We start from the raw sequence: 230,686 nt of genomic DNA, 5'->3' as shown, positions 1-230,686 counted from the left end.
CAAGCTGCGATACTTTAACGCCTTTTATATCATTGATATTAGTTGCTAAAGATGCATTATGCAAAACTAAAGTCACAATATTGTTGTCTTTTTCAATTGTATAATAAGGTTTTTTATTGCATGCAAACTTTACAAGAGTTAAGTTGTCAAGGACATCTTCAACATCAATTGATTTTATAGTCGTTTTATCCTTTACAGGATAGAATATAAAAGACAGGGTTCTTGGATTGTTCAATACTTTGGCCTTCACATTATCCTTTAGCAAAAAGGTCAATCTAATAACATCATCAATAGGTTCAGCATTGAATGACATTACCTCTTCTGTATTTATAACAGGAACCTCTGTTTTTATATTTCCAATCCCCTCTATTTCAACCACAAACAATCTCCCGTTATTTGTCACAATATTATAGTGGAGGGGGTTATTGCTGTCATGAATAACAGTAACTTTTGTCCCACTTTTGTTTTCTACAAAGTTTATCCCCTTAATAGAAAACCCAAACACCACCTGGCTTAACGATATTAAGCAAAGTAACAGAAAAACACGTTTAAACATTTACCCCTCCTATTTATCCAAATATTTTTTTATGTCTTTGTAAGGTTTAATTAAACTTGGGTCATTAACGTACTGCCTGAAAATAACATACCCAAAAACTTTTCCAGCCTCAGCAGGAGACGAAATTTCATCCGGAGATTTTTTGCCCATTCCAATTTCTAATACCTCTCCATCGTATAACTTATCCCCCGGTTTTATCCAGTAAACTTTATTATCACTACCTAAAACAAGAGCCTCGTACCCTCTTTTCTTTGACTTTATAATTCCCTGTAAAACAATCTCATCAATTGACATCCCTGCTATTCCAGGAATCTTTTTCTTTTTCCCGGTTTTTAGCATTTCAAGGTCAAAAGGGGAAATAAAAGGATCCCTTTTTGATTTAGGTTGATAAGTAAACGGCATAACAACCTCAGGAACCTGAGATTTATTCTCTTTTTTATCCTTGACCTGCGCAACCCCAGAGAAGACAAAAGAAAGCACTATTAATATTACTGTTACCTTTTTCATCTTCTTCTCCTTCTATTTGTTGAATTGTCGGCCTCCATATTGTCTGCATTCTCGTTGTAAATATATGTGGAAGCTGTACAATCAACAAAAACTGAATATTTAGAAGTAATCTTTTTTGGTTTTTCCATTTTAAACTCTGTTATATTGATAATTTTTTCAAAGTTTGCAAGTTTTGCAAAGAAAAAGCCAACATCATGATACCTTGCTTTCATTTTGATCTTGTAAGGAAGCTCAAAGGTTATGCCCATGGGCTTTTTCTGTCCTGCCTTAATTTCAACTATTTCTACTCCACTTTCCTGAGCCATTTTATTTAATTTACTGTAAAGCTGGCCTGCTTCCTCTTTGCTAGGAAGAATTTGTTTCAATATTTTTAATTGATTTTGCAAATCCTTCTTTTTTGCTCTAAATTGTTCAATATGTTTTGTTAGCTTTTTTGCTTCTTTTATTTCTTTATCAAGTTTTTCTATTTGCTTATTGTAAGAAGCTGTGGACGAATACCAGCCTTTTATAAAAACCAAATACCCTATAAGGTAAAAAATAGCAAGCAAACCTATTAGCAACCCGGCCTGTGCCTTAGGAGATAGATTTTCCATAACTCACTCCTTATCCATCTTATCTTTTAATGTTATTTTAAATTCAAAATAAACAATACCCGGGATTTTTGATTTTTCAACTTTTTTCAAAATAGGATATTGCAATGATTTAACAATAGGGGATTCTGACAAAAATTGGTAGTAATTGTTCGCTGATTCTGAGTTTTTTGCCTGCCCTTTCAAATCAAGAAGATTTCCCTTTTTAGAAATGCTTTCAAACCACACACTATCCGGACATCTATTAAACAACTCTTCAAGAATCTTAACTGGGATTGACTGCCTGGATTTAAGATTATTAATTAAATCAGTCTTCTTTTTCAATAAATCCAGTTCCTTTTGGAGAGCATCTTGCTCTTTTATTAAACTTTCATACTTTTTCTTTTCTGCCCTTTTCTGAGCAAGCAGCCTTTTGGCTTTACTTACCCCGTTATACGCCATAAACATCCAGATACCAAGAATAACAAGACCAATAATAAAAACAACCGCTGCGCCCATTTGGATTAACTGATCGCTCTTATCTCCACCACCGCCTGTTTCTTTCGGGGCAAACACCTTTGTATCAAAATCTTTTGCTAAATTTTCCTTCCCTGAAAGAAGATTTATTTGTATCATTTACATCTCCTTTCTCAGTGATAATCCCACTGCTATTGAAACCATTGTAGATACATCATTTATAAACTCAGGGTCAAATACACTTTCATCAACCTTTATGTTTTCAAAGGGGTTAAATATTTCAACCCTAACTCCTGATTTATCCTCTAACATCTTATCAAGGCCGTGGGTTTTTGCAGCTCCACCGGATAACACAATTTTATCAATTGTTGAAAACTGGGAAGTTGCTTTAAAAAACTCAAAGGTTTTCAAAAATTCTCCTATCAACTCCTCTGATGTTTGATTAATAATAGGTATTACGCTGTCAAATGCAATGCCCTCAACATTATTGCCTTTTTTTAGATTCTCTGCACTATCAAAATCAATTCCAAGCTCTTTCTGAATATTTTGAGTGTAGAGAGAACCTCCAACAGAAAGGTCTCTCCAGAATAATGATTTGTTACCTAAAAGAATATTTATATTGGTGGAGGATGCCCCTATATTAACAAGAGCGGTAATTAAATCCTGATCTATTAAATGGTTAAACTCATAGGCGTTTTGGAGAGCAAATGCGGCAACATCAACTACAAGTGGCTCAAGTCCCGCCTGAACAACAACTGAGGTATAATCGCTTATGACATCCTTCTTTGCCGCAACCAACACCACATCCATCTGGTCATCTTCACTGGAATCTACAACCTCATAGTCAATATTCACCTCGTCAATTTCAAAAGGAATATATTGCTCTGCCTCAAATTTAATCTGGTCGTTTAATTCCTCCATGCTCATTTTTGGCAAGGTAATTTTTTTTATAATTACCCCATTACCAGAAACGGCAATAGCTACTTTCTCATTTTTAACATTTAATCTCTCAAAAAGCGCTCTTACCGCCTCAGATACGGCAAATGAATCCATTATCCCGCCATCAACTATACTTTGAGGCGGAACTGGTTCAACTCCAACATTCACAAGTTGAAAATTTTTCCCCTTACCTAAATCTTTTAATTCCACAAGTTTTACAAAAGAAGAACCAATGTCAAGCCCGATTAATTGTTTTTTTCTCTTAAATAACACAGCCCACCTTCCTAATATTTTTTTTATATCAATTTAGAATTTACAATAAAAGAAAAACGCCTTTTTGTCAAGGAAAATTTACACTTATTCATAAGCCCTCACAATAACAACGGTTATATTGTCATCCCCTCCAGCCTGATTTGCTCCCTCAATTAACTTTTTTCCCAACTGCTCAATATCTCCATTGAATTTCTCAAAAATACCCTGCATCTCTTCATAACTTAACATAGAATTAACTCCATCGCTACAAAAAAGGAAAATATCATCACTTGCTACTTTTACCTCATCTATATCCACAAATAATTTTTCGCCACTACCTAAGGCCTGCGTAACCACATTTTTAAAAGGGTGTTCCCTTGCCTGTTCTTCACTTATAATTCCTTTTTTTAATTGTTCATTGACCCAGGAGTGGTCTTCTGTGATTAAGTTTAACTTCCCATTTCTAAAATAATAGGCTCTACTGTCCCCTATATGGGCAATAGTAACTTTTTCTCCTTTAAACAATCCGGCAACAACAGTAGTCCCCATTCCCTTTAATTTATTATTTTCTTCAACCTTTTGAAGGATTTTATCATTAGCTAAATTTATTCCTGCAATTAAAAGATTAGCCTCAAAAGAAAATTCATTGTTGTAATCAAAAGGCCAGGTAACCTCTCCGTCTTTATCCATAGTTCTTATAAATTCACTTATCACTTCTACCGCAATCCCTGAAGCTATCTCACCGGCGGCATGCCCACCCATTCCATCAGCAACCACTGCTAATCCGTGGGATTCATCGTATAAAAAAGCATCCTCATTGTGAGATCTTTTCTGCCCTACATCAGTTATCCCAAAAAAACTGTAATTCATCCTAACCTCTCTTAAAAAGATTCCCGAACAGCTTTTCTAAAAAATTCTTTTCTTTTATTATACCAAAACTTCTCAAAACTTCTATTGCTCTTTTATTTTTCGGGTCAAGCTTTAAAGCACGTTTATAATGATGAATAGCTTTTGATTTAACTCCCTTTTGCAAATAAAAATCTGCGAGAGCAATTCTAAATTTAACATTTAAAGGGTCAAGGCTTATCGCATTTTCCAGATTTTCAACAACCTTTTTACTTCTCCTTGGCAAATGCATTTGGGCCAAAGCAAGGTGGTAATATGCATCTGCAGTCGCCATCCCCCTGCCAATAGCCCCCTGGAAAAAAGTTTCTGCATTTTCATATTCACCTTTTTTGTATAATACCAGGCCTTTCTTAAACAATTCGTCACTGTTCACTGAAGAGTATACAGTTTTTTTCTCTCCCTTCAAAAAGGAGTCCTGTAATTGCCTGTCATATTCTCTTCTTTTTTCAGGATCTTTTAATACATTGAAGGCACGTGTTACTTCTTTAAATTGTTTCTCTGCTTCTCTCTTTTCTTCCTCAGTATTAAATCTATCAGGATGTAAATCTCTTACCTTTTTTTTAAAGGCAGCAGTTATTTCATCTATGGAAGCATTACGTGAAACTCCTAAAATTTCATAGTAATTCATTGTTCACCTCAACCTTAATATAAATTATAAACAATAAATTACACAATGCAATAAAATAATTTCACTTTTTTCTTGATTTTAAAAGCCTTGATGCCGCCTGTCTGACAAATTCTGATATACCTCTATCCCTGACAAGTGATTTTAAATCCTTTTCACCTATTCTATTAAGCAAGGTAAGGGCTATGTCCGGGGGTGTTTTAGGATTTTTCACAAGTGCAAGAATAATTTTGTACTTTTTTAAAAACTGCCTATTTGAACCTATATACCTTAAAACATCTTTATGGACATTTCTCATTCCGGCAATAGCTGCAACTTCCTGCTCAGTAATCTTTGGGCTCTGAATTACAGCCATTGCCACAACCTTATTTGAATCCCTTATTAATAATGTCCTCTCCTCTTTGGTTCCCTTTAAAGCTCTATCAATTTTTTGAGCAACTGTCATTCTTAAAAGTTTTTGATAAAGGGTAAGGTTTTCTTCTTCTACATCTTCTTCTCTAACCTCAAGTTCAGATTTTTCATCAAGTTTTACCCCCTCTTTTTCAGCCTGTTCAATTAACTTTTCTTTTAAGGCAACTATGCCTTCATCTTCCTTTTCTTCAACCTTCTCTTTTTCTTCTTTTTTGACTTCAGGTTTTTTCTCGCCTAAAATTCCAAATTCTTCATATTCTTTTAATTTTTCTTTTAGAAATCCATCTAAATATTTGTTTTTAAATAAAATAGGAACTATATTTTTATGCTTTTGCAAAAGAGACACATTATTTACAAGATATGTTAATACCTCAGAATAACTACAATTTGCAGCAAGGGAAAACAGAGAGGGTGGACAATGAGGATTATTTAAAATCTTGATTAGCAACTCAGGATTAGGCTCAACCTTTAAGTAAAATTGAAAATAAAAAACAAGATCATTAATATCTTCGGTTGTTTCAAGAAAGGGAATAATTAAGTCTAACGACATCCTATTTATAGTAGAAACAACATTTTCCTTTAGAGTTTTGTCGCCCTGTTCATAAACATAGGGCAATATCTCTACATAATCCTCAGGTGTTAAGGGGAAACTCATTGTTGAAATGGCGTTTAAAATTTCCTGGGGCAATTCTCTATTTTTAATTCTACTTTTTAAATCCATCTGTTATTCCACCAAAATGTTTCTGACAACCTTTTCATCACCTAACTCAACTATTCTACCATTGAAATACAGTTTTAAACAACTTGCGTTGCCAACAGTTAAAGTTGAATTTTTAGGAACATCAATAGAGTAAACTTCGTTTTCTTTTAAAATAAAATCCCTTACAACTTTCCCTTTAAAAGATATATTAACCCAGCACATACAAGAAGCAACAAATTTTATGTTTACTTTGTTTTTAATAGCTTCAGTTTTAACATTTTTTGTTTCTCTAATATCAGTTTTGGATGATTTTTCCTCAACAGGTTTATTAGCTATTGGCTCTTTTATATTTGCCTCACTTTTTGGATTTTCGTTTTTTTTCTTTTCAACAGGTGTTTCAACTTTTAACTCTTTACTATGTGATTCATTACTTGAATTAACACTCTCTTTAAAACCCTTTTTGAGGGTTTCTGAAACAGAATTATTTTCAGTTTTGGTTACAATTTTAGTTTGTTGAATATTTTTAAGTTTTGGTTTTTTACCCCTAAAAAAAACAAAAAATACAATTAAAGCAAAAATAACCAATAAAATGAATACAATAAGTTTATTACTCTTTTTTTCTTCTTTTGTATTTACCTTAACCTTGTTTTTAGAAATGGCATTTACAACTTTTTGAATAATTTCATCAGTTTCGTTATCAGTTAATCCAATTACTGAGCAGTACTGTTTCAGAAAACTTCTTATATAAAATTCAGCCCCTATTTTTTCAAATTCGCCTGCTTCTATTAAATTGATTACTGTTTTTGTCAGGGTTGTTTTAGCTATTATATCTTCCTTTAACAGCCCTTTTTTTTCTCTGAAATTTTTAAGAAAGTTTGCTATTTGTTTCATTCTTAAATTTTAGCAAAAAAAACAAAAAAAGGGCGAGAAATCTCGCCCTTTAAATTAAATCAAATTTTAAATCTTAGAAGGTAAACTCAAGTTTCCATCCATCGAGAGTACCTGTATCATACTGGGCATTATCAGAAACTTTTAACTTCCATGTACCATTAATCTGAATTCCATCTGATGCAGTAACTGTATAGGTTTGATGGATATCATCATCAGAACCACCTTCCCTGTCGCTTAAAGTTGCTGTAGCACCGTTTGGAGCAACTAAAGTTACAATCAAATCGCCTATATAAGTATGAGTAATATCAACTGTAACCTTAATCTCGGTAACAACTGCGCTGTCTGGAACATTGATTGATGATGTTATACCAGTTGCGTTGTTATCCGGAATTGAGATTGGAGTATCTGAGCTTACATATGTGTGAGTTGTTGGAGTTGTTCCACCATCATCGCCACCACTATCTGAAGAATAAGTTGCTTTTATTGTTAAGCTCCAACCATCAATTGTACCAGTATCATATGTTGCATTATCAACAACCTTCAATTTCCAGGTGCCTACTGCACTCTTACCGTTAAATTCTGTTGGGGTATAATCCTCATGTATATCATCCGCAGAACCACCGGAATTCTGCCTCAAGGTAACAGTTGTACCGTCAGGCCCTATCAGGTAGAGAGTAAGGTCTCCAACATAGGTGTGGGTAATATCAACATGTACCGTAAGTGACTGAATATCAGTACCATCAGTTATTTCAAGGGTACTAATTACACCATTTGAATCGTTATCAGGTATTGATTTAGGAACATCTGTTGAAGAGAAAGTCCTTGTATCAACTGTGCCGCTATTGTCAGCAGGGTTAACTGTAACAGTAACAGATGCTGTTGCTGTGCCTCCATCTCCTGTCGCTGTTAAGGTATAAGTTGTTGTGCTTGTCGGAGAAACAGTTGTTGAACCATCTACTGTTGAACCGTCGTAAACAGTGTTCCCATTACCATCTTTAATTGTTACGCTTGTTGCGTTGGTTGTCTGCCAGCTTAATGTTGAACTTTCGCCTTCAGTTATAGTTGTTGGATCAGCTGTAAAACTATCAACAGTTGGCGCAGGTGCTGGTGCTGAATTAACAGTAACAGTTACAGATGCTGTTGCTGTGCCTCCATCCCCAGTTGCGGTTAAGGTATAAGTTGTTGTGCTTGTCGGAGAAACAGTTGTTGAGCCATCTACTGATGAACCGCTGTAAACTGTGCTTCCATTTCCATCTTTGATTGTTACGCTTGTTGCGTTGGTTGTCTGCCAGCTCAATGTTGAGCTTTCACCCTCTGTTATTGTTGTCGGATCTGCTGTGAAACTGTCAACTGTTGGAGCAGGTGTCGGAGTAGAACCTGAAGTTGAAACAACAACATCATCAACATACCAACCTGTTTTGTTAACAGATGAGTCACAGGCCATCCTGAACCTGATAATAACTGTATTTCCTACATAAGATGAAAGGTCAACAACAACCTGAGTCATTGTGCCAAGGCTTCCACCTGTCCATGCACTTCTACCAGCAATTGGAGACTGATAACTTGTTGAAATTGTACCGTTGTATCCACCCTGAGTTATGTGGCTTCCTAAATCTGTAAAAGTTGAACCACCATCTGTTGAAATTTCAATTACAGCACCATCATAGGTATTTTCAAGTTCGTATGTGTGATAGAAGGTCAATGTTGCTGTTGAAGCATTCCTTAAATCAATTTCATAAGTATCAATAGTATCGTCTTTTATTGAACCCTCATCTGCACTGAACAATGCGTGGGAACCTGAGTGTACATAGCTTGTGGAAACTATTGCCCACGGAGTTGAACCATCAGGATGTTTTGTCCAGTTACCATCGCCATTTTCCATATCATCACTGAAGTCTGTTGGCATCTGAGGTTCTGCTGTTGTTGTAAAAGAGTATACATCGCTCTGGCTTTCATTTCCTGAAGAGTCTGCAGATTTAACCTTAAAATAGTATGTTGTTTCCGCATTTAATCCTGTTATGTTAACACTATGTGAAGTTGTGTAACCAGATGAAGTTGCCTGCTGGTTTAAATTTGAAGATGAGGTTCCATAAACCACAACACTTGAAGCAGATTCATCTGTAGTCCATGTAATTGTAGCACTATCGTAGGAAGGATTTGCCTGAACATTTGAGATTACAGGTGGAGTGGTATCAGGTGCAGATGTCCCAAATCCACCGTGCATAGCTATCGCAAAAGGCTGCGGTCCGTATGGAACATTGTAACCTTTAACTGTAACTGTATATGTTCCAGATACTGGATTTTCAATATCTACTGTTTCAACATTGTTTGTTCTGTCAGCGCCGCTTAAATGATTTGGATAGTAAACTGTTCCATTGGGAGCAGTTACAGTCAAATCAAGGTCATTAACAAGCTGCTTGCTTGAAGAGGTTGATGCAGGATAGTCTGTCCATACCAAAGTTATACGGAGAGGAACAGAAGTATCAGCAACATCTACAGTGTATGTCTTTGTATCACCAGTATTCAACCCTGAGGTTTCATCAAAGTATTTTAATTGTACCGGTGCCTGAGGCATTAAAGCATTGGCAAGGTCAACTCTTCCCCAACCTTCAACATTGTTAGGTCTTTTTGTCGGAATTTCCTGCCCGGCACCTGTACCGTACTGGCCAGGATAAATATCATAAGCCCCATTCATCAGAGTTGCCTTAATTAATGCTGAGGAGGGAGTAATACCTTCATGCTGTTCAAAAAATTCTCTTGCTAAAACAGCAGACCCAGCAGTCAACGGGTTAGACATAGAAGTTCCACCTTCATATATATACCAGTCATCATATGCACCCCATCCTGTGTCTGCATTTGGATCCTGAGAACGAACTGAGATAATCATTGTTCCTGGAGCAACTATGTCAGGCTTAATTCTTCCATCATCACAAGGTCCCCTTGATGAGAAAGCAGCCATACCATTTCTATTATCGTTTAAATTATCACTATTAATAGGATCTGCAGGATAACTGTCAGGCCAACCCTGTCCCCATGTATAGGTGGTAGCATTAATATCACTCTCAGTAGCACCTACAGTTATACAGTTTTTAGCAGTTGCAGGTGAACCTATTGAATCAAGGTCAATAACACCATCCCTATCTGAATCAACACCTTCATTTCCTGCTGATACTGTAATAACCATATCCTTGTGATTCCATGTAAACTGGTCAACCTGCTGAGAGGAAGAATCATACTGGCCAGAAACTGCTGCACCCCAGGAGTTTGAGTGCACCCTTGCGCCATCATCATAAGCCTGCTGGAATAAATCATTCAAATCAGCAGGGAGTCCACCTAAACCACCTCTTGAATCAAGCACAGACTGTTCAACAAGCCTTGCATTATAGGCCATTCCCTTAAACTGTCCATTGCTCTTAGCACCATTTCCAAGTACAGAACCTGCTGTATGTGTTCCATGTCCCTGGTCATCTGACCAATCATTTGTTCTGCCAAGTGCATATGCAGCAACAATTTTATCGTTATGGCCGTCCCCATCTAAATCCTGGAAAAAGTCTCTATGAATTGAATCATAGTCACCAACATCAAGACCTGTATCACAAACTGCGGCAATCTGAGTTGAACCAGTATAACCGGCATCCCAAACAGGGGCAACATTCATAATATCAGAAGCCTGATGATTTTTAGCTCTCTCTAAGGCTTTTTTATCCACATAAAATTCAATGTGAGGAGATTCTACAGAATAAGGTTTTGGAGCAACATATTTTTCAACCCACTTAACCCCAGGCAAAGATGCTATGTGAGGTAATATTCTTGATGAAACTTTAGCGATTACTGCGTGCTGCCAGCTTGAAGAATCTGCCTTTTCTAAAACTGCACCTGCATCCATCAAAGCAAATTCAGCTTCTTTTTTAGAGATTACAGGATAAAAGGTAATCCTCACTTCCACTAAAGAATCAGACTTTGCAAGAGGAATCAACGCAGGCTGAACCCTAAATGCAGGCTGAAAAATTCCCTTATAATCCAATGATGCCAAATTCAGAGAATCCATCTGCCCTTTGTTTGCCCAAACAATAAAAGCATTATCTGGGATATAATCAAAAATCTTTATTCCTCTTTCCTCCAATGCCTGTTTGATTTCAGTTGTTATTGGAGTTTTAAATTGAACAATATAGAGCCTCGGCTCATTTGCCGGGTATTCGGCGATATAAAAGTCATTGTGACTTCTCGCCTTTAACTTCATAACTCCAGCTTCATTTGAAGCTGATGTGTTAACATCACCAATTCGCAAATGCAACACACCGGCAAAAGAGGTTAATACAAAAAATAGACCCGTCAGAAAAACAAATGTACGTTTCATGCGCCCTCCCAAAAAATTGAAAAGAAGTTATTAACTTTTCTAAATATATTGTTTTTTCTTTTTGATTTTCTTAACAAAAACAACTTATAACCTCTCCTTAGCTTGCTTATTTATTCTAATACAAGTTGCCATATAACTAATGTTTTCAAAAAACCCACATTGAGTTGTATGCATTTTACACCTTTTAATTGAGGCAAGTCAACAATTTTTTTAAAAAAATGCAAAATTTTTTTACGGCGTAATTGTATGATTATAAAGGGATAGTATTATTTTTAATAAAAAAACTTAAAAAAACAAAGTAGGGAAGCATTCCTGATGCAGTTCAGCCTTTTGGCCTTTCCTTTCAAAAGCAAGGGAAGCAACCATTGCGGCGTTATCTGTGGAAAATTTAGGAGAAGGAACAAAAAACTTTTCCCCAAATTCATCCTTAAATCTCTTTCTTAAATAAGAATTTGCAGAAACTCCCCCTGTTAATAGAATAGATTTTGCAGGAAATTCTCTTTCAAAGCGTTTTATTTTTTTTATAAGTATATCAGCAACTGTTTTCTGGAAACTTGCAGCAAGATTTTCAATATTTAAATCCTCTTTTTCCTTTTCAATTGTTCTTAAAAGAAAAGTTTTAATTCCAGAAAAACTCATATCGTCGCTTCCATCACTCATTTTAGGAATTGGAAGTTTATATGTAGGTTCTCCCCTTTGAGCCAATTTGTCTATAATCGGACCTCCCGGATAGCCTAAATTAAGCATCTTTGCAAATTTATCAAATGCCTCTCCTACCGCATCATCTCTGGTTTTTGCGAGAAGTTTAATCTCCTTTTTCTCATTTAAATAAAAAAGATGAGTATGTCCACCTGAAACAACAAATGCCATAGCAGGTAATTCAATCTTTTCGCCGTATTCAATAAATGCACTTTGAATATGGCACTCTATGTGATTTAAAGCCACAAAAGGAATATTTGAAGCAAAAGACAACCCCTTTGCAAAGGAAACTCCCACAAGCAAAGCCCCTAAAAGCCCTGGCCCCACAGTAACTCCTATTAAATCAATATCATTAACACTTACTTTAGCTTCTCTTAATGCTGTCTGAAAGACAATGGGTAAGTTTTTAATATGTTCCCTTGATGCAAGTTCAGGCACCACCCCACCGTAAGGGGCATGAACTTTTATTTGAGACGATACAATACTTGACAATACCTCTCTGCCATTCCTTACAACCGCAACAGAGGTATCATCGCATGAGGTCTCTATTCCTAAAACTATCATTAAACCTTATACTTTCCTGCAAGAATATTCTTTTTCTTAGAGAAATTATCAAAATCAATGATTATATGCCCAAGCCAAACACCTGCAAACCCAACCTGGGTAATTAAAGTATTCCAGCCGTCTTTCGATATAACATTTAAACCACCGTCAAGAAAAGTATGGGAATGACCACCTATAATTACATCAATTCCAGATACCTGCTCTGCAAGTTCAACATCTCCTATGTCGGTTTTGTACGCAGATATTCCCAAATGGGAAAGGCAAATCACTAAATCACAGTTTTTTTCTTTTCTCAAAAAATTAACCATCTTTTTTGAAACACTTACAGGGTCAATGTAACTTACGCCCTTGTGGTTATCCTCTGTAACAAGGCCTTTAAAAGCTACAGTTAAGCCAAATACTCCTATCTTTTTGCCCTTTCTAACATAAATTTCATAAGGCTTTACCCTTTTTCTTAATATCGGATGTGTAATATTAAGGTTTGAAGAAACTATTGAAAAGTTTGCATACCTCATTGCTTCGGCCAACTTGTCAGTTCCATTGTCAAAATCGTGGTTTCCCAAAGTAGCCGCATTGTAACCTAATTTACTCATTAACTTATAATCAAGTTTTCCTTCGTAATAATTAAAGTAGGGGGTTCCCTGAAAAACATCTCCTGCATCAAAAAGCAAAATATTTCCATACTTTTTTCTAAATTTTTTAAGCATTGTCTGCCTTTTTGCATACCCACCCATCCCCGGAAATCTCTTGTCAGTTAAAGGAAAAGGCTCAATATGGGAATGAACATCATTTGTGTGAAAGATATGGATTACCGATTTTTTATTAAACAGATAATCCGGCCCTGCAAATGCTGTTGCTGTACCTAAAAAGAAGGCTGTCTTTATAAAATCCCTTCTGTTAATCATTGTAACAATATCCTTCCCTCTATTTTTTCATTAATTTTTTTATGCTTTTTAATGTATTCAATAATGGCATCCCTAAGCAAAACCTTTGTATCTTTCACCAATTCACCCTTTTTCATTGCAGGCATACTTCCACCACCTTTATAAAGATAATCAATTGTTGCAACCTTGTATGTTTTATAATCTTCAACCTGTTTTCCATTTACATAGGCATCAATAAGGCCGTCTGTCACATTTATTGTAAGATTTGACACTGGCTCTCCCCTGTTTTCAACAATCTCCCTGATTAACTCTAAAAAATCCTTGCCTGAAAACTTCAGAATTACAATTCTGTTTTGAAATGGCATTAAATTGAATGCGTCTTTTACCTTAATCTTACCTTTATAAATAGGTGCTCTTAAACCTCCACTGTTTGTAATTGCACAATCAACATCTTTGTCAAAGTGCCTTGCTGTATCAAAAATCACATCTGCAACAAAGTTTCCTAAAGTAGACTCAGGACTACCTTTAACCAGGTCAACCTCGGCATAGCCAATTACTGTGTTCATCTCTTTTGACAACTGGTCTTTGTAAGGTTTGATAATATCTACAATCTCTTTGTCTTCCGGGATATCTTTTGAAACATCGGTATGGTACCATTGGACTTTAGTACCTTGCTTCTGTTTATAAACAGTTTCAGGTTTTGATATACAAGAAACAGACAATATCAGAAAAACAAGCAATAAACTTAAAAGTTTTTTCATAGCTCAATCCCTTCCGGATATTTTAACGGGTCTTTGAAACCCGCCTCTTTAAATCCTTTAAGTCTCAATTTGCAGGAATCACACTTCCCACATGGGTTGCCAGATTCATCAGGGTTGTAACAACTGTTTGTAAGTGAATAATCAACCCCCAAACTTATTCCCAACTTTATTATTTCAGATTTTTTTAAATCAATCAAAGGGGTATGTATTTTAAAAGATTTTCCCATATCTGAATACTTTGTTCCAAGTGTAATTGCCTTCTCCATTGCTTTAATAAACTCTGGCCTGCAATCAGGGTAACCACTGTAATCAAGTGCATTTACCCCAATAAAAATATGCTCTATATCATTTACCTCGCAAAACCCTGCTGCTATTGACAAAAAAATGGTATTTCTTGCAGGCACGTAAGTGATTGGAACCCCTTCCCCAATTTTTTCCAGGGGGACATCCGGCACATCAATGCTCATATCAGTTAAAGCTGAGCCTCCTATAATATTTAATGATAAAGGGAATATAAAATGTGTGGCATTGTACCTTTTAGCAAGAGCCTTTGCTTTTTCAAGCTCAACTTTATGCCTTTGCCCATAGTCAAAGCTTAAAGCATAAGGCTTAAAGCCATTGTCAACTGCAATAGCAAGGCAGGTTGCAGAATCTAAACCACCGCTTAAAAGTACCAGACATTTATTCATAATATCTCCTTTTCTCACACTTTTTTATTTTAAAACACAAAACAAACCTTTAAAATAGTTTTTATGAAGAAAGATAAGTTTATATATTTAACCCTTTTGATTTTAGCATTTTCACTTCCCCTATCAATAACTGCCTCACAAATACTCTCCGCCACTCTCGTGTTTTATGTTTTTTTTCAGATTTTAGCAAAAAAAGAATTAAATCAACCGTCTTTCCCTCATCCTATCCTTCTCGCTCTGTTTATGCTTTTCCCTTTAATTTCTTTTTTAAATGCGGAAAATATTATTAAAGCGGTTGTATGGTATAAAAGACATTTATACATTGTTGTATTACCCTCTCTAATTCCTTTGTTTGCTTTACATAGAGAAAAAAAGGGAAACTTTTTTAAAGCATTTTTTTTAGGGGCTACCCTATCCTCAATTTTTGCCATACTTCAGCCATTCTGGGGATTAAAGCTTGAAAAACCTTTTAACCCCCACACCTATTATATTTTTGCAAAAGGGTTTCTATCCCATCCACTTACATATTCAGAAACAACATCTTTTGCAATTGTTTTAGGATTTTACTTTTTTTTAGAAAACAAAATATCAAAAAAAGAAAAGTATCTAACTCTTTTCTTTTTAATCCTGAATTTCTTAGGCCTTGTTTTTTCAAGGGAAAAGATGCCTTTGATAGCAACAATAGTAATTTCAATAAGTTATTCTTTAATTTATGCCTATAAAACTGAAAACATGAAAAAGGCTTTAATAATAATTGTGGTCTTTGTTCTAATTCTTGCTTTAATCCCAAATAAAAAGAAAATATTCTGGCGCTTTCAAAAAGAAAAAGTAGCTTTTAGCTTATCATTAAGGAAACAAATATGGGGGAAAAGTATTTCTTACTTCAAATCACATCCCTTCATAGGTATAGGGTTTGGAAACTTTTATACAAAAACAAAAAAGTGGGATGGAAGTGGATTTAACAAACTGTACCACGCCCACAGCAACATTTTTGAGCTTTTAGGAACAACTGGAATATTAGGCTTTTTAATTTTTTATCTTTTTCATATATCAATTTTGAGAGATTTAATAATTTCTCTAAAAAACAAAGATGATTTTTTCTTTAAACTTACAATACTTTTGATTTTTCTCCTCTACCACATTGAGGGATTAACTGAATGTACATTTAAGGATACTGAATTAAACCTTCAAATCTTTTATTTCCTGGCTATGTTTTACTCTTTCTTTTACCCTGATATAAAACATAAAAACAAAACCGGCGAAAACCATTAACCACCTTAGATGAATCATTGAAAAAGAAGTCATATGGTATAACTCAACAAAAAGAAATGACAGAATAAATGGGGTATATTCGTTTTCAAGTCTTGTAATCTTTATTAACCTAACTGCACAGAAAGTTAGATATCCTAAAAACAAAGTTATGCTTAAAAATCCCAATAATCCACACTCTACAAAAAATTCAAGAAATAAATTGTGGGGATACTTAAGGTAATGGTATCTTGCAAACCCTCCCAATCCTATTCCTGTAAACCAGTATTTTGAAATCAACTTTAATGCTATTTTATAAAGTACCATTCTTATGGAAACTGATAATCCCTTATGCCTGCCAAATAGCATAAAAAACCTTCTGAATGAGTCAGGAGAAACGGTGAACACAACAAGAATGCTTATCACAACCGTTGCAGCAAGAACAATAAAATAGATTTTTTTGTCCTTCAAAATATACCAGCTGTAAATTAAAAGCACAAAAAATGAAAAAAGTATTGCGCCCCTTGAGTTTGCTTTAAACAGCATTAGTAAAGAAACAAGGGTAAGGGAGAGAAAGAAAAGTTTTTTAAAAAATCCCTTTTCGTTTAGAAAGAGGTATATATTAAAAATGAAAGATATTCCCGCCATTTTTGCAACAGGAAGATAATGCTGTCCAGCCTCTTTCAATGCCCTGTAATCCTCATAGTAAAGGAAGATAGCAAGGCAGAAAACAGCCCCGAAAAAAGCAAAAAAGTGTATCAGTTTTTTCAAATCTTTGTCATCAAACAACCTTGGAATATAGAAAAAAGGCAAAACAACAATAAAGAACCTTAAAAACTTCTCAAGCCCGTAAGTATAAGATTTGGAAGAGGTATTTAAAAAAGCGACAATAACAGAGATAGCAAGAAACAAAACAACCCCGTCAAAGAGATAGATTGAGGGGAATTTTCTTTTGTTAAAAGCAATGTGAAGCATTAACCCTAAAACCAAAAATGCAAAAAACAGCAGAGTCATATCTATTGATTTTGGTAAAACATTTAAGTATGTACCTTTTATTGCCGCAGCATAGGTGACAAATACAAGAAAAATCTCTATATTAACAAGGGCATAAATAGCAGAAACAATAAGCCCAATAAGTGCAAAATCAGCAATAATGCCTTTTTTTCCTAAAAGGAATAGCGTAAAAAAACAAAGAGAAAGTAATAACGCCGCTATTTCATCAAAACCCTTTAATTTCAAGCCCTGTAATTTCAACCTCTCCTCCGCTTAAATAAAAATTAACCCCCGGTGCGATACATTTACCCCCCGCAACATTTATATAAGGGGTGAAAACCCTGAAATAGGGAGATTTTGCCAGCGCAAAATAATAGTCTCCCTGTTTTACCCACCTTAAACCTAAATCGTCAAAACCATTCTCCCTTTTCCTGTGCAAAAAAGGAAATATCTTTGAATTATCTGAAACCAAATCTGCCTTAAATTTTAAAACTATCCATTTTTTACCTTTAACATTAATATAACAGGAATCTTTTTTCCACACCTTATTTTTTGCAAAGGCAAAGGCAAAGCCTTTGTTTTCAGAAAAAACCTTAATCCTTCCTTTTTCAAAAGAATACCCCCCTTTCCCCTTTGCATATTTTTTATGTTTGTAAAAGAAAACAGGGATTTTCTCACCATTCCATTTAAAGACAGTTTCTTTCTTTTCTTTTAAAAGATAAATATTCTCATAATTTATTTTAAAAAGAGAACAATGGTAATAGGTTTTCAAAGCCTTAACAAGAAAGGGGTATTTAAAAATATTAACAACCTGCGTATCTGAAGCAAAAGGGTCAGGCCTGTATGGCATTAAAATATGGGTAAACTTATGTTTTTTCAAGTATTCCATTGCACTATAAACATCTTTAATTTTGTAAAAATCTGCTAAATCAGGGTCCATTAACTCTTTGCCCTTTATACCTTCGTTATAGAAAAAGAAGGAAGGCAGATGGTCAATAAGCACCTTCTCATTGCCTTTGAAATTTTTATCTATATAATTTTTCATTTCTCCATACCAGAAAACCTTTTTGTAAAATGGGTTTGCAAAAAGCAGGGTGAGACAGAGGTTTACAAAAACAAGGTAATAAAACAAAATTCTAAAATGCTTTTTTTCAAGTAAAGGTGCAAAACCTAAAACCAAAACGGGAAAAATTGTAAAAACATACCTGTAAGTCATTATAAAAATTCCACCCTTTAAAGGGGAAAAATGGAAAAAGAGATAAATTCCAGCAAATAAGACAGAGAGTTTTACCATTCTATCCCGTTTAAAGTACTTTAAAAGAGATGTTAAATAAAAAGCAAAAGACACAAAAAACGACAGGGCAAAGTGCTTAAACTGAAAGAAAAAGTTGAAATAACCGTTTAATAATCTGTTTTTAAACCCAATCAAATGCCTTTCTGCAAACTGGTAATCTATAAAGTGTTTACCTATTTCTCCGTAATACCCTAAAAGGTACCCCCTTGTATCAAGGGAATGAAACTTGAAAATATTTATCAAATACTGAAATCCTCCTAAAAAAAACATTGAGGAAAAAGCAAAAAAATGTTTTTTAAAATCAAGCTTTTTATCCTTCCACACCTCAGCAAAGAATAAAGCGGGAAGCACAAGAAGCCCGATTGAGTGGGAAAAGACGGCAAAGCCACCTGAAAACATAACCGGCAATGAATTTAAAGGATACTTAGCTATGTAGTAAAGGGAAAAGGCAAAGAAAAGCATTCTCATACTTCCTGTAAAGTTTGCCCGTGAAAGCTCAAAAAATCCGGGAGTAAAAGCGACAAAAATCAAAACAAAAATAGCTGGTAAAATGCCATATTTTTTTTTAAAAAAACCAAACAGAAAAGAATTTAAGAAAAGGTAAAAATAACCGCCAACATAATACATAAAAGAATTTAATTTAAAAAGATATAAAAAGGAATAGATTAAAGGCAATACCGGGGGGTGATAAAAGTATGAAAAAATAGGCCGCAAAACATTTTTTTTCAACAAAGGGATAATGTGACAAAGACGAGTATTTGAATACAGTTTTGCCAATCAAAGCATAGCTTAACGGGTCGTAATCTGGATAAAACCTTGCCGTAAAAACAAAGATAATTGAAGAGACAAAAACAGGTATTAAAAACCATAAATCAGGTTTAAACCTTCCCTTTTCCCCATTTTTTGAGTAATAAATAAATGAAAAAATAAAAAATAAGATTGAGGAAGTCAACAGAAAAATCCTGTAAAAAGTGTGTGAGTTACCGGGAAACAAAAGGTAAAGGTAATATAGCAAACAGGCAATTGACGGAAGTGTAACTGAAAAAGAAAAAATAACTGGAAAATCAATACCTTTTTTTAATGAAAGGAATAAAAAACTAAAAAAAACTGCTAAAAATACAACTATGCCGCTAAGCATACAACTTTCTGTAATACCCTATGGCAAGAATGTACAGGAAGTCAATTAAAAGCCCAAGGAAAATACCTGCAACAATTGTAATTGGAAGCCTGGGAAATACAGGTTTTTCAGGAACAATCGGTTCACCTATTACAGCCATCTCCTTGGTCTTGCCTGCAATTTCAATCTTAATATTCATAAATTCCATTACAAGGTTTGCATAGGCTTTCGACATTGCAATAAAGTTGTTATATTTTTCAAGATAAGCAAATTTTTGTTTGTCATACACAGTTTGTAACTCTTCAATTTTTTTCTTTAAAGAGTCTAAATTTTTAATCTTTTCATTTTTCAAAGTTTGGTAATAGGCTATATCTTTTTTGATTTTCAATTTTTGATTGTCATAGGTTGCAGTTTTTAATTTGGTTTTCAATTCAAGAATCTTTTGATTTATTTCAAAAATTGAAAGTGACTCTTTTATTTGAGCATTCAGGTTATTTGTTGAAACAATTGCTTTATCAGTTAAAGTGGAAAACTCAGTATTTGTATATGGAAGAAAATAGCCGTTAGAGTAAACTGCAAGTGTGTTTCTTGCCAATTCTATCTCTTCAGCATTTAAAAAAACCTTGTTTTTTTCAAGGAAGTCTTCAAGCTCTCTCCTCGCATCCTCATACTGCTTTCTTGCAATTTCAACCTGATTTTCCGCAAACCTGTAACCTGACTTTATCTCTTTTGCTATTATATCCTTGTTTAACTCAATTACCTTTTCTGCAACCGCCTTTGCAATTTCGTAACTCATTTTTTTATCAGGGAAGGTTACGGTTAAAACTATAATTGCAGTATCCTCAACAGAAACAACATCAAAGCACTCTTTAAACCTGTCAAAATCCATATCAAACTTTTTGTTTATATTGAGTTTTTTATAAGCGTAATGGTAAACAGAATCGTTGTCTATAAAGTTTAAATAAGTGTCAATATCCAACTTTTTTCCCTCTAAATTCCTTCTTATCATCTTTGATTCAAGCACCATAAATGTCACATTTGTTTCGTAATAGGAAGGTATTACAAAATTTGCAATTACCCCAACAATTAGGGCACCTATTAAAATCCACAAAACAACTTTTTTCTTTTCAAGCAAAATTTCAATAAACTCTTTTATCTCCATTATTTCACCTCGCTTATAACCTCTGAAATTAGTTTACCTTCCAATTTTATCAAAACTTTTAAAATATCCCCTTTTTTTACCTTTCCAACCCCAGAGGGGGTGCCTGTAAAAACAATATCCCCTTCTTTTAATCCAATAATTTTATCAAGGTAATCAAAAAGAAAATCAATTTTGAATATAGTTTGGGTGTAATTCCCTTTCTGTTTCAATTCCCCGTTTAAATAGGTTTCTATAGAAAGGAAATCAAGTTTTTCTTTTTCTATTTTTACAAAATTTTTATTTAGCACAGTTGAATTTTTAAAGCACTTTGCCTCAAACCATGGCCAGCCTTTTTTCTTTATCTCATTCTGAACATCCCTTGCAGTGTAATCGATCCCGCAGGAAACGTGATAGTAGCCATCTTTTGAAAATTTAAAAACCATCTCACCCTCAAAATGAACCTCATTTGAGTGAAATGGAAGAATAATATTATTATCTTCACTTAATGTTGACAAAGGCTTACAAAAAATTAGCGGTTTTTCAGGTACTTCGTTATTTAATTCCTTTGCATGCTCAACATAGTTTCTTCCTACAAAGTACATATTTTTCAAATCCATACTTACCTCTATAATTTATTTTCTTATCTATCTTACAAAAAAAGGTTGATATCAAAAAGAAAAAACAGCAAAACTGTTCTTAAACCTTTCTGATTGAGTAAATATCCAGCAAGTTTGTACCTGTATATCCTGTTTTTAAAAGACAATTGTACTTTTCAAAAAAAGCCTTTGAATTATTCTCTAAAAGGTAAGCATCAATGGAAAAAAGAGTTTCATTTTCAAAAATAGTTTTTAAAGTCCTGCTGTCAACAAATACCCCTGCTGAATCACTGTTTCCGTCAATGCCATCAGTTGTAGCAAACAAAAAATCAACAGGTAAAAACTCTTTGTCTTCTATCATTCTTTTTATAAACCTTAAACCTAATTCAAGAGTTCTTCCCCCCTTGCCCCTGCCCCTCACCTTAACCGTTGCCTCACCGCCTGCAACAATAACCGTTTTTTCATTGTTTCCAAACTCTTTTAAAAGACTAAATAGCCTTTTTGACTCGGTTTCAACATCTTTCTGGATAAAATCATAATATTTTTCAGGCTTTAAACCGTTAGCCTCCAATTGAGAAGAAAAAATATCCACAACTGTTGAATTATCAGCAACAATACTATGAGGGATATTAAAATCATTTACCTTAAAATTTGTGTTTAAAAACTCTTCCCTCAAATTCCCTAAAACAGAAAACAAACCAATTTTTTCTGCTTTCTCAACAAAGGTTTTAAAATCCCTTTTAACCTTTAAAAATGGTGCGGAAGAAACCCTGTCAATCCTTTTTCCCAAAACATCGCACAAAATAAAGCATTCTGCATTTGATTTTAAAAAATTTAATAGCCCTCCTCCTTTAATTTGAGAGAGGTGAATTCTAAAAAAGTTTATATCTTCAATAGGTAATCCTGACTTTACAAGAAAATTGCTTGCATCTGAAACTTGCTTCAATGATAAAAAATCAAGTGGTTTTTCGATTAAAGCAGAGCCTCCCCCTGAAAGAAGGATTGCGGTATTCCCCTTTGAATTTTCAAGAAAATTTATCAGTTTATTTGCCGCTTTAAAACTTTCCTCGCTAATTTCTGGATGAGTGGAAACGAACAACTCACAATTTGAAGGGATGTCCCCATCATAGGGGGAAACCACAAAACCTTTCTTAAAAGAAAAAAGCTGAGAAAAACCCTTTACCATAGGAATAGCAGCCTTACCTATGGCGACAACATATTTATATGGTAAGGTTTGTTTTTTGCGAGCAAAATAATTAGTTAATAGCTTTTCAGGATTTATCTTTTCAATGAGTTTTAAATAAATATCTTTAAGCATTTACCTCTCTGCAATACTCAATAGATGCCTTGCCTTTTTTTACCGCTTTTTCAAGGAATTTTTCGCCAGCTAAAAGAAACTCCTCAAAATTAGAATAATGGTGACAGTCTAATGAAACAACACCCTGAGATACCGAAAAGGTGTGCTCCTCTCCCTCAACCCTGAATACCGCTGTTTTAAATCTCTCTTTAATTCTCCTTGCAAGGGTAATAGCTCCTATTTCATGGGTTTCAGGAAGGATTATTACAAATTTATTTTCCTCAATTCTTCCCAATATATCACTCTTCCTGATAGTCTTTTTATAGATTCTCCTTGCCTCTCTGAATATCTGCTCAATCTCTTTTTCAGAAAAAGAATCCTTAATAAGGCTAAAATAATCCACCTGAAAAACAATTAAAGATAAAGGCCTCTTATACTTTTCTGCAATATTAAAGAATTTCTCCAAAAAATAGAAACTATCTTCTCTATCAAGCACATAGCCTTTTTTTATCTTTTCCTCAATAAGGTTTCTGTATTCAATCTCAAAGGGATAGATTTTTTCAAGCTTAAAAACAGTATTACCTATTCTTAAAACATCCCCTATCTTTAAATCAGCCTTTGTAACCTTTTTATTTCCTATGAAAACATTGCCTTTAAGAAGTTTTATCTTTAACTTTACAAGGGAATCATTTTTAAACACAGGCTTTGCTTCTATACAGAAAGAGGGTATTTTTTTATCTGACAGACGAAAATCACAACCTAAACTGCTTCCTATCAAAAATGTTTCTTTGGGGATTTTAAAAAAATCGTTTTCCTCTTTGCCTGATATGACAAAAAGGTAGCATAATTTTGGTAAATCGCATTTATCTTCCGAAACATTTACAGGGATTCTTCTATCCCTTCCATACATAGATACCCCCCTTTCATTCTAAAGGGGAATATCTTTAAAATCAAGTTTTTAGAAAATATTGGCTAAATATTTATAATATTTTTTATTTTGTCTGCAATATTTTTAATACTTTTAGAAACTTCACTTTCAGGGTTATACTCAATAATTGTCTTTGAATTGTTCATGGCGCCAAGAACATCTTCGATTTTATAAGGAATTTTCCCTAAAAAATCTATACCCATTCTATTGCTAAGACTTTCAACCTCATTTGATTTTTCTGGATTTAAATCCCATTTATTAACAATAACCCCACCTTTAATCTTAAAGTGGTTTAACAAGTCAACAACCCTTTCAAGGTCGTGAATGCCGGATACAGTTGGCTCTGTTACAATTGCAACATAATCTGCCCCTGAAATTGAAGAAATCACAGGACACCCAACTCCGGGAGAACCGTCAGTTAAAGTCAATTCAGCATTTTTTTCAATAGCAATTTTTTTCGCTTCATTCCTCACCTTGCTTACCAATTTCCCTGAATTCTCCATTCCAGGCTTCAATCTTGCGTGAACAAAAGGCCCTAACCTTGTATCTGAAATAAAAACACTTCCGGAGACAATTTCATTAAACTCTATTGTTTTTTCAGGGCAGAAGTAAACACATGCACCGCAACCTTCACACTTTATCTCATCAACAACAAAGTCAGGAGAAATAGCATTGTATTCGCAAACCTCTATACACTTTCCACACTCAGTGCAGTTTGTTTTATCTATAAAAGCCTTTTTGCCTCCTGAAAACTCATACTCTTCTTTAACTGAAGGATTTAAAACAAGAAACATGTCTGCCGCATCAACATCACAGTCGGCAAGAACAGAGTTTTTAAAAATACTACCTAAGGCAAGAACAAAAGTGGTCTTCCCTGTCCCACCCTTTCCACTAATAACAACCAATTCTTTCATATCTCCACCCTCTTTACTATTTCATCGTAAATCTTTAAAAACCTGTCTCTATAGGAAGGAATCTCCCTTACCACAAGCTTTCCGTGGGAATACACTTCAGCAATCTCTCTATCAAGCGGTATTTCAGAAAGCAAAGGGATATTATTCTCTCTCAAATAATCCTTGATAATATTTACTCCTTCCATCGCCCTGTTTTCAACCACTCCAAACCTTATCCCCATTGACTTAACAGTTTCAACAGCAAGCTTTAAATCATTCAACCCAAATGGGGAAGGTTCAGTAACAAGAACAACAAAATCACAATCCTCTATTGTCTCAACAACAGGGCAGGAAGTCCCGGGAGGAGAATCAAAGATAACAATCCCCCTATCCTTTACCTGTTCTTTAACATATCTTATAACCGGTGTGGCAAGTTCTGTTCCCACCTTCATTTCACCCATGTAAAAATCCATTCTTCCTACAAAACCATAAGAAAACTCTCCGATTACCTTATTCTTTTCCCCTATTGCTCCATTAGGGCAAATCCTCATACAAAATCCACAACCGTGGCATAACTCTTCAAAAACATAGGTTTTATCTTTAACTGTGATTAAAGCGTGAAACTCACAGTGAGTTGAACAAAGCCTGCAACCAGTACACTTTGAATTATCTATAACAGGGACTTTTATTGTAATGTCTCTCTTCTCCTTTATTTCAGGCTTTAAAAATAGGTAAGCATTTGGCTCTTCAACATCACAGTCAACAAGGGCAACCTGAAAATTCTCGCTTAAAGCATAAGAAAGATTGGTGGCAACAAAAGACTTCCCGGTTCCTCCTTTTCCCGAAGCAATGGCTATTTTCATTTACATCTCCTTTTATTTTTCCACTTCCATTCTAATATACATCAAAAAATAGTATAAAAAAATTGCCCCTTAAAAAAGGGGCAACAACTTATTCGCTATCCTCTCCAATCTCCTTCAATCTCTCCCTTGTGTATTTTAATTCTTCTTCAAGAAATCTGAGCCTGTTTTCCAGCGCAGTTTTTTCATCAACAGGGGCATTTCCATACCATCTATAGCCCCAGCCTCTGCCGAAACCTCTTCCGAAACCTCTGCCCCAGCCTCTGCCATAACCAAAACCTCTGCCAAAGCCACCAAACCTGCCAGGGGCATTATTGCCTGCACAATAACCTAACCCCCTGCCTGTCATAGGGCCCTGTCCAAGAGGACCTGTACCATCACCAAAAGGCATATTCACCTCCCTGTATTTTTATTTTTATTCATTATTGTTAAAATTTCCTCTACCCATACCTCTGCCAAAACCTCTACCCATACCTCTTCCCATTCCTCTACCGCCGCCTCTTCCAAAGCCTGTTCCTCTTCCCATACCACGTCTCGGGGCATCAGTATCAGCACCTGGTCTATCGTTTCCTGAACAATAACCTAACCCTCTCCCTGTTTTTGGACCCTGTCCAAGGGGACCTGTTCTATCTCCATAAGGCATAAACACCTCCTTATAATGCTCTTTCAATTGCTTCTTTTACCGTCAACCCTTCACCTACGCTCACCATTTTTATTCCCGCTCTCTCTAAAACACTTGCAGCCTTGGGGCCAAAACTCCCGCTAACAACAACATCAACCCCTTTATCTGCAATAAATTGAGCAGTTTGAATTCCAGCTCCCTGCATTAAAGATAAATTTTTTGAATTATCAACATGCTCAAATGAATCTGTTTCAGTATTGTAAATTATAAAACCGTGCGCCCTTCCAAATCTCGGGTCAACTTTTGAATCAAGGTTGCTTCCAAGAGAGCTAACTGCTATTTTCATATTCACCTCCTCATCTCATTGATAATATAATGAACATAAGTTCAAAATGCAAGGGTTTTTATATTTATATGGGGAAAAATTGATTGAAATCAAAAAAACGAATAGAAAAAAATTAATTTATTACAAAAATATTCTAATATTATTTGGATATGAAAATCCATATTATTCAATTAAACATATTGTAAAAAGGAGAATGAAACATGTATTACGAAATTGGTAAAAACTTTTATGTATTAAGAAGTAAGGAAGAAGACTTCCACAGAAATATCTATCTAAAAAAGATAGTTGCAGAAGACGGTTCAAGCATTAACATTCTTTTTGACCCGGGAACAAAACTTGACATGCCGGAACTTTTGCCATTTTTAAGCGAAACAATAGGCGGGATAAAGAACGTTCACATTATCTTCTTAAGCCACCAGGACCCTGACTTAACAGCAAACACCAGTGTTATTATGCAATCTGCCCCAAGAAGTTTTTTAATAACATCTCTTGACACATGGAGACTTGTTAAAATGTACGGATTGCCCTCACATAGAGTTAAAACCACAGAAAGCTTCAACTCATCAATTTTAAAATTTAAAAAATCTGGATTACAGGTTAAATTTGTTCCTGCAAGGTACTGTCATTTCAGAGGGGCAATGATGCTTTACGATTATGAATCAAAGGTTCTTTTTACAGGTGATTTTATGGGTGGAATTAACACAAGAAAAGGTGAAGGAATTTACGCAACTAATGATTCCTGGGAAGGGATAAAACTATTCCACCAGTTATATATGCCTGCATCAAAGGCTGTCAAAACAACTGTTGAGAGAATCAGCATGTTAAATCCATTCCCGGAAGTCATTGCTCCTCAGCACGGCGATGTTATTAAAGGAGATTTAGTCGCTGACTTTTTGACAAAAATGAATGATTTGGAAGTGGGAATAGATTTAATTGAAGAAGACAACCCTGATGCAGAACTTGTTGTTGTTGCAATTAACAACTTTTTTGAGCTAATGGAAGTGAATTTTGGAAATGTCTTTACAGAAATGATTCAATTCTTTCAAAAGGGGAATGATTTTACAACACCGTTTGAAATTGTTAACAACAGGGTAAAGAAGTTAAGGGTAAGCCAGGACCTTGCATTGCTTCAAATAGTGAATTTTATCAACTCAATAAAAGACAATGATTTAAAAACATCGCTTTTAGGCATTCTAATGGATAACCTTGAACAATTAGACATAAAATTCTCTTTACCTGAGCTTGACACAGAGAAATTAAAAAAGAGCCATGACAGCATTGAGTTTGACGATATGGTAATGTAAATAAACAGAGTACATAAAAAAATTAAGGGGCTTAAAGCCCCTTTTTTTATTTCTATAAAATTTTGCACAAAAAAAATGGTGGGCCGGGACGGAATCGAACCGCCGACACGGGGATTTTCAGTCCCCTGCTCTACCGACTGAGCTACCAGCCCACCAGCAAAAGATATAATACCAAAACGGTAAAAAAAGTCAACAAATTTTTAATCAAAAATTATCCTGAAATTTCCGCCTTTAACACACAATAATTAGAACAAAATGAAAGTGCGAATTAACCTTAAACACGCAGCACTTTTACCAACCAAATAATATCAGAGCCCAATTTAAGTAATTTTAGGCGGTTTATAATCTCTCTTTAAGTTTAGCTTATGCGCATACTTTGAATTCCAGAGGTTTTTAAACATCTCTCTCAACACATTTAGAACTGGTTTGATTTTTAAAACAACCTCAACATTCCTTGATTTGTAAAAGTAATCGTAACCAAAATTGCTTGTGCTAACCCAACCAACTTTATTGTCTACAATTACAACCTTTGAATGAATAACCCTTGCATAGGGAATAAAGCCCTCTTTTTTGCTCACTGGTATTTGAACAAACCTGACCTCAATATTTTTAACTCTGGCCAATTCCTTTAATGAATCAACCCCTGGCTTTCTTAAATTCCAGTTAGAAACAAGCAATTTTACATTGACCCCTCTATTTGCAGCCTTAATCAAAGCCTTTGATATTGCATCAAACTTTTCAGTTTTACCGTGAACAAAAGTGGAATAGTTTAGCAATTGAATTGTTATAGATTTTTTTGCAGAGTTAATCATATTTAACAATTCATTGAGCGAAAAATCCATTCCATCAGGCAATAACCTGTCAGGAGAACCTGTTAAATAAATATCGTCTCTAAATGTAACCTTTTGTTTTCTTAGCTTCTCATAGGCTTTCCTGTCTCCGTTGTTGTAATCCCAGTCTGCATTAAAAATCAAAGAAAGGGCTTTTACAATGTGAGGCTCATCAGTTAATATCCCTGTTTCGTGGATATGCTTCAATGCTCTCCAATCAAAGTTTTGACTGCCAACAAAACAGAGTTTATTGTCAACAATAAAGTATTTTGAGTGGTTTATTCCCCCTGTTAAATGCTTCCAGTTAAAAATAGTAACCTTTATATTTGGAATTTTAGAAAAATATTCCACCAATTCTTTTGAATTTTTTAGCATTTTAACATCTACCAAAAATCTAACCTTTACTCCTCTGTTAGCAGCGTTTACTATCTCCTTAACCACAAGGCTTAAAGGCCACCTATCCTTCCCTGTAAGGTAAAATTCAGAAAAATCAATGCTTTTATTTGCAGTTTTAATAGCGTTTATCCAGACTTCATAGGCTTTGGCTGTTTTACCATATGACAAATCTGTTTCAACCGGGATAGAGGTTGCAATAATTACCTTAAAATTATCCCCTTTATATTCAAACGAAAAGGCATAAAAAGAGACTAATACAACTAAAAATAAGGCAAAAAACCTTTTCATAAATACTCCTCCATTTTCTTTCCTGTTAATTTGTGAAATGCCTCAAAGTACTTTTTTCTTGTATTTTCAATTACCTCTTTCGGCAACTCAGGAGCAGGTGGCTTTTTATTCCACTTAATTGACTCAAGGTAATCCCTTCCATACTGTTTGTCAAAGGATGGGGGATTCTCTCCCTCTCTATACCCTTCAACAGGCCAGAATCTTGAAGAATCAGGGGTTAATGCTTCATCAATCAGGATAATCTCCCCCCCAATTTCCCCGAATTCAAACTTTGTATCAGCAATAATTATTCCCCTTTCATAGGCGTATTCATAAGCAAATTTATATAGAGCAAGAGATATATCTCTAACTTTGTTGGCCTTTTCCTCTCCTATTATCTCTTTCATTTTTTCAAAAGAGATATTTTCATCGTGTCCGCTTTCTGCTTTTGTTGAAGGTGTGAAAATAGGTTCATCAAGTTTAGATGCAAGATTCAAACCTTCAGGCAGTTTTATTCCGCAAACAGTGCCCTGGTTTTTATACTCTTTGTAGCCTGAGCCTACGAGGTATCCCCTCACAATGCATTCAACAGGAAGAGGCTTTGCTTTTTTAACTATCATAGACCTGTTTTTTAAATAACCATATTTCTTTAACTCTTCTGGAAAATTATTAAAATTCCATTCAATCATATGATTTTTTACAATATGTGAAGTTTTATCAAACCAGAATGCTGAAATAAGGTTTAAAACCCTTCCCTTATCAGGGATTTCTGAACCTAATACAACATCAAAGGCTGAAATCCTGTCTGTTGCAACAAATAAAAGATTATCCCCAATTGAGTAAATATCCCTTACTTTTCCCTGTTTAACAAGATTTAACTCCTCTATAATCATAGTTTCTCCTGAAAAAAGTTTTCTCAAGTTTTTATAACATAGAAAAATTAAAGGTCAATTAAAAGGCGCTACTACTACCTTATTTTTACCTGTTGTTTTCCCCTCATACATTGCCCTATCAACTCTTTCAATATTTTGCCTAATGTTCATATTTGGGTCAAATTCACTTAACCCGAATGTTGCTGTAATTGAAAATTCATTCGTGCCGCAATTTATTTTCAATTCTTCTATTTTTTTTCTCAACCTTTCAGCAACCATAAACCCTTCTTGTTGAGTAGAAAATGTAAGAATCAACAAAAATTCTTCTCCTCCCCATCTTCCTATTAAATCCCCCGTCTTAACCGATTTTTTTAATAAATCTGAAACAAGGATTAAAACTTTATCGCCACAGTTATGTCCATATGTATCATTTATCTTCTTAAAATCATCAATATCAACCATAACAAGGCAAAATGGAATTTTTCTTCTCAATAATATCTGTAAGTGATGCTTTAACTCAAATCTTATTGCTCTTCTATTCAAAAGACCTGTAAGAGGATCTTCTAAAGCAAGCTTTTCCTGTTCATTTGCATAAAGCTCAAATGTATTAATTGAAATCAAGGAAAACAATATAGCAGTAATTCCTGTCAAGACAAATGCTGTTACATTATTAACAAAACAGGTTTTGCGGGAGATTTCAACAACATACAATGGATTTATAATTTCTATTAAAACAAAGAACACCGACAATATACCAAGCAATGACAAAAATATTGTTCTAACCTTTCCTTTAAAAAGAGAAGCAAATATCATTGCCTCAACCACAACATAAAAACCTGTTCCGCAGCTTATTCCACCATCAAACTTGTGGTAAACAGGCAAAGCTAAAATGGCAATAACAGCAACAGCATAACTAATGCCAAAATTTTTTCTTACTCTGGTGAAATAATACCCCAAAAATAATATGAAAGTTAAAACAAAACTTGAAAATATAATAACCGGATTTTCTTCAATATAAAAATTAATAAATGAAGTTATAAATAAATAAAAAGACATTATTAGCATTACTGCATTTAAGATTTTGTGTTTTAAAGGAAATGAATCATCTCCCATTAACAAATTTAGAATCCTGAAAAAGATAATTCCCCCTTTCTAAATTTTATATATTATCCTTTAAAAAAATTTTTTTGTCAAAATAATTTTTACTTTAAAGTAATTTTTAGCGTTTTTTATACAATTTTACATTTTTTTAGTAAAGTATCTTTATAGCCTTTAAAAACAGGTTTATTATTTTTTTTGAATAGGGGTACCACCACAACTCCTTCTTTAATCCAAACTTGCGAACTGTTATGCTTTGCATCTTTGCAAAAGCCCTCACCCCTTCAACCCCGTGCACCCTGCCAATCCCGCTTTTTTTAACTCCCCCAAACGGCAGGTCAGTTATAAGGTAATTTGTCAGGCAATCGTTTATACACATTGTGCCTGTGTCAAGCTTTTTTGCAATTCTTTCAGCCTTGTTTCTGTCCTTTGTCCAAATTGAACCGTTTAAACCGTATTCAAGGCTATTTGCTATTTTTATCAATTCCTCTTCACTATTAAATTTCATTACCCCTAAAATAGGGCCAAATGTTTCCTCATAAAAAACCTTCATATCAGGAGTAATATCTTTTAATACTGTCGGCTCAAAGTGATAGTCATCAAGCCTTTTTCCACCGCAAACAAGTTCTGCCCTTTTTTTTAATGCGTCTTCTATGTGGTATTCAATCTTTTCAAATTGAATTGAGTTAATTACAGCCCCTAAATCCTCTTTCGGGATTTTCTCAACTTCATTTTTTAGCATTTCAATAAATTTATCATAGATGCTCTCCTCAACGAGGACATTTTCAACACCAATACAGGTTTGTCCACCGTTGCTTATTCCACCCCAGACAATTCCTGCGGCAGCCCTTCCAAGGTCTGCATCCTCAAAAACAATTGCATTATCCTTGCCTCCCAATTCAAGAACATAAGGGATTAGCCTTTCAGAACACTTTTTTGCAATCTCAATCCCAACAGCAGTGCTTCCTGTAAAACAGACCATATCAACATTACTTTCAACCAACTCCCTCCCAGTGCTTCCATCCCCCGTTACCACCCTGAAGACATTGTCAGGCAATCCCGCTTCCTTGCAAACCTCTTCAAGCAAAAGTGAAACCTTTGTGGTAATCTCTGAAGGCTTTAAAACAACTGTATTTCCTGCAAGCAATGCGTGAAACAGGGGAGTTGCAGTTAGAATAAGCGGATAATTCCACGGGGATATTATTCCCACAACCCCCCATGGCTTAAATTGAACAAAGCATTTATAGTTTTTAAAATACCCACTGCTTCTTTTTTCAGGCTTTAAATATTTGTACCCCTTTTTAGTTAAATAGTGTATGTGGTTTACCGTAGTAAAAATCTCAACTATTGCATCCTGCTTAACCTTTCCCGCATCTTCCATAACAACTTTTACAAATTCATCCTTCCTCTCTTTAATCTTTTTTAAAATATTCTTTAAAATTTTTACCCTTTCAGAAAGGGAAAGATTGCCCCAGACCGATAAACCTTCCCTTGCAGCATCAACCTCTTTCCTCACCTTATCTCTATCAAATATTTCAACCTCGTAAAGAAACTCCCCGTTTGACGGGTTAATTTTTTTGTAAACCTTCATTTAACACCTCGTATCCTGTATGTTTTACATTATTAACCTTTGGGGGGATTTTAGACATTGCCCTTTCAGCCATTGCGGTAATTGTCAACGAGGGGTTAACCCCTAAATTTGCGGGGATTACGCTTCCATCACAGATATACACATCTTCCTCTCCAAACAACCTGTGGTTAACATCAATAACCCCGTCATTTTCAGTTTCCCCTATGGGACAACCGCCTAAAATATGGGCTGTTAATGGGGAATCAAAGAATACTTCATAAATATTGCTTAAAGCAATACCCCCTGTTAATTCAGCCATTTTTCTTGCAAATTCGTTAGCCTCAGGGATGTAGACAGGTGCAGGGGGGGAATCTGGATAAATATCTGTGTAAAGTTTAACCTCTCCCCTGAAAGTCTCTTTTGCCTTAAACCTTATTTTATTTTCAACATCCTGCATTACGAGAAGGATTAAACCCTGCTTTCCAAAGCCCACAGGATTTAAAACCTTCAAAGTCCTTACTGGATGCTTCAAAACCTGTTTTAAAAATTCAAAAACCCTTGAATTGTCGCCTTTTTTATCAATAAGCAAGGTTGTCATAAAAGCCATCCCGTTTGCCCCTTTTGAATAGCGCACAACCTCAATATGTGTATTGGGATTTATATAAACACCGGAAGTTATGGCAACCCCTTCGCTAATCTCCCCCTCTTTTTCAGGCACCCTAACCCCTACTAAAGACTCGCTATTTGTCCTCACCTTTTCACCTAACATGTCGGAGATATTTAACCTTCCGTTAAGTTTTAATTTAAACATCAACTCTAAAGTGCCAATTACCCCTGCTGATAAAACTATCTTTCTTGCCCTGAAAACCTCGTTAACATCGGCGGGAAGCGTTGATACCTTTGTAACAACCTCAAAGTAATCGCCGTGTTTTTTTATATCAACAACCTTTCTTTTAGATACAACCCTTGCCCCCTTTTTAACCGCAAGGTAAAGGTAATTTTTTGTAAGCATATTCTTCGCATTCTTTCTGCATCCAATCATACAGCCGCCGCATAAATTACACCCTGTCCTATCAGGCCCTTCCCCGTTAAAGTAAGGGTCTTTCTCCGTTTTGTCCTTCTCCCCAAAGTAAACACCAACATCAACATTGTAAAAGGTGTTATCCACCCTAAATTCCCTTGCAGTTTTCAAAAGAATACTATCAGCATTTGTCTTTGTCGGATTTTTAACCCTTCCCAACATTTTAGATGCAACCTTATAAAAAGGCATTAATTCCTCTTTCCAGTTTATGTGCTGTGGAATATCGGAAGAGGTAAAAAACTTATCTTTCGGGATTAGAAGGGTATTTGCATAAACAAGGGAACCGCCTCCAACCCCCGTGCCCCCTAAAATTGACACATGCTTGAAAAAATGCACCCTCTGATAGCCAAAGCAAAAAAATTCAGGCTTCCAGAAAAAGGTGAAAGGGTTGTTGTTTGTTTTTGGGAAATCATTATCGCTATACCTTTTCCCCTCTTCAAGCACTAAAACCGAATATCCCTTTTCCGTTAGCCTTAAAGCGGAAACACTGCCCCCAAAACCTGAACCAATTACAGCAAAATCGTAAATCATACCGACCTCTTTTATGTTTTTTTTAATTATATCAAAATTAAATTTATTAGTTTATTTTTGTATTTAGAGGAGTTAACGGTAATGTCAAGTTAATTGTGTCAGGCATGGGAAGCCTCCCGGGAAAGAGAAGAAAAAAAGCGATTAAAAGAAGAAGAATACCTTAAACTCCTTGATTGATACTTCTCATTCTTGTCTGTGAAGAAAATGTAAAGAAACTTCTCTGCACTTTGTTCATTTTGAAAAAATCCTCGTATTCGTATGTAATCTTTTAACTCTTTAAAACACCTTTCCATCCAGTTTGTTGTTCTGAAGTAACTTCTTATCTCATCAGGGGCAAGGAGAAAGAATGTATAGTTATCAACTTTTGCCTTAATGTTTTTTAAAAACCTGTATATCTTTTTCCATTTTTCAATAAATGCAAGAAGTTTGGTTTTCCCTTCTTCCCTGCTTTCGCATTTCATTATCTCGTCTAATTCTTCTTTTATTTTCTCAAAATGATGTTTTCTTACTCTGTTTTTTATGTTTCTTTTCAGGTGAAACCAACAAAGTTGGTGCATAGTCTCAGGAAATTCTTCTTTTATCGCTTCAGATAAACCTGTTAAATCATCACTTATAATCAGTTTTACTCCTTTTAAGCCTCTTTCTTTTAAATCCCTGAATATTTCCTGCCAGAGGGATGCTTTTTCGTTTCCTCCAGGAAGAAAGTATCCTAAAATTTCTCTTTTACCGTCTTCAGACAGGCCCAATACTGCATATACTGCCTCTTTTGCCACACTGTCTCTTTTTAATGAAATGTATGTTGCGTCTATGTATAGCACGGGGTATGTTTTTGTTAATCTGCTGTTTTTCCATTTTTCAATTACTTCTTCAGATATTTCACTTATCCTGCTTACATATTGAGCGGATATGTTAGCCCCTATGAGATTTTTAATTACCCCTGCTGTCTTTCTTGTGGATACTCCTGCTATAAACATTGCCTCCACAATATCTTCAAGAAAAAACATTACCCTTTTTCTCTGGGGAAGCCATTTAACCTTAAACTGACTGTCTCTTGTTCTTGGAATTTGCAATTCAATCTCTCCTAAAAAGCTTTTAGGCGTTCGCTTATAATAACCGTTTGCCCTTGTTTGGCCTCTTGCTTCTTTTAAGTATCTTTCCCTCTCTTCCAACAACATTTCCTGCAACATTTTCTTGAAAAATTCTTTAAATTGAGTGAAAATTAAATCACTCATTGGTGGTACCTCCTTTCGGGAATTTTTCTTCTGAGGTTATTTTAACCTCTCCTTCCCGAAAGGAGTTTTTTTTCTCCCTGACACAATTAATGTTACACTGCCGAGTTAACAATCAGTTCTGAAATTTATCAAAAAATAATAAAAAAAAATTTTTATTATTCTTTAAACTTAAACTTTCCTGTTGATTTTATAAAGTTTTTGTCTATTTTATTGATTGAGTGGTTTTTATTATGTTTTAGTTGTTTTATAATAAGAATATAAGTTTTAGGAGTTAGAAATGGAAAAAAACGGAAATTTTCTCTTTATATTACATTCACATATACCCTATGTTCTAAAACACGGAGAATGGCCTCACGGGGAATACTGGCTATTTGAAGCCACAGCAGAAACCTATATCCCCCTTCTTCAAATGCTGGAGAGGTTTAAAGATAAAGGGATTAAGCCTAAAATAACCCTTGGCCTCACCCCCGTTTTGATTGAACAGTTAAAGAGTGATTATTTTAAAGAAAAGTTTAACAAATACCTTGAATTTAAAATAGAGCTTCTTCAAAAAGATAAAAAAGAATTTGAGAGAAAGAATCAAAACGAATATACAATGCTTGCGTTGTTCTGGGAAAAGTTTTATACAGATATTCAACATTTGTTTAACATCACATATAAAAAAGACATAATTAACAGGTTTAAATACTTTTTAGACAAAGGCTATATTGAAATATTGACATCGGCTGCAACACACGGATACCTGCCCCTTTTAGGATACGACAACAATGTGAGGGCTCAAATTAAAGCAGGTATAGACACCTATGTTAAATACTTTGGGAAAAAACCAAAGGGGATATGGATGCCTGAATGCGCATACAGGCCTAAGGGTTTATGGAAAAATCCAATTACCAAAGAGGTTTTTATAAGAAAAGGGGTTGATGAAATACTTGTTGAAGAGGGTATTGAGTACACCTTTATTGATAGCCCAAACCTTGAAAATGCGTCGTTGTTTAATCAGTATGGAGAAAAGAGCCTTAACCCACTTGGATTTGAATACAAAAAAACACCTTATATCCCCTATAAACTTGCATCTGGATTAACATTATTTGTTAGAGACCATATAACCGGGTATCAGGTGTGGAGTAAACATTACGGCTACCCTGGAGACCCTTTTTACCTTGAATTCCACAAACAGAAAGATACAAGCGGCATAAAATACTGGAGAATAACAGGGGCAAACCTTGACCTTGCATTTAAGGAAATTTACTCCCCCGATAAGGCAAAAGAGAGGGTTAATGAAAATGCAATGCACTTTGCAGAGTTAATAACCCAGATACTTAAAAAATTCAAAAGCGAAACAGGGTTAAACGGAGTTTTAGTTGCCCCATTTGACGCAGAATTGTTCGGGCACTGGTGGTTTGAAGGGCCAAAGTGGCTTGAAAAGGTTATTGAAAATCTTAAAAAGATTGACGGGGTAGAGCCCGCAACTGGAATAGACATCCTAAAAAATTCTCCTAAAACAGAAACAATCACTCTTAAAGAAGGCTCGTGGGGAGAAAACAACGACCATTCAGTCTGGTTTAATGAAAATACAAAATGGACATGGGAAAAACTCTACAATACTGAAAAAAACTTTTTAGCCTTTTTAAAGAAACACAAGAGAAAGGCATTGCTTGAAAAAACGCTAAACAAAATTTTGAAAGAAGCGGCTAAATCTTTAATTATCGCAGAAGCATCAGACTGGCAATTTCTGATTCATACCCAATCTGGGGTAGACTATGTTGAAGAAAGGTTTAACAAACACATAGGAGAGGTTGAAAAACTTATTTCTATTGCAAAAAATTACCTTCATCAAAATACACTTTCAGATGAAGAAAAGGCTTTTATTGAAAAGGTTTCAAGGGAAAACATTGTTTTTAACAACATATGCCTTGAATGGTATCTGGAAGACTAAATGAGTGAGTACAGAAAAGACCCTGTTTTAAATCAATGGGTAATTATTGCCCCTGAAAAAACCATCTCGTATCCTGCAATAAAAGAGCAGGCTATCCCTGAAAATTTACCTGAATTTGATGAAAACTGCCCATTTTGCAAATTCAACGGAGAAGATACAAAGATTCTTTTAAAATATGATTTTAGAAACAATGGGAAATGGGATTTGCTTGTAATACCTGCCCCAAACCCATTTTTAAGGGTTGAAACAGAGTTGCAAAAAGAGGGAGAAGGAATATTTGACTTAATGAGCGGCACAGGGGCAAATGAAATTATCATTGAATCCCCAAAACACAATGAATTTACTTATAAAATGGACTTAAACAGGGTTGAGCAAATATTCTGGGCATACCATGACAGAATTGTTGACTTAAAAAACGATAAAAGACTTGAATATCTTTTATTTTTCAAAGAATTTGGAATTACACCAGAAAACAAAATAATACACCCTCACTCTAAAATGATTGCAACCACTTTTATTCCAGCACACATTGAATTAGAGCTTTTAAGTGCGGAAGATTACTTTTCTTACAAAGATAGATGCGTTTTCTGTGACATTGTAAAACAGGAGAGAAAAGAAGGAATCAGGGTTATTTCACAAAATGAGGATTTTATCTCAATATGCCCTTATGCTTCAAGGTTTCCATTTGAAATATGGATTTTACCTCAAAAACACATATCCCACTTTGAAATGTCGTCAAAGATTATGTTTTACCACCTTGCTGAAATATACCTTGATACCTTTAAAAGATTAAACAAAGTGCTGGGGAATGTTCCATACCACACTGTTCTTCATACTTCACCAGTGCAGGAAGAAAGCCTTGAATTTTACCACTGGCACATAGAAATTTATCCTATACTAAACTGCTATTCAGCACCTCAATCAGGCGGAGGCATATTTGTTAATCCTGTAAAACCAGAGGATGCGGCAAAAGCATTAAGAGAAGCAACCTTTTAGCCTCTAAGGAGGGGAAAATGAAAGTTTTATACGGAGTTGCAGAGTACTATCCCCTTGTCAAAACAGGGGGACTTGGAGATGCAGCAGGTGCGTATACTAAAGCATTATCAAAAAGGCATAAAGTATATGCAGTACTGCCAGGATACTCAAAAATTGACAGAAAAAAATACGGTTTTAAACCTGTTAAAGGATTTGAACTATCTATTCCAATAGGGGATAGAGATGTTAAAGGCTATGTTGAAAAGGCTGAATTAGATAAAAACCTCACTATTTATTTAATCTGCAATGACGAATACTTTGATAGGGAAAACCTGTTTGGAGACGGAGTAACCCCATATAAAGACAATGCAGAGAGGTTTTTATTCTTCTCAAGGGGTATTCTTGAACTTGCTGCATACTTAAAAGAAATAGATGTTATCCACTTAAACGACTGGCACACTGCAATAGGCATGTTTTACCTTAAAGAGTTTTACAAAAAAATAGGCAAAATAGATAAAAAGGTAAAATCTGTATTTACAATACACAATTTAGGGTATCAGGGAATTTTCTGGCAGTATGACATGTACCTCTTGAATGTTGACTGGAAGTATTTTAACCCTGAAGGGCTTGAATTTTACAACCACATAAACTACTTAAAGTCTGGGATTATTTACTCTGACATAGTTACCACAGTATCGCCAACTTACGCAAAAGAGATTCAAACACCTGAATTTGGATTTGGGCTTGACGGGGTTTTAAGGAAAAGGGCAGACAACCTTTTTGGAATACTAAACGGGGTTGATTACTCTGTCTGGCATCCCTGGAGGGATAAGTTTATCCCTTACAAATACAATAAAAAACTATTTGACAGAAAATTAAAAAACAAAATTGCTCTTCAAAAAGAACTGGGGCTTGAAGTTAACCCGGAACAACCTATGCTTGTTATGGTTTCAAGGCTTATAGACCAGAAGGGGATAGATTTAATAACACCTGTTTTTGACATGCTTGTTGACCTTGGAGTTCAAATTGTAATATTAGGCACAGGGGAAAAACACTATGTGGATTTTTTCAACTGGAAAGAACATCAATTTAAGGGAAAAGTTGTGGGCTATATGGCTTATAACGAAGAGGTTGCGCATAAACTTTACGCTGCCGGAGACATATACCTTATGCCGTCAAAGTATGAGCCGTGCGGATTGTCTCAAATGTATGCAATGAAGTACGGCACTGTCCCTGTTGTAAGAAACACCGGGGGACTAAAAGATACTGTAATTGACATTGACGAGGGGATTGAAAAAGCCACAGGATTTAAATTTGAGTACTATTCCCCTTACGCATTTTATGAAGCAGTCAGGAAAGCGGTTACTTTGTATAAAACAAACAGGGAAGAATTCAAAAAGCTTGCTTTAAACGGAATGGATACAAAATTTACCTGGGAAAAAACAGTAAAAGAATATATAAAACTTTACAAAAAATAAAAAGGGGGCATTTAGCCCCCCTCTAAAAATTCAAATCAAATTAAACTTCCGGAATATCGGTGCCAAGCACATACCTTTCAAAGAAAGGCGTCCAGTCTGTTTTTGTTATTGCGTTTAATATCCCTATTAAATCCTTAGTATAAACATAATCGAAGTCCGAATTCTTTAAAATTGCCCTTAAAAAGATAACAAACATTCTGTCACCCTGCTTTTCTCCGTACTGTTTCTGAAGTTTAAGCCTGATTGCGTGAATCACAAGGGGACCCTTGTTATAAATAAGCTTCCACCTGTCCCAATAGTCTCTGTCGCTTTCCCCTGATAAATCCTGAGCAAAGAAAAGGACGCTTCCTTTATTCAACATTTTTGTCTGGGTATACCAATTTTTAACCATTTTATTAAATACCTTCTCGCCCTTTTTCTTCTTTTTATACATTGCCTTTATGCACAAAGCGGAAGAATACTGTGCAAGCGCTTCAGAAATCCACATCTCTTTAGCATTTGGAATCTTTGCAATATGCCCCCAGTAGGCGTGGGAAATCTCATGAACAAACCTCTGGTTAACCCCCTGTGAAAAAAGCTTTGACAAATAATCCCTTAAAGGAGAAAAGGCTTCCTGAGTGATAAAAATCAATCCAGGAGGTGCCTGACCAAATCCCCAGCTGTTAACCTCAACAACTTCCTGATTTTTGAAAGGGTATTTATAACCAAAAAGCCTTGAATAGTAATCACTTGCAACTAAAAAGTTATTTGCAAGCCTTAAAGCATGCTTTTTCTTTGCCATTGCGTAAGAAGAAACAGTGCATTTATAACCGTTGTAGTCTTTGGAATAAACATGATACTTCCCTGCGGCAACAACCGGGAATTGAACCTCATCATCGATGCTTGTTTTTAAATAATTGTAATCTCCGTCTTCCCCTTTATCCACAATGTTGCCGCTTGCAAAAATAGTGTAAGGTTTAGGCGCTTTTACCGTTATCTCAAATGAAGACTTTTCTTTATCCAGATCAGGCTGCGGGTACCATGCATAAGTACCTAATGAAAAGTAATTGTCCCCGCTTGGATGAATTGCAATATCCCCCTCACAAACAGTTTCAATAGTAACAAAATCCCCTAAATTATAAGGCTTCCCTAAATCTACAAACAACCTACCCTTTTTATGTAAAAAGCTTACATTCTTTCCATCAACCTTTACACTTTTAGCATGATAATACTTAAACTCATTGTCATACCTTGAAGAGATAAGGTTTGTAAAAAAACCTTTTAAATTATTCCTATTAATTCTCACCCTTTGTTTAGACTTAACAATTAAGTGGTCTCCTTTATCGTTAAAAACATCAAGTTTAGTGTCAACAACGGTAAAAAGAGGATTGTCTTTATCTAGCCAGGAATTTTTCAAAGTCTTTGAAGTCAACTCGGCTACATAGTAATTACCTTTTAAATCAACACTATTTGAATTGTAAGGCATAATTGCATACATTTCTTCAGTTAAAGCATCAAAAGGGTCTATAAAATACTCCAACTTCCTCTTTTTTGAATGAATGTAAACACTAACAATACCACTTTGAGGGAAAATTTTATCGTAAACCGCCCCTATTGAAGGAACCGAACCTAACACCCCGTTAAAAACCTTTTTTACTCCTTCAGGAAAAGGTGCTCCGTCTGGAATTACCCTGTTCTTCAAAGCATTGCCAATCTTTGCACTCCAGATAAATATCCATTCTGCATCATCTTTGAAAACCATCTTCCCATTTTCAATATTCGGTTTGTCACCAAAGGTATTTTTAAAATTCCTTACAGCAACGGGAAGAAAAAACTTATCCCCAAACTTATAATCGTAACTGGCATTGCTTACAGCAATACCAACAGGTTCATCATCTGCAAGCATAAGGTAAATCTTGCTATCAGGTTTAACACTTACAACTAAATCAGCAACCTTAAAAGATTTTGTTTTAATATTAAGTTGTTGAAGCTTTGGGAAAGTTGCCTTTTCATAAAAATCACTTAAATTCCCCGCACTAACCAAACCACAAAAAATAAAAACAAAAGTACAAATTTAACCCTTTTAAACATCAACACCCCCGCATAAAATTTCACCATTAAATATTACAAAAAAAATAACTAAAATTCAAAACCAATGACTAATTTTTTTAAAACAAAAAAACATAAAAAATGGATTTACCCCAATAAAAATACTATAGTTGAAAAATTTTACTTAAACCAGGCCATCAATGTCAAATTCATAGGGGAAAATGTAAAAATTTGAACTTTAGGAATATTTAGCGCTTGCAATACAGAAATTTTAATTCCTTGTAGGTAGTGTGGAAATTTTACAGGGCTAAAAACAGAGTTTCAGAAGGCTTTGTTTCAATTCCTTGTAGGTAGTGTGGAAAGTCTTTTGGGTGGACTGCCTGAATGGGCGGAAAATAAGTGTTTCAATTCCTTGTAGGTAGTGTGGAAAGGTTCCCGTTTACTTCAGGGAATATTATCCCATACAGGTTTCAATTCCTTGTAGGTAATGTGGAAATATCGATTTCCCCATATGATGATACAGATATAGAAAGTTTCAATTCCTTGTAGGTAATGTGGAAATGCCAATGGGGACGCAAAAATTTGTGGCGTTGTGTGGGTTTCAATTCCTTGTAGGTAATGTGGAAATCTTTTTGTAAACTTCCTCGTCCATATCTGGATTTGCGTTTCAATTCCTTGTAGGTAATGTGGAAATTTTTTCTTGTTTTGGGAATTATTTTCTTGTATCATAAGTTTCAATTCCTTGTAGGTAATGTGGAAATGCTGGTGTTGTGGGCTTGCTATCGCCTATAATTATTGTTTCAATTCCTTGTAGGTAATGTGGAAATACGCCTTGACGATTTGGAAATGTTCAGAGTGCAAAGTTTCAATTCCTTGTAGGTAATGTGGAAATTGCAAAAGGATTTGAAAGAAATTTCAAAGACTTCCGAGTTTCAATTCCTTGTAGGTAATGTGGAAATGGATTGTCCCTGTGTGTTATATTAAAAGCACGGTATAGTTTCAATTCCTTGTAGGTAATGTGGAAATGTTTCCCTGGGTTGGTGTTCCGGTCAGGCTGCAATAGTTTCAATTCCTTGTAGGTAATGTGGAAATGAAAAGCAATAGCCAATGAAAACACTATCCCCATTGAGTTTCAATTCCTTGTAGGTAATGTGGAAATCTGCATAAGCCCGGCATTTGCTTTGCCTTTGATTATGTTTCAATTCCTTGTAGGTAATGTGGAAATTCCTTTATCTGGTTTTTGGAACGGTGTTTCTCTAATGTTTCAATTCCTTGTAGGTAATGTGGAAATCGTATATTGCAATCCCAACAATCCACACTCTTATAGTTTCAATTCCTTGTAGGTAATGTGGAAATAAATAATCTCTTGCACAAACCTTATTATATGTTGCAGGTTTCAATTCCTTGTAAGTAATGTGGAAATTCTGAAATTGATTTGAAATTAAGATTTAATGATTTTAGTTTCAATTCCTTGTAGGTAATGTGGAAATGGAGCGGGGCGAAAGGAGAAGGTGGACGGAGGAGATGTTTCAATTCCTTGTAGGTAATGTGGAAATCCTGTGCAACCGCTATTTTGTCAGGTGCTTTTATGGTTTCAATTCCTTGTAGGTAATGTGGAAATAGGAGCGGGGCGAAAGGAGAAGGTGGACGGAGGAGATGTTTCAATTCCTTGTAGGTAATGTGGAAATGCTGGACGATGGAGCAAGCGACCCTGACAGGTGGGTGTTTCAATTCCTTGTAGGTAATGTGGAAATGACTTATGATCATACCGAATTGCATACGCATTCAAAGTTTCAATTCCTTGTAGGTAATGTGGAAATAAACTAATGCAGAATTTATTAAGACAGGCTCAACCCCGTTTCAATTCCTTGTAGGTAATGTGGAAATTGACCCGCAAGATGCGGAACAGAGAGAAAGAGCCTTGTTTCAATTCCTTGTAGGTAATGTGGAAATAAGGTTTAGAAATATTAGCAAAGGGGGAATTATGATGTTTCAATTCCTTGTAGGTAATGTGGAAATTCCACACTCTTATGTAATTTGTTCCTTCCGGTGCTGAGTTTCAATTCCTTGTAGGTAATGTGGAAATTGCGAAAATCTTTACACCTGAGGCAACGGGGATTGTGTTTCAATTCCTTGTAGGTAATGTGGAAATTGTTAAAGAGAATTTCCCGAAGTAATTGCCTTTTAATTCGTTTCAATTCCTTGTAGGTAATGTGGAAATAGTTATACACATAACCACCGTATATATAATTATATAGAGTTTCAATTCCTTGTAGGTAATGTGGAAATGTTAAATCGGCGATAAAAATCTCGTGGGTTGTGTTAGTTTCAATTCCTTGTAGGTAATGTGGAAATCCCCGCTGGGGAAACTGATGGGGCAAATATAACAAGTTTCAATTCCTTGTAGGTAATGTGGAAATGTGGCTCGTTTCATTGTTGCTTCGCTTTTTATTCCAGTTTCAATTCCTTGTAGGTAATGTGGAAATGCAAATAGGAAAAAAGAAACTCTACTTTAAGAGGAGTGTTTCAATTCCTTGTAGGTAATGTGGAAATTTTTACAAAGCCTTCTTATTCTTACAGCGAGGACAGTTTCAATTCCTTGTAGGTAATGTGGAAATTTAACCACAAAAACCTTGTAATCAACCTCTTTTTTGTTTCAATTCCTTGTAGGTAATGTGGAAATGGATAGTGCAGTGGGCAAGCCCTACACTCTTTTATCTGTTTCAATTCCTTGTAGGTAATGTGGAAATCGAGGGGCAATTTTTAAGTGATGGAACTAAATTTGATGGTTTCAATTCCTTGTAGGTAATGTGGAAATTAAAAAGAGTGGGGGTATAGAGTGGGTTCTACCAATGTTTCAATTCCTTGTAGGTAATGTGGAAATAGGTTGTTAGGTGGGGTGATGTGTGGTTTATAGAAGTGTTTCAATTCCTTGTAGGTAATGTGGAAATATCTTGGACGGAGGGGAAAATGAAAAAGTTGACCATGTTTCAATTCCTTGTAGGTAATGTGGAAATGTCCCTTACAGTTTGAGAAGTTGACGGAACTTGTGTGTTTCAATTCCTTGTAGGTAATGTGGAAATCGCACCAAAATTTTCAACAAAAACACAATTATCCATGTTTCAATTCCTTGTAGGTAATGTGGAAATCCGACATTAGACGGTGTTTTTAGAGTTGAGACAAAGTTTCAATTCCTTGTAGGTAATGTGGAAATTTCCTGCTGTTTAGTTTTTTTTCTATTTCTTTTTTGTTTCAATTCCTTGTAGGTAATGTGGAAATGAAGCAAATACCTGTTCTTAGAATCCTTAAAAACCTGTTTCAATTCCTTGTAGGTAATGTGGAAATTAAGGGGGGAATATGAATTCAACCAAAATGAAGTTGTTTCAATTCCTTGTAGGTAATGTGGAAATACTCAACTTTTGTTATACATAATATTTTCGTTCCCTTACCATTATACAAAATTGTCAAAGAACCATTCAAAAAAATTATTATTTTTCTGTCTATACCCCGTGTTTTTTGCACTATTACCGATAGACAGAATTTAAATAAAGGTTATGTCTTCCTTTTTATCGTTTCCTAACACCTCTCTTTTTGAATAGTACATCATTTTAAACCTGTAAATAATAACTGAATCCCCTTCCTCTTTTTTTATTATTTGTTTAATTTCGTGTACCAACCTTTCATAATTCGCATTGCTTATTTCCCCTTCAAAAACAGAATTTTGAACCCATTGCAGGTATTTCCTGCAAACTTTTAGCATTTTGTTGCACCTTTTCTGGTTTACATCATAGTACAGAATTATAAACATTACCACTCCATAATAAAGGGGATGTATTCCTCTTCCCCCATTAGATGTTTTTCAATTTTGTATAACTCAAGCCTGATTAACCTTCTGTAACTAACCTTTTTTTTCATTTTGCTGTAATATATTGTCTGCTTCTCCTTTTCTTCAAATTGAGTTAAAAATTTTTTTCTTCCATTTTCGTTTAGCACCACACCGTTTAAGGCACTTTCAAAGTCTTTTTTTGTTATGATTTTTTTGTTTAAACAGGCAAATATTGTTCTATCTCCGATTATTGGTTTAAATATTTCCGCCACATCTAAATTAAGACTAAACCTTCTGAAGTTGCTTGCGTGAAGAAAACCAATTCTTGGGTCAAGGTGGGTCTGGTATATTTCGCTTAAAACTTTTGTGTAAACTATTGAGTTTGAAAAACTAATTAAGGCATTTATGTTGTTTTTAGGCGGTCTTCTGGTTCTCTCCCCAAAAATAAAGTCTCTGTTTTCAATTATTTCATTGAAACAAGAGTAGTATGTGCTTTTAATTTGTCCCTCAAAGGCCATTGCAGAGTTAATATCATTTTGCTTTTCAACCTCTTCCATTAACCTTTCAATCTCTTTAATTTGATTGTTTAACTTTTTCCCTCTTCTGTTGTAGTATTTCAGGACTATTAGAGAGTTTAAGGCTGCTCCTAAAATAAATTTTTTAGCAAGATTAAGCCTTTTTTCTTTATCTAAATAGTGGCTTGCCTGATTTAGAATCATATAACCTGAGTTGTAGTGCTCCCTTGGATAAAATGAACCTGAATAAAAATCGTAGTAATTGAAATAGTGCAGGATAATGTTTTTCTGTGACAATAAATTTAAAACTTTTGCATTTAAATCAACCTCACCAAAGGCAAATATTTCTTTGATATTTTCTATTGGAATAAATTTTTTCTGCCCATCGCTTTTTTCAAAGAATAGTGTATTGTCTTTCCTCTTCAACCTTCCGTCTGAAAATATGTATATCGTCTCCTTCATACTAACTCCAGCAAAAATCAAAATGTGCACATTTAGAACAAAATTTTATTTTCTTTGCCTTAGGCGGCTTTTCTGATTTAATTATTTCATTTAATTTAACCAATTGTTCTTCAATAAATTTCCTATCATCATTATTTAACTCAACAATTACACTCTTTTTTTCTCTTGGAATTTTTATTACACCATTGGCCTTAACTTTTTTCTTTTCTAATAAATATAAATAGTATTTCAATTGCAGTATGCCTGAATTTAGTGTTTTAACTGATTTTTTTATCTCAGCAACAAATAAAATGCCATCCTCTTTTAAGATTAAATCAATCATTGCATTTAAGTCTGGAATAAAAATTTTTTTCTTCTCCTTTGAAAAAGTTGATTCATCAATCAATCTTCCTATTTCAAGAAATTCATTTGACTGATCTGCTGTTAATTGCCTGCTCATTAACCACGCCTGCCTCGGACATATATTAAAGGCATTAAAAATTGAAGGAGGAACTATTTTGTTCATTTTTCAATACAAAAAAATTACCATATTAACACATCTTCTTCTTTAGTTCTTTTAAATCCATATCCATCCTTATCATAATAATCTTCTAAATTTTCAAGTGGAATTTTTGGAAAAATTTCAATATTAATTGCATATTTTAAAAAATCCTTAGGGACAGAAATTATATACTTCTTAAATTTTACTTTTAATTTATGGTAATTTTCAAGTCGTTTAATAAAGTCTTTTTCTTCTATGATTTCTTTTTCAAATTTTTCATATATTCTTTTGGCAGTGTTGTTAATTTCAATAAACAAATCCTGATATATTGGAAGTTCTTCTATAACTTTAAAATCATTTGCTATGCAGTTATTTTCTCCATAAAATTTTAACTTTTCAATACCCTTTAAAACTCTGTCAGATTTTTCAAAACTTTCATTTTTTTGTATTCCTGAGAAATATTTATTTATTAAATTTATATAATTATCTTCTGTATATTCATTTCGCAAAATTTTACCACTCAAACTTAAAGTTGTGCTTCCATATATCATTTTTGAAAATTCCCTATTCATATTTAGATCATAAAGTCTATGTATTTCCACATCTCCAAGCTCTATTTTATTATTCCTATTACATCTTCCAGCTACTTGAATTATGGAATCTAAAGGGGCCATATCTCTATAAACTTTTTGAAAATCAAGATCAACTCCTGCTTCTATAACCTGTGTTGAAACAACAATTAATTTTTCATTTCGTTTTAGCATATTAGAAATTTTTTTTATTCTTACTTTTCTTTGTAAAGGGATTATGTTTGTGGAAAGGTAACAAATTATATAATTTTTTTTGTTTAAATTTTTAATTTTTTCAAAAAATTCAATTGATGATTTTATTGTGTTAAAAACAACAAGATATGAATTAATGGTATTATCCAAATTTTTTAAAAAGTAATCTGTAAATTCATCTATTGTTTTAGTTTCTTCTATTTTTGGAATTAATTTAGTTCTTTTTAATACTGGTGATTTAAAATATTCATCTTGATTTTCCACCATTTCTATATACTCATCTATAATTAAAGGTTTTGTAGCTGTCGAAAAAATTATTTTACAGCCTAAAAGCTCTGATAACTTTTTTAAGACTATTCCTATTGCCTTCCAATATCCAATATCAACAGCCTGAACTTCATCTAAAATAATTATTGAACCTGCAATATTATGAAATTTTTTTAAAAAAGAATTTTTAAACGCAATTACAGAATGCAAAAATTGAACAAATGTTGTTAATATAATCTCACTATCCCAGCTTTCAGTTAAAAGCAGCGATTCGCTTACTGGCTTTTCTTCTCTTTCGCCTTTATATTTTGTATCTGCTAAATGGTGATGTTGTAATAAATAAACATTCTGATTATTTAAATATTCTTTTCTCAAAGTTCTTGTTAATATTTCGTCGTAAAATTTATATGTCTGGTCTATAATAGAGACAAATGGCAGACTATAAATGATTCTTGGTTTTTGTTTTAATTTATCTCTATAATTTAACGCTACCTCTAAATTTAAAAATGTTTTTCCAAGACCAGTAGGGGCGGTTATTGTTGAGATATTTGGAATCTCTTTAAGGTTTTCTATTTTTCTCTTTATTTCATAATAAAGCTTATTTCTCAGTTTATCAATTCTTTTTTCTGGATTGTCCCAATTTTTTATCTTTCTGTATCTTTCTAAAATATCTTTTGGAATACTTTTTCTTTTAAATTCATCAACTTTTGCAGCAGATTTTTTATCACTATCTATAAGAAGAGAATAAAGATATAAAATAGTAAAATAAACTTCTATCCTTGTTTCTTGATTTTCACACTCAAAAAGTTTAAAGCTTAAATCTTGTAATGTTTTAAAAACATTTTCATATTCATTTAAAAATTCTTCAATACTAAAACCATACTCTTTTTCTATAATTTTTTGATTCTTTCTTATATCCTTTATCTGCTCTTTAAAAATTTGAAAATTTTCAACATTTTTTCCTTCATTTAAATCATCTTCAAAATTCCTTAAATCTCCGTGGTGATGTTTTATTACAAAGTAGGCTATTAATGGTATATAATCTTTATTTTTACAAAGCCAAGCACCAAAAAGAGCAGATATAAATCCGTGAAAATGTCTATTTTTTTTATCTCGAATTTTTTTTATAATATAGTTTTGAAAAAAAGTTGTATATTTCCCAAAATCGTGAGCTACGCACACATTTTCGATAATTTTTTGATTTATCTGAAGCTTTACAAAATCTTTTTGACTTTTGTATATCTTTTTCGCTCTCGCGGAAACATCTCTTAAATGATCTTTCAGTTTAACAAGTGGATCTCTATGTGAATAAAACACTATTCTATCCATATAATATTCTCTCCATTTATAGATATAGCTTCATTTAGGTTTTTGATTGGAATTTCTTTTGCATTTTTTTCATAAATAAATTTTTTGACGGCAGATATTTTTCTAAATCCGTTTTCAATTTCAAAATTAAATGGCATTTTTTCAACTATCAATGACAGGTTTTCTTTAAACTCAATATCTGGGAAAATCTTTTCTGGTATTACTGATTTTATTCCCTTGTTTTCAATTGGTTTTTCGATATGAAATTCTCCTATATAATCAACATCTGCAAGAAGCTCTGTAATTCCAAGATAAATTGGATAATAAGTTTTATTTTCTTCTAATTTGGTTTTTAACTTCTTATATATTTCATTTTTGCTTGTAAAATATATTCTGTATTTTATCAAATCATCTTCTGGGAGTACAAATTCAATTGAAACAGGATAAGTATTTATTTTTCCTTCAAGATATGATTGAACAGCATTATTAAACGATTTAAAATTATCCTCATCTGGTTTTGTCCTTACATAATTTATTGATTGAATATATTTCTTAATAGGATTTAGAATGGAAACTGAAACATTGCAATTTTCTGGAGACAACTTTTCATAGTAGCTATCCCTTTCAAAACCTAAAATAGAAGCAATAATTCCAACAATTACAGTTCTTGGTGGAAATCCATAACTTATTGATGAAGAGTTTGTATAATATGCCCTGAAATGTGCAAGCTCACCTGTTATATCAAATACAAGAGCTCTTTTTTGCTCCATTACAATTCCTCAATTTTGTTTTGGAACTCTTTTTTAAGAGTTTCTATTTCTTCTATGCTGACATCATCGCTTTTCTTAAAAACAATTTTTTTGATTTCAAAATTTTTAAACTTTTCTACAAGTTTTCCAATATTTAATTTAAAATCCACAATATCTCTTAACCCTTCTTTTTTGTCTATATCGATATATCTTCTTAAATCTCCTATATATGTTTCTTTGTCGTTAAACTCTACTCTTAAATAAAACAAAGGATGTTGCCCGATTTTTGTTCTTGTATTTGTTTCAGTTATTATTGATTTCCAGATAGCTTCATCTAATAATTTTATATCTTCATTAGTTAGATTTGTTCTTTTTGCACTATTTCCACTGACTCTTCCGTAAAAAGAAATAACCCCATAGTATATTTTCCAGTCTTTTCCAATTGCCCCACCTTCTTCCCCTTCACCTTTTATTCTCCCTGCAAAGTGAGAAGTAATGGATGGAGATTCTATAAGTTCTGTTTTGTTAAGCGTATATCCCCAGTTAAATTGAACAGGACCTGTAAAAGTTATTGATGAGCCTCTTTTTGCATCTTTTATGGGAAGAGTAACTCCAAATAATCTTACATCTATAAAATAATTTAAAAAATCATCTATATCAATTAAATCCCAATGATTTTTTTTATTTTTTTTATCATTTTCTTTATCATTTCCTTTTATTAAATTTACAAGTTCATCTCTTGATATTTTATTTTCTTTTGTTAGTTTTTTAAGTTTATCTTTATATTTTTCATCATTAAGTAACAATTCTGCAATAAAATAGGCAAACCTATCAGTAGCATCTACAGTTTTATCATCTACCTTTGAAACAAATATTGGTTTTTCTTTAATGTTTTGGAAAAAGTCTCTTATATATCTTTTTAACCTAACATCGCTTACTAAAACTTTTTCTTTAAGTAAATCCATTCTTGGTTTGTTTTCATTATCAGGATCACCATTTGGATTACACCCTTTACAATCATAAATAAATAAAATTTCACTGTTTAAAACTTCATTGTTCATTTTAGATATCCTCCTTTTTTTTCTTTAGCTTTTTCAATATTTAATTTTGTTTTAAATGAAAATCCAGAAAGGATATAGTAAACATTTTCATAGGGTTTCAGGCCCCAATCTTTTAAATGTTTATCAAAAAGTTCTTTGGCTTTTTCATAAATTATTTCTACATCGGGATAAAGAAGTTTTTCTTGCTGAAGTTTTTGATATACCTCATTAAACAAAATTTGAAGTTTCTCTAAAGACATTCCCTGAAAGTTTATTTTATTTAAAATTGGTTTACTTCCATATTTTGCTTGTTTTGTTCCTATATCCCCGATTAATGTCCCCAACAAAAAAAGAGATATTTGCCTTTCATTAAAGCCTGCTTCTTGAATATATTTTTCAAATTCCTCATTTATTTCTTCAATATGCATTTTTGTACCTCCATTTAAAAGATTTAATTTCCTTAGTAAAAAAATAAGCTGATGAGTTTTTAGAATATATTCATTCATTTCTTTTTCTGTGTTTTCTGAATTTTTTACATTATGATAGCTTTTATTTTTATAGTATTTTGCTTTTAAACCAATCCAAAATTCATGAACTAAAAAAGAAGAATTTATTTTTCTTCCTTCTAAAATAGAAGCAAATAGATTTGTTATTTTGGGAGTATCAATAATCTTATTATCAACCTTAGAAAATCTCAATGGAATAATCCAATATATTTCTGCCATTGAGTTTAACCTAAAAGAGTAAAGATTTGGAAACTTCGTAAATATGTTTTCTTTATATTCTATAAATTTTTCTCTAATTTCATCCAATCTATTTCTTGGAATGTCCTTTACAACGGTAAATATTTTAAACTGCTGGTTATTTTGCTGATAAAAAACATAATTAAGTAAAAAATAAGTTAAATATTTATGTTTTTTATATCTTTCTAATAAATCTTTTAATTTTTCTTTTTCAAAAAAATAAAATGGATTATAAACATTATTTGTTAGTTCTGACCATTCCCTGACTTTTTCCTGATTAAAAGGGATTTTTGCTATAAATTCTGGGATTATTAAAAATGAAACTGCTCCAACTCTTTGATTAAAATTATTTAAAATAAATTTTTCTCCTGAAAAAAGAGACAAATAACAATCTTTGCAAAGAACAAAATTCCCTTCCCATCTGTTCGACAAATTTTGTGAAAAACCAACTTTATCATTTATAAAAAATTTAATAGGAAGTCTCGCAAAATCGTCAAAATATTCATCTGCCTTTTTATTGCAAAAAGAACAGGTTATATGTCCTATTTTCTTTTTATCATCTATAATTTTTTTCTTTAAAAGCTCGTTATAAAAAGTTTTATCAACTAATTTCTCTTCATTAATTAAAATTGTCCAGAAAATAACATCTTCATTTTTCCCAAGTTTATTTTTAATAAATTTTTTAAAATCAGATGAATTTTGACCTTTAAAACCTTCAATTTTAGAAAAATCAAGCAAATAATCTTCATAAAAATTTTCTTTTATTTTTTTCAAAGTAATCAAAAAATTTTCTATTTCTTCTTTCATAGGTTTTTCATTTATTTTTTGATATAAATCATCAAGTTCATTTTCTATTGAAAGCCATATAGAATATTTTTTCCCAGACTCTCCAACAAATCTTTTTAAATCCTTAAATGTTGCAAAAAATTGATTTTGTCTTCCACTTAATTTGAGTTGAACAAATTTGTAAACCTCTTCTTTTCCAGGTCCATAGCTTTCAATTAAATCAATTTCAATTATGTCTTTATTCAAATTAAAATTAATTTTCCCAATTTTATAGATAATATTTTCCTTTCTCTTTGGAATATCCGTGGCAACTTCTGAAACTTGTTTATTTTTATTTAAATTTCCTATTTCTAAAATTCCCTTAATCATTTAAAAATCCTTTGTTTATTTATATTACTAATACTCTAAAACATCTTTGAAATTTAATCAATAATTTTTCATCGGAGATATTTATGACAATTTTAAATACATTTTTGTAATTATTTCCAATTTCTTCAATAAATTCTTCTAAAAAATCTTTTTTTTCTTGAATTAGACCAATTTTATGAATTGCTTCTATCATTTCTCACCTCCTCAATAAAGCCGAAGCCGAGGCTGTTTCTTGTGCCAAGGCCAGTGTCAAAGGCAAGGTTGATTAACGGGGTATCCCCTTCAAGAAAGAAATGGCCCTTCCAGCCAGTTATTGATGTGCCTTTAACATTTATTCTTCTTACTTTGCATTTTGAAAAATTTACAGGTTTGATTGAAATATTGTATGGGCATTCTTTTTCGTTTAATATTTCCCATTTTTTTCTTAAATTTAAATTAATGTATTTTGAAAACTCATTGTCTATCGGGGGATAGTAAATTGTTTTTTTGTTTCCTTCAGGGCTAATAAATGTTGAGTGCACCTCAACCGGGGATAGGGTTCTAACCCTTACCTTCAGCTTTTCTCCATCTATGTTTTTACTTTTTATTGTTTGAAGTTCACATAGCTGTAAAGTGTTATTGCCTAATTGAAATTCATCAGTAAATACTGAGTTTTTTACAATTTGCTCAAGTATCCAATCAATAGGGGATGCAAGGTAAAAGCTTATTTTTGGGGGAAAGATAAAGTTATTTCCTTTCAACTCTCCTTTTTCCATTATTTCCGAGTAAACAAAGAGTTTGAAAAAGCGATTTTTATGCTTGAATCCCTCCTGGTGAAGCCAGTTTGCACTTGCCTTATCAAGCAAATTGTAAATTAAACCCTGTAATTGAGAGAGATAACCCTTACCTAAAATTATCTTTTTTTCTGATTGAAAGCAAAGTTTTAATCTCATAGAACTTTCTCCAACTTTTAATATTTAAATTTTATTAAGGGGAAAAGAAGTAGTCAAATTTTCACAAAACAAAGAGGGATTGAATCTTTGTTATTATTTTTCAATAAGTTAGCGTGCATAAAAAATAGACATAAAAAAAGGGGGCGTTAGCCCCCTGAATAAGTTTATTTTCTGGATTTTTTTCTTATACCCAGCCTCTGAGTTTCATTGCTTCGGCAACTCTTGCTATTGAAACAATGTATGCACCCATTCTGTTGTCAACATTGTACTTTTCAGCAGTTTCAACAACAGCCCAGAATGCATTTTTCATAATCTTTTCAAGTCTTTCTCTTACCTCTTCCTCACTCCAGAAAAAGTTCATGTTGCCCTGTACCTGTTCAAAGTATGAAACAGTAACTCCACCTGCATTGCAGAGGAAGTCAGGGATTACGAATACCCCTTTGTCTCTCAAAATCTTGTCTGCTTCTGGAGTTGTTGGCCCGTTTGCTGCTTCTGCAAGAAGTTTTGCCTTAACTTTGTCTGCGTTTTTCTCTGTAATCTGGCCTTCTAAAGCGGCAGGAACAAGTATATCTACATCAAGTTCAAGAATTGCTTCAGGAGGTGTTAACTGCTCGCAATTAACAACATTGTTGAAGCCTTCAAGTGTTCCGTTTTCAAGAACATAGTCCATTGCTTTAGGAATGTCAAATCCCTCGGGATTGTAGAAAGCACCGCCAATGTCTGCTATTCCAACCACTTTGCAGCCTTCTTCAGCAAGGAATTTTGCAGCATATGAACCAACATTACCAAATCCCTGAATCGCAACTGTTGCACCCTTCAACTCCATTCCAATTTTCTTTGCAGCCTCTCTGATTGTGTAAAGCACTCCCCTTGAGGTTGCATCAACCCTGCCTAATGAACCACCAATTGCAACAGGTTTACCTGTGATTACGCCAGGAGCATAGTATCCTCTAATTTTAGCGTATTCATCAGCCATCCATGCCATAATCTGCGGGTTTGTATAAACATCAGGTGCCGGTACATCAATTTCAGGGCCTATGTATCTTCCTATTGCCTGAATATAATTTCTTGAAAGCTGTTCTAATTCTTTCATTGACATCTCTTTTGGGTCACAAATAACTCCGCCTTTACCACCGCCTAATGGAATGTTTACAACTGCACACTTCCAGGTCATCCATGCAGCTAAAGCCCTTACTGTGTCAATTGTTTCTCCAGGGTGAAACCTGATACCACCTTTGCATGGTCCCCTTGCATCGTTATATTGAACCCTGAAACCCTTGAAAACTTTTAATTTCCCGTCATCCATACGCACAGGGATTGAAACATGGAATTCCCTTCTTGGTTCCCTTAAAATTGCGTGAATATCCTCATCTAAATTCATTATACGCGCCGCCTCATCTAACTGAGCCTGAGCCATTTTAAAAGGGTTTAGTGTTTCAGACATTTTTATATCTCCTCCTCAAAAGAATAAGGCCATTTCCCATGGCGATTAAATTATAACTAAAAAAAATTTTAAAAAAAGGGGAAAAAATAAAAAAATACATCCTAACATTTAACTTTTTACAAAAAAGTTTTAAACAGGATTATTCCAGGTTTTAATTTTTTAAGAAAATCAGATAAAAATCATTACTCAAAATTCAGGTAAACCTCTTCAAGCTCAACATGGGGCATATCTTTCATCTTCAAAAAGACATCTATTACTCCCTGAAAATCTCCCACAATTTCACCTACAGCTTTGTAAACATATGCATGCTCAACTGCATATATTCCCTTCTCTTTTTTTGCCTCTTTGTCAACATCAACTTCTTTCTTAAACTCGTCTAAAACAACACCCTCAGGCAGATTGTGAACTAAGTCTTCAAATTTTTTAGCGTCACTTTTGTGGTAAAAGGTTACCTTAAAATCAAAAGAAGCAGATTTTATAGGCTTTTCGCTTTTAACTTTCATTCCCAATTTATCAAAGGTGTTTTCAAGCGCTTTTTTCAGTTTTTCTGCGAAATCCTTTTCTATGCACAAATGGACAAGGGTTTCAAAACCAAACCACACTTTAAGGCTTTCAACAAGGGTTTCTGTTTTAATTCCTGTTTTTTTACTGAAAAAGTAAACAGGCTTCTCTCCTGTGCCTTCCATAAACCCCATTAAAAAACCTTTAAACAAAATAAAAGGAGATTCTATAACCAATTCAACAAACTTTTTTTCAGCCACTTTAAACCCCCGATAAAAAATATTTTCTAAAAAAAGTATAAATTAGAAAGAAGATTTAGTCAAAAATATTTGCTTAAAAATAAAAGAGGCAGGCCTTTTGCCTGCCAGAAATTTAAAGTATTATTTCTTATTTTTGCTCTCCTTTTTCTCTTTTTTCCTTTTAGCAACTGATTTTTTAAAGTATTTGCTTTCTTTGAAAACTGTGTTAAACAGAGTATCAGTTATTGTAAATGGCATTGGGTATTGAGTTGATTCGCATAAAAAGTCTTTATCCTTCAAACCATAGCATTTTAAGACAATATCTTTGTCAGTGGTTATTGTTATAGTTTTTTCAGGCTTTTCCTTGATTTTACCCTTCATTTCTGGAAATGGCTTAATTGCATTCAATGTTGAAAGGCTTGTTATAACCTCTTTTACCTTATCGCTGTTTGCCTCTTTTCCATCACCGTAATACCACTTATTTTTTTTCTTCTCAAAGTAAAACTTCTCTTTTCCATAATTAAATGCAATTTTGTTAACTTCTTCAGGCTCAAAATTCAAAACCCTTGTGTCAATTATGTCTTCCTTTATCTTTTTCACATAATTTTTAAGATTGCCGTCTATCTGGTAAACATTGGGGTCTTTGCTAAAAAGCACATAGGTTTGAGAATAGGTTGGAGATTCTTTCCCCACCTTTAAATCAAGGATTTTTTTGCCTTTTTCAAGTAAGGTTAAGCTTATTGCCTTTTTGTCAAGGTCATAAATTTCATAGTTGCCGCTTGTTGATACAAGGGCAGTAAATTTAAGGCTTGAACATTTGTCTAAAATATTGTCAACAAAGCCTTTTTTTACAGGGATTCCATCATTTTTTAAATACCACTTATCCCCCTTTTTAACAATGTCAAAGGTATTTTTCTCTGATTTAATTACAATCTCGTCAACCTTTTCTTTTTGTATCTTTGGGCTTTCCGGCAATTTGTAAGATACCTTATCCCTGTTTCTCAAAAAGTAAAGCCCGCCAAAAACAACTATTAAAACAACTATTATTATCAATTCCCTCTTGCTCATAGCCCCTCCGTCACGCAAATATCTCTTTAATCTTTTCCATCTTTTTCCTTCTCAAAAACCAGACAATAAGCCCAAATATAGCAACAAGTATTGCAAGCCCTGCAATGTTAAACCACTTTATAAAAGCCCTCTGTGAAGGAGTTGTCTCTTTTAATGGATTGTAAAACTGCGCCTTGCTTCTCATTTTTGCAAATTCAATCCTTCCGGTTAAATAGTCAAGGCTGTTAAGCATTAACATTGAGTTTGGACCCATACCGTCTCTGTCAATAAAGTTGTTTTTAATAATTGCAGAAGTGCCGAAAACAATCATCTTTGCATTGTCTGTTGAGTCAAGCTTTGCATTTTCGCTTTCAATGTTTTTAACTATTGATTTTTGTTTTTCCTTTTTCTTAACCTTTTCCTTTCCTTCATCAGGTTTTTCAGGGATTGGCTTTCCTTTAAAGAAAGAGGTAAGCTTTCCTGTTAACTGAACAGCAAGGGGCTGTTGTTTAAAATCACTTGCTTTTGCTGGTGGCTGAATAAACATTGGGTTCAATGCTATAAAACCGCTTTGAATCCAGGAATCCTTTGAAGATTTAAAGAGAATTTCAGCCTTTGTATCCTTTGACAATTTCCCCTTTTCAGGCAAAACAGGGGAATTTAGAAGAACGATAAATCCCTTTAAATTTTCAAGGTATGGGAGTTTGTGGTTTATATTTTCGTTTTTAATAACAGGTGCATAGTAAATCTTCTGCTCTCCCCCGCCAAGTGCCTGAGGAAGCTTCTGCTTAAAGCAGTTTTTATCCATTACAATTGATTTTCTAACATCAATTCCATAGTGCAAAAGCAGTTTATCAAGCCCTGTGTCAATTGCTTTAAGCTGAGGGACTCCCATCATATTCCTTGCTTTTTGCTCTGCAAAGTTGTCAACAAGGAACAGTACAGGCTTACCACTCATAATAAACTGGTCTAATTTGTACAATTCATAGTCGCTTAACTTTTCCTTAATTCCTGGGACAATAAGTGCATTAACCTCGTTTAAATTGTCATCTTTAAGGTTCAGAGTTACAACCTTGTAATTTTCACCTAAAAGGTTGAAGAAGTTTGAAGCGACATCACCTTCATTCTGCCCAAAGCCATAGGGGGAAACTGCACCGTTTGAAACAACATAGCCAATTTTTTCGTTCAGGTTTAAAACTGAATCAATTGCCGCAGTTAAGGAATTCTTTAACTCATCCTTATTTGCAAGCTTGTACTGAGGGCCAATAATGGGGATATTTACAACCTTTATTACAGGAACACCCTCTATTTCGTTCTGGTATTGAACTGTCAGGCCTATGAATCCTTCACCCCCTTCAACCTTTCCTTCAGGGCTCATAAAAGGCTTCCACCTTAAGTCCAAAACCCTTCCATTTTTAATAAGTTTCTCATCAACCTTCACTTTTAGCGGGTCAACAGTCTCAAACTCAAGTTTTCCATAATTTTGCTTATTTAATTCACCAACAAGGGAGTCAACTGTACTCTCAAGGCCTGCTAAATCCCCCAACCCCATGTACTTTCCAATCCTTTCAAGGGATTTTGAGAGGTATAAGGTAACCTTAATATTGCCTTTTAGAGAGAGAAACCTGTTTATCTTATTGTTAATTTTTACAATCTTTGAGGTAATTCTGTATTCAATCCCGTTTGGAGAGGTAATTGCAGGGATTTTTTCAACAAGGTCTCCGCAAATAATTACAAGCCCCATATACGCCTTCTGGAATTTAACCTCATCGTGCTCAACAACCTGAATTTGAACAGGGGATATGCCATAGTTTTGAGCCAATTCCTCGTTCTGCTTTAGTTTTTCAGTAACCTCACCCTCTTTTGATGACAAATCGTAAAATTGATAGTTAAACTTATCCCCACCGTAAATTGAATACTCTTCAAGCAAATCTTTCAAATACTGCTCAATCCCGTTGTAGGGAGCAGGAAGGTTTTTTGAAAAGAAAACCTTAACAGTCATTGGCTCAACAAGTTGTTTTACGCTATCCTTTGAAACCTTTGAAAGTGAGTAAATCTTATTCTGAGTTAAATCAAACCTGAATGTTGATGAAGCGTTTTCAGCAATGTTTAAAACAATAAGCAAAACAAGGTAAAGGGCAATCCTTGCAGTTGACGAAGCAAGGATTTTTTTCTCCTTTTTAACATCCTTTTCCCTTAACACCTCAATTGTCGCCACAATAAATATAACCACAAGAGAAAGAAAATAAACAATATCCCTTGAATCAACAATTCCCTTTGCAAAGTTGTCAAAGTGATAACTTACGCTTAAAACCCTGAAAAATGTAACAAGTGATTCAGGCAATACGACTAAAAATGCTTTTAGCAAAACAAGAAAGTTGCTTATTAGAGTTGCAATAATAAAAGATACAACCTGATTCTTTGTAATTGATGATGCAAAAATACCAATTGCAATAAAGGATGTAACAAGTAAAATTGAACCTAAATAACCGCCAAAAACAGCGCCCCCGTCAAGGTCTCCTATCCTTGAAACAAAAATAACATAACTCAATGTTGGAAGAAGCATAACAATGGAAAAGAAAAACGCCCCTAAAAACTTGCCGAAAACAATTTCAAAATCGTTAAATGGAAGAGTTTTTAAGGTTTCAATTGTGCCTTGAGCCTTTTCCTCTGCAAAAAGCCTCATTGTAATTGCAGGAATAATAAATGCAAGCACATAGGGGAAAAGGTCAAACAATTTCCTTAAAGAAGCCTGATTGTATATAAAAAATGTGGAGAAGAAAAACCAGCCAACAACAACCAAAAACACGCCAATTACAATGTATGCAACGGGAGATACAAAGTAATTTTTAAACTCTCTTTTAGCAATTGTCCACACCTTCATAGCCCTACTCCCTCGTCAGTTTTTTGAAGATTTCTTCAAGTGTCTCAGAGGCCCTTGCCATCTCAAGCAATCCCCAGTCTTTTGACTTTATAAGCGAGTAAACCTCTCTTCTGAAATCCTCTTTCCCCTCAAGTGTCAGTTTCAATGAACCGTTTTCAGAGTTAACCTTAACATCTTCAACACCGTTAACCACTTTCAACTCATTAACTGCAGTATTACTATCAACATTTTCAAGTTCAAGGTTAACGATAAATTTGTCTCTTCCCCTTTTCAATTCCTCTGTTTTCCCGTCTGCAACAATCTTTCCCTTACTTATAATTACAAGCCTGTCGCAGGTTGCTTCAGCCTCGCTTAAAATGTGTGTTGAAAACAAAACAGTCTTTTCCTTCCCTATCTCTTTTATTATCTCTCTAATCTCAACAATCTGGTTAGGGTCAAGCCCGCTTGTTGGTTCGTCTAAAACAAGAATATCAGGGTCTCCAAGCATAGCGGCGGCAAGCCCAACCCTCTGCTTATAACCCTTTGACAATTCATTAACAGGCTTGTGCATAACATCCTTAATCTGGCAAACATCAGCAACCCTCTTTAACTCGGCAAGCCTCTTTTCTTCCTCAATCCCCTTTGAATCAGCAACAAAGTTTAAATAATCGTAAACAAGCATCTCGCCGTAAAGGGGAGTTGTCTCAGGAAGGTAACCAATTGTCTTTTTAATCTCCCTTAAATCCTTGTAAATATCGTAATCTTTAATCTTTACACTTCCCCCTGAAGGAAGAAGATAGCCTGTTAAAATCCTTAAAGTGGTTGTTTTACCCGCACCATTAGGGCCTAAAAGCCCGACAATTTCCCCCTTTTTCACCTCAAAAGAAATGTTATCAACTGCAAGGAAATCGCCGTAATACTTGGTTAATCCCTCAACCTTAATCATAGCCACCTCTTTTAAAGAGATTTATTTAAATCAAATTTTTGTCAAGAAACCATAGAATATTTTAATACAAAGAATAAAAATTTCACCCTCAAATTAGCACTCAAAAAGACCAAGTGCCAGGAATTTTGACGAAAAAAAGTTAAAAAAGGTTTTAGGTTTTGGGTACTGGGTTTTGGGAGTTAGGTTTGGAATAAAAATTTAGAATTTTTCTTTCAATTGAGGGTTGAGAAAAAAAGATTTTGTGATAAATTTTACAATGTTATGAATATGGTGCTTGATTTTTTAGGGAAAAACCAGGTGTTTACACTTTTTTTAATTATCTCTATCGGGTATTTAATCGGCAGAATAAAAATAAAAGGCTTTTCCCTTGAATCCTCTGCAATTTTGTTTGTGGCAATACTTGCAGGGCATTTAGGGTTAGATGCCCCTGTTTCCTTTAAAACGGTGGGGCTTTTGTTTTTTGTTTATTCAATAGGTTTACAGGCTGGCCCAAAGTTTTTTTCATTCTTTAAAAGAGACGGCTTTGCATTAAATATGCTTGCATTTGCAATAGTTTCAATCGGGGCAATTGTTACAGCAATAATTATATATTTTTTCAATGTAAAACCTGAAATTGCAATTGGGCTTTTTGCAGGTGCATTAACCTCAACCCCGGGGCTTGCCGCTGCACAGGAGGCAACAAATTCCCCCCTTACCTCAACAGGTTACGGAATTGCCTATCCATTTGGAGTTATTGGAGTAATTGTATTTGTTAAACTCCTTCCTTTTTTTATTAAAAAGGGGGAAGAAAACAAACAGGAGAATGAGAAAGAGAAGATTGGTTTTATCCATAATGAAGTTAAAAATCCTGCCATTTTTGGCAAAAGTTTAAGGGAACTAAAATTCAGGACTGTTACAGGGTGCGTTGTTTCAAGGGTAATGAGAGGGGATAAAATTTTTGTTCCCAAACCTGAAACAAAATTGCTTAAAGGGGACATTGTAAGAGTTGTTGGAACACCTGAAAACCTTGAAAATGCAACAAACCTTTTAGGGGGCAAAACAGACAGGGAAATACCTTCAAGAAGCCTAACAGTTAAAAAATTTGTAGTAACAAACAGGGAAATTATTGGAAAAACTGTCAGGGATATAGCATTAAACTCATACTTTAATGCAACAATTACAAGGATAAGGAGAAGCGGGATTGAATTTCCTGCAATGCTTGACAGAAAGTTTGAGTGGGGAGACAGGGTTACTGTTGTTGGAGAAGAATCTGTTATGAATGAGATTAAAAACATTTTTGGAGACGATTTAAAGGCGCTTGAAGAGGGAAATATTTACGCTGTAATTTTAGGAATGGTTATAGGGATTTTGATAGGGATGATACCTGTTTCATTTGGAAAAGTTATCTCTCTAAAAATGGGAATGACCGGGGGAATTCTATTTTCAGGGCTTGTTTTAAGCAATTTAGGAAAAACAGGGCCAATTATATGGCGTGCCCCCGGGGCAATAGTAAACTTTGTAAGGGAGTTGGGGCTTGTTTTTTTCCTTGCAGTTGTTGGGGTAAAGGCTGGAAGCACCTTTGCGCAGATTATCCACACAAGCGGATTTTCCCTTTTTCTTTACGGTGCATTGATTACCCTTTTGCCAATGGTTGTTGTTTTAATAATCAACCTGATTTTCCTGAAATACGGCTATTTAAGGCTTAGCGGGATTATTACAGGTGGGATGACATCAACCCCGGGGCTTGCTGCTGCCACCTCTCTTTCAGATTCAGACACCCCAATGATAACCTATGCCGCTGTTTACCCTGTTGCTATGATCTCAATGATGCTCTGGGCTAAAATCCTTGCTGCAATGTTTTAAAAAATTTCTTGCAAATTCACTATAATTGCTTAAATTTAAAAAGAAGAAAAATCATGAAAAAGATTGCTTTTTTTCTCTTAATCTTTACATCCTGCCTTGCATTTTCTATTGAAGAATTTGGTGTGTACTTTCCCTCGCACATTGGCAATTCAAACATTGAACAGACAATAGTAAAAATAAAAGAAATGGGATTTAATGCAATTATCCTTCCTGCAACAGACGAGTTTGTGGAGGATGGTAAAAGTGTGGCATTTTTCCCAAATTCAGTTTTACCCCTTGCAGAGGGGGTTGAAGAGAATTACTTTGAAAATGTTATAAAAATTGCCCATCAGAAAGGATTAAAGGTATATGCCTGGATAAATATGCCGAATGAATACTTTTTATCACTTCACCCGGATTGGATTTCAATTCTCTCAAACGGCAAACCGTCAGATTACTATAACAGCAATGATTATTTTCAGAGAATTATTCCCCCTGCAAGGGTTATAAAGGAAGATGAATACAAGAATTTACTCGCCAGTTTAATTGACCAGTTGGTTAGTTACAACATTGACGGTATTGATTTAAACGACAACTTTCAATGGGCTGAATACTATATTGAAAATCAGGATTTAACCTTATATTCAAGTTTTGATAACTTTTCAGTTGAAGCATTTGAAAGTGATACTGGAATCAATGTTGAGGGAAATTCCCCTGAAGAAAAGGCAGATTATATCTTCAACAATGAAGAGATTTATAATAGTTGGCTTGAATGGAGGGCAAATCAGGTTAACCGATTGCTTGAATTTATAAAAAATAGAATAGTAAAAAGTGGCAAAAGCATACCATTCAGGCCTCATTTACTTGCAGACAAGTGGGCATTAGAAGATTATGGAATAGATTACCAAGAAGCCTGCAAAATTGCAGATATACCTTACACAATGATTTTAGTTGATTCAAATGAACACAATTTAGAAAAGTATAATGAATTAATTTTTTTGATTAAACAGGTAAGCGCAAAAAAGATTGCCTGCTCAACCTATCTTTACGACATTGAATCAAACAGTAATGAAGAGTTGCTGAAGCGAATTTTACTCTTTGATTCCCTCAACATAAACTCTCTAAACCTGTTCAACTTAAATGAGATTGAGGAGAAAAATCTATTTAACACAGTTAAATACGCAATTAGCAGGGCTAACACACTTTCAAAAAATAAAACATTGTCATCAAGGATGGGAGTGCACATTGTCGGATTGGAGGGGGAAGATTCACAAACAATTGACAACACATTGAAAAAAGCAAGTTTAAGCGGGGCAAAATGGGTAAGGATTGGCGCAATATGGGATATGCTAAACCCTGAAAAAGATAAATTTAACTTTGAAAATGAAGATTTGCTAATCAACACTTTAAAAAAGTATAACTTAAATCCATTGATTGCTGTTGCGTGGTGTCCAAAATGGGTTAGCTCAAATCCAAATGCACCTGACTATTACTTTTATGCACCAACCGACGAAAAAATAGGGGATTACCAATCCCCATTCAGTGAGGGAAGCGGTTACGATTACCTTTACCTTTTTGCAAAAACCCTTGCGGAAAGGTACAAGGACAGCGTTTTTTACTATGAGTTGTGGAATGAAGAAGACACAGATTTTTTAAAAAGTGTTAATTCAAGCGACACATCAGCGGAATATGCAAAAATGCTATTCTATTTTTACCACGGGATAAAAGACGGAAACCCAGATGCAAAGGTTTTAATAGGGGGACTGGCACAGGATATAAATTCTATAAATTCACACCCGAATTACCTTGAAAAATTGTTAAGAAACACCAATTACCCTGCTTTCAACAACTTTGACATTCTAAACATACACACAAATTACAAAACCCCATCTCAAATTGTCAATCAAATTGAGATGAATAAAAATATTTTAAAAGATTACGGCAACAAACCTTTGTGGATTACTGAAACCTGCTATTCTTCTGAAAAAATCTGGCAAAATGGGGAGTTTAAACAGGGGGAAGAGGGATTAGTCAATTACTTAAAAAAAACTATCCCTCTGGAGTTGGGATTAACAGACGGAGTTGTATTCTGGACACCGTTTGCAGACTATCCAGAAAACATTGAAAATTGCCCGGAAAAGTACAGCGGAATTGTTTATAAAAACTTAAAAGAAAAAAACCTATTTTACCTTTTTAAAAATATTGCGAATTCAAAGCCTCATACCTTTGTTATCCCCCACATTGCAGAGAAAAACTGGCACACAACAGCAAAAATATTCAACGAATCAGGGAAAGAATGCTATTTAACATTAAAAAAGTATGAAAGTGGGAAATTAAAAATTGAAAAACCAATTTTAATAAACCCTCTTGAAGCAATAACATTAACAAACAATGAGTTTGGAAAAAACGGCTTTGTTCTGGTTAATTCATTCTCAAATTCAATTCACATCAATCTATCCTTCAGATACAAAGACACAAAGTCTGTTTCAAGTTTTAACCTGAATGAAAAAAGCAATAGCAAATGGATTATCCCTGTAAAACAACCTGACTGGTTTGACTGGTCAGGCATTGCTATTGCCAATCACTTAAACGAAAAAATAAACTTGAATATAACCGCTTACAAAAACGGAGAAAAAATAAGCGAATTCAACACAACACTTAACCCTTACTCAAAATTTGTATCAACGCTAAAAAACATATTTTTAAATGATACAATCCCTGATTTTTTAATTGTCTCCTCAAACAGAGAAATCTATTCCCCAATATTTATTTCAGGTAACAACAGCCAGACAAGGCATTTATTCCTTAAAGGCCAATTAATGGCAAGTGGCACATTTTATCTAAACCACATAGCAGAGGAAAACTGGGAAACTTCAGTTGAACTAATAAATCCATCAAACTATGAAACAAAAATAATCCTAACTGGCAAGAGAGAATCAAAAACAATTACAATTCCCCCATACTCAAAAATAGCACTAAAAAGCGGAAGCGAGTTAGACTTCTCAAGCCTGTACAAAATTGAAAGCAACAATGCCATTATGTTAACACTTTATTACAGATTCAAAGGGAGACAGTCAATCTGCGCTTTCCCGATAAAACCGGACAATCTTTCAAAACACTTTTTAATTAACAATAAATTTGAAAACTGGTTTGACTGGTCAGGATTGGCAATTGCAAACTTTAACAGTTTCCCGGTAAAAATATATTTAAGCGCTTATAAAGGGAAAGAAAAGGTTGGAGACAACTTATTTGAATTAAACCAATTCAGCAAAAATGTTAAGCTTGTATCAAACTTTATACAAGGGTTAACCCCTGAAAACTTTGACAAAATTGAGTTAAAAAGCAATTACCCGATTCCAGCGCCAATAATTATCTCAGGGAACAATGAACAGGACAGGCACACATTTTTTAACGGAGAAAAGTTAAAATCAAAAAGATTTCCTCAAATTGCAAACTATTTTTTAGGGGATGTTAATGAAAGTGACATAACACCCCTTTCGCAGATGGATTTAATTGTGCTTGATATGGAAACGGGAAATGCAAAACAGGATATTTTAAAAAGCATAAAAAAGATAAACCCTGAAATAAAAATCCTTGGCTATATGACAGCGGAAGAGATTGAAACAGACTCGCCTCTTTACGATGAGAATTCATTAAGGTATAAACTATGGCAAAACATTAAAGACAGTTGGTGGCTAAAAAACTGTAACGGGGAACACATTGTTTTCTGGGAAGATACCTGGATGCTAAACTGCTCATCCCTTTGCCCTGAAGTCAATGGGAAAAAGTGGAACACAACCTTTGCTGAATTTATAGTGAACAATGTTTTATCCTGCAAACTGTGGGATGGATTTTATGTTGACAATTGCTGGGACAACATTTCCTGGATTGATGAGTGCATTGACATTAACGGAGATTCAATAGGAGACAACACCGAACTAATTGACAATTCCTGGAAAGACGGAATGGATGAAATGCTTGCCAGGTTTAACTCATTAACATCAAACTCACTATTTATGGGGAATGGCGGCTATGCTTTTTACAAATACTTAAACGGTGCTTTAATTGAAGAGTTTACTGAGTGGGACAACTGGTATAACGAGGTAAACACTTACAGAAAACTATGCAACTTAATGAAAAAGCCTGTATTAAATACAATTAACGCCTGCGGGGGAGAAAATGACTTAAAAAAAATGAGGTTCGGGCTTGCAAGTGCTTTAATTTCAGATGGATATTACTCCTACGACGCAGGCTCACAAACCCACTCTGAACACTGGATTTACCCTGAATACCTTATTGACCTTGGAGTACCTTTAGATGATGGGGAGATTGTGATTGAAAACCCTGTTTTAACAAACGACTTTGAAAACAACAGCTGGGAAACAAATGAATTTGGCGAGATAACAGAAAACGGAATTGATGGAAAATCAATACTGGCAGACAGCACAAACTCAACCGATGAGTGGAACGAATTTTTATTCTCTCCGTCAAACTCTCTTACCCCTGAAAATGAGATAATTGTTAAGTTTGATTACAAAATACTTGAAAAACAAGAAAACACAGAGTTTTACTTTGTCATTCGCTCAAAAAGCCAGAGTGAAAACTATGACTTAAACATAGACAAATACTTCGGGAAAAACTCTCCAATCTTAAAAACATCCACATTTAAAACATCCTGTAAACTTAAAAATGCAAACGATTATCAAATTGTATTTGGAATAAAGAACAGGGGGAAAACACTTATTGACAACATAAAGGTTTATTCAGACACAAACACAATGTACTCAATAAGGTACTTTGAAAACGGAGTTGCAATATGCAACAACTCTCAAAAAACATTAAATTTACCTTTAAACGGGATGTACAAAACAATTGATTCACTAACAAACCAAAAAGGGAAAGCAAATTCAACAGTATCAATCCCCCCAAAAGAGGGAATAATCCTCCTAAAAGCACCTTGAAAATGATTTTAGAGAGGGAAAAGCATGCTATAAAAAAATTTTCATTAAAATGCTTGACAAATGAAAGCCAATGCTTTAAATTCTTTTTAACTTACTTTGCAGGAGGCAGATATGAGAAAAATCAATTATCCGCAGTTAAATGTTGTTGAAGTTGCCTCCTGGATGTGGCGTAGCTAACCTCACAATTTAATCCCCTTATTTAATTAAAACAATCTTGTTAAATACCCTTTTTTAGGTGTATTTTTATAACTTATTCTATTTACTTATTTTATTTCTATTTAATAAAAAAAATTGGAGGATTTTATGAATACAGCTACACACATTCAGGAGAAAAAAGAGAATTTAAGGGAAGGCTTTTTTGGTAAATTTGGCGGCGCTTATGTGCCAGAGGTTTTAAAGCCTATACTTGATGAGTTAGCAGAGGCTTATAAAACAATAGTGCCAACAAAGGAATTTCAGGAAGAGTTTAGGTATTATTTGAAGCACTATGCAGGAAGGCCATCCCCCTTATACTTTGCAGAAAGGTTAACAGAGTACTGCGGTGGAGCAAAAATTTACCTTAAAAGGGAAGATTTAAACCATACAGGTGCGCACAAGATAAACCACACAATCGGGGAAGCATTGCTTGCAAAGAAAATGGGAAAGAAAAAGTTGATTGCAGAGACAGGAGCAGGCCAACACGGTGTTGCAACAGCAACTGTTGCCGCAAGGTTTGGATTTGATTGTGACATTTACATGGGGGCAGTTGATGTAAAGAAACAGGCGCCAAATGTATTGAGAATGAAACTTTTAGGGGCAAATGTAATTGAGGTAAACGAAGGTGCTGCAACCTTAAAGGAGGCTGTTGATGCCGCATTAAACGCATTTGTTCAAAACCACGAGGATGTATTTTACGCATTAGGCTCAGCTGTTGGACCTCATCCATACCCGTCTATGGTTAGAGATTTTCAAAAGATTGTGGGGGAAGAGGCAGAAAAGCAGATTTTAGAGCATGAGGGAAGGCTTCCTGATTATCTGATTGCCTGCGTCGGTGGGGGAAGCAATGCGATAGGGCTTTTCAACCAATTCCTTGATTACAAAGAGGTTAACATAATCGGAGTTGAACCGCTTGGGAAGGGAGAAAAACTTGGAGAGCATGCTGCAACCTTGAATTTTGGGGAAGAGGGAATAATGCACGGCTTTAACTCAATTATGCTTAAAGACGAAAAGGGCAACCCTGCACCTGTATACTCAATTGCATCAGGGCTTGATTATCCATCAGTCGGCCCTCAGCACGCATTTTTGAAAGAAACCGGAAGGGCAAAGTATGTTGCAGTAACAGACAGAGAGGCAATTGATGCATTAAGGATTTTAAGCGAGGTTGAGGGGATTATCCCTGCCCTTGAATCCTCTCACGCTATTGCCTATACAATAAAGTTCGCAAAAACTTTGCCTAAGGACAAAATAATAATTGTCAATCTTTCTGGAAGGGGAGACAAAGACCTTGACACAATCTTTGAGATATTAAATTTACAGGTATAAACTTTTTATTTAAAGCCTTCGTCTAAAATAGTGTAAATACGGCAGACCTCCTTATTTCACATAAAGATGCCCCCTTTTGAGGGGGCTTGTTTTTTTCTAAATTTTTAAAAATATGATTTTAGATTATTTTTCTTTCTTTTCTTTAAGCCTTTTTTCCTTTTCTTCCTGTTCAAGAACCTTGAAGTCAACCTTGCCAATCTTTGTTAACGGCAATTCCTTCCTGAATTCAATTTCTTTAGGGCAACTCCACTTTATCAAATGCTTTTTAGCATACTCAATCAACTCTTTTTTCAACTCATCGCTTGCTTTAGAAAAGTCTTCAAGTTCCACAAATGCCTTAACTCTCGTCATCTGATAATCGTCTTCAACACCTATAACGCAGGCATTTTTTACCAATGGGTGATTTATAAGCACATTTTCAACCTCTGCTGGAAAAACATTGTATCCAGAAACCTTAATCATTCTCTTTAATCTCTGCTTAAAGTAAAAGAAGCCGTCTTCATCCATATAGCCTAAATCACCTGTGTGAAGCCAGGTTAAGCCGTCTGAATGCCTCTTTAAAACCCTTTCTGTTTCTTCCTTATTCTTTATATAACCAAGCATAACATCAGGCCCTGATAAAACAATCTCTCCTATCTCACCAGTTTCCTTTTCTTTATCCGTTCCCGGTTCAACAATCTTTGCAAGCATATCAGGGAATGGAACCCCCATTGAGCCTGGTTTATAGTGGTTTAAAGGCATAGCCATAACAGCGGTTACAGCCTCAGTTAAGCCGTATCCTTCAAGCAACTTTGCCTTTCCGCCGCTTTTTTCAACAAGCAAGTCAAAGTCTCTCTTTAACTTTTCAGGCAAAGTGTCTGCCCCACAGAATGCAGCCTTTAAAAAGTCAAGTTTTATCTTTCTAAAATCCTCACTATCAACAAAAGCCTTGTACAGAGTGGGAACACCAATTAAAAAGGTTGGTTTTTCCTTCTTTATCGTCTTAATTAAATCATTTAATTCAAACTTGGGGATTAAAATTGACCTTGCTCCCCCCATAAAAACAGCGTTTATACAAACACTTAAACCAAAACCGTGAAAAATTGGGAGAATTGCCAATATTGTATCCTCTTCGTTTAAACCCCCCCAGACTGAAACCTGCATCCCCTCTGCAATTAAATTGTAATTTGAAAGCATTACCCCTTTTGGAAAACCTGTTGTACCACCGCTGTACAGAATTGCCGCTAATTCATTTGTATTTACCTCAGCATCTTCAACATAGTCTTTAATATTTATTAAATCATTATACTTAACCGCCTTTTCACCTAACTTAACCTTTTTTGACATAAAGAGGTTGTATATTGATTTTTTAAGGAATGGCATTGAGTTTGATATTTTTGAGACAATTATTTTTTCAACCTTTGAATTTTTTGAAGCATTTTCAACCTTTTCGTAAAACATATCAAGGGTTAAAACATACTTTGAATCGCTTAAATTAAAATAATACTCAATCTCTTTTTCAGTTGAAAGGGGATGCACCATACTTGCAATTCCGCCTAACTTGTTTACAGCATAAAAAGCAACAATCCCTTCAGGGCATGTAGGCATTATAATGCTCATGGTATCCCCTTTTTTAAAGCCCAGAGACTTAAGCCCTGAAGCAAATTTTTCAATATTTTCAATAAGTTGATTGTATGTATAGGATGCACCTAAAAACTTGTATGCAATTGAGTTTCCGTGTTTTTTTGCATTCTCTTTAACAACCTGATAGAGGGATTTTTTAGGATAATCTAAAGATTCAGGTATATTTCCATAAAATTTCAACCAGGGCTTCTTAACTGTATTCATGTTTTTATTTTAAAATAATATTCCAAAAAATCAAAAAAAACTAATACTCAAAAATTGAACACCTTAAATCAATTTTTGAATAGTATTCAAAACAAACAAAAACATAATTTATTGACTTTAAAGCATTTGTTGTTCTGGCACAGGAGTTGCAATAAATAGAGTGTACTAAATTTTTAGGAGGACGAAATGAAAAAATTATTAATCTTAACAGTTGTTTTAGGGCTTATATTCGGTATTACCTCATTCGCAAAAAGCGATAAGAAATTAAAACCTCAAACAAAGTGTCCAATCTGCAAAATGGACATTAACAAAAACCTATATGTGGATTACAAGGGTAAAAGGATTTATTTCGGATGCGAAGGTTGCCCTGCTGAATTTATGAAAAACCCGGACAAGTATATTAAACAGATGGAAGAAGAAGGGATTGAACTTGAAAAGACACCGGCAAATGCACAGAAGAATGAAACTTATATGATGAATGGTTGCTGGATGCACACCAGTGCCAACAATCAGAATAGTAAGGTGAAAAACAATAAACAAATGTATATGATGGACCACTGCAGGAATTATATGAAAAATTGGGACAAAAAAACAATGATGGAAATGCACAAAAAAATGATGAAAATGCACAACTTTGATATGTCCAAATGCACCTGCACTGCTGAAATGATGAAAAATGGTGAGATGTGCAATTATTGTAAATCAATGATGGACAAATGGATGTCAACAAACCAGAATAACCAGAACGCTAATTCTAACAAAGTAAAGAGATAAAGGAGAAATTATGAGAAAACTTTTTATACTACTTGCGGCAATGATTTTAAGTGTGGGGTTGGCCTCTGCACACAATGATATGGACGGAAACACAGGAACTCACCAGAATCACGAAGGTATGGAGATGGAGAATAACCTGGTAATCCCACATATCCATATAGGTGGGAGATATCAGACTGTCATAACTGTTTTTAACCCTGGGATAAGCGAGGATGCAACTGGAACTTTATATTTTTACAACCAGGATGGAAGCAGGCTTGCCCTTGATGTAAATGGGCAGTTTGGAGACAACTTTGAAATAACAGTACCAGCAGGCGGAATGGTAGAAGTAACACTTGGAAACCCGGAAAACGAAAAAGTTATCGGCTGGGCAACCTATATTGTTGATGAAAATGACCAGACCACCGATATGGGTGACGGCATGGGCGATAATAGCGGTAATCATGGAATGATGAGCGACCATGTATTTTTAGGAGTAAAGTACAAGAGATTTGACAGCAACGGCGTTCTCGCCACTCAGGTAGGAACAAACGGAATGAGGTTTATGGCAGGAATGATGAGAGGCTTTGCCGCTCCCATTGTAAACGATGAAAACAATATTACAGGGCTTGCAATGGTAAACACCTCAGACACAGATATGAACGCAACTTTAATCTTAAAAGATGTTAACGGTGTAGAAGTTTTCAGAAAAGACATAACTCTGTTGGCAGGCCAGCAAACAGTTGATATACTTGCAAATTTCTTAAGCGAGTATCAAGGTATCAATAATTTCAAAGGAGTTATTGAAATCAGGGCAGAAGATGACGGCATTGTCCCCCTTGTTTTAATAAACAGCAATGGGATCCAGACAGCCATTCCTTTAGTTCCAATTCCCGATGCAATGGGTAATATGGACGGCAGCGGAATGGGAGGCGGAATGGGAGGAATGAATTAATTTTAACCTCTCCCAACTATTTATCATTATTATTAACTTAAGCCCGGGATACCCACCCCCGGGCTTTTTTTAGCAAAACTTTTAGTGAAGCAAAGATTGAAACTATTTAATAGCACTTCTAAAACCTATGAAAGGAGGTAACATGTTAACTATTATATTAACCGCTTTAATTACCATTTTTCTTGTAAGTGTGTTTTTTATTGTTTTCACCAGAAAGAATGCAATTACAACCGTAAAAAGCAAATACGGGTTTGAAGAAACCTGCAAAAGGCTGGAAAACACAATAAACAAAGCGGAAGGCTGGGGATTACCCATAGATACTTGGGATTTTTATCAATTTCAAAAAAATAAAAATCTTAACTTTGAATCTATTAAAAACTGTAAAATCTATTTTGTGTGTAATCCTAAAAATGCCAATATGCTTGTAAGCAATAATCCTGAACTATCCGGGCTTATCCCCTGCTCATGGACTATTTACGAAGACAAAAATGGCAATGTGTATGTGTCAAAAATCAATATCTCTTTAATGTCAAAGATTTTTTCCGGTATTCCCGGGAAAATAATGAAAAATGTAGCAATAAAAAGCAAAGAATTTTTAAAAGAGATAACGCAGTGAATTTAAGTAAAAATAAAAAAGCCCCTCTTTTGGGGGCTTTTAGCAAAAAATGATTAAAGATTCTTCTTCATTCTTTCAAACTCTTCCTCAGTAATCTCTCCTTTAGCATACCTTTCTTTAAGTATATCCATTGGTGTTTTATTTTTGTTAGAGTTTGAAACCCCCGCTAATGCACCAGAGTTTTTTAAAACAATATACAAAACAACAATTATAAAAATAAATCCTAACCACATCATAAATCCTCCATATCCCATATAATGATAATTCCACATAAAAACTCCTTTTATAATTTTATATTTCGTAACCTTAATGAATTGCCAATTACAGATACTGAACTAAAACTCATAGCAGCAGCTGCTATTATTGGGCTTAATAGTATGCCGAAAAAAGGATAAAGCACCCCCGCTGCAACCGGCACACCAACAGAGTTGTATATAAAAGCAAAGAAAAGGTTTTGTTTGATGTTTCTCATTGTAGCTTTACTTAATTGATAAGCCTTTACAATACCCTGCAAATTGCCCTTAACAAGGGTCACTTCGGCACTTTCAATTGCAATATCGGTTCCTGTTCCCATAGCAATTCCTACATCTGCAAGGGTTAAAGCAGGGGCATCGTTTATTCCGTCACCAGCCATTGCCACAATATCGCCTTCTTCTCTAAACTTTTTAACAAGATTCACCTTGTCTTCAGGCAACACTTCTGCAAAAACACTGTCTATACCTAACTTGTTTGCAACAGCCTCAGCGGTTTTCTTATTGTCTCCCGTAGCCATTACAACCTTAATACCTAATTTGTGCAGGGTTTTAATAGCGTCAAGAGATGTCTCTTTAATAGGGTCAATAATTCCTATAATTCCCGCTGGTCTTGAATCAACAATTACCATAATTACGGTATAGGCTTCTTGCTGAAGTTTTTCTGCCTCATTTTTTATCCCTGAAATATCAATGTTAAACTCTTCAGCAATTTTTCTGTTTCCAACATAGACCTCTCTACCGTCAACTTTGCCTGCAATTCCCTTTCCGGTTATAGACTGAAACTTCTCAGGAGATTTTAGAGACAATCCTAACTCAAGAGCCTTGTTAACAACTGCTGCTCCTAACGGATGTTCACTACTTTTTTCCAAAGTTGCAGCGTAGAATAAAACCTCATTTTCTGTAAACCCTTCTGCTGGCTTTACAATTGTAACCTTAGGTTCTCCCTCAGTTAATGTGCCTGTTTTGTCAACAATTAAGATATTAACCTTTTCAAACTTTTCAATAGCTTCCGCATTTCTAAAAAGTATGCCGTGAGTAGCACCCTTCCCTGTGGCCACCATTATTGACATTGGAGTTGCAAGCCCTAACGCACAGGGGCAGGCAATAATTAAAACAGCAATTGCATTTATAATTGCATAACTAAATTTAGGCTCAGGACCGAATTTAAACCAAACAATAAAGGTGATAACCGCAACAAGAATAACTATAGGCACAAAGTAACCAGAAACAGTATCTGCAAGTTTTTGAATAGGCGCTTTGCTCCTTTGGGCTTCGTTGACCATTTTTACAATTCTTGCAAGCATTGTATCCGAGCCTACCCTTTCAGCTCTAACAACAAGGCTTCCTTTTTTATTAACAGTTGCGCCTATGACCTTGTCTCCCTTCTTCTTTTTAACCGGAAGCGGCTTACCTGTAATCATTGATTCATCAACAAAACTTTCACCTTCAACCACTTCTCCGTCAACAGGGATTTTTTCTCCAGGCCTTACCCTGAGCAAATCCCCCACCTTTATTTTCTCAATAGAGATATCAATTTCGTCTCCGTTCTCTCTTATAAGCCTTGCAGATTTAGGAGCAAGCCCCAAAAGTTTCTTTATTGCCGCCCCAGTCTGAGTCCTTGCCTTCAATTCAAGCACCTGACCAAGCAAAATCAAGGTTACAATTACCCCTGCCGCTTCAAAATAAACCTGAGCCTCTCCAGTTTCGCTTAAAAACTCAGGGGGAAATATACCCGGGAGAAATGCAGCAACCACACTGTAAATATATGCTATGGCAACTCCCAAACCTATAAGGGTGAACATATTAAGATTAAACCCCTTTAAAGATAAAACTGCCTTCTCATAGAAAGGCCAGGCAGCCCATACTGCTATGGGGGTTGCAAAAACAAATTCAAGCATAACCTTTAACTTAGGCGAAAACAACTTTGACATAGGCGCTCCGGGGAGCATGTCGCCCATTGCCAGAATAAGCAAAGGGATAACAAGTACAACGCTTACTTTAAACCTTTTTAGCATATCCTCGTACTCAGGATTTCTTTCATCATCATCAAGGGTAATTTCCTTTTTCTCCAAAGCCATTCCACACTTAGGGCAATTCCCTGGCTTGTCGCTTTCAACCTCAGGGTGCATAGGACAGGTGTAAATTATGGATTTTCCCTCAAACACTCTGGAAATATTCTTTTCCGCTTCTTTTTGAACCTCATCTAATCCAGTATCGCAACATGCATGGTCGTCCTCTTTACCGTGTGTGTGATGAGAATGGTTGTCAATTTGATGCCCATTTTCAACATGGTGGTGTTTATGCTCATGTCCGCTGTGATGATGAATATCCTTTTTCTCTTTAACAAAATCTTCAGGAGATTTAATAAACTTTTCATAGCAATGATTACTGCAAAAATAATAAATTTTCCCGTTAAACTCTGTGCTAAATTGTGAATTTTCATTAACTTCCATTTTGCAAACAGGGTCAATAAAACCTTTTTTTTCATTATGGTAGGTATTCATACCTTTCTCCTTCAGGGAATCCCTCTTTTACATTTTTCGCTGAAAAATTACCTATATTTTACCACTTCTTTTCAACGAAATCTCTTTTATTAAACTGTATAAAACAGGCACTACAAAAATAGTTATTACAACTACAATCATCCCTCCAAATGTGGGAATTGACATGGGAATCATAATATCAGAGCCTCTTCCCTTTGAGGTTAACACAGGAATTAATGCTATAACCGTTGTTGCAACAGTCATTAAAGCAGGCCTAACCCTTTTCTTCCCCGCCTCAATTGTAGCCTTTCTTATCTCCTCAACTGTCTCAGGCTTTCTCACCTCAAAAATCTGGTCTAAGTAAGTGGCTATAATAACTCCGTCGTCTGATGCAATACCAAATAAGGCTAAGAAACCCACCCATATTGCAACACTTAAGTTTATGTGGTGCATTTGAAACAAATCCCTTAAATTAACCCCTAAAAAGTTAAAGTCCATAAACCATGGCTGGCCATAAAACCAGATAAGTATAAATCCCCCTGCCCATGCCACTAAAATTCCAGAGAAAACCAGTAAAGTTGTTGATACCCTTTTAAACTGAAAGTAGAGAATTAAAAATATGGTAAAAAGTGCAAGTGGTAAAACTATAGCCAGCTTTTTAGCAGCCCTTATCTGATTTTGATAGTTTCCTGCAAAACTGTAACTTACCCCAGCAGGGATTACCAATTCACCTGTTTTTATTTTTTCTTTAAGATACCTTTTAGCCTGCTCAACAACATCAACCTCTGCATAATCCCCCCTTTTATCAAAAATAACATAGCCTGTTAAAAATGTGTCTTCACTCTTAATAACCTGAGGGCCTTTAACATAGTTGATTTTTGAAAGCTGTTTAAGGGGGATCTGAGCACCTGTAGGTGAAGAGATTAAAACATTGCCTATTTTGTCAATATCATTTCTCAATTCCCTGAAATACTGCACTCTGACATTGTACCTTTCCCTACCCTCAATTGTAGTTGTTACTGTTTTCCCGCCTATTGCGGTTTCTATGGCATTTTGAACCTTTACCAGAGGGATTCCATACCTTGCAATAGCCTGCCTGTCAATGTTAATTTCAAGGTAAGGCTTTCCTATCATTCTGTCTGCAACAACGGTATTTGGGTCAATATAGGGCACCTCTTTCAAAAACTTCTCAATTTCAAGGCCTACTTTCTCAATTGTTTTCAAATCAGGCCCCTTGATTTTCAATCCCATGGGGGCTCTCATTCCGCTTTGCAACATAACAATTCTGGCGGCAATAGGCTGAAGTTTAGGTGCGGAAGTAAGCCCGGGAATTGTCCCTGCTTCCACAATCTCTTTCCATATGTTGTCCGGGGAAGTTATACCCTTCCAATATTCCCTTCCCGGGTTTAATTCAGGGTCTAATTCAGGCCTCCAGAGTTTGAAGGGAGAACCGTCTTTATCAGGAATAAGTTTTCCGTATTTATCCCTTTCAAATCTACCCTGAACCCTATATGGCTTGCCGTCCGGGGCTAACACAGGATTTCCGTTTTCGTCTCTGTAATAATCAACTTCATCTGGATTAAACTTAAATAAAAGCCTGTTGCCGTTTTTGTCAGTAATATATTCAGGTTTGTAATTTATTACAGTCTCAATCATTGAGATAGGTGCAGGGTCTAAAGGAGTCTCTGCCCTTCCTAATTTTCCAACCGCTGTTTCAATTTCAGGTATTTTTTTAAAATTGCTGTCCTGAATTTTTAAAACCTCTTTAACAACCCCTATTGATGCATGGGTTGATGTTGTCGGCATATAGAGGTAAGAGCCTTCGTCTAAAGGAGGCATAAATTCTTTACCTAACCCGGGAAATTTATGTGCAAAGTATGAAACAGGGGCAAGCCTTTTTACAGAAACCGGCAACCAGCCAAATATTTTCTCAAAACCTAACCATGACAAAGCACCGAAAAGGATTATAAATACCGGTATAAGCAAAAACAACTTCCTGTTGTTTAAAGCCCATCTTAAAATTGAGGGATAAAAAAACTGGAAAATCTGGAAAAACAATAATATTGAGCCAATAATCAAAACCACAAAGAGAAAGTTAAGGGTAAACCCTTTGTATGCCCCTAAAGGCAACCAGTGTTCAGCCAAAAAGGTTGCTACAATTATAGCCGCTATCCCGTTTATAACATATAGCCCGTATTTAGTGTATTTTGGTGCTATTTTATCCTTTGTCAGGTGGTAGATACCAAGGAAGACAAGGGCAATACCTGCAAATTTTGAAAATAAAAAGAAAGATATTATCCCCAATACAATCCAGGATGCGTTAATGACTTTCTGAAAAGATTTTCTTTTAACTTTTGCTTTTAAAATAAGGTGAGCAACTGGAGGAATAATTGTCAAAGCAATAATTATCGCTGAAATTAAGGCAAAAGTTTTTGTAAATGCAAGGGGTTTAAACAATTTCCCCTCAGGCCCTTCCATTGCAAACACAGGTAGAAAACCTATCACTGTGGTAGAAACGGCAGTTAAAACCGCTCCCCCAACCTCTTTGGTTGCAACAAACACTTTATTGAAAAAACTTAAATTATTGTCAGGGTCGCTTAAATGCTTGATAATATTCTCCACAATTACAATTCCCATATCCACAAGGGTGCCTATGGCTATTGCTATTCCAGACAGAGAAACAATGTTTGCGTCAACCTTAAATACCTTCATTGCTATAAAAGTCATAATAACTGCAAGGGGCAACAACCCTGAAATAAGCAATGAACTTCTAAAGTGCATTACCATCAAAAGGACTACAATTATTGTTACAAATATTTCTTCTGTTAGTGCCGATTTTAAGGTGCCCAGGGTTTCATAAATCAAACCGCTCCTATCGTAAAAGGGTACAACTGTAACCTTGCTAACTGTTCCGTCTTTCAGCTTTTTTGAAGGAAGACCAGGGGAAATCTCTTTTATCTTTTCCTTTATATTCTTGATTACCTTTAAAGGATTTTCCCCAAACCTTGCAACAACAACTCCACCTACAACCTCTGCCCCTTCTTTATCAAGAATTCCTCTTCTCATTGCCGGCCCTATTGTTACATTTGCAACATTTTTTATGTAAATAGGGGTGTTATTTCTGACTGTTATAACTGTATCCTCAATATCCTTTATTTTTTTAATAAAACCTATTCCCCTTATAACATACTCAACATTGTTTATCTCTATAGACTTTGCCCCTACATCAAGGTTTGACATTTTGGCGGCTTTAAAAACCTGCTCAAGAGTTATTCCGTAAGCCTTTAAAGCATCAGGGTCAACATCTATCTGGTATTCTTTAACATATCCCCCAACAGACGCAACTTCACTTACCCCGTCAGCAGATAAAAGAGCATACCTTACATACCAGTCCTGAATAGACCTTAACTCCTGCAAATCCCAGCCCCCTGTTGGGTTGCCTTTGTTATCTCTCCCTTCAAGTGTATACCAGAAAACCTGTCCCAAAGCTGTAGCGTCAGGCCCTAAAGAAGGCTTTACCCCTTCAGGCAAGGTATTTGGCGGTAAACTGTTGAGTTTTTCAAGTATCCTTGACCTTGACCAGTAGAAATCAGCTTTTTCTTTGAAAATTACATAAATGGTTGAGAAGCCAAACATTGAAAAACTTCTAATTGTTTTGACTTCTGGAATCCCAAGCAACGCAACTGTCAATGGATATGTAATCTGGTCTTCAATATCCTGGGGAGACCTTCCCGGCCATTTTGTAAAAACAATCTGCTGGTTTTCCCCTACATCGGGAATTGCATCAACAGGAACAGGGTCTCTTTGAATTCCTGCAATATCAAAGTCAAAAGGTGAAACCATTGCCCCTACAAAGAGAATAATTGCTATAAATATGCCTATTACCAGTTTGTTTTTTATAGAAAAGTATATTAACTTTTCCAGAAATCCCTTAGGTTCTATTTTTTCGTTTTTCATTTTGACTCTCCACCGGGGATAGGTTTAAGTTTTTCAACCTCTGAACCACATTTAAACATTTTGCTTCCAAAATAAGGATTCTCGGTTCCCTCTTTATCCTGTAACCAATATGCCCCCTTGTTGTCAAAAGCCATAGGACAGAAATATTTGTAAACGGTTTTGCTGTTTAGTTTAAACTCTTTTGAAGCCTTTTCTATTTCTTCACTTAAGTTTTTAAAAAAACTCCTTGCTTCTGACAGGGTTTTTGAATTACCTATACCTTCTAAATTGCTTTTAACGGCATTTTGAATCTTCATCCATCTCATATGAGGTTTTGCTTCAAGGGCTTCCATTCTTATACCTTTAATATTTTTAAGGGCATCTCTGGCAATTTTTTTAGCACTTTCAAGATTGTCTTTGCTTAAAGCCTTCTGGATTTTTAAGTAATCCTCAACCAAAAACTCTGCGGATTTTTTAAATTCATTACTAACCTTTAATTGAGTAGATTTTTTTGCTTTCTTTTCCATTTCCATGCCACCGTGGTTATGTGTAGATGGGGCTTCTCCACCTTGATACATCATTGAGCGCTTTGCCCTTATCTGTAACTCGCTGTCTATCAGGAAGTTGCCCTTAACAACAACCTTTTCTCCCTCTTTTAACCCCTTTAACACAACATATCCCTTATCTGTTTTCGGACCTAAAATCACTTCCCTTCCTTCAAAATCTCCCTTTTTCTTTTCAACATAAACAACTGCTCTTTTACCTGTAATCAAAGGTGCTGAAAGGGGGATTAAAAGAGGCTTTTCACTACTGCCACTATCTGCCAATCCTATAGCGCTTATCCTTGAATAAACTGTGCCTCTAACAAACATATCAGGCTTTAGCAACCCTTCTGAGTTGTCTATGTCTGCCCTGACCCTTACTGATCTTGTTTTTGGATTAACCACAGGGTCTATAAAGGTTATTTTCCCTTTAAATACCTTGCCGGGATAGGAATCTGTTGTAAAGTCAACAGTTTCACCCTTTTTCACCCAGATTAAATCAGATTCGTATACATCAAAAAACACCCACAATTTATCTAAGGTGGCAAGCTTATACAAAGGGGCTCCTTTTTTTACATAAATCCCTTCGGTTGCAGTTTTTTTCAAAATATACCCGCTCTTTTCAGCATAAACAGAGACATGCTGTTTAGGTTCATTTCTCTTCAAAACTGCATCTATCTGAGAATCTCTCAAGCCTAATAGTTTCAACTTCTTCTTTGCCGCTTTAAACCTTAACCTTGTATATTTGTTCAGTGATTTATCCGATTTTTTCAAAGATGCGAATGCCTCAATCAATTCCTTCTTAGCCTTGTAAATCTCAGGGCTGTATATATCTGCAATCTTGCTACCCTTTCTCAAAAACTCTCCAGTTACCTCAAAATAAAGTTTGTCTATCCTTCCCCCAAACCATGAGGTGAGTACAGACTCTTTCTCTTCGCTTGCAGAAATTGTCCCGAAAACACTTAAAGTATGGTATGCATCTCCTCTTTTTACTTTTACAGTTTCAACAGACATTAACTTTATAGCTGTTTCTGATAAGGTTAACTCCCAGTCTCCGCTGTTTTTGGTTTCTGAGGAATTGTAAACCGGGATAAGTTCCATCCCACATATTGGGCATAGACCTTTTTTGTCTGCTTTTATCTGAGGGTGCATTGAGCAAGTCCAGTATTTTATATCTTCTTTAACCTCTTTTTTGTGCGATTGTTTAACCTCAACATTCACTCCACCGCCAAAACTTTTACCCACTAAAAGCCCGACAACAAGAGCAACCACTCCCACAACAACAATTAACTTATTTTTATTTAAGGTTTTCATTAAATTCCTCCCTTATTATTTAAATTTGATAAATCTTTTATTCCTGAAATTCTTTCAATGTCAGCAATTGCTGAAAGAATATCTTTTTTGCTTTTTAAAACTTCTAATTCAAACTGCAAAAGCACCCTTTCAGCGTCAATCACATCAAGGTAATTTCCAGCCTCACTTTCATAAGCGCTTATTAAAACATTTAAAGCCTCCTTGGCTCTGGGGATTATTGAATTTTGATAGAGGTTAAGTTTTCTTATCCCATCTAAATAGTCAAAGAAAGCCTTTTTTATCCCTGTGGCTTTTTCGTTCTTTGTGTTTACATGTTCGCTTGCCTCTTTCAAATACCTGTCGTTTGAGGCATCAATTTGATAGTGGTATTTTTTTCTGTGTAGCGGTATTGTCATCCCTATCTTAAAAATCAATCCGTCTTTGCCGTTGTCTTTTATACTGCTTCCGTTTACCTTTGAAGTATTAATCCAGTCAAGCCCTATTGTAAAATCAGAGTATCTACTTTTACCTGCAAGGTCTCTGTTTAACCTTTCAGCCTTCATCTTAAAGTTTATACTTCTAAGCTCAGGGCTTGTGCTAAAAAGGGCTTTTATAATCTTCTCTTCTTCGTTTTTGCCTATTTTTAATATCTTAAACTCATCAAGGGATATTGCCTTTATCTCTTCTTCGGGGTTTCTATTCATAAGCTCATTAAGTTTTGCAATAACAGGAGATTTTAACTCTCTTACGCTTTCAAGGGAGTTTTTAAGATAGTCTATTTCAGACTCTATCCTTAATATTGAAGAGTAATTCCCCTTCCCTGCTTCATAAGAAGACATAATTACAGAATGTAAATCTTTAAGAAGTGAAATATGTTGTTCAAGAATCTTTTCCCTTTCGTTTAAATAGGAAAGTGTATAGTAGTTTTTCTTAAAACTTGTAATTAAATCAAGTTCGGTTTGTTTTATTTTCTCCAACACAGCCTTTGCCAGTTCCTTCTTGGTAAGCATTTTTAATTTCAACTTTCCCTTAAAGGGAATTTTCTGGGAAATACCAAACTTGCTTTTTTGCGCTCCAACCCTGGTTTCAATAGACTGAAGGTAAATTCCTGTTGTAAACACAGGGTCAGGCAGGTATTTCTCAGATTCTGCAGATTTTAAAATAGAGTTGTGCTCAAAATTCAACGCCTTTAACTTTTGATTATTGCTTTTAATAAGGTTAATGTAATTTTTTAGATAACCATTCTCATTTCCAAAAACGGAAACCCCTGCAATTAATATCCAGATTAAAATAAATTTTCTTTTGCCCATATTCTTCTCCCTAAAATATTCGTTCCTCTTATATATTGCAAAAAGGCTGCCATACCGATAATTTAAACAAAACAAATAACTTATCTTGGAAGCCAACTTAAAACTGCTCAAAAACTGAATAGCAACGGATTTAAAAGGTATTCAGTTTCTGAATAGTGTTGTAGAATATTAAACAGAAAAATTCAGAATTTATACGGGTTTTAAGGGATTTTTAATATGGCATTAAACTTGCTTATAAAACAAATAGGAAGGAAAAGGGTTGTAAGATGAAACAAAAAAGTATAGAAACGCAAATCTTATTCTGGTTTTTAATATTAACGCTGCTGCCTCTCCTTGTTTTAATATACCAGGGGCACCATTGCAGCACGCAGGCTATTTTAGAGACAAAAAACAGTCAACTAAAATCCATTTTAGAATGGAAAGAGGAGAATTTTAACAAACAAATAAACGATATAAAACATGATTTATCCCTTGTCTCAATTATGTCTTTAAACAAAAGTAATTCAACACCTATGTGCCACACAATGGGGTGTTCATGTAGCCCTTTGCTTCACCTTTACGAAACCAATAAATGTTATAAAGGTGTTGGGATATACTCTCTTGAAGGAAAACTTATAGAGATTTCAGGGAGTAACCTTCCCGAACAATTACCAGAAAAAACAATAAACAAAATTCTAAAAGAAAAATATCTGCTAATTCAAAATAAATTAAATACTCTAACAGTATTTTCAACCTTAAAAAATAAAAAAACCAATGAGACAACAGGTTTTATTGCTGCGAACATTGATTTAAAAAAGATTTTTGAAACACTTCTCAAAACAACCCCTAATTTTGGAAAAACAGGGAGAATTTTTATACTCTCAAAAGATGGGTTGCAATTGGAATACCGTGACGATAAAAGGCTTATAGAAAAAAATGGAAAGCCTCTTTTAAAGGCAATATTAAATGAAAAAGAAGGGGCTATTTTTGAAAAACCTTTATCTGGCAAAGAGAAATTTATAGGGTACAGGGTGTTAAAAAAGATTAACTCCTTTGTTGTCATTACAGTTGATAAAAGCGAAACATTAAGATGGATAAATATTCTATTTAAAAGGTCAATAATAACAGGTGTTATTGTGTTTGTTATTGTTATTTTCGTAGCAATTAAGATATCTAAGAGCTTATCTGAACCGTTAAAAGACCTTGAAAGGGTTTCAAAGGAAATCCTTGAAGGAAATGTAAAGGCAAGAATAGGCAGGTATGAAACAAAAGAAGCAAGTGCTGTAGCAGATGCATTCAATGCAATGATTGATAAACTTACAGAGCAAAGCAAAGAGTTAGCTCAAAAATCAAGCCTTGCTGCAATAGGGGAGTTAAGTTCAAGCATTGTCCATGAGATGAGAAACCCTTTGTCTTCTATTAAATTAAATATTAAAGCGGTTGCCGATAAATTAAAAGACGATAAAACTTACTCGGAACTTCTTAACATCACAAAAACTCAGGTTTTAAGGCTTGAAACCATGCTTTCAGAATTACTCAACTTCGGGAAACCAATCGAATTAAAAAAATCAAGGATTAAGCCTGTTGACCTTGTAGAGCAGGCTCTTGAGATTGTGTCGTCTGAAATTTCAAAATTAGAGCAAAAGACTTTTGTAATTTCTGAGATAGGGGAAAACGCATACATCTACGGAGACAGGGAGCACCTTTTAAGGGCATTAACCAATTTAATTAAAAACGCAGCTGAAGCAAACCCAAAAAAGGGAAAGGTTACAATTTACATAAAAGAGAAAAAAGACAAAGTAATTATTTCAGTGGAAGACACTGGCAAGGGATTGTCAAAGGCTGTTAAAGATATGATTTTCAAACCATTCTTTACAACAAAAGAGACGGGGACAGGGCTGGGACTTCCCATAGTAAAAAAAATAATTGAATACCACAATGGTGAAATCTTTGCTGAAAACAGAGAAGAAGGCGGAGCTAAATTCACCATAATCCTTGAAAAAGCATCTATGGAGGGAAAAGATGAATAATATTTTAATAATTGATGATGATAAAATGTTTTGCAGGTCTCTGCAATTGCAACTTGAAACCCACGGGATTATGTCAACCACAAAAAACACCGGGGAAGAAGGCTTTTTAGCCCTTTTAGAAGAAAATCCAGCTATAGTTTTTCTTGACTACCATTTGCCAGACATTACCGGACTCGACTTTTTAAGAAGGGCAAAGGAAAGAGAGATAAAAACACCAATTGTACTTGTAACAGGCAGAGAGGATATGGATATTGTTATTGAAGCAATGAAATTGAATGCTTTTGATTATCTAAGAAAACCGATAAACCTTGAAGATATACTTATCTTAATTGAAAAGGCAAAAATGAAAAGCGTTGAAAAAAAAGAGGTTGTTGAAAACATAAAGAAAACAGAGGTTGAAGACTATAGAATAATAGGCAAAAGTAGAGGCATTACAGAGACATTAAAACAAATAGGACTTGTATCAGTTAACAGGGTGCCTGTTTTAATTATAGGAGAAAGCGGGACGGGAAAAGAATTGGTTGCAAGAGCAATACACAGGGCAATGGACAAATCAAAACCTTTTATTGCAATTAACGCGTCGGCAATTCCCTCAACTTTAATTGAAGCTGAGCTATTTGGTGCTGAAAAAGGCTCTTACACTGGAGCAGAAAAAACAAGAATAGGTAAATTAGAGCAGGCTGAAGACGGGGTGGTTTTCTTAGATGAAATCTCTGAGATTCCCCTTGAATTTCAGGTTAAACTGTTAAGGGTTTTGCAGGAAAAAGAGTTTGAAAGGATAGGAAGCCATAAAAAAATACCTCTTAAAGCAAGGATTGTAGCCGCCTCAAACAAGGATTTGAAAAAACTGGTGGAAGAGGGGAAATTCAGGGAAGACCTCTATTACAGGTTATCGGTTGCGGAGATAAAAATTCCCCCTTTAAGAGAGAGAACGGAAGATATACCAATACTTGTAAACTACTTTTTAAACAAACACAAAAATTTAAGGCTTTACCCTGTAAAAGGGATAACCTCAAAAGCGTTAAAACTCCTTGAAAGCTACGACTTTCCAGGCAATGTAAGACAGCTTGAAAACATTATTATCAGAGCAATTATTAACTGCAAAACTGAGTATATTGACGAAAGTGATATAAGGAAGGAATTAAATGTATCTGCTACAATCCCTGAAAAGGTAATGCCATTGAGAGAGGTTGAGAAGAACTATATCAAATTTGTTTTAAACTATACTGATTGGAATATTACAAGGACTTCAAAGATTCTTGAAATTGCCCCAAACACTTTAAGAAAAAAAATTGCAGATTATGAACTTAAAAAACCTGAGAAAGGGGAAAATTTATGAAAATTGATATTTTATACTTTGACGGATGCCCTCATGCAAGAGATACTTTAAAGCTTATTAAAGAGATTGTTGAAGAATTAAAGGTTGATGCTGAAATTGAGTTTATAAAGATAAGGGATCTGGAAGATGCGAAAAGGCTTAATTTTTACGGCTCTCCGTCTGTGCATATCAACGGGGTTGATTTAGAAGAAGGAATGGCAAACAGGGACATACTGTATGGGTGCAGGGTATATCAAACTGAAGAAAGATTTTCCGGAATGCCTCCTAAAGATTTAATTATTAAAAAAATATTAGAGGCAAAATAGCAAAAAAAATCTAAATTGCGCCTTCAAGTTTTAAAAGGTACTCTTTCTTTTCAATCCCCCCGGCATAGCCTGTTAATTTACCGTTTTTACCTATCACTCTATGGCAGGGAACAATAATGGCTATTGGATTTAACCTGTTTGCATTTGCAACAGCCCTCACCGCTTTTTTATTGCCAACCATTTCAGCCTGTTTTGAGTATGAGATAGTTTGTCCATAAGGGATTTTCATTAACGCTTCCCAGCACTTTTTTTGAAAATCAGTCCCCACAATAAAATGAAGTGCTAAATCAAAATTTTTTCTTTTTTTCTCAAAGTATTCTTTTAATTGATTTTCAACATTATTTAGAAAAAAATTTCCAAAAGACTTTTCAAACTTAATTCCATATCTTTTTTCAATATTTTTTAAATTAAAAGTATCCTTAAACTGCAAAAACACAAGGGAATCTTTTACACAGCCTGCCAAAACCTTACCTAAAGGGGAATTTATTTCCCTGTAATATCCCCTTAACTTTTCCATAGGATTGGATTGATCTTCTCTGAAAAATTATTGCTAAAATTCATTGACGAATTGTACTGGTAATGGTATTGATACTTGAATTGCTTAATATACGGCTTCCCGTACTTCCACATAAAAAATCCACCTATTGCAATTACAACAAGAAATAAAATAAAGAATATGAGACAGCCTAAACAGCAGCCTTTACCACCACTTTTTTCATTATTAACTCCCTGAGGATTAACATATTCATTCGGAGGTTGTGGGGGGATTGTTTGAGGTGGAGGCGGCATTTCATTTAACAAATCAGGGAAAATGCTTCTTAATGGCAGCCATTGAGACATCCCAGCGTACCAGCATAAAGTATCAGGAGTAATCCTGCCTTCTTTTAAAAAAGTCTTTAAAGCCTCTTTTGTGTAAGGCCCGTATTTTTCACCTCTAATTACAATGTATATACTTTCCATAATTGCCTCTTAAAGATTATTTTAGCACACAAAACATTATAAAATGACTGCTATTAAGGTATAATATCTTCCGTAATAAAAATCAACGGAGGAAAAATGAAAAGACTGAAACAATTTTTGATGGTGTTAATCGCGTTTTTTGTTCTTTTTTCTTTAAAAGCCCAGACTTTAAGGGAACAGGTAAAATCTCTTTACAGCCCTGAAGTTTACGGGAAAATACAATCTACCAATTTTAAATTAGGGGATTTAACCGTTACTTCAGAAAGCATTTTCGGTGTTAAAGCACTTAACAAAAAATGCGGAATAATAATTAACAATGGGGAGTTTAAATTAAAAATCAAAAACAAATACTGCATACCTGTTGTTAAAAGAAACACAAAAAGATTTCACATATCAACCACAAATAGCATCGGTGAATTAACAATTACAAAAAAGTTTGACAACGCTTATATCCTGACAACAAACGATTTAGGCGCTACAACGCCTTTGCAATCAGACATAAAATTGCCAGAAAGCCTGAAAAAGTTTATAGTGGAGAACCCTTTTATAGACCCGGCTATTGATTTTACAGGGGCAAAACTGCAAAACAACGACATTACCGTTGCTGTTTTTGAGACAACTTTAGGTTATTTTTACTATGTTTTTGACCCTGACGACACTGAAAGCGAGCAATTGTTTTATTTAAGGAAGAGTAAGTATATTGACTATTACGAAATGTACGAGATTGCCTACCAGCCTTACGAAAGAGAAGTTTATGAATTAACAGCGCCAGATTTTTCGGTAACACATATTGATTTAAATGTTGTAAACACCCAAAAAGACCTTGTAACCATTGACGCAAAACTTACAATTACCGCAGAAACCACTTTAAATGGGCTTACATTTGATTTAGTTAATTCCTACTACACCTTAAACACCAACACAGGAAGGATATCAGGTTCCAAAGAATTAAAGGTTGACTCTCTTAAAATAAACGGAGAAGACTCTGATTATATCCATTATTCCCACAAATTATTGGTAAAACTTCCTCAAGGAGCAAAAAAAGGGGATAAAATAGTTCTCTACACCCGCCTGTCCGGAGACATTCTTCATAGATTATTCGGAGACAATTTCTGGCAACTTGACAATTATGCATGGTATCCCAAAGCAAAGTTAAAAGAAGAGCATGCGACAATACACATAAAAGCAACGGTACCAGACAACTTTACAGTATTTGCGTCAGGGGATACTGTTTCATTTAAAAAGAAAGACGGGTACAAAACAATTGAAACAAAGCTTGACTACCCTATTCAAAGGCCTTTAATTAGTGCAGGAAAATACTTTATCCATAAGAAAAAGGCTTTAGGGAGAAGCTGTATCGTTGCAACCCACGGTACAAAAAAGGATAAAAACTCAAAAAGGCTTTTAAATTACTTTTTTGCAGCAAGTGATATTATTGAGAGGGGAGTAAACAAGCCATATCCCTTTAAAGATCAGTACATTATTGAGACAAACTTTGACAGGTACTATACAGGGCCATCAATAATCTATGTAGGAAGTGAAATTTTTAATCCAAAATACGAAACAATAGACGATTTAAACCTTCTCTTTATAAACGATATTGCAAGGGCTTATTTCAGGTTCAGGCTTAATCTACCAAATGAAAACGAATTCTGGATAAGCGAGGGGTTTTCTCAATACATTGCAGCAATAACATACACTCAATTATTCAGGAAAAGGAAAGTTGCCCAGAAAAAATTTATAAGGATTTTAAGGAAATGGAAAAGAGGGGCTGAATTAGTTAAATCAGGGGACTCAATCTACCTTGCTTCCCATTTGTGCGGGAAAAAATCAAAAGATATTTACGATATGGTACACCTATACTATGACAAAGCACCCCTTGTTTTGCACGCTTTAAGGCTTGAAATGCAGAAAAAATACGGGGCTCAAAACGGAGACAGAATGTTCTTTGTGTGGATAAGTTCAATTTTAAAATCATTCAGCGGAAGGTATGTAAACACCTACGATTGCATAAGGCTTTTAAACATGATAACAAGAGACAACTGGCAGCCCTTCTTTGACAAATACATATTCGGAACTGAGACACCTGACATAAACATATAAACAAAAAAGGGGGATTAATCCCCCTTTTCTTTATCTTCTAAATCGCGCCAGTATATTAAACCTGTTATTGAAATCCCCAATACAAGCCCTGCCCTTATTCCGTAATCTATTCTAAATTTAGCAACCCCTAAAATTGAAGCAGTGTAAACATAGTAAAGCCCGCTCCATACAATAAAACCTATTAAAAACACAGCAAGGTATATTATTAGATACTTTTTCATTGAACCCTCCTTTTTTTATATTTTAGCATTAAACAACCAAATGTTGTCTTCCTTTATATTTTGTTTAAAATCTGGTATAATATTTAAGAATCATCAAAAAAATGGAGGATAAAATGCCTAAAGTTGGTGTAATTCTTTCAGGTTGCGGCGTTTACGATGGTGCGGAAATACACGAAGCAGTGTTAACCATGCTTGAACTTGATAAAAGAGGCTGTGAACTTGTAATTATGGCCCCTGATAAACCTCAAATGCATGTTATAAACCATTTAACCGGGGAAGAGGTTAAAGGGGAAACAAGAAATGTGCTTGTTGAATCTGCAAGGATAGCAAGGGGTGAGATTAAAAATATTGACGATGTAAACCCTGATGAATTAGACGCACTTGTTCTTCCAGGTGGATTTGGGGCTGCCAAAAACCTCTCAAACTTTGCGGTAAAAGGGGAAAAGGCAGAAGTTGACCCTTCTGTTGCAAGGATTTTGAGGGAAGTTCACAAAAAGGGCAAGCCTATTGCAGCAGTATGTATTGCCCCTGCTGTTGTGGCTGCTGCTTTAGGGGAGATAAACCCTGAATTAACTATTGGTAATGACGAGGCAACAGCAAAGGCAATTGAGGCAATGGGCGGAAAACATTTTGTATGCCCTGTTGACGGTTTTCATGTTGATGAAAAAAATAAAATAATATCAACCCCTGCATATATGTTAGGAAAGAGAATTTCCGAAGTACATGCAGGCATATCAAAGATGGTTGATGCATTAATGAAACTTATAGGCTGATGGAAATAAAGGGATTTGTAATAGACGCAAGTTCAATGATAATACTTGATAAAGCAGGGGCAATGGGAGTACTCTCCTCCCATGTCCCTCTAATCTCCACTGTGTCTATAAAAAAAGAGTTTGAGGAAAAGTCTGAGCCAAAAGAGTGGTTTAAAAATATAAAATGGAGAGACACAAAATCTGCTGGCGATAAAAGTATTCAAAGCTTAATAATTAGAAACCTGAATTTTGCGCTGCTTTCAGATGACTTTAAACTGCTTGAATATGCAGAAAACCACAACAAACCATACACTTCAGCAATAGCAATACCCGCTTTCCTTTACCTAAACGAAGTAATACATAAAGAAACAGCAATAATACTCTTTGAAAGGATACATGAGATAGGCTATTATTCTGATAAAGTAATTAGCCTTGCATGGAGTTTCTTTGACAGAAACCTTGCCCCTGAATGGTTTTAATTAAAAAAATGCCTGATTTTTTGATTTAAAAATTACCTCTAAAAACTCTTTTTAAGAAAAGTTAATTTAGGTTTGTTTTTTTCTGTTTTCGCTGTCAAGCCAGTGCCTGGCAAGTCCACAGGTACCTGTCTCTTTATAGCAGGATGGGAGACTCAACCCTGTTTCCTTCATTGTAATCACAACCTCGTCAAAGCTTATTCTGTGTCTTCCGTCTGAAAACAGAGAATAGGTTGCACACTGCAAAGCCCTTCCAGCGGCAAAGGCATTTCTTTCAATACAGGGAATTTGAACATAGCCTCCAACAGGGTCGCAGGTTAACCCTAAATGATGCTCCATCCCCATTTCTGCGGCATACTCAATTTGTGCAACAGTTCCCCCTAAAAGCTGTGTAGCCGCAGCAGAAGCCATTGCACAGGCAGTCCCTATCTCTCCCTGACAACCAACCTCTGCCCCTGAAATGGAAGCGTTTTCCTTTACAAGGTTGCCTATCAATCCTGCTGTTGCAATAGCTTTCAAAATCCTTTCTTTATCTATCCTGTGATATTTTTTTAAAAAGTATAAAACTGCAGGCAAAACACCTGAAGAACCACAGGTTGGTGCTGTCACCACTATATTTGCTGATGCATTCTCCTCTGCCACCGCCAGAGCGTAAGATGCAACAAGGCCAAAGGATTTTAAGAAAAGACCTGAATTTTTTGACTTCATAAAATATGAGGCAGCCTTTCTTTGAAGGTGAAGTTCACCAGGCAAAACACCTTCGTGTTTCAATCCCCTTTTAATTGAGTCAACCATTGTATCCCATACCTCTTCAAGGTAATCCCATATATCCTTTTCTTCGTAATTCTCCACATACTCCCATAACGGTGCACCTGTTTTTTCACACCATTCAAGTATGTCGTCCATCTTTGTTAAGGGGTAAATTGACGCAGGGGGATTGTCAAAATCCTTCTCGTCCTTTATTGCACCACCGCCAACAGAGTAAACAACCCAATCTCTGACAAAATTGTAATTTTTATCGTATCCCTCAAACTTCATTCCGTTGGGATGAAGGGGAAGAAACTCATCAGGCTTCCAGATAATCTCAACCTTTTTGTTTATTGAGGTAAAGTAATCAATCAATGCAATGTCTGTAAAATGCCCCTTTCCTGTTAATGCAAGGCTTCCGTATAAGGTAACCTTAAAAAAATCGCAATCTTTACACATTGAAACAAATTTTTCAGCAGCAAACAAAGGCCCCATTGTATGAGAAGATGAAGGCCCGTGCCCGATTTTATACAATTGCTTTATTGTGTCCAATTAATCCTCCCCAAAAAATACTCGGCAAATTATAACACATTATCCACATAAAACACTGCCGCCGTTTACATTGAAAATTTCTCCGCAAACAGCTGAGGCTAAATCTGAGGCAAGGAAAACAATTGGCCATGCTATTTCAACAGGCTCAGGAATTCTTCCAATTGGAATTGTTTTTCTGATTTTCTCCTTACCATCCCCTGCAAACGGTTTTTCGTTTAATTCTGTATCAACCCAGCCTGGTGCAACACAGTTTGTTATTATTCCCTTTGGTGCAAGCTCAGATGAAAGAGACTTTGTATAGGCAATTATTGCCCCCTTTGTTGCCGCATAGTGGGAATGTTCAGCCTCTCCCCTCTGTCCCGCTGTTGAGGATACATGGACAATCCTTCCCTTTGTTTCGTCTTTCAGCCATTTAGATACAAGGTAATCTGTTACAAGGTAAACAGAGCGTAAGTTGTTTTTTATCATATTATCCCATACCTTGTAATCAAAGCTTCCTGCATAGAGATAATCCCAGATTCCAGCATTGTTAACTAAAATATCAACCCTGCCAAATTTAGAGTATGCAAAACTAACAAGGGATTTTGCTGTTTCAACCTCTGAAATATCCCCCTTGAAAACTTCAATGTTTGAAAATTCATCCTTTAATTTTTGAGCAGCTTTATCATTTGAACGGTAGGACGCAACAACATTGGCACCAAATTTTGCAAATAATCTGCTTGTTTCCAATCCAATTCCCCTTGTTCCCCCTGTTACAATTGCTGTCTTACCATTAAAATCAAACATATTACCTCCCTGATAGAAGTTTTTTTTATTATTGCATAAAAAAATTACTGTTATAATTCAAAGGTAAAAATTTTTAGGGGGTTTAATATGCCTGTAAATTTGAGAGGAAGAAATTTTTTAACACTTCTTGACTTCACACCAGAAGAGATAAATTATCTTTTAGACCTTGCATCAGTTTTAAAAGACCAGAAAAAAGCAGGAATTTACGGAGAAAATTTAAAGCACAAAAACATTGCACTAATCTTTGAAAAACCTTCAACAAGAACAAGGTGTGCTTTTACAGTTGCATGCATTGATGAAGGCGCTCACCCTGAATACCTTGGAAAAGGGGATATTCAGTTGGGAAAAAAGGAAACAGTTAAAGATACCGCAAGGGTTTTAGGCAGAATGTTTGACGGAATTGAGTTTAGAGGATTTAAACATGAAACAGTTGAAGAGCTGGCAAAATGGGCTGGAGTGCCTGTGTGGAATGGTTTGACTGACAAATTCCATCCAACTCAAATTTTGGCTGACTTTTTAACTGTAAAAGAGAATTTCGGCTATTTAAAGGGGATAAAATTTGCATACATGGGAGATGGAAGAAACAATATGGCAAATTCACTTATGGTTGGTGCTGCAAAAATGGGAATGGATTTCAGGATTGTTGCACCAGAGAATATGTATCCAGAAAAGGAATTAATAGAAAAGTGCAAAGAGATTGCAAAGGAAACAGGAGCAAAGCTCACATTTACTCCAGATGTAAAAGAGGGAGTAAAAGATTGCCAGGTAATATACACAGATGTATGGGCTTCAATGGGAGAAGAGGACAAAATCCCTGAAAGGATTAAGATTTTAAAGCCATATCAGGTAAATATGAATGTGATTAAAGCAACTGGAAGAGAGGATGTAATATTCCTGCACTGTTTGCCAGCATTCCACAACACAGAAACTGAACTGGCAAAAAAATTCCCTGATATTTGTGAGGTAACAGAAGAGGTATTTGAAAGCAAACATTCAAAAGTCTTTGACCAGGCTGAAAATAGAATGCACACTATTAAGGCTGTAATGGTTGCCACATTGGCTTAAATTAACAACTTTTTCTATAATCCAGGGGGGTTTCCCCCTTTTTTTGTTTTCTTAAATAAAAATTAAAAAAAATTTGTTTTTTAAAAAAAATTAATTATAATTTAATCAAAGAGTTAGGGAATAAATATGAAAAAGGGTGATAATTTTTTTGTTATAATTTTCTCTTTTCTTTTCCCTCTCATGCTTATAGGGTGGGGAATTAGAGAAAGTTTAACAAAATCTCAAAAAAAGGTTGAAACTGAAGGATTGCTTTTTAACCTTATCTTTTTGTTTGCTCTAATTTTCTTAAAGTATTTAAGCTTAATCCCTATTCTTGGAATTGTTTTTTCATTTCTTTTTACAATATTTTTATGGTTTTATGTGTTAGCTTTTGTTGTGATTGTTATAATAAAAAGTAACGATATTGAGAAAGAACTTCCATTTATTTCTTTTTATGCAGAAAGGTTAATGGGCAAATAAAATGTATTGTCCAAATTGTGGCGCAAAATTGCCAGACAAAAAGTCAAAATATTGTCCAGCATGTGGAACTCCAATAATATCAGCGAATAAAACAAGCCCTATAATTGATGCCATAATATTGGGAAGTATAATTGTACTTTTTATTTTTGCAGTTATTAAAATAAGCCAGCTTATTACTGATTACAGATTATCAAAGATAAAAGAAACTCGAGCAAGCATAAAAGTAAATGAAAAAAATAACACTCCAAATGGACAAGCCCCGGAAGTAATGGCTCCCAGAGCACCGGGTAAATCCCCCATATCAGGGATAATGGAACCGAAAATGATACTTATACAAGATATTAATAATGCTTTAAAAGGGGTAACCCATGAACTTGAAATTAATTACAATAAAACATTAAATGGATACGAAGTTGATGTAACAATCTACAAAAATAAGGCATTAACTTTAAATCAGTACTTTGATATGTTCGCAAATGTGCTTTCATTATGCTATGGAAATAACAAAAATAATGTAAAATTCGTTATATGCAAGGTTAAAGATAAAGACAAAATAAAGCTGTCAGTGGCAGTCGGAGCTGAGGCGGCATCTAAAATCCCTATTTACACATGGGAGGTACTTGGAAGAAATGGAGTTGCTCTTGTTAGATGGATAGAAAAACATCAAACGCCTCCTTCAGTTGGTAAAATTTTAATGTGCAGATATTACAACAATATGTGATTTAAAAAGATTCTGAAGTAAAATAACCGGAACAGTCAAGATGCCCCATTACTGAGTCTATCTCCTCACCATCAATCAAAAAATAAACCTTTTTATATTTCGGGGATATATCAAGCACAGTTTTCACAACCGCCTCTAAAAATAACTTTTCTCCCTTTACTCCCCCTATAAACGCATTTTCAGAATTTTTATGTAAGTCAATGTAAACTCTATCGCCGTATATAAATACATCTTTAAACTCTATGTTTTCAGGCACTGAAGGCTTTAAATTTGAAACAGGGCCTAATTTTAAACTCCTTAAAACCTGCTTAATCATTGAGGTTTTTTCTTTTAAATCAAAAACCTGCCTTTTTTCAGTTTTCAACTCATTTGTGTATGGGTTTATAAAGTAAAGATTTATTATCCTGAATTTAAGCTTTTCGCTTTCATCAGGTTTAATTTCATCCTTTTGCTCTTGATTTTCGTTTTCAGTTTGAACACTTTTAGCCACAATTTCATTTTGAGTTTTTTTCCCATTGCAGGCAAATAACAAAAAAAGCACAGCAGTAATTATTATAAAAAAGGCTTTATTCTTCATCCTCATTATCCGATAATTTTTTCATTCTTAACTCGTAATAAATTCTATATCTATCCACACTATTTGCTATTACATTTACAACCCTGTTCTGATAATCCTCTGACTTTAACTTTGTTTCTTCAACAGGATTTGAAAGAAAGCCAACCTCAACAAGCACCCCTGGCATATCAAGCCCCTTCAAAACAACTAAAGGTGCCTGCTTCACTCCCCTGTCTCTTATCCCCATAAGGTTGTTTAAACCTTCCTGAATAAATTCCCCTAATTTTTCACTATCTTTAATGTACTCTCTTTGAGCCATATCCCAGAGTATAAATGAGACTGAAGATTGCTCATCCTTTCCCTTATTATCTTTGGATTTAGAATTTTTTATCTCCCTGTTTTCAAAAGCTATGGTATCTGAAACCTGTTTGTAACCATCAAGGCTCAATATGTATGTTTCCGCCCCTGAAGCCTTCCTGTAAGATGCATTAAGATGAATTGATATAAACAAATCCCCTTTATTTGAGTTTGCAATCCCTGTTCTATCCTTCAATGGAACATAAACATCTGTATACCTTGTTAAAACCACCTCATAGCCCCTTTTTTTCAGCTCTTTACCTAACTTGTATGCTATCTGTAAAGCAATATCCTTCTCCATTGTCCCATCTTTGCTTACAGCCCCGTTGTCCTCACCACCATGGCCGGGGTCAATAATTATCTTTTTAATCGTATGTTTGGTGGCATCAAGCTCAACTGCTGCTTTGTTTAAAGTGTCCACTTTGGGGTTATAAAAGTCTTTTGAGTAAAAATAAATCTTCAACTCATCAAAGTTTCTGTCAAAATAGCCTGAAATTTTATCCGTTTTTTCTTTAAGTTCAAAATTAATCTCAGTTTCCCTGCCAAAAAATTTAACATCCACAATCTTAAAAAATTTGCTTTCAAGTTCAATTAATTTTTCTTTTTCAATATTGAATCTTGCATTAACCGTAAGATAGGCATTTTTATCTGTCTTTATTAAATTGTATTTAATTTTCGCAGGACATTTAAAGGTGAGAATAGCATAAGGCTCTGTTTCCTTTAACTCAAAGTTAATTTTTACAGGTTTTTCTCTTCCTACAACAAAGGTTCCAGAGTTTTTATCATAGCCTACAACCTTGTTTATCAACTCTGGCAATCCTTTTACAAGGAAATCATATCTAAAATAAACCTGTCCGTCTTTAATCAGTATGTCAACAGGGATAATAATTGGCTCTGGTGGTTTAAAATCAGGCTTTTCTTTCTCCTTTTCATCAACATAGAGTTTTGTCGATTTAATTAAAAAATGCTTTAAATCAAGGGAAAACTCATTTTCGTCAATTACAATTTTGTATTCATCATTTGAAATTTTTTGATAGTCTAAACCAGCCTGCTTTAAAGGATTAAAAACCGATTCAATGGTAAAATAAGGAATATTATCCTGGATTATATAGTTTAAATAAAATATCTTTCCGTTTACTAAAAATGCGAAGTTTTCAGGCCACCTGCTTTCTTCATTATTTTCAGTTTCTGTTTTACTTTCAGTTTCTATAACCTGATTTTTTTTGTTTAACTCCTCTTGCTGAGTAACCGTTTGAGCAAAAACAGAGAATCCAAAAACCAGAATAATAACTGATAGAAGCATCTTAAACAAATGTTTTTTTCCCATCAAACCGCCTTCCAAAAACAAATAGTCTTATGGTTTTATTATATCAGCATTATTTAAAAACATCGTTTAATGTTTTAAGGGCGCAGAACTCTCCACACATACTGCACACATTCTCGTTTTGAGGCTCAATCTCTCCCCTCATCTTCCTTGCAGTTTCCTCGTCGATACACTCTTTAAACATACCTTCCCAGTTCAACTCTTTTCTGTACTTACTCATTCTGTAATCCCATTCTTTTGCTCCCGGGATTCCTTTTGCTATGTCTGCCGCATGGGCTGCAATCTTACTTGCAATTACACCAACTTTTACATCGTCCACAGTAGGAAGCCTTAAATGCTCTGCGGGTGTTACATAGCATAGAAAATCAGCACCGCTCATTGCAGCAACAGCCCCACCTATCGCAGCAGTTATGTGGTCGTAGCCTGGAGCCACATCAGTTACAATTGGCCCTAAAACATAGAAAGGTGCATTGTTGCAAAGGGATTTTTGAATTTTCATATTTGTTTCAACCTGGTCTAAAGGCACATGCCCTGGGCCTTCAATCATTACCTGAACCCCGTTTTCAACCGCATACTGGGCAAGTTCACCTAAAATTATTAATTCCTGAATCTGTGCCCTGTCAGTTGCGTCTTCAATTGCACCTGGCCTCATTCCATCTCCAAGGCTTATTGTCATCTCGTACTTTTTGCAAATCTCAAGAAGCCTGTCAAAGTATTGGTACAAGGGATTTTCTTTTTCATTTAAAACCATCCATTCAATTAAAAGAGAGCCTCCCCTTGAAACAACATCGGCAAGCCTTCCCTGCTTTCTCATTCTTTCTACAGACTCCATTGTAATTCCGCAGTGAACTGTAATAAAATCCACCCCGTCTTTTCCGTGCTGCTCTATTGCGTCAAATATATCGTCTGCTGTAAGCCTCATTATTGTACCCTTGTGCTTTCCTGCCTTTAAAAATGCTTCATAAACAGGGACAGTGCCCACAGGGACAGGAGAATTCTTTACAACCTGAAGCCTTGTGTCCCTTGCCTTATCCCCTGTGGATAAGTCCATTACAGCATCCGCTCCGTACTTAACAGCAATTTTTAACTTTTCAAGCTCTTCTTCAATATCTTCATGGTCTTGAGAGGTGCCTATGTTTGCATTAACCTTTATCCTTAATCCTTTTCCAATAGCGCAGGGCTTATCTAAAGTTTTAAGGTTGTTGTGGGGAACAACTATTGTTCCCTCTAAAATTCCGCTAACTATATGGTCAAGGTGAACATTTTCAAGCTCTGCCACCTTTTTTAAAACATCAGGAATATTACCTTTTCTCAATTGTTCAATTATGCTCATATCCTTCTCCTTTCTATCAACCAAACAAAGATATATTAGGAAATTTTAATTTTTCAAAAACAATTTGTTTTTTAAATCTATCTATAACATCGGGAGAAATCTCTTTCCCAATTGACTCCACCAGAGAATTTACCTCTATTTCCACTTCCTCTTTTAGCCACTTCAATTCGCTGTTTAGAATATCAAAAATTTTTTCTGTTGCAAACTCAAAAATAGACTCCATCTCCCCCTCAGCATCTTCCAGTGTTAACTCTTCCACCTTGTCTTTTAAATTCACCAATCTGTTAGTTACTTCCTGACAAACAGATTTTACAGACTTATGAGCTTTGTTCAAAGCATCAATTATTTCATCTATCCTGTTTACAATAAAATCTTTCTCACTTTCTCCCGATACAAGGTATGAGCCTGTGCCCTTTCGCTTATAATCCTGCCATACTTCTTCAATATGGTCTTTGACATGGGTTAAAAAATAAATCCTTTTTGTTTTTCTCTTACTCTTTTTCTTCTTTTCGTAAAACCTGTCAATCCCTTTGAAGATAATCTTTAAAGGAACACCCTCATTGTAGAAATATTCAACTACCTCAAACTCCTCTGGAGAGAGAAGGACAGCCCTGTCTCTTTTAAGCGCAAAATAACTTTCAACTTTAAAAAAGTATTCTTCAAAAGTGGTATTTTCTTTGTTGCACATTAGTCTTTGTTTTTCTCAAAAAGTATTCTCAACCCTTCAAGGGTAAGTTTATCGTCAATGACTCCAATCAGTTTACACTCTTTTGCTATAACCCTTGCAAGACCACCTGTAGCAACAACCTTTGCACCGGGCAACTCTTCAAGCATTCTCTTCAAAACCTCTTTAACAAGCCCAACATATCCGAAAAACAACCCTGATTGGATATTGGTAACCGTATTTCTTCCAATTGCCTGTTTTGGCTTTCTAATCTCAACCTCAGGCAATTTCGCAGCTTTTTCAAAAAGGGAAAAAGCTGAAATCTTCAAACCGGGAGCAATTGCCCCCCCTAAAAATTCGTTTTTCTCGTTTATTGCGTCAAAAGTAGTTGCAGTACCGAAATCCACAACTATTAAAGGCGGTTTATACTTATTAATTGCAGCAACACAGTCAACAATTCTGTCTGCTCCAACCTCTGCAGGATTTTCAACATTTAAAGCAAGCCCTGTTTTTATCCCAGGCTTAACAAATAGAGGCTTAATTTTAAAGTAGTTAAGGGACATAAAATATATAATTTCGTCAAGTGGAGGAACAACGCAGGAGACTATTATGTTTTTGACCTCTCTGTAATCAATTCCCTGAAGGGACAAAAGGTTTCTTACAAGGATTCCATACTCATCCATAGTCTGGTTAATGTTTGTGGTAAGCCTGAAATCCATAATTAGTTTTGAATCTTTAAAAACCCCTATTGTGGTGTTAGTGTTACCAATATCAAGTGCCAATAACATAGCTTACTCCAATCTAAATTCGTTATCTAACTGTTTATAAAATGATATCAAAATTTCAGCCCTTTCTTTACCTATTTTTTTTGCAGTTTCAGTGTGAAATCCCTTAACAATGTCAGGAACAAGGTTAGCCCACTTTAATCCCCTTTCCACAATCCCCTTTGTATCAATTCCACCAAAAGCACCTGCTATAGCAAGGGAATGGGCAAGGGATAATGCTCCAACCTTTGTTAATTTGTCAGCATCCCAGAGGATTTTCCCTTCAAGGCATCTATTTTTGTTGTCTTTAAACAACCCGACATGATTTCTTATAGCCTCTGCCACATGCTCTATTTCACTATCTGAAAAGTCGTTTATATCCTTTAAAATCTTTTTTGCCATTTCGGCGCTTTTGTAACCGTGGTGCTTGTTTTTCCCCTCTTTTATAAAAAAACTTTTGCCTATATCGTGAAGATAGCACGCTGCCACAATTACTTTTAAATCTCCACCTTCATGCCTTTGAAGGAATTTGCCATGCTTTACAACAGCCATTACATGCTCAAACCTGTAATCAAAGGGAATTCCTCCTCCTGAATGCTTCCACAAAGCGGCTGCTTCCCTTTCAGTTTTTTCCCTTAATAAATTTTCAAGGTATCTTTCCCAGTGAAATTCTTTATTCATTGTTCTCCCTGTGAATTATTGTTGTTGTTGCCTGATTTGTAGGCATTATTATAACCTCGTTAATCTGGACATGAGGCGGTCTTGTAACAGTGTAGAGAATTAAATCAGCAATATCCTCTGGATAAAGAGGGGTTAAGCCTTTATAAACATTTGCCGCTTTCTCTTTATCTCCTTTAAACCTCACAACTGAAAACTCTGTTTCAACAAGCCCAGGGGCAATCTCTATAACCCTTAAAGGAGTGTCAACAAGTTCAATCCTTAAAGCACGAGATAATGCCTTTACAGCATGCTTTGTTGCACAGTAAACATTACCGCCGGGATAAACTTCTCTTCCTGCTATTGAGCCAACATTGACAATACTTCCCTTACCCTTTTTAACCATTTGAGGCACAAATAGGTTTGTTATATAAATCAATCCTTTTACATTTACATCAAACATTTTATCTATGTCTTCAACAGGCTTTTCAATAAGTTTTTCCATACCGTAAGCAAGCCCGGCATTATTTACAAGAATATCTGGTGCCTTTAATTCATCAGGAAGCGAGTTAAAGAAAGCCTCACACTGAGAAAAGTCTGAAACATCAACCTTTCCAATAAAAACCTTTACTTTATATTTTTCCTCAAGTGTTGATTTTAATGCTTCAAGCCTCTCAACCCTTCTTGCAATTAGAACAAGGTTGCAACCTTCCCTTGCAAAGTACTCTGCCGTTGCCTTACCTATTCCCGCTGTTGCGCCGGTAATTACAGCAATTTTATCTTTTAATTTCATAATACCCCCTGAATCTTTATTTTAGAACTAACTGGAAATCTAAATCCAGTGCCAAATGCCCTTGATGTTACCTTTAAAATAGGTGCAGCCTGCTTTCTTTTAAACTCAGATTTATGCACCAGATTTAACACATATTTTACTGTATTCTCATCAATACCTGTTTTTTTTACAATCTCTTGTGCTGATAGACAGTTTTCAATGTAATTTTCAAGAATCAGGTCAAGGGTATTGTAAGGGGGCAAACTATCTTCATCCTTTTGCCCCGGCTTTAACTCTGCTGAAGGGGGCTTTGTAATTATACTTTCAGGGATTATATTACCTAATTTTTCATTTATCCATTTTGCAAGGGAATATACCCTTGTTTTGTACAAATCCCCTAAAACAGCCAATGCCCCGCACATATCCCCATATATGGTTGCATAGCCAACAGCAAGCTCTGACTTATTCCCCGTATTCAAAAGTATTGAATTATTGTTGTTTGAATAGGCCATTAATATCAAGCCCCTCAACCTTGCCTGTAAATTTTGCTCTGTTATGTCTTTTAGATTCCCTATTTTTTCAGGGAGAAAATTCTTTAATGTTTCAAAGTACGGTGTTATCTCTATCTTTTTTAAGTTAATCCCTAAATTCTCCGCAAGTTTCACAGAATCATCAATGCTTGATTTGCTTGAATATGGGGAAGGAAGCATAATTCCAGTAACATTCTCTTTCCCCAATGCATACTTGGTAATTACTGCAACAAGGGCTGAATCTATCCCCCCGCTTAAGCCAAAATGCACTCTCTCTGCCCCAATTTTGGAAATAAAATCCCTCACTCCTGTAACAAGTGCATCAAAAATCAATTGGTTTTCGTCGTTTTCAATAGGAGAAGTTACCCCTTTTTCTTTTTCTGTATCCCAGACAACAAAGTCTTTATCAAATCGCTTTGCCTTTTTTATTATTTTTCCATCTCTATCAAAGAAACAGGAATCTCCGTCAAATATAATCCCGTCCATTCCACCTGCCTGATTTACAAAGATTAAAGGCTTATTATATTTCTTTGCAATATTGGAAAACATCTTTTCCCTTAAAAAAACCTTGCGGTAGTAAAAAGGGGAAGCGGCAATGTTTAAGATTATGTCGCAGCCCTGTTTTACCGTTTCCTCAATAGGGTCTAATTGGTATAAACCGTATGCCGGGGAAAATTCAGTATTCCATCCATCCTCACAAATTGTTACCCCTATTCTTTTGCCTTTTATTTCAAAAACAAAGTTGTCTTTCCCTTCCTCAAAGTATCTCTTTTCATTAAACACATCGTATGTTGGAAGAAGCCTTTTTCTGTAAATACCCTTTAACATTCCTTTTTCAAAAAAACCAACAGCGTTGAAAAAAGGCTTTCCCTTCCCGGTATTCTTCTCAACAAATCCTGTAAGAATGGAAACCTTATTACTCAACTGTTTAACTTTTTCTATGTAATTTTCTGTTTGCAACAAAAAATCGTGCTGAAAAATAATGTCTTCCGGCATATAACCGCATAGAGACAACTCCGGGAAGAGTATTAAATCGCAATTTTCTTTTTCTGCCTTTTTTACAAACTCAATTATTTGAGAAAAGTTGTATTCAAAGTCTGCAATGCGAGGATTTAACTGTCCTATTGCTATTTTCATAAAAACTCCATCAGTTTTCTTGCCTGACAATTATAACAAAAAAGAGTGAGTCAACAAAAAATAGGGGATTTGAAAAATTGAAAACTATTTGAGCATCACAATTCTAACGGCACACCTATTTCAATTGATTTTTCCACAGGTATGTGAAAGTACTCTATGCCGTCAACAGCCATATTTGAAAGCCTGATGTAAAGCCTCTTTCTCCACCTTGCCATTCCCTTTTTATCGCTTACTATTATCTTTTGTCTTCCTAAAAATACGCTAATGTCATCTTCGTCAATATCTATACCCTGTTGCTTTACAAGAGAAACAACATTCGGAAAGTTTTTGTCTTCCATAAAACCAAACCTTGCAACAACATACTTAAAACCTGAACCTAAATCCTGTATTTCTATTTTTTTGCTATTTGGCACCCTTGGAATTTCTTCCGTAATAAAGTGAAGGAAAATTACCTGAGAGTGGACAACCTTGTTGTGTTCAAGGTTGTGCAACAGTGCCCTTGGCACAACATCGGCTGTACCTGCTAAAAAGAATGCGTTTCCTCTAACCCTTACCGCATCTTTAAAAGGCTTTGATTGTCTGAAATCATCTAACTTTATAACGCTGTTTTTATACCTTTCATAGAGTATTTCCCTTCCCCTCTTCCAGGTTACAAGAAGGGTAAAGAACACACCACCAACAAGCAACGGAAACCATGCCCCGTGTGTAATTTTCCCTAAGTTTGTCAGGAAAAACATTAAATCAACAATTCCAAAAATACCGCAGACAACAAACACCTTTGTTTTACTCCACTTAAATCTCTCAATTGCCACAACGGCAAAGAGAATTGTGGTAACAAGCATTGTTGAGGTTACAGCCACACCGTATGCACCTGCAAGCTTTGTTGAAGAGCCAAACCCAATAACAAGCCCTATTGTGGCAATCATTAAAATCCAGTTTACAATGGGAACATAGATTTGCCCTTCCTGAGCTGCTGAGGTGTGAATTATCTTTAACCTTGGAAGATAACCCATTTCAACCGCCTGCATTGTAAGGGAAAAAGAGCCTGTAATTACAGCCTGAGAAGCGATTATTGTTGCCATTGTTGCAAGAATTACAGAGGGTATTAAAAGATAGGAAGGCATCATTGAAAAAAACGGGTTTTTAATAAATTCAGGGTGATTCAATAGCAGTGCCCCCTGACCAAAGTAATTTAACACCAAAGCAGGAAAAACAATTGTTCCCCATGTTAGCCTTATTGGTGTTTTTCCAAAATGCCCCATATCCGCATACATTGCTTCAGCACCGGTTACAACGAGGAATACAGAGCCTAAAACCATAAAACCGTGAAGTTTGTTCCTAATAAAAAAGCTTATCCCGTAATAGGGGTTTAACGCCTTAAAAACATGCAAATTATCAACTATATGGTAAGCCCCTGAAATCGCAAGAACTATAAACCAGATAAAAACAATTGGCCCGAAAAGGCCGCCAACCTTTGCCGTGCCCTTACTTTGAAACATAAATAGAATAACAAGAATAGCAATAGTCATAGGCACAACATAGGGGATAAATTTATCTGTCACAACCTCAAGACCCTCTAAAGCACTCATTACAGAAATTGCCGGGGTAATCATTCCGTCTCCGTACAAAAGAGAAGCAGCAAAAATCCCAATTGTTATAAGAATAAGCCTCTTTCTACCTGTTCTTTTAGGGTCTCTTGGATTAACCAAAGAGGTTAAAGCCATTATACCGCCTTCACCATCGTTGTTGGCATTTAAAACAAAAGCAAGGTATTTAATACTTACAACAAGGGTTAATGCCCAGAATATAAGGGATAACACCCCTAAAATATTTAAAGAATCAACCTTAATTCCATATTCACCGTAAAAACACTCTTTTATTGCATAGAGAGGGCTTGTACCTATATCCCCGAAAACAATCCCCAATGCTGCTATTGAAAGCTTAAAAAGGTTGTCTTTTTTCTCCATTAAAGCCCCCTAAAAGGATTTTTTATCTATACAATCAATTATTTTCTCTATTCCCATAACTTTGAAGTATAATGTTGAATCTCCATCACATTCAGAAACCCACTGCCTTAAAAGTGGTATCTGTCTTTTTAAATCTTCTTCAGGTGAAAAACTTGCAAGAATAATGTGTACCTCTTTGAAATAGTTTTTCAATGTTTTTGCAAGCTGGTTTAAGTATCTGATTTTTTCTCTTACCTTTTTGCCCTTTTCAGCATGAGATTTACCTAAATCAATAAAGTAATTTACACATGATTTGCACTCATACCCCTCAATATAATCCTTACCCCAGAAAACGACATCAAGGTTTTTCCCTGTCACAGTATCTCTTCCACACTTTATCTCAAGAACCTCTCTGTTAAGCATAGGCTGGCAATGCATGGATAATAAATCAACATCACCCCTTTTTACAGGCCCAATTCTATAGAGTATCTCCTCAAAAAGCCTGCCCTTTCTCAGTGAAATCACATCGTCCTGCGGGATTTCAATTCCGCTTGAATTTTCACTGTGTTTTTCAAAAAATGCCAGTATTAAAAACTTTAAGGTTATTGAATCCTCTTTTGATAACTCAAGCATTCTCAAAAATTCGTCTAACTTCCCGGATGCCCTGAAACAGTCAAAGTCATTTATATGGTCAACACTCTCAAGCAAACTTGCAAGGGAAAGGATAAGAGTTTTCCTTAAACTTCCCTTTTTGCATGCAACAAAATCAGCAAGGTCTTTTGTAGGCTGGCCTAAAAACCTTTCCTTTTCAACATAACAACTAAACATGTTTTTTCTAACTGGTTTTAAATTTTTCTTATGCTTCATTTTATTTATCCTTCACGCAATCTATTACAAGTTTTAAAAACTCTGTTTCAACCCAGTCATCATGCTCAGGGTCATTGTCGTTCCCAAGCCTTACCGCAACAATGTCATAATCAGGGATTACAAAAATCTGCTGGGTATGAATACCCCATGCAAGGTAAATATCAGAGGGAAGGTTATAATTTTGATAATCAGAGAAAACAGGCATTAGCCAGAATGAATAACCGTACCAGTTAATGTTTTGATAGGCTGGAGATGTTGATTTTTCAACCCACTCTCTACTTACAATCTGATTGCCATCCCAGTTACCCTTATGAAGGTAAAGCAAACCAAACCTTGCATAATCCCTTAAGGTTAAACCTATCCCCCACGCTGTAATAACATTTCCTGCATTATCCCTCTGCCAGTAATGTCTCTCTATCCCAATTTTGTCAAAGAGGTTTTCAACGGCAAACTGTTCAACATCTTCCCCTGTTGCCTCTTTCAATATTCCGCTTAAAAGCATTGAATCCCCGCTTGAATAGTTGAAAAAGGAACCAGGTTGGTGAATACAGTTTTTGCTTAAAACATATTCAAGGTAATTGTCTGCGCTCTGGTACATTATAAAAGCGTCGTTTTGAGATGTATCTCCATAGTAATCGTGTTCGTTCCATTCAAGCCCGCTTGTCATTGTAAGCAGATTTTTTACAGTAATTTTATTCCTGCAATCTGAATCTGGAAGGTCATCCCATTGGGGGTAAAAATCCTTCACAAATACATTTTCATCTGTAAGATAGCCTTTGTCTATTGCAATCCCTGTTAAACAAGACGATATGCTCTTTGCAATAGAGTAGCTTTCGTGCAAAGTGTCTGGGGTAAAACCATTCAAGTATGTTTCAAAAACGATATAGTTGTGCCTCAATATTATTAAACCTTCTGTTTTTATGTTTGGGTTGGCTGCGTAATTGTAAACCTTAACGAGTTTTTTTGAATCCATCCCCACCTCTTCAGGGGTGCATTCCCTGAAAGATTGTGTTGGGAAGTAACTGCCTTCAAATTTACCGCTTCCTAAAAATGGGTAATTTTGTGGATTTAAATTTGCTGAAATTTTTGCACTTCCACCACCGCAGGAAATAAATAAAACCAGAAAAAGAGATAAAAGAAAAAATTTAATTTTTTTCATTTGACACCTCAAGGTACAACTTAAAAATTTCCTCAATGCTCATACCATCTATTCTAATATCTTCCCTTAAATTCATTTTCAAGTAAATAACTTTTAGCCTATCCCTTTCCATCATTCCCATTAATTTTTTAAACAAAACCTTTCTCCTGTTTTGAAAAGCAACTTTAAGAAAATTAAGATACTTTTTAAAATTAAAATCTAAAATATTTTCCTTTCTCTCAAAAAACAGAACAGCCGAATCCACCTTGGGGGGTGGGGAAAAAGCACCGGGCTTTAATTTTAATACCTCTTTTACATTATAATAGGGATAAACTGCACAGGAAAGAAGGGAGACTTCTTTTGAAATCTTGTCAGCAACCTCTTTCTGGTACATTAACACCATTTGCGGAATTTTTTTGTAAAATTTCAAAAGTAAAATTGTTACAGGCGAAGAAATATTGTATGGAAGGTTTGAAGCAACATAGAAACTTTCAAGCTTTGAAAAGATTTTTTCCCCATCAGTTAAAACATCGCCGTTTATAACCTCACATTTTTCTTTAAATTTATCTTTTAAAAAAGGGATTAATTCACTATCTTTTTCAATAACTATAACTTTTTCAAATTTTTCAATAAGATGTTTGGTTAAAATCCCCTCGCCTGCACCAATCTCAACGCAGGTTATCCCGCTATTCAAATATGAAACAATTTTCTCTGCAATCTGTGGGTTTGTGAGAAAGTGCTGGCCTAAGGATTTCTTCCTCAATTTAAAATCCTATTTAAACCACTCTTCAAGCTTCTCAACAAGCTTTTTTACCTGTTTTTCATTTGTAATGTTAAATTTAGAGTGGACATTGTATTTCCCGTTTCTCTTTTGGTACTTTACAAGCCTTATCTTCTTTTCTCCAAATTCACCGTCCCTACCCTTTTCCCTGTAAAGGTAAACAACGGTAACCCATGCACCACCCTTTGACAGTACAAACTTATCAAGTTCCTCAACAACCAATTCGCCATTGTCATACCATTCTATAGTTAATTCTTCAATCTCCATTCCTCAAACTCCTTTTTTGATTTAAAGAAAATTCTTTTTATGCTTCTTATATTATCATCTAATTCAACAATAACTGCACAAAACCACCAGTCTCCTCCGGCAGGCTCAAACCTTTGAGGCAATCCTGTAACCATTCTCTTTATTGCACCCTCTTTCTTTACCCCTATTATTGAGTCTGACGCACCGCACATTCCAACATCGGTAATAAAAAGGGTGCCATTGGGAAGCATTCTCTCATCTGCAGTTTGAACATGGGTATGGGTGCCAACAACAATATCGATTTTACCATCAAAGTAATTTGCAAAAGCTGCCTTTTCTGCCGTTGCCTCTGCATGAAAGTCAACAAAAATGTAATCAGCTTTTTTTTCTTCAAGCAACCTTTCTAAAGCCCTGAAAGGACAGTCAATTGGAGGCATAAAAGCCCTTCCAAGCAAATTTGTTATTAAAAGTGTTTTGTTACCAGGCAGTTTTTCAATCCTGTATGTATTGCCGGGAACTGAAGGGGGATAATTTAACGGCCTTAAAACATCTGGATAGTCTTCAATAAATTCTAAAGCAGCCTTTTTATCAAATATATGGTTTCCAGAGGTAAAACAGTTAATCCCTGCCTGCCTCATCTCCTGAATTGTTTCCTCTGTAATTCCATTGCCGTGGGCAAGGTTTTCGCAGTTTGCAATTGTGTAATCGATATTTTCTTTCTTAAAAAGAACAGGCAGAACTTCCTTTACCGAAGCCCTGCCTGTTTTTCCGACAATATCACCAATAAAGAGAATTTTCATTTTTTACCTTGCGTACTCAACAGCCCTTGTTTCCCTTATAATGGTTACCTTAATCTGTCCCGGATAATCTAACTCTTCTTCAATCCTTCTTGCTATCTCTTTTGAAAGCCAGTAGATTTTATCATCGTCAACAAGGTCGCTGTTAACAATAACCCTGATTTCTCTTCCTGCCTGAATAGCATAGGATTTATGTACCCCTTCAAAAGAGGAAGCAATTTCTTCAAGCTTTTCAAGCCTTCTTATATAACTTTCCAGAATTTCTCTTCTTGCGCCAGGCCTTGCTGCGCTTAAAGCATCCGCAGACTGAACTATAACCGCCTCAACTGTCTTTGGTTCAACATCTCCGTGGTGTGCCTCAACAGCATGGATAACCTCTTCAGATTCGCCGAAACGCCTCAACAAATCAACACCTATTTCAACGTGTGTTCCCTCAACCTCTTTGTCAATAGCCTTTCCTATATCGTGGAGAAGTGCAGCCCTCTTTGCAACCTTAACATTTGCCCCTAACTCATGAGCCATGAAAGCGGCAATGTATGCAACCTCTTTAGAGTGCTGCAAAATATTCTGGCCATAAGAAGTTCTGTACTTCAACCTTCCAATTAATTTTATAAGTTTAGGGTGAATATCTCCTATTCCTAATTCAAATACAGTGTTTTCACCCTCTTTTTTGATTTCTGCATCAAGCTCAAGTTTTACCTTTTCTACAACATCTTCAATTCTCGCAGGGTGAATTCTGCCGTCTGCAATAAGTTTTTCAAGTGCAAGCCTTGCAACTTCCCTTCTTATTGGGTCAAATGAGGATAAAATTACAGCCTCAGGGGTATCGTCAATAATTAAATCAACCCCTGTTGCCTTTTCAATTGCCCTGATATTTCTTCCCTCTCTACCAATAATTCTACCCTTCATCTCATCGTTAGGCAAATCCACAACAGAAACTGTGGATTCTGAAACATAGTCTGAGGCAGATTTTTGAATAGCAAGGCTGATAATTTCCCTTGCCTTGTTTTTGGCTGTAAACTCAGCTTCTTCTTCCATTTTTCTGAGCTTTTTAACAATATCCTTTTTAGCGTCTTCTTCAAGCAACCTCATTAACTCTCTCTTAGCCTCTTCCCTTGAATAACCTGAAATCTGCTCCAAAGTCTCCATCTCTTTGGAAATTAATTTCTGCAATTCTTCTCTGTCTTTAATAAGGCCTTCCTGCAACTGCTTTAATTCTCTTTCCTTCTGTTGCAATTCAAGGTCTTTCTTGTCAAGGTAATTAGACCTTTGCTCTAAAATGTCCTCTTTCTTGTCTAACTTTTTCTCTAACTCTTCAAGATGTCTTCTTTTGCCTTCTAATTCTTTTTCAATCTTGTCTCTAATCTGTTGTTTGATTTCTCTTACTTCAATCTCTGCCGCTTTTTTTATCTGCTCTGCTTCTTTTTTTGCGCTTTCAATGATATTTTTTACTTTATATTCGGCAGTTTCAAGAAGCTGTCTGTCTTTTCTGGATTTATAGGCAATAAAACCTATCAAACCCAGCAGAATCAGGAAAAGAGCTCCTGCAATAATCCACGGTACAATAGTCATTTCAACCTCCCCATCTTACGCCACGAAAAACCCCGTGAAACCGTGTGGCGGCAATATTTGACCCTGACCTCGTCAGGTGGGCGTCTCTATTCCAGTTCGGGCTTCCTGTAACAATCAGGCCTGCTCGCCCCTGGAATATCTGACTCCCTAAAATATGGTGTTGGCTCAAAATTTGCCCACCATCACGGGTTTCACAGGAAATCTTTTCTTTCCAAAGAACTGTCAATCAGGTTAATTAACTCTTTAATCTTTTTGGCGTACTTTAAGTCTTTTTCTTTTTTATTACAATCTCCTAACAATGTTAAATAGTTGTTAACAAGGACAATGGAAGTTAACAACAAAACATTGTAAAAGTCTATCACCCCGGTCTGGGATGAAACCTCCCTCATTTTTGCGTCAAGGTAATTTACAATCTTGTAAACATGCTCTTCTTTTTCTTTTGAGGATATAGTAAATTCTTTTCCAAATACTTCTATGTTGTATTTATTTAGTGTCATTTTTATCTCTCTTTAGTTTTCAATGAGCCTGTTTACCTTCTCAATTAAACCCTCAACTGTTTTTTCAGCGTTTTTCAAAATTTCAATCTTTTTTAACATCTCTCCGTTTTCAATCCTTAACCTTTCAACTTCACTTCTGAGAGATTCAACTTCCTGTTTTAATTTCCCGTTCTGATCTATAACTGCATTTAATTTGTATTCAAGCTCTTTTAAAAGATTTTCTATCATCTCAATTCTGCCCCAAAGTTTTCAACAATTGCCTTAATAATTTTTTCGTGCAATTGATTTACCTCGTCACTGCTTAAAGTCCTATCATCAGCCTGAAAAACAAAATTCAAAGCTAAACTTACCTTACCCTCAGGTATTCCCTTCCCTTCATACCTATCAAACAACCTGAAATCTACCAGGTATGGAATGTCAAGAGAATGTACTACCTTCTCAATATCGGAAAATTTTATAGTTTTGTCAATGATAAAAGCAGAATCCCTTTCAACTTTAGGGAATAAGCTGAAAGGCTTGTACTTAAATTCTTTTAAGCCTTTTCCAATAATCCTGTCAATGCTTAATTCAAAGCCAACTGCAGGCAAATCAACTTCATAGTGATTTAAAACATTTTCTGAAAAATCACCTATTGCCCCTATCTCTTCATTATCTAAAAGTATCCGTGCTCCATGACCTTTCTTAAAGCAAGGCCAATCAATATTTTCAAACTCAACCTTTTTACCATTAAGCCTTTCCACTATAGTTTCAACTATCCCTTTTAATCTGTAAAAATCAATAGTGTACTCTGTCCCATTCCAGTCTTTGCCATGCTCACCTGAAACTGCAATTGCGGAAACAAAGTATTCTTCTTTTGCAAGTTCTCCGTCTTTCACATAGGTTTTGCCTATCTCAAAAAGCCTTGCATTTCTATTGCCATAGTTTACATTTTTTGCAAATGGATAAAACAAGGACGCAAAAACAGTTGTTCTCATTACAGACATATTTTCAGAAAGTGGATTTGAGATTTGAACCATATCTTCAACAGCAGGGTTTAAAGTTAAATTGTCCTCTTTTGAACAAAAAGAGTAAGAAATTGCCTCAAAGAAACCTGCTTTAATCAACTCTTCAGAGGCAACTTCAATTGCTTTATCCCTGTCTGTTTTTGTTTTCCCGGGAGTTACAATTAAAGGCAATGTTGAATCAAACCTGTTGTAACCGTACATCCTTGCAATTTCTTCAATTAAATCAATCTCCCTCCACACATCCACTCTGTATGAGGGAACTGAATAATCAAAGTAATTTTCTCCCTCGTCAATAAGGTCAAATCCTAAGTTAGCAAGGGTTTTTTTGATAAAGTTTGGTTCAATCCTTCTCCCGAGAATTTTGTTTACCCTGTCAAGGTAAAGCCTTACCCTTTTTGGCTCAAACTTCTCCAGATAAACATCAATCGTCTCAGAGCAAAGTGTACCGCCGGCATACTCAACCATTAACTGAGCTGCCCTGTCGGCCGCCTTTTTCAACACCTCAATATCTGCGCCCCTCTCAAACCTGTATGAAGAGTCTGTATGAAGAGCAAGTCTTTTAGAGGTTTTTCTTATTGTTGCAGGGTCAAAATATGCTGACTCAATTACAACATCCTTTGTATCTTCCCTGATTTCAGAGTTTTCTCCACCCATAATGCCTGCCAGTGCAATGCCCCTTTTGGCATCGGCAATTAGCAAATCTGATGGATTTAATTCCCTTTCAACTCCATCAAGGGTAATGAATTTCTCCCCCTGTTTTGCGCTTCTTACAATTATCTTTTTACCTTCAATAAACCTGTAGTCAAAGGCATGAAGGGGATGCCCCATTTCCCACAGAACAAAGTTTGTTATATCCACAACATTGTTTATAGAGCGAATGCCTACCGATTCAAGCAATTCAACCATCCAGTCAGGAGAAGGCCCTATTTTTACATCTTTCACAACCCTTGCCACATATCTTTTGCACCTTGAATCTTCAATCTCAACAGAGACAAAATCTGAAGCTTTGCATGAAGAGTTTTCCTCAACAGAAATTTCCGGATATTCAATCTCCCCATGCCCCGATGCAGCAATCTCCCTTGCAAGGCCTAAATAATTCATAGCATCAGGCCTGTTTGTTGTAATATCTATGTCAAAAATCACATCATTTTCTTTTTCAATTATTGAATCAACAGTTAACCCCTGTTCAGTTAAAATCTCTGCAATCTTTTCATGCCCTAAATCTGTTTTAATATGCCTTTTTAGCCACTTTACACTGAATTCCATAGTTTTTCCCTACCTGAATTGCTTTAAAAATCTTATATCATTGTCAAAGAATAGCCTTATGTCAGATATGCCGTATTTAAGCATTGCAATTCTCTCAACACCTAAACCAAAGGCAAAACCTGTAACCTTCTCAGGGTCATAGCCAACATTTTCAAAAACCACAGGGTCAACCATCCCTGCCCCTAAAATTTCAAGCCAGCCACTTCCTTTGCAAACCCTGCACCCTTCTCCACCACACATAATGCATGATACATCAACCTCTGCTGAAGGCTCTGTGAAAGGGAAGAAAGAAGGCCTCAACCTTAGCCTCGCTTTTTCACCAAAAAGCTTTTTCAAGAATGTATCAAGGGTGCCTTTTAAATCCTGAAATGTAATATTCTCACCTACAACAAGCCCTTCAATCTGATGAAACATAGGGGAGTGGGTAATATCTGCGTCTTTTCTATAAACCCTGCCAGGCATAATTACCTTAAACGGGGGTTTTCTTGTCTTCATTACATGAATCTGAACATTTGAAGTGTGAGTCCTCAAAACAACATCCTCTGATATGTAAAATGTGTCCTGAGTGTCCCTTGCAGGGTGGGTTTTAGGGATTCCTAAAGCCTCAAAGTTGTACCAGTCGCTTTCAACCTCAGGCCCTGAAGCAATATCATAACCCATTGATACAAAAATCTCTTCAATCAATTCCCTTGTTATTGTTAAGGGGTGTTTCCCCCCTTCAAGGCCTTTGAAACCTGGAAGGGTTATGTCAAAGAATTTTTTCTTCTCTTCTAATTCCTGCTGTTTTTTCTTAATTGTTTCCCCAGCCTCTTTTAGAGACTGCTCAACAAACACCTTAAACTTGTTTATCTCCTGGCCTAATTTAGGCTTAAATTCTCTGTCAACTGTCCTTAAAAGGTCAAGCAGGGATTTTACAATCCCTGCCTTTCTTCCTAAATACTTAACCCTAAGCTCTTCAAAAGCTTTGAGGGATTCTATCTTGTTTAGCTCTTCTTCAAATTGTTTTTTATATTCTTCTATTTTTTCAAGAACCTGTTTCATTTTAGTTTAATGCTTCTTTTGCCTTTTCAACAAGTTTGCCAAAAGCATCAATGTCGTTTACCGCAATGTCAGCAAGAACCTTTCTGTCAAGTTCAATACCAGCAAGCTTAAGCCCGTGTATAAAGTTTGAATACTTCATATCATACATTCTTGCTGCTGCATTAATCCTTGCAATCCAGAGAGACCTGAAATCTCTCTTTTTTCTCTTTCTGTCTCTGTATGCAAAAACAAGCGCTCTTTCAACAGTCTCTTTAGCGGTTCTATAGAGATTACCCCTCGAGCTATAATAACCCTTCGCTAATTTTAAAATCTTTTTTCTTCTATTCTTTTTTCTCGGTCCTCTTTTTACTCTTGTCATTTTATCACCCCTGTATTTTTTTTAGTGTTAAACGTATGGCAACAATCTCTTGATTACCTTTGCATCTCCGGCAAAAGCAACATCGTGCTGTCTTAATCTTCTCTTTCTTTTTCTATCTTTTTTTGTAAGAATGTGGCTTTTGTTGCAGTGATTGATAATCACTTTACCTTTAGCGCTTATCTTAAATCTCTTCGCTGCCCCTCTGTGAGTTTTCAACTTTGGCATGATTCCTCCCGATTATTTTGATTTTGAATTATGTGGCATAAATACCTGAACCATGTTAATACCATCAAATGTCGGTTTCCCTTCAGGATAACCAAACTCCTCCAGTTCCTCTCTCAGCCTTTCAAGGATTTCAAAACCCTTGTCTTTGTGTGCCAACTCCCTACCTCTGAACCTGATTGTAACCTTTACCCTGTCGCCGTTTTTGAGAAACCGGATTATGTGATTCTTTTTAAAGTTGTAGTCGTGTTCGTCAATTTTAGGCCTGAATTTCATCTCTTTAACCACTATCTTTTTCTGCTTCTTCTTGGCCGCCTGCATTCTCTTCTGCTCTGTGTACAGATATTTCCCGTAATCCATAATTCGGCAAACAGGTGGATCAGCATCGGGAGCCACTTCCACAAGGTCTAATCCCCTTGCTTCGGCTGCTGCCAGCGCTTCCTCCGCTGACAGGATCCCCAGTTGAGTACCGTCACTGTCAATAACCCTTAAACGGTCTCCCCTGATCTCTTCGTTAACCCTTACGCCTTTACCCTTTTTCGGTTTTCCTTTGCTACTAATAAATACACCTCCTACATAAAAATCAGCTCTTAAATATAAACTAAAAAACAGCAATATGTCAAGTTAATTCTATAGCCCTTGCCTTTACAAGCCCTTCCATTTTAACCACAAGCTCATCAACTGAAATCTCTCCCACATCTCCCTTGCCTCTAATTCTCAAAGAAACTGTTCCGTTTTCCGCTTCGTTTTTACCAACAATTAGCATATAAGGTATTTTCTGCATCTGGGCTTCTCTTATTTTATAGCCCATCTTTTCATTTCTATCGTCAAGTTTAACCCTGAATCCAAGGTTTGTAAGTCTTTCAAAGATTTTCTCACCATATTCGTTGTTATCCCTTGTTATTGGAATAATAACAGCCTGAACAGGGGCAAGCCACATTGGGAAAGCACCAGCATAATGCTCAATAAGCATTCCAAAAAATCTCTCCCATGAACCGAAAATAGCCCTGTGAATCATAAATGGGGTATGCTCTTCCCCATCTGAGCCTTTATAGGTCATGCCAAACCTTCTTGGAAGGTTAAAATCAAACTGTATTGTTGTTGTCTGCCACTTTCTGTTTAAGCAGTCGAATAGCTTAACATCAATTTTTGGGCCGTAAAATACAGCTTCCCCTTCCATTCTCTCAAATGTTAGCCCCTTCTTTTCAAGTGCTTTAATAAGTGAATCTTCAGCCATTTCCCACTCTTCATCGCTTCCCGCATACTTGTCTTTTTTGCTCATATCCCTTACAGAAAGCTCAAATTTGTATTTGTCAAAACCGAAAATCTTATAAATGTACAATGCAAGGTCAATTAATTTTTCTATTTCTTCGTGAACCTGCTCAGGGGTGCAGATTATATGCGCATCGTCCTGAGTAAAGCCTCTAACCCTTAAAAGCCCGTGCAAAGTGCCTGATTTTTCGTATCTGTAAACAGTTCCGTTTTCCGCATACCTTATAGGCAATTCCCTGTAACTTCTTTTTTTGCTCTTGTAAATCATTACATGAAACGGGCAATTCATTGGCTTTACAATAAATTCTTCTTCGTCAATTTCAAAGTTGTACATATTCTCTTTGTAATAGTAATAATGGCCTGAAGTCTTCCACAAATCCGATTTTGCAATGTGGGGAGAGATTACCCACTGGTATCCCCTCTTAACAAGCTCTTTGTACATAAAATCTTCAATCTGCTTTCTAACAATTGCCCCGTTGGGATACCAGAAAACAAGGCCACCGCCAACAATATCTTCAAAGGCAAAAAGTTCTAATTCTTTTCCCAATTTTCTATGGTCTCTCTTCTTTGCCTCTTCAAGCATATTGAGATAATCTTTCAAATCACTCTTCTTGAAAAATGCTGTACCGTAAATCCTCTGAAGCATTGCATTTTTTTCATCCCCTCTCCAGTATGCACCTGCAACTGAAAGGAGTTTGAAAACCTTTAAGAAAGAGGTATTCGGCACATGAGGCCCTCTGCACAAATCAACAAAATCCCCCTGCCTGTAAATACTTATAGTTTCACCCTCAGGTAACTCTTCAATTAACTCAACCTTGTAGTTTTCCCCCATCTCTTTGAACATCTTAATCGCATCTTCCCTTGAAACCTCTTCCCTTCTAATATCAATCTTTTCTTTAACAATCTTTTTCATCTCTGCTTCAATCTTTTCAAGGTCTTCAGGGGAAAATCCATCCTTTTTATCAAAGTCGTAGTAAAAGCCGTTTTCAATTGTGGGGCCAATTGTTACCTGTGTTTCAGGGAAAAGTCTTTTAACAGCCTGAGCCATAAGGTGTGCTGTTGAATGCCTTAAAATGTCAAGTGCCACTTCTCCACTTTTCTCTGTTATCAATTCAAGTGTACCGTCTTCGTTCAAAGGAATATATGCATCAATCAACTTTCCGTTAAACTTAGCCGCTATAGTGCTTCTCTTTAGTCCCTCGGAAATAGAGCCAGCAACATCAAGAGGGGTTGAACCCTTCTCAACCTCTAAAACATTCCCGTCAGGCAGTGTAATCTTTATTTTTGCCATGTTTCAACTCCTGATAAAAAAAATGGTGGGCACAGGAGGGATCGAACCTCCGACCCCTTCCGCGTCAAGGAAGTGCTCTCCCACTGAGCTATGTGCCCATGTGGTTAAAAATTAGCAAAAATCCCCCCCAAAGTCAAGGGATATAAGGCTTTAATACAATTAAATCACATTAATTTTCATAACTAAAAACACTTTTGGCAAAAACTTAAAGAAGAAATAGGTTGAAGAAAAACGAGATTTAATTTAGAATAGTTGTGTAATCCCTGAAAAATTTAGTGGTGAAACTTTTTAGTTCCATAGGTGTCTTTAAATCCCTTTAAGGAGGTCTTATGGGAAAAAGTAATGGTATTAGTCTTGAAAAATTTAAAGAGTTTTTGTTAAAAACCCACAGAGAATTTATGGATTTTTTAGGCTTACCGGAGATTGACCTGTACTTTAGCGAAGAGATTAAAATTAATGGGAATTGCCAAATTGCAGGGGAGTTTGAGCCCCACGAGTTTTTTGCCTTCAAGGGAGAATGCATTGTTCTTTATACAAAGGCAAGAGAGGGAGGCTTTCTTGAAGACTATGAAATTCTCGGCACTTATCTGCACGAAGTGACCCACTATCACCTTTACATGCACGGAAGAAACCCTCAGCATTCAAAAGAGTTTAATAAAAGAATGAAAATAATTGAAAATAAATTTTTTGAGTTTATTGAACAAAAAAAGCCCCGTAAAGGGGCTTGAATTCATTGCATTTAAAATTATATCAATTGTCCCTTAAGACATAATCGTCGTATTCCATTTCGAAGCGGAGTTTGTGATTTGCCTCTTCCTGAGCAAGCCTTATAAAAAGATTTTTAATGTTTGAATCTTCAACCTGCTCTGCAAGGTTCATATAGAGCATGTAGGCTTCCTTTTCCTTCTGCATTGCTATTTTTAAAGCGTCTTCGTAATCAATTTCTTCTAAGTTGGTAATATCGTCTTCTTTTAGAGTTTCAAGAATCTTTAAATCAAGGATTTTACCTTCAACTGGCTTTAACTCGCCGCCTGCTTTTACATTTAAAAGCAACGCTTTATGCTCCATCTCTTCCTGAGCAAACTGTTCAAAGGTTTTTTTCATCCATGCTTTTTTTGTTTTTTTAGCAAGTTCCATATAAAAATCGTGGGCTTTTTCTTCTTCAATAATTGCAAATTCTAAAACTTCATCTACTGATTTAAAATTCATTTTTTCCTCCTTATTATGAATTCATTATTTATTTTCAAGAGAAAAAGTTTATTTGTCAATCAAAATGCTAAATTCGGTTGACATTTTTTCCAAAAATATCTATTATTTTAAAGCGGCGTGCACCTGTAGCTCAGCAGGATAGAGCACAGGATTCCTAATCCTGGTGTCGCAGGTTCGAGTCCTGCCAGGTGCACCATTTTTTTATCCACAAAAAAAGGCTTAAATATGGCAAAAAACCTTAAAGAACAAAGGTATTTAAGAATTTTAGAGCAATTAAAATCCCTTTTAACAAAAACAGAGGATAAAATTGCAAAGATGGCAACTGTTGCAGCTGTGTTAAAGGCAAAGCAGCCACATTTTTTCTGGTGTGGTTTTTATAGAGTTGTAGATGGAGAGTTAATTGTCGGGCCATATCAGGGCTCGGTTGCATGTCAGGTACTTGAGAAAGACAGGGGGGTTTGCTGGCATGCTGTGAATACAAAGAAAACCGTAATCGTCCCTGATGTGGAAAAATTTCCCGGGCATATTGCCTGCGATTCAAGGTCAAAATCAGAGATTGTAATTCCTCTTTTTAATGAAAGAAACGAGGTTTACGCTGTTTTGGATGTTGACTCAGATAAATTAAACTCTTTTGATCAAATTGACGCAAAATACCTTGAAGAGATTGTCAAACTTATCTAATTACATTGTGAATTCTCTTTGTCTTTGAAACCTCTTCTTTTGAAAACTCAAAGGATTGCTTTACAAGCGCTTCTATTTCATTTAAGGGTATTCTTGTATCGTTAAAATACATTGTTAAAAGAGTTTCTCCCTTTTCAACAAAATCTCCAACCTTTTTATTTAAAACAATCCCAGCACCGTAATCTATTTTATCTTCTTTCTTCAACCTTCCTGCTTTTAAATACACTCCTGCCATTCCAAGGTTGTAGGAGTTTATCTCTTTAACATAACCTCTTTGTTCAGACTTTATCTCAAGCTTGTTTTCGCAAGAAGGAAATAATGAATAATCGTTTATTACCTCAGGGTTGCCACCTGAAAACTCTATCCACTCTGTATACTTTTTCAATGCACTTCCGTCTTCAATAGCCTTATAGATTCTTTCTTCAGCGTTCTCCCCATCCCCGCTTAAAATAAGCATCTGTTTTACAATTTCAACACTTACCTCTAACAAATCATGAACCTTTTTCCCTTTTAAAACCTCAAATGTTTCAATTATTTCAAGGGCATTTCCTATATTGTAACCTAATGGTTCATTCATATCGTCAATTAAAGCAACAGCCTTTATTCCCCTTACAGGAGCCATTTTCAAGAGGCTTTTTGCTAAAATTTCAGCGCTTTCCTTTGTTTTCATAAATGCACCTTTGCCAAACTTAACATCTAAAACAAGGCCATCTGCCCCGCAGGCCAACTTCTTGCTCATAATTGAGGCTGTAATCAGGGGGATTGATTCAACTGTTCCAGTTACATCCCTCAAAGCATAAAGTTTTTTGTCAGCAGGGGTTATGTTTTTAGACTGGATAGAGTTTGCAATTCCTACCTTCTTTAAACTCTCTATAAATTCGTCCTCTGTCAACAATGTCTTAAACCCCGGGATTGAATCAAGTTTATCTGTTGTTCCCCCTGTGTGGCCTAAACCAGGCCCTGAAAACATTGGAACCTTTATTCCAAGTGATGCAGCAAGGGGGGCAATTATCATTGTAATTTTATCCCCAACTCCCCCTGTTGAGTGCTTGTCGCATTTAAACCCCTCAACCTCTGACAAATCAAGAATATCTCCAGACTTCATCATTGCTTCGGTTAAATAAAAGGTCTCCTCTTCGTTCATTCCGTTTAAAACAATTGCCATTAAAAGTGCTGATATCTGGTAATCTGGAATTGTGCCGTTTGTAACACCTTCTATAAAAAAGTAAATTTCTTCTTTTGTTAAAGCTTGTTTATCCCTTTTCTTTTTGATTATTGAAACAATGTCCATTTAGCCTCCTATTTCAAATACTCAAGGATATTTTCCCCTTTAAATTTGTTTTCTATTGAAAAGTTTTCGCATACAGTTTTTGCAATTGAGGAAAAACAATGCAAATCTTCAATCCTTCCATTTTCTTTCAATAATTTAGAAAACATTAAAAGGGGCACCCTTTCCCTTGTGTGGTCACTTCCCTTGAAAGAAGGGTCATTCCCGTGGTCTGCGGTTACCATCAATAAATCTTTCTCACCTAAATTATCCATAATATCTTCAAGATAATTGTCAAACTCTTCAAGTGCTTTTCCGTAACCTTCAACATTTCTTCTATGTCCATAAAGCATATCAAAGTCTATGAAATTAGCAAACACAAGCCCTTTTTCTCCCTTTAAATCATTCATCATCTTTTTTAAATCCCTGTAAGATTCATAGTTATTGTGGGAGTGGATTGAAGCGGTTAGCCCTCTATAAACAAATATATCCTCTATTTTGCCTATACCACCAACCTGATAGCCATTTTCCTTTAACAAATCCATTGCGGTTGGATAGGGTGGCTCCAAAGAGAAATCTTTTCTCCTCTCTGTTCTTACATATTTATCACCTTCTTTAATAAAAGGCCTTGCAATTACCCTGGCAACAGCATGCTCTCCAACACAGACCCTATTTCTGGTTATCTCGCAAATCCTGTATAGTTCATCAACAGGGATAACATCTTCGTGTGCTGCAATCTGGAAAACAGAGTCTGCTGATGTGTAAACAATAGGCTTGCCTGTTTTAACATGTTCATCGCCAAGTTCGTTTATTATTACAGTGCCGGATGCCGGTTTGTTTCCAAGGTATCCGTAACCTGTCTCCTGTGTAAATTTATCCATTACCTCTTTTGGAAATCCGTCTGGATAGGTTGGAAAAGATTTTTCTAAAATTACCCCCATCATTTCCCAGTGTCCCGTTGTGGTGTCTTTACCCTTTGAGCATTCAAACATTGTTGTTGAATAGGCACCTTTGATTTGATTTTTCTTTATTGTTTTAAAATCGCGAAGTAAACCAAGCCCCAACTTTTCCATATTGGGAACATTTAAGCCTCTTAAAGAGTCTATATGCCCTAAAGTGTCTGCACCTTTGTCTCCGAATTTTTCAGCATCCGGCATTTCTCCGATGCCAACGCTGTCCATTACAATAACAATAAATCTATCAAACATATTTCTCTCCTATTTTGCAAGTTTTGTTGAAGTGTTGCCCACAGAATCGTAAGCCCTGATTATTACTGAATCTGCTTTTTTATCAAAACTAATATTAAAGCTTTCAATGCTCTGGTCATTTATACCGTCAATTGAGTAAACTCTCTGCCATGTCTTCCCGCCATCCTTTGAAATTTCAACAATTTCAACAGGGTTTCTGTTGTCTTTAACGGTGAAGGAAAGGGTTTTCCCGTTGAATGAAATAGCTGAAATAGTCGGCGGGGTATTGTCTATGTAAAAGTAATTGCTGTAACCGTCTATTGTGTACCCATCAGGGTAATTTGATTCCCTGTCAGAAACTGTATAGTAAAACCTGTATTTGCCTTCTGGGTATGCAAGGGTGTTTAATGTTATGTAATTTTCCTTTTTATTCTTTTGCAATTCAACCTTTGTTCCTGAAGAAAAAACAAGGTAAAAGGAGTAGGTTAAAGTATCTAAATTAGGGTCTTTTGCAATTACATAGAATGAAATAAAATTCTTATCCCTTATAAAAAGCATCCCAGCAGGTGGGGTATGATTAGAGATGAAAGATGTGTAAGTTGGAGTAATAACTCCATTTGATTTTCCTTTTTTAGCAATCTTAACTCCTTGAGGGGAAAGAACTTTTGCCATTAAAAGAGGCTTCTGGTTTGCCTCTCTAAAATAGAATTCACACCCCTTAAATTTAGGTGATAAAGCTGGGTCATGAGATATAAACCTTGCTTTAAATTGAATCATTTTTGTTGCCGGAATATCTGGAGTTGAGCCGTTATCAATTTTAATCCAGTTTCCCCAGGATATGTCTGGATTATCTGAGTTTCCTCCCCTGACATAAAATTCCATCCTTGTACCTGTTGGTGCTGAATAATCAAAGTAAAAAGAGCCCCAGTTTGATGTGTTGTTTGCAACAAATATATCGCTTAAATACTCCCCTTCAAGGGCGTAATCTGGAAGCATTTTGTAAATCTCAGCTGAGTTTGAGGTAATAAAATAAAGTGAATTGTTTAAATTTAGCATTTTCATAACCTGACCATTATCAACCTCGCCAATAATTGACAACCTCTCTTCTTTGTCAAGTGAAAGAATTTTACCGCTGTGGCCAGTACCAATGTAAATTGCTTTCTTAAACACACTCATACAGTATGGTGCTGCTGTCCTCAATGTGTACAACACCTGAGGGACATTGTTATTATCTATTGAAATAATTGCCCCTTTAAAACTCTGCACTTTTTGTACCTTTCTTGCAGGTTTTGACTTTGTTTTCACAGGAGATACTGGATTCCCGCTGTAACAAATAGCATAGAGTTTATTGTTAAAGAAAACCATATCCTTCACTTCTTTATACTTGGATTGATAAACAAGGTAAGATTTTCCGTTCTTTACCTCAACGATACTACCAGAAGGGTATGTGCCAACATAGATTGAATTTTTTTTGAAAACCATACTTTCATAGTGTTTATCAAAGTCTTTAGAGAGCACTGTTGAAATTTTGTTTGAGTCAATTTTTATTAACTGCCCCGGCAATCCAGTTGCAATGTATAGAGAATTGTTCTTCACCTTAATATCCCAGATATACTGGCACTTTGCATCAAAGAATTCTGAATACTTACCATTATCAAGATTTACTTTAAAAACCTTTCCAAGTGGAGATAAACCTGCATAGAGTTTTCCATTAAAAATTGCTATTGCATAAACAGTGCCCTCAGGAAATGCAGTTAAAAGGGATATCTCCTTTGTAGCAAAATCATACTTATAAACCTTTCCCTTTTCCCCTGCTGCTATATAAAGGGCATTGTTGTAATAGACAAAATCCCAGGAAAAACTATCGTTAATTGATTTAATCTTTTTTATCTCTCTTGATATTGACATTTCTCCATCAATACTTAACGAAACATTGTGGAATTCGCCTATTTTAAGTATTGAAAACCCTTTAAAGTTTTGTTTTTGGGTTGTAGTAGAAAAACAGGTAAAAGAAATTATCAAGAGGCTTAAAAAAATAGCCTTTTTCATAACTCACTCCTTATATTCAAAAATCCTATACCATTATACCAGACGAAAAAACAAACAGATTTTTAAAAAATAGTGGAAAAAAAACAAATTAAGTTTTATATTTTTTGATGTAAATCAAACAAAAAAAGTAAAAAATATGGGAAAAAGAACTGAAAAATGATAACATTAATAATAATCAGAGGATTAAGGAAACAGGAGGTTTTATGAAAAAGTTATTTCTCTTTTCGGCGGTATTATTGTGCATGGGTTTTGCCATGAACTCTTATGCCGTAAACTCAAAGTGCGAGGAGTGCCACAAAAAGGTTACCCCAGGGATTGTTAAGGATTTTAACAGAGGCAAAATGGCAGAGTCACTAACATGTGAAGACTGCCACGGAAACGGACACATGAGCAAAAAGGATGTTGACAAGGCAAAATTACCGACAATTGAAACCTGTCAAAAGTGCCACCCAAAACAGGCAAAACAGTATTTAAGCGGTAAGCATGCAATGGGGCTTCTTCCAATTACCGCTTTCCCGGGATTTGCTCATTCACAGCCAAAAGCTTATATTGCAGGGCAAAAGGGATGCAACGGCTGCCATAATTTAGGCATTGTAAACGACGAAGCAAAGAAAAATGGGCTGGCAGGGGAGTACAGAAGCTATTATAAATACGGAATGGATTGCCAGAACTGCCACACAAGGCATGCATTTTCAAAGGCAGAAGCATTGGAACCAGAGGCATGCAACCAGTGCCACACAGGGTTTGACCACGCTCAGTGGGAGATGTGGTCACACTCAAAACACGGGGCTGCGTACCTAACAAACAGAAAGGCTCATAGAGGGCCAACCTGTCAGGACTGCCATATGGCTGGCGGAGACCACAGGGTAATGACTGCATGGGGATTTCTTGCATTAAGGCTTCCAGAACAGGACAAAGAGTGGATGGGATATAGAGTAACTATTTTAAAGGCATTAGGGGTGCTTGACGACAAAGGACAACCCACCGCAAGGCTTGATGTTGTAAAAGCAGCCAACCTTGCAAGGCTTACAAAAGAGGATTTCGACAAAGAGAGAAACAAAATGGTTGAAACATGTAAGCAGTGCCACTCTGAAAACTATGTTAAACAAAACCTTCACAATGCCGATATGATGATAAAAGCGGCAGACAAGGTTTTTGCAGAGGCTATTGAGATTGTTGCTAACCTTTACAGAGACGGAATTTTGCAGAAGAAAACAAATCAGGCAACATGGCCGTATCCAGACCTTTTAAACTTCTATGAGGTTGACAACCATATTGAAGAATTGCTCTATGAAATGTTTATGGATTACAGAATGAAAACCTATCAGGCTGCATTCCACCTAATGCCTGATTACACAACATGGTATGGTTATGCAAAACTGAAAGAAACCCTTGTTGAAATTAAGAAGATTGACAAAGAGTTGAGGATGCAGCATAAGCATGAAATGATGATGAAAAAAATGAAAAATAAAGCTAAAAAGATGGTAAAAAAAGTAAAAGAAAGAACAACAAAAAACTTTTAAGCGGGGAAAAATTCCCCGCTTTTTTATTTCCTGATTATAAAATTCTCATTGTTTTCCAATTTAAATTTTTCAAGGATTAACTCAATTTCTTTATCAGGCTTTCCGTCAACAGAAAAAACCTGAAATACAGGTGTTTCAATTCCCAGAACAGAGTATAAATTCAGAATTTCCCTCAAAGAATCACTATTTGCAATTTCTTTGAACACAGTTGTTCTTACTTCAAACTCTATTCCACTTTGTTTCAAAACATTTATGCTTTCAACAGTTTCATCAAAGTAATTTCTATCTATTCCACAGGCAAAAGGATAGTTTTCTTTTACAGATTTTAAATCAATCCCTACCCAATCAATTAATTTTTTGTCCAAAAGATTCTTCAATCTTTCAGGGCTATAACCTGTTGTGTGTAGGCCAACCTTAAACCCCGATTTTTTTGAATCTTCTGCCAAAAAAACTAACTCTTTATCAAAAAGAAGAGGCTCTCCCCCACTGAAAACAATTGCATCAAGAAAGCCCTGTCTTTCCTCAACAAACTTCTTAAATTTTTCAAATGAATAGTAGGGCTTTTTTACCTCCTGAAACTCTGAATTATGGCAGAATGGGCATCTAAAAACACAGCCCTGAAAAAAGAAAACAGCAGAGAGATTCTCAGGGTAATCAATTGTTGAAAAGGGGGTTATTCCCCCTATATGAAGTTTTTCCATTGAGTTTACAGTCTTTTTAAGGCAATGTCTTCCTCAAAATAAACCCTTTCTTTAAACTCGCTCTTTTTCCCCTTGTTAAACTCTGACACAGGTCTGTGGTAACCCATAACCCTTGTCCACACTTCGCATTTCTCTCCCTTTACTGTTTCAAGCCTTCTCTTTAACTCTTCAAGCCTTTTTTCAAGCATTTCCCTTTCAGTCATCTAATCCTCCACTTTCTTTAATTTTTCTTCAATCTCTTTTATTTCTTTTAAAATCTTTTCCTTTTCTTCTTTTTCACAAATAGGGCAGTATTCATGCTCCCCCTTTATGTACCCATGCTTTGGACAGGTTGAAAAGGTTGGGGTAATTGTAAGGTAGGGCAGCCTGAAATTTTCAAGAGCTCTTTTAACTATTCTTTTGCAGGCTTCAGAAGAAGATACCCTCTCCCCCAGGTAAAGATGAAGAACCGTTCCCCCTGTGTATAGAGTCTGCAACTCATCCTGAAGCTTTAAAGCAAGAAATGGGTCATTAGTAAATCCAACTGGCAATTGAGTTGAGTTTGTGTAATATGGAGCATCTTCAGTTCCTGCCTGAATTATATCTGGAAACCTTTTTTTGTCTTCTTTTGCAAACCTGTAAGTGGTTCCTTCAGCAGGGGTTGCCTCAAGGTTGTAAAGATGCCCTGTTTCTTCCTGAAATTCAACAAGCTTGTTCCTCATAAAAACAAGTACATCCTTCGCAAAATTTTTACCAAATGAGTCTGTTATATCGTGCCTGTCATTTGTAAAATTTCTTATTGCCTCGTTCATACCATTTAGGCCTATTGTTGAAAAGTGGTTTCTCAATCCCCCTAAATACCTTTTAGTGTATGGAAATAAACCTTCATCAAGCAGTTTTGAAATTGCTTTTCTCTTTTTCTCAAGGCTAATCTTTGCCAGTTCCATTAAGTAACCAAGCCTTTTTAAAAAGCCATTGTAATCATTTTTGTACAAGTACCCCAACCTTGCCATGTTTATGGTAACAACTCCAATTGAGCCTGTTTGCTCGGCAGAACCAAAAAGCCCATTTCCCCTCTTCAGCAATTCTGTTAGATTCAGTTGAAGCCTGCAACACATACTTCTAATCATTCCAGGCTTTAAATCAGAGTTTATAAAATTCTGAAAGTATGGCAAACCGTACTTTGCAGTCATTTCAAAAAGCAGTTCGGTATTGGGGTGATTCCAGTCAAAGTCATCTGTAATGTTGTATGTGGGTATTGGAAAGGTAAAAACCCTTCCCTTTGCATCTCCATTTATCATAACTTCCATATAGGCTTTGTTAATCATATCCATCTCTTTCTGCAATTCACCATAGGTAAAATCCATCTCTTTACCGCCAATAATAGGGTGCTGCTCCCTTAAATCTTCAGGGCATACCCAATCAAAGGTAAGGTTTGTGAAAGGGGTCTGGCTTCCCCACCTTGATGGTACATTCAAGTTGTAAATAAATCCCTCAATCTCCTGATAAACCTCTCTGTATGTTAGCTTATCTTTTCTTATAAAAGGAGCAAGGTAGGTATCAAAAGAAGAAAAAGCCTGAGCACCAGCCCATTCATTCTGCAATGTACCTAAAAAGTTGACCATCTGTCCTAAAGCAGCGCTTAAATGCTTCGGTGGATTTGATTCAACCTTGCCCGGCACTCCGTTAAACCCCTCAATTAGCAGTTGTTTCAAAGACCAGCCTGCACAGTAGCCAGAGAGCATATCAAGGTCGTGGATATGGTAATCACCTTCAATGTGAGCCTTTCCCACCTCTTCAGGATAGATTTTGTTAAGCCAGTAATTGGCAATTACCTTTCCTGCTGTGTTCAGTATTAAACCGCCTAATGAGTAGCCCTGATTGGCATTTGCGTTTACCCTCCAATCACTTTTTTCAACATACTCGCTTACTGTAGATATAGCCTCAATAAGGGCTTTTTTTGCCTCCCTTGCCTCTCTCCTTTTTTCTCTGTACTTTATGTATCTCCTTGCAGTATCAAGGTAGCCAGCCATTACAAGGGCTTCTTCAACTAAATCCTGAATATCCTCTATTGTGGGAATTTGCCCCTGAAATTTATAGTTAACCATTCTCACAACCATTGAGGTAATCCTGTTTGCCTCAACCTCAGAAAATTCCCCCGAAGCCTTTCCAGCTTTTAATACTGCATTTAGAATCCTTAAATCGTCAAATTTAACCTTATCACCCTGCCTGTTAATTACTTCTTTAACAGGCTCGTAACTCACAAACACATCATTTTTTTCTCTTTCCATTTTATTCTCCTGTTTTTGAAATTTGATTACATTATATTGTGGCATTACTCACCTGTCAACACAAAATATTGTGCCATATTACAACGGCAATGTCAAGTTAATTGTGTCAGGCATGGGAAGCCTTCCGGGAAAGAGAAGAAAAAAAGCGATTAAAAGAAGAAGAATACCTCAAACTCCTTGATTGATACTTCTCATTCTTGTCTGTGAAGAAAATGTAAAGAAACTTCTCTGCGCTTTGTTCATTCTGGAAAAATCCTCGTATTCGTATGTAATCTTTTAACTCTTTAAAACACCTTTCCATCCAGTTTGTTGTCCTGAAGTAACTTCTTATCTCATGAGGGGCAAGGAGAAAGAATGTATAGTTATCAACTTTTGCCTCAATGTTTTTTAAAAAACCTGTATATCTTTTTCCATTTTTCAATAAATGCAAGAAGTTTGGTTTCCCCTTCTTCCCTGCTTTCGCATTTCATTATCTCGTCTAATTCTTCTTTTATTTTCTCAAAATGATGTTTTCTTACTCTGTTTTTTATGTTTCTTTTCAGGTGAAACCAACAAAGTTGGTGCATAGTCTCAGGAAATTCTTCTTTTATCGCTTCAGATAAACCTGTTAAATCATCACTTATAATCAGTTTTACTCCTTTTAAGCCTCTTTCTTTTAAATCCCTGAATATTTCCTGCCAGAGGGATGCTTTTTCGTTTCCTCCAGGAAGAAAGTATCCTAAAATTTCTCTTTTACCGTCTTCAGATAAGCCCAATACTGCATATACTGCCTCTTTTGCCACACTGTCTCTTTTTAATGAAATGTATGTTGCGTCTATATATAGCACGGGGTATGTTTTTGTTAATCTTCTGTTTTTCCATTTTTCAATTACTTCTTCAGATATTTCACTTATTCTGCTTACATATTGAGCTGATATGTTAGTTCCTATGAGATTTTTAATTACCCCTGCTGTCTTTCTTGTGGATACTCCTGCTATAAACATTGCCTCTACAATATCTTCAAGAAAAAACATTACCCTTTTTCTCTGGGGAAGCCATTTAACCTTAAACTGACTGTCTCTTGTTCTTGGAATTTGCAATTCAATCTCTCCTAAAAAGCTTTTAGGCGTTCGCTTATAATAACCGTTTGCCCTTGTTTGGCCTCTTGCTTCTTTTAAGTATCTTTCCCTCTCTTCCAACAACATTTCCTGCAACATTTTCTTGAAAAATTCTTTAAATTGAGTGAAAATTAAATCACTCATTGGTGGTACCTCCTTTCGGGAATTTTTCTTCTGAGGTTATTTTAACCTCTCCTTCCCGAAAGGAGTTTTTTTTCTCCCTGACACAATTAATGTTACACTGCCATTACAACCTCTATATATAGAAATTTATAAAAAATAGTAAATTCAGGTTACATTTTTGACAGAATTTTTATTAAAAGGAAAACGAATAAACAAAAAACATTAAATCTAAAAATTAAAAAAATCTTAGTCCTAAAAAATTTATCTCAATTTCTCAAGGAGGGAATCATCTGTAATATCTGCTTTCAATGGAGTAATTGAAACATAGCCCTGTTTTACTGCATTTATGTCTGAATTTTCTTCCCCATTCCAGACGGCAGGCACCCCCCCTATCCAGTAACTTGTTACTCCCCTTGGGTCAACACATTCTTCAACATTGCCTGGGTAAAGTCTTGAAGAAAGAGAGGTAAATTTAATCCCCTTTATATCACCTTCAGGATAGTTTATGTTTAACAAAAAGGGAGAAGGAAGTTTATCATCAATTAGTTTTTTAAAAAAATCAACAAAGTGAGTAACAATTTTATCTATATTTGAAAAATCCTTTGCAGAAACCGCAATTCCGTTTATTCCATGAAAAAAGCCTTCCATAGCCCCTGCAACGGTACCAGAGTAAAAGACATCCTCTCCCATGTTATAGCCTCTGTTTACACCAGAAACAACATAATCAATCTTTATTTCTTTTAAAAAGTGAAACAGGGCAAGATAGGTGCAGTCTGATGGGGTGCCGTCAACTATAAAGTAATTTTTCTTAATCTCCTTAACATGAAGGGGTTTTGTTAAGGTTAGAGAGTGAGAACAGGCTGACATTTCCTGATGGGGGACAAAAACAAAGACTGAAAATCCATTATTTTCAAACCTCTCTTTAAGTTTTTCAACCCCTTCTGAGAATGGGCCGTCATCGTTTACAAGCAGTATGTTTTTCATTTCACTCAACCTCTTTTATTTCAACTCCTGTATAGTAATGTTTCAAAATCTTTTTATAATCCCAGCCTTTTAGAGCAAGGCCAAATGCACCTATCTGGCACATTCCAACACCGTGCCCCCAGGCATTTCCGACAATATACACTCCCTTTAGTTTGCCTTTATCATCAAAACGCTTATAAAGTTGAAACTTGTTTTCCTTTACACCGAAAAACCACCTAACCTTAAGCCCGCTGTAAATTCTTGAATAATTCCCGCTTTTTACTCTTATCTTTACGACTCTACCAGTATCTGTCTTTTTTACAATCTCAATATCGGTTATATCCTTTTTAAAACCGAATTTCCCTGCCCTTTCCTGTAATTGTTCAAGGGTTAGAAACTTATACCATACATAGCCACTCAGGAATGAATCTGTCAATCCCAACTGGGACTCAGGGGTTACAATAGTTATTGCAAGGGGAATGTTTTTCTCATCGTAGATAATCCTCAACCTGTCCCCCACCCTTATTGTAGCAATAGGAACTGAAAGCTCAGTCCTTCCCTGGTTTATAAATAAAAATTCAGGGTCTTCAAGCCCCATTAAGAAATCCTTATCAACTATCAAAAAATCAAGGTCATAGTAGTCTATGTTTTCAAAGTTTTTCAAGAGAGAATAGGCAATACCTATAATGTCTATCTTTTTGGCATCTATATCTGGCAAATCCTGTGTTATAAGCTCACTTTCAAAAAGAGGCTTCATTGACTCGGTATTAAAAATCTGAATGGAAAGATATTCTCCTATATCCGATAATTTCCCTGATTTTAAGGGAATTTCTTTAACATCTATCCCCACATACCTCAAAATCCTGTTAAGGTATGCTTGCGCAAACCCTTTACCAGAATAATCGTTTAACCCATTAAGTTCATTTTCGTTTAGCAATCCTTTCGACATTAATACTGCAATAGCAAAGTAAGGCCTTGATATGTAGGGAGTTGAAACAGGCTCCAGAACCTTTTTTGCCGAAATTGTTTTATGTGGGAAACTTCCTTCCCCTTCACATTTAACCCCTTTTAAATAGGGAACAGGGTTGCCTCCGAAAACATTTTCAAAATCCTCAGTGTGCCCTCCACAGTAAGCGGTAAACATTGCATTTATAGGTTTGTTATTGTAAACAATTATTTCTCCAGCCGTCTCATCAACCGCTTCGCTTGATAAATCATTTTCAACATCGTAGCCTTTATATACCTGACAGCTCTGGGTTGCACATATATCAAAGCCCATCTCTTTGAACTGCCCAAGGTTATAGTAAACATAGGTTCTTGCCGCAACAGCCTGAGCCTTTAGAGCCTCAATATCAGGGTAAAGTTTGGGGCTCATCTCGGCTGGTACAACTCCCTTTAAATAATCCTCAATATCAATTACATTAATTACATTCATTTTGCCATTGTAAGAAACTATCTCAATAATTCCCCTGTACCTTTTCCCATTAACTTTTATAAGGCTTTTTGACTTTAAAACAACTTTTGAATGTGAGATAAATTTTTTATTGTATTCATTATCTATAAGGTAAATTTTAGTTCTTGATTTTTTAGAAGTGGTTGAAAGAATAAAAACATCCGGAAAGCCATTCATTTTGAGAGAATCCTTTAAAGCACTTGCTTCACTTAAACTATCAAATGGGCCTAACTTTACCACATAAAGCCCTTTGCTTGTTCTTTCTATTACAGGCTCTAAATCTGTCACTTTCGCAAGCAATCTGGAGCAGTTTTGTATTGATTTATCTCTTTTAAAGACACCAACTTGAATATACCAGCCACCATTATTATTTTTTACAGTTCTTCCATGCTTAACCCAGAAAAAGTATTTAGCATTGGGTGGTATATATGCAATTCTTCTTTCCCCCTTGTAAACAAGAATGGTAGATTTTGAAGAAACAAAAACCCTTTTTTGCCTTAAGAAAATCCCAACTTTAATGGTTTTTGAGAAAGAGGGGAAAACTGAAATTAAAAATATTAAAACAAAAAGAATTTTTTTAAATACAAACCTCATCAATCTTCTTTCTCAAAATCCTCAAGCAATTTTTTCGCTTTATCAAAATCCTCTTCCTTTACAAGAAGCCTGTACACTGCAAGGTCTCCAAATGTCTCTGGAATCATCTGAGTTCCTTTATCCTCTACAAAAGCTTCAATATCGTTACTTTCCAGAAACCCTTTTACAATTTCAGCCTCGTCTTTTTTTGAAAATCTTTTAATTTCAATAAATTTAGACATAATGCCTCCTTATTTGGCACTTCCTGCCACCATTAAACCCTTTGCCCCAGCCTGCCTTGAAGCATCCATTGCTTTGTAAACCTTTTCATACTTCGCTCCCTTGTCAGCCTTAATTACAACCTCTTTTTTCTCACTTATTTCAAGCTGCTTTTTTATCTCATCTACAAGCATACTGTCCTCAAGCTTTTTCTTACCTATATAATAAGTCCCATCCTTTGTTATGTAAATAGTTACATTTTTTTGCTTTACCTTTGTTGCCTTTACTTTGCTTGTGGGAAGGGTAAGAGGAAGCCCTACTTCCTCTTTAAAGGTAGTGGATACAGCAAAAAACAAAAGAAGGATAAAAACAACATCTATTAAAGGGGAAATATCAATCAATACCCTTGTAGATTTTTTGCCGTTTTCTTCGCGAAAATTCATTTTAAATTCTTAAAAATTGAAAATATTTCGGTTTCAAGTTCAATTATAATGTGCTCAACCTTCTCGCTGAAAATATTGTAAAAAATCAAAAATGGAATAGCTATACTCAATCCTGCTGCGGTTGTTATTAGCGCTTCTGAAATTCCTTTTGCAAGTAAATCAGCGTGCCCCAACCCTTTTGCAGATATTACTGCAAACACCTTAATCATACCGGTAACTGTCCCTAACAATCCTAACAAAGGTTCAATGGAAACTATTGTAGAGAGTGTAGGCAGGTTTTTCTCAAGCATCTTTGTAGATTTTTTACCTACTGTTTCTATTAATTCTCTTAAATCTTCTTCAGGCAAATCCCTGTTTTCTATTGCTTCAACAAGAATAGGCTTAACCACAGAATTTGCATTTTTTCTAACATAAGATAGTGCAAGGTCAAATTTCCCGTCTGAAATATACTCCTTAACTTTGAGAAAAAGCTCAGAGTTTACAACCTTGTAATACCTTAAATTAACAAATCTTTCAATAATTATCGCAAGCCCTAAAACAAAGCCCCCTATAATGGGTATCATAAGGGGGCCACCTTTAGCTAAAAATTGATACATATCAATCTAACCTGTAATTTGGTGCTTCTTTGGTTATAACAACATCGTGGGCATGGCTTTCCCTTAACCCTGCGTTAGTTATCCTTATAAACCTTGCTTTAGTCTGCAATTCAGGAATATTCTTACACCCTGCAAGCCCCATTCCTGAACGCAACCCACCTATAAGTTGATAGATTATTCCTGACAAACTTCCTCTGTACAGTACCTGTCCCTCTATTCCTTCAGGAACAAGCTTTGTTTTCTCCACATCAGCAGACTGAAAGTACCTGTCTGCGCTTCCCTTTTTCATAGCACCTATTGAGCCCATTCCCCTATATGTTTTGTAAGTTCTTCCCTGGTAGTAAACAGTCTCTCCCGGGGCTTCATCTGTTCCTGCAAATAGGCTTCCTATCATTACTGAGTCTGCCCCGGCAACCAACGCCTTTGTTATATCGCCTGAAAATTTAATCCCACCGTCTGCAATTAATGGAGTGTTATATTTTTTGCAAACTTTGGATGCTTCTGCAATTGCGGTAATCTGAGGCATTCCGCACCCTGTAACAACCCTTGTTGTACAGATTGAACCAGGGCCAATTCCCACCTTAACCACATCTGCCCCTGCTTTAATCAATGCCTCTGCTCCCTCAGCTGTAGCAATGTTTCCAACTATAAATTCCATTTCAGGGTATTTTTTCTTTAAAATCCTTGTGGCTTCCAAAACAGCCTGTGAATGGCCGTGAGAGGAATCAATAACCAGTATGTCAACATTCTTTTTAATCAATTCATCTGCCCTATCAAGGTAATCTCCTGTAACACCTATCGCTGCACCAACCCTTAACCTTCCCAACTCATCCTTACATGCATAGGGATATTGAATTTTCTTTTCAATATCCTTAACAGTGATTAAACCTCTTAAATGAAAGTCTTCGTCAACAACAAGGAGTTTTTCAATCCTGTGTTTATGAAGAATTTCTTTGGCCTGCTCAAGGGTTGTTCCAACAGGAACTGTTACAAGATTATCCTTTGTCATTAAATCTCTTACCTTTTTGCTGAAATCGGTAACAAATCTCAAATCCCTGTTTGTAAGAATCCCTACAAGCTTTCCCCCAGGCTTTCCGGATTGTGTAACAGGAACCCCTGAAATCTTATACTTTGCCATTAACTCTTCAGCCTGATAGATAGATGCGTCAGGTGATATGGTAATCGGGTCAACAATCATTCCAGACTCAGACCTTTTAACCTTATCAACCTCCTCAGCCTGCTCTTCAATTGACAGGTTTTTGTGAATAATCCCTATTCCACCTAACTGAGCAATGGCAATAGCAAGCCTTGATTCAGTTACTGTATCCATTGCAGCACTAATCAGGGGAATATTTAATTTGATTTTTTTTGAAAGAACTGTTGTTACATCAACATCGTTGGGGTGAACTTCTGAGTATCCAGGTACCACCAGGACATCGTCAAAGGTTAAGGCTATATCAGGCATTCTATCAAGCATTAATCACCTCTCATTCCTTCCACAACATTTTTTATATTTTTTACCACTGCCACAGGGGCAGGGGTCATTTCTTCCAATCTTAGGTTTATCCCTTTTAACTGTTGCAACCACAGGTGCCTCTTTGTCTTTTACACTTGCATGCAACAGCCTTTTCTGTTTAGCCTTTGCTTTTCTCTTTTCTTCTCTAACCTGTTCCTCACTTGCCGGCTGAATCCAGTAAAGTACTTTAATAATATTGTCTTCCACCCTTGACATCATATCTTCAAATAGGGCAAAACTCTCCTTTTTATACTCAATAATTGGGTCTTTCTGCCCGTATCCCCTTAATCCAATTGCATCTTTCAAATGGTCCATATTGAGCAGGTGGTCTTTCCAGTGCCTATCCAAAAACTGCAGGGCAACAAACCTCTCATGCATTTTAAACATCTCTTCGTCGCCAATCTTTTTAACCTTTTCCTGATAGGCCTTTGTAACCCTCTCATACATCTCTTCTGTTAATTTCTCTCTTGGAATTTTTCTTACTTCATCAGGGGAAATATCGTAGGCAAAGTACTCTTTAATCTTTTTTGCATACTCTTCAGCATTCCATTCATTTGGATGCTTCGGGTCTCCTATGTACTGGTCTTCAAGCCATTCAAGAATTCCCTTTGTAAGTTCAAAGACATAATCCCTGACAGTGCCTTCAAGCACCTTTCTTCTAAGTTTATAAAATGTTTCCCTCTGCTGATTCATTACAGAGTCATATTCAAGCAACTGCTTTCTTATTTCAAAGTTTCTGTTTTCAACCTGTTTTTGAGCCCTTTCAATTGACTTTGAAATCATGTTATGTTCAATAGGCACTCCCTCTTCCATTCCCAATCTCTGCATTATGCCTGAAATCTTATCAGAACCGAAGATTCTCATTAAATCATCTTCAAGGGATAGATAAAACCTTGATGCACCAGGGTCTCCCTGTCTTCCTGAACGGCCTCTAAGCTGATTATCAATTCTCCTTGATTCATGCCTTTCACTACCTATAATAAAAAGCCCACCTGCTTCAAGCACTTCCTGTTTTTCCTTTTCACATTGCTTTTTAAATTTCTCATAAATCTCTTTTTTTTCTTCTTCAGTTAACTCTTTGCCTGCCGCTTCAAGTTTTTCAATTTCAGACTTAGCAAGCATCTCAGGGTTTCCGCCTAAAACAATATCGGTTCCCCTACCAGCCATATTGGTAGCAATTGTTACAGCACCTTTTCTACCTGCCTGAGCAACAATTTCCGCTTCTTTCTCATGGTGTTTTGCGTTTAAAACAACGTGTTTAATCCCTTTCTTTTTAAGTAAGTTACTCAATTTTTCAGAGTTTTCAATCGATACTGTACCAACAAGTACAGGCTGTCCCTTTTTGTGCAATCGCTCTATCTCTTTTACAATTGCATTAAACTTCTCCCTCTCTGTTCTGTAAACAACATCAGGATAGTCTTTTCTAATCATTGGTTTATTTGTTGGAATAACAATTACATCAAGGTCATAAATCTTTTTAAATTCAGCCGCTTCAGTATCGGCAGTACCTGTCATACCAGAAAGTTTTTCGTACATTCTGAAATAATTCTGAAAGGTAATTGTTGCAAGTGTCTGGTTTTCAGACTGGATTTTCACACCCTCTTTTGCCTCTAAAGCCTGGTGTAAGCCGTCAGAAAACCTTCTCCCAGGCATTAACCTTCCGGTAAATTCATCAACAATTATTACTTCATTGTCTTTTACAATATAATCAACATCTTTTTGAAAAAGGGTATGGGCTTTTAAAGCCTGTTCAATACAGTGCAACAACTCAATATTGGAAGGGTCATAAAGATTGGGAACCCCTAAAATCTTTTCCGCCTTTGCAATACCCTTTTCTGTTAAAACTGCTGTATTTTCCTTTTCATCAACCTCGTAATCTTCTCCCTCTTTAAGTTTGGGAATTAATGAGTTTGCTACATAGTACTTCTCTGTAGACTCTTCAGAGGGCCCTGAAATAATCAACGGTGTTCTTGCTTCGTCAATTAAAATAGAATCAACCTCGTCAACTATGGCATAGTAATAATCCCTTTGCACACAGTCTTCAAGGTAATACTTCATGTTGTCTCTCAAGTAGTCAAAACCAAACTCATTGTTTGTGCCGTATGTTATATCACAGTTGTAAGCCTCTTTTCTTTCCTGGTCATCGAGGCCATGCTTAATTACACCAACAGAAAGCCCAAGGGCATTGTAAACCTTCCCCATCCATTCAGCATCCCTCTGTGCAAGGTAATCGTTTACTGTAACAACATGAACTCCCCTGCCTGCAAGGGCATTTAAAACAACAGGTAAGGTTGCAACAAGAGTTTTACCTTCACCTGTTTTCATTTCAGCAATCTTACCTTCGTGAAGGACTATTCCTCCTAAAACCTGAACATCAAAGTGCCTCATATTGAGTTTTCTCTTAGCCGTTTCCCTAACAATAGCAAACACATCGGGAAGTATTTCATCTAAAATTTTCTGAAGTTTCTCCCCCTCTTTATACCTTTGCTGAACAATTTCCTTGAAATTCTGAATCTTTTCTTTTAACTCACCATCTGTATACTTTTCATATTCAGGCTCCAAAGAGTTAACCTTTTCAACAATAGGCCATCTTGATTTTATATACCTGTCATTTTTTGTTCCAAAAATTTTAGTAACTATAGAATTAAACATATTTACCTCATCTAAAAAGTTTTCAAATTGATTATATCAAAAAAGAGTTATCAGAAATGCATAATTTCACTGACAATGTAATCTCTTGGGTTAACAGCCTTGCCGTTTACCCTAACCTCAAAATGCAGGTGAGGACCTGTACTTCTACCTGTATTACCCACAGTGCCAATTACATCTCCTCTTTTTACTATCTGTCCTCTCTTAACAAAAATATCCCTCAAATGCCCGTATCTTGTCTCCAGGTTATTCTGGTGATTAATAACCACAAAGTTTCCATACCCCTTTGTTTTCCCCGCCATTGTAACTATTCCGTCTGCAGGGGCAACAACAGGGGTACCCCTTCTCGCTGAAATATCTATACCTTTATGAAAAGCTCTTTTGCCTGTAAAGGGGTCTATCCTGTAACCAAAACCGTCGGTTATAAACCCTTTTACAGGCCATATTGATGGCGTCTTCCTCAAAACATCGTTTTTATTCTTATAAATTTTGGAAAGTTTTTCATAACCTTCAAAAAGCTTTTGAGCCCTCTCGTTCATTGAGTCTAAATCTTTATTTAAATACTCTGCGTAAGGGGTAAAAACATAGTCAGAGCCTCCAATACCCAGAGGATCGTCATCTATGGAAATATCAGCTCCTACAAGCAAAGCAAGTTTTTTTGCTTTATCGGAAAAATAATTTAATTTTTCCTCAAGATTGTCCGCTGTTTTCTGGTATTTTGCATTAACCTCTTTAAGTATTTCCACTTCCTGCTTTAACCTTGCAACCTGCTGATTTTGCGCAGTTGTATAGATAAAATGGACGAAGAGGAATAAAAAGAATATTACCAGAAATGCTCCACCAACTGCGAGAAAACGGAATCCCTTTGTGGATACTGTAATCTTTTTAACTTTCCCGCTGTCAGCAGGGACAATGGTAATAATATACTTGTTTTTCATAAACCTTCCCCAGTTTGTATGGTATTAAAATGGACTATATCTGTCAATAAAAAATGCAAAAAATTAAAATTTTCCTCGAAACATTAAAGACTACCTTTTTATTATCCCTTTTAATTGAAAAAATAACTTCACAATTTAATATATTATTTTTTTGTAAAAATAAAAAATCGTGTTAGAATTCATTTGCAAAGTAATAGGAGAGGCGTATGAAGAAAGCGGCCAAAAAACGAAAAACAGTATTAAATACCCTGATAATTCTAATTTTAGCTAACTTTATTTTTGTTTCTCAGGGGCTTGTACTTTGCTTTGAGCCAGGGAATAAATGCATTTTAGAATATAAAATATCTCCCTGCAGTATTGAGAAAAATTCTACTAAAAGCCAAAACAAAAAAGCACCTTCTCTGCAAAAGCAAACATGTTCAGATGTTGAGATAAGCGTTGATATTACAAATAAAAAGTGCTGCAAGCCAATTATTGCTTCTACAGCCACCCCTCAAAATTTAATTGCCTATAACTTCAAGAAACACCTATTTGAAAAGAAAAATATAAAACTTTTATACCGCCAAAATACCACAAAAATTCTATCTACAATAGTTCTTAGAATTTGATATCTTCCTTCCAAACAAATTAAATCTCAATAAAAAAAAGTATAGGAAAGGAGTATCTATGGACAAATTTATCAAAAAATTGCTTTATTCTAACTTATTAATAATTCTAACTGGACTTATGGCTTTACAGCAACCAGCGTTAGCCTCTGATAACTCGGAAGGGTTTGAAAGAGTAGTAGAAATTGCTTTTAAATCAAACCCTGACATTAAAAAAGCATACCTTAACCTTAAAAGGATTGAGGGAGAAAAAATTCAGGCAGGATATCTACCTAATCCAGAAGTTGAATTTGAGGTTGAAAACTTTGGAAGAGGCTATGGGGAACATACTTTTTCAAACTCTGAATTGACTTTTTACCTTAGCCAGAAAATTGAGTTAGGGGGAAAAAGAAAATTCCGAAAAAAGGCAAGCTTTGAAAAACTGCTTGCATCAAGAGAAAATTATAAATCAATAATTAATGAAAAATTAGCTACCCTTTTTATTGTATATAACAAAACAGCGGTTGCAAAAAAAAGGCTGGATATTGCGGAAAAGCTATTTAACATCTCAAAAGAAAATTTAAAAGTAGTTAGCGAAAAAGTAAAATACGGGAAAACTTCCCCTATTCAGAAAATTAAAGCCAACCTTGAATTTGAGAAAGCAAAACTTCAACTAAAAGAAGCAAAAATAAATTTCAAAAACATGAAAAACACATTGGCAAATCTTTTAGGCGTTGAAAAATTACCTGAAGACCTTTTGTTTAAAGATTTCATCCCACAAGGATTAAAAGCGGAAAAAATCGCAAAAGAATCAAAAATCCTTTCAACCCCTGCTATAAAAGAAAAAGAATTTTTGCAAAAATCCAAAGAAACAGAATTGAAGTTAACAAAATCATTGAATATCCCTGATTTAAAAGTTTCAGTAGGGTTGAGAAAATTTAGGGACACCGACCAAACCGCTTATGGAATGTCTTTAGGAATTAATCTCCCTGTTTTTAATAGAAATAAAGGGTTAATTATGAAAAAGTCTGCCGAAAGGGATATGGCTTATCTTTCATTAAAGCAAACTCAGATTGAGTTAATAAATTACCGTAAGAATATTTTAAACTCTTTTTACACAGTAAAGGAACAAAACAAAGTCTATAAAGAAACAATGCTACCTGATGCAGAAAAGGCATACAAAGCTGTGCTTACTGCTTACAAAGAGGGTAAATTAAGTTACCTTGACCTTCTTGACACCCAGAGGACACTGATATTTATAGAAAACGAATACCTTTCAGTAAAAGAAAAATACATCGAATCACTGGGAGAGTTAATGCAATTATCCGCATATTTTTCTGAAAAATACATAAACAAAATAAAAATAAGGAGTGAAAGATGAGAAAAAAATTATTATTTGTGATGATTGTCTTAATTGTAGGGTTGGCAGGCTTTTTTATTAATGAACAGGTGAAAGCATCCAACAAAAATGAAACTGAAATTGAGAAAAATGAGACAGGAGAAAAAGAAAAAGAATTTGAAGAGAAAATCTCTTTAACAAAAGACGAAATCAAAGAATTTGGCATAGAAACAGTGCCGGCAATCTCCCGCTTAATTGAAAGTGAAATCCATTTACCAGGTGAAATCAATTTAAATTACGATAAAACTGCAAGGATTTCTCCAAGGGTGAAGGGAAAAACTGTAAAAGTATTGAAAGGATTAGGCGACAAAGTCAAGAAAGGAGATACATTAGCAATTATTTCAAGCAGGGAACTTGCAAACGCAAAAGCCGAATATTTAGCATCAATTGAAAGGCTTAAACTTGCAAAAACAGTGCTTGAAAGGGAGAAAAAACTCTGGGAAAAACAGATTACATCCCAGCAAGAATACCTTGAAGCACAAAAAAATTACACTGAAGCAAAAATAAATTACACAACAATTAAGCAAAAACTGTACTCCTTCGGCATAAAAGGCACAGAATTAAAAAACCTTGAAAAAGATGGAAATACTGATTTGACACTTTACACAATCAAAGCACCCTTTGACGGAATTATACTCACCAAAAATATTTCTGTTGGAGAAAATGTAAATGAAGACACTGAAATTTACACAATTTCAGACTTATCAACAGTCTGGGCAATAATTACTATTTATCCACAGTATCTCAATTATATAAACATAGGGCACAAGGTATATATTAAATTCAACAATGGGATAAAAGATGTAAAGGGGAAAATTGACTTTATAGCGCCTGTTGTAGGAGAAGAAACAAGGACTGCAACGGCAAGAGTTGTAATTAAAAACCCCAAATTACACTATAAACCAGGAATGTTTTTCACCGCAGAAGTAAAATTGCCTGGGAAAGTAGCAGAAGTAACCGTGCCCTTAACTGCTTTTCAGGAAATTGAAGGTGAAAAATATGTTTTTGTAAAAAAAGGAAAATATTTTGAGCCAAGAAAAGTGAAAATTGGAAGAACAAACAACAAATTTGCCGAAATTCTTGAAGGTGTAAAAAAAGGAGAAGAAGTCGTTTATAAGGGTAGCTTTACTTTAAAAGCCCAGATGACGAAAGACTCCTTTGCTGATGAGGAAGAATAAAGGGGTGAAACAATGAAAAAAATACTTGAAATATTATTGGAAAAAAGGCTTTTTATTCTCCTTTTAGCTGTAATTGTTATGGGAGCGGGAATATACTCATACAAAAAGCTCCCTGTGGACGCTTTTCCCGATGTTTCTCCCAATCTCGTCCAGGTTTTTACAGAAACTCAAGGACTTGCCCCAGAAGAAATTGAAAAGTATATTACATTCCCAATAGAAACAGCAATGACAGGCTTACCGGGGATTGAGGAAATTCGATCAGTATCAAACTTTGGGCTTTCTGTGGTAAACATATACTTTAAAGAGGGAATGGACATTTACTTTTGCAGGCAACTTGTAGGAGAAAAGCTTCAGGAAGCAAAGGAATCAATCCCTGAAGGCTTTGGAGAGCCCAAAATGGGGCCTATCTCAACAGGAATGGGATTGGTTCTCTTCTACTATTTAAAAGATAATACAGGAAAATACTCTTTAACAGATTTAAGGACTATTCAGGACTGGATTATAAAATACCAGTTATTAACAGTTAAAGGAGTAACTGAAGTTTTAGGCATAGGGGGATTTGAAAAACAGTATCAGGTTATAATAAACCCACAGGCATTGCTTACCTACAACATCACTCTTCAGGATATTATAGAAAAAATTAAAGAAAACAACCTGAATGTAGGCGGTTCTTTTATTGAAAAAAATGGGGAAGAGGCTGTTATCAGGTCGATTGGTCTTGTTCAAAACATTAAGGATATGGAAAATATTGTAATCAAAACCTTTGATGGAAGACCTGTATACTTGAAAAATATTGCAAAAATTAAAATAGGTGGAGCAATTAGAAGGGGAATTCAAACAAGAAACGGTGTTCAGGAAGTTGTTGCTGGAATGGTTGTAAAACTTTACGGCACAAACTCCTCCGAAGTAATTAAAAATGTTGAAGAAAAGATTAAAGAGATAAACAAATCTCTTCCAAAAGGCATTGAAATTGTACCGTATTACCAGCAAAAAGATATTGTTGAGGCCTCGGTTTCAACTGTTAGAGACGCACTTCTTCAAGGAATACTGCTTGTTATTCTTATACTCTTTATTTTTATGGGAGAATTCAGACCAAGCATTGTAGTTGCAGGCTCTATCCCCTTTTCCATTCTTTTTACATTTATAGGGATGAAATTACTTGGGATGTCTGCAAACCTGATGTCTCTGGGAGGCCTTGCCATTGCAATAGGAATGCTTGTTGACGGCACCATTGTTGTGGTGGAAAACATTGACAGGCATTTAAAAAGTGGAGAAGGAAAAAAATCTATCTTTGAGGTAGTAAAAACAGCAAGTGCTGAAATTTACAAGCCTATTATCTTTGCAATTTCAATAATCATCATAGTATTTCTACCTCTTTTCACATTGCAGGGTGTTGAAGGAAAAACATTCAGGCCTCTTGCCTATACAGTGGCGTTAGCAATGTTAGGCTCTTTAATATATACCCTGTTTTTAGCTCCTACAATTTCCAGCTTCCTTCTTAAAAACAAAGTTGGAACAGGCAAAAGCAAAGGGGAAATTTTACTTGAAAAAATGTCAAACTCTTACAAACCCCTTGTTGAAAAGTTTGTAAATCATAGAAAATTAGCTTTGGTTATTGCAGGGATACTCTTATTAAGCGGGATAATTATATTCCCGCAATTAGGGTCAGAATTTACTCCTGAACTAAAAGAGGGAACAATAATTGTTAGATTGACAATGCCCCCCTCAATATCTCTTAATCAAAGTAAGAAATATGCAATGATTGTTGAAAAAAGGCTATTAAAAATTCCAGAAGTGAAAGAAGTTATTACCAGAATAGGTAGAGGGGAAGTTGGTGCTCACACAGACCCAATAAACTCAGCCGAAATATATGTAATTTTAAAATCTAAAAATCAGTGGAGAAAGAAGGGAGACCAGGAGTATATTGAAAAAACAATAAGAAGTGAATTAGGGGAAATCCCGGGTATCCTTGTTAACCTGACACAGCCTATTGAAATGACTGTTGACGAACTGCTTGAAGGAGTAAGAGCTGAACTTGCCTTAAAACTATTTGGTGAAGACCTTAACACACTTAAAGAAAAGGCTGACAAAATTGCCGAAGTGCTTCAAACAGTAAAAGGAGCCACAGATGTACAGGTTGACCAGGTTTCAGGTACACCGCAAATTGTAATTGTCCCTGATAGAAAAAAGATTGCAAGGTATGGAATAAACATTAACGATATACAGGTTCTTATTAAAGCGGCTGTAGGTGGAGAGGTTGTAGGAAAAATATTTGAAGGAACAAAAAGGTTTGACATATTTGTAAGATTTGCAAAACATGAAAGAGATTCTGTTAACAAGATAAAAAACCTTATAGTTACTTCCTCAAATGGTATAAAAATACCCCTATCTGAACTTGCAACAGTAAAAGAAATCATAGGGCCAAGGCAAATTACCAGGGAAAACGGGCAAAGGTTTATTACAATCCAGTGTAATGTTGTTGACAGGGATATAGGTTCTTTCGTTGAAGAGGCAAGCAGCATTATTGGGGAAAAAGTAAAACTCCCTCCAGGATACTTTTTAACCTGGGGAGGACAGTTTAAACTTCAGCAACAGGCAAACAAAAGACTTGCTATTGTTATCCCCATAACCCTTTTATTGGTTACTCTATTGCTTTACTCTTCATTCGGCTCAATGAAAAATGCAACTTTAATTCTCTTAAACATCCCGCTTGCTCTTGTGGGAGGCATATGGGCTTTATACCTAACAGGACAAAACCTTTCTGTGCCTGCATCTGTCGGATTTATTGCACTTTTCGGAATTGCGCTTGAAAACGCAATGGTGCTTGTAAGCTATCTAAACCAGCTTACAGAAGAAGGAATTGAGGTTGATGCAGCCTCAGTAAAAGGCGCAACATTAAGGTTAAGGCCTGTTCTTATGACTGCTTTAACCACTGCATTAGGGTTAATCCCACTGCTCTTATCTACTGGAACAGGTAGCGAGGTTCAAAAACCTCTTGCAATTGTCGTGATAGGTGGGCTAATAACCTCAACGGTATTAACCCTGTTAATAATTCCATCATTTTACAAATGGTTTAGAAAATAAAAAAGGGGGCTTAATGCCCCCTCCTTTATTCAATCAATATCTATTCATTCTCCACCGCTTTATTGAGAGCCTCCATCATTTTGTCAAATTTATCTCCAGTAACCCCACTTCTATCGGCGTTTTCTTTAATTGTACCCCATACAGGCTCTCCGCAAATTAAACATGGAAAATCAAAATCCATAAAAATCTTTACTGTTTGAGGATACTTCTGAATAACATCTTCCACCAAATCCTCTGGTTTTATCTGCACCATATCATTCCTCCCTTAAATCAATTGCAATATTATATCCCCTCTGGGTGGCATTGTAAATGTCTGAGGGTTTTTCAGCGTCTCCAATTAAGTAATATTCAATATTTCCTTTGTTTTTCAATTCCTCAGCAAGAGTGTTTAACGGTTTCATCCCCGATGCTATTATCACTGTGTCAAATGGTTCAAGAAAAACATTCTTTCCCTCAACCTTGCAATAAACCCTTTCTTTTTGGAATTCAAGCACATAGGTATTTGGCATTATTTTGATATTGTTTTTGCTTTCAAGCCTTTTAAACATAAGCTTTTTAGTAATCACCTCCATGTCATTTGCAATTGTATCTGTCCTCTTGGTAATAACAACATCATAGCCTTTGTTTACCAGCAACTCTGCCACTTCCATTCCAACCATTCCAGCACCAATTATTAAAATTCTTTTGCCCTTAACCTCTGCCTTTCCCTCAAAGAAATCAACAGCTGTGATGTGGTAAACAGAAGAAAGGTTAATTACTTCAGGGAACTCTGGAATAGCCCCTGTTGCAACAATGACAGCGTCAAAATCATCTGCCATATCAACTGTAAATTTAGTGTTAAGCCTGATATCTTTTACAAATTTTTCTGTTTGTTTTACAAGAGATTTAAGAGGCCTTTCCATGCTTTTTTTACCTGGAGCAAGTGGTGCAAGCCTGAACTGACCGCCTAATTTATCCTTTTTTTCAAATAGAGTAACATTGTGCCCCTGTTTTGCCAAAGTGATTGCTGCACTCATACCTGCAGGGCCTCCTCCTACAACCGCAATTTTTTTGGGCTTTTCAACCTGTTCAACAGGCTCTTTGTCTATTTCAGGGTTAACAATGCAACCTAAACCTGTTCCGTTTTTTACATTTGCCAGACACCCCTGCAAACAGTAACCGCAGTAAACAATGTCGTCAATTTTGTCCTCAACAAGTTTTTCAGGTAAATTTGGGTCTGCAACAAGAGGCCTGCCAAAGGCAATAAAATCTGCGATTTTTTCTTTTTCCAGCAACTTTAACTTTTCAATGGACGCCATCCTTCCTGCAGCAATTATAGGCAAATCTGTTAATTTTCTAATCGTCTTTAAAGCCTCAATCTGCTTTTCCTCTGGAAGTGCCATGTGGGAGTAATACCATGGTGGAGTATCACAGGCATTTCCAAGCCCGCAGTGAATTGCATCAAACCCGTATTCCTTTGCTAAATCAAGAATAATTTTGTTATCTTCAGGCTTAAATCCGCCTTCAACAAATTCACTTGCAGAAATCCTGACAAATACAACTAAATCTCCCCTGTTTTCTTTCACAATGTCAAACACCTTTTTCATAAAAAGGCTTTTATCCTTACCGTATTCGCCATCTCTTTTGTTCAACCTGTCTGATAAAAATTGATGAATTAAATAACCGTGTCCTGCCTGAATTTCAATTGCATCAAAACCGGCCTCCTTTGCTCTGATTACAGCAGTTTTGTATCCTTCAAGAATCTCGTTAATCTCTTTTTCAGTTAACTCTTCTGGCGTTTGCCCTGTCGTTGGACAGGGAATTGGAGATGGGGCTTTTACTGGCATGCCGGTTGCCTTTGGGTTTGCAGCCCTTCCTGCATGGTTTAAATTAAGGCATGCATAAACGCCGTGCTGGTGGAGTAAATCTGTTATCTTTTTTAAATTTTCAACACTTTCAGGAAGGTGAATTGTTATCTGCTTTGGGTGTTCCTTACCGCTTTGAGTAACAGAGACAGGCTCAAGTATAACAAGGGAAACACCACCGTTTGCAATGTTTTTATAGTAAGTTAAATGCCTTTCAGTAACCTCTCCCTTTAGATTTCCATAGGCTGTTTTAACAGGTGCCATAATATACCTGTTTTTAAGAGATAAATTCTTTAATTTAACAGGGTTATTGTAAATCATAAACCCCTCCTTTAAGTTTTGGTTTATACCAATATTATAAACCATAGTTCAATTGTTTAGCCGTGATTTTTGAAAAAATTACTTTTCCTGAATTAAAACTTTAAAAATATCTCCCATTGAATTGGGGAGCAAAAGGGTTTTTAACTGGAAGGAATCTTTTAACGACAACTCTTCTCCCTCTTTTAAAACCTCAAAAAGGCCATTATCAAGGAGAAAGGTTCTCTGATTTTTGAAATACACACTTTCTATTCCGTATTTTCTCCCATAATGGATTAATGCATCAAAGTTAACATGGGATGTTATGTCCATTTCGCCCTCAAATTGGAAAACATTTTCATAAGCCTTATGCTTGTAATATCCCATTATTGTGCCGTTTTTTCTATCAGGGTGGTATAACTCTTCCTGCCCATAGCCATAGTCAACAGTGACCATCTTTATTTTATTAAATTTACTGCTTAAAAGTTTATAAATGGCTTCAATATCTGAATTTACTTCAAATTCACAGTCTTCACAAACCTCTATTTTTAATTCCTCAACTTCTTTTAAAACCTCTTTTGAAGGGAGTTTAAACCTTTTAACATACATCCCATCTTTGTAACCAATGTACAATTCGGAGAGTATCCCCTTTTTCTTTGAAACTATATGCACAGGAAAGGCATCAAAAAACTCGTTTGAAAAGATAAAAGCCTTTGGTAATTCAGGCAATTCTTCAATTGAAGAATAAATTATAAACTTTGAAGAATGCTCTTTAAGATTTTTTTCAATCTCCTTATAAACAGATTGATTCCCTTCTACAATGTGGTAGGTTATTTTAGAATACTTATCAATATTCTCCCCAACAAAAAAATCAAGAAAATCCTTTGCAAGCAAACCTTCCCCTGCACCTAACTCAACAACCTGAACCGTCTCGTCATCTTCAAAATAATTTTCAGCTACTTTAGCTATTACCTTTCCTAAAATTGTGCCTAAATGTGCAGAGGTAAAAAAATCCCCTTCCCTGCCTAACTTTTTTACATTTCTGTAATAGCCGTATTTAGGGTGATAAAGGCATATCTCCATGAAACGCTTAAACGGGATATCGCCTTTTTCTTTTATCTCTTTTAAAATCTCTTTTTTTGCAGAGTTAAAAATCATTTTATTTCAGGTGTTGTTACAACCTCTCCATTTTGGATAAAAAAATCAGTATCTTCATCTATACCACCGATAATTCCATCTTTACCAAAACACGCAACAACATAGCCATCTTTTGTCTTTTTGTACACAATGGGATTTCCCCAAACATCAACAATCTTTTTGGGAATGTACTTTGGAATTAAATCAGTTACAGAATTGGGATATCTTCTATGGTCTCTATAATAAAGCTCTACCGCTCTTGCTAATTTCTTTGTCCTGTCAAAGTTAATCTTTTTGTTAGCCTCAATTTCAGATTGAAGCATCTGCGAATACCTTACATAGTTTTCAGCAGCAATCTTTCCACTTTTTGTTTCCGGATAAGCCTCCATTACATGTTTATACAGTAAAAGCGCTTTTCTAAAATCACCTTTCTCGTAAAAATAATCTGCTTTTTTCAGAATTAAAGCAGCCTTTGGGGGCTCCTTTTTCTCACAGGAAACCCCCGAAAGCAAAAATATTGTTGCAGCAAATAAAAGCAACAGTTTCTTCATTAATGGCCTATTCCATGCAAAAAGAATTTATAGATAGCAAGACCTAAAAAAAAGTAAACCACAATGAAAAACCATGCACCCTGTTTGACATAATCAAAAAAGCTTTTCCAATCAATAGCAAACAGGTAAAGGATTAAAACAAAAATTACTGTTAATTCAACAATTCCCATATTTCACCTCTTATATTAAGCGTTTTCTTCCTGCTGTTTCTTATACTCCTCAATAATCTTCTGCTGAATATTAGCAGGCACCTCTTCGTAATGGGAGAATTCCATATGGAATGTACCTCTACCTCCTGTAATTGACCTTAAAGTAGACTCATAGGTAAGCATTTCAGCCATCGGTACAAGGGCTTTAATCAACTGATTGTCACCTGCTGCTTCCATACCCTGAATTCTTCCCCTTCTTGAATTTAAATCACCCATAATATCGCCCATAAACTCTTCGGGAGCATAAATTTCAACCTGCATAATAGGTTCTAAAAGGGTTGGTTTTGCCTGTTCCATAGCCTTTTTAAAGGCCATTGAACCTGCAATTTTAAAAGCCATTTCAGAAGAGTCAACTTCATGATATGAACCATCGTATAAGGTTACCTTGAAATCAACTACTGGATAACCTGCAAGATATCCCTTCATTCTCGCTTCCTGAATTCCCTTTTCAACAGCAGGGATATAGGTTTTAGGAATAGCACCGCCAAAAATCTTATCTTCAAATTCAAAGTCTTTTCCTCTCTCCAGTGGCTCCATAATAATCTTACAGTGGCCATACTGTCCTTTACCACCTGTTTGTTTCTTGTACTTGGCTTCAACATCAACCTTTTTCTTGATTGTTTCTCTATACGGAACCTTTGGCGGCAATAGTACTGCATCAACCTTAAACCTTTCCTTCATCTTTGCCAGAGCAACCTCAACATGCAATTGACCTGAACCAGAAATAAGCAACTGGTTTGTTTGCGGGTCTCTTTCAAGTTTTAAAAGCGGGTCTTCTTCGTTAATCTTTTTCAAAGCCGCTGAAATCTTTTCTTCGTCGCCCTTTGATTTAGGTTCAATTGCAAAAGAAATAGCAGGCTCAGGGAATTTAATAGGTTCAAACACAACAGGAAAATCCTTTTCTGCAAGGGTATCTGAAATAAAAGTTTCTTTAAGCTTCGCAACCCCGCCTATGTCTCCAGCATAGAGTTTTTCGACTTTATCATGGTCTTTACCCTGCAATAGGAATATAGAGCCTATTTTCTCATCAATATCTTTTACAGTATTTCTTAAAACAGTATCAGCGTTTAAAACACCAGACATTACCCTGAAAATATTTATCCTTCCGGCATGCTGGTCTGAAATTACCTTAAACACAAAAACACTGGTTTTTTCTTCAGGATCCATTTTAACCTTGATATCCTCACCGTTTAGTTTCGCGTCATTTTCCTGACCAAAAGGTGAATCAAGAACATCAACAATAAAATCCATTAGCTGATGAATATTAATATTTTTTATAGCTGATGCAGGCAAAATAGGAAATAGTTCTCTATTTTTAATCGCTTTTCCAAGCCCTTTTCTCATATCTTCGTCAGAAAGCTCTCCAGCTTCAAAGAATTTTTCCATCAACTCTTCATCACTTTCAGCTATTGTTTCCATTAACTTTTCTCTTGCTTCCTGAACAGCATCCTGCATATCTGCTGGAACTTCGGTTTTTGAGAATTTTCCTGTTTCCTCTTCTTCGTAAATATACGCAGTGTTTGAAAGGATATCCACCATTCCTTTAAAGCCACTTTCTTTACCCACTGGAATTGCAACCGGGACAGCCTCAGTTCCAAACTTCTTCTGAATGCCTTCAACTACCTTGTTAAAGTCCGAATTTTCTCTATCAAGTTTGTTTACCACAAAAAAACCTGGCTTACCTAACTCTTTTGCAATCTTCCATGCCTTTTCAGTTTGAACCTCAACCCCTGAAACTCCGCAAACAAGAAACCCAACATAATCGGTAATTCTTAATGCCCCCCTTGCTTCCGGGAAAAAGTTTCCATAACCTGGTGTATCCAGTATATTTACTTTTACTTTATTTCTCTCAAAAAAAGCCAATGAAGTTGTTAATGAAATCTTTCTCTTAATTTCTTCAGGATCATAATCGGTAATTGCGTTTCCGTCATCAACCTTTGTTAATCGATTTGTTACGCCAGCGTTAAATAACATTGCACTTGTTAAAGATGTTTTTCCGGTGTCTCCGTGACCTACTAAGGTAACCACCCTTAGGTTCTTGGTTTCATAAACTTTCATAACTCCTCCAGCCTTACTACAATATTGGTATTAAAATATTATCATATCAATTTTACATAAGCAAACCTGTACTGTTTGATTTTTGCCACATTTGTTTTATAATGTGTATATGAAAAAAGAATTTAAAATACAATTAATTGCAAAAAAACAAAACACTGAAATAGAAAAAACCTTAAATTTAAATGAGAATTTTTTCAATACATTGAAAGATGATTTTTTACAGAGCAACTTTGAATCTATAGAATGCCGCATTGTACAAAACAGTACAAGACAACACATTGAAAAGGTGGTTATGCTTTACGAATTACTGCTTGAAACACTTGATTATATTAACGAAGATTTAAAAACTGATATAATGCTTCTAATAAGTGAGGCTCTATCAAATGCAGTTTATCACGGGAATTTGAAAATGCCCAAAGACTTCAGAAAGGAAAAATCAATTCTGGAATACGAGATGCATGTAGCTAAAACAAACCCCCAGCTATTTGATAAAAAAGTGGAAATTGAAAGCATTATATCGCCTGAAAAGTTTCTTTTTAAAATTACAGATAGTGGAGAAGGTTTTGATTACAAAACAATATTGAGTAAAACTTCACCACCCCATCCTATGGAAGAGTTTGGAAGAGGGATATTTATCATAAAAAACAGTGCAGATGAAATATCCTTTAACAATAACGGGAAAACATTAAAAATAATCAAATATATTGGGGGTTAAAATGATTCACATGGAAAAATCTCAAGACGGACACAAAATCACAATTACTTTGCAGGGTAAAGTTACGTTTGAAAATACTGGAGAAATAAGGGAAAAGATGAAAGAGATTCTGAGAGAGGAAGGTATAAAAGAGCTAATATTAAATATGGGAGAAGTCTCTTTTATAGACTCAAGCGGATTAGGACTTCTTGTATCTATAAAAAACACTATGATTAGAAAAGATGGGACATTCAGTATGATAAACCTTACAGATACGGTTAAAAAAATAATGAAACAAACTGGGTTAGACAAATATTTTGGGATTAATTAATTATGGGTCAAACAAGGGTTTTAGTTGTAGATGATGAACAACGAATTGTAGAGATTTTAAAGCTTTATCTTGAAAACCAGAACTTTGAAGTTTATACAGCAACTTCAGGACAGGAAGCATTAGAATTACTTGAAAAAATAAATGTAGATGTCATTGTTTCCGACTTGATGATGCCACATGTAGACGGCACACAATTGTGCCGTATAGTAAAGAATGAAGAAAAATACAAAAATCCCTACTTTATTATGCTTACAGCCAAAACAACCATAGATAGCAAGATAGAAGGATTAAAAATAGGAGCTGACGACTATATCACAAAACCTTTTAATGTAAAAGAGGTTATTGCAAGGGTACTTGCAGGAGCAAGAATAAAGAAGTTACAGAACACAATTCTTGAAAAAAACATAGAACTTGAGAAGTACAAAACAAAAATGGAAAAAGAAATTTATATGGCATCAAGATTTCAGAAATCTTTAATCCCTAAAAAAGGAAAAATCACAGAAGAAATTTCAATAGACCACATTTATATCCCTGCTATTCAAATAGGGGGAGATATCTTTGACATAAGGAAACAACCAAACGGAAATGTAGCCTTTTTTATAGCAGATGTTACAGGACACGGTATTGTTGCCGCACTGATTGCAGCAATACTAAAATTATCATTTGTGCAGGCATCAGACCAATACTCATCCCCCTATGACATTGCGCAAAAAATAAACAAAGATCTGCTTGAAACAACCACTGATGAACAATTTGTGTCATTGTTCGTCGGAGTAGTTGATCCAACCAATTTGGAATTAAAGTATATAAGAGCAGGACACCCGGAACAATTCTTGAAAACTCAGGGCAAAATTATTGAATTGGGGGGAGACGGTTTCTTAATTGGCATAACTGATAACCTTTTAATATCAGAGAAAAAAATTTCAGTAATGCCAGACGATATAATCTACCTCTACACAGACGGGATTACAGAAGCTCAAAACGAAGCTGGAGAACTTTTCGGCGTAAATAGATTAAAAGAAATTTTAACAAGAAAAGATGATTTAGCCGCAGTGTTAAAAGAGATCAAATTTTTCACAACACACTTTGATGATGATATAACCCTTGTAAAAATAAAATTAGGGATAAATACCCTGTTTTAATCCTCAACTAATTTAAGTATCCCTATATAATTTAAATTCCTATACTTTTGTGCGTAATCAAGACCGTAACCAACAACAAAGGCGTCAGGAATATTAAATCCATTGTAATCTACATTAACATCAACAAGCCTTCTATCCACTTTATTTAACAGTGTACATACCTTTAAAGTTTTAGGGTTTCTTGCCTTCAAAACCTTTAACACCTCTCTTAAAGTAAGCCCGGTATCGATAATATCTTCAACAATAATAACATTTTTCCCGTTTATATCACTATCAAGGTCTTTTAAAAACCTGACTTCTCCTGATGACTCTATATCATTTCCGTAGCTTGTAACGCTCATAAAATCCAGCATGCAGGGGATGGTAACCTTCCTGGCAAGGTCTGCTAAAAAGATAACAGAGCCTTTTAATAACCCCACAAGCAATACTTCCTGTCCTTCAAAATCCCTGCTAATCTCTTCCCCTAATTCTTCAACCCTTTTCATTAATTCTTTCTCAGGAATAAGAATCCTTTCTATAATCTCTTTCTTTGCCATGCCTTCTCCAATTTTTCTTTCTTCTCTTTTATTATCAGAAATAAAAAAAATTTTTCAAGGAAAAGGTAAAAATAAAAAAAGAATAAAGAAAAAGGATTTTACCTTGATAATTTTCAATTTGATTTTTTAATTACTTTATTATTTCAAACTCTAAGGTAACACTTCCGTCAATTTCATTTCTTATATAAATATTTCTCTTCCCTGCCATGTGATAACTCAATTCAATTAAATTCCCACCTGTATCAAGGGATTGCGCATAAAGGAAGGATAACCTTGAAGATAAATCCTTTTCAAAACTCATAACCGGTGAGGGGCTTCTTGTAACATCAAATACTTGAGAAGAAATAAAAAATCTATCAACCTTTAAAGTTTTTCTCATTTTAGAATTAAATGATGAAAGTAGAGTATTCAATGCAAGGGCTGCACCAACTCCAGACAGGTTTTCCTCTGCCCCTGTATGAAAAAAGTCGTAAATTCCAGTATTTATCCCACCGCCGAAAAGAACTGAAAGTATTTTATTCTGGCTTAACGGCGGGTCTGAAGCAAACTTAATGTTTATTTTATCTGCACTTCCCTTTAAAAAACACCTTACTCGGTAATTATTTAAATCAGCTGAAGCAACAATATTGACATATGGAGTATTCTCAAGAGGGTTGTTAAAGACAAGCCTCCCTCTTTCAACATAAAATCTGTTGTTTCCAATATTTAAAAAACTATCTTTGCTTATCAATTGAACTCCGCTTAAAACAGGATTAGCAGCAGAACCCCTCATTTTTAAATTAGATTTACCAAATAGCAAGGTAATATCAGGGTCTGAATAAGTTACCCCCTCAAGGCTCACCTTTAAATCAAGCTCCACATTATCAAGAAAACTCTCCTCGCTTTCCCCTGAAAGCATCTGCTCCACATTAAGAACCCCGTTTTTCAATTCAAGATACCCTGAAGCAGAGTATCTGCCCTCTTCAGTGAGAGACTTTAAAAAGACAAGCCCTGATGCATCAGCATAAAAACCAGGTATGTCAACAGGGATACTATCAACTTTAGCCTGTAAATCAATATTACTGCCTATAATTGTTCCGCTAACATTAATAGAACCATTTTTGATTTTTCCGTAAAAATTCTTTATTTCAAAAACATCGTAATCAACAGTTACTTTCAAATTTGCATTTTCAACAAAGTACCCTGCATCTTTTAAATCAACACTGCCTTTAAAACCTAAGTCACCGGAATAAAACGGAGAATAAATAATTCCGTAAAGCTTAAAATTGCCGTTTAACTCCCCATTTACACTAACCCCTTCAATCTCTTGGTCTTTTAGTATGTTATTTACTAATGCTGCATCCCCTGAAAATTTTAAATCAGAAGAAATCTCATCCTTATCAATGTTTAAATTAATATTTGTCATATCTATTCTTAATTGCGGAAAACTCTGAGTGAGAATTAATTTTGAGGAAGTCAAAACCATACCCTGCATTTTAAAATCTGCATTTTTTGCTTGTAGGTTAAATAATTCGCCTTTCTTTACCTCAAGGGAGTTTATTTTTCCGCTACCACTCAAAGTATTTAAATCATCTGTTTTTCCTGTAAACCCAAATTCTCCGCTAACCACCACAGAGTTTTCCCCATCATTGTATATGAATTTATTAGCTTTAAAATTAAAGTCCATTTCCTCACCGTTTTTTATAATCCCCTTTCCTGAAAGCCCATTTTTCAAAATAAAATCAAGATTTATATCATTATTTCTCATTGAAAGGGAAAAATCTCCTGCACCAAAAGAGAGGTCTGAAAAAACAACATCTTGAATAGAAAAGTTTGAATCAATCTTTAAATCGCTTAATGTACCAAAAATTTTAACCTGTCCGGTTGAATTTTCAGCATACAGGTCTTCAAGAGGGATATAGTTTAACTCAATATCTTTCCCTTTAAACTTTAAATCTATTTTTTCATTGTCAAAGTTTATCTTTCCCCCGCCTTTCATAAAACCGTCCCCAGCTTCAAGAATGGTATTATCAAGCTTTAAAACAGAGTTTTTGTATAGAAAATCCGAGTTGACAGAGGAAAAATAAAGTCCATATATGTTTGAGTGAAGTAAGGTTACAGAACCCTCAACCTCAGGATTGTCGTATTTTCCTGAGATGTTTAAATCTCCTTCAACTGCTCCGAAAATTTCGATCTGGTCTAATGTCTCTTTATCCAGGAAAAACAAAGCCTTTTTAAACGGGAAATCGTTAAGTTTTGCCTTTATATTTAATTTGTTGTTTTTAAATTCCCCTTTTAATTTTGCTGTACCTTCACCATCTTTTAAAAGAATTGAATCAAAAACAACATAATCTTTTGATTTTATCGTAAGATTTGCATCCATCTTGGGAAAATTTAACCCTAAAAGGTTAAGTTTTTTTACGGTAAGCAAACCAGAAAATAAATTGCCATTTTTGAAAAAATCTCCATGGGCAAAAACCCTTGCCTGCTTTAAATTTAAATCTATCCATCCAGAATTGTTTTCAATATCTGTTTTTAAAATTGGTAGGTTTAACTTAACTGTGGAAAGTTTTGGAATTTTCCCTGAAATAACCTTTACCCCGCAAACCCCGTTACCGCAATCAACCCCGTAAAAGCGGGCATTATAATTCCACTCTTTTGCTTTTTCTATATCAAGGTTTACATGAAAGTTCTTGAGAAACTTGCCCTTAATGGATGCTTCTAAAGCAATCTTAAGTTTTTTTTTAAAACTTACATTTCCATCCAGGCTTATAAAGTGGTCTTTAAAATTTCCAGAAAGATTTTTAACACTTACTTTTTTTTCAGGGATATTAATTGTTAAAAAACCTTTCGCTTTTCTCTTCCCGTCTGTAAGGAAAATATCCCCTTTTAATACATTCACATCTCCATTTAAGTTAAATGCAACAGTTACATTTTTCAACTCTTCAACTTTTGTAAGTTTGAACAAATCAGCCTTACCTTTAATTGAAATTTCAGATTTCCCCTTTGCAAATTTACCCTTTGATTTAATTTTTAACCCACCGCTTGAAATACTCAACTCTTTAATGGTTATAGAATTTTCGTTAAAATCAAAGTAGCAGGCAACATTTAAAAGATATGGGTTGTTGTTATAGACCACCTGGCCATTGTTAAAGGCAATAACCCCTGAATATGTTCCATCCTTAGCATTAAAGCCTGCCTGAATTAAAAAATCCTTGCTTACAAAAGAGGCAACATTTCCCTCCCTATCACTGAATTTAACGCTAACATTCTCAAGCCTGAAATCCCTTATTATCAAGCTTTCAAAACCACTTTTATCAAGCTTTTTGGGGTTTTTTGAGAAAGATTTTATTTTAAAATCCCTGTCAATATTTACACTAACGCCGTAAACCCTTGCCCTCTCAATATCAAGCTTTGCAAAAAGAAGCCTGCTACTTTTTATGTCTAAATCTATCTTTTTTATTGTTAAAGCATTTGAAAGTTTAATATTTTCAGCCAACAACTTCCCTTTAAAAAAGGAAACATAGAATTTTGAAAAGCTCAACTCAAGGCCTGTGGTAAAAAGCACCTGTTCTTTAAGTCTGTTTTCAAGAAATTTATCAAAGAGAGCAGTATTTACAAAAATTAACAAAGAAATAATTAAAATAAGAATTGTATAACCTATAAATTTAAAAATCTTTCCTATCATTATTCAATCTCAACCAAAACAGTATTTGCCTCCACTGGGGTGTTTTCCTTTACATTAACCTTTTTAACCACCCCGCTTTTAGGTGCTTCAAGCTCATTTTCCATCTTCATTGCCTCTAAAACAACAACAGGTTGGCCAGCCTCAACTTCTTCCCCCTCTTGGACAAGCACCCTTTTTACATTACCCGGCATTGAAGTAACAATAGCCCCTTCGTCTTTTTCAAGCATTGTTGATTTAAGCAATTCTTTTTTAAGGGGGTCAATTGTTTCAATGTCAAAGTGTACCCCATTAACATAAACAGAATTATTGGTAAAAATAACATGATAACTTTTACCGTCAACAATAAGGTTTCCATCTTTCTCGCTTAAAGGCTCAAAATCAGCAATAAATTTCTTTCCTTCAAACTCAACTTCAAACCTGTTATCCCTTTTCTCTATATTTGCATCAAATTCATTCTTTCCAAACTTCACAGAAACTTCCATATTTCCCCCTAAATTGTCCAGCAGTTTTTAGCGTAATCCTTCCATCTGGAAGATTTGTTTACAGGCTTTTTAGACGGCTTATCCTCTTTTGAATAATACTCAATCAATGCTGCAATTATGGCAACATCCCTGTCTTTATCATCCCTTTCAAGCAAGGAATCAATATTATTGTCAATAAATGTTGTATCGTATTTGCCTTTAACAAAATCAGGATGAGTTAAAACCTTTTTGTGAAAGTCAATATTTGTCTTTATCCCTGCAACAACATACTCATCAAGCGCCCTCAACATTCTTTTAATAGCCATATCCCTGTTTCTGTGGAAAACGGTTAGCTTTGAAATCATTGGGTCATAGTATAATGATACTTCAGCCCCTTCAAATACCCCTGAATCATCCCTTACACCGGGACCAGATGGTGTTAAAAGCCTTTCAATCTTGCCTGGAGACGGCATAAAGTTTTTTTCTGGGTCTTCTGCGTAAATTCTGCACTCAATTGCATGGCCTTTAAGTTTTACATCCTCCTGTTTAATGTCAAGCCTTTCTCCTGCCGCAACCCTTATTTGATACTCAACAAGGTCAATCCCTGTTACCCACTCTGTTACAGGGTGTTCAACCTGAAGCCTTGTATTCATTTCAAGGAAGTAAAAGTTTTTATACTTATCAACCAAAAATTCAACAGTGCCTGCGTTATAGTAACCAACCGCCTTTGCCGCCTTTACCGCAGTTTCCCCCATTTTTCTTCTCATTTCTTCATCAATAAACGGAGAAGGGGATTCTTCAATAACCTTTTGATGCCTTCTTTGAACAGAGCATTCTCTCTCACCTAAATAAATTACATTTCCGTGTTTATCCCCTAAAATCTGTATTTCAATATGCCTCGGCTCTTCAAGGAATTTCTCAATGTAAACCCTATCGTCTCCAAAAGAGGATAAAGCCTCACTCTTTGCCTGCCTGAAGAATTTAGAAAAGTCAGATTCATTTTCAACCTTTCTCATTCCCTTTCCGCCACCGCCTGCTGAAGCCTTAATCATTACCGGAAATCCAACCTTTTTAGCAAACTCAAAAGCCTCATCTTCACTTAATCCATCTTTTTCTAACCCTGGAATAATAGGAACCCCTGCTTCCTGCATAATCCTTCTTGCAGTTACTTTATCCCCCATAGAGACTATTGCCTTTGGTGGCGGCCCTATAAAAACAATGTTATTTTCCTCACACATTTTTGCAAACTTTTCATTTTCTGACAAAAATCCATACCCTGGATGAATAGCCTCAGCACCGCTTTTTTTTGCAGCTTCAATTATCTTTTCCATTACAAGGTAACTTTCAGCGGAGGTTTTACCTCCCAGCGGATAAGCCTCGTCAGCAACATTTACATGAAGGCTTTTTCTGTCTATATCTGAGTAAACAGCAACTGATTTAATACCCATTTCCTTCAAGGTTCTCATAACCCTAACTGCTATTTCACCTCTATTGGCTATCAACACCTTTTTAAACATAATCACCTCTTTACTCTTTTGAAGTTCAAATTTATTATTGCCTATTTTTGATTTCTTCGCAACTTGCAATTTTTTAAGAATAATGATTATTTTTACTTTTTTTTGAAACATTTTATCTAAAAAAGGCGTCTATATAGTTGCATTTCGAAAGAAAGCGCCCTCCTTCCATAAACCTGTCTTAATTTAAGGCAGGTTTTCTTATATAATCGTTAGGTAGTAAAAAATTAATTCAGGAGGAATTATGAAGGGGAAAATCAGATGGATACAAAACCTGCAATTTGAGGCTGAAACAGAGAACGGGCACAAAATTAAGATGGATGCTCCAAAAACCTCTCACGGTGACGACACAGCCCCAACTCCTATGCAGTATGTTCTTTTAGGCACTGCCGGATGCACCGCATTTGATGTTGTTGTTATTTTGAAAAAGAAAAAGCAAAATGTTAAAAACTTTGAGGTTGAAGTCAGTGCCAAAAGGGCTGACACCCATCCAAAGGTTTTTACAGAGATTGAAATTCTCTATAAAATTTACGGGGAAAACATATCTGAGAAGGCTGTTGAGCAGGCAATAAAACTCTCAAAAGAAAAGTACTGCTCGGCATCAATTATGATAGGGAAAACAGCAAAGATAACAACAAGGTACGAAATAATAGAGGCCTAACAAAAGGCAATATTCTTTTTTGTCCCCCTTTTTGTGATAAAATCTACTTAAAATAAGTCTCAAAAGGGGGATTTATGAAGTGTGTTAAATGCGGGAAGAGTTTTCCTTCCAATTTTCAAAAATGCCCTTACTGCAATAATGCAAAGCCTGATGAAAATACACAAATTCTATTTATAAAACAGAATTTGGAGTACCTTAAAAATCTAAAAAATTACTTTGAGACGGCAATTTTTAACATTGAACAATCTTTAAGTGAAATAGAATCTTCATTACCAGAAATTCAGAGAGAAAAAATTGTTAAACCTGTGAAGATTCAACATATACAAAAATCAGCAAAAAAGGAAAAAGAACCGTTTATTGAAAGATTTCTTGGAGAAAAATTCCTTTTAACAGTGGGAATTCTTGCAATTCTATTTGCATCGGCATTTTTCCTGAAATACTCTTTTGAAAGAAACCTTTTTACCCCTGTTTTCAGGGTAACGGTTACTGCAATTTTCGGATTGTTTCTCACATTTATAGGATACTATCTAAAGTCAAAGTATAGAATCTTTGGGGTAATTTTAATAACAGGCGGGATAGCTGTTTTATTTTTCTCAAACTTTGCCTCTTTCGTTCTATATAAGTTTTACGGCACCTTACTGGCATTTGCAATTAACCTTGTTCTCGTTGCAATTTCCTTGTTTCTTGCAATTAAATTTAATTCCCAATGGGTTTCTATTGTTGGCATAGGCGGTGCTTACCTTACCTTTACAACGCTAAAAAACTCAATTACAAACGATATAGGATTTTTCTCTTACCTTTTAGTTCTCTCCTTTGCCCCCGTCTTTCTTGCATACAAAAAAAGGTGGAACACAATTGTAATTCTCGCAAATATATTTACAACAATGTGGTTCTATATGTGGTATTACTCTTACTTTAAATCAAATGCAAGTATTTATTTTATTTACTTCGGTATATGGTTTTATCTTGTATTTCTTGCTTCCGCTTTGTTTTATTTTAAAGAGGAAGAAAAGTATTCTCTTTTTGCTTTATCTCCCCTTATAGCAACGTTTTTCTATCCTCTAATATCGGTTAAGGCAATGTCTTTTTCAGGAATACATTTAATCTCGCCTTCAATCCTTTACATAATTTCAGGAATAGTTCTTACAGGGATTAGTTATTTGAAAAAATTTAACAATAGAGAAAAAATCTTTTTATTTGTCTCCGGAATTTTAACTGTATTTGTTGGAATTTACTTTAACTTTAAGTCTATAGATTTCAGTGCATTTCTCTCCATAATCCTTATTCTTTCAATTTACCTTTATGGAATTTTAGAGAGAAAATGGCTTCTTTTACTTAACGGTTCTCTGATTTTACTGCTATTTTTTAAATCAACAACCTATGACATTTTTGAAAACCTTGGATTTAAATTTAACCACTTTGCATTCAAGGATTATCAAAACATTGCTTCAAGGATTATGGAATACTTTGCTGTAATAACTGCATTTAGCATAAACTCAAAGGTGGCATTAAGGAAAAATTCGAAAATATTCGCTGCATTCAGTTCCTTTTTTACAGGTTTATCTATTTTAGTTTTTTTAACCTATGAGATTTCAACTATCTTTTATAAAGTATTTGAGAAAGGCCAATCAATGGGGATTACAGCACTGTGGGTTGTTTTTGCCTTTATTCTCCTTTTTATAGGATTGAAAAAATCAAGCAATGCATACAGGATATTTGCTTTTGTCCTTTTTGGCATTGTGCTTTTTAAACTGTTTTTCATAGATATAATTTCCCTTTCAGCCTTGTACAGGGTGCTGGCATTTCTAATCACAGGAATTGTGCTAATAGTTTCTTCGTACATCTATTACAAATTCGGGAAAAAAGAAAACAAAAACGAAAATTAGAGAAAAATTTTGAAATAAAAAAGGGGGATACTCCCCCTCTTTTTTACTTTTTATCAAAGACTACTTATTTATATCCTTCAACAGTTCAACAAGGCAATCCCAGAAAACTTGAGTTGATTTTATGCTTACCCTTTCATCAGGTGAGTGGGCACCTTCAATTGTTGGTCCAAAGGAGATTGCATCCAATCCACCACACTTTTCACTGATAATTCCACACTCTAACCCGGCGTGGATAGCCTTAACTTCAGGCTCATAACCTAAAACCTTTTTAAATGATTCCCTTGCAAGCTTTAAAACCTCTGAATCAGGGTTTGGAGTCCAGCCTGGATACCCTTCATCCTGCTCAACCTCTGTCCCAAAGATTTCTCCAATTGCCCTGTGCATATCACCAACCCAATCAATTGCAGAAGCAATTGAACTCCTATGAGATGCAAGCACCTCAAAAATGTCATCCTGCAACTTTGCAACAGCAAGGTTTGTTGAAGTTTCAACCAACCCTTCAACAGCGGCACTCATCATTAAAACACCGTGGGGTATTGTCATAAGCAAATTAACCATCTCCTCTGTTGATGCAAAGTCAGCAGTTGTTTCAGGTAAATTACTATCTTTAATCTCATAGGTAAAATCAGGCTCAACAATCTTAAACTCGTTCTGAAGTTTCTTTGCCATTGATTCAATAATACTCTTTGCCAACCCAACAGCATTTTTGTTTAAAGCAATCTTAAAAACGCATTCCCTTGGAATTGCATTGTGCTTGTCCCCTGCATCAAAAGAGGCAATCTTATAGGAAACAGATTTTTTCAATTCAAATAAAATCCTTGCAGCCATTTTAATTGCATTCCCTCTTCCCTCGTGAATATTTAATCCAGAATGCCCACCTTTTAGCCCTGTAAGTTTTACTTCAAGGCCTGTTTCCTCAAAGGTTGGAGCCTCTTCGCTTACAAACATTGTAAACTTTGTATCTCTCCCACCTGCACAGCCAATGTAAATTGCCCCTTCTTCCTCTGAATCAAGGTTTATAAGGATTTTACCTGTAAGGTTTGACGGGTCTAAATTGAATGCACCTGTTAAGCCAGTTTCCTCGTCAATTGTAAACAATGCTTCAATTCTGCCTGTCTTAAAGTCTTTATCCTCAAGGATAGCAAGGGCAGCAGCAACTCCAATACCATTGTCAGCCCCCAATGTTGTGCCGTCTGCGGTAAGCCAATCTCCTTCAACCTTCAGTTTTATAGGGTCTTTGGAAAAATCGTGCTCTGTATCCTTGTTTTTCTCGCAAACCATATCAATATGACCCTGCAAAATAACTGTTGGCTTGTTTTCATAACCGCTATCTGCAGGCTTAATAACCACAACATTTCCAATAGAATCAACCCTGTATTCAAGCCCCTTTTCCTTTGCAAAGTTAATAATGTATTCCCTTATCGCTTCCTCGTGCTTTGAGCACCTTGGAATTTGAGCAATATTCTCAAAGTGATACCATAACCTTTCAGGCTTAACACCCTCTAAAACTCTATTCATATCTCCTCCTTAACAAATTAAGTTCAATTTAATTATTACTTGAAAAAAATATATTTTCAATAAAAATACTTGTGCCTCAATCCTTCTCCTGAAACTTAAAAAAGAAAAAGGTTGCAGCTAAAAAGAATAAAACAGATATTGCAATTAAAACAAAAACCATTGGCATCAACTCTTTAACAGGCATTTTGTAATAAATTAACCCGTCAATAATTTTCATTGTAAAACCAGTCGGTAAGGCCAGCCCTAATTTTTTAAAAAATGGGGGAACAATCTCAATAGGCCACCATAACCCCCCTAATGCACAGAGTATATTTGCAATTAAAACACCAAAGCCAATAGCTGCTTCCTTTTTCTTAATAAGAGAGAAAATGAGAAGGGATAATGAAGCAACAAAGATAGAAAAAAACAAAAATATAAAATAAAGATAAATCAAATACTTTAACCCGATTGAAAATTTAAAAAACAAAACCCCAAGTATAAAAATAACACTAACCGCAACCATAGCAAGTGTTACCTGATAGAGAAGAAAAAATATTAACACCCCGTTTGTTCCTTGAGGGAGTACTGAAAACCTTTCTATCAAACCCTGTTCTTTAAATTGGAAAAACTTTTCAACCCCCTTTGAAAGCACATTGAACAGGATAAACATTAGAATAATTGCAGGCAATGTGTGCCTTATTCCCCAGGGGATTTCAAGTAATTTTTCACACTGCTTTTTTATCCTCACAAATTCTTTTACATCCTTTATTCCCAACTTATACTTTGCAACCAACTCAGCCATTATTCTATAAACTGCAATCTTTGTGTAAACCTCTCTTTCCTTTGAAATATTTTCAGGGAAAATAACCTTTACCTTTGTATTTTCCTTGTTTTTCAACAGAAAATCACCGGATAATTCAATGAGGGTATACTCTTTTAATTGCTTCATCGCAATTATTATCTTAAAATCCCTTTTTAACCTTTCCTTAAACTCCTTCGTTATCTCATTTTTCACTTTGTCTATAAATATCACTTTAACTTTTGAATCCCCTCCCCCTATCCTTGAAAAAATTATGAGAAACAAAATAGGCATAAACAGTACCCACAGGTAAAAACTTTTATTTTTAAACATTAATTTTACCTCTTTAAAAAGAAGAAAGAAGTATCCCCTCATAACTCACCTGAAATCAATTTTTTTCTAAAAAAAATAAAGCCTAAAGAATAAGCAACAAGGGAAAAGAAAAGCGAGTAAAGTGCATTGTCTAAATTAAAACTTGATTTGTTAAACAAATCTGCAAAAAGCATATTTAACCTGTAAAACGGCAAAAACTTTGAAAAAGAAATTAGAAATTGAGGGATTAAATTTAAAGGAATCATTCCCCCGCCTGTGAAACCCATAAGAAAGAGAACAACCATTCCAAGGTTTGAAGCAGAGGCTTCATTTTTTGCAAGGGAAGAGGTTAAAAAGAATACTGAAAAGAGGGAAAAGCAGGAAAGAAAAATAATGAAAAACAACAAAAAAAACATATCAGTTTTTATGTGAAAAATAAAATACCCGCTTAAAACAAAAACTATGGAAAGGGAGAAAAGAAAAAAAACTCCAGATACAACCTTTGCTAAAAGGTATTTGTTTACAGAAAAATCTGTCAGCAAAACCCTTTTGCTAATGCCCATTCCCCTTTCTTTAACAATTGAAACAGCAACAATATTTGCAAAAAACAGGAGAAAAAATAATGCATATCCGGGGAAAAGGGAATCTATAAACCTTTTACTCTTTTTCTCTTTTACTCTTTTCTCAAATTTAACCTCAAAGGATTGATTTTTAACCACATCTATCAGGTTTTTAGATTTTTTAAAAAAATCCTTCCCTAAATCTTTCAACTTACCGAAATCAAGAAAAATCAATTTTGGCAAAATTGTCTGATTTTTTATACTCTTATAAATCTCACTTGCCTCTTTAAATTGCGGATAGTAATAGGTTAAAAGATAATTTGTCCCCTCTGTCATTAGAGAAAGCATTGTCTCAACCATTTCAGGATAAATCCCCTGGGAAGGGTTTTTAATTAGAATAACCTCCGGGGATTTTTCCTCTAAAAAATCATCGGTAAACTTCTCAGGAATAATTAAAATTGCAGAGTAATCCTGGTCTTTCATTCCTTTATAGCCTTTTTCATAATCGGTTAAAACAAAGTTAAACTCTTTTTTCATCTCATCATTTGTAAGAAACTTTACAAAACCCTTTGACAAAAAACCGTCATCTTTGTTTACAAGTGCAATTTTAGGGGGTTCAAATGAAGCCTCTTTATTCCCCCTGCCAAAAACAACTGTCATTAAAAGAGACATAACTATAGGCAATGCAATAAAAATAACTATTGTAATAAGGTTTCCCCATTTAGATTTATAATCGTAAAACAGAAACCTGAAAAATCCCCTCAATCCCTTAACTCCTTGCCTGTTAGCTTAAGAAAAACTGTTTCAAGGGAAGCGCCTTTAATCACCATACTCTCAATTACAATCCTCTTTGAATTGAGATTTTCAACAACCTTTGCTATATCCTTTTGAGAGGGAATTTCAAGTTTTAACAAATTTTTTTCAGAATCAAATTCCCCCAAACCCTCTATCTCTGAAAGGGATTTATCATCGCCCCTCAACCTTAATTCAAGTATAACATTTGGTGCATACTTTGAAATTAAATCGTCAACCTTCCCTATAGCCTTTAAATTGCCTTCATCAATTATCCCAACAACATCAAACAATTCCTCTGCCTCTTTTAGCATGTGTGTGGTATAGAGAATGGTTTTTCCTTCATTTACAAGTTCTCTAATAAACTCATAGATTTTTATCTTTGTCTGAACATCAATTCCAGCGGTTGGCTCGTCAAGAAGAATAATCTCAGGGTTATGAACAATTCCCATAATTAAATTCAATCTCCTCTTCATACCGCCTGAATAAGTTTTTGCCTTAAAATTCATCTTCTCTTTTAAGCCTATCTTTTCAAGCAAAAATAAACTTCTATCTTTTGCATCCTTCCCCTTTAACCCATATAGTTCAGCCATTAAAATCATATTTTCAAGGCCAGTCAACTCATCGTAAAGTGCAAGCTCCTGAGGGACATAACCCATTATCTTCTTCCATTTTTTCTTATTCTCAAAGATACCCATTCCATTCCAGTAAACCTCTCCGCTATCAGGGTTTAAAAGGGTGGATATAATTTTAAAAGTGGTTGTTTTCCCTGCACCATTTGGTCCCAATAAACCAAATATTACCTCTTTATTAACCTTGAAAGATACCCCTTTCAAAGCCTGAACACTTCCATAAGATTTCTTTAATTCCTTTACTTCAAGCATAGACACCCTCGCATTTATTTTAACTAAATATACTTTTAAAAATAAAAAATGTTTCAAAAAAGAGAGAAGTTAAGGTTTTAGGTTCATGGTTCAGGACAGGATAAATATTAAAAATTATGAATTTTGGATTCTGGATGCTGAATTATGGATTAAGGTAAAAATCATTTAATTAAAAAAATCTTTCCTCAATCTAAAATTCATTTATAAACAAAGTCAAGTGGGGAAATAATTTTTTTGTTTCACCTCCTTTCTTGAATTCAGGTTAAAGGTTATATATCTATCGGTTCACCTTTGCTTTTTAGCATTATCAGGGATTCTTCATTCATTTATCCGAGGTCATTGCCTCACTTTGCTTTCCATAAGCCGGTTCCTAAACAAAATTTAGTGCTTATATGCACATGAATTCTGACAGGGTGTCCCGGCTTAAATGGAATCGCCTGATTGAAAGGCGAACCGCTCCCTGCTTTAAGTTGTTATCAATGGTTTCTCACATTTGTTTTCTCCCGTTACAAGCATTGGGTTATACGGCCTTTTGTGTATAAGTACCCCGTAGCATATTGCCGCTATTTTTCTTGATAATGCCACTCTTGCTTTTTTCCAGCCTTTTCTTCTTTTTATGTTTTCATACCATTTTTTTAGCGGTATGGAGTTATAACTTTTTGATCTTAAAGCAGCTATTGCCACCTGTGAGAGGTATCCCCTGAGCATTCCGTTTCCCTGTTTGGTTATTCCCTGATTGCCTATTGTTTTGCCTCCGCTTTCTCTTATTTTAGGGCATTGGCCGAAGTAGGATATGAGTTTGCGTACATTTTTAAATCTTTCTATGTTTTTTCCTACCCTTGAGATAAATGCGGCAGAAGTTATTTTCCCCATTCCGGGGACGGTTAATAGCAGATTGTACATTTCTTTAAAGTCGGCATCTTTGTTTATTTGAGAGTGTATTAATTGTTCCGTTTGTTCTATTTGCTTTTCAAGTAGTTTGAATTGTTCAAACATGTGGGATATTTCAAAGTGGAGTATAGGTTGTGTTTCAGATGATATGCTTTTTAGAACAGGCTCAATCTTTTTTGTTTTATTGAGTGTTCTTAAAGGTATTTTTATTTCTTTTTCCCTTAATCTTTGCCTTATTCTGTTTATTAGCCTTGTTCTGCTTTTTACAAGGTCAGCACGGTGGGATATGAGTTTGCGTAAACTATGTTCTTTTTCCGACGGGATATATACCGGTTCTGGAAGGATTTCTTTCCATAAGCTTATTGCAAGCCGTTTTGCATCTTCTTTGTCTGTTTTTTTCATTGACTTTGAGATGTAGGCGTTTTTTAAGGTGTTTACCACATATACAGATATTCCTATGGCTTTGAGTATGTTGCAGTATTGAAAGGTTAATGAACTGATTTCAATTGCCGAATAGATTTCGTTTTCTTCAATTAGGCTTTCAAAAAAGGTAATAAATGTTTGCTCTTCAGTGTCAATTTCTTTGCTTTTAACCTTTGTTCCCTGCTCGTTTATAATGTAGATGTAACTTTTTTTAGTGTGCAGGTCAATTCCGCAGTATAATTTCGGTTTTTTTGAGGTACAATGTTTCATGTCAAGCCTCCTTTCTGTAAGGGTTTCTTAGGGCCTATTTTATCAAAAGTGAGGCACAGACCTCGTGAAAGAAATAGTGAGGCATAGACCTCGAAGAATAGGCCCCGGGGGCTTGACTTTGTTTATAGCAACAAAATTTAAAATCCAAAATTTATTAAATAGATTGTCTCCTCTTTTTTCAGGACGAGATACAATACCCTGATACCCAACACCAAGAACCCCCAAAATAAAAAGCCCCCTGAATTAGGGGGCTTATCAAAGTTATAGATAAATTCAATTAGTCTTCTTCGTAAGGGATAAAATCCTCTTTGCCAACTCCACAGAGGGGGCAAACCCAATCATCGGGGATTTCTTCAAAGGGTGTTCCAGGTTCAATACCGCTGTCAGGGTCTCCAACTGCCGGGTCATAGATATAACCGCATACTTCACAGATATACTTTTTCATAATTACCTCCAAAAATCTTTTACCATTTTAATCTATACAAAAAAGTAAAGATTGTCAATTAAAATTTTTTTTATTTTAAAATTATTTTTCTTTATTTTGAGAAGTATTTTCTTGCTCCACCGGCTTTTCTTCCAGATTCTTTTTTATTAAATTGATTACCTTTTGAGTTTCAGTATCGTTTATCTTCCCGAATTTGTAATAGATAAGTTTTCCATCTCTATCAAAAAGTAAAACATCGTACTCGTTATCCTTCAATCCCCACTTTTTCACAAAAACCTTTTTAAAGTCTTTTACATAAATTGTGTCTGGAAATTCCTTCTGCTTATTCCTTAAAATCTTGTTTAAAGCAAAGTTTGGAAGCCAGGTTGCAGCCATATTTATTACCACTATTGAGCCTAATTTATCCTTAGGAAAATGCTGAGCCTTTATTTTGTTTACAAAGTCGTCGTTCTTTTTTCTAACATCAGGGTCAACATAGAAAAAAAGCCACATTTTACCCTTCATAATCTCTGTTGAAAAAGGCTTCCCGTTTACAAGAGCACCATTGTCTCCGCTTAATTTCACCACAGGCAAATTTGTACCTAAGGTTAGATTAAAAACAAGTAGCATTACAGTTGCAAGCTTAAACATATTCAACTCCTTAAAATTAATTTAAGTGGTTCAATTTTATATTTTAAACGCTTGTTTATCAATAAATTTATGTTCTGCTTTGGCAAAAAAGATGTTTTTGATAAAATTACAAATCATTGAAAGGAAGGGGTTATGATAGGGACAATAGTTAACTTTTTTGCAGTAATTATAGGGTCATCAATTGGGCTTATTATTCACTCAAAATTACCTGATAGAATTGTAAAAATAGTTTTTCAGGGAATAGGGCTTCTTACCCTTTTTATAGGAATACAAATGGGGTTAAAAACTCAAAACCTTTTAATTATGGTGTTTTCAATAATTTTAGGCTCAATTACCGGGGAATTGCTAAAAATTGAAGAAAGAACTGAAAGGCTTGCAGAATTGTTAAAGAAAAGGATTAAATCAAAGAATGAAAAGTTTACAGAAGGGCTAATAACTTCTTTTTTACTTTTTTGTATGGGCTCAATGTCAATTTTAGGGTGCATTCAGGAGGGGCTTGGAAGCTCTCCAGATTTGCTTTTAGCAAAATCAACACTTGACGGGTTTTCTTCAATTGCCCTTGCATCAAGTTTGGGGATAGGGGTAATGTTTTCCGCAATACCGCTTTTAATTTATCAGGGGGGGTTAACTTTATTTGCCTCATACCTGCAACACATTTTAACCACCCCAATTATCAATGAATTAACCGCTGTAGGCGGGCTTTTACTTTTAGGGCTGGGGATAAACCTTCTTGAAATAAAAAAGATTAAGGTTTTAAATATGCTTCCAGCACTTGTTTACGCAGTTATTTTTGCATACTTTTTTTAAAGTGAGGGGATAGTTATGAAGATTAAAAGCCTGTCTTTTGGAAGTATTGTAATTGACGGGAAAAAATTTAATGAAGACATTGTAATTGAAAAAGGGGAAATTAAAATAAGGAACAAAAATGCTTCAAGGAAGTACAAAAAAAATTATGGCCATACCCCTTTAACAATTGAGGAAAATATCCCCTGGGATTGTCAAACACTTGTTATTGCAAAGGGGTTTTACGGCGCCCTTCCAATAGCGAAAGATGTTTTAAAAGAGGCAGAAAAGAGGAAAGTTGAGATTAAAATAGTAAAGACAGAGCAACTAAAAGAACTCTTTGAAAGCTTTGATATTTCAAAAACAAATTTTCTAATTCACCTGACCTGTTAAGGTTTTCCCCCGAATTTTTTAATCGTCTCTTCAACAAGTGAGATATACTTCTGCATTGCCTCTTTTTTAGAGATACCCTTTAATTTTTCCCAGGCTTCAAACTTTGCATACTCTTTCATTGCCCAGATTGATGGTTTTTCTCCACTAATGTCACCTTCTGTCGCCTGTTTATAAAGGGCATAAAGTTTTAGCAAAGTGTCATTATCAGGTTTTTGTTTCAGGTTAAAAACCTTTTTCTTTGCTTCCTCAAATTGTTTTTTCAATTCTTCCATTTTTACACATTAAACCTGAAGTTAATTATATCCCCGTCTTTAACTATGTAATCCTTTCCCTCAAGCCTTAATAAACCCTTCTCTTTGCACTTTACAAGACTCTTTTCCTGAATAAAATCGTTGTAATGAACAACCTCAGCCCTGATAAATCCCCTCTCAATATCAGAATGTATTGCCCCCGCTGCCTTCTGGGCATTTGTGCCGTCTTTAATTGTCCAGGCACGGCACTCGTCTTCCCCAACTGTAAAGAAGGAGATTAAACCTAAAAGTGAATAGGATTCCCTTATTATCAAATCCCTTGCAAGTGTCTTAATTCCATACTCTTCCATAAACATCTCTTTGTCTTCGTCTTCAAGCCTTGAAATCTCTTCCTCAATCTTTCCGCTAATTGCAACAGCCTTCACTCCCTTTTTATCTCCATACTCTTCTTTAAATTTTTCAAGGTATTCTTCCCCATTGTCACCCTCATCGGTATTAAAGACAACTAAAACAGGCTTTAAGGTTAAAAACTGAAAACCCCTTAACATCTTCATCTCAACAGGGTCAATGTCAATCTCCCTTAAAGGGGTAAGGTTTTCAAGTGCATCTTTTATCTTTAAAAGAGCCTCGTATTCCTTAACCTCATTTGGGTCTTTCTTACTTTTAACTGATTTTTCAAGCTTTTTCAGCCTATTTTCAACAATTACCTGGTCTGAAATGATAAATTCTTCCATTAAATTCTGCAAATCCCTCATAGGGTCAACAGTGTTAAATGGGTGGAAAACACCATCATCGTGAAAAGCCCTTACCACAACAAGAAGGGCATCTGTCACCTTAATCTGGTTTACAAGGGCAGGGTCAATTGAGCCCTCTCCCTCAACCCCTGCCACATCAACATATTCAACAGTTGCGTTTACCTTTCTCTTTGGATTAAAAATTTCAGTTAAGGTATCAAGCCTTGAATCAGGCACCTTTACATTGCCCATATTTACCTGCAATTTGTTTGCACCAAACCCTGTTTCCGCTTCCTGTCCTGTTAATGCGTTGAAGATTGTTGTTTTACCACTTTGCTTTAATCCTATTAAACCTATTTTCATACTTCATCCCCATCAACAACAAGTTGCCTTACAACATCAATTACTGTGCCGTCTCTCCATTCAATAGCGGCAACAACCCTGTCTGTTGTTTCAGGTTTTGGCGGCACTTTGCCTCCAACAATTTCAAGTGCCTTCTCTCTTAACTGTTCAATTGGGACAATGGGAAGGGTTGAATTTTTAAGCCTGTCAATTAAATCCTGCCTGTTGGGATTTATAGCAATTCCATACTCTGTAACTAAAACATCAATTGCCTCTCCAGGTGCTGTTACAGTGTAAACAGAGTCAACAACAATTGGGTTTGTCTTTCTTACAAGTGGTGCGGTGATTATAGTCATATATGAGTCTGTTGTATCCTGAAAACCGCCTATTCCGTGAAGCAACCATCCGTCTGAATGGGTGTTTACATTTACATTAAAGTTTAGGTCAATTTCAGTTGCACCTAAAACAGCAACCTTGACCATTGAAGCAAAACACCCTTTTGTGTGATAGCAGTATGAAACAAACGGGTTTGTATCAATGTGGTTTGGATTTTCTGCAAGGGATTTTACCCCCTCTAAATCAAATGACTGGCCGTCAAGTATAAACTTTACAAGCCCCTCTTTCAAAAGTTCAACAAGAAGCCCTGTTGAACCGCCCCTTGCAAATGCGGCAACGCAGTTTTTCTCCCTCATGTGTTCCCCTAAATACTTCACAAATGCAAGAGACATGCCCCCTGCACCAGCCTGGAAGGAAAAATTTGGCTCGTCTAAAAGGCCTGCATCCCTTACAAGTTGGGCAGCCCAGCTTGCAATCTTTAACCTATCGGGGACAGTGGTAATCTTTGTTGTGCCTGAAACAATCTTTGAGGGGTCACCTAATGAATCAATCTTTACGACATAATCAACATTGCCACCCTGAATAGCCCATGGATAGCATGGAAAATCAACAAGGTTGTCGGTAACCACAACAACATTGTCTGCATAAAGGGAATCTGCAAGGGCAAATCCTAAAGGCCCGCAGGCAGATGGGCCGTACAAACCGTTTGCATTTCCGTGAGCGTCGGCTGTTGGTGCAGCAATAAATGCAACATCAATGTGTAAATCCCCATCCTGAATTGCCCTGTACCTTCCCCCATGGCTTCTTAAAATTGCAGTCTTCTTAAATCCTCCTGCTGTACACAGTTTACCTATAGGGCCGTTCATTGAGCCTTCAATATTTGCTATTACTCCACTTTTAATGTGTCTTATTAAAGGCTCGTGTACGGGAAAAAGTGCGCTTGGGGCAAGGGTAATATCCTTTATTCCCCTTTCAGCAATCTTATCCACAACCATGTTTACAAGAACATCGCCGTTTCTCAAATGGTGGTGAAAGGAAATTGTCATACCATCCCTTAACGGAAGTTTATCTAAAACCTTATCAATTGATTCAACAAGCTTGTCCCCCGCCTTGTAATCGGCAGCAGAGGGAATTGGAGGCCCAACCTTTCTGCCAGAAGGTTTGTGCTTCCCCCTTCCCATAAAAGGGATAGCCTTTTTACCGTTTATCTCTTCTGGAATAAGTCTGCCAACTGCATTTTTAACAAATTTCATAGTTATTCTCCTTCAAAAGCATTTTTTATGTGATTTATTTTAAATCCATTTATTGCCACAACATCAAACCTTATATTTGTGTCTATGTTTTTCTCAACTACATACTGCTTTGCAGCCATTATAATTTTCTTCCTCTTAGATTCTGTAACAAATTCCTCCGCCCTGCCAAATTTTTCTGACTTTCTATACTTTACCTCAACAAATACAATAGAATCTTTATCCCTGCAAACTATATCTATCTCGCCAAACCTTGTTCTATAATTAAACTCTAATATTTTAAACCCTTTTAAAAAAAGGTAAACTGCTGAAACTTTTTCCCAGAGAAAACCCTTTAATCTCACATTGAAAGAAAAATAAGCTTTAAAACAACCAAAACAGCACCTAAAATAGAAAAGAAAATACCAATCTTTTTTGCTGTTTCTTTGTCAATCCTCAATTCTTCAGGGAAATAACTTGAAGAACCAAACCCTTCATACATAAAGTTAAAACCAAAAAAGATAATAAAAACAAAGAATGTCATTTGAAGCACATGAAAAATTAAACTATTCATCTAATTCCCTCCTCTTTTGTTCAACCTTGTCTCCATCGTCTCCAATTGCATTTTCGGGACAGGAAAGCATTGCCTCCCTGACTGCCATTTCTCCAAACTTTCCGTCAGGCTGGCTTGTAACATAGGCTGTTTCTTCGTCCCAGTCTATTTCAAAGTAACCCTCTCCCATTGACACGCACACCTGACACATTGTGCATAAAGTTCTATCAACATAATATTTGCCTGGCGCATTTCTTGATGCCTTCTTTAATGGGTTAGGCATAATCCTCCTCCTCTATTTGCAATTATATTAGATATATGGTTATTTTAAACCAAAAAAGTTAAATTTAAGTTTTTTTATGGAAAAAATTAAAGTATATTTTAAGGGAAATGAATTTAATTCTAAGGAGTTTTTTATGGCAAATTACGATATTGTAATAATTGGGGCAGGGCCTGGCGGCTATGTGGCTGCAATTTACGCAGCAAAAAACGGATTAAAAACAGCAATAGTTGAAAAGGGAGATAGGTTAGGGGGAACATGTTTAAACATAGGCTGTATTCCCACAAAGGCTTACATTGAAACTGCAAAGTATTTGAGAAAGATTAAGTTTATGAAGGAGTTGGGGATAGAGGTTAAAGATTTTTCCTTTGATTTCCAAAAAGCATCAAAGAGAAAAGACAGGATAGTTACAAAGCTCACCAAAGGTGTTGAACTGTTAATGAAAAACAACAACATTGAAGTAATAAAAGGAACAGCGTCATTTAAAGACAATACAACAATTGAGGTAAACGGAGAAGAAATAGAGTTTGAAAACTGCATTATAGCAACAGGGTCAAAGCCTGCTGAACTCCCACACATAACCTTTGACGGGGATTTTGTAATTTCATCAACTGAAGCCCTTTCATTTGACAAATTGCCTGAATCAATAGCAATCATTGGCGGAGGTGTTATAGGGGTTGAATTTGCAAGCATACTCTCTGCATTTGGTGTAAAAGTTACAGTTTTAGAGTTAATGCCTCAACTAATCCCCGGAATGGATAGCGAGACTGCAGAAATATTAAAATCAGAATTGAAAAAACAAAAGGTAAGGGTTTTAACAGATGCAAAGGTATTGTCAGCAAAAAACGGGGTTGTTGAATATGAACTAAACGGGGAAAGAGAAAGCATTGAAGTTGAAAAGGTACTCCTTGCTGTTGGAAGGAAGCCTAATACTTCAGGGTTAAACCTTCACAACACAGACATTGTTCTTGAAAAAGGGCATATAAGGGTTAATGAAAACCTTGAAACAGATGTAAAAGCAATTTATGCAATTGGCGATGTAATTGACACTCCAAGGCTTGCCCACCTTGCATCAAGGGAAGGGATTAAGGCTGTAAACCACATACTTAAGATTGAAGACAATAAAAACATATACCTATCCTGCCCAGGAGTTGTTTACTCTTACCCTGAGGCGGCTTTTGTTGGAATGAGTTTAGATGATGCAAAAGAAAAAGGGATTGATGCTGAAGAGGCAAAATTTCCATTTACAGCAAACGGAAAGGCATACATAGAAGGGGTTAAAAACGGTTTTGTTAAGGTTGTTTATCAGAAAAATAATGAAAAGTTGTTAGGTGTTCACATTGTTGGGGCAAACGCTTCAGAGTTGATTTCAGAGTGTGCAGTTGCAATTTCAAAGGGAATGAATGTTGAAGAGTTAAGCAGGGTAATACACCCGCATCCAACAGTTTCAGAAAGTTTAATGGAGGCATTTCACATTGCCGCAGGATACTCAATCCACATTTAAGGAGAGAAAATGAAAGAGTTTGACAGGCTTGTGGAGATAATGGCAAAACTTAGAAGCGAAAACGGATGCCCATGGGATAGAAAACAGACACTTGAAACCTTAAAATCCTTTCTAATTGAAGAAGCATACGAAACAGTTGATGCAATTGACGAAAAGGATTACTCAAAATTGAAAGAAGAATTGGGGGATTTACTCTTGCAGATAGTTTTCCAATCAAGGATTACTGAAGAATGCGGGAAATTTAACATAGAGGATGTTATAAAAACAATAAACGAGAAAATGATTAGAAGGCACCCCCATGTTTTTGGGAATGATAAAGTAAATTCAACTGAAGAGGTGCTTGAAAACTGGGAGAAGATAAAGGCAAAGGAAAGGGAAAAGAAGAAGGAAAAAGGCTTTCTTTCAGGAATTGCAAAAAATCTCCCAGCGCTTCAGGTAGCCTTTCAAATTGGTGTTAAAACATCAAGGATAGGATTTGATTGGAAAACACCTGATGAAGTTATAGAAAAATTCAAAGAGGAATGGAAGGAGTTTGAAAAGGCAAGGGAAAGCGGGGATAGAAAAAAAATCAAAGAGGAGATAGGGGATATACTTTTCACAATTGCTCAAATTTCAAGAAAATACGAAATAGACCCTGAAGACGCATTAAGGGAGACAAACAAAAAGTTTATGAAGAGATTTAATCATATTGAAAAAAATACCGATATTTACAATTCATCTTTAGAGGAAATGGAAAAACTCTGGCAGGAAGCAAAGGAAAAAGAATAGGTTAACCCTGGACTTTTGCTATAAAACTATAGACTAAAAGAACGATGCCAACAATTACAACAGAAATTACATTTACCCAGAACCAGAAAGGACTTTCGTAACGGTTCACATAACCACCCTTTACATAAATTGTGCCTTTTTTAACTCCGTTAAAGGCGTGATAAAAAAGCAACAAAGATAACCCAACTAAAACAAGTTTTAATGGATGCATTTAACCCCCTTTTTTTATAATTATAACCTATTTTAAAAATCAAAGATTTAAGAAAGCATATTTTTTTCTATGCTAAAATTATTCGGTAAATAGAAGGGGTTTTATATGAAAAAAGTACTTCTTGCAATGAGTGGGGGGGTTGATTCAGGGGTTTCAGCCCACCTTTTAAAAGATAAAGGCTTTTTAGTTGAAGGGGTTACCCTTGTTTTTCACTCAGATATTGAAACAGCAAGGTGTAATTTAAAGATATGCTGTTCAAGCAACGATGTTGAAGATGCAAGGGAATTATGCAATTCACTTGGAATTAAACACCGCGTTATACACATGGAAAAAGAGTTTGAAAGAAAGATAGTTCAGCCTTTCCTAGATTTATACTACCTTGGAATTACCCCAAACCCCTGTGGGTGGTGCAACAGGTTTTTAAAGATAGGCTTTTTAGTTGACTATGCAATTGAAAACGGGTTTGACTATTTAGCCACAGGGCATTACGCAAGGCAAAAAGACGGCTTTCTTTACAGGGGGTTAGACAGGGATAAAGACCAGACATACTTTTTATCAATGGTAAAAAAGCATCATATTGAAAAACTTTACTTCCCCCTTGGAGAATTGACAAAGGAAAAGGTAAGAGAGATTGCAAGGGAAAGGGGATTAAATGTTGCAGAGAAAAAGGAAAGCCAGGAGTTATGCTTTACTGGGGGTAAAAAACCTGGAGAGTTTGCAGCTGGGAAAATACCTTTAAAAGCGGGTATGATTAAACATATAAACGGGGCAATTTTAGGCTATCATAAAGGGCTTGCATATTACACAATTGGACAGAGAAAGGGGTTGGGGATTTCCTGGAAAAATCCGCTTTATGTTGTTAAACTTGACTTTAAAACAAACACTGTTTTTGTTGGAGAGAAAGAATACCTTAAAAAAACAAGGGTAAAAGTGAGAAATTTCAACCTTATAGGAGAGTTTAAGGGCAAACTTTCCGCTTCAATAAGATACAATCAAAAACCGCAAATCCTTGCAAATGTTGAAAATATAAGAGAAAATGAGTATATGTTTGAGTTTGAAAACCCCGTAAGAGGGGTTGCGCCAGGGCAATTGCTTGTATGTTTTTCAGATAACGATATGGTTGTTGGAGGAGGGATAATTGAGGGATAGCCTTTTATACCTTGTTGATGTTGAGTCAATTGACAGAGAAAATGCTGTTGTTTCTCTCAACATTTTCATCAACTACAAAGTCCCCCTTCAAATGGTAAACCTTGATATAACCTTTCCCTCCACCATGGTTCAAAACCTGAAAAAAAGCATAAATATTGACGAAATAGACGAAGAGTTGAGGGACTCTCTTATAATGATTTTTAGAGATTGCCAGAATGCTGTAAACGATATAACAATCAATTCAAGGGAAATAATCTCCCTGACTGAATGTAAATTTAAGTCCAGAAAACTCTCAACCTTAGGAAAGCCTTACGACACAAGGGACATTGTTTATAAAAATATGCTTAAAGCAGTAAAAGAAATGGAAAAGAAGAGTTTTACTAAACTCTTTTACAAAAAAATGCTAAAACTCTATATGGATTTAAGTTTAATTGAGGATTTTATAGACTTCTGCATAGAAAACAAAGACTTTGAAGAGGTTAAGCCTTTTTTAATCTATCCCTTTAAAATCAGGGGGTTTAATGAAAAAACCCTGATTAAATTAGGCAATATAGCCGTTTACTTTAACGATTTTGAGACAGGAGAGAGGCTATTTTCACTTGCTTTGAAATTAAACCCGTCAAATCCGTATGCTTTAATCGGCAAGGCACAGTGCCTGTATCAGCAGGGAGAGGAAAATTTCTTAATGTACCTTCAAAAGGCGTATCACTTTAACAAAAAGATTACCGTTGAAATTGTTACAAAAAGGTTTAATTTCAGGAAAAAAAACTGCTCTGTTTTTGATGTTATAAGTTTAAAAGAGGCTATGGAAATCGTTAGCATTCCGCCTGAAGCACTTGAAAACCTTGAAAGGCTCTCAATCCCATACCGCTTTGAATCTGCAAAGGGAAGTATTTACTTTATAAAATCTGAACTATTAGCATGGAAAGAAACAATGGATTCTTTGCAGATAATTTCTAAAAGGTTTAATTAAAAAAATTCCAACTTTTTTAATAACATAATGTTATCTTAGATAATGTAAAATTTTTTATGTTAATCACTATTTGCTAGGTAGAAAAGTTTTTTATATCAAAATTTCCTGTTGGTTTAATTAAGATTCCTTAAGTTTTCTGTTGCCATCCATGAATAATTTAGTTTTCTCTGAATAACTTAGTTTCCTGTGTTGTACCTTTCGTATTTTTATTAAAATAAAGATATAAAACTTTTTAGCATAATTTTTAGAAATAAACATAGCCCTTTAATCCCCCTTTCAATTCCTTGAAACTCCTTTCCATCCAGTTGTTGTAGAAAAGTAGCTCCTTATCTTCTTTGAAAAAAACAAAAAATGCAATTGTTCGCATCGTCTCGCAACTTATAGAAACTCCTATATATTTTGCCCCATTTTTCTACAAATTCATTCATTGTTTTTTCAATTTCTCTTTGATTTTTTCCCATATTGTATTTAATTTTTTTTTAAATCTCATTCCATGACTTTTTCATACAAAGTTTCTTATTTTTTTCGAAAAAGAGAAAATAACATCATCATAAAAGAGCATTTTTTCGTAGAGCAATTATTTTTATTTACTTTGTAAAAAATTTTTATTATTTTTATTTATTTTGCAAAAATTTTTTTCGATTTTTTGTGTTTTAAGAATTATTTTCTATTGATTTTTTTTTGTATTAAGAATAATATATAATTCACCCTGAATTGGGGGTATTTGTTTTTTATCAGGAAAGTCTTACCGACTTTTTCTGGTAATTACTATAATACATATTTTAAAATTAAAAAAACTTTGAACAGGAGGGGAAAAATGGGTGAATTAGAAAAATTATTGGAAAGTGCGGCAAAAGAAATTGCTGAAATGGTTGGTGCATCTGTAGTAAATATGGAAACAGGATTAGCTTTAGCTTCATATTCTGTTGACCCCAGTTTTGATGTTTCAGTATCATCTGCTGCTTACGCAGAAGTTTTAAAACAAAATGATGTAGCATTAGATCTTTTAGGTGGTCCTGAAGTTGTTGGCGAAGTAGAAGATATACTTGTAACTACAGATAAATTTTACTTTCTGGTCAGGAAGTTAGGAAATAAACATTTTCTTGGCGTAGCTATAACAAAGAAGGGAAATCTTGGTCTTGCAAGAGTTATAATGAAAAAATATGAGCCTAAAATGGAAGAAGAACTTGCAGAATTAGATGAAATGTAAAATTTGTTGTAACAATTGCTTTGTAGTTAATGGGAAAAATTAGTCATAAGTGATTGATTTTTAGCATTTAATAATTTCACATGGAATATGAGTTACTCTTAAAAAACCAAAAGCCCCGGGATATTTTCCCGGGGCTTTATAAGTAGTTCAAAACACCCGTCCGACTAACAGAGTAATTTTAGCATATTTGCTTAAATTTAAAAAAAAATTAAAAATTCAGATTTTTTTAAAACAATATTCTTTACTCTATTTCAATTGGAATCAAAAAGTATCCCTTAACAACATAGGGCAGAGTCAGTATGTCAACAGAGTAGTATTGCTTCCACTTGTTTGTTTTAGGAATGTATGTTGATTGTGTTTTTATAGTATCAACAATAGAGCCCGGTAAATCAGGCTGGACACTCTCTCCCATAAAGACTGCGTTTGTATTACCTGCCAGAGACACATAAACCTTGTTATTCCTTAAAAACCTGTTTACAAGCCTGATAAATCCGTCAAGTGTTTCAATCCTTCTTGCAAGCACCTTTGACTGCCTTTTCATTATTGTGAACCCGTCACCAAGCTCAATATAGTATTTGCCAGGTTTAACAGTTTTGGGGACTTTTATAATTACATTTTTTATCATTAAGTCTTTTTGAAAAGGCTTTAAATAGACCTGTAAATGGACAGATTTGCCTCTTTTAACCTTTGTTGTTGATGATTTTACCTTCATTATTTGAGCAAACCTTATGTCTTCAACAAAGTTTAAGTCAACTGAAATGCCCTCTATCCTTGCCTTAACATAGGGGTTTTGAATAACTGCGCTAACAAGAGAGGCAATTTGATACACAGTTGTCTGGTAATTTGCCCCGGTAATCAATGAATTGAGAATTATATCGGGATAACCTTCAACCTTTATTTTCCCCCTTAAATTAAAGGTTGAAAAGCCCACATTTTTGGTTGCATTCTGCAAAACGCTTGAAAAAACAAGATTTACAAGAAAAGGGGTTAATAAAGGCTCTTCAGCAACCTCAATAGAGTATTCCTTTGTTTTGTTTTTTAAGTTTAACTTAACATTTATGGGAATCATATAGGCTTTTTTGCCTTTAATCCCTAAAATTGCAGCACTTCTGTCTTCAACAAGCGTGCCTATTTCTTTGCCAATAATTCCAATCTTGTTTGAGGATTTATAGGATGGGTAAATTGCAAGTATCTTCGCAGAGTGAATAGGAATTGAAACATGCCCTAACCCAAACATAGGATGCCCAAAAGCAAGTATATAGTTATTTTTTACATATGTAATTGTTCCTATTGCATAGAGGTTTAAATCCCCCCTTGTTAAGGCAACAGCAATGGGGCCTCCCTCTTCTGGTTTTTTCTCATAAGAGTAGTCAATACCCCCTGTCCCTGATGAAGCAAAGGGAAGGGATTCAAAACCAGTAGCGACAAAGTCATTGTTTGCAAAAAACTTTTTCAACCTTTCAGGCATAAAGTTTTCAGGCTTTGGATTGATTATATCCTCAATGTTTGGCTTTTTATCAAACATTATTTCCTGAACTTCTCCGCTTGAGTATGTATTTATTACATCAAGCATATCTTCAATAGGGGTTAGCCCCCCTATAGGCTCTTTGCCAAATTCCCAGCCAAAGGAGACCGCACCTGCAAGTTTGCCATCTATAAAAACAGGGCTTCCGCTCATTCCCGCAATAATACCTGCCTTGTTTACAAAATCCCCTTCACACCTTATTAAAACCCTGTTTTCACCGGGCACCATATTCTTTAAAACACCTAAAATATCAACTTTGAATTTCTCAATCTTATCACCCTGGAACACGGTTAAACCGTATCCCTTCATACCAGGCTTTAACTGTCTTGAATATATGAAATCCTGAGAAAATACCGAAATTGAAGCTAAAATCATAAAAAAAACAATTACTTTTTTCACTTTTTATCTCCTTTCAGAGAATATGCTATTTTTACCTTTTTATGGAGCATTGAAATTCTTGAAACATCTGACAGGTTCAAATACAAACCATCTGTGTGGCAATCAACACTTTTATCAAAAAAATCAACCTCTATCTCTTTTCCTTTGAAAAACTTGAACTCTTCTCTTTTTATGTGATTCTCTTTTTTTACCGAGTAAAATAGAGGCAACCTTTTCATAACACCGACATTCTCAACAATCAAAATATTAAAATAACCGTCATCAATGCTTGCCCCCGGGGTTATCTTTATCCCTCTTCCATAATATTCACCGTTTGAAATTACCAAAAGGAGTAAATTTCCGTTTGCCTTTAATTTCCCGTCAATCCTCACCTTTGCCTTGAACCCTTTGTAAAAAAGTATTTTTCTCAATGCTGCCTTTGTATAAGGGTCTTTTGTCCCTCTTAACTTCTCAGCAAGTTTTGTTACAGCACCGTCAAATCCTATCCCGCAATTATTGACGAAAAAATTGCCGTTAATTTTTCCACAATCCACACTTTTTATGGCATATTTTTCTTCAAGAAATATATCTAAAAGTTTTTCAGGCGTAAAATTTAACTTTATAGAGCGGACAAAATCGTTTCCTATTCCAAGAGGCAAAATAAATATGTGGGCGTCATTTTTATTTTCGGCAAGGGCTGACACAGATTCATTTATTGTCCCGTCTCCACCACAAACAAGAATTTTTTTTATACCCCTGTTAAGGAAAAACTCTGTAATCTTTGTCCCGTCTCCTGCCTTTTTTGTCTCAATCCATATAAATTTTTTATCGGTTTTTAGTAATTTTTGCTTTAAGTATTCTCTAAAATTTCTTGCCTTTCCCCCGCCTGAGAAGGGGTTAAACAAAACGCCAAAATCCATATTACATCCTGTCAGGAAGCCTCATTCCCAATATCTCTGCCCCCGCTTTTAATGTGCTCATAGTTAATTTTACAAGCATTTTTCTGAAAGAAGAAATATCGTCACTCTCACCAATAACCCTGCAATTGTGATAAAAGGTTGTAAACGATTTTGTTAAATCAAGGAGATAATTTGCGATAAAATGGCTTTTTCTGTTGTTGTAGGCTATAAGCATTATTTCTTTGAACTCAAAAAGTTTTTTTATCAATGAGATTTCACTATCATGGGTTGCTTTATAATTTTCGCTTTCCTTGACAGATTCTGCATTCCTTAAAATACCATTGCACCTGACATATGAGTATGCAATGTAGGGCCCTGACTCACCTTCAAAGTTTAAAACCTCATCCCAGGAGAATTGAACATCTTTTATTCTGTCATTTTTCAAATCGTTAAATATTATTGCTCCTGTGCCTAAAACTTCGGCAACATTTTCCCTTTCTTCTTTTGTTAAATCAGGGTTTTTCTCTTCCATTATGTCTCTTATTCTTTTTACAGCCTCGTCTAACACCTCTTCAAGAAGGACAACCTTGCCCTTTCTGGTTGACATCTTCCCATCTTTAAACCTGTATAACCCAAAGTCTATGTGCTCCATATTCTTAGCCCACTCAAACCCGGCAAGTTCAAGCACCTTTATAAATTGCCTGAAATGAAGTTTTTGCTCAGAGCCAACAACATACAGCATTTTGTCAAAGTTGAAAGTCTCTTTTCTATAAATTGCCGCTGCTATATCCCTCGTTGCGTAAAGGGTTGCACCGTCAGACTTTTTAATTAAACACGGCGGCATATTATAGTCATCAAGTTTTACAACTAAAGCATTTTCGCTTTCTTCAAGAAGTTTTTTCTCTTCAAGTATTTTAATAACCCTGTCTATTTTGTCAGAATAAAAAGCCTCACCTAATACCTTATCAAAGTGAACATTTAACCTCTTGTATGTTTTTTCAAACTCTTTCAAAGAAAGGCTTCTGAATTTTTCCCATAAGTTTCTCTCTTCCTCTTCCCCCTTTTCAAGCCTTAAAAAAGCCTCTCTCGCTTTGTCTTCAAGTTCAGGGTTTTCTTCTGCCTCTTTATGAAACCTTACATAAAGGTTAAGCATATACTTTACAGGATCTTTTTCAAGTTCTTCTTCGTTTCCCCAGAGTCTAAATGCAACAATTAGCTTACCGAATTGAGTGCCCCAGTCTCCAATATGGTTTATCCCTATTACATTTGCTCCCAATGCTTTCAAAAGATTTCTTAAGAAATTACCTATAACCGTGCTTCTTAAATGTCCTATACTGAAAGGTTTGGCTATATTTGGTGAGGAAAACTCAACAACAAAGGTTTTATCTTTTAAAACATCCTGCTTATAAAAATTATCACCCTTTGAATTAAGGTTTGAAACAAGTTGATTAAACATCCATTCGGGAGATATGTGAAAGTTTACATAGCCATTTATTACTTCAATCTTTTCAATTTCATCAAGGGGGTTTGATTCAAAAAAATCCTTAACCATCCCCGCAATTTCAACAGGTGGTTTTCTGAAATCTTTTGCAAACCTGAAAACAGGAAATGCTATATCCCCAAAATCCAATTTCTCAGGCTTTTTAAACTGTACTAATATATCCTGCCTTTTAAAATCAATACCGTTATCTTTGAGAAAATAAACAATAGAATCTGCTATTTTTTCTTTCAATTCAATCATCAATCCTCCTTAAGATGCCCTGTGTAGTTTAGCATAATCAATCTGGGCGGAAATTTTTCGCTTATCTCAAAAAGGTTAATGCAGGCGTTTGACTGCTCAAACCTGAAAGCTCTATTTATAGAAATTCCTAAAAGGTGGCAGATAATTGCCCTGTTTACCCCACCGTGGCCAAATAAAACTATATTTCTGTCTCTTTCAGGCATTGAAATTACTTCAAAAAGTTGCTTTTCAATTCTATTGTAAACATCAAGGAGTGATTCCCCTTCAGGGGCTTTAAAGTCTGCGTCAAGCAACCATTTTCTTAAACTTTCTCCTTCATTTTCAACAAGATAATACCAGTTTTTGCCTTCCCATTTTCCGCAATCCACTTCGTAGAATTTGTCAAGAATTTTAATCTCTCTTTTCTTTTTTTCTGCAAGTGGTGTAGCTGTCTGGATAACTCTATTTAATGGGCTTGAATATATTTCATCTATTTCAATATTATCAAAATAATCTGCTATATATTTTGCCTGCTTTAAACCATCACTGCTTAAACCGTTATCTGTAACACCCTGAAAAATGTGTTCTTTATTGAATTGTGTCTGTGCGTGGCGGATAACATAGAGTTGTATCAAAGGACTGATTCCTCAATCCAGTTTAGAAAGTTTCTGCTTCCCTTTTCCATCGGGAAGGACAAAATCTCGGGGATTTCATAATTGTGAAGTTCGGTGATTGTTTTTTCTATCTCGCTGTAATTGTTCTCTGTTGACTTTATAATCAACAGATACTCTTCATCGTCCCAGACCTTACCTTTAAACCTGTAAATGGAACGAATTGAGGGGATAATGTTTACACATGCGGCAACTTTTTTGTTAACCAGAGCATCTGCAATAACAACAGCCTGCTCTTCTGAACCAACTGTTGTCATAACCATAATATACTTTCTCTTTTTCCCCGCCATAAACCCCTCCGTCCAGATTATTTTATTGATTATCCATTAATTAGTCAATAGAAAACAAAAAATTGTTATTTTAACCCTTGCAGTATTAAAACAATTTAAAACAATAAGGCGGGTGTTGTTAAAGGGTCTTTAGGGATGATAATTCTGAATATCCTTATTTCAACAGCCCCTATTTCAGGTGCATTACCGTAATATAAAAGGCCTACATCAACTCCTTTATCAATGTAAGGCGAATAAAGGGAAGGCTTAAAAAAATTATTTTGAGGAATACTCCCATCTGCTTTTCTTTCTCCGATAACAACTGAATAATCAAGTGAAACAAATGCTGATTCAGAAACAGAATCGTATTGCCATGAATTTCTCTCTTGCACACATTCCATTCCAACTGTGTTTCTCCCGTCCCTGAAAGAAAGATTATTCTTTAAAACATGCTTTCCATCTGGAAAGTTAAAACCTACCGGATTTTTGTATGAAGAATTGTTGTAAACATAGAGGCTTTCTTCCGCATCGTTGAAATCAAATCCCCTTGAAGCGTTTAAAAATGCAATACAGTGGTGAATTAAATGGCCGCCAGGCCCAAGTTTAAAACCGTTTCCGTCTCCTGCAAAATCACCTCCTATACCCCAGCTGTCAAAACCGTTTCCCCAAGCAATACAGTATTCAATTGTTACCTTGTTGTTTGCCTCCCACATATCAAAACCATCGTCAGAGTTGTTCCATGCCCTGCATCCTTTCAAAACATTCCCCCTACCAACATTAAACTTTACCCCAAAACCGTCTGCATGCTCTCCGTGAGTTTCCCTGTAATCACAATTCATATATGAGTCACAGTTGAGAACAAGGTTATAACCTGCCCCATTCTCAATCTCAATCCCGGCAAAATAGCAATGGTGCACTTTAATATTTTTAAGGATATTGTGGGAAGCACCTTCTGTTAATAGCACACCGTCAGAACCGCCGTTTCTCACCTCTATGTTTTCAACAATTAAATAGTCACCTGTTATTCTGAATTTCGGTGGGTTTGAATCGGAATTTTCATCAATAGTGCCGTCAAAAATAGCATGCTCACCGGGGTATGAAGATATGGTTATTGGATTACGGCTGTTGCCGGAAACATCAATATTTACCTCAATGGGGTAAACTCCACCTCTCAAATATACTGTGTCTCCCTGCTTTGCATAGAATAATGCTGTATCCAGTGTTTTAAAGGGATTATCAACACTTCCGTCACCGTTGACATCGTCTCCATCTGGCGAAACAATTAATATATTTCCTTTGTATTGAGGAGAAAAAGGGGTTAAATATGTACAAATCGGGAAAAACATTGTTAAAACTAAAAAAAATTTTATAAAACCTTTCATCCTATTCAGAAGATAGAATCAAACAATTTCAATGTCAATTTTAATTAACTCTGTTTTTGACACATGTCAAGAAAATAAAAAAATAAAAACAGCTTTAATAAAGATATACCTTAAAACCTTAAACCAACCAGCTAAATTAATTTTAAAAAAATTACGGCCTTTTCTTGAATATTACCCTTTCAAACATAGGAAGGTATGGAGTCCAATCCGGGTGGTCTGATTGGGCATCTGCATCAATTGCGTTTTTCATTGCATTCATTTTTGCGTCTAAATTGTCTATTGTTGCAACTAATAAAGCCTCTGGAGTTTTAGGCCTCTTAGGAGATCCGTATTCAAGCTCTCCGTGGTGGGATAAGAGTATGTGTTGCAGGTGCAATTTATAATCTTCAGGAAAATCCGGAATCTCTTTTATTTTGTCAGTAACAAATTCATATTCAATTGCAATATGCCCTAAAAGCCTGCCCTTTGTTGTGTAATTAAATTCTCTTTCATAGGACAATTCCCACAATTTTCCAATGTCGTGGAACAAAAGGCCTGCATAAACTATATCTCTGTTTATAAAAGGGTAAACTTCGCAAACTTTCTCAGCAAGCCTGAGCAATCCTAAAACATGCTCAAGGTATCCACCTCTGTATGCATGATGTAGGGATTTTGCAGCAGGGGCTTTTAAAAGCATGGGCTTTATTTCAGGGTCTTTGTATACTCTGAATACAAGTTCTTTTATAAAATTATTATCAATTTTTTCGTTAACAAATTTAATAATCTTTTCATACAAAGTTTCAGCAGGGATTTCTGAAGATGGGAAAAATATCTCAGCGTTGTCTATCTCTCCTTCGTCAACCTTGTCAATCTTTGAAACAATTGCCTGCAAATTGTTGTTGTAAACCTGCACCCTGAATCTTACCTTTACAAAATCTCCAGGCTTAACTTTATCAATCACTCCATCAATCTTATCCCACATCATACCCATTATCTCGCCGCTCATATCGGAGAGTTTAAGGAGAAGGTACTGCCCCCCATTTTTTTTGTCCCTTAAACCTATCAGTTTAAGCAAATAAATATCCTCAACCCTTGAATCAGGCTTTAAATCTTTAACAAAAATATGTTCATTCATCTATATTCTCCTCTTTCAAAACTTCGTAATAGTTTAATTCATCACCTTTTTTTACATTGCCTTTTGGTATTTGTTTAACCTTTATGGTTAATTTCTTTTTCCTCAACGGGAATATAATAATATCACCTTCTTTTATATCTTTACCCGGCTTTGCAATACTTCCATTTACAAAAACCCTCCCAGATTTTATTAACTCCTGAGATAGTGTTCTTCTTTTTATTATTAAAACCTTTTTTAAAAAAAGGTCTAACCTCATTTTAATTCTTCCGGTTTAACATCAATCCTTACATAATATATGCTTCTTAACTCTTCCATAAACTTGTCAATTCTATCCTGAATTAAAGGCTGTCTCAACTTGTCTTCAATTTTATCCCTTACTTTTTCAAAAGGAAGAGGTTTAGGCTCGTTTCTTTCAATAAGTTTAACTATGTGAATTGAATCAGGAAGCTCCACCATAGCAACTTCACCAACTTTTAATTTCAAAGCCGCCTCTTCAAGTTTTTTGTTCAAATCCCCTAATTTCAGGTTTTTCAATTCTCCATTTAACTCTTTAGAACTGGCTTCAGAGTAAAGAGACACTGCAGTTGAGAAATCAAGCTTCCCTGATTTTAACTCTTCAACAATTGATTTTGCCCTGTTTTCAACAAATAATTTTGTAGTTGAATCATAGTACAGGACTATCTCCTGAATTGAATATGTAAAGGGAGTTTTATAATCGTCAATATGTTCGTCATAATATGCTCTAATTTCTGCCTCATCAATAACTATTTTATTTATGACAAATTGCTGTATAACTGTCCTTGCTATGTACTGAGTTTTCTGTGTTTCTTTAAACTGCTTTAAAGTCATTCCCATCTGCTGCATAAGGATATTGTTAAACTGCTCCTCATTTTCAATATTGTTCTGCTTCATCAATCCTTTAATAAAATTATCCATCATTTCATCACTGATGGTAATCCCTTCCTGAGAAGCCTTTTCAAGGAGAAGCAGTTCATCTGTTTTATCTTTAATTACCTGCTTCTTCAAAGCCTCAAGTTTTTCAGCAAGCTCTTTGCCAGCATATTTTCTGTAAAGTTCAGAAGACCTTATCTGATAGAGTTTTTCAAGCTCGTGATATGTTACCGCCCTGTTGTTAACTATAATAGCAATTTTGTCTATTATTTTAGCCTGTGCTCCAAAAATTATTGCAAAGCATAAAAGTAAGGCTATTTTTTTCATTTTCCCTCCGAATTGAATACGGGGAAAACCCCGTTGTATTTAAAAACAAGAATATTTTCTGGATAAACAATCACTTTAAATTTTTTGTTAATCTCAGAATAGATTTCCTCTTCCTTCTTTGAGTATTTTTCCATAGCAATTTTATTGTAAATCATATCTTTTACCTCTTCAAACTTTAGTTTTCTTGCAGGTATTACCTTTTTAAGCCATAAAATATTGTAATCTTCCTTTTCTCCAATTTTCAACTTTATAACCTTTGACACCCTGTTAGGTCTCATTTTTTTCAAAATTTTTAAAAAATCTTCCGGTATATTGTCTTCTTCGAAGCAATTTTCTTCAACCTCTATATCCCTGTATCTTAATCTGATAAAGGTTTCATCCCTGTGTTTTCTTACTATCCACCTTCTTGCTTCCACCATTAAATCTTTGTATGAACTGTGAAACCTTGTAAAACAGTATGTTTTCTTTTTTATAAATTCTTCTGTTCTATTTTCGTAATAATCTTTGATTTCTTTTTCGTCAACATGAACATAATCTTTAAGAATATGATTTTTCATTATCTCTTCGTTTAAATTTAAAATCATAAAAAAAACAAAGTACCTTTTATTCTTTAAATCAAGTTTTTTATAAATCCTGTCAAAACCGTGAAATTTCATATACTCAACAATTGCATCATTTGAAGGAAGCATGTTTTTTTCTTTTAAATAAAGATAAATCATTCTTCTTTTAAGATAATCATCAAGTATCCTTGAAAGTATAAAGCTGTCTTTCTTTTCAAGGATTGGTTTATAATTCAGGTTTAAATACAATAGAAACTCATCCCTGAAAACATAGTATTTGTCAATTGTGGCTATTACATTTTCAGGGACAGGGGGCTTCCTGCTTTTCTTCCCACAGGAAACCCCTGAAATTATTAAAATTGTCAAAGTTAATCCAACTAAAAACCTTTTCATAGATTACTTTTGTACTACAATTTGAGCCTGAGCTTTTAACTCCTTTATTTTATTTTCAAGTAGATTTCTGAAAAACTGCTGCATAACCTGGTTCTTTTCCTTTTCACTTAACTGTTCAAATGGCTTAGGCGCAGGTTTTGTCCTGTTTTTTAGATAAATAATATGATAACCAAACCTTGTTTTAACAGGCTCGCTTATTTCACCTGGCTTCATTTTCTTTAAAGCATTTTCAAACTCTGGAATCATTCTGCCTAAATTAAACTTGCCTAAGTATCCACCTCTTGGTGCAGATGGCCCTTCTGAATACTCTTTTGCAACCTTTTCAAAGGGGACACCTTTTTTAAGCAACCTTTGAATCATTTTTATTTTTTTCTGTGCCTCTTTTTCATTTTTAGCATCTGACTTCTTTGTATTGAAAACCTTCTGGTCTTTCTGAGGGGTGATAAGTATGTGGTACGCTTCAAACTCTTCTTGAGGCGCAAAAATCTCTGGATGAGAGTTGTAAAAATCCTTTAATGCCTTTTCATCTGGCTTATAATTATCAAAAAGGTATTTGTAATACTGTTCCATAATAAGTGAATCTTCGTCCATCTCCCTTTTAACCAGGAATTCTGGATTTTTATCCAGATTTAACCTTTTAGCTTCCTGAACAAGAAGTTTCTGAACAGTTAACTGCTCTATCAGTTTTTTCTTTCCCTCTTCTCCCCTGTACTGCTGTTTAATATTTTCCGGCAGGGTTTTGTAAAGAAGGTCAAGCTTATCTTCAGTTAATTTATAACCATTAATGTTGGCTATTACCTTACCACTTCCTTCGTAGTATTTCTTTTCCTTATTACAGGCTGTTAAAAACAAAAAAATAAAAACCAGTATTATTGCAGGCAAAATCTTTTTCATAAAACACTCCTAACATTGTTATCCCTATAATTATGACAGAATACAAGGCAAAAAAAAACAAAAATTATAAACCTTTAAGGGGGCATCTATCACATAAAGGCTTTTTTTTACTGCAAAAATCCTTACCTATGTAAACTAAAGCTGCGTGAAATTCGTTGTAGTATTCCACACTCTTTTTAATTGAGTTTTCAATTAACATTCTTAATTTTTCGTAATCTATATTTTCCTCACAAATTCCATGTCGGGAAAGTATCCTCTTTGTATAGGCATCAACAACAAAAATAGGCTTGTTGCCTGCGTAAAGTAGAATTGAATCTGCCGTCTCTTTCCCTATCCCCCAGATTGAAAGCAATTTTCCCCTTAATTCTTCAACTGAACCTGAATTGAAAAACTCACCAAGGGAACAATTGTAATTTTCACTTAAAAATGAGCAAAATTCTTTCAATTTCTTTGCCTTCTGGTTAAAGTAGCCTGAAGGTTTTATCAATCTGGCAATTAAAGGCAATTCAGCCTCAGTCAATGCCTTACAGGATAAAAGATTTTCTCTTTTTAAATTTTCAATTGCCTTCTCAACATTTTTCCAGGCAGTATTCTGGGTTAAAATTGCTCCAACACAAACTTCAAAAGGGGTTTCAGCAGGCCACCAGTTAAGTGAGCCATAATATTTAAAAAGTTTTTGCCTTATTTTTTCTATTTTAAGATTGGATTTCATAGTTGAAAATAGAGGCAAACTTTTTAACCTTTTCTGATAGAGACAAAAACTCCTTTCTATTTAAGGACTGAAAACCATCTGACAGGGCTTCCTCTGGGTATGGATGTGTTTCAACAATCAATCCATCAGCACCTGCTGCCATTGCTGCAAGAGAGAGTTTTTCAACAATCTCTCTCCTTCCTGTACCGTGGCTTGGGTCAACTATAACAGGTAGAAATGTCTTTTGCTTTAAATAGGCAACAGCATTTAAGTCAAGTATATTCCTGAAGTTAGAGTCAAACGAACGAATCCCTCTTTCACATAGGATAATGTTGTCATTTCCTTCATTTAAAATATACTCCGCTGCATTTAAAAATTCATCCACAGTTGCTGACATTCCTCTTTTAAGAAGCACTGGCTTTCCTGTTTTACCCACCTCTTTAAGAAGTTCAAAAGAACTCATATTCCTTGAGCCTATTTGAAAGCAATCAGCATACTTTGCAACTATTTCAACATACTTTGTGTCAGTTACCTCTGTAACAAAGGGGATATTCAATTCCTCGCTTACCTCTTTTAGTATCTTCAACCCTTCTTCTCCCAATCCCTGAAAAGAGTAAGGGGAAGTCCTCGGTTTAAAGGCACCCCCTCTAATCAAATTAACAGGCGTGCTTTTTAAATACGAGGCTATTTCCTTCATCAATTCTCTTGATTCAACTGCACAGGGGCCTGCACAAAAGAGGAAATACCCGCCACCAACCTTTGTATTTTTTATTTTCACAATCTTTTTTTCTCTACTTTCAGTTGCTTTCAACCTCTCCATATCCACCTCTTAATAGATTTTACAGCAAAATCCCAGTGTTTCAACTTAAACTATCCCTGATTTGATGTAACCCGTAAAGCCTAATTGAGAGGATAACAATCTGGGTAAAAACAAAAAGCATTGCTACAAGGGTTACTGTAGCAAAATTAGAGATTGTTAAAAGCAATGCTATATGTATAATTGATGCAAAAATTATTGAATTATTTACAAGTTTCTCTTTCCCTGTTACCCCCAGCAAGGGGTAACCTATCAATAATGAAGGCAGCCATATTGCTCCACTTAAAGATAATATCCTTAATACGGCTATTGACTCAACATATGCTTTTCCATACATAATCAATATTATCTCCCTTGAAAAAACAGCCACTATAAAAAGAAAAATTAGGTTCAACAAAAAGGAAAAATTAAAAACTTTTTTAAAGAAAGAGAAGTTTTTGAATTTTGCCATATATGGATACAGGGCATCGTTAAGTGGCACATAGAGAGAACTTAATGCCTGATAAATCTTTTCAGCCATTGAGTACAAACCTGCAGCCTCATTCCCTAAAAATAACCCTAAAAATATAACATTGCTGTAATTAAGCATTGAGATAAACAGGTTGGAAAGAAAGAAATGAAAACTCTTTTTCCAGTTATTTACAAGTACAGAAAAACGAGGAAAATAAAGTTTTAGCCTATACTTTTTTAAAGCCAGCATAAAAGAGGAAACCCCTGTTAAAATCATAGAAAAGGACAAAAAAAGTGGCACTAAAATATAATGCTCAGGCTTTCTAACAAACACAAATAATAAAACTGTGTAAACAACCCTTCCTAAAAGGTTGAAATAGGTTATGTATTTCATATCTTCCATACCTTGAAAGAACCATATTGGAAATAGGACATATCCAACAAGATAACCGTACATTAATAGAAAAAACAGTTTTTCTGTCTTAAATTTAGGGAAATAGTTTACAAGCAATAGTAAAAAGAAAAGAGAAAATAATGCAAGTAATAATTTTACCCAGAAAACAGAAACAAATATTTCATTTACCTCTTTACTGTCTTCCCTTTTAATAGAAACCTCTTTAACTGCACTTAAATTAAACCCGAAATCTGTGATTATTGAAAAAAACATTATTATTGACTGGCCAAAAACAACAAGGCCAAACCTCTCTACTCCTAACATCCTCATTAAAAATGGGTAGGTTATAAAATGAAGAAAGTGCAAACTCCCCCTCAAAAAAAAGAGGGAAAACATATTTTTAAATACCCTTTTTACTCCAGTCTCTTTTTTACTATAATTAATTTCCCAGTCTGGCATAAAAATTCTCCTTTTGCCATTTTATCAAAATGGAGATAATAGTTTTCCTTTTTTCTATCAAAAAATTATAGATTATATTAAAATTAATACTTGAGGAGTGTATGGCAAAATTCTTAATTCCAGCAAAAAGGTTTTACAAAATAGGGGAAGTTTCAAAAATAATAGGAGAGCCTGCATCAACAATCAGGTTCTGGGAAAAGGAGTTTCCTCAATTAAAACCTGTTAAAAACAACAAAGGACAAAGGGTTTACTCAGATAAAGAGATTGAGTTGCTTAAAGTAATAAAACAAAAAAGGGATAGCGGACTAACAATTGAGGGAATTAAAAGAGACATGAAAGAGCACAAAAACGAAATTAAATCACACATTAATTTTAAAAATGAGTTGAAAGAAATCAAACAGGAATTAGAGAATTTACTTGAGATTTTCAAGAGGCTTTAATGGAGTTAAATAGAGAAGTTATAGATAGACTTGAAAAAACATACCTGTTAAAAGGTAAAAAAAAGCAGGCTGACGTTTACATTGTAAAAATAAACGGAAAACAAATTGTAATTAAGGATTATAAAAACAAAACTCCATTAATCAAGAGATACGGCAAAAGGATGGCAAAGAGGGAGTATAAAAACTATTTACTCGTAAACAAACTATTTGATTTTTTCCCTGAAACATACGGCATGCCTGATGAACACTCCCTTGCAATTGAATTTATTAACGGGAAAACATTCGGGGAAGTTGAAAAAAAAGAGGAGTACTGTTTTGCAGTTGAGGAGCTAAAAAAGTGCGTAAAAAAAACTCCATTCAGAAAACATATACCACCTTGATTTGAGAAAAAGGGGAAATATTATAATTAAAGATAAAAAGGTTTACCTCATAGACCTTGTTTCAATGGTAAAGCTTACCCGCTTTAGTCTTTTTAACCTTGTAAAACCTATTCTAAAACTTGCAGACACAAGCAGTATTCTAAAGTGGAAGCAGTTTATTTGCCCATCAAAACTTACAGAAGAGGAAAAGAAAAAAATAAAAAGATTTCAATGGATTAGAATGCTATGGTTTTTTAACAAACCTAAATTACCGGGGAAAGACTGATGGCAACCTACTGGCACTTTACAAAAAGTGATGAATTTGAAAATAAAATAAGTGAAATTAAACAAAAATTTGAAGACTGTTCATTGATTGAAGCTGACTTAATTGTTAAAAACGAAGGGGCATTTGTAAGGATTGAAAACAAAGAGGATGCTGAAAAAATACTCCTCCACAATACCGTAATTATTTACGGGGAAAACATAGCGGATGGATATGAGAAAGCAATCAATGAATTTGATTTCTCTCAAGCAGTATTTGTAAGTGCGGAAAGCAAAACTGCAGATATTGAAAAAAAACTAATTTCAGGTGTTCATGGAGCAAAGGAGTGTCACTTTGTGGTTATTCAACCTGTTTAATGAAAATGTTTACAGAGCTACAAATCACACGGTTGAAAAAAAGCATAAGCTTTTTAATGAAAAAAAATTGAATGATTTAATCCCCCTTGCAGTTGAAAAAAGAAAAAAAAGCCTTGGAAATGCAGATAAACTCTGGCTTGAAGCAAAGAAAAACTTTGAAAAAAATGGAATAGAGGTGTTTTTTGCTGAAAATGGAAAAGAAGCAAGGGATTTTATTAAATCAAAGCTTAAAGAAAATGAATTAATTGTAAAGGGAAAATCCCTTACAACCGAAGAGATTCAGTTAAGGCAATTTTTAGAAAAAATAGGGCATGAAGTAATTGAAACAGACCTTGGAGAATGGATTATTCAGCAGAGAAATGAATTACCCTCTCACTTCACAGCCCCTGCCCTTCACCTATCTGCTGAAGATGTAAGAAAAATGATAAATAAAAAATTTAAAACAAAACTCTCTTCAAATATTCAGGAATTAACAGACTTTGTTAGAAAACATTTAAGAGAAAAGTTTTTAAAAGCAACAACAGGGATAATAGGGGCAAACTTTGTAATTGCTAATCCCTCAACCATTATTGCAGTAAGCAATGAGGGAAACATATCATTAAGCGCAAGGCTTCCTGAAAAAATTTTTGTGGTAACAGGTTACGACAGGATTTACGACAATGCTGAAAATATGGAAAATATTCAGAAATTATTAACTTCAAGTGCAACAGGCCAGTATTATACAAGCTACATTGACTTTATAAAAAAACCACTCCCCCACCAGGAAATTTTTTTAATAGTGTTAGATAATGGAAGGAAAGCACTTTTAAACTCAGAATTTAAAGATGCTGCGAGGTGTATAAGGTGCGCGTCCTGTTTAAACATATGCCCTGTTTACAAAGAGATAGGGGGGCATAAATTCGGGAAGGTATATCACGGCGGGATAGGAAGCCTCCTCACTGCATTTACAGGAAACAAAAAGGATGCAGGGAAAATTGCTGAATTTTGTCTAAGATGTGGTTCATGTGAGCCTGAATGCCCAATGGAAATACCAATATCAAAATTAGTTGCAAAACTTTCATCAAATTACAATTTACCAGTTTATTTGAAAATTCCTCTCAAAATGATGAAAGAAAGCAAAAACGAAAGTGAAAAGAAAAACAAAAACCTTATTTTTGTCGGATGCGCTTTTAGAACACCGATGTTTAAAAAGGTAAACAAAAAAATTAAATCTTATGCAAAAATTCTGAATGCTGACATTGTTGAACAGGGTTGTTGCGGAATGCCTCACTTTTACAAAGGCCTATTAGATGAATCAGAAAGAAGGGTTAAAAGCCTTGGAGAGATTTTCAAAAACTATGAAACAGTGTATATACCCTGCTCATCCGGTTTTTCTTTTTTAAAAGAAAGGTTTGGGGAGAAAATTAAGTTAATGAGTGTGGAAGTTTCCAAACTTTATAAAAATAAAAAAGAAAACAATATCAAAACTTACTACCATCTGCCCTGTCACTTAAAGCATTTAAAAGACTTTAACGAAAAATCCGAATTGTTAAAAATCATTGAAATTGAAGATTGGGAGCACGAAGAAAAATGTTGTGGAAGTGCTGGAACATTCTGGATAAGCCATCCCCTAATTTCAAAAAAAATTCTTTCAAGAAAAAGAGAAAAGGAACAGGATTTTGAAATTATTACCTCCTGCCCCTCATGTTATATTCAATTAAAAAGGATTTTCAAAGAAAGAGTAAAACACTCAATGGAAAAGTTCTAATTATTCATGCCATTGCACTGTTCCATTCTGATCCATTGTGACCTTCGAATATTGGCCAAAATCTCCCGCAACCTCGATTAAATAATCCTGGCCTCCATTTGAAACTGTTACAGTATAGGTAAAACGGTTGGTGCCAGGTCTGAAAGCCCTGTACAAATCTTTTATCTCCTCCAAGTCTGTAATTGTGCCGTCTGACGGAGCATACCTGTTATGCTCCTGATAGTATAACTCCATTGCCGAAGCCAAATTTTGCAAATCAGTTACAGCTGCCTCTCTCCTTGTTCTTGTTTGAACCCCCATGTAAGCAGGAATAGCAATTGCAGCCAAAATACCAATGACTGCCACAACTACCAATAATTCTACAAGTGTAAAACCTTTTCTTTTCATAAATCACCTCTCACTACTATTTTAAATAGATTATAATCCAAAACCTATAAATTGCAAATCTACAAACAAAGTGACAAAATTTGTCACATATCCTATCCCAATATTTGTCACTTTGAAAAATTTTCACCTAAATTTCCTAAAATAATTTGGATTGCTTTTGGCATATAAATTGCAATATGATTGTTGCCATAAATTTTTTAGGAGGCAAATATGAATAAAAAAGGTTTTACACTTATTGAATTGTTAATCGTTGTTGCAATTATCGGTATTCTTGCTGCAATCGCTATCCCTGGATACTTAGGTGTTCAGAAAAGGGCTAAAAGAGCAGCCGTAGTTGACTCTGCAAAAGCATTGAAAACAGAGTTAGATCAGATGTTAAAAGCAATTTATGCTCCATCACCTGCAATGGTTCAGGGAACTGTTGACTGGAACGGTGATGGACAGATTGATGCTTCTGATAGTACACCTGGAACAACAGCAGATGCTCTTATTTCCTGGATTGAATCTGATTCATATCTAAACAGACCAAAAGATCCATTTGGTCCTCAGGATGCTTTCACTGCAGGAAGAATCACACTAACAGCGGGGCCGAATAACAAAACAATTAACATTAAGGCTTTTGATGAAGAGGGTAACCTCCTCTACTCAGAGGTTGCTACTGCTGAATAATTATTTAGTTTAACCAGAAAGCCCCGAGTAACTCGGGGCTTTTTTTTTCAACATTGCGAAAGGGGGTGTAATGAAAAGAGGATTTACCCTTATTGAATTATTAATTGTAGTAGCAATAATAGGAATTCTGTCTATAATAGTAATCCCCGGATACCTTGGGGTACAAACAAGAAGCCAGAGGGCTGCCATCACCGAAGATTGCAAAGCATTGCGTACTGAACTTGATAGCATGCTTAAAGCTGTATATGCCCCATCTCCACCACTTGTAAGAGGAACAGTAGACTGGAATGGCGATGGTAGAATAGATAATAATGACACAACACCATCTGGAACTTCCAGCCAGGATATTATAAATTTAGTAACTTCTTCATCTTATCAGTTTAAACCTAAAAATCCCTATGGAAGCGGGAATGCTTTTGATGCTGGGCTTATTAAACTTATACCTGGAACAAGAAAAATAAGAATTAAAGGATATTCAAAAGAAGGAATATTACTATACTCAGCAACTGCTATGGCATATTAAAGAGGTGACAATGAGAAAAGGATTTACCTTAATAGAACTTTTGATTGTTGTTGCTGTAATTTTAATTTTAGCCGCCATAGCAATTCCAGCATATTTAGGAGTGCAGGAGAGGGCAAAAAGGGCAAATGTGGTAGCCCAGGCTAAGGCATTAAAATTAGAGCTTGAAAATATGCTTGAAGCTGTTTATGCTCCCAGCCCCTCAATGGTTGCAAAAACCATTGACTGGAATGGTGATGGAAAAATAGATAGAAGGGACAGGGTTCCTTTCCCAAGGAGGGCAAACGCAAGCAGGGTAGCAAACCATGTGAAAAGGAATTGGTACAAATTTAAGTTAAACAATCCATGGGGTAAGAAAAATGTTTTTAAGGCTGGAATTATCTATTTAAGAGCATCAAATAAAAGAAAATCAATAACAATAAAGGCGTACGATGATAAAGGAAACTTGCTTTACTCAGATGTTGCTTCTGCAGAATAAAATTCTATAACTTTATTTTCTAAAAATTCTATCTTTTCCTTTGCAAAATTTTCCTTTTTCAAAATATTAATGTATTTTTTAGCATTATTAAAATCGTGCTTCTCCAAAAATAGGATAGCAAGACTCCAGTGAACTTCTTTTAGAAACGGATTATCCTTTCTTTCTGCCCTTTTATACCAGTAAATTGCTCTACTTAAATCTCCTGTTTTAGCATAGTAAAGACCCATATTTGTAGCCAGTAATGCATTGTCAGGAAATCTTTTTATCCCTCTTTTAAGGTAAAAATATGCATCCTCTAAATCACCTGCTTCAATTAAGTTTTTTGCTGCATTAATGTATATCTTTACATTATCAGGGGCATGGTTAATTTCGTTTTTGTAAAACTTTTCAGGAATTGAAAACACAACTCCCCTTACAACAAGATTAATGGCGAGAAAAATTAACATGAAACTTAAAACAAGAACAAATCTATCTTTTTTAAGAAACTTGAAAAATAAAACAACAACAATAAGAGAGAGAAAAACAGATGGCAAATACATTCTATGTTGATAGGCAATATCTAATGGAAGGAATGAGTTCTCAGGAAAGAGAAGGAAGAAAAAAGCAAAAATAGAAAAAGACATTAACTTATCTTTTTTATACTGATAAACAGCAAAACCTAAGCATAAAAGAATAAAAATTAGCGGAAATAAAACCTTTGCAGAAAACAAATTCTTTTCAATTGCAAAATCATAATATAGATGGATGTTTTTAAATAGAGGAAAAACAAAAACAATAATATAGTCAATAATTACTTTAAATGAGGTTATAAATTTTTGAAATATCGTAAAATGCTTATCATTTACCTGTTTTCCTATTAAATAATCAAGTGGTAATACTTTTTGAAATTGGGGAAGAAAAAGCACAATGGAAAGAGAGATAATTACAAATAAAACAAGCCCAAAAATTGCTTTCTTTTTATCGACAAACAAAAAATAATGCAAAAGACACAGAGGAATTAAAAGTATTGCAGTTTCTTTAAATCCAAGACCCAATATCAAGCAAATTACAACAAAAAACAGGTCTCTTATTTTTCTATTATTCACAAAATCAAGGTAAAATAAAAAACCTGCTAATGTAAAAAAAACAGCAACCTCGTTCATCCTCTGCACTATATAAGCAACACTCTGGGAATTTATGGGGTGCAATCCCCACAATAAAGCAGTAAAAAAAGAGATCAGAAAAGAATCCTTATCGCCATATTTTGAAGTAAGCTTTTTTATCACATTAAAAACAAGAATAAAATTTAGTAAGTGTCCAATAATATTTTCCATTCTGAAATAAAATGGATTTAACCCAAAGATTGTTTTATCCATGTAAAACCACAGATATGCCAGTGGACGGGAACCACCTAAATTACATTTTAAAGAAGAAATTGGAGAATTTAAGTAAGGATTGTGAACTATATTGTAAAAATCATCAAAGTAAAAAGGGGCAAACAAAAAACTTAAATAACATACAAAAATCAAAATTGCTGAAAGAACAAAAATTATTCTTCTATTCTGGTAAAGCTTTTCCATTTTTCTCTCTATCCCTTTTTATGGTTTCAATCTGTTTCTCAATAATATCTTTGAAAAAGCCTTTTTTAGAATAGTCCTTCAGTAAATTTAATGCCTTATCATATTCACCTGCTTTTTCATATGCATCAGAAAGCAAAAGTACTTTTTGTAGTTGAATAAAAACATTTGGAGGAGACAAAACCTTTATTTCAATTTTATTTAAAGTTTCAATTGCCTCACTTATTTTTCCTTTCCTCAAAAAGTATTTGCCCTTTAGCCACAAATAAACTTTTTTAGAGGTTAATTTATCAAAAAGAGGCTTAGCTTTTTCAAATTCTCCCAATTCAATGTAAGAGTTTATTTTATACATATAGGTAAGCTCAAATTGCCCAATTTTTTTTTCATACCTGTTTATTAAAACCAAAATATCTTTAAACCTTCCCTGCTTAGCCAGTAAATCAAGATAGGAAAAAAGTGTATTCTTGCTAAACTCAATTTTTAAAGATTCCTTAAAATACTGCTCTGCTTTGTTGAATTTATTCATCTTTTTGTAAGACTTTCCTATAATCTGATAAATAACTGCACCTTTCACCAACCCTCTCATATTAATTACACATTGGTAACAACCCATATTAAAAAACGCCCCCAATACAAGCTCAATCCTGTTCTCTAATTTATCTGGCTTAAAAGACTTAATATATAAATCGAGTGCTTTTTTATACTGCCCTGTTTTTGAATACCTGATTCCAAGTGCCGCACACAAATCTTTATTGTTGGGAAACGATTTATAATTCTGGGAAAGGTAATAAAATGGAGAAGAATAAGAGGAATTATGGATTTTTAAAACAAAAACAAATACACAAGCAATGCTAAATAAAACAGTGTATCTAAAAAAATCTCTCCTTACATATTTAAAAAAGAAGGAAACCATTGCAAAGTACAGGAAAAAAGAAGGCGCATAATTTCTATGGAGAAAAGCAATGTAAAGAGGAATTGTACTTGCCTCTATTGAATGGAAGATAAAGAAACCTAAAATCCCAAAAGATATCAATCTATCTTTTTTATATAAATAAAGCGAAGCAAAAAACAACAAGATTAAAAGCAAAGATGAAACAAAAGTTGAAAATGGGTGAAAAAGATTTCTTGAAACAGAAAAATCAACATATAAAAAAATATCCGAAGGAAGAGGCAAAAGCAAGGTTTTTAAATAAAAAAGGAGAATCCTTGACTCTGTTAAAAATCTCTCCCAGGGGGTAAAACCTCTTACAATAGCCTGAGGATAAAAATAATTTGCCGCAAAAACCAAAAAAAGAACATATAACAATATAAATAAAAGATAAAGCTTTTTTATATCAATTTTTAAAAAATCAAACCAAACCAGGTAAACAAAGAATAATGGTAAAAACAGGACCCCATTTTCCTTGGAAAGAACCGACAACACAAAGAAAACAGCTGTTAATAGTAAAAACGCTTTTTTTCTTTTCTCCAGATACTTTAAAAAGCAATAGAAGGAAAGCATACCGAAAAAAAACATCAACTCTGTCATTCTCTGAACAATATAGTCAACAGCAAGAGAATTCACAGGAGAAAGTGCCCATAGAATTGATACAAAAAAGGAAATTCTATAATTATCCTTTGTTAGTTTCATAGAAACAAAAAATACTAACAGAGAGTTAAAAAAATGAATTATTACATTTGTAATTATAAAGGGGAATAAATTTTCAGTTCCCCTTCCCCAGAAAAGGTAATTCAAATAAAAGGAAAAATATGATACAGGACGAAAACCACCGAAATGAAAAATCAAAACCTTTTTTATTGTTTCCAGGTTGAAGGTTTTAGAGGCTATTGTTAGATTAAAAATGTTATTTATATCATCATAATAAACCTGTGGGTTTTGTATAACATCCCAGAACCCGAAAAAAACCAGAATTAATAAAACAAAAGCAAAAAGAAAATACTTTTTTTTCATAGAATTTATTATATCCTATTTAAAGAAAAAATTGAATTAAAGGAGTTATTGATGAAAAATAGAAAAACATTAATTGGGTTAATTTTAACCTTTTTAATAACACTGATAATTTACATCCCTGCAATGGGAGGAGACTTTATCTTTGATGATTTTAATGTAATTGTTTATAATTACAGAATTCTAATAAAAGATTTAACTCCTATTTCTATAATGCAGGTATTAACCTGCACAAAGAGTGGCATAAGGCCTCTTGCTCACTTTTCTTTTGCATTAAATTATTACTCTGGTGGAATTAACCCCTTCTATTTTCACCTGATAAACATTGTTTTTCATCTAATAAATACATTGCTTGTATTTTTTGTAATAAAAAAAATATGGGAAAACTTTGAGGGAGAGGAAAAAAGCAACACAGTTGCTTTAATTTCTGCACTTTTTTTTGCAACCACAACAATTCAAACATCCGCCGTGTCTTACATTGTTCAAAGGATGGCACTGGGAATGACATTATTCAGTCTTCTTTCTATTTTACTTTATCTAAACAAAAAATATTTCTATTCTTTTGTTTGCATTATACTTGCCCTTGGTTTTAAAGAAAACGCTTTGCTTCTTTTCCCTATTCTTTTTTTCTTTACTGGATTGAAAACGGAAAAGAAAAGAAAACCATAATTTATGGATTGGCATTTTTCCTGCTTATTGCTATTTTAATATTTTCCCCATACGGCTTTAACCTCTTTGCTTCTATTGAAAAGGGTTATAGAGTAAAAGACTTTACAATGTGGGAAAGGGTTTTAACAGAACCGAGAGTTATATTTCATTATCTATCTCTCATATTCTTTCCATACTTTAAAAGGTTTGCAATAAATTACAATTATCCTCTTTCCCATTCGCTTATTTCTCCTTTTACAACATTACTTTCAATTTCAGGAATTATTTTGCTGACTATTTTTGCATTTGTTTGTAAGAGAAAATACCTCTCTTTTTTTACAGGTTTTTTCCTGATAGCACTGACAATTGAAAATTCAATCTGGCCTCTTGATATAGCTTATGAACATAGAATGTACTTCCCGATGGTTGCAATAAGCGCAATTATTGGGTATTTATTTGTAAAATTTGAAAATAAAAAATTGATACCAGCATTAATAATATTTTTAATTGCCATCAATACAATAAACACCTTTATGAGAAATACACAGTATAAAAACTACACCACCATCCTTAAACAGGATTTAAGGCTGTATCCAAACAATGTAAGGGCTTTATACAACATGTACTCAATGAAGTTAAAAGAGAAAAAAGGGAAAGAGGCAATTAATTATCTAAAAAAATGCCTTGATTTAACCCCTAATGTTTACAATGTTTACGCCTCTTATGCAGATTATTTAGCCGGTACAGAATCTACTAAATCTGCAATAGAATACTTAAAAAAGATACTTGAAACAAAAAAAGATTTAGATAAACCTCACCTTATTATGTGGAAAATTGCAAAACTATACGAAAAAGAGAATAACCAAAAGAAAGCATTAAAATGGTACTCTAACGCAATGAAAAAACACCCTTCTTCAATAAAAATAAGAAGGGATTTTGGGCTTTTTCTATTTAACAACGGAAACTATTATTATGGATATTTAAACATGGCAAAGGCTTATGAACTTGATAACTATCAACCATTAACAGTATATTACCTTGCAAAAATGACAAAGATTTTAAAAATGCAGGATAAATTTCAATTTTTTTCAGAATTTTACAAATTATTATATCAAAAGGGGAAGTATTATAACCTCCCCGAGCCAATTTTTTAAACTTAAACCTGGGGCAAAAAGGTATTTAATAAGGCTATTGTTTTCTCTTTTATTTCATTTAAATCCTGTTCAGTGTATCCTTCAAACCTTAACACAAGCACAGGCTGGGTATTTGAAGCCCTTATTAATCCCCAACCATTTAAAAACTCCATCCTAACCCCGTCAACTGTAATGACATTCTCAAGCCCGTCTATTTCAACCTGCTTTTCAATGAGAGCTTTTTGAATTTTTTCTATAACCTTAAATTTCTTGCTATCTGGACAATCCACCTTTATTTCAGGGGAAGAAACTGTTTTTGGCAAATCAGCATAGATTTCAGAAAGTTTCCTTTCTTCCTTCTTTAAAATTTCAATAAGCCTTACCCCAGCATATATAGCATCATCGTAACCAAAGTACCTATCTGCAAAAAACATATGCCCGCTCATTTCCCCTGCTAAAACAGCTCCTACCTCTTTCATTTTTTTCTTTATAAGGGAATGGCCTGTTTTGTACATTATTGCCTTTCCACCTGCTTTTGCCACCTCTGAATAGAAAACCTGGGAACACTTTACTTCACCAATAAAAGTACCCTTCTTTTTCTCCTTTAAAATAGATAAGGCAAAAATTGTTAACAGCATATCTCCCCAGATTATCTCTCCCCTATCATCAACAACTCCAATTCTATCCCCATCACCGTCAAATGCTATTCCAAGGTCTGCATTTTCAGTCTTTACTTTCTCAATTAAATCAAGCATATTTTTTTCAACTGTTGGGTCTGGATGGTGATTTGGAAATGTAGAATCAACATCACAGTAAAGTTCAATAACTTCACATCCAATAGATTTGAAAATATCTGGAGCCACAATTCCTGCAATACCATTACCTGCATCTAAAACAACCTTCAATCCTTTTCCTAAATCTGCTGGGAAATTATCTGAAAAATATTTTTTATACTCTGAGACTAAATCAACAGTTTTGTTTTCAGGGTTAAAATTTTCCACAAAAAAGTTTTTGTATTCAGCTTTTTCAATAATTTCTAAAATCTCCTGAATCTCCTCTGCCATAAGAGAATCTTTGCCTATTAAGGGTTTGAACCCATTGTATTCAGGTGGATTATGAGATGCGGTAATCTGACAACCACCGTCAACGTCAAGTATATTTGCACCAAAATAAACAATTGGAGTTGGTACCTGCCCACAATCAAGAACACTAATCCCTAAACTGTTTAAAGCATTCTTAAATATCTCTTTAAATTCAGGGGTTGACTTCCTTGCATCTCCCCCCAACAAAACAGTCAACCTTTCTTTATTTAATTTCTTTTTTAAAAAAGTGCCGAAGCCTAAAGCAATTAGTTTTACTGTTTCATCTGTTAAATCCTTACCAACAACTCCTCTAATATCATACTTTCTAAAAATCTCTCTGTTTACCATTTCTCAACTCCCCAAAAGTATTCCATAAATTTAACATAATACATTTAAACAAAAATTCAAACAATTTTAATAAAAAAAAGCCCCGACTTTCGCCGGGGCTTGTTAAACGCTATTACAGTTTAGAACCTGTATTTGAGACCTAACTGGAATGTCCTTGGTGTGTAAGTAGAATGGTTTAATGTTCCAAAGTAGGATCTTCTAATGTCATAGTTTGTTGTCCATCTGTTTGCTCTATCAAATACATTGAAGCAGTCAATCATGAACTCTAAGGTATGTCCTCTCCATACCTTGAATACCTTTGCAAGCCTCAAGTCTGTCTGAGCAAAGTTAGGCTGTCTTCTTGTGTTTCTTGCTTCAACAACGCCGTCAACACATGCTCTGTCGTTTCTGTAGTAATCACCGTTAGCATCGTAACCTGCATATGCACTCCATGGTCTTCCAGTGTAGAATCTGTGGTAACCAGAGAGTTTGATTCCCCAGCCAATGTCAACAGTGAAGGAGAGTTTAAACATACCCTTGTGGTAATAATCACTTCTTCCCCAGTCATCATTTAAGTTAGCCGGGTTTGTTGGGAATGAAGAAGAGGATGAAACACTTCTTTCGTTGGTATCGTTATCGTATGCACTTGTTAATGTATAAGAAGCAAACATTGACCATCTGTCAGCATACCTTTTTTCAATTCTAAATGTAATAGAAGATGCCTTTGATTCAGCATCAGATTTAAACATAATTATCTGGTTGAAGTCTCTGTTAGGTCTGTGCCTTGAATCCCAGAGTAATCTTCCGCAATCGTCAGTATCCTGAACACCGTCATGGTCAGCATCTTTAATTCCTAAGTTTACATCAAGTTTTCTTTCAAAGTGATAACCTCTTGTATATTTCAAATCAATACCAAACTTCCAGTTCTCATTAAGTTTAGCTTCATAGCTTAAAGATGTTTTAAAAGTTACAGGGTTTTCAAAATCAGGAGCAAATACAAATACAGAAGGAGCTCTCTGGTTTTCAGGTGTTAATTCAGATGGATTAATCCTATCACTTAAATCATGTGGGAAGAGCTCATCCCCAGGATAAAAATCCATTCTAATAACATTAATACCATTTGTAAGCATTGCATTTGCAACTAAAAGGGAAGGTGTTCTTGAATAGAAGTACCCAGCACCAAACCTGATTAACTGGCTTCCGTCACCTTTAATATCATAAGTTAAAGCAAATCTTGGGGCAATGTTATCAGAATCATCTGGTATCTGCTGGAGGTTGTATCCACCAGCTGTGTAACCTGTGTAATCAGGTAAATCAACATTTGTTAATGCTGGGTTAGGATTTATCATATCATCATAGTACTGTGCTTCCCATCTCAAACCGTATGTAATAAATAATTTATCAGTTACCTGCCACTGGTCTTCAAGATAGAGAGCATACTCATCAGCATTGTAATCAACTCTTCCATCAATATCTGAAAATGCCTGAGTATACTTATAGAATTTTCTTGGATTTGTATCTGGGTCATCGTCTGCCCATGCAATAAAGTCATAGTAATTGCCATAGAAAGAAATCCTACCACCCTGGTATCTGAAGAAGTAGTCGTCATATTTGTAATGACTATAATCGAAACCAGCCTTAATTGTGTGGTCTCCAAGCATCCCATTATTTCAACTGTATCTTCGTCCAAACCGTTAGGCAAGAAGTTGTTCTGACCAAATGTTGCATCATAGTAACCGATTACAACTTCCATCATATCGGTTGTGTTTGCATATCTTGGCCTTTCTTCCCTTGCATACTGAACTCTCAAATCGTTATACATGTTTTCGTTTAAAACAGAGGTTAACTCTGCAACGATTGAGAGTGATTTATCCTTCTCAATACCGTTATTTGTAATACCACTTGTTCTGTAATTGTTTGTCCCGTTAATCGCTTCAAAATCCTGATAGTTTATACGGAAAGAGAGGTGATGGTCTTCGTTAATATTCCAGTCCAATTTAAGGAAGTAAACATCGTTATCCTCAGTTCCTGGCCACCATCCTTCATTTGCCTTAACTATATCAGGGAACATCTGCCTGAATTCATCAATACCAGGAGCAGGATTAAACTCTCTGTATGTTGTTAAATCTTTTCTCTGCCCATCGTATGCAAAAAAGTAAAAGAGTTTATCCTTAATAATAGGACCTGACAATGTTACACCAAACTGATCAAGGTCAAAATCAGGAACCTGTCTCTTATCAAGGTCTTTTATGTATTCGTTAGGTGCATAAGAGCTCATCCATTCATTCTTTCTCTTGTACCACCATGCAGAACCCTTTAATTCGTTAGAACCTGACTTGGTAACTGCGTTAATGATAAGTCCTGCAGCATCACCGTACTGAGCTGAGTATCCATTCTGAATAACATTGAATTCTTTAATTGTTTCCTGAGAAAAAGTAAAAGGAATTCTTGTAGAACCTCTCTGCTCACCAAAGAAGGTTGAGTTATAACCTGCACCGTCAATCTGCAGGTTATTCATAATACCCCTTGTTCCTTCTCCAGCAACTCTATCACCAGCAGCTTCAACAACACCTGGGGTTAACAAAACAAAGTCCTTAAAGTCTCTACCATTAACAGGTAATGACTCAATATACTGGTCACTAATTTTAGATTCAACATCAACCTTGTTTGTTTCAATAAGGGGAGCTTCAGCTGTAACAGTGATTGTCTCCTCTAATTTTTCAGGTTTTAAGGTAATGTTTAAAGTAACAACATCTCCCAGAGAGAGTGTTAAATTCTTTGCAGTATACTTGGAAAATCCGGAAAGTGATGCCTCTACATTGTACTTACCAAGAGGCAAGTAGGGAGCCTGGAATCTTCCATTTTCATCGGTTATAACAGTTCTTTTGTAACCTGTTTCAACATTGGTTAATAAAACTGACACACCTGGCAATGCTGCACCTGTGTCGTCAACAACCTTTCCCATTACGGTTGCCTTGGTGTTTACCTGAGCAAATACGCCAATGCTGCCCAGGACAATAAGCATCAAGGCAAACAATGTCTTAAAAGACTTCATAACGTGACCTCCTAAAAAAATTTTAGATAGTAAACTCCTCATAATACACAATATTATCCATCATCACCCTGAGGCCCCTGTTTAATTTTGAAAAGGGAGCATAGTTTGAGTAAAGGTAAAAGTAATTAAAAACTTCATCGCTCAAACATTCCGGACATGACTTGTAAATTCCGCTTTTCATAACAGTACAATGATAACAAACCGAAAAATCCTGTGTCAACATCAAATACCTGTACCCTCTATCCCTTAACGAAATCTTAACATTATCAAAATCAAGTAGTTTTACTACTGTTTTAAAAGGGAAATCAAAATATTTTTTTAAATTTTCTTCTACATCAATAGCCTCATAAATATCAAAATACGGATTGCTTAAAAAGGAAGCATTATGGGAATAAAAAATACCCCCGTAAGAAATATCCCCCTTTACCACCTTTCCTATATAATAAGGCTCAAATTTCAAATCAAGTCTGGCAAATCTATAAGCTGTATCCGTCTGGTCAGAATCAGAAATCAAAACATTGAATTTATATTTTTCTTTTAAATTCTCTATAGACTCCTTCAAAAAAACAAAAATATCATTTGCAAAAGTTAAATCTTCACCATTAAATTTATGCTTTTCTTTTAACAGAGAAATACACTCCTGTAGACCACAAATTGAAATAGTGTTATAAGAAGCCAGAGGATTAAATCCAAGTTTTTTTAAGAAGTCTAAAACACTCTGACCTTTGGTCATCAGCATTTTTTCAATAAAAATCCCCTTTTTGCCAAAAACAATAAAAGCACTTTCAAGGTAAGTTTTTAACTCTTTAAAAAAATCCTTTGATTTTAATTTCGCCTGTAAAGCTATTCCAGGTAAATTCAATGTAACATTTTCCATTACAAAATATGAGTTATCAACAAAACTATCTGATATTGATATATTTCTTGAAGGCACATAACTTGCTTTTTTAGTTGCAATCTCAGATTTTAAACAGAAATTTTGAGAGTAAAACCTCGCCGCTTTTACCATCAGGTTTTTATCCTTCAAAAATATTTTTAAAGGCTTATCAGACAAAAAAAGGCTTTCAACATGCTTAAGGAAATCTATAAAAAAATCAGCACCTTCCTCTGTAACTTTAAAGTACTTAAAAACTTTTTCAATTCCGAAAATAAAAATTGAAGAATTTACAAAATTGTTTAAAAACAGGAGGGTTTTAATTAAGTTCTCAAAAAAATCTTTCACATTGTTAGGCTTATTTACAAAAAAATTATCCCCAGCATACTTAAAAGTCAACAATTTTGAAACATCTAAAGCTACAGAATAGAGCCTGTCTATTCCATTTATCCCGTTTATGTGAATCTTTCCCTCATAATGCAAATTTACAATTTTCTCCGGAAAAATATTGAAAGCCGAAAATTGCCTTTTTACAGTTTCTGCAATATAGTTTGAAGAAAGCATGGGAGAAACCGGAGCATAAGTTTTATAAGGCATAGCATTTGAAATTACTTCCTTTACATCAGAAGTAGACAAGCCCAATCTTCTTGTTTTGTTTAAAATTTTTGAATAACCGTATTCAATTAATTTGGAATTTACCAATTCTCTCAACAAAGAGGAAGAAACTGTCTTTAAATTGGAGGAAAAAACAATTTTCTGGACATCCTCTGCAATCTTTTCGGCAACACTGAAAGGCAACCCGCTTTCATCCATCAGTATGGCTATTATTTTTGTCCTATCCCAGGGGGTTATCTCCTGATTGCTTCCCTTAACAAATATTGTTTTATCTTCAAAAGAATCAAATTTTGATTTATTCATACACTTTTTTTAACAAATACATTCTTTAACTTTTCCCACAAAGAGGGCTGCTCTTTCTTCTCAAGCTCACTTAACTGTTCAAACAATTTTTTCATTTCTTGAGACAATTTTTTTGGAGTTTTTACAATTGCCTTTACAAATAAAGAACCCCTTTTATCCTTCCCAACCTCAGGGAATCCTTTGCCTTTAACTTCAATTAAATCGCCAGACTGGATACCAGGTGGAATGTTTATCTCCACCTCTTCTCCGAAATACTTTATTCTAATTTTATCTCCTAATGCAGCCTGAGAAAAGGTTATGGGAATCTCTAAAAATAAATCCTGTCCTTTTCTGGAAAAAATCCTATCCTCTTTAATACTTATTACAACATAGAGGTCTCCGTAATCTCCTCCATTTATCCCAGCTTCTCCTTCCCTTTGAATTCTCAAAGTATCACCATTGTCAACCCCTGCAGGAATCTTTATTTTTACCCTTTTCCTTCTTAAAATCCTCCCCTTACCACCACAAAATTTACAAGGATTGGAAATTATTGTTCCGCTTCCATTACATCTTGAACAGGTTGTCTTCATTGTAAAAAAACCCTGCTGATAAACTACCGAGCCTCTGCCCCCGCAATTTGGACAGGTTGTTACCTTTGAATTAGCGTCAAGCCCTCTACCCTGACAATGCTCACAAATATCATACCTTTCAATCTCAATTTCCTTTACTGTCCCCTTAAAACTTTCCTCTAAGGTGATCTGGAGGGTGTACTGTAAATCATTCCCTCTACGAGGTGAATATCTATCTCTGTAATTTCTTTTTGAACCGCCACCAAAAAACACATCAAAAATGCTACCAAATCCGCCAAAAAGATCTTCAAAATCAATATCCATAGAGTCAAACCCACCAGAATCGTAGCGTCTTCTCTTTTCCGGGTCTGACAAAACAGCATAAGCCTCTGATATTTCTTTAAATTTTTCTTCTGCTTCCGGGGAAGGGTTTCTATCCGGATGGTATTTTAACGCCAATTTTCTGTACGCCTTTTTTATTTCTTCAAATGATGCGTCTCTATCCACACCTAATATTGCATAGTAGTCTTTCATATTTTTCCCCGCATGGTTGTTTTTTTAATTTAAACTTCCGTAAAGAAGAAAATTGGTAAATTTATTTGAAATTTGCTTTAAATTCGCCAATACATCTTCCAGAACTTCAATATCATCCACCTTTAAAGCACTTTTTGCCTCTAAAATTGAATTTCTAACCTTTTCCTTAAAATCATCAGGGATCTGCTCTTTAAACTGTGCATAAGATTTTTCAATATTTGCAAGCAAACTTTCAATTGAGTTTTTTGTCATAATAACTCTTTTAATTCTCGCCTCTTCTTCCTTATTTTTCTCTGCTTTTTCTATTATCTCCTGAATTTGTTTTTCTGACAAACCGCTTGATGGCCTAATCTCCATACTCTGCGATTTACCGCTATCCAGGTCAATTGCACTAACATGAACAATACCATTTGCATCTATTTCAAATGTAACTTCAATTCTCGGAACACCTTTTGGTGCCGGGGGTATATCAACAAGTTCAAAGTACCCAAGCGAAATATTGTTTTTGGCAAGCTCACTTTCCCCCTGCAAAACATGGATGGCAACTTTTGACTGGTTGTGAGTGACAGTTGTAAAAATCTGGCTTGCTTTGGTAGGAATTGTACTACCCCTCTCTATCAATTTAACAAACAAGCCACCTTTTGTTTCAACACCCAAAGAAAGAGGAGTGATATCAAGCAGTACAATATCCTTAACATCTCCAGAAATAATGCTTCCCTGTAAAGCGGCACCTATTGCAACAACTTCATCAGGGTTGTTATCCCTTCTTGGTTCTTTCCCAAAAAAATCCCTTACCGTTTCAATAATCAAAGGCGTTCTTGTCTGCCCACCTACAAGAATCACATGGTCTATATCTTCTTTTTTCAGGTTTGCAAGCTTTAACGCTTCTTCACAGGGTTCAAGGGTTTTTTCAACAAGGTCTTTAACCATTTCATTAAATTGTTCTCTGTTTAAAGTGGAGACAAAGTGTTTAGGACCTGTATCGTCTGCTGCTATAAAAGGCAGGTTTATTTCTACTTCTTCCGAAACAGAAAGCTCGCATTTTGCCTTTTCAGCAGCCTCTTTTAACCTCTGTAAAGCCATTTTGTCTTCACTTAAATCAATCCCCTGACTCTTTTTAAAAGAATCAATAATCCAGTCCATTATCTTTTTATCAAAATCATCCCCACCTAAAAATGTATTGCCACTTGTTGACAAAACCTCATAAACATCTTCAGAAACATCTAAGATAGAGATATCAAAGGTTCCACCACCTAAATCGTAAACTGCAACCTTGCCTCTTAAATTGTTGTCTCTATAGGATAACGCAGCAGCGGTAGGTTCGTTTATTATTCTCAAAACCTCCAACCCTGCAATCCTTCCCGCATCCTTGGTTGCCTGCCTCTGGGCATCGTTAAAGTAAGCAGGGACAGTTATTATTGCTTCTTTTACCTCCTGCCCAATATATTCTTCTGCACTCTCTTTCAATGATTTTAAAATAAAGGCTGAAATCTCCTGTGGAGAATACTTTTCTCCCCTTATTTCAACCCATGCATCTCCATTATCTGCAGGAACAACTTTGTAGGGAAGGGTATCAAGCATTGACTGAACCTCAGGGGAGTCATATTTCCTGCCTATTAGCCTCTTAATTCCGTAAACAGTATTTTCAGGGTTAGTAATAGCCTGCCTTTTGGCTATATGCCCGACAAATATTTCTTTTTTTTCTGTAAAGGCAACAACTGAAGGGGTTACCCTTGAACCCTCTTTGTTAGGAACCAGAACCGGAGTATTGTTCTCAATAAAGCAGCAACAACTATTGGTAGTACCTAAATCAATTCCTAGGATAATTCCCATAATTATTCCTCACTTTCTTTCTTCTCGTTAGCCTGGTTGTCCTGTTTTTCCTGATGCTCTTTCGGGTTAATAGCCACTCTTACCTTTGCAGGCCTTAACAATCTATCTTTGTATTTATACCCCTTTTGAAAAACAGCTGTAACAGTGCCATCTGGGACATCATCCCTCATTTCCTTCATCATAGCTTCGTGATAAAAAGGATCAAATGGCTGATTTTCAGGGTTAATTTCTTCCACCCCAGCAGAAAACAAGATATCTTTAAGGTGTTTTTCGATAAGCCTTACACCCTCGTAAAAAGAATGAAAATCACTTTTTTCAGGCTCAACAGCTACAGCCCTTTCAAAATTGTCAACAACATCTAAAATTGATAAGAGCAGGGATGCATTTCCATATTTTATAGCATCCTCTTTCTCTTTTTGAGTTCTTTTCTTTAAATTATCAAAATCTGCTACCTTTCTAATATACGCTTCTTTAAGTTTAGCATTTTCCTCTTTTAAACTTTTTATCTCATTTTTTGCATTCTCTAACTGTTTTTTCAGATTCTCATTATCTTTTACTTCCTCAATTTCTTTTTCCTCAACAACCTTTTTTCCCCCCATTTTCCTTTTTTCTCCCTTCTCTTTAGTCATACTCCACCTCTTTATCTTTATTATTTTACAAATAACTGTTCAATTATAGAATGGGTTATCTGCCTCATTATTGAGATATTTCTTTTGTAATTCATCCTCAAAGGCCCTACAAGCCCAAAAGCCCCTTTGCCCCCTCCTACAACACTGTATGAAGATACAATTAAACTGAAATTTTCAGCAGGAAAATCAAGGTTAAAAGCCAATTCTTTATTTATACAACTTGTAATCAAATGATAAATATCTTTCTTTTTTTCAAAATTTTCCATAAGAGATTTTAAAACCCTCACCTCTTTTACATACCTTTCGTCAAGAATGTTAGAAAGCCCCTTTATTATTATGCTATTCTCTTCTCCGTAAATCCTGTCAATATTCTCGTATGCAAGCTTAACAATATTCTTTGCCACATTATTTAATTGATTTAGCCCAGATTCAATTGAATTTAAAAGCCTTTTTTTGATTTCAAAGAGGGTAAGTCCTGAAAAATTCATATTAATGTAGTTTGCAGCTGCAATAAGCTGCTGATAATTTACTGGATAAGGCATTTCAAGAATAGTCTCTCTATAAAAATCATTAACTGAAACTATAATTGCAAGAATCTTTTCAGGAGAAAGCTGTACAAAATCAATTCTTTTAATTTTAGTGGTAAACAAATCCGGCAAAAGGAGAAGAGAAACAACACCTGTTTCCTTTTCAAGTATTTCAGCATAGGTTTCAAGGTTGGAGATTAAATCTCTACCGGCAAGAATATTGATTTTTTGGGTAAAACTTTTATCAATTTTATCCCCTTTGCTTTTAAAGTCATTTATTAGATTTTCCAGATAAACCTTTAAACCCTTTTTTGTGGGAATTCTTCCTGAGGAAAGGTGTGTTTTTTCAATCAATTCCTTTTCTTCCATTTTCTTAAAGATATTCCTGATTGTTGCAGAAGATAAAAATTTACCTTTTTCTGAATAATGAGAAGCCAAAAAAGATGAACCTACAGGCTCCCCTTTCTTTATGTAATACTCAACTATTATGTTTAATATTTTTGCTTCCCTTTCAGACAACACTGCATTACCTCAGTTCAATTTAATTTATTTTATCAAAATTATAAAAAAATAGTAAACTAATAAAACCACATTAAAAAAATATAAATTTTAAAGGGATTGTCAACTTAAAAAATTATTCCCCCCAGAAACGGGGAAGCCCAAACCATGACTTAAAAGTGCCGAAGCGAGAATAAAGAGTTGCACCAAAAGCAGCGCTTAAAAGAACTACAAATGATAGAAAACCAAATAATGGAACAAATTTTAACATTTGATATATAGCAAGGCCTAATAGCATTTTCACAGTATCAGGCAAATTAACCTTTATAAATTTTGCTACAACATCGCCGAAAAAGCAAAATATGGTGAGAATTGAAAAGATATAAATGGCAAAAAAACCAGCAAAAACGAAAAGAAACAAAATCAATCCTATACCCACCTTAATTAGGGCAAAAGAAATAAGCGATAGCAAAGTTAAGGCTATAAGTGAATAAAAACCGAAGAAAAATAGCCTTATAAAGTCATCTGCAAACTCAAAAGCGTTTTCTTTAATATTTTCTCCGTAAAAGTAAAATCCAAAACCTATTGTAATTATCCAGAAAAATGTATTAAGCAACAACAGATAGAACCTGTTTTTCCCAAAAAGCTCGCCAATGCTTACTATATCTCCCTCTACCTTTCCACCTGAAATATGAATACCACCACCTATTGAAACACAATTCCCAGAAACCTTGCTTTTTACAAGTATATTCCCACCAATAGCGGAGACATTTCCATCAACATTAGCGCAAATCTCTATGTCTTTACCTACAACAAGGATATCCCCTTTGACAGGTTTTTCAATCTTTACTGTATGTGCCGGAAAAACAAAGAGTTTTGTCCTTTCTCCCGCAAAAGAATTAAAGGAAAAACATAAAATTAGAATAACAAACAGATAAAAGATTCTCTTATTCATCTCTCCACACTTGAAAAAAGTTTAATAGATTTAAGAAAAATTAAAAGTATAACTCCAAAAGCAATTGTTAAAACAACACTGTTGATTTTCCCGGGAGTCATAACGCTGTATAAAGTGCCTGAAAGTGTTGTAATTGCAGTTAAAACAGATTTTGCAAACTTGTAAACACTCTCTCCAACAGAGACAACATTCTGTATTGCCTTATTTATACCAATAACATTGATTGCTAAAAATGCAGAAATAAAAGAAACAAAAAATACTGCCGCATACATATACCAGCCGGCGACTTTTCTTTTATGCTCGTAGACCTTTTCAATAACCCTTTCTGAGAAATCTTCAGGCACCTTTACTTTTGGGATTGAGTTTAAATAACCTTCAACTTCTCTGAGCAACTCCACCTCTCTGCGGCAATTTTCACACTCATTTAAATGTTTATCAAAAAGATCTTTTTCTTCCGGGGTTAAATCGTTTTTTAAATAATCTTCAAGCAACCTGCATACTTTATTCATATTTCACCTTCCAGAATCTCTTTTAAAAGTTTCCTTGCTCTAAAAATCCTGTTTTTTACCGTTCCTATTGGTAAATCCAGTATCTCCGATATCTCTTCGTACTTTAATCCGTCAATGTGGTACATAATAATTACCTCTCTATACTCAAAAGGAAGCTGTTTTACCGCCTTCTCAACAAGATTAGCCCTTCTCTTTTTTTCAAAAACCTCATCTGGCTTCAATCCTGAATCCTCATACTGAGGTTTTAGACTATCTTCATTCCCCTGTCCTTCAATTGACACTGTATTTAACTTTCTTTTTCTCACAAAATCTATAGTTCTATTTTTGGCAATCTTATATAGCCAGGTTGAAAAAGAGTATTCACTTTTATAACTCTTTAAAGCAAGATAAGCTTTCAAAAAAACCTCCTGAGATAATTCAAGGGCATCCTGATAATCTCCTATCATTCGATAAATATAATTTACAATCTGCTTCTCATACCTTTTAACAAGTATTCCAAAAGCATCTACATCCCCGTTTAATACCCTTTCTATAACCTTTAACTCATCACACATACAAATTTACGAAAAAGTTTTAAAAATGTTTACAACATTCTCAAATAAGTTTCTTTAAGAAGGCATGCGTCTTCCTGAAGATTGGGGCTTTCACATGTAACAACCCCTTCAACATCATAGTCTTTCAAAACCCTTAATATCTCTTCATACCTTAAATCAGAGTCATTAAGGTTAACGTGGTACTTCTCTCCTTTTTGACCATACTCAATTCCGGCAATGTGAAAATGCATATGTTTCAAAGCCTTCTCTCCACAGTACTGAATTACCTTTTTTATAACAAATTCTGTTTCTTTTGCCGAATTATATCTGCCTATACTCCTTGCGTGGAGGTGGGCAAAGTCAATACAGATAAAAATTCCCTCAACATCCTTTGTCAACCTTAAAATCTCTGTTAAATCTCCAAATTGAGTGGGTTTTCCTGTTGTTTCAATTGCTATTTGAGGAATATCCACCTCATACTTTAAATCTTCCACTATCTCTTCAAGGGATTTTTTTATGTTTTGGTAAACTGTCTCCTGGGACATCTTCAAATAAAAACCTGCATGAAAGGTAATACTTACAGCTTCCATGTATTTCCCTGCGAGAACTGTATTTATAACCCTCTGCTTGCTTGCTTCCCTTTTTTCTTCCTCTTTTGCATTAAGGTTAATATAATAAGGGCCGTGACAGGTTAAGGTTAAACCAAAATCCTTTGCCAGCTCCCCCACTTTTTCCGCCCTTTCTTTTTTCATTCTTACTCCATGGACAAATTCCACTTCCATTGAATCAAGCCCTAATTTTTTTAATATCTCAAATCCCTGTTCGTATGATTTAGCCCCGTGCGGTAATCCAGCTGTTCCAAATTTCAACATAATATTTCCCTTTCTATTCCCTTTCTTGTAATTTCTCTTTTATTTTATTCAAAAAAACATCAGGTAACTTTACCCTTTTTAATTCCCTGTCAACAACAAAGTGTTTCGTACACCCCTTAACAACTGTTTCAGATTTTTCATTAAAAACATAATAATCAAATTTTGCATATTTCCCATCAAACCTTGAAGCCTTCACTTTAATTGAAATTAACTCATCGTAAAAAACAGGCTTTAAAAATCTTCCATTTATTTCAACAACTGCAAGGTTATAACCAGCATTCTCAATATCCTTGTAATCTATTCCCAAATCCCTTAAAAACTCAACCCTTGCATTTTCAAACCAATAAACAAAAGAAGAATGATGGGCAACCCCCATTTTATCTGTTTCATAGTATCTAACTCTATGTTTGTAAGAAAACATAAAAACCCTCCACATAAACAACAATAAATATATTAACAAAAAAACACTATCTTTATAGACACTTTTATGGCATAATTATTGCAGTTCAAATTTATATGAACCCTTAGGGAGTGGGAATCCATTTACAATCCCATCTTTGAAAAGCTTACCAAACTTATGCTCACCAATACAAAGCACATCAAACAAAAGCCAATCATTAAAACCCACTCCCTACTTTTATGCAAAAAAGACATAGTTAAAAGGACATAGCTCACATCCAGATAAAAATAGCACTAAAATTTTTTAGGGAAATATTAATTCACAATAATTCTAAAATTTATTTCAAAAAAAATGGGGCCATTACGGCCCCGTAGAGTAAGAGGAGATTGGAGAGAGAGATTAATTCCTCAATGGTTTTCCTGTTTTTAACATGTGCGCAATTCTTTCCTGTGTTTTCTGCTGCGCACAAAGTTCAACAAATGCTTCCCTTTCAAGTTCAAGCAACCTGTCTTCTGAAACATAGGTGCCTTCAGGTACCTGTCCACCTGAGAGAACATTTGCAATCTTCGATGCAATAAATGCATCATAATCTGAAATCCAGCCAGCGTCCTTCATATTCTGAACAGCAAGCATCATTGCAGCGTAACCTGTTTTACCTGCAACCTTAACCTTTTCTTTTGCCCTTCTTGGAGTAAATCCTTCTCTAACCATAGAGAGAGCAGCCTGTTTTGCATAGTAAATTACAGAGTCGCCGTTCATTACCATTAAATCGCATGGCCTCATATAGCCAAATTCTTTTGCTTCCATAGCGCTTGTTGCAACCTTTGCCATTGCAATCAATTCGAACACTTTCTGAGTTGCTGTAAGCAGGTCAACATTTACCCTGTTATCATTAATTGTTCTAATTAACATTTCCTTTGTTCCACCGCCAGCAGGAAGCAACCCAACACCTACCTCAACAAGACCAATATAGGTTTCTGCATTAAATACAGCCCTGTGACCGTGGAGCGTGGTTTCGCAAGCTCCACCCAATGTTAAACCGTAAGGTGCAACAACTGTTGGTTTTTCACAGTATTTGAGCCTCATTGTCATTTCCTGGAACTTCCTTGTTACCTCTTCAATCATCCACCACTGCCCTTCTTCTGCAAGCTGTAAAAGCATAAAAATGTTTGCGCCTGCACCAAAGTGCTGAGCCTGAGAACCAACAACAAGGGCTTCATACTTATCTGCTTCAACAAGGTCGCAGGCCTTATTCATCATTTCAATTATTTTGTCGTCAATAGCGTTCATCTTGGTGTGCCATTCACAGCAGATAACCCCGTCTCCAAGGTCAACAATTGAAGCAGATTCATTTTCATCAACAATATTGCCGAGGCTCTTGTTCTTTTCAAGGAGAATTACATTGTATCTAACAGGGATTTTTACATAGTCTGCTTTATCAAAATCAAAGTAGTATTTGTCCCCGTCAATTACCTTGTAGAATGTTTCACCCTTTTCAAGAAGAATATTGATTTTTTCAGGAACATCAAAGCCGTCAGCCTTCATTCTTTCAACAGATTCTTTAACACCAATAGCATCCCAGATTTCAAATGGGCCTAATTCCCAGTTGAATCCCCATTTAATAGCATTGTCAATGTTGTAGATGGTATCAGTGATTTCACCAAGTCTATTGAGAGAGTAAATTAAGGTGTATGCCGTGTTTTTCCATGCAAACTGTCCACCTAAATCATCTGTGTTTACAACAGCCTTAATCCTTTCCCCTGGGTTGGAAATCTCTTTTGCCTTTTTTACCGATTTCCAGTCTGGCTTTTCAACAGGCCTGTATTCAAGTGTTTCAAGGTCAAGAACAAGTTTGCCCTTCTTTTTGTCCTTTGTATAAAAACCTGCCTTGCTCTTTCTTCCAAGCAAGCCTTTTTCAATCATTTTGTCAACAACTTCAGGAAGCTTGAAGGTATCCCTCATTTCATCATCTTTAAGGGCATTGTATGAGTTGACAACAACATGCTTTAATGTGTCAATACCAACTAAATCAGCAGTACCGAAAACAGCAGAACCTGCCCTTGCCATAGCCTTGCCTAAAACAGCGTCAACTTCCTCAATCTTCAACCCCATTTCTTGCATTAACTGGATAGCGTTCATCATTGAGAAAACGCCTATTCTGTTTCCAACAAAGTTTGGGGTATCTTTCCCTAAAACAACCCCTTTGCCTAAAACATTTTCCCCAAAATCCTTCATAAACTCAACTATTTCAGGGTCTGTCAACTCTCCCGGGATAATCTCAAGGAGTTTTAAATACCTTACAGGGTTGAAAAAGTGAGTTACAAGAAATCTTTTCTTTAAACTTTCATCAAAGTCTTCACTCATCAATTTAATAGGAATACCTGATGTGTTTGAAGAAAGGATTGCGTCTTCTTTTAAATATGGAGCAATGTTTTTAAACAATGCTTTCTTAATCTCAAGGTTTTCAACAACAACCTCAACAACCCAGTCACAGTCTTTTAATTTTTCAAGGTCATCTTCAAGGTTACCTGTTTCAATTAAATCAAGCACTGCCTTTGAAAATATTGGAGATGGTTTTTGCTTCTTTAACTTCTCTTTAGCAGTTTCAGCAATTATGCTTCTTGACTGCCCCTCTTCAAGATTTTTGGGAACAATGTCAAGCATAACAACCGGAATACCGGCATTTGCACAGTGGGCAGCAATACCACTTCCCATAACACCGGAACCGATTACACCGACTTTTCTTATTTTCTTTTTCATAGTATCACCTCTTTACCTTTTTTAATCTCTTTCAATCAAAGTTGCAATTCCCTGGCCACCACCAATACACATTGTTGCAACGCCCTTTTTCTTATCCTGCCTAATCATCTCATAGAGCAGGGTTGTAATAATCCTTGTGCCAGAAATTCCCAATGGGTGGCCTATTGCGATTGCCCCGCCGTTAACATTAACCTTGCTTTCGTCTATACCTAACTCTTTGATTGAAACAATTGATTGAGTAGCAAAGGCTTCATTAATTTCAAACAAATCTATGTCATCAACTTTTAAGCCTGTTCTTTCTAAAAGCCTTCTTGTTGAATAAATTGGGCCTAATCCCATTACCTCAGGCTCTAAAGCCCTGACAGCAGTACCTGTTACCTTGCCTAAAATTTTAAGGCCTAATTCCTCAGCCTTTTCCCTTGACATTAAAATCATCGCAGAAGAGCCGTCGTTGATAGGTGAAGAGTTTCCAGCAGTTACCCTTCCGTTAACCCTGAATACAGGTTTTAACTTTGCAAGTGCTTCCATTGATGTTTCCCTTCTGGGGCATTCATCTCTATCCATTAAAACCCAGCCTTCAGGAACTTCACCCTGATACTCTTCAATTTCGCCGGTTGTCTTGTTAACAATAACCTTTATTATTTCATCGTCAAACTTACCCTCATCCTGTGCCTTGATTGCCTTCATGTGAGAATTGTATGAGAATCTATCAAGCGCTTCCCTGGATAAATCGTATTTATCTCCATATCTGTCAACAACCCTTTCAGCAGTCTCGCCCATGGGGACATAAACCTGTGGATAATTCCCTTCAACAAACTTTGGGTTTGGAGAGAATTTATTTCCAATCATAGGAACCTTTGTCATACTCTCAGTTCCACCAACAATATAAATGTCACCCACACCTGACATAATAGCGTGTGTTGCAGCGTGCAGACAGGTCATAGCAGAGCCGCAGAACCTGTTAATTGTTGCAGCAGGCACTTCCTGTGGAATACCTGCAAGCAATGCACCAACCCTTGCAACATTCATCCCCTGTTCTGCTTCAGGAAAAGCACAACCAATTAAAACATCCTCAATTTCACTTAAATTAAAATCTGGATTCTGTTCCTTTACCTGTTTTATTACGCCCTTTAATGCCACAGCAAGCATATCATCCGGCCTTGTTTTAGCCAGAGTCCCTTTTTTGCCGCGCCCAATAGGTGTCCTTTTGGCGGCAACAATTACAACTTCTCGCATATTTTCCTCCTTACGAGTAATCTGGTAATTAAAATTATAAAACTGAATGAGCATTCATTCAAGTATTTTTTCTTATAAAAAATTAAAAAAAATTATTCATATCAGATTAAACTTAAATATCATTTGATTTAAAGCAAAAAATAGTTTAAATTTATAGGTAAGATTAGATGTTAAACTCTATCAAAAATCTTTAAAAGGAGAGAATTATGGAACTTATACTAACCTTTAATGAAATGGAAGGTAATTCCCAAACTCCACCTCCCCCTCCACCTCAGCCTGAGCAAACTCCGCCGCCGCCTCCAACAGAACCACAGGGAGGGGAACCTCAGAATACAGGGGATGTTAATGTTTTAATGGCAATTTTAAGTTATTTTGGAATATTTGCTCTTATTCCACTTTTTGTTGAGAAGGAAGACGAGTTTATTCAATTTCATGCAAAGCAGGGGACTACTCTTTTGATTGCTGAAATTGTTTTAAGCATTGCATTTTTTATAATAGGGTTGATTCCTATTTTAGGTTGCATTGTCGCAGTAGCTGAAATGTTAATCTTCCTTGCACTTTTTGTTTTCCACATAATTATGATGATTAAGGCATCAAAAGGGGAGTGGTACAAGATACCCTATGTTTACGACTGGTCTCTAAAAATTTTCAAATAATTTTTTCAAGGGGAGCAAAGCTCCCCTTTTTTATTTCAGAAAAAAACAAGCACTTCCCTTTTCTTCAAGAAAGTAAATCCTTTTTTTATAATTATCATTTCCTATAATAATTGCTCCCCTCTGTGATTTTTTGTTAATGGTTTTGATTTTCTCAATTAAAAGGTAATCAAATCCATTAGCTTCTGAATTTTCTTTAAAGTAAGCTATTTTTTTATCTTTAATATTTAAAACCAAGCCGTTTTCTATGAAAGACAGTGCTTTGTTTTTTGAAAGCTTTAACACCTCTCTTTTTCCAACAACAATCAACTTTATGTTAAAAAAAGAAGAAATCCATTTAAGCCTCTGCTGAATAACAAAATTCAGATTTTTTGAAGGAACAACAATTTTTTCAATTTTTATTTTTTCACAGAGTTTCTCAACCCTGTCGATGCTTCTTATTCCTGTGTCGTTTAAAATCAACCACTCAAGCTTTTTTATTCCCCTGAAGCCCAACTCTTTTTTTAAACACATAGAAATAAAATTAGAATCTCCGGTATTTACAAGGATGCTTTCTCTCCTATCAAATATCAAAAAACAATGAGGCTTTCCCGAATCAAAGAAACAGATTGAATCTTTTTGCAAATGCTTAGGAATGAAAATAGAAATCAAAATCAAGATTGCAGAATTTAAAAACAAAATCTTTAAATCCCTTTTCCAGAAAAAAACAATAATAGAGACAATTGATAAAACAATAACAATAAATCCGGGAAAAACCTCAAAGGAAAAAGGTGGCAAAAAATTTAGAAAACCTGTCAACTTAAAAACATACCATTGAACAAATCCACCTAACATACCAGAGAGGAAAATATTTAAAACAAAAATCCAGAATAGAAAAACAATTAAAGGGATTATTATAAGGTTATAAATGGGAGAAAAAATGGGAATATAGTTAAAAAAATAAAAACAAAAAGGAAGCATTATAGAAAATGCAACAAAGGGAATAATTAGAAATGAGTAAAAAAAGCTTTTTTCTCTGACTGAGATTACAATCCCACCGGAAATTAAAAAACTCATAAGAAAACCGGCATTAAATACATTAAATGGGTTAATTAAAAGCAAAATTATTCCTGCTAACCCCACAGCATCAAGGGGCTTAATATTTATTCCATCCCATTCAAAAACGAGATAAACAACAAGCATAAGGTAAACCCTTAATGATGGGGATGAAAAAGATGCAATAAAAAGAAGAAAACTCAGGGTTAAAAGAACAATAACCTTTTTATACCTTCTCCTTAACGGGAGAAAGAAAACGATAATCCAGAAAATTAACGAAAACAAACCAAAATGAAAACCTGATAATACAAACAAATGATATATACCAAGTTTTTTAACCTTATATTTAAAACCAGTATCAATGCTTGATTTTTCTCCTAAAACCAATGCACTTAAAAATGTTTTTGTCCTGTAATTTGAAATATCCCTGAATAAGAAATCTCTGAATTTTTGAATTTGCCCCTTTGATAGAATTTTTAAAAAAATTTTATCTTTGACTTTTATATAAAAAAGCCTGTTTTCACCTAAAAGATAATAATAGTTTGAAGAAAATGTGTTTTTATAAATTTTTCGCTTTTTCAAAATTCCTGTAATTTTTACCCTGCTTCCCCTTAAATCACTATAGAAAAGAGGTGTCTGCACCTCAAAAACCCTGAAAAAAGAGATTATATTCCCCTTTCTTGTTTTTAAAACAGGGATAAATATGTCTAACACACTATTAAATTCTGAATTTCTTTGTTTTAAAACAAAACCCTTACATTCAATAACCTTTCCATTAAAATTTTCAAGTTGTTTGAAATATCGATATTTCTGGAAAGAAGAAGCAAACAATAGCAACACAAACGCAAAAAATAAAAAAAACTTTTCTCTTTTAAATTGATAAAGAAGCACAAAAACAATTAGCAAATAAGCAACAACAAAAAGTGTTTTTAAAAAAATTAAAGGAACGGGAAGCAAGAGCAAAAATAAGTAAAAGGAAAAATCTCTAAGCATCACCCTTAAAATAGTTGCTTTCAATATACCATTTGTAAGCCCTTGAAAAAATAACAAGCACAATACTTGCTGCAGGGACAGCAACTAAAATCCCAACAAAGCCAAAGAAATGGCCACCTAAAAGTATTGCAACAATAACCATTACCGGATGAAGCCCAACCTTTTCTCCCACAACCCTTGGCGAAATTATTGTTCCTTCCAATGCCTGAGCAACGGCAAAAGTGCCAATTACCCCAAGCAAATTTACATATGAATGAGAATCCAGGTAGCTTAATATTAGTGCAGGAATTAAACCTATTGCAATTCCCAAATATGGGATTATGTTTGCTAAACCAGCAACAATACCTATCACAAATGCAAGGGGGACATTAAAAATCCACAAACCAATTGAATAGATTATTGCAAGAATAACACTTACAATTAATTGCCCCTTTAAAAAATTTTTAATCTTATAGTCAATTTCAGAAAATATATCTATTATTGTATCCCTGTACTTTTCAGGAAAAGAATTTTTTATCCCTTCCGTAATCTTATCTATATCTTTGAGCAAATAAAATGCAAGAACCGGAATAAGCAATAAATCAAGTATTTTTAAAATAAGGTTAATTACCCCAGAAAACACTGATTTAAAGAAGTTAACCACAGGCTTTAATAATTGAAAACCGAAATTTTGTAGTTTCTCTTTAACATATTCCACCTGGTCAGGATGCTTTTCAAGATAATCTTTAACAAAAGGGATAGTGGTTTTTTGCAGAGATTGCATATAAGATGGAATCTTTTCAGTAAAAGAGGACAACTCTTTTTGAAAAACAGGTGTTACAAAGATAAAAAACAGTATAATTACCCCTAAAAACAGTGTAAAAAAGGTAACAATCCCCCCTGTTCTGCTAAACTTATGAGCCTCAAACCAGTCTATAACAGGGTCAAAAACATAGGCTATTATGAATGCTATAATTACCGAAGACAGCACCCCTGAAAGGGAGAAAATTAAAAGTAAAAGTATAAAAATTACTAAAGAAAAAACATCCATTTTTTCATATAACGCTTTTAACCCCCTTTACAAGGTACATCACCCCGGAAAGCATTGTAAAAAAACCTATAACATAGACAAGCTCATCCATATACCTGAATCTTATTCCATATGCATTATAATAAAGGATAATTGAAGCTCCCAGTATCTGAAAAACTGTTGACAATTTCCCATAAATTGAAGGAAGTATTGCATTAACATCCTTTGTAAAAAAAACAATTACCCCCCCAATAGCAATAAAAACATCCCTGAAAATTATCAAAAGGGTTAGCCAGACAGGGATTACATTTATATTCCCAATTGATTTTAAAGAAAGGACAACATAGATTGAAATAAGCATAACCTTGTCAGCCATCGGGTCTAAAATTTTCCCTACATCAGTTATACTTTTCGTATACCTTGCAATAAATCCGTCTAAAAAATCTGTAATCCCTGCAATAACAAAGGTAAAAAAAGCAAATTTGTGGTAACCGTAAACAGAAGATATTACAAAAACTGGAATTAGAAACATTCTGATAAGGGTTAAGGTATTGGCAATACCAAATGCTTTTATGTAATTTATAGGAGTCTCCCTATCCACTTCTCTCCTCCTGTCAAATTAAAGTAATTCAGCAGCCCTTTCTGCAAGGTAAGACCTTTCCCCTTTTATTAAGGTTATATGCCCAAAGATAGGCTCTCCTTTAAAGTGCTCAACAAGGTAAGAAAGTCCATTGGTATTTGCATCAACATAAGGGTTATCTATTTGATAAGGATCACCTGTTAACACAATTTTTGTCCCTTCTCCTGCCCTTGTAATAATAGTTTTAACTTCCAGAGGGGTTAAATTCTGAGCTTCGTCAATAATAATAAATTGCTCAGGGATACTTCTACCTCTAATGTAGGTTAAAGGTTCAACCTGGAGAATGTTTTGATTCTCCAATTCTTTATAAGACGGAACAGAGTATTCCTCGTTTCTGGAAATTATAAAATCTAAATTGTCATAAAGAGGTTTCATCCATGGCCCCATTTTACTTTCAACATCCCCGGGAAGAAAACCAATATCCTTTCCCATAGGAATAACAGGCCTTGAAATCAAAAGCCTTTTATAAGTATCTTCGTCTGCAACCTGCATTAAACCAGAGGCAATTGCCAGAAGAGTCTTTCCTGTCCCTGCCTTACCAACAAGAGTTACTAAGTTTATAGAAGGGTCAAGCAATAATTCAAATGCAAAGGTCTGCTGCTTATTCCTCGGGCTTATACCCCAAACATCGTCAACAGGATCAATTCTTTTCAAAACATCGCTACCAAACTCACCTGTTTTGTAATATCTGGCAAGAGCAGTATTTTTAGGATTTTCTGAGTTTATCAATGTTACAAATTGATTGGGTAAAAGTTCAAGGTCTTGAGGCCTCTCAATTACCCCATCCTGATAAATTTTTGAAATTAAAGATCCACTGCAATAGTAATCAACCTCACCTGAATACAATTCCCCTATTTCAACCCTGTCATTTTTATAATCTTCAGATTTTACCCCAACTGCATCTGCCTTTATTCTTAAATTTGCATCTTTAGTAACAAAAATTACTGTCTCCCCTATAGCCTCTTTCTCCTTCGTCAATTCAAGTGCCACATTTAAAATTGCATTGTCTGCAGGATTGCCAATTTGAGGCCACAAATCAACCTGTTTCCTTGAAAAAACAATCCTCAATGTTCCCAAATCTTCCCCTAATTTCACTCCCTCATCAAGCCGTCCCTTTTCCCTTAAAGAGTCAAGAAATCTTGCAACATACCTTGCGTTTCTTCCTAATTCATTCATGTTTTTCTTAAACTTATCAATCTCTTCAATAACAACAATAGGGAGATAAATATCATTATCTTCAAACTTCTCAAGCGCCTTAGGGTCATGAAGCAAAACATTTGTATCCAGAACAAAGTTCTTTTTTGCCATACAATCCTCCAGAATATATCTTTAACAAAACTTTAACACAAAAATAAATTTTTTAAAAGACAAAGGGAAAAGCAAGTTTGTGGTGAAAATTATTGAAACTTAAAAAAAATACCAGAAATCTAATCTAAAGACTGTATAAAACTCTCAACAAGCCTTTTAAATTTAGGGTCTGAGGCCATTTTATTTTCAACCTGATTACAGGCATACATAACAGTTGTGTGATGCTTATTGCCAAATGCTTTTCCAATTTCCGGAAAAGATAGATTTGTTAACTGTTTGCAAAGGTACATTGCAATTTGTCTGGGTAAAACAATATTTCTTGAATTGTTTTTTTCCTTTAATTTTCCGGCAGGTATTTTATAGTAATCTGCAACAAATTTCATAATTCTGTCAGGGGTTATAACATCATTATCATCTATAACATCTTTTAAGGCATTTTTGGCTATTTCAACAGTTATTTTTGAATTTTTCAACCTGGCTATTAGTCCACATTTCTTTAACGCACCTTCCAATTCCCTTACATTTTTTCTCAATTTGGTTGCAATAAAGTAAATCGCTTCATCGTCAATCTCAAAATTAAAAATCTTTGCTTTTTTGGTTAAAATAGCAATTCTTGTCTCTAATTCAGGTGGCTGGATATCTGCAACAATACCCCATTTAAACCTTGAAACAAGCCTTTCCTGAAACTGATATATATCGTTAGGAAGTGAATCTGAAGATATTACAATTTGTTTTTTATTGTCAAACAATTCATTGAAAGTACTGAAAAACTCTTCTTTTGTCCCACCTTTATTTGCAAGGTATTGAATATCATCAACAAGGAGTATATCAACCTCTCTATACTTTTCTCTGAAAGGAAGGAATTTATTTGATTTCACAGCAGAAACATAATCGTAAAAAAACCTTTCAGCTGAAATTAAAAGAATTTTTTTCTCAGGATAAAGTTCGCAAAACCTGTGGGCAACAGCATGCAACAAATGTGTTTTTCCTAATCCTGTCCCTCCGTAAATATAAAGTGGATTGTATACGGTTCCGGGGCTTTCTGCAACTGCTTTGCAGGTTGCAAATGCAAGTTCATTGCTTGGCCCAACAACAAAGTTTTCAAAGGTATAGTCGCTATTCAAAGATAGCTTTGTCAAATTATTAGACACATTAGGCGTTTTAATGCCGTGCTGCTGCTTTAAACTATCCCCATTTAAAGCACTATTAGATGGGATAAATTCAATCGGTTTGTTTACACCAGTTTCCAGCATTGCTTTTTGTATAAAATCCCAATAAAACTCTTTTATAAAATCAGCAACCTCAGAATCAGGAACAACCACTTTGATTACCCCGTTTGATGAATCTACCTCTTTTGTATGTTCAAACCATTCTTTAAATGATTCCTCAGGAATATAGGTTTTTAATTTGTCTTTAATCAATTCCCACATATTATTTTCCACAATTTTTCCACAATCTGTTAATATATTCTTTATTCATTTTTGCTAATCAATAATAGCACCACAAAAAAAA

The 230,686-nt window shown here is 35.1% G+C and carries 206 protein-coding genes, 3 tRNA genes, 1 other RNA gene, 2 pseudogenes and 1 CRISPR repeat array (1 of these 213 cut by a window edge); of the genes and pseudogenes, 51 read left to right on the top strand and 161 right to left on the bottom strand.

Translation table 11 applies throughout. From position 1 onward, the window contains the following. From TTHT_RS01055 to queC, 14 genes are all read right to left on the bottom strand, one after another. Positions 1 to 556, bottom strand: the start of a protein-coding gene (locus TTHT_RS01055) for a type IV pilus secretin PilQ (RefSeq protein WP_201328188.1). Its footprint begins 1,445 nt before the window's first position; only the first 556 of its 2,001 coding nucleotides appear in the window; it begins with the start codon at positions 554 to 556; its stop codon lies off the left edge, out of view. 9 nt (positions 557 to 565) lie between these two features. After that, positions 566 to 1,063: a hypothetical protein gene (locus tag TTHT_RS01050; protein WP_201328187.1), complete on the bottom strand. Its 498-nt coding sequence runs from the start codon at positions 1,061 to 1,063 to the stop codon at positions 566 to 568. After that, on the bottom strand, positions 1,060 to 1,656 hold the full coding sequence (locus TTHT_RS01045; protein ID WP_201328186.1) for a type IV pilus inner membrane component PilO: 597 nt from the start codon (positions 1,654 to 1,656) through the stop codon (positions 1,060 to 1,062). The genes TTHT_RS01050 and TTHT_RS01045 overlap by 4 nt, the downstream gene beginning before the upstream one ends. A gap of 3 nt (positions 1,657 to 1,659) precedes the next feature. After that, positions 1,660 to 2,268 carry a PilN domain-containing protein gene (locus tag TTHT_RS01040; RefSeq protein ID WP_201328185.1) on the bottom strand — a complete coding sequence of 203 codons (609 nt, stop codon included), beginning with the start codon at positions 2,266 to 2,268 and terminating at the stop codon, positions 1,660 to 1,662. Next, entirely contained in the window at positions 2,269 to 3,321 is a 1,053-nt protein-coding gene (gene pilM, locus TTHT_RS01035; protein ID WP_201328184.1) for a type IV pilus assembly protein PilM, read from the bottom strand. It abuts the gene before it with no gap. Positions 3,322 to 3,405: 84 nt separating this feature from the next. Continuing rightward, positions 3,406 to 4,170: a Stp1/IreP family PP2C-type Ser/Thr phosphatase gene (locus TTHT_RS01030; RefSeq protein WP_201328183.1), complete on the bottom strand. Its 765-nt coding sequence runs from the start codon at positions 4,168 to 4,170 to the stop codon at positions 3,406 to 3,408. A gap of 1 nt (position 4,171) precedes the next feature. Next, on the bottom strand, positions 4,172 to 4,834 hold the full coding sequence (locus TTHT_RS01025; RefSeq protein WP_201328182.1) for a J domain-containing protein: 663 nt from the start codon (positions 4,832 to 4,834) through the stop codon (positions 4,172 to 4,174). A gap of 61 nt (positions 4,835 to 4,895) precedes the next feature. After that, complete coding sequence (locus tag TTHT_RS01020) at positions 4,896 to 5,963, bottom strand: hypothetical protein (RefSeq protein ID WP_201328181.1); 1,068 nt, start codon at positions 5,961 to 5,963, stop codon at positions 4,896 to 4,898. A 3-nt stretch (positions 5,964 to 5,966) separates the two neighbouring features. After that, on the bottom strand, positions 5,967 to 6,833 hold the full coding sequence (locus TTHT_RS01015; protein WP_201328180.1) for a helix-turn-helix domain-containing protein: 867 nt from the start codon (positions 6,831 to 6,833) through the stop codon (positions 5,967 to 5,969). 73 nt (positions 6,834 to 6,906) lie between these two features. Then, the gene (locus TTHT_RS01010; RefSeq protein ID WP_201328179.1) at positions 6,907 to 11,190 is read right to left on the bottom strand and encodes a proprotein convertase P-domain-containing protein; all 4,284 of its coding nucleotides are present in this window, start codon (positions 11,188 to 11,190) and stop codon (positions 6,907 to 6,909) included. Positions 11,191 to 11,475: 285 nt separating this feature from the next. Further along, positions 11,476 to 12,453, bottom strand: coding sequence for a tRNA (adenosine(37)-N6)-threonylcarbamoyltransferase complex transferase subunit TsaD (gene tsaD, locus TTHT_RS01005; protein ID WP_201328178.1), 978 nt, complete (start codon positions 12,451 to 12,453; stop codon positions 11,476 to 11,478). Beyond that, positions 12,453 to 13,358, bottom strand: coding sequence for a bifunctional metallophosphatase/5'-nucleotidase (locus TTHT_RS01000; protein ID WP_201328177.1), 906 nt, complete (start codon positions 13,356 to 13,358; stop codon positions 12,453 to 12,455). The genes tsaD and TTHT_RS01000 overlap by 1 nt, the downstream gene beginning before the upstream one ends. Further along, a complete protein-coding gene (locus TTHT_RS00995) occupies positions 13,355 to 14,098 on the bottom strand; it encodes a 5'-nucleotidase C-terminal domain-containing protein (protein WP_201328176.1) in 744 nt (247 codons plus the stop codon). Before TTHT_RS00995 ends, TTHT_RS01000 begins: the two co-directional genes overlap by 4 nt. Continuing rightward, positions 14,095 to 14,790 (bottom strand): 7-cyano-7-deazaguanine synthase QueC, encoded by a 696-nt coding sequence (queC, locus tag TTHT_RS00990; RefSeq protein ID WP_408033904.1) that lies wholly within the window; start codon positions 14,788 to 14,790, stop codon positions 14,095 to 14,097. Before queC ends, TTHT_RS00995 begins: the two co-directional genes overlap by 4 nt. Before the next feature lie 60 nt (positions 14,791 to 14,850). On the opposite strand from queC, the gene TTHT_RS00985 reads away from it, so the two are divergent. Continuing rightward, positions 14,851 to 16,059: an O-antigen ligase family protein gene (locus TTHT_RS00985; protein ID WP_201328174.1), complete on the top strand. Its 1,209-nt coding sequence runs from the start codon at positions 14,851 to 14,853 to the stop codon at positions 16,057 to 16,059. Here TTHT_RS00985 and TTHT_RS00980 read toward each other — a convergent pair. The 12 genes from TTHT_RS00980 to TTHT_RS00925 all read right to left on the bottom strand — a co-directional run bounded on the left by TTHT_RS00980 (position 15,967) and on the right by TTHT_RS00925 (position 26,122). After that, positions 15,967 to 17,289 (bottom strand): O-antigen ligase family protein, encoded by a 1,323-nt coding sequence (locus TTHT_RS00980; RefSeq protein ID WP_201328173.1) that lies wholly within the window; start codon positions 17,287 to 17,289, stop codon positions 15,967 to 15,969. The two genes, TTHT_RS00985 and TTHT_RS00980, sit on opposite strands and share 93 nt — an antisense overlap. Next, entirely contained in the window at positions 17,255 to 18,949 is a 1,695-nt protein-coding gene (locus tag TTHT_RS00975) for a hypothetical protein (protein WP_201328172.1), read from the bottom strand. The genes TTHT_RS00980 and TTHT_RS00975 overlap by 35 nt, the downstream gene beginning before the upstream one ends. A gap of 13 nt (positions 18,950 to 18,962) precedes the next feature. Next, positions 18,963 to 19,460, bottom strand: a complete 498-nt coding sequence (locus TTHT_RS00970) for a hypothetical protein (RefSeq protein ID WP_201328171.1) — start codon at positions 19,458 to 19,460, stop codon at positions 18,963 to 18,965. Continuing rightward, complete coding sequence (locus tag TTHT_RS00965; RefSeq protein WP_201328170.1) at positions 19,453 to 20,601, bottom strand: GumC domain-containing protein; 1,149 nt, start codon at positions 20,599 to 20,601, stop codon at positions 19,453 to 19,455. Before TTHT_RS00965 ends, TTHT_RS00970 begins: the two co-directional genes overlap by 8 nt. Next, positions 20,601 to 21,197, bottom strand: a complete 597-nt coding sequence (locus TTHT_RS00960) for a fumarylacetoacetate hydrolase family protein (protein ID WP_201328169.1) — start codon at positions 21,195 to 21,197, stop codon at positions 20,601 to 20,603. Before TTHT_RS00960 ends, TTHT_RS00965 begins: the two co-directional genes overlap by 1 nt. Positions 21,198 to 21,276: 79 nt before the next feature. Further along, positions 21,277 to 22,494 (bottom strand): DUF4147 domain-containing protein, encoded by a 1,218-nt coding sequence (locus TTHT_RS00955; RefSeq protein ID WP_201328168.1) that lies wholly within the window; start codon positions 22,492 to 22,494, stop codon positions 21,277 to 21,279. After that, entirely contained in the window at positions 22,487 to 23,383 is an 897-nt protein-coding gene (locus TTHT_RS00950) for a GGDEF domain-containing protein (RefSeq protein WP_201328167.1), read from the bottom strand. The genes TTHT_RS00955 and TTHT_RS00950 overlap by 8 nt, the downstream gene beginning before the upstream one ends. Positions 23,384 to 23,445: 62 nt before the next feature. Further along, the gene (locus TTHT_RS00945) at positions 23,446 to 24,315 is read right to left on the bottom strand and encodes a nucleotide-binding protein (protein ID WP_201328166.1); all 870 of its coding nucleotides are present in this window, start codon (positions 24,313 to 24,315) and stop codon (positions 23,446 to 23,448) included. Then, positions 24,312 to 25,157, bottom strand: a complete 846-nt coding sequence (locus tag TTHT_RS00940) for an ATP-binding protein (RefSeq protein WP_201328165.1) — start codon at positions 25,155 to 25,157, stop codon at positions 24,312 to 24,314. The genes TTHT_RS00945 and TTHT_RS00940 overlap by 4 nt, the downstream gene beginning before the upstream one ends. Positions 25,158 to 25,245: 88 nt before the next feature. Beyond that, positions 25,246 to 25,545, bottom strand: coding sequence for a DUF5320 domain-containing protein (locus TTHT_RS00935; protein ID WP_201328164.1), 300 nt, complete (start codon positions 25,543 to 25,545; stop codon positions 25,246 to 25,248). Between the two features lie 24 nt (positions 25,546 to 25,569). Beyond that, entirely contained in the window at positions 25,570 to 25,797 is a 228-nt protein-coding gene (locus tag TTHT_RS00930; RefSeq protein ID WP_201328163.1) for a DUF5320 domain-containing protein, read from the bottom strand. 10 nt (positions 25,798 to 25,807) lie between these two features. After that, on the bottom strand, positions 25,808 to 26,122 hold the full coding sequence (locus TTHT_RS00925; RefSeq protein ID WP_201328162.1) for a NifB/NifX family molybdenum-iron cluster-binding protein: 315 nt from the start codon (positions 26,120 to 26,122) through the stop codon (positions 25,808 to 25,810). A gap of 200 nt (positions 26,123 to 26,322) precedes the next feature. Between TTHT_RS00925 and TTHT_RS00920 the strand changes: the two genes are divergently transcribed. Continuing rightward, positions 26,323 to 27,426: an oxygen-binding di-iron domain-containing protein gene (locus tag TTHT_RS00920; RefSeq protein WP_201328161.1), complete on the top strand. Its 1,104-nt coding sequence runs from the start codon at positions 26,323 to 26,325 to the stop codon at positions 27,424 to 27,426. A 76-nt stretch (positions 27,427 to 27,502) separates the two neighbouring features. On the opposite strand, the gene TTHT_RS00915 is transcribed toward TTHT_RS00920, so the two are convergent. The 7 genes from TTHT_RS00915 to TTHT_RS00885 all read right to left on the bottom strand — a co-directional run bounded on the left by TTHT_RS00915 (position 27,503) and on the right by TTHT_RS00885 (position 35,303). Next, positions 27,503 to 27,578 (bottom strand) — tRNA-Phe (locus TTHT_RS00915). A 168-nt stretch (positions 27,579 to 27,746) separates the two neighbouring features. Further along, the gene (locus TTHT_RS00910; RefSeq protein WP_201328160.1) at positions 27,747 to 28,940 is read right to left on the bottom strand and encodes a phospholipase D-like domain-containing protein; all 1,194 of its coding nucleotides are present in this window, start codon (positions 28,938 to 28,940) and stop codon (positions 27,747 to 27,749) included. Further along, the gene (locus TTHT_RS00905; RefSeq protein ID WP_201328159.1) at positions 28,937 to 29,812 is read right to left on the bottom strand and encodes a phosphoribosylaminoimidazolesuccinocarboxamide synthase; all 876 of its coding nucleotides are present in this window, start codon (positions 29,810 to 29,812) and stop codon (positions 28,937 to 28,939) included. The genes TTHT_RS00910 and TTHT_RS00905 overlap by 4 nt, the downstream gene beginning before the upstream one ends. 54 nt (positions 29,813 to 29,866) lie before the next feature. Next, positions 29,867 to 30,904, bottom strand: a complete 1,038-nt coding sequence (locus tag TTHT_RS00900) for a GGDEF domain-containing protein (RefSeq protein ID WP_201328158.1) — start codon at positions 30,902 to 30,904, stop codon at positions 29,867 to 29,869. 136 nt (positions 30,905 to 31,040) lie between these two features. Next, entirely contained in the window at positions 31,041 to 32,480 is a 1,440-nt protein-coding gene (locus tag TTHT_RS00895) for an aldehyde dehydrogenase family protein (protein ID WP_201328157.1), read from the bottom strand. Then, positions 32,458 to 34,071 carry a GMC family oxidoreductase gene (locus TTHT_RS00890; protein ID WP_201328156.1) on the bottom strand — a complete coding sequence of 538 codons (1,614 nt, stop codon included), beginning with the start codon at positions 34,069 to 34,071 and terminating at the stop codon, positions 32,458 to 32,460. The genes TTHT_RS00895 and TTHT_RS00890 overlap by 23 nt, the downstream gene beginning before the upstream one ends. A gap of 98 nt (positions 34,072 to 34,169) precedes the next feature. Beyond that, positions 34,170 to 35,303 (bottom strand): IS256 family transposase, encoded by a 1,134-nt coding sequence (locus TTHT_RS00885; RefSeq protein WP_201327094.1) that lies wholly within the window; start codon positions 35,301 to 35,303, stop codon positions 34,170 to 34,172. A gap of 277 nt (positions 35,304 to 35,580) precedes the next feature. Here TTHT_RS00885 and TTHT_RS00880 point away from each other — a divergent pair, with 277 nt between their 5' ends. From TTHT_RS00880 to glgA, 3 genes are read left to right on the top strand one after another with little or no spacing between them, the layout of a single operon-like run. After that, complete coding sequence (locus TTHT_RS00880) at positions 35,581 to 37,239, top strand: 1,4-alpha-glucan branching protein domain-containing protein (protein WP_201328155.1); 1,659 nt, start codon at positions 35,581 to 35,583, stop codon at positions 37,237 to 37,239. Then, positions 37,240 to 38,235 (top strand): galactose-1-phosphate uridylyltransferase, encoded by a 996-nt coding sequence (galT, locus tag TTHT_RS00875; RefSeq protein ID WP_201328154.1) that lies wholly within the window; start codon positions 37,240 to 37,242, stop codon positions 38,233 to 38,235. It abuts the gene before it with no gap. Positions 38,236 to 38,252: 17 nt separating this feature from the next. Then, complete coding sequence (gene glgA / locus TTHT_RS00870; RefSeq protein ID WP_201328153.1) at positions 38,253 to 39,692, top strand: glycogen synthase GlgA; 1,440 nt, start codon at positions 38,253 to 38,255, stop codon at positions 39,690 to 39,692. Between the two features lie 40 nt (positions 39,693 to 39,732). On the opposite strand, the gene TTHT_RS00865 is transcribed toward glgA, so the two are convergent. The 15 genes from TTHT_RS00865 to TTHT_RS00795 all read right to left on the bottom strand — a co-directional run bounded on the left by TTHT_RS00865 (position 39,733) and on the right by TTHT_RS00795 (position 61,020). Further along, positions 39,733 to 41,715: a M1 family metallopeptidase gene (locus TTHT_RS00865; RefSeq protein WP_201328152.1), complete on the bottom strand. Its 1,983-nt coding sequence runs from the start codon at positions 41,713 to 41,715 to the stop codon at positions 39,733 to 39,735. A 273-nt stretch (positions 41,716 to 41,988) separates the two neighbouring features. Further along, a CRISPR array of direct repeats spans positions 41,989 to 45,130; the repeat unit is 30 nt; unit sequence GTTTCAATTCCTTGTAGGTAATGTGGAAAT. Positions 45,131 to 45,261: 131 nt separating this feature from the next. Beyond that, the gene (cas2, locus tag TTHT_RS00860; RefSeq protein WP_201328151.1) at positions 45,262 to 45,528 is read right to left on the bottom strand and encodes a CRISPR-associated endonuclease Cas2; all 267 of its coding nucleotides are present in this window, start codon (positions 45,526 to 45,528) and stop codon (positions 45,262 to 45,264) included. Continuing rightward, the gene (gene cas1b, locus TTHT_RS00855) at positions 45,528 to 46,523 is read right to left on the bottom strand and encodes a type I-B CRISPR-associated endonuclease Cas1b (protein WP_201328150.1); all 996 of its coding nucleotides are present in this window, start codon (positions 46,521 to 46,523) and stop codon (positions 45,528 to 45,530) included. The genes cas2 and cas1b overlap by 1 nt, the downstream gene beginning before the upstream one ends. A gap of 1 nt (position 46,524) precedes the next feature. Then, complete coding sequence (gene cas4 / locus TTHT_RS00850) at positions 46,525 to 46,962, bottom strand: CRISPR-associated protein Cas4 (RefSeq protein WP_236578195.1); 438 nt, start codon at positions 46,960 to 46,962, stop codon at positions 46,525 to 46,527. An 83-nt stretch (positions 46,963 to 47,045) separates the two neighbouring features. After that, complete coding sequence (gene cas3, locus TTHT_RS00845; protein WP_201328148.1) at positions 47,046 to 49,382, bottom strand: CRISPR-associated helicase Cas3'; 2,337 nt, start codon at positions 49,380 to 49,382, stop codon at positions 47,046 to 47,048. After that, positions 49,370 to 50,131 (bottom strand): type I-B CRISPR-associated protein Cas5b, encoded by a 762-nt coding sequence (gene cas5b / locus TTHT_RS00840; protein WP_201328147.1) that lies wholly within the window; start codon positions 50,129 to 50,131, stop codon positions 49,370 to 49,372. Before cas5b ends, cas3 begins: the two co-directional genes overlap by 13 nt. Beyond that, positions 50,131 to 51,171: a type I-B CRISPR-associated protein Cas7/Csh2 gene (gene cas7b, locus TTHT_RS00835; RefSeq protein WP_201328146.1), complete on the bottom strand. Its 1,041-nt coding sequence runs from the start codon at positions 51,169 to 51,171 to the stop codon at positions 50,131 to 50,133. The genes cas5b and cas7b overlap by 1 nt, the downstream gene beginning before the upstream one ends. Continuing rightward, positions 51,168 to 53,048 carry a TIGR02556 family CRISPR-associated protein gene (locus tag TTHT_RS00830; protein WP_201328145.1) on the bottom strand — a complete coding sequence of 627 codons (1,881 nt, stop codon included), beginning with the start codon at positions 53,046 to 53,048 and terminating at the stop codon, positions 51,168 to 51,170. The genes cas7b and TTHT_RS00830 overlap by 4 nt, the downstream gene beginning before the upstream one ends. Before the next feature lie 19 nt (positions 53,049 to 53,067). Next, positions 53,068 to 53,241, bottom strand: coding sequence for a TM1802 family CRISPR-associated protein (locus tag TTHT_RS00825; RefSeq protein WP_201328144.1), 174 nt, complete (start codon positions 53,239 to 53,241; stop codon positions 53,068 to 53,070). Continuing rightward, positions 53,222 to 53,980, bottom strand: coding sequence for a CRISPR-associated endoribonuclease Cas6 (cas6, locus tag TTHT_RS00820; protein ID WP_201328143.1), 759 nt, complete (start codon positions 53,978 to 53,980; stop codon positions 53,222 to 53,224). The genes TTHT_RS00825 and cas6 overlap by 20 nt, the downstream gene beginning before the upstream one ends. Before the next feature lie 184 nt (positions 53,981 to 54,164). After that, positions 54,165 to 55,424, bottom strand: a complete 1,260-nt coding sequence (locus tag TTHT_RS00815) for a Glu/Leu/Phe/Val family dehydrogenase (protein WP_201328142.1) — start codon at positions 55,422 to 55,424, stop codon at positions 54,165 to 54,167. Between the two features lie 182 nt (positions 55,425 to 55,606). Continuing rightward, the gene (locus TTHT_RS00810) at positions 55,607 to 56,185 is read right to left on the bottom strand and encodes a hypothetical protein (protein ID WP_201328141.1); all 579 of its coding nucleotides are present in this window, start codon (positions 56,183 to 56,185) and stop codon (positions 55,607 to 55,609) included. Between the two features lie 120 nt (positions 56,186 to 56,305). Further along, positions 56,306 to 57,232 carry a DUF4340 domain-containing protein gene (locus tag TTHT_RS00805; protein WP_201328140.1) on the bottom strand — a complete coding sequence of 309 codons (927 nt, stop codon included), beginning with the start codon at positions 57,230 to 57,232 and terminating at the stop codon, positions 56,306 to 56,308. A gap of 10 nt (positions 57,233 to 57,242) precedes the next feature. Further along, the gene (locus TTHT_RS00800; RefSeq protein WP_201328139.1) at positions 57,243 to 60,095 is read right to left on the bottom strand and encodes a Gldg family protein; all 2,853 of its coding nucleotides are present in this window, start codon (positions 60,093 to 60,095) and stop codon (positions 57,243 to 57,245) included. Positions 60,096 to 60,099: 4 nt separating this feature from the next. Continuing rightward, on the bottom strand, positions 60,100 to 61,020 hold the full coding sequence (locus TTHT_RS00795; RefSeq protein WP_201328138.1) for an ABC transporter ATP-binding protein: 921 nt from the start codon (positions 61,018 to 61,020) through the stop codon (positions 60,100 to 60,102). A gap of 216 nt (positions 61,021 to 61,236) precedes the next feature. Between TTHT_RS00795 and TTHT_RS00790 the strand changes: the two genes are divergently transcribed. From TTHT_RS00790 to trpB, 3 genes are all read left to right on the top strand, one after another. Continuing rightward, positions 61,237 to 62,862 carry an aspartate:alanine exchanger family transporter gene (locus TTHT_RS00790; RefSeq protein WP_201328137.1) on the top strand — a complete coding sequence of 542 codons (1,626 nt, stop codon included), beginning with the start codon at positions 61,237 to 61,239 and terminating at the stop codon, positions 62,860 to 62,862. A 53-nt stretch (positions 62,863 to 62,915) separates the two neighbouring features. Further along, complete coding sequence (locus TTHT_RS00785) at positions 62,916 to 67,802, top strand: putative glycoside hydrolase (protein ID WP_201328136.1); 4,887 nt, start codon at positions 62,916 to 62,918, stop codon at positions 67,800 to 67,802. 303 nt (positions 67,803 to 68,105) lie between these two features. Continuing rightward, positions 68,106 to 69,323, top strand: coding sequence for a tryptophan synthase subunit beta (gene trpB, locus TTHT_RS00780; protein ID WP_201328135.1), 1,218 nt, complete (start codon positions 68,106 to 68,108; stop codon positions 69,321 to 69,323). Positions 69,324 to 69,446: 123 nt separating this feature from the next. Here trpB and TTHT_RS00775 read toward each other — a convergent pair whose 3' ends face one another. Continuing rightward, complete coding sequence (locus TTHT_RS00775) at positions 69,447 to 71,150, bottom strand: AMP-binding protein (RefSeq protein WP_201328134.1); 1,704 nt, start codon at positions 71,148 to 71,150, stop codon at positions 69,447 to 69,449. 186 nt (positions 71,151 to 71,336) lie between these two features. Between TTHT_RS00775 and TTHT_RS00770 the strand changes: the two genes are divergently transcribed. The 3 genes from TTHT_RS00770 (at position 71,337) to TTHT_RS00760 (ending at position 73,474) form a co-directional block, all read left to right on the top strand. Then, positions 71,337 to 71,924, top strand: a complete 588-nt coding sequence (locus TTHT_RS00770) for a YHS domain-containing protein (RefSeq protein WP_201328133.1) — start codon at positions 71,337 to 71,339, stop codon at positions 71,922 to 71,924. Between the two features lie 10 nt (positions 71,925 to 71,934). Continuing rightward, complete coding sequence (locus tag TTHT_RS00765) at positions 71,935 to 72,858, top strand: hypothetical protein (protein WP_201328132.1); 924 nt, start codon at positions 71,935 to 71,937, stop codon at positions 72,856 to 72,858. Positions 72,859 to 73,000: 142 nt separating this feature from the next. Further along, positions 73,001 to 73,474, top strand: a complete 474-nt coding sequence (locus TTHT_RS00760; protein WP_201328131.1) for a DUF302 domain-containing protein — start codon at positions 73,001 to 73,003, stop codon at positions 73,472 to 73,474. A 53-nt stretch (positions 73,475 to 73,527) separates the two neighbouring features. On the opposite strand, the gene TTHT_RS00755 is transcribed toward TTHT_RS00760, so the two are convergent. From TTHT_RS00755 to TTHT_RS00735, 5 genes are read right to left on the bottom strand one after another with little or no spacing between them, the layout of a single operon-like run. Beyond that, positions 73,528 to 73,746: an SHOCT domain-containing protein gene (locus TTHT_RS00755; RefSeq protein ID WP_201328130.1), complete on the bottom strand. Its 219-nt coding sequence runs from the start codon at positions 73,744 to 73,746 to the stop codon at positions 73,528 to 73,530. Between the two features lie 11 nt (positions 73,747 to 73,757). Continuing rightward, on the bottom strand, positions 73,758 to 76,232 hold the full coding sequence (locus TTHT_RS00750) for a heavy metal translocating P-type ATPase (protein WP_201328129.1): 2,475 nt from the start codon (positions 76,230 to 76,232) through the stop codon (positions 73,758 to 73,760). A gap of 51 nt (positions 76,233 to 76,283) precedes the next feature. Beyond that, a complete protein-coding gene (locus TTHT_RS00745; RefSeq protein WP_201328128.1) occupies positions 76,284 to 80,168 on the bottom strand; it encodes an efflux RND transporter permease subunit in 3,885 nt (1,294 codons plus the stop codon). After that, positions 80,165 to 82,003 (bottom strand): efflux RND transporter periplasmic adaptor subunit, encoded by a 1,839-nt coding sequence (locus TTHT_RS00740; RefSeq protein WP_201328127.1) that lies wholly within the window; start codon positions 82,001 to 82,003, stop codon positions 80,165 to 80,167. The genes TTHT_RS00745 and TTHT_RS00740 overlap by 4 nt, the downstream gene beginning before the upstream one ends. Next, entirely contained in the window at positions 82,003 to 83,292 is a 1,290-nt protein-coding gene (locus tag TTHT_RS00735; RefSeq protein ID WP_201328126.1) for a TolC family protein, read from the bottom strand. The genes TTHT_RS00740 and TTHT_RS00735 overlap by 1 nt, the downstream gene beginning before the upstream one ends. Before the next feature lie 266 nt (positions 83,293 to 83,558). On the opposite strand from TTHT_RS00735, the gene TTHT_RS00730 reads away from it, so the two are divergent. The 3 genes from TTHT_RS00730 to TTHT_RS00720 are packed head-to-tail and all read left to right on the top strand — an operon-like array spanning position 83,559 to position 86,945. Then, positions 83,559 to 85,301 carry an ATP-binding protein gene (locus tag TTHT_RS00730; protein ID WP_201328125.1) on the top strand — a complete coding sequence of 581 codons (1,743 nt, stop codon included), beginning with the start codon at positions 83,559 to 83,561 and terminating at the stop codon, positions 85,299 to 85,301. Further along, positions 85,294 to 86,640 carry a sigma-54-dependent transcriptional regulator gene (locus TTHT_RS00725; RefSeq protein WP_201328124.1) on the top strand — a complete coding sequence of 449 codons (1,347 nt, stop codon included), beginning with the start codon at positions 85,294 to 85,296 and terminating at the stop codon, positions 86,638 to 86,640. Before TTHT_RS00730 ends, TTHT_RS00725 begins: the two co-directional genes overlap by 8 nt. After that, positions 86,637 to 86,945 carry a DF family (seleno)protein gene (locus TTHT_RS00720; protein WP_201328123.1) on the top strand — a complete coding sequence of 103 codons (309 nt, stop codon included), beginning with the start codon at positions 86,637 to 86,639 and terminating at the stop codon, positions 86,943 to 86,945. The genes TTHT_RS00725 and TTHT_RS00720 overlap by 4 nt, the downstream gene beginning before the upstream one ends. A gap of 10 nt (positions 86,946 to 86,955) precedes the next feature. Here the strand turns inward: TTHT_RS00720 and TTHT_RS00715 are convergent, their stop codons facing one another. Both TTHT_RS00715 and TTHT_RS00710 read right to left on the bottom strand, forming a co-directional pair. Beyond that, positions 86,956 to 87,462, bottom strand: a complete 507-nt coding sequence (locus TTHT_RS00715) for a methylated-DNA--[protein]-cysteine S-methyltransferase (RefSeq protein WP_201328122.1) — start codon at positions 87,460 to 87,462, stop codon at positions 86,956 to 86,958. Next, positions 87,450 to 87,905 carry a DUF4339 domain-containing protein gene (locus TTHT_RS00710; RefSeq protein ID WP_201328121.1) on the bottom strand — a complete coding sequence of 152 codons (456 nt, stop codon included), beginning with the start codon at positions 87,903 to 87,905 and terminating at the stop codon, positions 87,450 to 87,452. Before TTHT_RS00710 ends, TTHT_RS00715 begins: the two co-directional genes overlap by 13 nt. Before the next feature lie 96 nt (positions 87,906 to 88,001). Between TTHT_RS00710 and TTHT_RS00705 the strand changes: the two genes are divergently transcribed. Continuing rightward, positions 88,002 to 90,008 carry a M1 aminopeptidase family protein gene (locus TTHT_RS00705; RefSeq protein ID WP_201328120.1) on the top strand — a complete coding sequence of 669 codons (2,007 nt, stop codon included), beginning with the start codon at positions 88,002 to 88,004 and terminating at the stop codon, positions 90,006 to 90,008. Between the two features lie 14 nt (positions 90,009 to 90,022). Here the strand turns inward: TTHT_RS00705 and TTHT_RS00700 are convergent, their stop codons facing one another. Beyond that, positions 90,023 to 90,229: a hypothetical protein gene (locus TTHT_RS00700; RefSeq protein WP_201328119.1), complete on the bottom strand. Its 207-nt coding sequence runs from the start codon at positions 90,227 to 90,229 to the stop codon at positions 90,023 to 90,025. A 113-nt stretch (positions 90,230 to 90,342) separates the two neighbouring features. Between TTHT_RS00700 and elbB the strand changes: the two genes are divergently transcribed. Continuing rightward, positions 90,343 to 91,002 carry an isoprenoid biosynthesis glyoxalase ElbB gene (elbB, locus tag TTHT_RS00695; protein ID WP_201328118.1) on the top strand — a complete coding sequence of 220 codons (660 nt, stop codon included), beginning with the start codon at positions 90,343 to 90,345 and terminating at the stop codon, positions 91,000 to 91,002. Beyond that, positions 91,002 to 91,460, top strand: a complete 459-nt coding sequence (locus tag TTHT_RS00690; protein ID WP_201328117.1) for a hypothetical protein — start codon at positions 91,002 to 91,004, stop codon at positions 91,458 to 91,460. Before elbB ends, TTHT_RS00690 begins: the two co-directional genes overlap by 1 nt. Before the next feature lie 66 nt (positions 91,461 to 91,526). Here TTHT_RS00690 and TTHT_RS00685 read toward each other — a convergent pair whose 3' ends face one another. Together TTHT_RS00685 and TTHT_RS00680 are read right to left on the bottom strand one after the other, a co-directional pair. Next, positions 91,527 to 92,756: an L-serine ammonia-lyase gene (locus TTHT_RS00685; RefSeq protein ID WP_201328116.1), complete on the bottom strand. Its 1,230-nt coding sequence runs from the start codon at positions 92,754 to 92,756 to the stop codon at positions 91,527 to 91,529. Positions 92,757 to 92,795: 39 nt separating this feature from the next. Continuing rightward, on the bottom strand, positions 92,796 to 93,542 hold the full coding sequence (locus TTHT_RS00680; protein WP_201328115.1) for an SDR family NAD(P)-dependent oxidoreductase: 747 nt from the start codon (positions 93,540 to 93,542) through the stop codon (positions 92,796 to 92,798). Between the two features lie 87 nt (positions 93,543 to 93,629). On the opposite strand from TTHT_RS00680, the gene argF reads away from it, so the two are divergent. The 3 genes from argF (at position 93,630) to TTHT_RS00665 (ending at position 95,787) form a co-directional block, all read left to right on the top strand. After that, on the top strand, positions 93,630 to 94,607 hold the full coding sequence (gene argF / locus TTHT_RS00675; protein ID WP_201328114.1) for an ornithine carbamoyltransferase: 978 nt from the start codon (positions 93,630 to 93,632) through the stop codon (positions 94,605 to 94,607). Positions 94,608 to 94,733: 126 nt separating this feature from the next. Beyond that, positions 94,734 to 95,066 (top strand): hypothetical protein, encoded by a 333-nt coding sequence (locus TTHT_RS00670; protein ID WP_201328113.1) that lies wholly within the window; start codon positions 94,734 to 94,736, stop codon positions 95,064 to 95,066. A gap of 1 nt (position 95,067) precedes the next feature. Next, complete coding sequence (locus tag TTHT_RS00665) at positions 95,068 to 95,787, top strand: zinc ribbon domain-containing protein (protein ID WP_269089389.1); 720 nt, start codon at positions 95,068 to 95,070, stop codon at positions 95,785 to 95,787. Between the two features lies 1 nt (position 95,788). On the opposite strand, the gene TTHT_RS00660 is transcribed toward TTHT_RS00665, so the two are convergent. The 25 genes from TTHT_RS00660 to TTHT_RS00540 form a co-directional block, all read right to left on the bottom strand. Continuing rightward, positions 95,789 to 96,364, bottom strand: coding sequence for a GerMN domain-containing protein (locus tag TTHT_RS00660; protein ID WP_201328111.1), 576 nt, complete (start codon positions 96,362 to 96,364; stop codon positions 95,789 to 95,791). Continuing rightward, a complete protein-coding gene (locus TTHT_RS00655) occupies positions 96,354 to 98,027 on the bottom strand; it encodes an N-acetylmuramoyl-L-alanine amidase family protein (RefSeq protein WP_201328110.1) in 1,674 nt (557 codons plus the stop codon). Before TTHT_RS00655 ends, TTHT_RS00660 begins: the two co-directional genes overlap by 11 nt. 49 nt (positions 98,028 to 98,076) lie before the next feature. After that, entirely contained in the window at positions 98,077 to 99,357 is a 1,281-nt protein-coding gene (thiC, locus tag TTHT_RS00650) for a phosphomethylpyrimidine synthase ThiC (RefSeq protein ID WP_201328109.1), read from the bottom strand. A 16-nt stretch (positions 99,358 to 99,373) separates the two neighbouring features. Next, entirely contained in the window at positions 99,374 to 100,045 is a 672-nt protein-coding gene (locus tag TTHT_RS00645; protein ID WP_201328108.1) for a hypothetical protein, read from the bottom strand. Further along, positions 100,045 to 100,809: a type III pantothenate kinase gene (locus tag TTHT_RS00640; protein WP_201328107.1), complete on the bottom strand. Its 765-nt coding sequence runs from the start codon at positions 100,807 to 100,809 to the stop codon at positions 100,045 to 100,047. The genes TTHT_RS00645 and TTHT_RS00640 overlap by 1 nt, the downstream gene beginning before the upstream one ends. Positions 100,810 to 100,812: 3 nt before the next feature. Continuing rightward, the gene (locus TTHT_RS00635; RefSeq protein WP_201328106.1) at positions 100,813 to 101,466 is read right to left on the bottom strand and encodes an HD domain-containing protein; all 654 of its coding nucleotides are present in this window, start codon (positions 101,464 to 101,466) and stop codon (positions 100,813 to 100,815) included. Then, positions 101,459 to 102,235 (bottom strand): SDR family oxidoreductase, encoded by a 777-nt coding sequence (locus TTHT_RS00630; RefSeq protein ID WP_201328105.1) that lies wholly within the window; start codon positions 102,233 to 102,235, stop codon positions 101,459 to 101,461. The genes TTHT_RS00635 and TTHT_RS00630 overlap by 8 nt, the downstream gene beginning before the upstream one ends. After that, positions 102,232 to 103,881, bottom strand: coding sequence for an NAD+ synthase (locus TTHT_RS00625; RefSeq protein ID WP_201328104.1), 1,650 nt, complete (start codon positions 103,879 to 103,881; stop codon positions 102,232 to 102,234). The genes TTHT_RS00630 and TTHT_RS00625 overlap by 4 nt, the downstream gene beginning before the upstream one ends. A 95-nt stretch (positions 103,882 to 103,976) precedes the next feature. Next, positions 103,977 to 105,848, bottom strand: coding sequence for a potassium transporter Kup (locus TTHT_RS00620; RefSeq protein ID WP_201328103.1), 1,872 nt, complete (start codon positions 105,846 to 105,848; stop codon positions 103,977 to 103,979). Between the two features lie 9 nt (positions 105,849 to 105,857). Then, positions 105,858 to 106,694 carry a hypothetical protein gene (locus tag TTHT_RS00615; protein ID WP_201328102.1) on the bottom strand — a complete coding sequence of 279 codons (837 nt, stop codon included), beginning with the start codon at positions 106,692 to 106,694 and terminating at the stop codon, positions 105,858 to 105,860. 1 nt (position 106,695) lies between these two features. Continuing rightward, complete coding sequence (locus TTHT_RS00610) at positions 106,696 to 107,853, bottom strand: serine hydrolase domain-containing protein (RefSeq protein ID WP_201328101.1); 1,158 nt, start codon at positions 107,851 to 107,853, stop codon at positions 106,696 to 106,698. Next, positions 107,840 to 108,595, bottom strand: coding sequence for a 16S rRNA (adenine(1518)-N(6)/adenine(1519)-N(6))-dimethyltransferase RsmA (gene rsmA / locus TTHT_RS00605; RefSeq protein WP_201328100.1), 756 nt, complete (start codon positions 108,593 to 108,595; stop codon positions 107,840 to 107,842). The genes TTHT_RS00610 and rsmA overlap by 14 nt, the downstream gene beginning before the upstream one ends. 9 nt (positions 108,596 to 108,604) lie before the next feature. Next, positions 108,605 to 108,880: a hypothetical protein gene (locus tag TTHT_RS00600; RefSeq protein WP_201328099.1), complete on the bottom strand. Its 276-nt coding sequence runs from the start codon at positions 108,878 to 108,880 to the stop codon at positions 108,605 to 108,607. Then, positions 108,862 to 109,659 (bottom strand): TIGR00282 family metallophosphoesterase, encoded by a 798-nt coding sequence (locus TTHT_RS00595; RefSeq protein ID WP_201328098.1) that lies wholly within the window; start codon positions 109,657 to 109,659, stop codon positions 108,862 to 108,864. Before TTHT_RS00595 ends, TTHT_RS00600 begins: the two co-directional genes overlap by 19 nt. A 3-nt stretch (positions 109,660 to 109,662) precedes the next feature. Beyond that, positions 109,663 to 111,228: a ribonuclease Y gene (gene rny, locus TTHT_RS00590; protein WP_201328097.1), complete on the bottom strand. Its 1,566-nt coding sequence runs from the start codon at positions 111,226 to 111,228 to the stop codon at positions 109,663 to 109,665. A gap of 25 nt (positions 111,229 to 111,253) precedes the next feature. Continuing rightward, a non-coding RNA gene (gene ssrS / locus TTHT_RS00585) (6S RNA) lies at positions 111,254 to 111,431 on the bottom strand. Further along, a complete protein-coding gene (locus TTHT_RS00580) occupies positions 111,420 to 111,725 on the bottom strand; it encodes a cell division protein ZapA (protein WP_201328096.1) in 306 nt (101 codons plus the stop codon). The genes ssrS and TTHT_RS00580 overlap by 12 nt, the downstream gene beginning before the upstream one ends. 12 nt (positions 111,726 to 111,737) lie before the next feature. Next, positions 111,738 to 111,953, bottom strand: coding sequence for a hypothetical protein (locus TTHT_RS00575; protein ID WP_201328095.1), 216 nt, complete (start codon positions 111,951 to 111,953; stop codon positions 111,738 to 111,740). Beyond that, a complete protein-coding gene (gene pheT, locus TTHT_RS00570; RefSeq protein WP_201328094.1) occupies positions 111,950 to 113,995 on the bottom strand; it encodes a phenylalanine--tRNA ligase subunit beta in 2,046 nt (681 codons plus the stop codon). Before pheT ends, TTHT_RS00575 begins: the two co-directional genes overlap by 4 nt. A gap of 9 nt (positions 113,996 to 114,004) precedes the next feature. Continuing rightward, positions 114,005 to 115,036, bottom strand: coding sequence for a phenylalanine--tRNA ligase subunit alpha (pheS, locus tag TTHT_RS00565; protein ID WP_201328093.1), 1,032 nt, complete (start codon positions 115,034 to 115,036; stop codon positions 114,005 to 114,007). 1 nt (position 115,037) lies between these two features. Further along, a complete protein-coding gene (gene rplT, locus TTHT_RS00560) occupies positions 115,038 to 115,394 on the bottom strand; it encodes a 50S ribosomal protein L20 (protein WP_201328092.1) in 357 nt (118 codons plus the stop codon). A gap of 27 nt (positions 115,395 to 115,421) precedes the next feature. Continuing rightward, on the bottom strand, positions 115,422 to 115,619 hold the full coding sequence (gene rpmI, locus TTHT_RS00555) for a 50S ribosomal protein L35 (protein WP_201328091.1): 198 nt from the start codon (positions 115,617 to 115,619) through the stop codon (positions 115,422 to 115,424). Positions 115,620 to 115,631: 12 nt separating this feature from the next. Next, on the bottom strand, positions 115,632 to 116,231 hold the full coding sequence (gene infC, locus TTHT_RS00550; protein ID WP_236578194.1) for a translation initiation factor IF-3: 600 nt from the start codon (positions 116,229 to 116,231) through the stop codon (positions 115,632 to 115,634). A 4-nt stretch (positions 116,232 to 116,235) separates the two neighbouring features. Then, complete coding sequence (gene thrS / locus TTHT_RS00545) at positions 116,236 to 118,179, bottom strand: threonine--tRNA ligase (RefSeq protein ID WP_201328090.1); 1,944 nt, start codon at positions 118,177 to 118,179, stop codon at positions 116,236 to 116,238. Positions 118,180 to 118,202: 23 nt separating this feature from the next. Further along, positions 118,203 to 118,277, bottom strand: a tRNA-Val gene (locus TTHT_RS00540). 231 nt (positions 118,278 to 118,508) lie between these two features. Here TTHT_RS00540 and TTHT_RS00535 point away from each other — a divergent pair. Further along, complete coding sequence (locus TTHT_RS00535; protein ID WP_201328089.1) at positions 118,509 to 118,907, top strand: SprT-like domain-containing protein; 399 nt, start codon at positions 118,509 to 118,511, stop codon at positions 118,905 to 118,907. Between the two features lie 22 nt (positions 118,908 to 118,929). Here the strand turns inward: TTHT_RS00535 and TTHT_RS00530 are convergent, their stop codons facing one another. Beyond that, a complete protein-coding gene (locus TTHT_RS00530) occupies positions 118,930 to 119,388 on the bottom strand; it encodes a ferritin family protein (protein WP_201328088.1) in 459 nt (152 codons plus the stop codon). A gap of 119 nt (positions 119,389 to 119,507) precedes the next feature. Between TTHT_RS00530 and TTHT_RS00525 the strand changes: the two genes are divergently transcribed. Continuing rightward, a tRNA-Arg gene (locus tag TTHT_RS00525) sits at positions 119,508 to 119,584 on the top strand. Positions 119,585 to 119,613: 29 nt separating this feature from the next. Beyond that, positions 119,614 to 120,069: a GAF domain-containing protein gene (locus TTHT_RS00520; RefSeq protein ID WP_201328087.1), complete on the top strand. Its 456-nt coding sequence runs from the start codon at positions 119,614 to 119,616 to the stop codon at positions 120,067 to 120,069. Here the strand turns inward: TTHT_RS00520 and TTHT_RS00515 are convergent. From TTHT_RS00515 to TTHT_RS00505, 3 genes are read right to left on the bottom strand one after another with little or no spacing between them, the layout of a single operon-like run. After that, a complete protein-coding gene (locus tag TTHT_RS00515) occupies positions 120,062 to 121,360 on the bottom strand; it encodes a thymidine phosphorylase (protein ID WP_201328086.1) in 1,299 nt (432 codons plus the stop codon). The genes TTHT_RS00520 and TTHT_RS00515 overlap by 8 nt on opposite strands. Before the next feature lie 8 nt (positions 121,361 to 121,368). Then, positions 121,369 to 122,544, bottom strand: coding sequence for a phosphopentomutase (locus TTHT_RS00510; protein WP_201328085.1), 1,176 nt, complete (start codon positions 122,542 to 122,544; stop codon positions 121,369 to 121,371). A gap of 9 nt (positions 122,545 to 122,553) precedes the next feature. Then, a complete protein-coding gene (locus TTHT_RS00505; RefSeq protein ID WP_201328084.1) occupies positions 122,554 to 124,572 on the bottom strand; it encodes an NHL repeat-containing protein in 2,019 nt (672 codons plus the stop codon). A 203-nt stretch (positions 124,573 to 124,775) separates the two neighbouring features. Between TTHT_RS00505 and TTHT_RS00500 the strand changes: the two genes are divergently transcribed. Next, positions 124,776 to 126,095, top strand: coding sequence for a multiheme c-type cytochrome (locus TTHT_RS00500; protein WP_201328083.1), 1,320 nt, complete (start codon positions 124,776 to 124,778; stop codon positions 126,093 to 126,095). Positions 126,096 to 126,118: 23 nt separating this feature from the next. Here the strand turns inward: TTHT_RS00500 and TTHT_RS00495 are convergent, their stop codons facing one another. From TTHT_RS00495 to TTHT_RS00440, 12 genes and pseudogenes are all read right to left on the bottom strand, one after another. After that, a complete protein-coding gene (locus TTHT_RS00495) occupies positions 126,119 to 126,796 on the bottom strand; it encodes an anaerobic ribonucleoside-triphosphate reductase activating protein (RefSeq protein ID WP_201328082.1) in 678 nt (225 codons plus the stop codon). 5 nt (positions 126,797 to 126,801) lie between these two features. Beyond that, positions 126,802 to 126,984 carry an anaerobic ribonucleoside-triphosphate reductase gene (gene nrdD / locus TTHT_RS00490; protein ID WP_408033921.1) on the bottom strand — a complete coding sequence of 61 codons (183 nt, stop codon included), beginning with the start codon at positions 126,982 to 126,984 and terminating at the stop codon, positions 126,802 to 126,804. Positions 126,985 to 126,999: 15 nt separating this feature from the next. Further along, a complete protein-coding gene (locus tag TTHT_RS00485; protein WP_201328080.1) occupies positions 127,000 to 129,066 on the bottom strand; it encodes a ribonucleoside triphosphate reductase in 2,067 nt (688 codons plus the stop codon). Positions 129,067 to 129,172: 106 nt separating this feature from the next. Next, positions 129,173 to 130,307, bottom strand: a pseudogene (locus tag TTHT_RS00480) (IS256 family transposase). Positions 130,308 to 130,547: 240 nt separating this feature from the next. Next, positions 130,548 to 131,270: a 5'/3'-nucleotidase SurE gene (surE, locus tag TTHT_RS00475; protein ID WP_201328079.1), complete on the bottom strand. Its 723-nt coding sequence runs from the start codon at positions 131,268 to 131,270 to the stop codon at positions 130,548 to 130,550. 1 nt (position 131,271) lies between these two features. Then, a complete protein-coding gene (locus TTHT_RS00470) occupies positions 131,272 to 133,296 on the bottom strand; it encodes a SpoIID/LytB domain-containing protein (protein ID WP_201328078.1) in 2,025 nt (674 codons plus the stop codon). Beyond that, entirely contained in the window at positions 133,296 to 133,517 is a 222-nt protein-coding gene (locus TTHT_RS00465) for a putative signal transducing protein (protein WP_201328077.1), read from the bottom strand. The genes TTHT_RS00470 and TTHT_RS00465 overlap by 1 nt, the downstream gene beginning before the upstream one ends. Before the next feature lie 9 nt (positions 133,518 to 133,526). Continuing rightward, positions 133,527 to 133,937, bottom strand: coding sequence for an ExbD/TolR family protein (locus tag TTHT_RS00460; RefSeq protein ID WP_201328076.1), 411 nt, complete (start codon positions 133,935 to 133,937; stop codon positions 133,527 to 133,529). Continuing rightward, entirely contained in the window at positions 133,934 to 134,500 is a 567-nt protein-coding gene (locus TTHT_RS00455; RefSeq protein ID WP_201328075.1) for a MotA/TolQ/ExbB proton channel family protein, read from the bottom strand. Before TTHT_RS00455 ends, TTHT_RS00460 begins: the two co-directional genes overlap by 4 nt. A 34-nt stretch (positions 134,501 to 134,534) precedes the next feature. Next, positions 134,535 to 136,010, bottom strand: coding sequence for an IMP dehydrogenase (gene guaB / locus TTHT_RS00450; protein ID WP_236578193.1), 1,476 nt, complete (start codon positions 136,008 to 136,010; stop codon positions 134,535 to 134,537). Between the two features lie 3 nt (positions 136,011 to 136,013). Then, complete coding sequence (secA, locus tag TTHT_RS00445; RefSeq protein ID WP_201328998.1) at positions 136,014 to 138,701, bottom strand: preprotein translocase subunit SecA; 2,688 nt, start codon at positions 138,699 to 138,701, stop codon at positions 136,014 to 136,016. 50 nt (positions 138,702 to 138,751) lie between these two features. Continuing rightward, the gene (locus TTHT_RS00440) at positions 138,752 to 139,636 is read right to left on the bottom strand and encodes a M23 family metallopeptidase (protein WP_201328074.1); all 885 of its coding nucleotides are present in this window, start codon (positions 139,634 to 139,636) and stop codon (positions 138,752 to 138,754) included. A gap of 206 nt (positions 139,637 to 139,842) precedes the next feature. On the opposite strand from TTHT_RS00440, the gene TTHT_RS00435 reads away from it, so the two are divergent. The 4 genes from TTHT_RS00435 to TTHT_RS00420 are packed head-to-tail and all read left to right on the top strand — an operon-like array spanning position 139,843 to position 145,881. Next, positions 139,843 to 140,244: a hypothetical protein gene (locus TTHT_RS00435; RefSeq protein WP_201328073.1), complete on the top strand. Its 402-nt coding sequence runs from the start codon at positions 139,843 to 139,845 to the stop codon at positions 140,242 to 140,244. 58 nt (positions 140,245 to 140,302) lie between these two features. After that, positions 140,303 to 141,601, top strand: a complete 1,299-nt coding sequence (locus TTHT_RS00430) for a TolC family protein (RefSeq protein ID WP_201328072.1) — start codon at positions 140,303 to 140,305, stop codon at positions 141,599 to 141,601. Next, positions 141,598 to 142,797: an efflux RND transporter periplasmic adaptor subunit gene (locus tag TTHT_RS00425; protein WP_201328071.1), complete on the top strand. Its 1,200-nt coding sequence runs from the start codon at positions 141,598 to 141,600 to the stop codon at positions 142,795 to 142,797. Before TTHT_RS00430 ends, TTHT_RS00425 begins: the two co-directional genes overlap by 4 nt. Positions 142,798 to 142,809: 12 nt before the next feature. After that, positions 142,810 to 145,881, top strand: coding sequence for an efflux RND transporter permease subunit (locus TTHT_RS00420; protein ID WP_201328070.1), 3,072 nt, complete (start codon positions 142,810 to 142,812; stop codon positions 145,879 to 145,881). A gap of 40 nt (positions 145,882 to 145,921) precedes the next feature. On the opposite strand, the gene TTHT_RS00415 is transcribed toward TTHT_RS00420, so the two are convergent. The 6 genes from TTHT_RS00415 to fusA form a co-directional block, all read right to left on the bottom strand. Continuing rightward, the gene (locus TTHT_RS00415) at positions 145,922 to 146,134 is read right to left on the bottom strand and encodes a hypothetical protein (protein ID WP_201328069.1); all 213 of its coding nucleotides are present in this window, start codon (positions 146,132 to 146,134) and stop codon (positions 145,922 to 145,924) included. Between the two features lies 1 nt (position 146,135). After that, a complete protein-coding gene (locus tag TTHT_RS00410) occupies positions 146,136 to 148,046 on the bottom strand; it encodes an FAD-dependent oxidoreductase (protein WP_201328068.1) in 1,911 nt (636 codons plus the stop codon). Positions 148,047 to 148,124: 78 nt separating this feature from the next. Next, positions 148,125 to 149,180: a class I SAM-dependent methyltransferase gene (locus TTHT_RS00405; protein ID WP_201328067.1), complete on the bottom strand. Its 1,056-nt coding sequence runs from the start codon at positions 149,178 to 149,180 to the stop codon at positions 148,125 to 148,127. After that, complete coding sequence (locus TTHT_RS00400; protein WP_201328066.1) at positions 149,177 to 149,710, bottom strand: type II secretion system protein GspG; 534 nt, start codon at positions 149,708 to 149,710, stop codon at positions 149,177 to 149,179. The genes TTHT_RS00405 and TTHT_RS00400 overlap by 4 nt, the downstream gene beginning before the upstream one ends. Next, a complete protein-coding gene (locus TTHT_RS00395; RefSeq protein WP_201328065.1) occupies positions 149,710 to 149,880 on the bottom strand; it encodes a hypothetical protein in 171 nt (56 codons plus the stop codon). The genes TTHT_RS00400 and TTHT_RS00395 overlap by 1 nt, the downstream gene beginning before the upstream one ends. A gap of 15 nt (positions 149,881 to 149,895) precedes the next feature. Next, positions 149,896 to 151,977: an elongation factor G gene (gene fusA, locus TTHT_RS00390; RefSeq protein ID WP_201328064.1), complete on the bottom strand. Its 2,082-nt coding sequence runs from the start codon at positions 151,975 to 151,977 to the stop codon at positions 149,896 to 149,898. Positions 151,978 to 152,086: 109 nt separating this feature from the next. Here fusA and TTHT_RS00385 point away from each other — a divergent pair, with 109 nt between their 5' ends. From TTHT_RS00385 to TTHT_RS00375, 3 genes are read left to right on the top strand one after another with little or no spacing between them, the layout of a single operon-like run. After that, the gene (locus TTHT_RS00385; RefSeq protein ID WP_201328063.1) at positions 152,087 to 152,692 is read left to right on the top strand and encodes an ATP-binding protein; all 606 of its coding nucleotides are present in this window, start codon (positions 152,087 to 152,089) and stop codon (positions 152,690 to 152,692) included. A gap of 1 nt (position 152,693) precedes the next feature. Then, positions 152,694 to 153,002 carry an STAS domain-containing protein gene (locus TTHT_RS00380; protein ID WP_201328062.1) on the top strand — a complete coding sequence of 103 codons (309 nt, stop codon included), beginning with the start codon at positions 152,694 to 152,696 and terminating at the stop codon, positions 153,000 to 153,002. A gap of 2 nt (positions 153,003 to 153,004) precedes the next feature. Beyond that, positions 153,005 to 154,144 carry a SpoIIE family protein phosphatase gene (locus TTHT_RS00375; RefSeq protein WP_201328061.1) on the top strand — a complete coding sequence of 380 codons (1,140 nt, stop codon included), beginning with the start codon at positions 153,005 to 153,007 and terminating at the stop codon, positions 154,142 to 154,144. Here the strand turns inward: TTHT_RS00375 and hpt are convergent. The 4 genes from hpt to accC all read right to left on the bottom strand — a co-directional run bounded on the left by hpt (position 154,141) and on the right by accC (position 160,325). Then, positions 154,141 to 154,680, bottom strand: a complete 540-nt coding sequence (gene hpt / locus TTHT_RS00370; RefSeq protein ID WP_201328060.1) for a hypoxanthine phosphoribosyltransferase — start codon at positions 154,678 to 154,680, stop codon at positions 154,141 to 154,143. The genes TTHT_RS00375 and hpt overlap by 4 nt on opposite strands. Before the next feature lie 130 nt (positions 154,681 to 154,810). After that, positions 154,811 to 158,347 carry a translocation/assembly module TamB domain-containing protein gene (locus tag TTHT_RS00365; RefSeq protein WP_201328059.1) on the bottom strand — a complete coding sequence of 1,179 codons (3,537 nt, stop codon included), beginning with the start codon at positions 158,345 to 158,347 and terminating at the stop codon, positions 154,811 to 154,813. After that, positions 158,347 to 158,829, bottom strand: a complete 483-nt coding sequence (locus TTHT_RS10970) for a biotin/lipoyl-containing protein (protein ID WP_201328058.1) — start codon at positions 158,827 to 158,829, stop codon at positions 158,347 to 158,349. Before TTHT_RS10970 ends, TTHT_RS00365 begins: the two co-directional genes overlap by 1 nt. A gap of 8 nt (positions 158,830 to 158,837) precedes the next feature. Then, positions 158,838 to 160,325, bottom strand: coding sequence for an acetyl-CoA carboxylase biotin carboxylase subunit (gene accC, locus TTHT_RS00355; RefSeq protein WP_201328057.1), 1,488 nt, complete (start codon positions 160,323 to 160,325; stop codon positions 158,838 to 158,840). Positions 160,326 to 160,566: 241 nt separating this feature from the next. Between accC and TTHT_RS00350 the strand changes: the two genes are divergently transcribed. Beyond that, on the top strand, positions 160,567 to 160,983 hold the full coding sequence (locus TTHT_RS00350; protein WP_201328056.1) for an OsmC family protein: 417 nt from the start codon (positions 160,567 to 160,569) through the stop codon (positions 160,981 to 160,983). Between the two features lie 74 nt (positions 160,984 to 161,057). Continuing rightward, positions 161,058 to 162,869: a DUF2339 domain-containing protein gene (locus tag TTHT_RS00345; protein WP_201328055.1), complete on the top strand. Its 1,812-nt coding sequence runs from the start codon at positions 161,058 to 161,060 to the stop codon at positions 162,867 to 162,869. 60 nt (positions 162,870 to 162,929) lie between these two features. On the opposite strand, the gene TTHT_RS00340 is transcribed toward TTHT_RS00345, so the two are convergent. The 7 genes from TTHT_RS00340 to TTHT_RS00310 form a co-directional block, all read right to left on the bottom strand. Beyond that, positions 162,930 to 164,387: an aminoacyl-histidine dipeptidase gene (locus tag TTHT_RS00340; protein ID WP_201328054.1), complete on the bottom strand. Its 1,458-nt coding sequence runs from the start codon at positions 164,385 to 164,387 to the stop codon at positions 162,930 to 162,932. 76 nt (positions 164,388 to 164,463) lie between these two features. Then, entirely contained in the window at positions 164,464 to 165,498 is a 1,035-nt protein-coding gene (locus TTHT_RS00335) for an ABC transporter permease (RefSeq protein WP_201328053.1), read from the bottom strand. Positions 165,499 to 165,536: 38 nt separating this feature from the next. Further along, positions 165,537 to 166,802 (bottom strand): ABC transporter permease, encoded by a 1,266-nt coding sequence (locus TTHT_RS00330; protein ID WP_201328052.1) that lies wholly within the window; start codon positions 166,800 to 166,802, stop codon positions 165,537 to 165,539. Further along, a complete protein-coding gene (locus TTHT_RS00325) occupies positions 166,799 to 167,713 on the bottom strand; it encodes an ABC transporter ATP-binding protein (protein WP_201328051.1) in 915 nt (304 codons plus the stop codon). The genes TTHT_RS00330 and TTHT_RS00325 overlap by 4 nt, the downstream gene beginning before the upstream one ends. Positions 167,714 to 168,178: 465 nt before the next feature. Next, positions 168,179 to 169,297 carry an IS110 family RNA-guided transposase gene (locus TTHT_RS00320; RefSeq protein WP_201328050.1) on the bottom strand — a complete coding sequence of 373 codons (1,119 nt, stop codon included), beginning with the start codon at positions 169,295 to 169,297 and terminating at the stop codon, positions 168,179 to 168,181. Positions 169,298 to 169,574: 277 nt separating this feature from the next. Then, positions 169,575 to 169,742, bottom strand: coding sequence for a rubredoxin (gene rd / locus TTHT_RS00315; RefSeq protein WP_201328049.1), 168 nt, complete (start codon positions 169,740 to 169,742; stop codon positions 169,575 to 169,577). 81 nt (positions 169,743 to 169,823) lie between these two features. After that, entirely contained in the window at positions 169,824 to 170,372 is a 549-nt protein-coding gene (locus TTHT_RS00310; RefSeq protein ID WP_201328048.1) for a YtfJ family protein, read from the bottom strand. Between the two features lie 132 nt (positions 170,373 to 170,504). Between TTHT_RS00310 and TTHT_RS00305 the strand changes: the two genes are divergently transcribed. Both TTHT_RS00305 and TTHT_RS00300 read left to right on the top strand, forming a co-directional pair. Beyond that, positions 170,505 to 171,179, top strand: coding sequence for a DUF554 domain-containing protein (locus TTHT_RS00305; protein WP_201328047.1), 675 nt, complete (start codon positions 170,505 to 170,507; stop codon positions 171,177 to 171,179). Between the two features lie 15 nt (positions 171,180 to 171,194). Further along, positions 171,195 to 171,548, top strand: coding sequence for a hypothetical protein (locus TTHT_RS00300; RefSeq protein ID WP_201328046.1), 354 nt, complete (start codon positions 171,195 to 171,197; stop codon positions 171,546 to 171,548). Here TTHT_RS00300 and TTHT_RS00295 read toward each other — a convergent pair. The 6 genes from TTHT_RS00295 to TTHT_RS00270 are packed head-to-tail and all read right to left on the bottom strand — an operon-like array spanning position 171,545 to position 175,276. Continuing rightward, entirely contained in the window at positions 171,545 to 171,820 is a 276-nt protein-coding gene (locus TTHT_RS00295) for an acyl-CoA-binding protein (protein ID WP_201328045.1), read from the bottom strand. The two genes, TTHT_RS00300 and TTHT_RS00295, sit on opposite strands and share 4 nt — an antisense overlap. Positions 171,821 to 171,822: 2 nt before the next feature. Next, entirely contained in the window at positions 171,823 to 172,896 is a 1,074-nt protein-coding gene (gene ychF / locus TTHT_RS00290; protein WP_201328044.1) for a redox-regulated ATPase YchF, read from the bottom strand. Next, complete coding sequence (gene citF / locus TTHT_RS00285) at positions 172,893 to 174,464, bottom strand: citrate lyase subunit alpha (protein ID WP_201328043.1); 1,572 nt, start codon at positions 174,462 to 174,464, stop codon at positions 172,893 to 172,895. The genes ychF and citF overlap by 4 nt, the downstream gene beginning before the upstream one ends. A gap of 2 nt (positions 174,465 to 174,466) precedes the next feature. After that, positions 174,467 to 174,805 carry a YraN family protein gene (locus tag TTHT_RS00280; RefSeq protein ID WP_201328042.1) on the bottom strand — a complete coding sequence of 113 codons (339 nt, stop codon included), beginning with the start codon at positions 174,803 to 174,805 and terminating at the stop codon, positions 174,467 to 174,469. Next, positions 174,802 to 175,014 carry a hypothetical protein gene (locus tag TTHT_RS00275; RefSeq protein WP_201328041.1) on the bottom strand — a complete coding sequence of 71 codons (213 nt, stop codon included), beginning with the start codon at positions 175,012 to 175,014 and terminating at the stop codon, positions 174,802 to 174,804. The genes TTHT_RS00280 and TTHT_RS00275 overlap by 4 nt, the downstream gene beginning before the upstream one ends. Then, positions 175,007 to 175,276, bottom strand: a complete 270-nt coding sequence (locus TTHT_RS00270) for a ferredoxin (protein WP_201328040.1) — start codon at positions 175,274 to 175,276, stop codon at positions 175,007 to 175,009. Before TTHT_RS00270 ends, TTHT_RS00275 begins: the two co-directional genes overlap by 8 nt. A 133-nt stretch (positions 175,277 to 175,409) precedes the next feature. Here TTHT_RS00270 and lpdA point away from each other — a divergent pair, with 133 nt between their 5' ends. Continuing rightward, on the top strand, positions 175,410 to 176,777 hold the full coding sequence (gene lpdA / locus TTHT_RS00265) for a dihydrolipoyl dehydrogenase (protein ID WP_201328039.1): 1,368 nt from the start codon (positions 175,410 to 175,412) through the stop codon (positions 176,775 to 176,777). Positions 176,778 to 176,786: 9 nt separating this feature from the next. Beyond that, entirely contained in the window at positions 176,787 to 177,545 is a 759-nt protein-coding gene (gene mazG, locus TTHT_RS00260; RefSeq protein ID WP_201328038.1) for a nucleoside triphosphate pyrophosphohydrolase, read from the top strand. A 1-nt stretch (position 177,546) separates the two neighbouring features. Here mazG and TTHT_RS00255 read toward each other — a convergent pair whose 3' ends face one another. Further along, positions 177,547 to 177,756, bottom strand: coding sequence for a hypothetical protein (locus TTHT_RS00255; protein WP_201328037.1), 210 nt, complete (start codon positions 177,754 to 177,756; stop codon positions 177,547 to 177,549). A 105-nt stretch (positions 177,757 to 177,861) separates the two neighbouring features. On the opposite strand from TTHT_RS00255, the gene mnmA reads away from it, so the two are divergent. The 3 genes from mnmA (at position 177,862) to TTHT_RS00240 (ending at position 181,088) form a co-directional block, all read left to right on the top strand. Then, positions 177,862 to 178,905 carry a tRNA 2-thiouridine(34) synthase MnmA gene (gene mnmA / locus TTHT_RS00250; RefSeq protein WP_201328036.1) on the top strand — a complete coding sequence of 348 codons (1,044 nt, stop codon included), beginning with the start codon at positions 177,862 to 177,864 and terminating at the stop codon, positions 178,903 to 178,905. After that, positions 178,895 to 179,878, top strand: a complete 984-nt coding sequence (locus tag TTHT_RS00245) for a tetratricopeptide repeat protein (protein ID WP_201328035.1) — start codon at positions 178,895 to 178,897, stop codon at positions 179,876 to 179,878. The genes mnmA and TTHT_RS00245 overlap by 11 nt, the downstream gene beginning before the upstream one ends. Before the next feature lie 817 nt (positions 179,879 to 180,695). Further along, positions 180,696 to 181,088 carry a roadblock/LC7 domain-containing protein gene (locus tag TTHT_RS00240; protein ID WP_201328034.1) on the top strand — a complete coding sequence of 131 codons (393 nt, stop codon included), beginning with the start codon at positions 180,696 to 180,698 and terminating at the stop codon, positions 181,086 to 181,088. A gap of 241 nt (positions 181,089 to 181,329) precedes the next feature. Here the strand turns inward: TTHT_RS00240 and TTHT_RS00235 are convergent, their stop codons facing one another. The 14 genes from TTHT_RS00235 to TTHT_RS00170 form a co-directional block, all read right to left on the bottom strand. Next, positions 181,330 to 183,012: a SpoIVB peptidase S55 domain-containing protein gene (locus TTHT_RS00235; protein ID WP_201328033.1), complete on the bottom strand. Its 1,683-nt coding sequence runs from the start codon at positions 183,010 to 183,012 to the stop codon at positions 181,330 to 181,332. After that, positions 183,009 to 183,911 carry a diacylglycerol/lipid kinase family protein gene (locus tag TTHT_RS00230; RefSeq protein WP_201328032.1) on the bottom strand — a complete coding sequence of 301 codons (903 nt, stop codon included), beginning with the start codon at positions 183,909 to 183,911 and terminating at the stop codon, positions 183,009 to 183,011. Before TTHT_RS00230 ends, TTHT_RS00235 begins: the two co-directional genes overlap by 4 nt. Position 183,912: 1 nt before the next feature. After that, the gene (gene argS, locus TTHT_RS00225) at positions 183,913 to 185,631 is read right to left on the bottom strand and encodes an arginine--tRNA ligase (RefSeq protein WP_201328031.1); all 1,719 of its coding nucleotides are present in this window, start codon (positions 185,629 to 185,631) and stop codon (positions 183,913 to 183,915) included. Further along, the gene (locus tag TTHT_RS00220; RefSeq protein WP_201328030.1) at positions 185,631 to 186,245 is read right to left on the bottom strand and encodes a histidine phosphatase family protein; all 615 of its coding nucleotides are present in this window, start codon (positions 186,243 to 186,245) and stop codon (positions 185,631 to 185,633) included. The genes argS and TTHT_RS00220 overlap by 1 nt, the downstream gene beginning before the upstream one ends. Further along, a complete protein-coding gene (gene cutA, locus TTHT_RS00215) occupies positions 186,242 to 186,571 on the bottom strand; it encodes a divalent-cation tolerance protein CutA (RefSeq protein WP_201328029.1) in 330 nt (109 codons plus the stop codon). The genes TTHT_RS00220 and cutA overlap by 4 nt, the downstream gene beginning before the upstream one ends. A gap of 95 nt (positions 186,572 to 186,666) precedes the next feature. Then, positions 186,667 to 187,932, bottom strand: coding sequence for a right-handed parallel beta-helix repeat-containing protein (locus TTHT_RS00210; protein WP_201328028.1), 1,266 nt, complete (start codon positions 187,930 to 187,932; stop codon positions 186,667 to 186,669). A 151-nt stretch (positions 187,933 to 188,083) separates the two neighbouring features. Beyond that, positions 188,084 to 189,046, bottom strand: coding sequence for a 3'-5' exoribonuclease YhaM family protein (locus TTHT_RS00205; RefSeq protein WP_201328027.1), 963 nt, complete (start codon positions 189,044 to 189,046; stop codon positions 188,084 to 188,086). Then, complete coding sequence (locus TTHT_RS00200; protein WP_201328026.1) at positions 189,039 to 189,302, bottom strand: S4 domain-containing protein; 264 nt, start codon at positions 189,300 to 189,302, stop codon at positions 189,039 to 189,041. Before TTHT_RS00200 ends, TTHT_RS00205 begins: the two co-directional genes overlap by 8 nt. Next, a complete protein-coding gene (locus TTHT_RS00195) occupies positions 189,299 to 190,264 on the bottom strand; it encodes a peptidylprolyl isomerase (RefSeq protein ID WP_201328025.1) in 966 nt (321 codons plus the stop codon). Before TTHT_RS00195 ends, TTHT_RS00200 begins: the two co-directional genes overlap by 4 nt. Then, the gene (locus TTHT_RS00190; protein ID WP_201328024.1) at positions 190,261 to 191,217 is read right to left on the bottom strand and encodes a peptidylprolyl isomerase; all 957 of its coding nucleotides are present in this window, start codon (positions 191,215 to 191,217) and stop codon (positions 190,261 to 190,263) included. The genes TTHT_RS00195 and TTHT_RS00190 overlap by 4 nt, the downstream gene beginning before the upstream one ends. Positions 191,218 to 191,220: 3 nt before the next feature. Continuing rightward, positions 191,221 to 192,111, bottom strand: coding sequence for a peptidylprolyl isomerase (locus tag TTHT_RS00185; RefSeq protein WP_201328023.1), 891 nt, complete (start codon positions 192,109 to 192,111; stop codon positions 191,221 to 191,223). Between the two features lie 64 nt (positions 192,112 to 192,175). Continuing rightward, positions 192,176 to 192,823: an endonuclease III domain-containing protein gene (locus TTHT_RS00180; RefSeq protein ID WP_201328022.1), complete on the bottom strand. Its 648-nt coding sequence runs from the start codon at positions 192,821 to 192,823 to the stop codon at positions 192,176 to 192,178. Then, the gene (gene aroF, locus TTHT_RS00175) at positions 192,807 to 193,622 is read right to left on the bottom strand and encodes a 3-deoxy-7-phosphoheptulonate synthase (protein ID WP_201328021.1); all 816 of its coding nucleotides are present in this window, start codon (positions 193,620 to 193,622) and stop codon (positions 192,807 to 192,809) included. The genes TTHT_RS00180 and aroF overlap by 17 nt, the downstream gene beginning before the upstream one ends. Before the next feature lie 40 nt (positions 193,623 to 193,662). Beyond that, entirely contained in the window at positions 193,663 to 194,922 is a 1,260-nt protein-coding gene (locus tag TTHT_RS00170; protein WP_201328020.1) for an oligosaccharide flippase family protein, read from the bottom strand. A 101-nt stretch (positions 194,923 to 195,023) separates the two neighbouring features. Between TTHT_RS00170 and TTHT_RS00165 the strand changes: the two genes are divergently transcribed. Genes TTHT_RS00165 through TTHT_RS00145 form a run of 5 tightly spaced genes read left to right on the top strand, consistent with a single transcriptional unit; the run spans position 195,024 to position 198,107 of the window. Then, entirely contained in the window at positions 195,024 to 195,362 is a 339-nt protein-coding gene (locus tag TTHT_RS00165) for a MerR family transcriptional regulator (protein ID WP_201328019.1), read from the top strand. Beyond that, entirely contained in the window at positions 195,362 to 195,742 is a 381-nt protein-coding gene (locus TTHT_RS00160) for a hypothetical protein (RefSeq protein ID WP_201328018.1), read from the top strand. The genes TTHT_RS00165 and TTHT_RS00160 overlap by 1 nt, the downstream gene beginning before the upstream one ends. Position 195,743: 1 nt before the next feature. Next, positions 195,744 to 196,007, top strand: coding sequence for a hypothetical protein (locus tag TTHT_RS00155; protein WP_201328017.1), 264 nt, complete (start codon positions 195,744 to 195,746; stop codon positions 196,005 to 196,007). Next, positions 196,007 to 196,360 carry a hypothetical protein gene (locus TTHT_RS00150; RefSeq protein ID WP_201328016.1) on the top strand — a complete coding sequence of 118 codons (354 nt, stop codon included), beginning with the start codon at positions 196,007 to 196,009 and terminating at the stop codon, positions 196,358 to 196,360. Before TTHT_RS00155 ends, TTHT_RS00150 begins: the two co-directional genes overlap by 1 nt. Then, positions 196,338 to 198,107, top strand: a complete 1,770-nt coding sequence (locus tag TTHT_RS00145) for an LUD domain-containing protein (RefSeq protein ID WP_201328015.1) — start codon at positions 196,338 to 196,340, stop codon at positions 198,105 to 198,107. The genes TTHT_RS00150 and TTHT_RS00145 overlap by 23 nt, the downstream gene beginning before the upstream one ends. Here the strand turns inward: TTHT_RS00145 and TTHT_RS00140 are convergent, their stop codons facing one another. Continuing rightward, entirely contained in the window at positions 198,108 to 198,494 is a 387-nt protein-coding gene (locus TTHT_RS00140; RefSeq protein ID WP_201328014.1) for a type IV pilin protein, read from the bottom strand. A 210-nt stretch (positions 198,495 to 198,704) separates the two neighbouring features. Here TTHT_RS00140 and TTHT_RS10965 point away from each other — a divergent pair, with 210 nt between their 5' ends. The 3 genes from TTHT_RS10965 to TTHT_RS10955 all read left to right on the top strand — a co-directional run bounded on the left by TTHT_RS10965 (position 198,705) and on the right by TTHT_RS10955 (position 200,161). Then, positions 198,705 to 199,163 (top strand): type IV pilin protein, encoded by a 459-nt coding sequence (locus TTHT_RS10965; RefSeq protein ID WP_330873136.1) that lies wholly within the window; start codon positions 198,705 to 198,707, stop codon positions 199,161 to 199,163. Positions 199,164 to 199,233: 70 nt separating this feature from the next. Continuing rightward, complete coding sequence (locus TTHT_RS10960) at positions 199,234 to 199,686, top strand: type II secretion system protein (protein ID WP_201328013.1); 453 nt, start codon at positions 199,234 to 199,236, stop codon at positions 199,684 to 199,686. A gap of 10 nt (positions 199,687 to 199,696) precedes the next feature. After that, complete coding sequence (locus tag TTHT_RS10955; RefSeq protein WP_330873135.1) at positions 199,697 to 200,161, top strand: prepilin-type N-terminal cleavage/methylation domain-containing protein; 465 nt, start codon at positions 199,697 to 199,699, stop codon at positions 200,159 to 200,161. On the opposite strand, the gene TTHT_RS00120 is transcribed toward TTHT_RS10955, so the two are convergent. Together TTHT_RS00120 and TTHT_RS00115 are read right to left on the bottom strand one after the other, a co-directional pair. Then, positions 200,134 to 201,720, bottom strand: a complete 1,587-nt coding sequence (locus TTHT_RS00120; protein ID WP_201328011.1) for a tetratricopeptide repeat protein — start codon at positions 201,718 to 201,720, stop codon at positions 200,134 to 200,136. The two genes, TTHT_RS10955 and TTHT_RS00120, sit on opposite strands and share 28 nt — an antisense overlap. Further along, positions 201,698 to 203,668 (bottom strand): glycosyltransferase family 39 protein, encoded by a 1,971-nt coding sequence (locus TTHT_RS00115; RefSeq protein WP_201328010.1) that lies wholly within the window; start codon positions 203,666 to 203,668, stop codon positions 201,698 to 201,700. Before TTHT_RS00115 ends, TTHT_RS00120 begins: the two co-directional genes overlap by 23 nt. A gap of 51 nt (positions 203,669 to 203,719) precedes the next feature. Here TTHT_RS00115 and TTHT_RS00110 point away from each other — a divergent pair, with 51 nt between their 5' ends. Both TTHT_RS00110 and TTHT_RS00105 read left to right on the top strand, forming a co-directional pair. After that, positions 203,720 to 204,334, top strand: a complete 615-nt coding sequence (locus TTHT_RS00110; RefSeq protein WP_201328009.1) for a hypothetical protein — start codon at positions 203,720 to 203,722, stop codon at positions 204,332 to 204,334. A gap of 8 nt (positions 204,335 to 204,342) precedes the next feature. Beyond that, positions 204,343 to 205,467: a tetratricopeptide repeat protein gene (locus TTHT_RS00105; protein WP_201328008.1), complete on the top strand. Its 1,125-nt coding sequence runs from the start codon at positions 204,343 to 204,345 to the stop codon at positions 205,465 to 205,467. A gap of 2 nt (positions 205,468 to 205,469) precedes the next feature. On the opposite strand, the gene TTHT_RS00100 is transcribed toward TTHT_RS00105, so the two are convergent. The 15 genes and pseudogenes from TTHT_RS00100 to TTHT_RS00035 form a co-directional block, all read right to left on the bottom strand. Continuing rightward, entirely contained in the window at positions 205,470 to 206,876 is a 1,407-nt protein-coding gene (locus TTHT_RS00100; RefSeq protein WP_201328007.1) for a phosphomannomutase/phosphoglucomutase, read from the bottom strand. Positions 206,877 to 206,995: 119 nt separating this feature from the next. Continuing rightward, positions 206,996 to 208,516 (bottom strand): outer membrane beta-barrel protein, encoded by a 1,521-nt coding sequence (locus TTHT_RS11075; protein WP_236578192.1) that lies wholly within the window; start codon positions 208,514 to 208,516, stop codon positions 206,996 to 206,998. A gap of 122 nt (positions 208,517 to 208,638) precedes the next feature. After that, positions 208,639 to 209,820: pseudogene (locus TTHT_RS10950) on the bottom strand (outer membrane beta-barrel protein); the annotation flags it as partial. Between the two features lie 112 nt (positions 209,821 to 209,932). Then, positions 209,933 to 211,702 (bottom strand): anaerobic ribonucleoside-triphosphate reductase, encoded by a 1,770-nt coding sequence (gene nrdD, locus TTHT_RS00090; RefSeq protein WP_201328005.1) that lies wholly within the window; start codon positions 211,700 to 211,702, stop codon positions 209,933 to 209,935. After that, positions 211,699 to 212,784, bottom strand: coding sequence for a molecular chaperone DnaJ (dnaJ, locus tag TTHT_RS00085; RefSeq protein WP_201328004.1), 1,086 nt, complete (start codon positions 212,782 to 212,784; stop codon positions 211,699 to 211,701). Before dnaJ ends, nrdD (TTHT_RS00090) begins: the two co-directional genes overlap by 4 nt. A 24-nt stretch (positions 212,785 to 212,808) precedes the next feature. Further along, the gene (dnaK, locus tag TTHT_RS00080) at positions 212,809 to 214,617 is read right to left on the bottom strand and encodes a molecular chaperone DnaK (RefSeq protein WP_201328003.1); all 1,809 of its coding nucleotides are present in this window, start codon (positions 214,615 to 214,617) and stop codon (positions 212,809 to 212,811) included. A gap of 2 nt (positions 214,618 to 214,619) precedes the next feature. Continuing rightward, positions 214,620 to 215,246, bottom strand: a complete 627-nt coding sequence (gene grpE / locus TTHT_RS00075) for a nucleotide exchange factor GrpE (protein WP_201328002.1) — start codon at positions 215,244 to 215,246, stop codon at positions 214,620 to 214,622. A 20-nt stretch (positions 215,247 to 215,266) separates the two neighbouring features. Then, positions 215,267 to 216,292, bottom strand: a complete 1,026-nt coding sequence (gene hrcA / locus TTHT_RS00070) for a heat-inducible transcriptional repressor HrcA (protein WP_201328001.1) — start codon at positions 216,290 to 216,292, stop codon at positions 215,267 to 215,269. A gap of 115 nt (positions 216,293 to 216,407) precedes the next feature. Next, positions 216,408 to 217,226: an LTA synthase family protein gene (locus TTHT_RS00065; protein WP_201328000.1), complete on the bottom strand. Its 819-nt coding sequence runs from the start codon at positions 217,224 to 217,226 to the stop codon at positions 216,408 to 216,410. After that, on the bottom strand, positions 217,223 to 217,735 hold the full coding sequence (locus tag TTHT_RS00060; RefSeq protein WP_201327999.1) for an anti-sigma factor family protein: 513 nt from the start codon (positions 217,733 to 217,735) through the stop codon (positions 217,223 to 217,225). Before TTHT_RS00060 ends, TTHT_RS00065 begins: the two co-directional genes overlap by 4 nt. Next, positions 217,732 to 218,289 (bottom strand): RNA polymerase sigma factor, encoded by a 558-nt coding sequence (locus TTHT_RS00055; RefSeq protein WP_201327998.1) that lies wholly within the window; start codon positions 218,287 to 218,289, stop codon positions 217,732 to 217,734. The genes TTHT_RS00060 and TTHT_RS00055 overlap by 4 nt, the downstream gene beginning before the upstream one ends. A gap of 29 nt (positions 218,290 to 218,318) precedes the next feature. Beyond that, entirely contained in the window at positions 218,319 to 219,140 is an 822-nt protein-coding gene (locus tag TTHT_RS00050) for a TIM barrel protein (RefSeq protein WP_201327997.1), read from the bottom strand. Positions 219,141 to 219,153: 13 nt separating this feature from the next. Continuing rightward, positions 219,154 to 219,561 carry an acyl-CoA thioesterase gene (locus tag TTHT_RS00045; protein WP_201327996.1) on the bottom strand — a complete coding sequence of 136 codons (408 nt, stop codon included), beginning with the start codon at positions 219,559 to 219,561 and terminating at the stop codon, positions 219,154 to 219,156. 378 nt (positions 219,562 to 219,939) lie between these two features. After that, complete coding sequence (locus TTHT_RS00040) at positions 219,940 to 222,300, bottom strand: 3-hydroxyacyl-CoA dehydrogenase/enoyl-CoA hydratase family protein (RefSeq protein ID WP_201327995.1); 2,361 nt, start codon at positions 222,298 to 222,300, stop codon at positions 219,940 to 219,942. A gap of 21 nt (positions 222,301 to 222,321) precedes the next feature. Continuing rightward, positions 222,322 to 223,536, bottom strand: a complete 1,215-nt coding sequence (locus tag TTHT_RS00035; protein WP_201327994.1) for a thiolase family protein — start codon at positions 223,534 to 223,536, stop codon at positions 222,322 to 222,324. A 206-nt stretch (positions 223,537 to 223,742) separates the two neighbouring features. Between TTHT_RS00035 and TTHT_RS00030 the strand changes: the two genes are divergently transcribed. Next, the gene (locus tag TTHT_RS00030) at positions 223,743 to 224,192 is read left to right on the top strand and encodes a DUF4870 domain-containing protein (protein WP_201327993.1); all 450 of its coding nucleotides are present in this window, start codon (positions 223,743 to 223,745) and stop codon (positions 224,190 to 224,192) included. A gap of 30 nt (positions 224,193 to 224,222) precedes the next feature. Here TTHT_RS00030 and TTHT_RS00025 read toward each other — a convergent pair whose 3' ends face one another. The 5 genes from TTHT_RS00025 to dnaA all read right to left on the bottom strand — a co-directional run bounded on the left by TTHT_RS00025 (position 224,223) and on the right by dnaA (position 230,604). After that, the gene (locus TTHT_RS00025) at positions 224,223 to 226,217 is read right to left on the bottom strand and encodes a ComEC/Rec2 family competence protein (RefSeq protein ID WP_201327992.1); all 1,995 of its coding nucleotides are present in this window, start codon (positions 226,215 to 226,217) and stop codon (positions 224,223 to 224,225) included. Beyond that, positions 226,210 to 227,247 carry an AI-2E family transporter gene (locus tag TTHT_RS00020; RefSeq protein ID WP_201327991.1) on the bottom strand — a complete coding sequence of 346 codons (1,038 nt, stop codon included), beginning with the start codon at positions 227,245 to 227,247 and terminating at the stop codon, positions 226,210 to 226,212. The genes TTHT_RS00025 and TTHT_RS00020 overlap by 8 nt, the downstream gene beginning before the upstream one ends. A gap of 4 nt (positions 227,248 to 227,251) precedes the next feature. After that, positions 227,252 to 227,827: a CDP-alcohol phosphatidyltransferase family protein gene (locus TTHT_RS00015; protein WP_201327990.1), complete on the bottom strand. Its 576-nt coding sequence runs from the start codon at positions 227,825 to 227,827 to the stop codon at positions 227,252 to 227,254. A gap of 18 nt (positions 227,828 to 227,845) precedes the next feature. Next, complete coding sequence (locus TTHT_RS00010) at positions 227,846 to 229,174, bottom strand: PhoH family protein (protein WP_201327989.1); 1,329 nt, start codon at positions 229,172 to 229,174, stop codon at positions 227,846 to 227,848. 119 nt (positions 229,175 to 229,293) lie between these two features. Continuing rightward, positions 229,294 to 230,604 carry a chromosomal replication initiator protein DnaA gene (gene dnaA, locus TTHT_RS00005; protein WP_201327988.1) on the bottom strand — a complete coding sequence of 437 codons (1,311 nt, stop codon included), beginning with the start codon at positions 230,602 to 230,604 and terminating at the stop codon, positions 229,294 to 229,296. Positions 230,605 to 230,686 lie beyond the last annotated feature (82 nt).

Source organism: Thermotomaculum hydrothermale (assembly GCF_016592575.1).
GTDB classification, from domain to species: Bacteria; Acidobacteriota; Holophagae; order Thermotomaculales; family Thermotomaculaceae; genus Thermotomaculum; species Thermotomaculum hydrothermale.
This window is presented reverse-complemented; position numbering and strand designations above follow the sequence as displayed.

Coding starts and splice junctions, on each gene's coding strand:
- TTHT_RS00800 (WP_201328139.1), bottom strand. CDS start 60,095: ATGAAGGTGTGGACAATTGCTAAAAGAGAGTTTAAAAATTACTTTGTA.
- TTHT_RS00955 (WP_201328168.1), bottom strand. CDS start 22,494: ATGCTTAAAGATATTTATTTAAAACTCATTGAAAAGATAAATCCTGAA.
- TTHT_RS00495 (WP_201328082.1), bottom strand. CDS start 126,796: ATGGAAAAACTTCATATAGGGGGAATAACCCCCTTTTCAACAATTGAT.
- rny (WP_201328097.1), bottom strand. CDS start 111,228: ATGACTATTGTACCGTGGATTATTGCAGGAGCTCTTTTCCTGATTCTG.
- thiC (WP_201328109.1), bottom strand. CDS start 99,357: ATGAGCATAATTGAACAATTGAGAAAAGGTAATATTCCTGATGTTTTA.
- TTHT_RS00670 (WP_201328113.1), top strand. CDS start 94,734: ATGAAAAAGGGTGATAATTTTTTTGTTATAATTTTCTCTTTTCTTTTC.
- TTHT_RS00400 (WP_201328066.1), bottom strand. CDS start 149,710: ATGAAGAAACTGTTGCTTTTATTTGCTGCAACAATATTTTTGCTTTCG.
- TTHT_RS01020 (WP_201328181.1), bottom strand. CDS start 5,963: ATGGATTTAAAAAGTAGAATTAAAAATAGAGAATTGCCCCAGGAAATT.
- argS (WP_201328031.1), bottom strand. CDS start 185,631: ATGATTGAATTGAAAGAAAAAATAGCAGATTCTATTGTTTATTTTCTC.
- rpmI (WP_201328091.1), bottom strand. CDS start 115,619: ATGCCAAAGTTGAAAACTCACAGAGGGGCAGCGAAGAGATTTAAGATA.
- TTHT_RS00195 (WP_201328025.1), bottom strand. CDS start 190,264: ATGAAAAAAATAGCCTTACTTTTATGCTTTGCAATAATTTTTGGAGCA.
- TTHT_RS00890 (WP_201328156.1), bottom strand. CDS start 34,071: ATGATTTACGATTTTGCTGTAATTGGTTCAGGTTTTGGGGGCAGTGTT.
- TTHT_RS00895 (WP_201328157.1), bottom strand. CDS start 32,480: ATGAAGGTTTACAAAAAAATTAACCCGTCAAACGGGGAGTTTCTTTAC.
- TTHT_RS00520 (WP_201328087.1), top strand. CDS start 119,614: ATGGCAAAAAACCTTAAAGAACAAAGGTATTTAAGAATTTTAGAGCAA.
- elbB (WP_201328118.1), top strand. CDS start 90,343: ATGCCTAAAGTTGGTGTAATTCTTTCAGGTTGCGGCGTTTACGATGGT.
- TTHT_RS10970 (WP_201328058.1), bottom strand. CDS start 158,829: ATGGAAGTTTCTGTGAAGTTTGGAAAGAATGAATTTGATGCAAATATA.
- TTHT_RS00905 (WP_201328159.1), bottom strand. CDS start 29,812: ATGATTATAGAGGAGTTAAATCTTGTTAAACAGGGAAAAGTAAGGGAT.
- TTHT_RS00200 (WP_201328026.1), bottom strand. CDS start 189,302: ATGAGGTTAGACCTTTTTTTAAAAAAGGTTTTAATAATAAAAAGAAGA.
- TTHT_RS00775 (WP_201328134.1), bottom strand. CDS start 71,150: ATGAATACAGTTAAGAAGCCCTGGTTGAAATTTTATGGAAATATACCT.
- TTHT_RS00405 (WP_201328067.1), bottom strand. CDS start 149,180: ATGATTTTTAACTCTGCAAAAAAAGAGATTTTAAAAGAGATAAAAGAA.
- TTHT_RS00505 (WP_201328084.1), bottom strand. CDS start 124,572: ATGAAAAAGGCTATTTTTTTAAGCCTCTTGATAATTTCTTTTACCTGT.
- TTHT_RS00210 (WP_201328028.1), bottom strand. CDS start 187,932: ATGAAAGGTTTTATAAAATTTTTTTTAGTTTTAACAATGTTTTTCCCG.
- TTHT_RS00460 (WP_201328076.1), bottom strand. CDS start 133,937: ATGAATTTTCGCGAAGAAAACGGCAAAAAATCTACAAGGGTATTGATT.
- TTHT_RS00660 (WP_201328111.1), bottom strand. CDS start 96,364: ATGAAGAATAAAGCCTTTTTTATAATAATTACTGCTGTGCTTTTTTTG.
- pheT (WP_201328094.1), bottom strand. CDS start 113,995: ATGGAATTCAGTGTAAAGTGGCTAAAAAGGCATATTAAAACAGATTTA.
- TTHT_RS00380 (WP_201328062.1), top strand. CDS start 152,694: ATGATTCACATGGAAAAATCTCAAGACGGACACAAAATCACAATTACT.
- TTHT_RS00205 (WP_201328027.1), bottom strand. CDS start 189,046: ATGAATGAACATATTTTTGTTAAAGATTTAAAGCCTGATTCAAGGGTT.
- secA (WP_201328998.1), bottom strand. CDS start 138,701: ATGTTTAATTCTATAGTTACTAAAATTTTTGGAACAAAAAATGACAGG.
- TTHT_RS00340 (WP_201328054.1), bottom strand. CDS start 164,387: ATGAATAGAGTTTTAGAGGGTGTTAAGCCTGAAAGGTTATGGTATCAC.
- TTHT_RS00020 (WP_201327991.1), bottom strand. CDS start 227,247: ATGGATGTTTTTTCTTTAGTAATTTTTATACTTTTACTTTTAATTTTC.
- dnaK (WP_201328003.1), bottom strand. CDS start 214,617: ATGGGAATTATCCTAGGAATTGATTTAGGTACTACCAATAGTTGTTGC.
- TTHT_RS00100 (WP_201328007.1), bottom strand. CDS start 206,876: ATGGTAAACAGAGAGATTTTTAGAAAGTATGATATTAGAGGAGTTGTT.
- TTHT_RS00995 (WP_201328176.1), bottom strand. CDS start 14,098: ATGAAAAAACTTTTAAGTTTATTGCTTGTTTTTCTGATATTGTCTGTT.
- TTHT_RS00795 (WP_201328138.1), bottom strand. CDS start 61,020: ATGATTAAGGTTGAGGGATTAACCAAGTATTACGGCGATTTCCTTGCA.
- rd (WP_201328049.1), bottom strand. CDS start 169,742: ATGAAAAAGTATATCTGTGAAGTATGCGGTTATATCTATGACCCGGCA.
- TTHT_RS00270 (WP_201328040.1), bottom strand. CDS start 175,276: ATGCCTAACCCATTAAAGAAGGCATCAAGAAATGCGCCAGGCAAATAT.
- grpE (WP_201328002.1), bottom strand. CDS start 215,246: ATGACTAAAGAGAAGGGAGAAAAAAGGAAAATGGGGGGAAAAAAGGTT.
- TTHT_RS00595 (WP_201328098.1), bottom strand. CDS start 109,659: ATGAAAATTCTCTTTATTGGTGATATTGTCGGAAAAACAGGCAGGGCT.
- TTHT_RS00965 (WP_201328170.1), bottom strand. CDS start 20,601: ATGGAGATAAAAGAGTTTATTGAAATTTTGCTTGAAAAGAAAAAAGTT.
- TTHT_RS00435 (WP_201328073.1), top strand. CDS start 139,843: ATGAAGAAAGCGGCCAAAAAACGAAAAACAGTATTAAATACCCTGATA.
- TTHT_RS00580 (WP_201328096.1), bottom strand. CDS start 111,725: ATGACACTAAATAAATACAACATAGAAGTATTTGGAAAAGAATTTACT.
- citF (WP_201328043.1), bottom strand. CDS start 174,464: ATGAAATTTGTTAAAAATGCAGTTGGCAGACTTATTCCAGAAGAGATA.
- TTHT_RS00730 (WP_201328125.1), top strand. CDS start 83,559: ATGAAACAAAAAAGTATAGAAACGCAAATCTTATTCTGGTTTTTAATA.
- TTHT_RS00180 (WP_201328022.1), bottom strand. CDS start 192,823: ATGAAATCCAATCTTAAAATAGAAAAAATAAGGCAAAAACTTTTTAAA.
- TTHT_RS00515 (WP_201328086.1), bottom strand. CDS start 121,360: ATGGACATTGTTTCAATAATCAAAAAGAAAAGGGATAAACAAGCTTTA.
- cutA (WP_201328029.1), bottom strand. CDS start 186,571: ATGGCGGGGAAAAAGAGAAAGTATATTATGGTTATGACAACAGTTGGT.
- cas4 (WP_236578195.1), bottom strand. CDS start 46,962: ATGAGCAGGCAATTAACAGCAGATCAGTCAAATGAATTTCTTGAAATA.
- cas2 (WP_201328151.1), bottom strand. CDS start 45,528: ATGTTTATAATTCTGTACTATGATGTAAACCAGAAAAGGTGCAACAAA.
- mnmA (WP_201328036.1), top strand. CDS start 177,862: ATGAAAAAAGTACTTCTTGCAATGAGTGGGGGGGTTGATTCAGGGGTT.
- TTHT_RS00575 (WP_201328095.1), bottom strand. CDS start 111,953: ATGATAGAAAATCTTTTAAAAGAGCTTGAATACAAATTAAATGCAGTT.
- TTHT_RS00345 (WP_201328055.1), top strand. CDS start 161,058: ATGAAGTGTGTTAAATGCGGGAAGAGTTTTCCTTCCAATTTTCAAAAA.
- TTHT_RS10955 (WP_330873135.1), top strand. CDS start 199,697: ATGAGAAAAGGATTTACCTTAATAGAACTTTTGATTGTTGTTGCTGTA.
- TTHT_RS00325 (WP_201328051.1), bottom strand. CDS start 167,713: ATGCTTGAAGTAAAGGAATTAAAGAAATCTTATGGAAGTGTTCAGGCT.
- tsaD (WP_201328178.1), bottom strand. CDS start 12,453: ATGATAGTTTTAGGAATAGAGACCTCATGCGATGATACCTCTGTTGCG.
- TTHT_RS00040 (WP_201327995.1), bottom strand. CDS start 222,300: ATGAAAAAGAAAATAAGAAAAGTCGGTGTAATCGGTTCCGGTGTTATG.
- cas3 (WP_201328148.1), bottom strand. CDS start 49,382: ATGGATAGAATAGTGTTTTATTCACATAGAGATCCACTTGTTAAACTG.
- galT (WP_201328154.1), top strand. CDS start 37,240: ATGAGTGAGTACAGAAAAGACCCTGTTTTAAATCAATGGGTAATTATT.
- TTHT_RS00365 (WP_201328059.1), bottom strand. CDS start 158,347: ATGATAGGAAAGATTTTTAAATTTATAGGTTATACAATTCTTATTTTA.
- TTHT_RS00805 (WP_201328140.1), bottom strand. CDS start 57,232: ATGAGCAAGAGGGAATTGATAATAATAGTTGTTTTAATAGTTGTTTTT.
- TTHT_RS00690 (WP_201328117.1), top strand. CDS start 91,002: ATGGAAATAAAGGGATTTGTAATAGACGCAAGTTCAATGATAATACTT.
- TTHT_RS00935 (WP_201328164.1), bottom strand. CDS start 25,545: ATGCCTTTTGGTGATGGTACAGGTCCTCTTGGACAGGGCCCTATGACA.
- mazG (WP_201328038.1), top strand. CDS start 176,787: ATGAAAGAGTTTGACAGGCTTGTGGAGATAATGGCAAAACTTAGAAGC.
- TTHT_RS01050 (WP_201328187.1), bottom strand. CDS start 1,063: ATGAAAAAGGTAACAGTAATATTAATAGTGCTTTCTTTTGTCTTCTCT.
- TTHT_RS00375 (WP_201328061.1), top strand. CDS start 153,005: ATGGGTCAAACAAGGGTTTTAGTTGTAGATGATGAACAACGAATTGTA.
- TTHT_RS00940 (WP_201328165.1), bottom strand. CDS start 25,157: ATGAAAATAGCCATTGCTTCGGGAAAAGGAGGAACCGGGAAGTCTTTT.
- TTHT_RS00185 (WP_201328023.1), bottom strand. CDS start 192,111: ATGAAAAAGATTTTGCCTGCAATAATACTGGTTTTTATTTTTTTGTTT.
- TTHT_RS00115 (WP_201328010.1), bottom strand. CDS start 203,668: ATGAAAAAAAAGTATTTTCTTTTTGCTTTTGTTTTATTAATTCTGGTT.
- TTHT_RS00470 (WP_201328078.1), bottom strand. CDS start 133,296: ATGAGGTTTGTATTTAAAAAAATTCTTTTTGTTTTAATATTTTTAATT.
- TTHT_RS00065 (WP_201328000.1), bottom strand. CDS start 217,226: ATGAATAAGAGAATCTTTTATCTGTTTGTTATTCTAATTTTATGTTTT.
- TTHT_RS00815 (WP_201328142.1), bottom strand. CDS start 55,424: ATGTCTGAAACACTAAACCCTTTTAAAATGGCTCAGGCTCAGTTAGAT.
- TTHT_RS00295 (WP_201328045.1), bottom strand. CDS start 171,820: ATGGAAGAATTGAAAAAACAATTTGAGGAAGCAAAGAAAAAGGTTTTT.
- TTHT_RS00035 (WP_201327994.1), bottom strand. CDS start 223,536: ATGCGAGAAGTTGTAATTGTTGCCGCCAAAAGGACACCTATTGGGCGC.
- TTHT_RS00190 (WP_201328024.1), bottom strand. CDS start 191,217: ATGAAAAGGTTTTTAGTTGGATTAACTTTGACAATTTTAATAATTTCA.
- TTHT_RS00920 (WP_201328161.1), top strand. CDS start 26,323: ATGTATTACGAAATTGGTAAAAACTTTTATGTATTAAGAAGTAAGGAA.
- TTHT_RS00500 (WP_201328083.1), top strand. CDS start 124,776: ATGAAAAAGTTATTTCTCTTTTCGGCGGTATTATTGTGCATGGGTTTT.
- TTHT_RS00755 (WP_201328130.1), bottom strand. CDS start 73,746: ATGTGGAATTATCATTATATGGGATATGGAGGATTTATGATGTGGTTA.
- TTHT_RS00110 (WP_201328009.1), top strand. CDS start 203,720: ATGAAAAATAGAAAAACATTAATTGGGTTAATTTTAACCTTTTTAATA.
- TTHT_RS00230 (WP_201328032.1), bottom strand. CDS start 183,911: ATGGATTTTGGCGTTTTGTTTAACCCCTTCTCAGGCGGGGGAAAGGCA.
- fusA (WP_201328064.1), bottom strand. CDS start 151,977: ATGAAAGTTTATGAAACCAAGAACCTAAGGGTGGTTACCTTAGTAGGT.
- TTHT_RS00485 (WP_201328080.1), bottom strand. CDS start 129,066: ATGGAAAGAGAAAAAAATGATGTGTTTGTGAGTTACGAGCCTGTTAAA.
- TTHT_RS10965 (WP_330873136.1), top strand. CDS start 198,705: ATGAATAAAAAAGGTTTTACACTTATTGAATTGTTAATCGTTGTTGCA.
- hpt (WP_201328060.1), bottom strand. CDS start 154,680: ATGGCAAAGAAAGAGATTATAGAAAGGATTCTTATTCCTGAGAAAGAA.
- TTHT_RS00960 (WP_201328169.1), bottom strand. CDS start 21,197: ATGGATTTGAAAAATATGTACTTTGTAGGAAGAAACTATGTTGAGCAT.
- TTHT_RS00320 (WP_201328050.1), bottom strand. CDS start 169,297: ATGAAACATTGTACCTCAAAAAAACCGAAATTATACTGCGGAATTGAC.
- TTHT_RS00885 (WP_201327094.1), bottom strand. CDS start 35,303: ATGAGTGATTTAATTTTCACTCAATTTAAAGAATTTTTCAAGAAAATG.
- TTHT_RS00420 (WP_201328070.1), top strand. CDS start 142,810: ATGAAAAAAATACTTGAAATATTATTGGAAAAAAGGCTTTTTATTCTC.
- TTHT_RS00395 (WP_201328065.1), bottom strand. CDS start 149,880: ATGGGAATTGTTGAATTAACAGTAATTTTTGTTTTAATCCTTTACCTG.
- TTHT_RS01040 (WP_201328185.1), bottom strand. CDS start 2,268: ATGATACAAATAAATCTTCTTTCAGGGAAGGAAAATTTAGCAAAAGAT.
- TTHT_RS00740 (WP_201328127.1), bottom strand. CDS start 82,003: ATGAAAACCTTAAATAAAAATAAGTTAATTGTTGTTGTGGGAGTGGTT.
- TTHT_RS00025 (WP_201327992.1), bottom strand. CDS start 226,217: ATGCTTAGAGATTTTTCCTTTTACTTATTTTTGCTCTTGCTTCCCGTT.
- TTHT_RS00275 (WP_201328041.1), bottom strand. CDS start 175,014: ATGAATAGTTTAATTTTTCATGTGCTTCAAATGACATTCTTTGTTTTT.
- TTHT_RS00715 (WP_201328122.1), bottom strand. CDS start 87,462: ATGGAAAAGTTAAGGGGATATTACAGGGAAATAAATTCCCCTTTAGGT.
- TTHT_RS00255 (WP_201328037.1), bottom strand. CDS start 177,756: ATGCATCCATTAAAACTTGTTTTAGTTGGGTTATCTTTGTTGCTTTTT.
- glgA (WP_201328153.1), top strand. CDS start 38,253: ATGAAAGTTTTATACGGAGTTGCAGAGTACTATCCCCTTGTCAAAACA.
- TTHT_RS00305 (WP_201328047.1), top strand. CDS start 170,505: ATGATAGGGACAATAGTTAACTTTTTTGCAGTAATTATAGGGTCATCA.
- TTHT_RS00645 (WP_201328108.1), bottom strand. CDS start 100,045: ATGTGCAACAAAGAAAATACCACTTTTGAAGAATACTTTTTTAAAGTT.
- TTHT_RS00705 (WP_201328120.1), top strand. CDS start 88,002: ATGAAAAGACTGAAACAATTTTTGATGGTGTTAATCGCGTTTTTTGTT.
- TTHT_RS00635 (WP_201328106.1), bottom strand. CDS start 101,466: ATGAATAAAGAATTTCACTGGGAAAGATACCTTGAAAATTTATTAAGG.
- TTHT_RS00975 (WP_201328172.1), bottom strand. CDS start 18,949: ATGTATTATGTTGGCGGTTATTTTTACCTTTTCTTAAATTCTTTTCTG.
- TTHT_RS00950 (WP_201328167.1), bottom strand. CDS start 23,383: ATGTATGGAAGGGATAGAAGAATCCCTGTAAATGTTTCGGAAGATAAA.
- TTHT_RS00160 (WP_201328018.1), top strand. CDS start 195,362: ATGGAGTTAAATAGAGAAGTTATAGATAGACTTGAAAAAACATACCTG.
- TTHT_RS01010 (WP_201328179.1), bottom strand. CDS start 11,190: ATGAAACGTACATTTGTTTTTCTGACGGGTCTATTTTTTGTATTAACC.
- TTHT_RS00750 (WP_201328129.1), bottom strand. CDS start 76,232: ATGAATACCTACCATAATGAAAAAAAAGGTTTTATTGACCCTGTTTGC.
- TTHT_RS00465 (WP_201328077.1), bottom strand. CDS start 133,517: ATGTCTAAATTTATTGAAATTAAAAGATTTTCAAAAAAAGACGAGGCT.
- TTHT_RS10960 (WP_201328013.1), top strand. CDS start 199,234: ATGAAAAGAGGATTTACCCTTATTGAATTATTAATTGTAGTAGCAATA.
- TTHT_RS00615 (WP_201328102.1), bottom strand. CDS start 106,694: ATGAAGCATAAGAAAAATTTAAAACCAGTTAGAAAAAACATGTTTAGT.
- TTHT_RS00700 (WP_201328119.1), bottom strand. CDS start 90,229: ATGAAAAAGTATCTAATAATATACCTTGCTGTGTTTTTAATAGGTTTT.
- TTHT_RS00770 (WP_201328133.1), top strand. CDS start 71,337: ATGAAAAAATTATTAATCTTAACAGTTGTTTTAGGGCTTATATTCGGT.
- TTHT_RS00985 (WP_201328174.1), top strand. CDS start 14,851: ATGAAGAAAGATAAGTTTATATATTTAACCCTTTTGATTTTAGCATTT.
- TTHT_RS00880 (WP_201328155.1), top strand. CDS start 35,581: ATGGAAAAAAACGGAAATTTTCTCTTTATATTACATTCACATATACCC.
- TTHT_RS11075 (WP_236578192.1), bottom strand. CDS start 208,516: ATGCTTGGAGACCACACAATTAAGGCTGGTTTCGATTATAGTCATTAC.
- TTHT_RS00510 (WP_201328085.1), bottom strand. CDS start 122,544: ATGTTTGATAGATTTATTGTTATTGTAATGGACAGCGTTGGCATCGGA.
- TTHT_RS00240 (WP_201328034.1), top strand. CDS start 180,696: ATGGGTGAATTAGAAAAATTATTGGAAAGTGCGGCAAAAGAAATTGCT.
- TTHT_RS00055 (WP_201327998.1), bottom strand. CDS start 218,289: ATGTGTGATGAGTTAAAGGTTATAGAAAGGGTATTAAACGGGGATGTA.
- TTHT_RS00010 (WP_201327989.1), bottom strand. CDS start 229,174: ATGGCAAAAAAGAACTTTGTTCTGGATACAAATGTTTTGCTTCATGAC.
- TTHT_RS00765 (WP_201328132.1), top strand. CDS start 71,935: ATGAGAAAACTTTTTATACTACTTGCGGCAATGATTTTAAGTGTGGGG.
- argF (WP_201328114.1), top strand. CDS start 93,630: ATGCCTGTAAATTTGAGAGGAAGAAATTTTTTAACACTTCTTGACTTC.
- TTHT_RS00030 (WP_201327993.1), top strand. CDS start 223,743: ATGGAACTTATACTAACCTTTAATGAAATGGAAGGTAATTCCCAAACT.
- TTHT_RS00410 (WP_201328068.1), bottom strand. CDS start 148,046: ATGATTTACAATAACCCTGTTAAATTAAAGAATTTATCTCTTAAAAAC.
- TTHT_RS00165 (WP_201328019.1), top strand. CDS start 195,024: ATGGCAAAATTCTTAATTCCAGCAAAAAGGTTTTACAAAATAGGGGAA.
- guaB (WP_236578193.1), bottom strand. CDS start 136,010: ATGCTTGATAGAATGCCTGATATAGCCTTAACCTTTGACGATGTCCTG.
- TTHT_RS00350 (WP_201328056.1), top strand. CDS start 160,567: ATGAAGGGGAAAATCAGATGGATACAAAACCTGCAATTTGAGGCTGAA.
- TTHT_RS00310 (WP_201328048.1), bottom strand. CDS start 170,372: ATGTTTAAGCTTGCAACTGTAATGCTACTTGTTTTTAATCTAACCTTA.
- TTHT_RS00760 (WP_201328131.1), top strand. CDS start 73,001: ATGTTAACTATTATATTAACCGCTTTAATTACCATTTTTCTTGTAAGT.
- cas7b (WP_201328146.1), bottom strand. CDS start 51,171: ATGAACAATGAAGTTTTAAACAGTGAAATTTTATTTATTTATGATTGT.
- TTHT_RS00335 (WP_201328053.1), bottom strand. CDS start 165,498: ATGTTTAAAAATAAAAGTTTTTACCTGTGGGTACTGTTTATGCCTATT.
- TTHT_RS00120 (WP_201328011.1), bottom strand. CDS start 201,720: ATGGAAAAGCTTTACCAGAATAGAAGAATAATTTTTGTTCTTTCAGCA.
- TTHT_RS00050 (WP_201327997.1), bottom strand. CDS start 219,140: ATGTTGAAATTTGGAACAGCTGGATTACCGCACGGGGCTAAATCATAC.
- TTHT_RS00640 (WP_201328107.1), bottom strand. CDS start 100,809: ATGTTATTGGCACTTGATATTGGTAACACTAACACCACAATAGGGGTT.
- TTHT_RS00945 (WP_201328166.1), bottom strand. CDS start 24,315: ATGAAAGAATTGGTTGTTATTAGTGGAAAGGGTGGGACAGGGAAGACC.
- cas5b (WP_201328147.1), bottom strand. CDS start 50,131: ATGGAGCAAAAAAGAGCTCTTGTATTTGATATAACAGGTGAGCTTGCA.
- TTHT_RS00140 (WP_201328014.1), bottom strand. CDS start 198,494: ATGAAAAGAAAAGGTTTTACACTTGTAGAATTATTGGTAGTTGTGGCA.
- TTHT_RS01045 (WP_201328186.1), bottom strand. CDS start 1,656: ATGGAAAATCTATCTCCTAAGGCACAGGCCGGGTTGCTAATAGGTTTG.
- TTHT_RS00900 (WP_201328158.1), bottom strand. CDS start 30,904: ATGGGAGATGATTCATTTCCTTTAAAACACAAAATCTTAAATGCAGTA.
- TTHT_RS00970 (WP_201328171.1), bottom strand. CDS start 19,460: ATGCTTAGCGGCATAGTTGTATTTTTAGCAGTTTTTTTTAGTTTTTTA.
- TTHT_RS00610 (WP_201328101.1), bottom strand. CDS start 107,853: ATGAAAAAAATTAAATTTTTTCTTTTATCTCTTTTTCTGGTTTTATTT.
- cas6 (WP_201328143.1), bottom strand. CDS start 53,980: ATGAGATTAAAACTTTGCTTTCAATCAGAAAAAAAGATAATTTTAGGT.
- TTHT_RS00665 (WP_269089389.1), top strand. CDS start 95,068: ATGTATTGTCCAAATTGTGGCGCAAAATTGCCAGACAAAAAGTCAAAA.
- TTHT_RS00045 (WP_201327996.1), bottom strand. CDS start 219,561: ATGTTTTCTTACAAACATAGAGTTAGATACTATGAAACAGATAAAATG.
- TTHT_RS01030 (WP_201328183.1), bottom strand. CDS start 4,170: ATGAATTACAGTTTTTTTGGGATAACTGATGTAGGGCAGAAAAGATCT.
- pheS (WP_201328093.1), bottom strand. CDS start 115,036: ATGAAACAGGTTCTTGAAAAAATAGAAGAATATAAAAAACAATTTGAA.
- TTHT_RS01025 (WP_201328182.1), bottom strand. CDS start 4,834: ATGAATTACTATGAAATTTTAGGAGTTTCACGTAATGCTTCCATAGAT.
- TTHT_RS00625 (WP_201328104.1), bottom strand. CDS start 103,881: ATGAAAATAGCAATAGGACAGTTAAATCCTCGCATTGCAGACTTTGAA.
- TTHT_RS00735 (WP_201328126.1), bottom strand. CDS start 83,292: ATGGGCAAAAGAAAATTTATTTTAATCTGGATATTAATTGCAGGGGTT.
- TTHT_RS00830 (WP_201328145.1), bottom strand. CDS start 53,048: ATGATTAAGGGAATTTTAGAAATAGGAAATTTAAATAAAAATAAACAA.
- TTHT_RS00785 (WP_201328136.1), top strand. CDS start 62,916: ATGAAAAAGATTGCTTTTTTTCTCTTAATCTTTACATCCTGCCTTGCA.
- TTHT_RS00300 (WP_201328046.1), top strand. CDS start 171,195: ATGAAGATTAAAAGCCTGTCTTTTGGAAGTATTGTAATTGACGGGAAA.
- TTHT_RS00150 (WP_201328016.1), top strand. CDS start 196,007: ATGGCAACCTACTGGCACTTTACAAAAAGTGATGAATTTGAAAATAAA.
- TTHT_RS01015 (WP_201328180.1), bottom strand. CDS start 6,833: ATGAAACAAATAGCAAACTTTCTTAAAAATTTCAGAGAAAAAAAAGGG.
- lpdA (WP_201328039.1), top strand. CDS start 175,410: ATGGCAAATTACGATATTGTAATAATTGGGGCAGGGCCTGGCGGCTAT.
- TTHT_RS00630 (WP_201328105.1), bottom strand. CDS start 102,235: ATGAAATTAAAAGATAAAATTGCTGTAATTACCGGCGCAACAGCGGGA.
- TTHT_RS00930 (WP_201328163.1), bottom strand. CDS start 25,797: ATGCCTTATGGAGATAGAACAGGTCCCCTTGGACAGGGTCCAAAAACA.
- TTHT_RS00415 (WP_201328069.1), bottom strand. CDS start 146,134: ATGGTGCAGATAAAACCAGAGGATTTGGTGGAAGATGTTATTCAGAAG.
- TTHT_RS00655 (WP_201328110.1), bottom strand. CDS start 98,027: ATGGGAAAAAAACATTTGTTTAAGATGCTTCTATCAGTTATTATTCTG.
- TTHT_RS00425 (WP_201328071.1), top strand. CDS start 141,598: ATGAGAAAAAAATTATTATTTGTGATGATTGTCTTAATTGTAGGGTTG.
- TTHT_RS00455 (WP_201328075.1), bottom strand. CDS start 134,500: ATGATACCCATTATAGGGGGCTTTGTTTTAGGGCTTGCGATAATTATT.
- TTHT_RS00720 (WP_201328123.1), top strand. CDS start 86,637: ATGAAAATTGATATTTTATACTTTGACGGATGCCCTCATGCAAGAGAT.
- TTHT_RS00600 (WP_201328099.1), bottom strand. CDS start 108,880: ATGGAGATTGAAGAATTAACTATAGAATGGTATGACAATGGCGAATTG.
- dnaJ (WP_201328004.1), bottom strand. CDS start 212,784: ATGAAAGACTACTATGCAATATTAGGTGTGGATAGAGACGCATCATTT.
- TTHT_RS00745 (WP_201328128.1), bottom strand. CDS start 80,168: ATGAAAAACGAAAAAATAGAACCTAAGGGATTTCTGGAAAAGTTAATA.
- TTHT_RS00725 (WP_201328124.1), top strand. CDS start 85,294: ATGAATAATATTTTAATAATTGATGATGATAAAATGTTTTGCAGGTCT.
- TTHT_RS00530 (WP_201328088.1), bottom strand. CDS start 119,388: ATGAATTTTAAATCAGTAGATGAAGTTTTAGAATTTGCAATTATTGAA.
- thrS (WP_201328090.1), bottom strand. CDS start 118,179: ATGGCAAAAATAAAGATTACACTGCCTGACGGGAATGTTTTAGAGGTT.
- rplT (WP_201328092.1), bottom strand. CDS start 115,394: ATGACAAGAGTAAAAAGAGGACCGAGAAAAAAGAATAGAAGAAAAAAG.
- TTHT_RS00910 (WP_201328160.1), bottom strand. CDS start 28,940: ATGAAAAGGTTTTTTGCCTTATTTTTAGTTGTATTAGTCTCTTTTTAT.
- TTHT_RS01000 (WP_201328177.1), bottom strand. CDS start 13,358: ATGATTAACAGAAGGGATTTTATAAAGACAGCCTTCTTTTTAGGTACA.
- TTHT_RS00710 (WP_201328121.1), bottom strand. CDS start 87,905: ATGGAAAGTATATACATTGTAATTAGAGGTGAAAAATACGGGCCTTAC.
- dnaA (WP_201327988.1), bottom strand. CDS start 230,604: ATGTGGGAATTGATTAAAGACAAATTAAAAACCTATATTCCTGAGGAA.
- surE (WP_201328079.1), bottom strand. CDS start 131,270: ATGAAAAACATACTGCTTGTAAACGATGACGGCCCATTCTCAGAAGGG.
- TTHT_RS00925 (WP_201328162.1), bottom strand. CDS start 26,122: ATGAAAATAGCAGTTAGCTCTCTTGGAAGCAACCTTGATTCAAAAGTT.
- TTHT_RS00535 (WP_201328089.1), top strand. CDS start 118,509: ATGGGAAAAAGTAATGGTATTAGTCTTGAAAAATTTAAAGAGTTTTTG.
- accC (WP_201328057.1), bottom strand. CDS start 160,325: ATGTTTAAAAAGGTGTTGATAGCCAATAGAGGTGAAATAGCAGTTAGG.
- nrdD (WP_408033921.1), bottom strand. CDS start 126,984: ATGCTTGAAAAAAGGCTTGAAGAGTTAAAGAGAAGGCTTGAAACAGTA.
- TTHT_RS00440 (WP_201328074.1), bottom strand. CDS start 139,636: ATGAAAAACAAGTATATTATTACCATTGTCCCTGCTGACAGCGGGAAA.
- cas1b (WP_201328150.1), bottom strand. CDS start 46,523: ATGAAGGAGACGATATACATATTTTCAGACGGAAGGTTGAAGAGGAAA.
- trpB (WP_201328135.1), top strand. CDS start 68,106: ATGAATACAGCTACACACATTCAGGAGAAAAAAGAGAATTTAAGGGAA.
- ychF (WP_201328044.1), bottom strand. CDS start 172,896: ATGAAAATAGGTTTAATAGGATTAAAGCAAAGTGGTAAAACAACAATC.
- TTHT_RS00060 (WP_201327999.1), bottom strand. CDS start 217,735: ATGAATAAAGTATGCAGGTTGCTTGAAGATTATTTAAAAAACGATTTA.
- TTHT_RS00825 (WP_201328144.1), bottom strand. CDS start 53,241: ATGATAGAAGCAATTCATAAAATTGGTCTAATTCAAGAAAAAAAAGAT.
- TTHT_RS00620 (WP_201328103.1), bottom strand. CDS start 105,848: ATGGAGAAAAAAGACAACCTTTTTAAGCTTTCAATAGCAGCATTGGGG.
- TTHT_RS00385 (WP_201328063.1), top strand. CDS start 152,087: ATGAAAAAAGAATTTAAAATACAATTAATTGCAAAAAAACAAAACACT.
- TTHT_RS00170 (WP_201328020.1), bottom strand. CDS start 194,922: ATGCCAGACTGGGAAATTAATTATAGTAAAAAAGAGACTGGAGTAAAA.
- TTHT_RS00430 (WP_201328072.1), top strand. CDS start 140,303: ATGGACAAATTTATCAAAAAATTGCTTTATTCTAACTTATTAATAATT.
- aroF (WP_201328021.1), bottom strand. CDS start 193,622: ATGGAGAGGTTGAAAGCAACTGAAAGTAGAGAAAAAAAGATTGTGAAA.
- nrdD (WP_201328005.1), bottom strand. CDS start 211,702: ATGAATAAATCAAAATTTGATTCTTTTGAAGATAAAACAATATTTGTT.
- TTHT_RS00680 (WP_201328115.1), bottom strand. CDS start 93,542: ATGTTTGATTTTAATGGTAAGACAGCAATTGTAACAGGGGGAACAAGG.